Origin of the sequence: Runella limosa DSM 17973 (assembly GCF_000482465.1) — a bacterium.
Lineage (GTDB): Bacteria > Bacteroidota > Bacteroidia > Cytophagales > Spirosomataceae > Runella > Runella limosa.
The window spans coordinates 94894-325579 of record NZ_KI519423.1 but is presented as its reverse complement, the minus strand read 5'-3'; the positions used below and the strand labels follow the sequence as shown (position 1 = coordinate 325579).

Genomic DNA, 230686 nt, shown 5'->3' with positions numbered 1-230686 from the left:
TGGTCATCTTCATTTCTTCTTTGGTATAACCGTTGTCCAAGAAAACGTCGATGTGCGGCAATACGTTAAGGTCGATAGGGTGAGGATAAACCTTTGGAGCGTCTTGATTTCCAGCACGTTCAGCAAAAAGTTGGTCAACGGCTGCTTTACCTGTACCCGTTACCGACTGATACGTAGAAACGACTACGCGTTTGATACCATAACGCTTGTGTAATGGATTCAAAACCACCACCATCTGAATGGTAGAGCAGTTGGGATTGGCAATGATTTTATCTTCTTTGGTCAACGTGAAGGCGTTGATTTCGGGTACTACCAATTTTTTGGTAGGATCCATCCGCCATGCCGATGAGTTGTCAACGACTGTGATACCTGCCTCCGCAAATTTAGGAGCAAGCGACAAAGAAGTTCCACCACCCGCCGAAAAAATAGCGATAGCTGGCTTTGCTGCAATTGCATCTTCAAAGCTAACAATGGTGTACTGTTTACCCTTGAACGTGACCTGTTTACCTACTGATCTTTCTGATGCTACTGGAATCAACTCAGTGATTGGGAAGTTACGCTCTTCGAGTACTTTGAGGATTTCGCTGCCTACCAAACCGGTAGCGCCTACTACTGCGATTTTCATGATGATTTGGCCCCCCGCCCCCAATAGGGGAGTGCTTTTTAAGTGATATAAAGCCCCTATTGGGGGATGGGGGCTAAAAAAAAATCGTCACCATGAAGGTTAAGAATCTGGACAAACACGCTGGCATGCTGGGGTCAATATCCCATCAGGCTCCGCGTGTCTATTTAGATTTCTTTGTGTTCACAGTGACGATTCAAAATGTGGGTGCAAAATAAGGTCTTTCTCAGAAGTAAGTCAAGAAAATAATGGATTTTTTACAAAAAAGTTAAAAGTTGACGAGCTTTTTTGTCATTTTATTAATCCATTGACGTTAAAACGTTTCAAATTTTGTTCTGTCCAAAACTGACTATTAGGCTTCAGAACGACGTTGAGCATTCCTTGGGTAGCGGGCTCGTTGGAGGCTTGGAAATGCCTGATGATGTCGATGGCGTCAATTTCTTGCCCAGAAAGCGCTTGCAATGATTCCCACGAGGTAGGGAGCCCATCGATGCTCAAAAAAGCTTTTCGGGTTGACACTTTTTCCCCTTGCTCTATCCAATAGACTCCGTCGGTTTTGGGCTTGATTTGGCCGTGAAATTCACCCAACAAGCGTAAAAGTGGAAAAGCATGGTCTGATTTGTCGATGACCAAGGTACTATCGGCCTTGGGGTAGGGGCGTCGGAAGTCTTTTGAAACTTTAGAAGTTTGTGTTGTGGTAGAAACAGCATGGCGTAGCCTTGAAACTTGGGCTAAACTATCTCTTTTCGACGAACTGAGGTGCTGGACGGGATGCCAAAACCATTGAGGAATAATTGGCGTCCATCTGGTATCAAGTGCAATGGATGCGTTTTTGATTTTGTCATTTTGCGTTTGAATTGTAATGTTAGTGTCTCCAAAAAACAACATCGGAGTCGAGGCAAAATTCCCTTCGACGTCAGTTGAGGCTTGAAAATGCAGGGCGGTTGAGTCTGATTGGATAAGGCCAATTACAGGACTGTTAGCTACAGGACGTCCGTTGGGTTGTTTAATCATTCCCCGTACTGTGAGCCCTGATTCGTATTCAAGCACCGTTGCATCCGACGAACTGTAGGGACGAACGTCATGCGTGAGTAAGAGCGCGTCTAATGTTCGGGCAAGGTTGGTGGTTGTGGCGAAACAACAAGCACTTAATTCACTTTCAAAAAGCTGAGAATGAAAAGAGACATCATCGTCGTCGGACAAATGATAAAAAGCGCGACTGGCAATCGGATTATTGAGCGCGTCGAGCAGGGTTACTTGCATAACGCCTGTTCCTTCCAAATCTTCTTTGGCAATGCGGGCGGTGGTCAGATTTCCCTTGGGGGTAGCGATGGCCTCATAGACAATTTGCCCGCGTAAGTGAATCAGCAGGCGCATCGGTTTCCATTCTTGGGCTGAAAGGTTGTTGTAAATTTTAATGATAACAGTCGCCGTATCGCGCAGTACATCAACGTTGATGACGTAGCCTTTGGGTCGAATAATGGGGAGAATGACGTCGTTTCCATTGCTTAATTTAGCGCGAAGAGGCTGGGTAGAGGGAGGCATGATAAAGAAATTTCCGTACCCCTCTGCATTGGTTTTAAATGCCATCAGGGTATCGTTGGTGGCGTTGAGTACCCAACCATCAACCGCGACAGGAGCGTCCGATTTGGTAAAACTACGAACCCCAACTCGATTGGGCAGTTCTGCTATCAAATGCCCGCTTTCAGGAAAAAATGCCACGTTGGTCGAATCGTTTTGTGCAGATAAAACAGAAGCATCGATGACTTGAAAGGATGTTCGTCCCCAAAAACGCTCGTCAAAATGCCTTGCCCAGTTGTTGTACGCAATTAGTTGATAAGTACCTCCCTGCAATGAATCAGGAACCACCCAATGTCCCGAAAGTCGCCCGTTTTCTATCCATAAAGGTTGTTGCCAAACTACTTTATTTTCGTTACGAATGGCAAGATACACAATGGTTTGGGGCACAAATTGGTGGGAAGTAGCATCAATAACCTCTACTTGATAGCGAAGTGTGTCGCCCAGTGCAAAGTGCGATTGAGAGAGTTGAAGCAAAAATTTTTCTTGTTTCTGAAAATTCGGAATAAGCCCAGCTTGCTCCAGCGGGGCCGACGAAAGGCTGTCGTTGGGCTGGTAGTCGTTGGGAAGTAAATCCGCAATGCGTTTTTTACTCATGCTACCGCTTGTGGCAATTTGGTACGAATTTTCAGGAATACCATCGTACGAAAAGGCAAAAGCTGCCCCTTTGATGGTCAGCCAAGTGACTTCACGGTTGAGGTCAAAATACCAACTTTGGGGGTCGCGGCGATGGAGATAATGGATTTCGTACTTACGGTTGGGTAAAATCACGCGTTGCAGAGCCACATCGGTATAAGCCAACGTATCGGGGTTAATTTCAAGGAGGCGGTTGTTCCTAAAATACCGATTTCGGGAAATTCGCTGCGTTGTGGTGTCCGTATCCAGATAAACCCGAAAGCCTTCCGACTGACTTTTTTTGTGCGCTACTGCCCTTAAAAAATGGTAAATAGAGCCCCGATACGCATCATTTCGGGCCAATTCCCACTCTTTTTGTTGGCCTTCATTTTTGGCCGTCATTTCCCGATACAACAACTTGCCGCTAAATTCGTAGCTAGTCGTAGTGGAATTAAACTGTTCTAATTGGTATTCAATATCGTAGCCAAGCGATTTGTTGTGTATCTCAAAAGGGCGTGATGAAGTGGCATGAAGCACTTGTTTTTTTCGACTCAAGTCAATGAAATATGGGTCTTTGATTTCGCAGTTTCGGGCGTTTTTGGTACGTCCCAAAAACTCACGTTGAAAGTCTTTGTACAGCCGCTTCCATTGTTTGTCGCGTTTGCCAGCCACCTTGACTTCCGCCAAAAAACGAGTGTCAGGCTGGAGTCGAATCGAAAAACGGCGGGTTTCGTCGGGACGTAAAACAACTTCTTGTTCAAACGATTTAAACCCCACCATCGACGCCACCACTTTGACGTAGCCCGAAGTCTGGACCCGCAGCGTAAAATTCCCTTTTACATCAGTTTGCGTACCCTTGGTGGTGTTGCTGATAAAAACATTTACAAAAGGCAGGGGCTGATTGGTTGCGTCGTCAATGATGTTTCCCGTGAGGGTTTGGGCAACACTGGAAAAAGGCAGCGAAAGGAAAGCTAACGCCAAAAAAACAAAACGAATTTGGCTTACGCCATTGTTTGCTTGGTTACAGTGTGTTTGGTTTTTTACACCGTGTATTTGGTTTCTCACACTGTGTGTTTGGTTTTTTACACTGTGTATTTGGTTTCTCACACTGTGTGTTTGGTTTCTCACACCGTGTGTTTGGTTTCTCAAAACCAAACAGTTACCGAGCCGCAAGTTGTTCAAAGCCTGTCTGTTGAAACTGAAGGAGTGGATAAAAATCGCCATACATTGGTAGGAGTGATGCAGTAATCTAAACGAACATCAAAGGCGTCGGCATCGGTAATAGTTGGTATTGGGTCAAAAAAAGACACGCCTACTTTGAGGACATTAGAGCGGCACTGTGCCAAAAAACGATCATAAAACCCTTTCCCATACCCAACCCGATTGCCTTGGTGATCAAAAGCTAAAAGTGGAATAATCACCAAATCTATCTTTGACACTGGAAAATGGAGGGAAGTTAAAGGGTTTGGCTCTAATATTCCCCACTGATTTGAGAGAAGTTCGACGTCGGGTGTCCACAGATAATGCTCCATTTCACCCGTTTCGGGAAGGCTACGCGGAACAACGATGCTGGTACGGGGAAATTCTTGTTGAAGGGTATCAATGATGGGGAAGGTATCCACTTCGTTTTGGCGATGGATGGGCAAGAAGCAGTGAATGGCTTGGAAGTCGGCCACAGGGAAAGAAGCAAAAAACAGCCGCGCAATGGCTTGACTTTGCGCGGCTGTTTCGGTAGGAGACAAGGCCACTCGTTGTTGTTTAAACACACGGCGTAGCTCTTTTTTGGTCATAATTTATTACTTAATTCCACCCATCCAATCTTTGAGCGGGCGTTGAAGAATAAAGATTACTCCGCCCACGGCCAAGCAGAACCAAACGATGCTCATAAACATTTGGGGCATTTGCTGTACGTTCTCTTCGTCGAAACCTCCTGCAAACAAACCTGCAAAAAGGTTGCCCAACGCCGCCGCTACAAACCAAATACCCATCAATTGGCTCAAGTATTTTTTAGGCGCAAGTTTGGTATAAGCACTTAACCCAACGGGGCTCAAGCACAATTCACCGAGGGTATGGAATAAATACGTAAAGGTCAGAAACAAGGCCGAAGCTTTTACGCCAGTAAGGGCAATTTGGGCACCTACTACCATGATATAATAGCCCAATCCAAGTAAAAATAAACCAATGGCAAATTTGACCAGCAAAGGTGGATTAAATTGTTTTTTCTCCAAAAATACCCACAAACCACCCAAAACAGGGGCAAAAACGAGGATATAGAAAGGATTGAAGTTTTGAAACCAGCTCGACGGCATTCCAAAAGGAAGTTCAGAATAGCGGTCGGCAAAAATTTGCAGCGACGAACCTTGTTGCTCAAAACCCGCCCAAAACAATACGGCACCCCAGAACAAAATGAACAGAATCACGATTCGTTTTCTTTCGGTGGTATCAAGTCCTGACGCAAAAATAAGGTTGAGGAAATAAACGATAACAATGGCCACCGCAATAACACCCATCGATGTAGCTACGGCGGCTTTACTACCCCATTGGAACAAACCGTTGAATTGCATCACTAGAAGGAAAACCACCAACGCGCCGAGGAGTCCCCACGTAATAGGATTGGTTTTTTCGGAAGACTTGTCGGAGGCCAACGCCTTGGGCAACATGCCTTTGTCTTGGAGGTAGGTTTGGGCCGTAAAACGATAGACAAGCAAGCCCAAGAACATGGCTACTGCCGCTGCCCCAAAGCCGTAATGCCAGCCTACTTTTTGACCAAGGTAACCTACAATCAAAATCCCCAAAAACGATCCCGTATTGATACCGATGTAAAAGATAGAAAAGGCGGCGTCACGTATGGCACCCCCTTCAGGATATAGCTCACTGACGATAGAACTGATGTTGGGTTTGAGCAAGCCTGTTCCGATAGCTACAAGCCCTAATCCCGTAAAAAAGACGGCCTGCGAGCCTGGAAAAGCGAGCACAATGTGACCCAGCATAATGGCAATACCGCCGTACCAAATGGCTTTGCGTTGGCCCAAAACGTTATCGGCAAGCCAGCCGCCAGGCAAGGATAAAAGATAGACAGAGAAGGTATATAATCCGTAAATAGCGCCCCCTTCACCTTCGTTGAGGCCCATTCCCCCTGAGGTTTTATCGAGCAAAAATAACAGAAGGATGGCACGCATACCGTAGTAGGAAAAACGCTCCCACATTTCGGTGAAAAACAGTACAAATAAGCCCTTGGGATGGCCAAATAGTGTTTTTTCGGACATAAAAAAGGTCAGTTTAGTTAGGTTTGGTTTGAGTGCTGAAAAAGTGCATTAAAAAAGTGGTAATCGAGTAAAAATGCGTACTCGATTACCACAAATGTAAAAAAAAAGCCTTGGAAACAAATAAAACCGCCTTGGATGGGTTATTTCCAACCTCCTCCCAACGAACGATAAATACTAATGACGGCAAAATACTGACGCTTCCGCACGTCAATCAGGTCGATACGCGATTGTAAGGCGTTTTTACGGTTAAAAATAACTTCTAAATACGACGCACGGCCTGTGGTAAACAAATCCGAAGCGATTTGGATAGAGGCATTGAGGGCATCCACCTCAGTGCGTTTGAAATCGTAAATTTTTTCGAGGTTATTGATTAGCACAAGCTGGTTATAGACCTCAAAATATCCGTTTAAGATACTACGCTGATAGTTGTAAACGGCCTCCACCTGCGCCGCTCTTGCCATTTTTAGTTCGGCTTTGAGGGCGGTTTTGTTGAAAAGCGGCATGGCCAGCCCACCAATGATGTTGTAAGCAATGGATTGGGGTGAAATCAAAAACTGCGGATTGAAAGATTGAAGTCCAAGTGTACCTGTGATGTTGAGTGACGGATAAAACGCCGCCTTTGAAATAAACACCTCGGCTTTAGCCGCAGCTAGTTCCAATTCTGCCTGTTTTACATCGGGGCGGTTTTTGAGCAAATCCGCAGGTACGCCCGCTTTGATTTGATTCGGAAGGCCCGTCATAAACAAATTTCTGGAGCGAATGATCGGGTTTGGATACCTGCCCAACAGAAAATTAATGCGATTTTCGGCTTCGCGTACGCGTTGTAAGATTTCGGCCTCAAGACCTTGAGCACTGAGGAGCTGTGCTTCAAACTGCTTTACTGCCAGTTCGTTGGAGCGGCCTGCGTCTTTCTGAATCTTGATAATGTTCAATTCGTTTTCTTGCAACGTAATTGTTTCTTTCAACAAGTCAAGTTCGCGGTCGAGCGCCATCAGTTCATAATACAACGAAGCAATGTCAGAAATCAGGTTCGTTATGACAAAATTACGACCTTCGACCGAGGCCAAAAACCGAGCCAAAGCTGCCTCTTTTCTAGCCCGCAATTTCCCCCAAATATCCAATTCCCATGAGCTTTGAAGCCCAACGTTAAAGTCGGGCAAATACTCAGGAATGCGCTGATTATCAGAGATATTGTTGGAGAAATTGGTGTCATAATTTCCGATGCCGTCCATGGTGTATTTTCCAAAACGGCGCTGTCCAATATTACCAGCACCCGTCACAAAAGGCAGCGTAAGCCCTTTGGCGCGTTCAGCTTGGGCTTTGTTGGTTTCGATGCGCTGAAGCGCAATGCGAATGTCGAAATTGTTGGCTAATGCGGTATCAATGAGCGATACCAAATTAGGGTCGGAAAAGTAGCTTTTCCAGTGAATATCAGCGGCATTGCTGCTGTGAGCAGTGCCATTGAAAGAATCGGGCGTTGGGGTAAACGTAGGTAATTGTTCGGGCGCTTTAAGCGATTTACAACCCGAGAAAAACAGGCCGCCAACAAACAGCCCTAACATGAGGATATGGGTGAGTTTACGCATTGACTTCGTGGGTTAGGTGGGCAACTTCTTTTTTCTTCTTGCGTGACAATCGGTCGGATAGGGTTTCAAATACCACGTACAAACCTGGTATCAAAATCACCCCAAAGACCGTCCCAAAGAGCATTCCGCCCGCAGCGGCTGTTCCGATGGTACGGTTTCCGATGGCACCTGCACCCGAGGCCATCATCAGCGGAATTAACCCTGCAATGAAGGCAAACGAAGTCATCAAAATCGGCCGCAAACGTGAGGCGGACCCTTCGATAGCCGCTTGCAGTGGCGTATAGCCTTCGCTCCGTTTTAGAATGGCAAACTCGACAATCAAAATGGCATTTTTACCCAACAGACCAATCAACATCACCAGCGCGACTTGGGCGTAAATGTTGTTTTGTAACCCCAAAACCGCCAAGAAGAAAAAGGCACCAAATATCCCCGTTGGCAACGATAAAAGCACAGGAAGCGGTAGTAAAAAGCTCTCGTACTGCGCCGCAAGCAACAAATACACGAAAATAAGACAGATGATAAAAATGTAAATGGCTTGGTCGCCCGACAAGATTTCGTCGCGGGTCATGCCCGACCATTCGTAGGTGTAGCCTTTGGGAAGTTTTTGGGCGGCCACTTCTTGAATGGCTTTGATGGCGTCGCCACTACTAAAACCTGGGGCGGCGTCGCCGTTGATCATCGCGGCCGTAAACATGTTGTAGCGCGTGAGTTGCTCGGGGCCATACACCCGTTCTGTTTTGACAAAAGCGGAGTACGGCACCATTTCCCCTTCGGTGTTTTTAACGTACAGTTTGAGAATATCCTCCGGCTGCATTCGGTACTCAGGCGAGGCTTGCACCATCACTTTGTACATTTGCCCAAAACGAATAAAGTTAGTCGCGTAAAAACTACCAATGAGCGATTGGAGGTTGTTCATGGCGTTGTCAATGGAAACGCCCTTTTGTGCCGCTTTTTCGTTGTCAACGTGAATCAAATACTGCGGAAAACTCGCATCGTAGCTCGTAAAGGCGTTGACTACTTCGGGACGTTTGTTGAGTTCTTCAATGAACGACTTTGTCACTTTTTCCATGGCTTGCAAGTTGCCACTTCCCGTACGATCTTGAAGACGGAACTCAAACCCGCTGGCGTTTCCGTAACCAGGCACGGCAGGGGGAGGGAAAAACTGAATGTCGGCGTCTTTGATGTGTTTGGTTTTTTCGGACAACAACGCAATCACGTCGTCCACCGACTCTTTGCGGCTTTCCCACGGTTTGAGGTTCATCATTCCCATCCCAAACGAAGCCCCCGCACCGTCGGTCATTAAACTAAAGCCCGATAAAGTCGAAATCGACTCCACGGCATCGAGTTTTAGGCTTACTTTTTCAATTTCGTCCACCACTGCTTCGGTACGTTCGAGGGTAGCCCCCGACGGCGTCGTGATGTTGGCATAAATTGTCCCTTGGTCTTCCGTCGGAATAAAACCTGAGGGAAGTACGAGGTTGGTACCCCACGTAGCCGCAATGAAGAAAACCAACATAGCAAACGTCACCACGCGACGATTGGCAATAACGTTGATCAGTGAGCGATAACGATCTGATACGCCGTTGTACCAATTGTTGAATCCGTCAAAAAAGCGAGTCAACAGCGTGGCTTTCTGGCCGTGGTGGCTTTTGAGCATGATGGCGCAAAGCGCGGGCGTAAGCGTAAGGGCGTTGATTCCCGAAATCACAATCGAAATGGCCATCGTAATCGAAAACTGACGATAAAATACCCCCGATGGGCCGTCCATAAACGCTACGGGCACAAACACGGCCGTCATAACGAGCGTAATCGCCACAATGGCGCCGCTGATTTCGTTCATGGATTCGATGGTGGCTTCTTTGGCATTGAGCCCTTTTTCCTCCATCTTGGCGTGAACAGCCTCGACGACCACAATGGCATTGTCAACCACAATCCCGATGGCCAAAACCAAGGCAAACAACGTGAGGAGGTTGATGGAAAACCCGAACATTTGCATAAAGAAAAATGTACCAATGAGCGAAACTGGTACGGCCAAGGCAGGGATGAGCGTGGAGCGGAAATCTTGCAAGAAGATAAACACCACCAATGCCACCAAAATAAAGGCTTCAATCAAGGTCTTGATTACCTCGTGGATAGAAGCGTCCAAAAAGCGCGACACGTCGTAGCTGACAGTGTAGGTCATGCCTGGCGGGAACGACTTCTGCAACTCCGTCATTTTTGTTTTGATGTTGGCAATCACCGCACTTGCGTTAGAACCAGGACGTTGTTTGAGCAAAATCGCGGCCGATGGACGGCCGTTTTCTTTGGACAAAACGTTGTAATTCAACGAACCAAATTCGATGTCGGCCACGTCTTTCAAGCGTAAAATATCACCACTTGGGTTGGCCTTGATGATGATATTTTCATACTGTGCTTGGTCGGTAAATTTCCCCGTGTAGCGAAGAACGTACTGCAACGACTGCGATTTGCGACCAGAACTTTCCCCGATTTTCCCAGGGGCAGCTTCTACGTTTTGGTTGCGGAGCGCGGAAATAACATCGTCGGCGGAGACATTATAGACCGTCATGCGGTCGGGTTTGAGCCATACCCGCATGGAGTACTCGCGTTGCCCCATGATGTTGGCAAAACCTACCCCGTCCACCCGCTTTAATTCGGCTACGACGTTGATGTCGGCAAAGTTGTACAAAAACTCTTCGTTGGCGGTGGTATCTTCACTCAAGAGGTTGATATACATCAACATACTGTTTACCTCTTTTTCGGTTGATACCCCCGCTTTGATAACCTCTTCGGGCAATTCGTCGAGGACGGTGGCTACCCGCGTTTGGACGTTTACAGAAGCCAAATCAGGGTCGGTGCCTACTTTAAAATACACCTGAATGATACTGGTACCGTCGTTGCCTGAGACGGAGGTCATGTAGGTCATGCCTGGTACACCGTTGATGGCGCGTTCGAGCGGTGTTACTACGGCCTTCGAGCAGGCTTCGGCGTTAGCCCCTGTGTATTTGGTCGTTACCGTTACGGCAGGAGGAGCGATGTCGGGATATTGGGTCACGGGGAGCTGGGTCATGGCAAGCAGCCCTAGCAGCGTGATGATAAGCGATATAACAATCGATAGGACGGGCCTATTGATAAACAAGGTAAACATGATGATACGTATTTGTGTGGGACAATGGTTTTTACAGCAGGTATTATTGCTGCGTCAATTGCGAACGAATTGTTGCGAACGACTTCATTTCAGGTTTTACAATCATGCCGACGCGCATGTCTTGCAACCCTTCATAAATGATTTTGTCGTTCGGACTAATCCCCGATTCCAACACGTACAAGTGCGGCATTCGGAGTTTAGGCACAAAACTTCGCATTTGGACTTTATTTTGGTTGTCCACTACATAGACGTAGATTTTATCTTGAATTTCAAAGGTTGATTTTTGAGGAATGACGAGGGCGTTTTTAACCTTACGCAGCACGCGTACCTTACCGCTAGAACCGTGTTTGAGGATACGTTCGGGGTTAGGAAAACGGGCACGAAACGCAATGCTTCCCGTGGCGTTATCAAACTCACCTTCAATGGTTTCGACGTAACCTTTGTGCGGATGCTCTTCGCTGTTGGCCAGAATCAATTCAACCTGGGTTCGATGGTCAGTTTGCTTATTATTGGCCGCAAATTCGAGGTATTCTTTTTCTGAAACGTTAAAATAAGCATACACTTCTTGGTTGTCGGAAATGGTGGTCAAAAGCGTTCCTTCGTCAATCAAACTTCCGATTTTGTTGGGAATACGGTTGATAATTCCATCAAAGGGAGCTTTGATTTCCGAAAATGACAGCTTGAGTTTGGCGCTTTGTTCTTGCGATTCGGCCTCTTCGATGCGGGCATTGAGGGCGTCGAGTTTGGCTTTTGCCATGTCGTATTCAGTTTTGGACACGACGTTTTTGTCCACCAATTTCTTGACGTTTAGTAGGTCAAGTTCAGCGGTTTTAGCCTCGGCGATGGCGCTTTTTAGCACGGCCGTAGCGCGCAATAAATCCCCTTTGTATTCTTGATTACTGATACGAAAGAGCACTTGCCCTTTTCTTACCGTTTTACCTTCATCCACGTGAATGCTTTCAATATAGCCCTTGACCCGAGCGCGAATTTCAACGTTTTTAACGGAGTTGATGTCTGACACATAGTCTGTATGATAGACGGTATCAATAGTAATCGGTTGAATAACAGGGTACTTCTCTTGGGTGGTGGTTTGGTTGGAATCGGCAGTTGAGCAGGCCGAAATGCACAGCCCAATCACCGAAGTGACGATTAATGTTACTCTCATAGAAATAATGGTTGTGTTGAAATATACAGTAATGGAAAACGCGGAGCGAAGGACTTGGAAAGCCAAGTCCTGAGAGCGCTCAAGATGAGGCCTTAGTAAAGGAAGTTAGCTGAAGTTTGGAGGCGGAGAAATGGGTTCAATTTCTCGCGTTTCAAGAAGTCCTAAATAATGGTCGAAATTGGCGTCCAACTCATCGGTGAGCTGGATGGATAAAAATTCTACGTCAAACGGGGGCCAAATAAGGCCAATGCTGAAATCTTCAAGAAAAGAACTTTCACTTCCTTTTTCACTGGAAGGGGCATCTGTGTGGCTTGCGATGGAATTAACCAACGCAACAGTAAGCAAGGTGAGAAAGTTTTGGGGGCGTTGATGACAGGTGTTGTCGCGGTAAAGCGTGGCCGTTTTTTCCAAAATTATTGGAGGCACAGGGGCAATACATAGATGAGTCATTTGAAGGAGTAAGGCCCAACAAACGATTTGTTTAAGTATGTATGTGACACTTGCTGATTTCATGCTCTATGGCAAATATACCACTAAAACCCATTCTATCCACAGTATGTTTGTTAAAAAACGGCGTTTGGAGTGGATTTGTCGAGCAGAATCTCTTTTTTACAAACAAGTAAGTTGTTCGGATACCGTGGCTATTTCGGGGTTTACATCAACATCACTGGCGATTTTTTGTAGTTTTTGAAGTAAATTTTCTAAAAATTGACGATGACTAGCGGTATTAGGGTACAGCGGACGATGCCCGAGCGCTTGCCGAATCTTTTGCCATTCTTGGATAAATTTTTGTAACTCTTTGGTAAAATAAGCGTTAGAAAACCGCTCAAAAATATAGTCTTCGGCTTGCTCGTTGGGATGAATAAGGTCAGATTTGTAGAAACGATAATCGCGGAGGTCGTCGAGCAATAATTCGTAGGCAGGAAAGTAAGCATGACCCCGCTCCGATAGTTCGTGGCAAGCCACGCGTAGCAGCGATTTACTGACGGCGTTGAGTGGCAGCGTATCGCGGGTGTGCCGTACGGGGCTAACCGTAAAAACGACGTGAAGAAAAGAGGGGAGTTGCGCCAATACACCTTCAAATGCTTCAACTATCTGTTCGGTTCTGAGTAGCTCTCGTTCAAAAGCAGAATTGGGTGTTTTATGACAATTAGCTACCAACTGGCCGCTGGAGAGGTGGCGATACACAAAGGCTGTTCCGAGGGTGATGATGAGGACATCGGTCTGGAGCAACCATTGCTTCACTTCTTGTAAAATAGCAAAAAGACGCTGACGAAGCTCGTCTTGGGTGCGCCCCCAAAGCGACGAATGAAAGTCGTAGTGAAACCAAACGCCTTGATGTTCAACGTACAGACGTTCGTCGGGCAGTGTTTCATCAAGCGCGTGGTGCAGTAGTTTGGTGATAGATAAAGGATTAAACAGCGTTCCAAACGGATTGGCAAGGGTCGGGATTTTGTTGTCAACGAGCTTTGTACCAATGACTTCCGCAAAGCATGAGCCTAGTGTTAAGACGTGGGTTTGAAGGGCTATTTTTTTAGGACTTTCGGGGACGGTCAGCTCGGTTCGGAAGTGCATGGCGAAAAAATCTATAAGCGTCGGTTGCTGCGATGGGGTTTTTGATGTTTTAACTCCCTTTTTCTACAAAGGTTTAGCCTCGCTGAGGCTATTTTTTTAATGCGTTTAACCTGTTTGAATAAGCTAATTAAAGCAAGATGTTACAAAAATCGTAAAAATTCTGTTGGGAATAGTTATCCCCAACAGAATGATAAGAAGCAGATGAAATTATTTCTCGGTGACTTTTTTTAGTAAATCTAACCCTTGCTGATTCGTTTTTTCCATTTCTGCTTTTGCCCCAAAAACCCAAAGGAAAAAAGCACTTACTAAGCTCGATTGGAGTCTGAAATCTTGGGTTACTTCGATGCCGTCGGGAGTTTCGGTAAAGTGATAGTCAAAGGTAGGTTGAGCCACAAACGGTTTTTGAATCGTACATTTCATACGTACCAAACGAAATGTATCCACTTCCATGATTTCTTGATAACCCAAGTCATTGCCTTTATTTCCATTCCAGTGGTATTGTGCTCCTACAAAACCGTCATTGCCTTTGACCTCATACTTCAAGCTAGGGTCTTGGGCTATAAATGGTGACCATTTTGGGAAATTATTTAAGTACCTTACCATGTCAAACACTTCTTTTTGAGGCCGACTAATTTTGACTGATTTGATGATTTGAATGGAGGTGAGTTGGTTTGCTTTGTACAAACAAACAGCAATAAGTACAATTAGAACGGTGCTGATGGCTAAAAACATTTTCTTTTTCATGTTTGCGGTGATTAATTTTTAATGATGGGACAAAGGTAGAGTGCCACCGCAACAGGCTTCTTGCCATAGGACAAGAAATGAATTTAGCTTGATTTTTTTTTGAGTTTTAAGAAAATAGTCCAGTGAAGAAATAAAATGGTAGGAGGGGCAAAGGCAGGAATGATACAAAACGGAAACATGGCCAAGGTATCTACCCCCATCGTACCCGTGTCGATGGCGATTTTGGTAATCACATTGGCGCTAATGGCAGTGAATAGAATATCTACTGTACCAAAAATATTCCAAATGTAAGCCCACCTTTTTGAGTGTTTGTGGCCATTTTGAAGGGCATTTACCACAAAAATACTACCAATGGCAGTGATAATATCGCCTAAACCTGCTATCCAGGCAAACACAGTAGGAAGTGCCTCATAGTAAGCTAGTAGTAGAAAGAATACGCCTATGAGTCTAAAAATATGAAGCCGAACAAAATCCTCAATGGGCGTATATGTTAGTATTTTCCTGTAGGCAGTGGTTTTTGTTACAACCCCAAAAAGCAGAAAAGCAAAAGGAAAAGTGGTATATAACAGAACCCGTGGAGGAAAGGCCACGACGTTGAACCAGCCAAGGTAACTGGCGATGGATATATACGCCAAATAAAAAACAAAAAAGGCAATGGTGGCAAAAAAAGGGGAGCGATAGGCTGTTCTTTTGAAGACAAACGTACTGATAAGTACAAATGGCAGTGGAATCGTGAGTAAAAACAATATTGAGACCCATTGAGGTACAAAATAGGACGTGAGTTCATTCATTTTTTTTCGGAAATTTCTTTTCTAATTCTGCTTAGTGAAGTATCGGTAATGCCTAAATAGGTTGCAATTTGTTTTAGCGGAACGTTTTGAACAATGTCAGGTTTGGTCTTTAGAAGATTTAAGTACCTGTCTTTGGCGGGGTCTGCAATGATAGAGATAGAATGGTTTTTGAGTTCAAAGTAGTTGTTAATCAGTCGAGTCCGCCCAATCTCTCGAAAAGTCTCAATGTGGAAAAGCTTCATGAAGTTTTTAAACGTAATCTTCCAGACAACACAAGGCGTAATGGCCTGAATGTTTTCGCGACATTTGGCTTTTAAGAAATAAGAGTGCCAATCAATGACGATGTCGGTACTACCAAAAAAACTGGTACTGATGTCGTTACCTTCTAAATCAATAACGTAGGAGCGGGCATAGCCACTTTCAACAAAATAATAGAAGTCGGCGGTGGTGCCTTCGGTAATCAAGTAGTCATTCTTTGAAAATTCAATGCGTTGGTATTGTTGTATGATTTCGTCTAAATCTTCTGTCCTAAAGTTTTGCTCTTTGAATATTTGTTTTAGAAAATGATTTTCACCCATAATCAAGTGGTTTTTGTTTCATTAGGAGGGCAATCTACCAAATTTTTGACGAATTTTGGGGAAATTTTGATGGTTTACCCCTCTCTGATTATGAAGCAACTCGGCTCTTTTTTGACTACAATCCTTGTTTTTTGGGGACTATTTATGTTCTATGGAATACCCTCTGCGTGGGCCCAAGAGTTTATAGGTCAGCACAGTAGCAATTATGCGGGCATCAATCGTGCTACGTTCAATCCATCGTCGATTGCGGGTACGCGCTACCGTTATCACATCAATTTGGTGTCGTTCAATACCACGGTCAACAACCGCTATTTCAAGTATTTTCGGAGCGATGCCCTCTTTCACCCGTTTCGCAATGCCTACGCGGAGTCGGATATGTACGGAAAATCGAAGTTGACAGGGACGCTCACGCAGGGCGATAACGTAAACGTACTGGCAGAACTGCGAACGCCATCGGGCTACGTGGGGGTAGGGAAACACAATTGGCTGGTAGTAGGTTTCCAAACGCGTCTGCGCGGATTTGTGCAAGGCACAGGTGTTCCTTCGGCGATTTTTGACGCGTACAAATACCGCCTCGATGATGGTTTGACGACGGCTTCGACGGGGAGTTTTACCAATTTTACCATGAATCAACATTCCTATTTTGAAACAGGACTGACGTTTGCGGCCATGCCGTTACGGTTAGATGGACTGATTCGCCTAAAAGTAGGAGCGACGATAAAGCGCTTATCTGGGGCACGGAATGTGTATTTAACGATTAAAAATGCCAATTATCAAGTAAAACCGCTCAACGCGACTGAATACGTGATGGAGCTGGGCAATGTGAGCTACGAATATGGCTATACTCAACCCGTTCAGGCGTTTAGTTTGGGTAGTTTGTTTTCGTCAGACTACGGTTCGGGAGCGGCTGTTGATTTGGGAGCGACGGTTGAAATTGGACGTATTCGTCAGCACGCCGAAAATCAGGCGAATTACATTGCTCGGATTGGTGTAGCGCTCACCGATGCTGGAAAGCTTACGTACGCGGCGGGAGGAAAACAGTACAGTGGTTCGGCGAATAAGTTGTCAATCACTCAGAACCAACTCATTGATATAGGAAACAACGCGGTGAAAGGGCTCGAAACCATTTTGGGGACGGCAAAACCAACTGACTATGCTTACACGACCACTTTGCCACGTACGCTTAACATAGACGCCGATGTACAGTTGGCGAAGGCGTTTTTTGTCAATGCTACTTGGATAAAACCTACCAACGTGGGTACTTTACCTGCTCATTTAGCCCAGCCTCAGGTGTTTTCACTGACACCGCGTTTTGAGGGAGAAGACGTAGAGTTTACGCTTCCTGTCACTTGGTGGGAAGGAAATGACAAACCGACCATTGGTTTTTCGGTGCGCTTCGGCCCTGCCTATATTGGATTTAGCAATTTTGGGGCGTTGGCAAGCAAAGCCGTACAGCCCCGAGGGTCGTTGGCTTATTTTGGGATTCAGCTTTGGGGGCTAAACGACAAAAAAGACAAATAGCCGTTACCCGCCTGCTTTTTTTGCTTTGTAGCCTTTGGCCAACAGCCACGTCAGGATTTTATCCCGAAAATCTCCTTGAATCAAAATCTCTCGGTCTTTAGCGGTACCGCCCGTGCCGCAGAGGTTTTTGAGTTGTTTAGCCAATGCCTCCATGTCTCCCGTTTTTCCTGTCCATCCTTTAATGGCGGTTACTACTTTTCCGCCCCCTTTGCGTTCGAGCCATACTTTAAGCTCTTGTTGGTTAGGGGTAGGCGTGTCGGGTTCTTCCTCTGAATCGTCGAATTGAAAACTGGGGTCGGTAGAGTAAACGATACCACCACGGTTATTTTTTGCCATGATTTTCTTCTTTTTGCCCCGAAATAGCAGCTTTTTGGGCGTTTTATCAAGGATTACGTATCAAATCATCATTTGAGACGTGCCAAATCATGTTTTGAAGCATGGGGCGCGCTGAGAGATTCCACCTTTGCATCACCAATCGCAACGAAGCGGTTGGCTAACCATCTCTCACAACCATGAAAAAGGTCTTAATTGCATTCACTTCAGTGGCGTTTATTGGCACTTCATGCAGTACACTCCGTTCTACCACCTACATCAAAGCCCAAGAAAGTTTTGTATTGGGAAACAATGAACATGGGCAGTTTTCGGTAAAACTTAAAAATGCTTCTACCTCAAATATAGAAGTTTGGGAAGCACCAATCGGCGGCGGGCGACATTCGCAGGTTATTGTAAAACCGAATGAAACTGTGAAAGTAAGCGTGGATAAAAATACGGCCTTGCGCATCGAGAATAAAGCCAATGACCAAGCAGCCGTTGAGCTTTTGGTAAAAGGTGATACAGGGTTGTCAATGGGCTATAAAAAGTAGATTATCAACAAGAAACGTAAGATTTTTATGAAAAAAATGTTAATGATTGCGGCTATTTTAAGTACTATTTCCTTCTATGTCCAAGCCCAACGTGGGCCACTACGCGGCACTGGAAAAGTCATTACCAAAACAATGAGCTTTCGTGATTTTGACAAAATCAATTTTGAAGACCTCGACGGAAACATAGAGGTGGAAATCGGAAAACCGTTTTCGGTGAAAATAGACATTGACGAAAATTTAGAGCCTTTACTTTACACAAGTAGAGAAGAAAAAGAGCACGAGTTGACGATTGGTTTGAAAGGGAATAAGAATAACAAACTTTACGTCGAAGACACCCGCATCAAGGTCAAAATAACGATGCCCGAGGCGTCGGTTATTCGTCACCGAGGTAACAGTTCGTTGTCGGTGACAGGCATCATCGGGCGTTATTTTCGATTGGAAAACGAAGGCAATGGCAATGCGATTCTTCAAGGAATGATTGATGATTTGGACATTAAAAAGAACGGCAATGGTGAAGTAAAAGCCCAGAGATTGGTAGCAAAAATGGCCAAAGTAAAAAGCTATGGCAATGGCAACGTATGGGTAAATAGCCAAATATCACTGACCGCGCACGGGACTGGAAACAACAGCGTGATGCAGTTTGGCCCAGGGAAAATTGACCCTATTTCGGGTATTATGGGCAACGGAGAAGTTAGAAAAATGTAGTCCTACCTACTTTTTGTTGGCTTGAACATGCGCTCTCCAAAAGAAAAGTGGGCGTTCTCCTAAACTTAATCAGTCATGAATAGTTAAAACGTATATATAGCCATTTGAGTTATGTCTATTTACCAAACTCCCCTCCAATTTGGGTATTTTTTTGCCTTGTTTTTTGCGGTTTTACTTGGTTGGCGCGGCTGGCGGGAAGAGCGACTTTCCGACAAATTGTTGGGTTTAGTGATGTTTTTTTTAGCCATGGAAATTCAGGATTATACCTTTGGGTTTTCGGGTATCAACATTCTTTGGGAAAAATACGATGGATTTCCGCGCTATTTCCACCTTGCTTTTGCTCCCACGATTTACTTCTATTTAAAAGCGCAGATTAACCGCGAGTTTCGCTTCAAAGCGCGCCATTTGTGGCATTATTTGCTGTATGCCATTTATTTTTTGGTCAATATCGTCGTGTTTGTTCAAGGGCCGCAAATGGTCAAAACCTTCCATAGTTCGGCCTTGTCTTACTGGCTGGGTTGGCTAGAAAGTATTGCTATTTGGGGGTCTTACGTGTACTATTTTTATCAGTCTTTGCTTTTGTACCGAGAATACCGCCGTTGGGTGGAAACACAATTTTCAGATACTGAAACAGTTAGCTTTGTTTGGCTACGAAATTTTATTTACCTAATCATTGCAGGAGAGGTGTTTAAACTGGCTTGGCAAATCGCTGATATGGCGCTCAATAACTTACCTTTTGAGCAAGATTGGTGGTGGCATTTGTTTACGGTGGCCATCATTTGTTACGTGGGTATCATGGGGTATTCGCAGCCCCAGTTTGCCCGTTTATCGTACACCTCAGTTCCCGTTGAGGTTGGGGTAGAAGTAGCCAAAACTACAGAAGTATTGCCACTCAATTATGTTTCTTGGAAGCCCAAAATCGAAACTTTATTTGAAGAACAACGCTTGTACTTACAGCCAGATTTATCGCTCAGTGACGTTGCCCAAAAACTGAAAACCAATACGTCGATTTTGTCGGCTGCTATCAATCAGAATTTTGGAAAAAACTTCAATGATTTTGTAAATCAATACCGCGTAGAAGAGGTAAAACGGCAACTTAAAAACCCCGATAATGCGCATTTATCTTTGTTGGGAATAGCGTTAGAGTGCGGTTTTAATTCTAAATCAACTTTCAACCGCGCCTTCAAGAAATTTACGGGAAAAGCACCGAAGGAGTTTGAGTAGAAACAAAAGCGCTAGGCATGGTGTTGTACAAAAAATACCATTTAAAACGTATGCCCGTATTACCCACCATCAAACCCACCTCCATCGGTACCCGAGGGCTTTGGATTGCCTTCGTTGTACTAGGAATGTGGTTTGTTAGCCTAGCGTTTTTATTACATTACCCGTTGCACCTTGCCGACCCATTGGTGTATGTCTTTATATTGCTCCAAATGCACTTATATACGGGCTTGTTTATCACGGCGCATGACTCGATTCACGGGGTAGTAGCGCCTGAAAATAAGCGTCTTAATTATTGGATTGGATTTGTGTGTGCGTCGCTTTTTGCGTTTAATAATTACAAAACACTTTCGTCGAAACACCACCTTCACCACCGCCACGCGGCCACTCACGACGACCCCGATTACCACGACGGTCACCCCAATTTTTTTCTGTGGTTTTTAGCTTTTGCCAAAGAGTACATTTCGGTGGTTCAAATCATCCTCATGGCTGTCACGTACAATGTCTTGAAACTGTGGTTTTTGTGGGAAAATTTGGTTGCATTTTGGATGATTCCTGCCGTGTTGAGTACCTTTCAGTTGTTTTATTTTGGAACCTATTTGCCGCACCGTGGCGAGCACGAAAACCCGCCCCACAACGCCCGTAGCCAGAAACTTAACCACGTATGGGCGTTTTTGAGCTGCTATTTTTTTGGGTATCATTTTGAACATCACGCGTATCCGTATCTGCCGTGGTGGCGTTTGCCCGAAGCACGCGAGCGTGTGGAAGCGGGAAGAAAATAGCATTTTCCATTCCTGAGAAATTTTTTGCTAATTGCTTTTTAACAAGGTTTTGAGAAACCTTGGGCGTCGGTTTTGAGAAACCGCCGACACTTGTGCTGTCGGTTTCTCAAAACCGACGATTTGCGTGTTTTCGGTTTCTCAAAATCGACGATTTGTGTGTTTTCGGTTTTTCAAAACCGACGATTTGCGTGTTTTCGGTTTCTCAAAACCGAAAAAAGCGGTTGCTCCCAACCGCGTGTATTGTTAACTTGCTTTAAATGGGGAATAAAACAGCATTAGTGAGTCAATGGTGGCTGATTGCTACGGTGGTACTGCTCAAACTCCGTGCGGATGTTTCCTATTTTCTTACCCCCGATTCGTATCACTATCTCCACGCCGCTCAAAGTTTATTTGATGGAAAAGGATACCGCATTTTTTTTGAAGGACAGGATACCTTTTGTGCGATTTGGCCCGTGGGGTACGCGGCGTCGATAGCGGGAGTGGCGTGGCTCACGGGTTTTTCACTGGAAATAGCGTCAAAATGGGTAAATTTATTGGCCTTAGCGGGCTGTTTTTGGTTGATATACAGTCGTTTTCGAGAAAGAGCGTGGTTTGTTTCGTTAGCGTTTGGAGCGTCGTCGCTGGTGCAAGTGTATGCCAATACATGGTCCGAAGCTCTTTTTCTGTTTTTTCTGGTAGGGTTTACAACGCAAGATATTGATTCAGAAAAAGGAGTTTTTTGGGCAATCGGGGCGTTTTTGAGTCGGTATGCTGCCGTATTTTTGGCGTTTGTGTTATTGTTTCAGCGTAAGTTTAGGGCTTCTTTGTATTATTTACTTTTTGTAGCGGGTTATCTGTTTTTCAACTTTTCTCAAACCCAAACTTTCACGGGCGGGCATGGCTTTTGGCCAAGAGAATCGTTTGGCCTGAGACTTTGGCGAGGGTTGCGCGGGTTGGGGGAGGAGTTGCTGTTTTTTACCGTGCGTGATTGGGATTTAAAAAATGCTGTTGTAAACGATGCTACAAAGTGGTTGATTTATAGCACTGCCGTTGCGCAATTTTTAATGATTGGGTTGATAATGAGGGAGTCTTGGAAGTGGGCGAAGGAGAATGAATTAGATGCTTACAGCATGACAAAAAAGGTGACAAAAAGTTTATTTTTTCGGGTAGCTATCGGTTATTTGGTTTTTACGATTGGTATTTATCTCACTGATGCTTCGGTCGAAAGCCTGTATTTTCGGCGCTTGGCGCCCGCTTCGTTGCTGCTTACACTAGGGTTTCTGGCGTGGGTTTCTTCACAAAAATCGTTGTTTGAGCGTACCAAATGGTATTTTGTGATTTTCTTTGCGCTTTCAATCGTCCATGCTTTTCCCAAAAACTAACCATGTCTTCTCACCACGTTGTCCGAGAAAAACAAGAACCCGCGTTGCTGATTGCCAACGGCGAAGGGTGTAGCTTTGAATTGATGGGGCAACTGCTCGAATGGTCGCCGTTTGTCGTGGTGCTCGACCATGCTATTCATCGGGTACTGGATTTGGGGATAAAAGTGGATGTGTTGCTGGGTGATTTTGACCGAAATGTTGATTTTGAGGAAATTCACGCTCGACAATACCCCTTGGAAATCGTTCATACGCCCGATCAAGACAAAACAGATCTTGAAAAAGGTATCGAGTTTTTGATAGAACGTGGTTTTCCTGCGGTGAATATCGTGTGGGCAACGGGCCGCCGCGCTGATCATAGTTTGACCAACATGACCAACATTGTACGGTACAAAAACCAAATCAAGGTGGTGATGCTCGACGATTATTCCAAGGTTTTTCCGTTGGTGGGAACGTTTGAAAAATGGTACGCCGCCGAAACTCCCGTCTCGCTAGTGCCTGTGGGTACAGTGACAGGAATCACGACCGAAGGACTAAAATATAATCTTCACAATGACGCTCTTGTGCTGGGCTACCGAAGTGGCAACAGCAATGAATCGGCCATGGATGGATTTGTGAAAATTTCGGCCCAATTGGGCGATTTGCTGATTATGGAGTGTTGGGATTAATGGTGTGCCGAGTTTTGAGTTTACTGTTTATAGTTGTTACTTTTGAGAAAATACAAGTTATACCCAAATGCCAATCATTACCCACATCGAGGTTTATAAGTTTAATATTCCGCTGCAAGCGCCAGTCACTATCGCGATTGGAACGATTGAGGAAGCACGTAATATTTTGATCAAAATTCATACGTCGGATGGCGTGTACGGAACGGGTGAAGGCGCACCGTTTTGGATGATTGTGGGCGAAACGCAAGCAACGGTGTATGCGGCTTCGCTTGATTTGGCAAAACTATTGATTGGGAAAAATCCCCTAGATTTGGAGGGCTGTATTGGGGCAATGGAACGGTATTTAGCGGCTAATCCTACGGCGAAAAGTGCGTTTGATATGGCTTTGTACGACCTTGCGGCCAAGTACGCCAATATGCCGTTGTACCAATTTTTGGGAGGGAGCAACCGCCCGATTGCCACCGATGAAACTATTTACATCGCTTCGCCTGAAGTCATGGCCGCCGACGCGATTAAAATTAAAGAACGAGGCGCTGACGCAATTAAGGTCAAACTAGGAACAAATGCCCCCGACGATATTAAGCGCATTGCGGCGATACGAACAGCGATTGGCGACGAAATTCCGATTCGGACTGATGCCAACCAAGGTTGGGATTATGTAAGCGCATTGAAGGTATTAAATACTATTGCTGACTGGAACGTCGAGTATTGCGAGCAGCCCGTGAAGCATTGGGACTATGCACACATGGCGCGGCTTCGCCAACACGCACGCGTACCGATTTGCGCCGATGAGTCGTTGTTTTCACCCCAAGACGCGGTGAAGTTGGTGGCTCAAGAGGCCGTTGATTATTTTAATATCAAACTGTCTAAAAGTGGAGGTTTGCGCAATGCCGTAAAAATCAATGCGATTGCCGAAGGGGCGGGTATTCGGTGCATGATAGGCTGTATGTCAGAGTCGCGATTGGGGATTTCGGCCAATGCTCATTTTGCATCAGCGCTGCACAATGTCGTTTTTTACGATTTAGATTCACCCTTCGAGCACGCCCAAGATCCTGTGCTGGGTGGTATTGCCTATCAAAACCATTACCAAGTGATTATTCCTGATGCTCCAGGACACGGAGCTGACGTTGATTTGGCTTATTTACAGAAAATGGAGTCGTTTGTGGTGAAGTAGGTTTTATGCTGCATTGTCGAAGGTCAGTTGAATTTTAAGTTTAGGTGCGTCTAACAAATGACTTAATTTTTTTAAATTTTCGTTACGGAGGTCGAGGTATTGTTTTACGTGCTCGTCATCAATACCGTTGGCACGGTACAAGTCAATAATTTCATTATCCATTTCAATCAGCTGGAATAGTTTAGCAACAGCAGCAGCTCGTTCTTCATTGGCAAGTTGCAATTCATTGATGTCTTCCATTGGTTTAAAAACTAAGTTGAATGATTCCTTTGGGTCGTTTATTGTACAAATTCATTGTAAAATCAAATAACCAACGTTTGCGTTCTAGTTGATAAATAGGCTGTAGTTTGTGGTCGATTGGGTATGTTTTTATAAAGTAACCATCAGTGCCATTAGTACGTTGATACCTTTTCTTTCGTATCAATTCAATTTCTTTTTCAAAACGCTCGTACAGTTCAAAATCAATAAAAGTTACGAAATCAATATCGTTTGGATTGAATTTTTGTGAAACAAAACTACCATCAATCCATTGAGTGAATCCTGTTCCTAACAGATGTTTTAATTCATCCACATAAGTTACGTAATTTTTGAACCATTGATGACGTTTGCTTGTGCTTGGAAAGTTTTTTACAAAAACAGTCTCAAAGGTGTCGAAATCGGTCGGTACAACTTCATAGGGAAAAAGATGGCCATATTGGTCGAATATCATAGGTTCTATCTTTACTCAAATTTACACGAATTGTGTTTCAAATCCACGTATTTTGGAAGAAAGTAAACCGATTTAGAGGGGCATTTACTCAAAAGATAGGCTTATGAGTACCTCCTATACCCCAATCTACGCCCTTGTTAGGCTTGATTTCGAAACTGTGCGGGAGTGTTTCCTGTATTGCGTTTGAAAGCTGTATGAAAAGCGGAAGTAGAATTGTAACCGACGCGCTCGGCTATTTCGTCGATTTTGAGGTGGGATAGCCCAGGGTCGGCGAGTAGGCGTTTCGCTTCCTCTACGCGATGATAAGCTAACCAATCAAAGAAACTTTGTTGAAGTCGGTCGTTGAGTACCTGCGACAAATGATGCTGAGACACGGATAAGCGTTGAGCGAGCTTAGGCAGGGTAAAATCATTGTCAGTGTAAGGCTTTTCGGTTTCGAGTAGCTGTTGTAATTTTTGCAAAATCAGCGTTCCGTGGTCTTCCGATAATGACGATTTTTCATACTTCTTTTTGGGTTCGCTGTCAGTGCTTTCTACCTGAAACAAGCTAGAGTGACTCACTACAAGGTAACTCGTGACATAGACATAAAATGTTATCCAACTCCCTAGTAGATAGTCGCCTAAGTCTTCTTCAAACGTCAATTTTACCCCAATAAACACTAATGGAAATAAGCACGACAACAGCGTGAGATTGCGAAGCGGCGTAAGGGGAGGAGTAGGTGTTAGGGTGAAAAAATTGAGTTGATTTTGGCGAAAACTACGGATGATTTCTCGCAATGACAACCCAATGTACAGCAATATACTTACCAACGTAAAGTCGTTGACGTGTTCGCGAATGTGCAAAGGATCCTCGGAATGCCACAAGCTAACGTCACGAAAAGGCAAGTCAGGATGCCATGCGTCGAGGTACGAATTGTACTTGTAATCAAGGGGTTGATGCTGCCAAAATACGGAATAAATACACCAAAAAATAAAAGGAGCAAGGTGCCAACCGTAACTATGCGGAAGCCGCCCGTGGAGCCGAGCGTAAACGAAGAAGAAAGGTAAAAGAGCTAATAAAAAGTTGGTTGGTTCGGCGAAATTATCAGCCCAAAGGGTTTGAAACTGGTAGTTGGTATAACACAAAAATACCTCTAAAATCGCCGCCGAAAATGCCAGCATTTTCCAGCCCATCATCCGATTGGCAACGGATTTTGCCCGCTGCCCCGTCAGTAAAAGTCCTCCAAGTAAGAGTCCCTGAACGACGCCAAGCAGAATAGTAATGGCAAAAAAATCGATGCGGATGGGCATAATGAGGGAAGGGTTAAGGGCAGGGGGCATAGGGACAGCAAAAAGTTGAAGTTTCCCCTATGCCCCCTGCACCATGCCCTCTACTCGTTTATCTCCAACGCTTATATTGATTAATCAAGCCATTGGTACTGCTATCGTGCGATTCGATAGGCCAGTCGTTTTGGAGTTCTGGATAAATCTTGTTGGCGAGTTGCTTACCTAATTCTACGCCCCATTGGTCGAAGCTGAAAATGTTCCAAATCACACCTTGGACGAAGATTTTGTGCTCATACATGGCAATCAAACTTCCTAAAACGCGGGGAGTGATTTTTTTGACTAAAATCGAGTTGGTAGGGCGGTTGCCTTCAAATACTTTGAAAGGAGCAATCTTCGCAATTTCTTCAGCCGATTTACCGCCTAATTCTGCTACCACTTCGTCCAACGTTTTACCGTTCATCAACGCTTCAGTTTGGGCGAAGAAGTTTGATAACAACATTTTATGGTGTTCGCCGATTGGGTTATGGCTCAACGCTGGCGCAATAAAATCGGCAGGAATCAGCTTGGTTCCTTGGTGAATCAATTGATAAAACGCGTGTTGTCCGTTGGTGCCAGGTTCTCCCCAAATAATAGGACCCGTTTGGTAATCAACGGCCTCGCCGTTGCGACTTACGTATTTCCCGTTCGACTCCATGTCGCCTTGCTGGAAATAGGCCGCAAAGCGGTGCATGTATTGGTCGTATGGCAAAATAGCGTGCGTGTCAGCCCCGAAGAAATTGTTGTACCAAATGCCCAAAAGTGCTAAAACGACAGGAACGTTTTTCTCAAAACGGGCCGAACGGAAGTGGTTGTCCATATCGTGCGCTCCCGCTAACAGCTGCTCGAAGTTTTGGAAACCAATGTAGCAGGAAATCGACAAGCCGATGGCCGACCACAACGAGTAACGTCCACCTACCCAATCCCAAAAACCAAACATATTGGCAGGGTCAATACCGAATTTTTCTACTTCGGTACGATTGGTTGAAATCGCTACGAAGTGCTTGGCGACGTGGGCACTGTCTTTCGCAGTTTCCAAAAACCAACGACGCGCCGAATGGGCGTTGGCCATCGTTTCTTGGGTCGTAAACGTTTTTGAAGCAATCATGAACAAAGTAGTCTCAGGATTGAGCTTTGCGACTGCTTCGGCAATGTGGGTACCGTCCACGTTCGATACAAAATGAACATTAAGTCCTTTTTTACCGTACGATTTGAGGGCTTCGGTGACCATTACTGGGCCGAGGTCAGAGCCTCCGATGCCAATATTTACAATGTCAGTGATTTTCTTTCCAGTAAAGCCTTTCCATTCGCCGCCGCGAACTTTCTCCGAAAAACCTTTCATTTTGTCCAACACTTCGTTGACGTCAGGCATTACATCTTTGCCGTCCACTTCGATAGGAGTATTTGAGCGGTTGCGGAGAGCCACGTGCAACACGGCACGATTTTCGGTGGCGTTGATTTTGTCGCCTGTAAACATTTTTTCAATGGCGTCCGAAAGTTGGCACTCGCGGGCAAGGTCGCACAAGTACGCCAATGTACGGCCATTGATGCGGTTTTTAGAGTAGTCAACGACGATGTCACCCAAGCGCAACGAGAATTTTTTGAAGCGGTTAGGGTCTTCGGCAAACAATTCTTTTAAATGTTTCTTGCTGATACTCTTGTGGTGAGTTTTGAGTTTGCGGTAGGCAGCCGTCTGGTCAAAAGGAATGGCTTGTAACATCTGTCTAAATAGTTTTATGAACACGCAAAAGTAGGGAATACGCCCACTTTCTCAAAGAAATGAGGGGTTTAGGGCATAAAAAGGTAGAATCCATGACTTGTTTGGGGGAATTTATGAATACGATATACTAAGCAAGGGATAAAAGTCTCGGAGAGACGCAACATTTGTAACGAAAAAAGCTATTCCATAAAAAGTCTCGGAGAGACGCAACATTTGTAGAGACTCGGAGAGACGCAACGTTTGTAGAGACCAATGCCATGCGATTGATATATAATTTTTCTTTATATTTGTTTTGTTACAAACCTCTCTCAAACTACAGCCATGCGTACCCTTTTCTTCTGCTTCTGTTTGACTCTTGGCCTCGCCACTTTTTCACAAAACGTCTCGATTCGAGGAAAAATCAAAAATCCTGTGTCACGGAATATCAGCATTTATATCTATCCGTTTGCCGAAAAAAGTCAATCAAGTGAGGTGCTATTGGATGAAAACGATGAGTTTGAAGTAACGACTACACTCAATGACATCGCCTACCTTTACTGTGACTTTGATAAAAATAAAGAAGAGAATCTGATTTTTATCCTTGAGCCTAATGATTCTATCTTGATGAATTTTGAAGCAAGAGACTTCTGGAAAACGGCCAGTTTTAAAGGTAATGCCGCTTCAAAATTTGAGTATTATAAAGAAGATTACATTAAAACCTTCATTCAGTCGGACTGGAAAAATATTACCTCTAAGAAGTTAGGTTCTTCTGCCTTGTTTTTTGAAAAATTGATGGAGGTAGAGGGTTTGAAAATGAGGGTGTTAGATAAATATAAGAGTAAAACAAGTTCGACTTTTTATACCCTTTGCCAAGCTGATATAAAATCTACGATAAACCGAAAAATATTACCTGATATTTATCAAAGAGCTCAAAAACTGAAAATACCGCTGGACGCTAAGCTTATCCCTGCTTTATATCGCCAAAGAGTAATTGAAATTAACCCTCCTCAGAATGAAACAACAGCTAAGTCTGAACAATACCCAAATAATGTTTTGTACATGACTGCGCTGACTTACCCTGATAAAAAGTATGATATTGAACACGTAGATGATTACTTTCAAGCCCACAAATCGCGATTTCACCCTGCTTTCGTTGAGGTTTTAAGTGCGGAGCACCTAAAAGAGGAAATTGGATACAAAGGTGTTAATGCGGAGGTCGTTAGTAAGGTGAAAAAATTTGAGAGCGATTATCCCAACAGCCGTTTTTTGCCTCTTATTAAAGAAAAACTTATAAACAAAGAAGAAACCTTTGCCATTGGCAAACCTGCTTTGCCCTTTTCACTCCGAGATACCGCAGGGCGTACGGTGCAGCTGGCTGATTTCAAAGGAAAAGTGGTTTATCTCGATTTCTGGGCGAGCTGGTGCGGGCCTTGCATTGCTGAAATGACGCCAGCAAAGAAGATAAAAAATCACTTCAAAGACCAAGCTGATTTGGTATTCCTGTACATTTCATTGGATAAAAAAGAGAGTGATTGGCGCAAAGCCATTGCTAAGTACCAAATTGGCGGTACTCATTTGCGGGATGACATCACAGCGAAAGAAAGCGCGGCTAATACCTATGATGCAGGTTGCATCCCGTCTTCTTTCATTATTGGTAGAGATAACACCTTCCACGCTATTCAGCCTCCAGCACCCAGTAAAAACGATGGAAAAGATTTGATAAAAATACTGGAAGAGACATTGAATAAAAAGTAAATAGTATTCCTTAAAAACGCAACTTATGCTAGCCTCCTTCCTTACCGCAGAATGGCGTAAATTGGCCATGGCCAACTATGCAGTATCTCCTGATTTGTTGAAATCCTACGTCCCTAAACATACCGAATTAGACTTGTGGAATGGTGACTGTTACGTAAGTTTGGTAGGCTTTCTGTTTGATAATGTACGATTAAAAGGAATTCCTATCCCATTTCATAGGTCTTTTGAAGAAGTAAATCTGCGGTTTTACGTACGCTATTGCGACGAACAAGGAAATTGGAAACGAGGTACTACTTTCATTAAAGAAATTGTACCAAAACCTGTAGTTAGTTGGGTTGCCAATCTCGTTTATCACGAGCCATACATCACTAAGCCAATGCGGTACAATTGGCAACATTCCGAAAATCAATTAACCGTAAGTTATGAATGGAAATATAAGGATTGGAATCGTTTTGAAGTCGTGGCTGAAAATGTGGCGACCGAAATGTTTGTGGGGAGTAAAGAGGAATTTATCACGGAGCATTATTGGGGTTATACTACTTACAGCCCGACTATTACTACCGAATATGGTGTTGAGCACCCGCGTTGGCAAGTGTATCCAGTAAAAGATTATACAATTGATGTTGATTTTGGAGCTGTATATGGCACAGCTTTTGGATTTTTGACTTCTCAAAAACCCGACTCAGTACTATTGGCCGAAGGCTCAGAAATTCAAGTACGGTCAGCAAGAAAGCTGTAAAGGTTTTATGTATTGAAAATCGAGAGAATCTAATCGTCGCGTTTGGGGCATTTTTTGCAGTGTTTGCCCTTTTTCTTGTACGCTTTACAGCATTTCTTTAGGTCGCAGGCAAAAGCGCAACCCATGAAGGCGTTGGGCTGGAAAAACTTTTCTTCAGTGCTTGAAAGTGTGCAAGTCGAAACTTCAACGATGGTCATTGGAAATGTTCTAAGGTTTCAAATACTTACGCAAAAGTAGTTTATTTAGATTAATTACAAACAAATTTTTCCAATTATTTTCACCATTCTACCAAAAAATGCCTTTTTGCCCCCAAAAAGCTGTAAAAAAGATTGCGAACATAGGGCATCTATTCCGTTCTTTGCGGTTACTAAATCAACAGAAAGTAATATGAAAATCAACTACTTGCTAACACCACTACTGCTTTTCGCTACAGTTGCACTGGCCCAAACGGGAGACGAAAAGCACTTAACCAACATAAAACAGCTCACGTTTGGAGGCGATAATGCCGAAGCGTATTTTAGTTTTGATAGTAAATACGTGAGTTTTCAGTCGAATAACCCTAAATGGGGCTTGCAGTGCGACCAGATTTTTTATTTGGATGTCACCAAAGGCTTGAAAAACCCTGATGAACGCCCGCAGTTTATTAGTACGGGAAAAGGCCGCACGACTTGTTCGTATTTTATGCCCGACGGCAAACACATTCTTTTTGGAAGTACGCACTTGGCCAATGATTCTTGCCCGCCACCCATCAAACCGTACCTCAATAAATACTTGTGGGCGGTGTACGACACCTACGACATCTTTGTGTCGGATTTGAAAGGGAAAGTGGTGAAGCAATTGACTACCGAAAAAGGTTATGATGCCGAAGCAACGATTTCGCCCAAAGGCGATAAAATTGTCTTCACTTCGACCCGCAACGGTGATCTGGATTTGTACATTATGGACATCGATGGAAAAAACGTGAAACAAATCACGAATCAGCTTGGCTACGACGGTGGGGCATTTTTCTCACCCGATGGCAAAAAACTCGTTTTCCGTTCGTCAAGACCTAAAACAGACGAAGAAGTTGCCGAATACAAAAAATTGCTTTCGATGGGATTGGTAGCGCCGACCGACATGGAAATTTATACGTGCAACGTGGATGGTTCGGACCTACGCCAAATTACCAAGCTAGGCAAAGCCAACTGGGCGCCGTATTTTACGCCGAAAGGTGATAAAATTATTTTCTCGTCGAACCACCATTCTCAACGTGGGTACGACTTCCAATTGTACCTTATCAATCTCGACGGAACAGGCTTGGAGCGTGTGACCAACAACAGTATTTTTAACGCATTCCCGATGTTTTCGTATGATGGGAAGAAGCTAATTTTTAGTTCTAACCGTAACAATGCACCAGGCTCTCGCGACACCAATTTGTACATCGCCGATTGGGTAGATTAACGATTTATCTCACGCACTTCGTGGATTAGGTCGCTTTTAATCTAATCCACGAAGTGTTTTTTTTACTTCATATACGGCAGCGAAGGAAGAGGCTGCGCCAGTAAATCGTTGTCCCATGCTTGCCGAATTAATTGGCTTTTTTCTGGGTATTTTGTTGATTTACAGCCCAATAACACACATTGTGCTTCACCTGCAAATACGGGCAAAGTAGGACACCCTCCTACCAAACTACTACCAAGGTAAGAATGGGTACTCAACGCAACCAACCACACATCTTTCTTCACCTGTTGATATACCCATTCAAACTCTTCTGCCGACAGTGGCCCGTCGAAGGTAGTAATGCTTTGTAAAGCGTTAAATTTATAGCTAGGTAAAGGTGTTGATTTTATGGTGGTTAGAAATGCTGCCGTGCAGCCGAAATGATTGATTTTGTTTTTGTCGATACTCTCCCAAAGTGGCCCTTTTGAGCCGTGAACGGGGGCGTCATAAAAGACAGGAATAGCACCCGTGAGCAGCGTACTCAGTGAAAATTGCCACGCAATTGAAGAGGAGGAGTCGTGCCATAAAACGCGGTCGCCTTGCTTGAAATTTTGATGGATGGTCAACAACCGTAGATGTTCAAGCAATGTGCCTCCTGTGCTGTGGGTAACGGGGGTAAACGACAGAAATGATACCCAAAGCGGGTGCGCAAATGGGACGTGCGTAAATTCCAACAAGGTGGAAGGCGTTTTGAGAACCGACGTCCATGTTTCTGCGTGAAGTTCATCTTCTCCTGTGGGCGTTACCCAAACGGTTTTGGTGGTACTTTTAAAAGTTGCCGAAGAATGAACAAAAACGACCTTAGGCGAAAGCGTTCTTGCACGGTCGTTGAGGATTTTAGCATCCGTTTCTGGGGAAAAAATCGACCAAATAGCTCCAATAGCATGGGTGGCCAAAAATGCCACTACCGATTGAGGGGTATTGGGTAAAACTCCCATGACATGGTCGCCTTTGGAAACACCGACCTGTCGCAAATACGCCGCAACCGAGGCTACCTGTTTTTCTAAATCACGCCACGAAAACTCCCGCAGCGGCTCACCTTCCGTTTGGTACAAAAAAGCAGGCTTGTTGCTGTTTTTATGACGAAAGATGTGTTCGGCATAGTTGATAGTCGAGCCCGTAAACCATTGGGTTTTGGCCAGTTCTTTTTTGTCCGTCACGACAACATCCCAGTACAAACTGTGCGTTTTGATGTCGCAAAACGACCAGATACATTCCCAAAAATCCTCGATGTCGGTCACTGACCAATCCCAAAGATCATGGTAATCACGGAAATAAAGTCCTTTCTTAACAAATAACCAGTTCTGAAATTTTTTCAGGTTGGACTGCTCCACAACCGAGCGCGAAGGAGCCCAAAGGGGTTTGAGTGGTACACGATCTAGTATCACGGCACAAAAAGTTAATAGGTTGGATGGCTAGATGTTTAAACGACCAAAATCATTTTTTTGAGATATGTTTCTTAAAAAAAACATCGTGGCTTTATTTTTTGTACCTTTGTTCGCCTGATTATCAGGGTATTTGGGGCGGTTAGAAGCCGCCAAATTTTTAGTTACATAATTCACTTTTTACAGTAGTGATACTGCAAATCCAATGAAAAAAGACAATAAAGGCGCTGGCAAAACGCCGTTTTACAGTAAATTCGTAAAGTCGAATCAATCATCAGATAGTTTTGACAATTCTTCAGAACCTAGACGCTCAAGACCTCGTTTAGAAAAATCTCCCGACAAAAAGTCCAGTGAAATCCCTCGTCGCGAACGCAGCTTTGACAAACCGTTTGAAAAGCGCGGCGACAAACCAGCCTTCAAAAAGCCGTTTGACAAGCCATTTGAAAAACGCGGTGAACGTAGTTTTGACAAACCATTTGAGAAACGCGGCGACAAACCAGCCTTCAAAAAGCCGTTTGAAAAGCGTGAAGAACGTGGCGAACGCAGTTTTGACAAACCATTTGAGAAACGCGGTGACAAACCAGCCTTCAAAAAGCCGTTTGAAAAACGTGAAGAACGTGGCGAACGCAGCTTTGACAAGCCATTTGAAAAACGTGGTGAACGTAGTTTTGACAAACCATTTGAGAAGCGCGGCGACAAACCAGCCTTCAAAAAGCCGTTTGAAAAGCGTGAAGAACGCGGCGAACGCAGTTTTGACAAGCCATTTGAGAAACGCGGCGAACGTAGTTTTGACAAACCATTTGAAAAACGTAGCGAGCGTAGCTTTGACAAGCCATTTGAGAAACGCGGCGAACGCAGTTTTGACAAACCATTTGAGAAGCGCGGCGAACGCAGCTTTGACAAGCCATTTGAAAAACGTGGCGAACGTAGCTTTGATAAACCATTTGAGAAACGCGGGCGGGCTTCAGAGGAAGGTGATAAGCCTGAAAAACGTAGCCGTGCCGAAGATGGATTGCGCCGTCGGGTAGGGGAGTACGCCGAAGCGCCTCGTTATGACCTCCGCAAAGCAGAAGAAAAATACATAAAAAAGGACGGGTCAGCTCCAAAAGATGACTTGATTCGCCTTAACAAATACATCGCAAATGCAGGATTGTGTTCTCGTCGCGAAGCGGATGGATTGATTGAAACAGGGCAAATTACGGTCAACGGCAAGGTAATCAATGAACTAGGGCACAAAGTAAACCCTGGCGATATTGTAAAGTACGGAAACCGTATCTTGAATCCTGAGAAAATGGTCTATATTTTGGTGAATAAACCAAAAGACTATATTACGACGACCGACGATCCAGAAGGTCGCCATACGGTGATGGAGCTGATTTCGGGCGCATGTAATGAACGTGTATATCCTGTTGGTCGTTTGGACCGTAACACAACGGGCTTGTTGTTGTTGACAAACGACGGTGAATTGGCTGAAAAACTGATGCACCCATCGAACGAAATCAACAAGATTTACCAAGTGGAATTGGATAAGCCAATGACAACCGAAGATTTTGAGAAAGTACAAGCAGGGCTTGAATTGGAAGATGGATTCATCAAACCCGACGACCTAGCCCTCGTTACTCCCGATGCGATGGTGGTAGGAATTGAGATTCACAGCGGCCGCAATCGCATTGTTCGTCGTATATTTGAAAGCCTTGGTTACGAAGTGATTAAGCTTGATAGAACAGTTTATGCAGGGCTAAACAAAAAAGAACTTCCACGTGGCAAATGGCGCTTCTTAAACGAAAAAGAAGTAGTGCGTTTGAAATACTTAGTGTAGGACTAAGAATAAAAACTAACGAAAAAGGGCTGCGGAAACGCAGTCCTTTTTCGTTAAGATATTTTTTGGGTGAGCTCCTTGGGCAATCCCACTCGTTTGAGCGTTTTTGTTGCCTGGGCTACTTTTTTTTCGATAAATGCGTGTTTCTGTTTTTCGTCTATTGTTGAATCTAATTCAACAACTGCCGTTTTGTTATTTTTAATGAGCATCTGTTGGTGAGTTTTATTTTCGTTTGACGAGAAAGGCATCATACGCTTTGTTTATTTGAAACGATTGCCACTCGTTGTTAAACAATCCCCAAACGACAAACGTTTCTGAAATATCTTCAAAATAACTCGCAATTCCAATTCTATAAAGGCGTGTCCTAGAAGGAGTACTACCTTCAATGTAAATTAATGCAGAAGGATGATGCTCAGAAAAGATAAAAGTTGCAGATGCTACCGTTGCAAGTATTTGGTTTCTATCACCATTATTAGAAATGATAGAATCACTGATTGTGCCAGAAGTAGTATCCAAATCTCCAAAGCCCAGATTCCAAATCGGCGTGTCTTCAATCGGTGAGAACACAATTTCTTTCGTAATTTTCCCTTTTGGTCCTTCACTTACAAACCGAAATGAAACGTAATTGGAGGATGCTTTGAGGTCATATTTGGGTAGATACATACTAAAAGTAGGTCACGCTTTCTTCAGAATACCTTTCTCAACGTTTTCATTAAGTACATTTTCGGCATAATTCCAGATGGTGGTAGAACCCTCTTTAATGACCGATTTCTTTTGATAGACTTTTTCATAAGGAACGTCAAATTCTGCCCAAGTTCCTCCGTTGTTGGAGGTATTTTGGAGCAGAGGCTCTAAACGATCCATGGAACGGGCAAATTTGGCTTCTTTGGTTTCTCCTGCCTCAAATTCTTCCCAAATGGCAATCAATTCGTCGGCTTGGGCTTGGGGAAGCATCCCAAAAATCCGTTGAGCGGCCAGCCTTTCTTCGTCGGTATTTGAATGATTTTTCTGGGTATCATAGATAAAGGTATCGCCCGCGTCAATCTCGACAATGTCGTGAATAAGCACCATTTTAACCACTTTCAGCACATCAACAGGCTCGTTGGCGTGTTCGGCTAAAACGATGGCCATCAGGGCCAAATGCCAACTGTGTTCGGCGTCGTTTTCGGGTCGGTCACTGTTGAGTAGTTTGGTTTTGCGTTGGATGTATTTGAGTTTATCAATCTCTTTTATGAACTCAATTTGCTGTAATAACTGGTCAGAAATCATCTTGTGAATGAGGTGTGTTTTTAATCAACAAAGGTTTCCTTAATGACGTTTTTTACTTGGGTAATTTCACTAGCCGAGAGTGTTTCAAACCGTTTCACTATTCGTAATCGGTCGATTGTACGCACTTGGTCAATAGCAATCCAACTTTTGGTTGTTGGATGATTTATCTGTACCCTGGTAGGGTAAGGTTTTGAACTACTGGTGAGTGGAGCGACGACAATCGTTTGTAAGTATTTATTCATTTCATTGGGAGAAAGAACAACGCACGGACGAGTTTTCTTCATTTCGCTACCCAGGGTAGGATCAAGATTTACTAATACAATATCGTATTGATTTATTGATTCCATTCTTCAAAGGTTTCGTCTTCAAACACATCATCCATCATGAGCTGGTCATCGCCATTTTCGTGCATTTTTTTGAATGCTTCTTCCCAACCTTTTCTGGGCTCAGGTTTGGGTTTTAAGATCATGTAGCCTTGCTCAAGAACTAGCTCAATTTTGTCGCTGATACTATATTTCTCAAGAATACTTTTCGGCAAACGAATGCCTCTGGAGTTGCCAATAGTTATGACTGAAAGTTCCATAAGTTGGTGTTTTGTAGTTACAAAGTAATTACAAAACACTTTCGTTTGCAAGCCATTTATTGAAAAATGTTGTTCTAAAATGAAGATTGACCTAGTTGAATAAATTGGTTAAGGCCTTCCCCACTTCCAACCCTGACAAAAACGCCCCTTCCACATTACCGATGCCAAAAGCATCGCCTGCCAAATAAATAGGGGCGTGTTGGAGCTTATAAAATGAATGGGGGTAGCGTTGGCGGGCAAGACTGTAGCGCCAACGGTGTACTTGTACTTGCTCGATGGATTCAGGTGCAATCCAATCGCGGACAGAGGCCAATAAGTCTTTGCCTACTTCTTGTAAATTGCCTTCAAAGTGAGCTTGACTGTAATTGGCGGAAGCGTGCAAAGTCACCGAAGGAACTGATGAAATGCCTTTCTGGAAGTTATCGGCTATCCACGCTACGGGTTGGTTTTCCAAAAGTAATCCACCTCCTTCAATCGTGGTAGGAGTTTTCAACGTAGCCAAAACGGCAATGCAAGGGTCGTATTCAATCGAATCAAAAACGCGTTGGTCGGCGTCGGCTAAGGTTGTGCCTGAACGTTGAAAAAGCTCAACTGCTTGTGGAATAGGAGCTGTTGAAATGAGCACGTCGTAGTCATATTGGTTGCCTGATTCAGTTTCAACCGACTGAGGATGAATACGGATGGCTTTTTCGTTTAAACAGACGGTCAACGGCGCGGCCAAGTGTTTTGGAATGGTATTCATTCCTGTTGTCCCGATGTACCGTATATTCTCACGCTGAGGAACTTGCCATTCAGAAATGACATTTGCGGCCATGAGTTCATCAATAAAAAGACGAAATTCGGGAGATTTGACCGAAAAATATTGCGCGCCGTGGTCAGCTTTGGCAAGCTCAATTTTACGGGTTGACATGCGCCCGCCTACGCCGCGTCCTTTGTCGAGTAGTGTTACTTCGTGGCCATTTTGAGTCAAAAGTCGGGCAGCCGATAACCCTGCCATTCCTGCGCCAATGATGAGAATTTTCAACGGTATTGGAGTTAATTTGGTGGTTCAATTTTATTTTTAAAAGTAACCTTCTTTCGGAGGTAGTTGTTTGCATTTTCAATGCTTTTCAACTTCTTTGTGGACTAAACGATTAAATAGATTTGTAATGAAATCACCTACACAATGTGAAAATATGGCCGAAATACGCACGGAAATTGATGCGTTGGACCGTGAAATTATTCGACTGATTGGCCAACGTTTTGGGTATGTTAAAGCAGCCTCAAAATTCAAAACTTCCGAGACGAGTGTTAAGGCACCCGAACGTTTCAAGGCCATGCTTGTTGAGCGAAGGACGTGGGCGGAAGAAGAGGGTATTCATCCAGATGCCATCGAAAAAATGTACACCGATTTGGTGAACTACTTTATTCAAGAGGAAATGAACCATTGGAAAAATCAACAACCGACCTAGCCAAGTCACGGAATATCCTCATCGCTTGCTTCGGCTTTTACCCCCAAACCCACGGGGTTGCTGAAGTAGCGTACCGTCATGCGTTGGGTTTGCATCAATTGGGCTACCGTATTACCGTCATCACTCGTGGAAAGTCGTCAATTAAGTTCCCTTTTGAGGTGGTTTATGTAGATCAAGAGCTTCATTATCAAAGAATTATAAAAGAAAGTGAGGCCGAAGTGATTTTTGTGCACGGTTGGAGCAATTGGGCTTCGGAATGGCTAATCGAGCTACTTCCCCTACGAGCAAAAGTCGTAATGGTCAGTCACGGAACCAACTTCAATGTCCGTTTGGGTGGTTTTCGTGGCTTCTTTTGGTGGCTTCACCAACGAAGGGAAGCGTGGAGTTTTGGAAAAAAAATGAGGCTGTTTGATCATTACGTATTTCTAGCCAATGTACCCGAACCGCAACGGATGTCTGACGTAGTTTGGGCTCAAAAGCATCATTTTTCTTCCTATTCGGTGATTCCCAACGGCGCGCGACCTGCGTTTATGGTACCCACCGAGCGTAATTTTATAAACGAAAAAGGAATACAAGCAAGTTGTGTACTTCTATGTGTTTCCAACTATCAACCTTCAAAGGGACAAGGAGAACTTGTGCAGTGGTTTTGTGAAATGAAACTGCCCGATACGGCCTTGGTTCTGATTGGAAGTGAGTTCAATCGCTTTGCTGACCGCCTCAAACGACTTGCGGGTAAACAGCTGAATCAAACCGTTTTTTTATTTGAACAGCAAACCGAAGCCCAAATCCACGCCGCCTACCGTTCCGCCAGTATATTTGTTTCGGCAACGCTCACAGAAGTCCAGCCGCTCATGCTGCTGGATGCCATGGCGGCGGGCGTTCCCTTTTTGTGCCGTGATGTGGGTGTGGTGAAGGAACTGCCTGGTGGAGTGTGCTTTGATTCGAAGCAGACATTTGAGGTACAACTACGTCGGCTTGTAGCGGATTCGTTGTGGCGGAGTCAGTTAGGGAAAGAAGGAGGCCGAGCCATTCAAACCACGTATAATTGGAACAAAGTGGCTAGTTTATACCATCAATTGATTACTAAACTACTTGATTGTGAGGTGTGACTTAGGGGCTTTTGGCTAGTCAAAGCCTAAAAGCAGTACCAAGATGATTATCGTAAAATTGAGCGGTGGTTTAGGCAATCAGTTGTTCCAATACGCGTTGGGTCGGCAGTTAGCGGTGTTGAACCAAACGGAACTCAAATTAGATGTGTCACAGTTGGGTAGTTCGCTGTTTGGAACGCCGCGCTCGTATGCGTTGGATGCGTTTTCAATTAATGCGTCACTGGCCACTAACCGCGAAATCAGCGAGCTTGTGGGTGCTTCTTTTTCAATGTTGGGGCGTTTTGGAGCTATTTCTCCCTTCTACCAGCGGGAACCCCATTTTCATTTTTCTCCGCTTATACTTCGTTTGCGGGGCGACTTATATTTTGATGGGTATTGGCAATCAGAACGTTATTTTAAGCCCATTGCTTCTCTTGTAAAACAGGAATTAAAGCTACAAAATACGGTTCTTTCGCGTTTTCAAATGTGGCAAAACTTGATTCAAACCAGTGAATCGGTGAGTGTACACGTACGTCGCGGTGATTATACGCTACTTTCGATGGCCAATCGTTTTTTGCGTCCTTGTGGGTTGGATTATTACCAAAAGGCGGCTTCCGTCCTTTTACCTCAACTTCAACAGCCTACTTTTTTTGTTTTTTCGGACGATCCCGTTTGGGCCAAAACTCACCTACATTTTCCTGTTCCGACGCACTACGTAACGGGAAATTCGGCGGCGGAAGATCTGGCTCTTATCTCACAGTGTCAACATCACATCATTGCAAATAGCACGTTCAGTTGGTGGGGGGCGTGGTTGGCTGCTTTTCCACACAAAAAAATAATCGCTCCGCAGCAATGGTTTGCTACGGAGCGATTCAATACCAAGGACTTACTTCCCGACGACTGGGGCCGAGTGTAAGTTATATTTTATGCTTTGCCATGTATTGTAAATAATTCACAATGGCGTCTAACTCTTTGTCGTTCAAGTGGGTAACGGCAGGCATTTTGCATTCGTTGCGATACGACGAAGGTGCTTTCACAAACTGCTTGATGTGTTCGACTTTCCAATACTCCGTCACGCTTTTGGGGTAATTCAGTTCTGGCCCCATTTTGCCGCCTACTTTATTGAGTGAATGGCAGGTGAGGCAGTTGACTTTGAACAGTTCAAATCCTTTTACTTGGGTATCGTCGTCTTTGGGGAATAAGACTGCCAATTCTTTAGAAGCGGCTGAAAGGCTGATTTTGACCAAATTGTAAGGCCATTTGTAAGTAACATCCGAGCCTGGCACGTCGGTATAAACGATGTAGAAAGGCGCAATCTTCATTTCTCGGCCTTCTTTTGTCGGGTTTATCCACTCTTGCCCTTGTGGCGCATCGGCATCGGCTATGGCCAAAAAGGCTTTTTTACTCAACACTTTTTCCAACGCCATCGACGGGTTATAGCCGTCTTCGCACTCAAACACAATCTGCGTTTCGCTGCGGTTGAGGTTTTTGTAGGCGGGTAAAAATGTGTCTAAAATGGTTTGTAACGGAATGGCTTTGTACGTTTTCTTTTGGTGAAAAACGGGGTCGTCGGCTACTACGATGGTTTCGGGAGCGGGAAATTTGGCTTTTAAATCAGGCAAGAAAATGCCCATTGAATCCACCTTCGCTACCGCAGCGGTATCGGTGCTTGTGGTGTCGCTTTTGCTTTGATTATCTGATTGTTGCGAGCTGTTACAGGCAGTCAGCGAAAGGGCGATTAGGCTAACGTAAAGAATGTTTTTCATAGGAGAAGAGGGGTTGATGTACGCATTTTTGTTGCGAGGTTTTGAGAAACCGAAGGCACAAACGAAGGCACGTTTAAGCCTTTCCAAGTTTTGCTAATTAGCAATTGCAAAACTTGGAAAGGTTGTGAGTCTTATTTAATCGTAGAAAAATCAGTGGCTTTCATGTAAACCGACTCTACTTTGTTGGCAAGTTTACCATTTACCTCCGACGCATCGCGTGCTTTTACCCAATCAGGATCAACTCTGAACGCATCAAACGCTTTTTTACCCGCTTCCTCGCTTGGGTGCGCCAAGATATAGACAAGCGTGTCATCTTTTCCGTTAACGGTCCAGTAAGCGACGTTGGTCATGCCGTGTTTTTTGAACAATTTAAGCGTATGATTGCGAAAACGAGCCAACAAATCAGGCAATTTTCCTGGGTTGGTCGTGTAGGTACGAAGCTCAAATACGCGTTCTTTTTTGCTTTTTGAAGACTTGATTTTGGGTGAAAAATCGGTGGCGTCCATAAAAATGCTTTCTACTTTCGACACAATTTTTCCACTCACTTCCGATTCGGTACGTACTTTCACCCACTCTGGGTCAGCGCCAAAAGCTTTCCAAGCGGCATCGCGCGCGGCGCGGTCGGGGTAAGCAAGGACATAAATGAGTTTGTTTTCTTCGTGCAACGGAACCCAATAGCCGATGTTGGTCATGCCGTGTTTTTCAAAAATTTTGGTAGTATGATTCCGAAAACGAGTCAAAAGTGCCTCCAAACGGCCAGGTTCGGTGTAATAAATGCGGGTTTCAAACAAGCGCGTATCTTGTGCCGATGCCGTGAGCGCCGCAGCAAATAAAAGCATAGTGGTTAGAAATTGTTTAAACATTTTGTTTATTGGTTTATTTGTACTTTCAAAAGACACATCAAGCGTAGTTCTAAGTAAAAAAAAGGAAGTTTTATTGTGAGATAGTGGTACGTTCTTTGTAGGTTAATTCTAAAAAAGAAAGTGATATGAATGTGTTCATTTTAACGTTAAGTATGCTCCTTGGGGGGCAAGAATCTCTCGAAAACAGTTTGTCGAAAATGGTGGGAAAAAGCCGAGTTGTGCTGGTCTATTGTCCAAAATCGTCGGATGCGGATTTTAAGATGCAAAAAAAATGGCTGAGTGAGGTAGGAGGGGGGATTCTTGAGCGTGATTTGTGCGTGATGGATTGCGTGGAGTCGCAGTTGACTTCCGAAGATATAGCGCACCTAAAAGAACGTTTTCGCTATTCACCCAATCACTTTTGTTTTTGGTTGATTGGTAAAGATGGGGAAGTTAAAATGATCAGTGGTACCCCCGTAAAACCAGAACACATCTTCGGACTTATTGACTCGATGCCCATGCGGCGGGAAGAAATGAAGCGGAATAAGTGAGTTACAACTAAAGAGAGCTTTTAGGGATGAAAGAAATAGCAGATAATCAGGCTTTTAAAGATTTTGTAGCCGACATCAAGCAACGTATCAAGGCCGCTCAATACCGTGCATTGCAGGCTGTCAATAAAGAACAAATTGCCCTTTATTGGGGTATCGGAGAGGCCATTGTCCATCGCCAAACGAAATATGGTTGGGGGAAAAGCGTAGTGGAAGAATTAGCAGCAGAGCTTCAAAAAGAGTTTGTTGGCATTAATGGCTTTTCGGCTCGTAACCTTTGGAGAATGAGGGCTTTGTATGCCGAATATTCGGTCAGTACAATTCTGCCGCCAGTGGTGGCAGAAATTGGCTGGACCCACAATATCATCATTTTAGAGAAATGTAAAGATGAACACCAACGCTTTTTCTACATCGAAATGGCTCGCAGTTTTGGCTGGTCTAAGTCTATGCTTATCAATGCCATTGATGCCCAAACTTATGAAAAGACGCTGATTAACCAGCAGAATTTTTCCGACCAACTGCCTGTTGAACAGGCCCAAAACGCCGACTTGGTACTGAGAGATGAATATACCTTTGATTTTTTAAACCTGACCGAACCCTATACAGAAGCCCAGTTGGAGCAGGCGCTCATTAGTAACATCAGGGATTTTTTGGCTTCGATGGGAGGGGATTTTACGTTTGTAGGCAACCAGTTTGGTGTAAAGGTAGAAGACAAAAACTACGAAATAGACCTGCTTCTGTACCACCGAGGTTTGCAATGTTTGGTGGCGGTGGAATTGAAAATTGAAGAATTTAAACCCGAGTTTGGTGGTAAAATGAATTTCTATCTTTCAGCTTTGAATAAATATCACCGTAAGCCTCACGAAAATCCTAGCATTGGCATTATTATTTGTAAAAGCAAAAGCCGCACCGTTGTAGAATTTGCCTTGCAAGACATCCAAAAACCAATTGGTGTGGCTACTTATAGTCTGACCGAAGCTTTACCCAAAGAATTGGCTGCTTTTTTCCCGAGTCGAGAGGCATTTGTAGAGCGTATCGAAGAAATAACTGAAAACTTGAAAAAGAGAAAATAAAAGCCCTACTTCATCTTTTTAACAAACTTAAAGTGCGTTCGCTCAAGCCCTTGCCGCTCGTAAAAACGGTGAGTATCAAGGCGTTTTTTGTTGGCGGTCACTTCTAAAATCTCAAAATTTTCTTGCTGGGCAACCTCCATAAGTTGCTCAATCAGCAAACGACCTACGCCTTTGCTTCGGTAGGCTGGGATGACAAACATTTCTTGGATTTCCCCCACTTTTCCGCAATGATGAAGAAGCCACTGGGCATGAACACTGGCATAACCGACGCATTGCTGTTGGTCAAACGCTAAGAAATAATGGCAGTCAGGATTGAGAAGGTTACGATGGTAGATAGCGTTAAATTGGTCAAAATCAAATGCTTCTTCCTCCAGTTCGCAGAGAAAAGAATAAATAAATTCAACATCGGGGGGCGTGGCTCGACGAAGGGAAATGGATGACATGGTGTGAAGAACAGTTGGGGGAATTAAAACTCTTGCATTACATCCGACTCATATATCAGTGTGCCTTTGACGTTGCTGGCAGTGATGGTAACCATCGCTTTGGCTACTTTGCGGGCTTCGATGGAGCGGTATTTGATAGGTATAAGCGGCCTGAGAATTTTGGATAAACCCTCGCCGATTTGCTCACCTATGCGCGTTTCGCCACGATCTCCTACAAGCAACGACGGCCTAAAAATGAGCAATGCGTCAAAGCCTATTTTTTTGAGCGTTGCTTCTACGTCTCCTTTGACCCGATTGTAGTAAAACATCGACCCACTATCAGCGCCCATGGCAGTAACGATAGCAAACCGTTTGGCTCCGTTTTGGTGCCCCAACTGGGCTATTTCGATGGGATAAGTATAATCAACGCGGTAAAATGCTTCCTTAGAACCCGCTTTTTTCATGGTGGTGCCTAAACAACAAAAAATATCGTCGCCGCAAACAACCGACGCATCGGGGTGGTCGAAGTTAAAAATGATAGATGATAGTTTTGGATGGGTGAAATCCAACGGTTTTCTAGTGAGTGTGATTACTTCAGTATATTTTTCAGAAGCAATCAATTCAGAAATAACTGCTTTCCCTACTAGTCCACTTCCTCCTACCACTAGGGCGGTTCTTTTATCGGATGTCATGTTTATTGGGAGTGGCTAGTGCCTTTTGCATTTTTTACATAGGTCTGTATGTCAATGGTAAATTAGGAAAAAAAAAGATTAGAACTGGAAAATATCCCAAAAGATTTTATTTAACGGTAACGGCCTAAAAGTCAAATTCGATGACGTCGGGGTCGTTGAGGAGGCGTTTGGTGAGCCGTTCGTGGTTTTGTTCGGTGCCTTGAACAATCCATGTGCCACTGATGGTATTTCCAACCCTACTTTGAGTGCCTCGCTTGGCATCCAATTTTAGTTCTCGAAACAGGGCTTCGTAATGCTTCAACGTTTTTTGTTGAAACTTACACACAATACGGTAGTTACGAAGCTGATTACGGCGTTTGATGAGGTTTTGGATGGGAACAAAGCCGTACAAAACCACCAACACAATCAGTGAGGACACAGTGGCCAATTCATAATAACCACTGCCTACGCCCATCCCCAGCGCTGCTGTGGCCCAGACCGTCGCTGCGGTTGTAATCCCGACCACACGATTGTTTTCTCGGAAAATAATTCCCCCACCAATAAACCCAATGCCCGTTACGATGTTGGCCGCAATGCGTCCCGCATCACCGCCTACTCGAATCGAAATGAGGGTAAACAGGGTAGAGCCCACGGCAATCAGAATCATGGTACGTAACCCTGCTGACTTACTATGATACTCGCGTTCTATGCCAATTATCGACCCCAATCCTGCGGCGATAAATAATTTGAGAACGTCTTCTGTCAGAAATGTTTCCATTTTTTGCTGTTTGGGGTTGCTAGTTTCCTGTTTACAGTTGCCAGTTTGGGGTTATAATCATTTTGTTAGTAATGAACTCCAAACGGACAACCCGCAACCGTAAATCCAATTAAGAATTCATCAATAATTCAATTTCATCGGCTTCAATCGGAATGTGGGCCATGAGGTCGAGGTTGCCGTTTTCGGTAATGAGAATGTTATTCTCTAATCGAATACCCAAGCCTTCTTCTCGGATGTAAATGCCAGGTTCACAGGTAAAAACCATACCCGCCTCAAAACGCCGATAACGATTTCCAACATCATGCACATCGAGTCCGAGGGCGTGCGAAGTCCCGTGCATAAAATAACGCCGATAGGCAGGCCAGTCGGGGTGCTGCTTGGCAATGTCTTGGGCCGTTAGTAGTCCCAAACCAATCAATTCGCTTTCCATGATTTTGGCCACTTCGGCTTGGTATTCATCCAGTACATTGCCCACCACAAGCATCGAACGGGCGGCTTTTAGTACCCGCAGTACGGCATCGTACACCTGCCGTTGGCGTGCCGTAAAGCGTCCATTGACGGGGATGGTTCGGGTAAGGTCTGCATTGTAGTTGGCATACTCCGCAGCTACGTCTAGTAGTAAAACGTCGCCGTCTTTACATTGTTTATTGTTGGCGGTATAGTGCAGCACGCAAGAATCTTTGCCCGAAGCCACAATGGGCGTATAAGCAAAGCCGCGTGAGCGCTGACGGAGAAACTCGTGGGCAAATTCAGCCTCAATTTCGTATTCCCAGACGTCGGGTTTGGTAAATTTCAACACCCTCATAAAGCCGTCGCGGGTGATGTCAATCGCTTTTTGAAGCAATTCGATTTCTTGGGGCAATTTTGTGGCGCGTAAAAAAGCCATCAACGGCGCCAAGCGTTCAAGGCGATGAAGTGGGTATTTTTCTTTGAACTCCTGAATGTAGCGAGCGTCGCGGGTTTGCACTCGCGAGTCGCTGCGGGCGTGCTCATTGGTGTTCAAATAGACATTTTCGGCTTCAAAAATTACGTGAGGAAGCACACTTTCTAATTGGTTTGTCCAATAAATTCGGGGTACGCCTGAGCGTTCAAAAGCCTGCGGAATGCTCAACTTTTCGCCTTCCCAAATGGCAATGTTTTCGTTGGTTTCCCGTACAAATAAAATCTCACGAAACTTCGGGTCAGGATGGTCGGGGAAGAGCAATAAAACGGTTTCTTCTTGGTCGATACCCGACAAATAAAACAAATCGGAGTTTTGCTTAAAACCCATTGTCCCGTCGGCATTAGTAGGCATGACGTCGTTGGACTGTAAAATAACCAAGCTTTTGGGCTTGAGAAGTTGGTATAAGCGTTGCCGATTTTGGATAAATAATTGAGGATCAATGGGTGTGTAGCGCATGGGGTGTTGGAAGTAAATTGCTCGTAGATGAGGCTGTCTCAAAAGTCTAGTATTACCAAATTATCTTTGGTCTCTGTTCAACCTCACCCCCTAAATCCCCCTCTCCTTTCAGTAGAGGGGGATTTTTAGAGCCCTTCTCCAGAAAGGAGAAGGGTTGGGATGAGGTTGAAACCAAAGAATATTTTGTGGCCTGTTATTTTTGAGACAGCCCCAAACCTAAACCTAGAGTCTCAACGCTTCTATTTCGGAAATTGTTTTTGGAATAGGATTGCCCAATAGTTGAGCACCATCAGCCGTAATAAGGTAATTGTCCTCGATACGTACCCCGCCAAAATCATAGTAATCTTTAAGGGCCTCGTAGTTGACAAAATCACGGAATTTTCCTTGGCTTTCCCACAAGTCGATTAATTCAGGAATAAAATACAGCCCAGGTTCAATGGTCAAAACAAAACCTGTTTCTAATTCTTTGGCCAAGCGAAGTGATTTTAGACCCAGCAATGTACTGCGACTAAGGCCGTCGCGGTAGCCAATGTGTTGTTCGCCAAGGTTTTCCATGTCGTGTACGTCCATGCCCATCATGTGGCCTACTCCGTGCGGCATAAACAAACCTGGCACGCCCAGCGCGACCATTTCGTCAACGTCGCCTTGCAATAAACCTAGAGATTTGAGTCCCTCAGCGATGGTTTTCCACGCAATAAGGTGACAATCAAGGTATTTTGTGCCTGGTTGTAGGGCGGCGATGGCGTTGAGATTGGCGTCGAGGACGATTTGATAAATCTCTTTTTGACGCTCGCTAAATTGTTTGTCAACGGGCCAGGTGCGGGTAATATCGCCTGCATAATGCGTAGCGGTTTCTGCCCCAAAATCGCCTAACACAAGGCGGCCGCTCGAAAGACGGTTGCCGTGGTAATGATTATGCAGCGTTTGGCCATCTACCGACAAAATAATAGGGTAGGCCAAGTCGCCGCCACCTTGCAGCGCTGTGCCGTGGACAATGCCCGCAATTTCGTATTCGTACTTGCCCGATTTCGTGGCGCGAATGGCATTGAGGTGCATTTGAGCCGTAATGTTGACGGCCTTGTTAAGCTCAATTACTTCTTCGGCGGTTTTGTAAGAACGTTGATTTACAACGGCTTTGATAAATTCAGTAGAAGCGCCATGGGCAATTTCTTGGAGGGATTGCCCCGTCCACTCGTGAAGTTTGAAGGTATGCTCAGGGCGATAGGTTGGTAAATAATGAACAGTTCGGCCTGCGGCTAAGTGGCTTTTAAGCACACTTTCGAGTTGAGATTTGGGTAGGACTTTGGCTACTCCCACACGTTCGGCTTGTTCTTGAAGCGTAGGTTGTGGCCCCGCCCAAATGACGTCGTCGATGGTGATTTCGTCGCCAACAATCCATTCCTCACCTGATTCTACGTCGATGAGGGCGGCTAGGCTGACTTTGTTTAGCCCAAAATAATATAGAAAAGTACTGTCTTGGCGAAAATGATAGGTGTTATCGGCATAGTTCATGCCTGCTTCTTCATTGCCCAAAAAGAGCAAAATTCCACTATTGACTGCTTTTTTTAAGTTTTGGCGTCGTCCGACGTAAGTGTCTTTGGAAAACATACAGGATAAAGGTTTTTTTGGCTCGCAATATTAGCCAAAAAAACGTGTTTATTGACAATTTTGGCTTGCTCGCACAAAATACCGCCTTCCATTGAGCCCAAGTTCATTGCTGGCTTGCCGAAGTGTGATTTGGTATTGGAATACCTTGCCGTCGTTGGCACGAAGCACCAATACTGGAGTTGCTCCCTGCGTGGTGATGTCCCATCGGCCTTGGTCACCTGAGCGTCCTGCGTAGTTGAAGTTGTCGCTGAATGTCTGCGAGGAATAACTGGTGTCTTCTTTTTTGGTGAATTGGCCAGTGCTGCACAAATGAATGGAAAATTTATCAGACATGCCATTTGCGGTATTGAGGTAGAGTAACTCCTTGCTTTTGAGCTTGGCTTTCCATTGTTCGGCCAAGGCCGAGGTTTGGGGTTTTGAAAATGCAACGGTATTAGCAATGCTGCGGAGGGTATTGGTCAGTGCGTCGTTGTAGAGCGAAGCAGGTGCTACGCAAGAAATATTAACCCCACCACCGTGCGGCGAAATGAGCGAAATCGTAGCAATGGTAAAGGGTTTTCCCTGAATCGTTCCGTTAAAAAATACCCAAGCCCCCGAATCGCTGTAGGGGTCAACCCTAGCATTGAGGTAAGTGTTTGAGTTGGCATCTTGAACCCCTTGGGTATCTTTTTTGAGGTCTGCGAGCGAGTTATAATTATGGGGAGAAACGGTAATGGCTACTTGCTGGTCGCCTCGCCCGAAGGCATAGCCACCGTTGTTTTGTTGCATTTGCCAACCCGACGGAGCATTGAACGCGTACCCCAAAAATGCGTCGCTTAATCGTTGCCCATTGCTTTTAGCAGCGGATGACGAGGGGGCAGAAGCCGTTGGAGCGGAAGATTGTGCGGTGGCTTGAGAGGAACCGGCGGTTCGTTTCATCGGGATATTGACCCCTTCGGTCGTAAGAATGTATTCACCCGAGCTCTTCACAAGGGTAAATCCGATTTTTCGCCCTGTATCAAAATATACGCCAGAAAGTCCTCCTTTTACGAAGGTAGCTTCACAGCCATAACGCTGGTTTTGGGCCGTAAATTCACCTTTAAACGAACCGTTTTGTTGGTTAATGGAAAGTTGAATTCCCGTTTGGCTACTAACAAAAATCCCCACAAAATCGGCAGCGGTTTGTGACATGGCAACAAAAGAAATAAAGTGAAATGAAACTAAAAAAATGAAAAGGCGGAAGTTCATGTGAATTAGGAATTACGGGCTTTTAATTACGAATATATCACATTGTGCTGTCGGTTTCTCAAAACCGCCGCGTTAATGTTTCTTACAAACTTGCGAAATTGGGTTTTGAGAAACCCAAGGCGCGATGTGAGCATCGCTTGGCACGCTGTCGTGCTGTCGGTTTCTCAAAAACCGCCGTGTTAATGTTTCTCACAAACTTGCGGCCTTGGGTTTTGAGAAACCCAAGGCCGCGATGTGAGCATCGCTTGGCACGCTGTCGTGCTGTCGGTTTTTCAAAACCACCGCATTAATGTTTCTTACAAGCTTGCGAAACTGGGTTTTGAGAAACCCAAGGCCGCGATGTGAGCATCGCTTGGCACGCTGTCGTGCTGTCGGTTTCTCAAAAACCGCCGTGTTAATGTTTCTCACAAACTTGCGACCCTGGGTTTTGAGAAACCCAAGGCCGCGATGTGAGCATCGCTTGGCACGCTGTCGTGCTGGCGGTTTTGAGAAATCGCCGCGTTAGGGGTTCTCAAAAACAACCTGCCCCGACGACATACGGTATTTTTTGGCTAAAAACGTACTGCCAGTCATCGAAGGCCCACTGCTATATACCACTTCTACAATCACAAATCTATATGAGCTGTATGGTGGATTTCTGACGGGAACGGAAATTTTATTGAAGGCAATTTGGCCATCGGTTAAAGTATATTGGGCTGGAACGGCAGACCCGACTCGTAAGTCATTTTCTCCGCCGAGTATTCCCGTTTCGATGGTTTCGTTTTGGGATAAATACACGTTGAATGTCAAATCGTCAATGGGCGTTGAAGGCGAGGCGTGAAAAACGAAAGTTTCGGGGCCAAGGTTCTTAATGGAATACTTGAAAGGAATCGAGGCCATCGAGCAGTTACCAAAACCTATGTTTTCGAGCTTTAGCGTACTTTTGACCGTTTTTTGGCCAAATGCCGAAAACGTAATGGCCGATAAAAGAAGCAAAACAAGGGATTTCATGGGAGAAAAAAGTAAGTTGGTTATCGCATCATACAAGCAATGCTTGCGACAGGAACCAGTGATTTGAAACTAAAATTTTGCCCGTAAAGGGTTCGTACGCCGTAACTTAACATGACATTGCGGCTAAAACGCCAGTCACCACCGTAGGCCAAGGTAACACTTTTGAAAGAAAATGGATTGTGCGGGTCGCGGGTGAGGACTTCGGCAAAAAAGTTAAACTTAGGACTGCCGTAGCGCAAACTCGCTCCCAGAAAATACTCCTGTTTAATCGTCGCTTTTACTCCGCTAAAACTTGTGTAACGAACCATCCCAGTCACAAGCCACTTTCGCCCAATACCCACACAGCCGTTAACCCAAGCCGAAAGTCCGTCTTGTACCAAATTCAAACTATCCAGTTTGAGGTTGTCATACAGATAGGATTTGCCGACGGCTATATCGACAAACGACGCGTTCCAATGTTCTTTCAGGTAGAGGGTTGTCAGTTGCGTAATTCGGTCTTTTTGAAGCTTTTCTAAGGTTTGAATTTTAGTTTGGAGAAGGTCTAATTCCTTCAATACCAGCATTTTTGTTTCGAGGTATTCATTGGTAGCGGGAAGGCGCTTTAGGCTGTCTTCCAATTGCGTAACGAGCCCCTTTAGCTGACTCTGTTGTTCGTAAAATTCCTCCGTCGGGCCGCGGTAGAGAGCGGGCACATCGAGAGGGTCGTGGCTCCGAAAAAGCGTCACTTTTACCGCCCCCGCTAGTCGGCGATTGAGGTCATCATCTTCTACCGTTCCTGCCGAAATGTCAATGGTCGAGAGCATTTTGGCCAGCTTTGAGGCCGACTGGTATTTCAATAAGTTGGGGCGGTTGTAAAAAATCTCCCAAATTGGCTGCGCCTGAATGGCAATATTGGGTTTAAGTCGCCAGCTTTGGAACGACCAGTCCACCTTAAAATCACGAATATTACCAGGTTTGATGACTTGAGCGGGCGTGACTCCCAACAAGTCAAATGCGGCCGAGGTCGGGATAGAAAATTCTAATGGTTTGGAGGCATTGAGGCTCGGAATTGGGCTTTCGTCGCTTTGGGCCAAAGCAGAAATAGCGTATCCCCAAATTACGATAAAAAAATACCAAAAACGCATGATTGTAGAAGTTCAAATGTGAAAAAGTTGGTTTGCCAAAAAGTCCTAAAACCTCGTTTTAAATTCGGCACTTGTATTTCTCCCGCCGTCTCGCTCATAAACACTGACGCGAATTCCCCAAACCCAGTCAGGAAATTGTATGTTTTCAGCTCGGAGCCGAACTTGGTACGACGTGGGCTTGGTAGGAGCGGTAGGTTTGTCAAATTTTGGCCCAAAAACATCCTCTACGGGGAATTTTTTGATGCTGTTTCGTAGTGCTAAATGCTGAGTTGATAACTGTTTGGTAAGTTTGGCAGCATTGATGACTGTCACGGCATTGCCCAAAGGCGGATTGGGATTTTGGTACATGGTGTACCACTCCTGTGAACTCCCCGAGGGACAATTGTCCATGTCTGTGGCTGAACGCGCACAGGCAAAAGAGATTTCAGAGACTTCGAGTTGTACGGCTTGAATCTGTTGTGCCAAAAAATTGGCAGAGTTCGATTTTAACACAACTTCTACCGTGTACTTATCGCTTTCTTTGATTCGGTTCTTTTGGGAAGTGGCCAAACACGCATTCGTATTTTTACAAATAGTAACTTGTTCAATGGTATAGTTTTCGGCGGGAGGGGCCAAATAGCTGACCATTGTCGTTAGGAGGAGACCGAGGCTGATGATTTTCATGTGAATAAGGGCTATGAGCGAAAGAAAAAGTAGAGCTTACTTTTTGTTGGTAAGCTCTACAATGGTTTGATTAAAAGCGGATTATATGCACCCAAGTGCGCAAACCCCAAGGCAAACCCCGCAACTTACTCCCGCACAAACTCCAAACGTAATGGCTAACACAGGAAATGAAAGTCCACCAGTTGGGGCAGCCGCAGCCACTGCCAAGACGGCTGTTGCGCCACCACAAACGGCAATGGAGGCCAAGCATCCTGTTCCGCAGTCTGAAGGTACGTCAAAACGTATGCCTTTTGCATCAACGACTGTTCTTGAAGAGCCACGTACACATTTTCTAAAACAACGACCCCAGCTTTGGGCTTTTTGAAGTTTGCCAGAAGCATCCGCAAAAAATTCTTCTGATAGTTCTAAGGCTTTGTCTAAATCTTCAACTCCCTCAGGATAAATCAAATAGGCTTTGTAAACTTCGTCGCCTACTTTGCGCCAAATCATGGTGCCACCTTGGCCTTTTTTGCTTTTTGGATTATAAAAATCAAAGGCGCAAAAAAGAACATCGCGCATTTTTCCATCAGCGGCTTTTACTTGTCCCTTAAAACCCCAAGCGGCTTTTTCGTGTTTGATGCGCTCAAAGCTTCGGCTACTCATGGTGGCAGAGAGGTTTTTCCAGCCCGCATCTTTGCCAAAACTCGCCATCATTGATTCCATTTCTTTGGGCGAAAACTGATAGTAATTGTCGATTTGTTTTTGGGCAAATACATTGGAAACAAAACATACCAAAACAAAAAATAACCCGACGAATTTGAATGAACTTTTCATGTGAATAGTGTTTAAGTGTTAAAATGATTAGAAAAACTGGGTTATAGAGGTGCAATCATAAAATGCAGTTGAAGGTGAGACGTACGGTCGTAGCAATGAATGGTACGGCGAACCGTACTGTTGATTTCGGATAAATAAATTCGGTGTTGTTCAGTGTTGTATTTTCGGCCTGAACTTTGGCTACTGAGCGAAACAGTAACGGCAAAATTGGCTTGCTTTTGGTCGCAGGTCGGAATGTCAAAAACCAGTGATTGGTTCAAAACAATGGGGCTGTTTTCTTTGATTTTGACGTAGTTGTCGCCAGTACGCTCAAACAGTTTTAGGGTGCGCTCGCGGCTATCAAAAGAAGTGCCCGTCTGGTTGTCGTTGGCATTACAAAATGCACCCACCCACACCGATCCATACAGGTTGTCGGAGCCGCCGATGCTTCCTGACTCTACCAATGAAATCTTCTCAAGTGTCACCCGATAGCTGCGTGGAGGGCTGCTCCAAGCCTGATTGAAGACGAGAAAAAGGGTGAGCATCAGGATTTGCCATTTCATTCTTTTGTGCTGTTTGTGTAAATCAACAGCACAAAATTGCTATACGAAAGGGCGCCAAAAAACATCCCTAAAGGGGAGAAGTGAAAAATCCCCCGTGGGGGGGAGAAAACAGGGGAAAGTACGTATTAGGGCTGAACCAGTCCATTCTCAAGGGCGTATTTGACCAGCGCCGACGTATTTTTGAGGTTGAGTTTATGAAGAATATTCTTGCGATGGCTCACTACCGTCGATTCGCTGACGAAAAGCCGTTCGGCAATTTCGGCACTGGTAAGCCCTTCTACCAATAAAGGTAAAACCTCTTTTTCCCGCGAAGTTAACAATTCGATGGGGTTGAGGTGATAGGCCGAACGCGCAGGGGCTGATGCGGGAGTTTTGCGCCGTAGTAAAGTATCCAAAATTGCGGGTGACGAATAAAATTGCCCTTTTTCAATCGTCTCAAACGCATTGGCAAGCTCGCTTGAACCTGTGTTTTTTAAGACATATCCATCCACACCCGCCCGAATCATCTGCTGGATATTACTGTAATCGTCGTGCATCGTAACCGCAATCACCTTTATCGTTGGGTTGATTTTTTTGAGCTGGGCAGTTGCTTTTACGCCGTCGCAGTGGGGCATGTTGATGTCCATCAATACCCAATCGGCATGGGTGCTTTGGGCTACCTCAACGGCAGTATCTCCGTTGGAAGCTTCTCCCACAATTTCGACGTTGGGTATCTGCGAAAGTACGTAGCGCAGTCCTTCCAAAAACAATTTGTGGTCGTCAACAATCAACGTTTTACGGGTCATAATGCGTAAAGTTAGTGGTGGGGGATTTCAATCGTAACATGTACACCGCGCTGGGGGGCGGTATCAAAATGAAGTTGCCCTTTCAGCAACTGGACGCGATTTTCGATATTTTGCAACCCAAAACCCGACGATAACGGTTGTCGCTCAAAACCGCGCCCGTTGTCTTCATAAATGATGACCCAATGCGCGTCACGTTGGAGCAATTGCAGCGTAATGTGCGTAGCTTCGGCGTGTTTTAAGGTATTATTTATCAATTCTTGAATGATGCGAAAAAGGTTGATTTCGATGACTTCGGGGAGTTTCTCGGGGAAATCTAGCCACAAAAGCTCAAATTTTACCAAACCTACCGCGTTGAGTTTGGTATTTACTTCTTCCACTGCCACGCGTAAGCCTTCCTCAAATAGAAGCTTGGGGTTCAAATCGCGCAACAAATTCCGAATGTCGGCAATGGCTTCGTTGAGCAAGGGAGTTAATTTGGAAGCGCGACTGTTTTGGGAAATATCAATTTCGGACAAATACATCTGTAAGGTCGAAAGCCGCATTCCCAAATCGTCGTGTAGTTCGGTGGCCAATTGTTTTCGTTCGGCTTCTTGGGTCTTAATAATGAGCTCCAAGCGCTCGCGTTGTTGGCGTTGGAGTTGCTGAATGCGCCAGCGATAGAAGCCAATGCCAACGCCAATCAGCAACAACAGATTGAGCAAACGAAACCACCACGTTTGCCAAAAAGCAGGAAGCACAGTGATTTTCAGACGGCGTACTTCGTCGCTCCAAAAACCGTCGCCGTTTGATGCTTTTACCTCAAAAATATACTCCCCAGGAGGCACCTGCACGTATCTGACTAAGTTGTCTGGCGTCGTGTTCCAATTGTCTTCTAAGTTGACCAGTCGGTATTGATAGTTGTTTTTTCCGCTACTGAGGTAATCAATCGCAATAAAACCCAAGGAAAACGTGTTTTGGTCGGCCTTGAGCGTCAGTTCGTTGGTTTCGCCAATGTACTGTGGCAGCTGGGCGGGCTGGTGATTTATCTCAAAATGAGTGAGTTGGACTTGAGGTTGAAAGGTATTTGTGCGTATTTCGTTGGGGCGAAAATACGTGAAGCCATTGGTACCACCAAAGTAGAAGACACCCTCGCTGTCGGCCATATACGAGCGGTTGTTGAACTCATAACCTTGCAGCCCGTCGCTGACGTGGTAGTTGCGAAACTGACGCGTATCGGGATTAAAACTGCTCAGTCCACGGTTGGTACTGAGCCAAAGGTTGTGTTGGGAGTCGAGCAGCAGGCCGTAAATATAGGCGTTGGCAAGGCCGTCTTTGGCCGTAAATTTCTGAACGATTCGGCCATTTTGGTAGTTCAGCAGCCCATTGTTTGTCGCAATCCACCAACAATTACGATAGGCATCTTTGCGCAGCGCAAGGGCATTCCCACCTACCAAAACCGTCGCTTTTGGGAGCCATTCATTGTTCCGAATGCTACCTTTCCAGCACCCTTCGTTGAAGCGAGTGAGCCAAAGTTCGCCTGGGGTAGGCTGGTCAATCCAAAGGATACTTATCTTTTCTAAACCTTTGATGGGAATGAAAACTTTCTTGGATTTATCAAATAAGAAAAGCCCATTTTCGGTACCAACGAGCAAGTGCGCGGCATCCCACTCGGCCAAGCACCGAAAGATATTGTCGCCCATGTTTTCCTTTTTTGTCAGAAAATAACTCTCAAATGCCCCACCACCGAGGTATTTGGCGAGACCGTTGTAGGTAGCAATCCAAAGTTGTTGTTGGGTGTCACGAAAAAAATGGTAAATCGAAGAACTTGGGACTGAAGGAGGATTGGCGGGGTCGGATTTAAAGCATTTTTCGACCAACCCCGTTTGTTTGTTCCAAACGTTGATTCCGCCTTGTTCTGTCCCAACCCACACATGATTTTTATCCATTTCAATCATCGTCCGAACGTTGGGGTCGCTGAGGGAGTTTTGCGCTTCGGCTACGTATTTGATGCTCCGAAATTTTTTGCCCGTTCCAATGAGCAAATTAATCCCAAGCGGGTCGGGGTTTGCCCAAACGAGCCCATCTTTTGAAATATAAACCGAAGAAATGGTATTGTTGCTGAGGCTGTTATTGTCATTTTTTTGGTGAATAAACTGCTGCGCTTTGCCGTCCTTCGATAACCTAAACAGGCCACTTGAGCTGGTAGCAAGCCAAATATCTCCGTCGGGCGACTCGTCCAAATCGTAAATTTCGTTTAATTCTATACCATTGATTTGGGTAATGTGTTTGAAATCAGTGGTTTTTGGGTCAAAAATCGTGACGCCGTTGGAATGACTGAGGTACATTAGCCCTTCTTTGGTCATCAATATTTTTAAAATACTGAGGGCGTCGCCTGTGATGTTTTGGGGATGTTTGCTAAAAAAATAGCGCATCTGGCGACTATTCGTATCGTATTGCATGAGTCCTTCGGAAAGGCTCACCCACAAGCGCCCGTCTTTTCCAAATTTGGTGGCATTTGACACCGACAAAAGCCCTAAATCGTACGAAACGTCGGCGAGGAGTATGGTTTTTTGCTGGGTGTCATAATTAAGCTTTACGATGCCTTCTGACTCCGACCAATACCACACAAAAGGGGGGCGTACGGCAAACGGGCTGCAAGCCGATGGCGTTTTGCGTTCGGGCGCGCTTGGAAAAAACCGAAAGTCGTCGGTTTGGCGTTGGTAGAGGTTCAGGCCATAATCAGAACCTATCCACAGGTCGCCGTTGGGCGCTTCTATCATCGAGTTGACGAAGCCACCGTGGAGGGCGTTAGGCTGGTCAGTGTCAGAATAATACACCTTAAAGTGATGACCGTCGTACCGATTCAGCCCGTCTTGCGTTCCAAACCACATAAACCCGCGCGAATCTTTGAGCATGGCATAGACAGAACCTTGCGAAAGCCCTTTGTCGGTTCCTATTCGTTCAATTTGATAGGTTTGACCAAAAAGGTGCAGACTGAGTCCAATATACCAAACTAAAAAAAGGGTTTTGCGCATAAGAGCGTAGTAGAAAGGGTTCAGAAAACACTACGAATGTACGGGTGAAAACGAAAAAGAAGGCGCGGTGGTCGCTAAAAAATCTGCTTTCTGCCGCAGATTGGGTGAAATTTAAGAAGTAGTGTATAAAAATTTAGACTTATTTCTTTATTTTGTTGAATTATTGCCAATGTATGAGCTGGCAGTTTTTCTTAACTTATAGACTAAATCTTCGTTATGTACCAAAAGGGCGGTTGTTTGTTGTTGCTTTGGATGTGGGGAGTCGTTACCGCATCTGCTCAAACCAAGTACTGGGTCTTTTTTAAAGATAAAAACCCGCATGACGCTCCTGCGGTGTCGGCTAAGACGCTCGAAAACCGCCGCCTGCAAGGACTTACGGAGTCGGACGAAACCGATTTGCCCGTTAATAAAGAATATCTAAAACAACTCCAACGCCTTCAGTGTCAGCCCGTCCTAGCCTCTCGTTGGCTCAACGCCGTTTCGGCTACCATTCCTGCGCAGCAACTGGAGGACGTAAAGCAGCTTTCGTTTGTAGAAAAAGTTCAGCCGATGGACGGGCGATTTTACATTGCCAAAACCAACGCGCGTCGCCGCTCTACGATGGCGCCTGTGATGACCCAAATTCAGGCGGATGAATTTAAAAAAGTGGGTCTAACGGGAAAAGGCATTACGATTGGGGTGATTGATGCTGGTTTTTTTGAAGCAAAAGAGAGCCATTACCTCAAACATGTATTTGACAACAACGCGATTTTGGACAAACGTGATTATGTCAACCCACCTTTGACTCACTCGGATGCGTTTTACAAAACTCAAGAGACATTTTCTGATTTTCACGGAACGGAAGTAATGAGTGCCATCACGGGCACAAGTCGCACCGAAAATACCCAAAGTGGTTTGGCCATTGATGCCCAGTTTTACCTCGCCCGCACCGACCACGGAACGCGTGAGTGGCGCGGAGAAGAAGACAATTGGGTGGCGGCCATGGAATGGATGGATAGCCTGGGGGTGCGCCTCATTAATACCTCTTTGGGATACGCACAAGGGTTTACTGACCCCAAAGAAAATTACTTGATTTCGCAAATGGATGGGCAAACGAGCGTGATTAGCCGCGCGGCTCAAATAGCAGCCGACAAGAAGGGGATGTTGGTGGTGGTATCGGCAGGAAATGAAGGCGATGACCCAAGTTGGCGCATTATTTCTACCCCAGCCGATGCGCAGGGCGTTCTTTCGGTGGGCGCGACCAACCAGCGTTTTTGGAACCGAATCGGATACAGCAGCATTGGCCCCGAATATTTGTCGTACCTCAAACCCAACGTTTCGTGTTTTTCGTTGTACGGCACCTCCTTGGCGGCGCCTGTCATTACGGGTTTCGCTGCTTGCTTGATGCAGGCCAATCCCGCGTTGAACAACAAACAATTGATTCAAATCATTGAAAAATCGGCGCATTTGTACCCTTATGGCAACAATTTTGTGGGTTATGGCGTGCCTTTGGCATCGCGCGCGTTAGGGCTTGTTCAAAATTCGGCCGAAGTCAGTGCTACTTATGCCAAAGAAGTCAAAGCAGAAGGGCTTACATTTATTCTGAAAATTCCCGAAGCGGGCGATATGGTTTCTTTGTTCCATAAAAAAAGCCCCACACACGTACTTTCGCAAGAAATTGTACGGGTGCGGGACGGCCAGCTCACACTCAAACGCCGCGATGGCGAAACACGCACCACCGTTGACCTCAAAAATGAGGTGATTGAGGTGATTTGGGAGTAAGGTTATTTAATTACAGATTGGACTAATGCTCTAAAAGATAAGTTTGTATCATACGTTTTATCATAGCCAGCTTGTGTAAAAATAATGCCAAAGTATTTTTTTTCTTTATTAATCCAAGGATGTACTCCCATTGCACTTGGACTACTTAATTCAGATGCCTTTCCGTCTCTTATTTGATAACGCCATACACCTAGTCCATAAAATGGATTTATATTATTGGTTTGATCTTTACCCATTTCATTAATAGCATTTTCAGATAAGACCTTTAATCCATTATAGTAGCCATTATTATTTAACATATACAAAAATTTTACATATTCATTTAAAGAGCAAACTACTCCAGCACCTGCATGTGGATTTTGAGGGTGGGAAGGACTGAAAACTACATTGTTCATATTACATTTTTTCGCAATACGTTCTTCAAAAATTATTTGCCAAGGTTTGTTGTCAATAATTTCTGCAATTCTAGCAGCAATTTTATAAGCAGAACTTCCATAGAGAGCTGATTGGCCAGGTGGAAATAATGGTTTTGTAAAAACTGCAATTGAATCTACACTAGCTTTCAGTGTTAAATCACTTCTTTCATCAAATGGTGAGTCGCTAACAATGCCTGAAGTATGAGAAAAAATTTGCCTAATTGTAATGTCTCCTTTATTATACTGGTTAAAAATTGGAATATATTGTCCAATTTTATCATCTAAGTTGAGTTTTTTATCATCTACAAGAGATAAAATAACAGCTGACGTGAGCCATTTTGTTGAAGAAGCAATGGGTAAAAAATCCTCAGAATTATATATGCCTTCTTTATAAGTATATAGTAAAGAATCTTTATTATGAATAAAAACTAAAATATTTTTATCGTATTTGTATGAATTTGCTTGTAAAAATTGGTCGAGTGTTTTATAAAAACTATTAGTGATTAAGTTTGTATCTTTTTGATTAGGGTTTTGGGGATTAGGTGGTATTCCCAAACTGTCTTTTGGCGTAGTTTTTGGCGGAATAATCAAAGGGTTTTTTATTCTATATGTCGAGTCTAATGACATAGAATGGCTTTCTGGATAATCAAAAACTCCACATCCCGACAAGAAAAATACAAAAAATACAAATATTAACACATTTATTTCTAAATAGTCTAAATCAGCCTTGGGAGATTTGGTGGGAAGCATATTTCATGTATAAGTTTCTTGAAAAATCGAAGCTAATCTTATTTTTTGTTTTTTGAAAATATTTTTTTGTTGATTGTTGTGCGATAGCTAAGAAAAGGTTTTTCAATATAATTATACATCAGATAGGATAACAAAAAAGTCGCTAAATAACATGTTGCAAAGGTTATCGTAGTTTTCAGGCAGGAGGTGTTTTGAGTGTTGAAGTTTTGGGAAAATAAATCGATTACTAATAGATGTATTAAGTAAAAAGAATAAGAAGTGAGGCTTATTGTATGTATAATTTTAAATATTCTATTTTTATTTGGCACGGGTGTACTGATAAAAGTAGGAATTAAAAAGGAAAAAGATAGGCTAAATATTGGAAGTAAAATAATATCTGATATTACATTAGGTTTGCCATTGATTACATTTTTAACAAACAAAAAGTATGATAGAAATAAAAGTAACAAGCCTGTGATAAATAATTTTATGTGATTTTTCAATAATAATTCTTTATTTGTTTCAAAAAAGTAGGCAATTATACAACCAAATGCGATAGAATCAATCCTGAAAAATGTCATTTTTCTCATTGTATCCCAATAATATGGCGTTAAAAAAGTGTCCCAACTGGGGAAGAGATACCCTTGTTTAATAGCTGTGTGTATAATAGATGTATGGTTTGCAATAAAGTATAAAACTGTACGACACATAAAGCCAATAAAGATAAGAGTCAATGAGCTGAATATGAATGTTTTATATGAGTGTTGTGTTTTTTTTTGTAAGATATAAGTTACCCAAATAATAATTGGAAATGAAAAATAAAACCATTCTTCAACTGATAAACTCCAAGAATGAGGAAATAAATATGGGATAGGAGTTATAGCATTTTGTAAAAAAAAGAGGTACGAAATTATTTTTAACCCAAAGTGAGGAAAGAATAAGAAATATATAAATAAGGTGAATAAGTAGGCGGGAATTGTTCGAAACCAGCGATTTATCCAAAAAGAAGCAATTACTTCCCATGTAATAGCTTTTTGAAAGAAGGTTTGTAGAATAATTCTTCCAATTAGAAAACCGCTTAAAACAAAAAAAGCTTCGACTCCAAATCCAAGCCAGGCAAAATAAGGAAACTCTTTTTTTAAAGGGTTAAGGTCAATTGAATGTGATAAAAAAACGGCTATAATAGATAGAGCTCGAAAGAGGTCTAATCCAAATATTCTTTGTTGATTACTTTCTTCCTTAATTACTGGATTGTGTGGATTGTGGCTTGATTGTATCATTTATAACTATGGCTTTATAGCAAAGAAAGAAAACCATTTTTATAAATCAAATATGTTTTTAGTAAACGGTAGTTTTTTGGTGTTAACTGATTGATTATCAGTTGGTTTTATTTTATCGTATTTTGGACTAAGCTTCGGAAGTTCAAATTTGTATTAATAGTTTTATCGAACCCTGCTTGTGTAAAAATTATACCAAAATACTTTTTGTCACGATTGATCCAAGGATGGATTCCCATGGCACTTGGGCTACTGACTTCTTTAGCAAAGCCCGATACAATTTGATAGCGCCACACCCCAAGCCCATAAAAAGTATTAATTCCACCCGATTGGTCAAGCTCAATCGTTTTGACCGAATTTTCACTCAGTACTCTTTGGCCTTTGTAAATGCCAAAATTGTGTATCATAGTAAGAAACTTGATGTAATCGTTCATAGTACTTCGTACACCAGCGCCTGCATGAGGATTCGTGTTATTAATAAAACTCAGGTATGAAGTGTTAGACATCTCGCATTTGTTTGCTATGCGTTCTTTAAAAATATCTTCCCAAAGTTTACCTTCTATTACCTCAGCAATCCTAGCTGCAATTTTGTATGCAGAGCTACCGTAGCTTGCTTGAGTTCCTGGAGAAAATTGCAAGTTTGAGTATATGGCAATTGAATCTACAGCAGCTGCTAAAGATATTCCTCCTCTATCATCGTAAGGGGTATCAGCTTGAAAGCCAGAAGTATGTGAAAAAATTTGACGAATCGTGATGTCTCCTTTGCCATAGGTGTTAAAAATGGGTAAATAAGCCCCAATTTTATCATTTAAATTTAACTTGTTATTATCTACCAAACTCATAATAACTGCAGCAGTAAGCCATTTTGTAGCAGAGGCAATTGGTAGAATATCGTCGGCATTATATTGGCCATTTTTGTAAGAGTAGCTTAATGTATCATTACAGACAAATGCTAATACATTGTTATCGTAAGATTGTAAGTTGTTATTTAAGAATGAGTCAAAAGCAGGAATGTTAGTTACTTTTTTTACTGGTTTTTGAGTAGTATCCTTAGGAGGAATTTGATAATTGGCGGGCACAATTCTTAGGGATATGGGGATACATTTAGTATCGCATGGTGGCGTTCCTTGCGAGAAACCTTTACTAAATGCTACAATTAGCAGGCAAAAGAGTTTAATGTATGTAAATAAACTTATTGTATTGCACCGCATGAGAATAGGTAATTTAAAATTGTACGTGTATTAATAATCCCCAAGGGGAATTAAATACCGATTCTCAATTTTTGTGCCAACTTTATTTGCCTAGACAAAAAAGTGATTGAAATTTTCTAAAACCGACCTTTTAATAAGTATTTGTCGGTACAGGCAAACAATGATGAAAAAAAAGTAAGGTGCGGACGGTTGGTCTCAATTTTCTTTTCGAGACGCAAAATGGGTTTCCCCGTCGGGATTTGCATTAGGTGGGCAATCTCATTGGGGGCGGTCATGGCCCATACTTTTTCGTCTCCTCCTTTTACAATCACATTGTAGCGCTTTCGTAGAGTATCAAACAGCGGTTTGTTTTCTAGGGTAATTCTTTGAAAATTAGGGAGTTCGCTGGTAGGCAGCGCTATTTTTTCATAAAAAACTACTTCTTTGTTCACCGTGCGGAGGCGTTCGATGTAGTAAAAAGAAGCGTTTGTTTGTTCAGGTTGAAATAAAAAATCGGGCGGGAAAGCTGCGTAAATACCTCGGGCTAAAATTTTGGTTTGAATGTCTGGCTCATTTTTCAAATCGTGGTGGCTGTGCGGCTCAATCGACAACATCCCCGACCCCACAGGCAGTGGCAGTACCACACTCCCTTTTCCTTGGTATTTTTTGATATATCCCTCTTCGGCCAGCATCGACAGCGCCTGTCGAATGGTAGGCTGGGTAAGCTTATACGCTTGCTGAAGTTCTTTTTCAGAGGGCAATAAACTACCAATTTCATATATACCATTGTGCAGCTGTTGGCGGAGCGTCTCGTATAAAAATTGGTATTGGGGGAGGCGGGGAGCGGCTTCTGTCATAAGTACGATGAATTGAGGCAACAAAGGTAGCACCTCTTTTTAAATATTTTTCTTAACATTGCATCATGCAAGTCATCGTACCCCTCCATTACTATCTTATCGTTGCAGCCGCTTTGTTTAGTATCGGCGTAGCAGTCATTATTACCAAACGAAATGCCATTGCGGTTTTGATTGGTATAGAGCTTATTCTCAATGCCGTAAATTTGAATTTGGTCGCTTTTTCTCAATATGACCCTGTGCGTCTTTCAGGACAAATGCTTACGCTGTTTGTGATGGTGATTGCAGCGGCGGAGTCGGCGGTGGCATTGGCTATTTTGTTAAAGGTATATCGGTATTACCAAACCGCCGATTTGGACAAAATTAGTTCGATGAAAAAATAACGCTTAATACGCGATTTGGTGATTACAATCGTTTTAATCAATAAGAAGTTAACGACTGAAGTTTGCAGTCGAGGGGCTTTGTTAAAAATATCCTAAAAAGAAATGATGAAGCGTATGAGAAGCGTTGTATTCCTGTTGGTTCTTCTAGGAAGTGGCTTGATGGCGCAAGCTCAGTTTGGCAATAAAAATAAAAAACGGCAAGCAGCCGCTACCGATGCCAATAAAAGTATGGATGAGGTGACAATATTGGGAATCAAAAGCAAATTTTTAGCAAAAGATTCTACTAATGTCACGGTATTTATGCGGGTGGACTTGACCAAACCCAACAATGTCCCTGTGCGTTGGCGAGAATTTACCGAAAAATTTACCCTCAATTACGTAGTTTACCCCGACTTCTCTTCGAGAGAACGGTTGGCGTATGGCAATATTCCGCTGAACGAACAAAATGTGGTGCAGTTGAGTCATACCCGTTTTATGATTCGATTTGAGGTAAAAAGACCTGCAAATCATGCGTCAGGCGTGCTATTGGGAGAAATTTCGGAGATTGGTACCACCAAAAAGGTGCTGAATGACTTGGCCATTAAATTTCGCGACACGAAGCTTGCAGAGCGATTTGCCCTGTTTGAACGAACAGGACGCGTACCGTTGCTTCAAAACTACGTAAACTTAAACGACACTGTTCAGCTTCAAGATATCAATAAGTCGGTGAAAGAGCTGTATGTGATGCGTTATCGCCACGATTTTGAACCTGCACAGTCGCCGATGAATACCAATCCACGGAATGCCGCTCGAACGTTGGGCGTGGATTCGACTTTCAAAATTTCGACAAGCTCACCGCTTATATTTAAGGAAGAAGGTCTGTATTATATGACAGAAGACACGACAGATACGTACGGTGTGGGGGTTGTGGTGACCAACAAGCGCTTTCCTAAAATGACGCGCCCTGCCGAGCTTGTTCGTCCTGTAATGTATATGAGTCAGGCCAACGAAATCAACGAAATGCTGGCACCCAAAGACCCTAAAAAATCCCTCGACCGTTATTGGTTGAACCTAATGAACGGGAACAGCGACTTGGCAAAACGTACGATTAGCGCTTTTTATAGCCGCGTCGAAGAAGCCAACCGACTTTTTACAACCTATAAAGAAGGCTGGAAAACAGACAAGGGCATGATTTACATCATCATGGGCTCACCCGACCGCGTGCAACGAAGCAAAGACCGTGAGGTGTGGGTATATTCGCAGCGGGCTAATTTTTCCGAAATAAACTTCACTTTCAACCGTCGTCCCAACCAATTTGTAGAGGATCATTATGAACTTCAGCGTTACGTCGAATATCAACCTATTTGGTATCCAATGGTTGAAGCCTGGAGAACGGGAGCAGTGAGAGACTAGAGGGGAATGTCTAGTGGAGAATGTCGAATGCAGAGTGCAGAGTGTCGAATACGTGTGCTGAGGGTTGCTCACAACCCGAGTTTTTGAGTGTCGAATGCAGAGTGCAAAGTGTCGAATACGTGTGCAGAGGGTTGCTTACAACCCGAATTTTTTGAGTGTCGAATGCAGAGTGCAGAGTGTCGAATGAATTGATTTATTATTCGACACTCTGCACCGCTCGGGCGGCCCCGTCTCCCCTCGACATTTTACTTAATATTAATATCAAATGGCAAGCGTGCTTGCGTTCCTTCCATTTGTTGAAGTTTCTTCAAGGTTTTGAGATAAGGAGCGAAGTCGCCTAGTTTTTGCTGTAACATCGCTTCTTCGGCGTTATTAGAAAACTTCGTTATCATTTCCTCAAACACATTCTTCTCTTTTGGATAGCGAACGCGGTAGTCACCTTCTTTCAATTTGGCTGATTTGGCGGCAATTTCAATCGCTTTGTCTAACCCACCAAACTCGTCGATAAGACCGTTCCCTTTGGCTTCACGACCCGACCATACGCGTCCCGACGCCAACGACTTAAGCTTCTCCAATGGCATTTTACGACCTTCGGCTGCTTTTTTGGTAAACACGGCGTAGATATTTTCGGTGCTGCGCTGCATACGGCTGTTTTCAAAAGGTGTCATCTCACGCGTCACACTTGGCCAATCAGAGTGGGCGTTGGTATTCACGCGGTCGAAGGTAATCCCCAATTTGTTGCGGAAGGTATTTTGGAAGTTAAACAACACGCTGAATACCCCGATAGAACCCGTGATGGTGTTTGGATGTGCCACGATTTTGTCGCAACCCATGGCCATGTAATAACCACCCGACGCCGCTACGTCCGACATAGACGCAATCACAGGTTTTTCTTTGCGGGTCAACTGAACCTCACGCCACATCACATCCGATGCCAAAGCGCTACCCCCAGGAGAGTTGATACGAAGCACGACGGCTTTCACTTTTTTATCTTTACGGGCTTTGCGAAGTTCCTCAACGATTGTCTCCGAACCAATGTTGCCATCGTTGCTTTTACCCGACATGATGGCCCCTTCGCCGATAATGACCGCGATACGGTTGTCGCTGCTCCCTTCTTTGACTTGTTTTTCAGCTTTTGAATACTTGCTGAGTCCTACAAACTTGATTTTATCATCTTCGCCCAACTTGAGTTCTTTGCGAAGTGCGCTTTCTACCTCGTCGTAGTATCCGACGTGCGTGATAAGTTTGTGCGTGAGGGCATCTTGCGGCGAGTCGATACTGAGCGAATCAGCCAAGTTTTTCAACTGAGTAGGGGTGATTTTTCGTGCTTGCGAAATTTTATCCACCGCGTGGTCGAAAATGTTATTAATCAACACCTGATTTTGAAGGCGACTTGCATCGCTCATGTTTTCACGGAAGAAAGGCTCTACCGCGCTTTTATATTCCCCAACGCGAAAAATTAAAGGCTTTACCTCCAGCTTGTCGAGCGTGCCTTTGTAGAAGTCGTATTCAGCGCTGAGGCCGTTCCATTCCATTCCACCTGCGGGATTGAGGTAAATTTTGTCGGCAACCGACGCCAAGTAATACGCTTTTTCGGTCATTACTTCGCCGTAAGCATACACAAACTTGTTCGATTTCTTGAAATCAAGAATCGCATCGCGGATTTCTTCGGCCGTAGCCCAGCCCACCATTGGGTATTGTACATCGAGGTACACACCTTTAATGTTAGGGTCTTGCTTGGCATTGGCGAGCGCCGACCGAATGTCGAGTAAGCCAAGGACATTGCCTTGCCCGCCCGAAAATTCGGCGAAGGGGTTCTCAACGGCTACTTCTTGAATAGGGTTGTTGAGATTGAGCTTTAACACAGAATTGGTTTCTATCGGTGTACTATCTTCAGAAGAACCCACTGCGGCTACGATTCCAACAAAAAGGAAAAAGCCGAGGATAGAAAAGAGGAATAGACCGACGATGGTTGCGAAAACGTACTTAATAAACTGCCACATGAGTATAAAAGAGAAAAAATGTAATGGTCAAAAATAGGATTCTTAATTCAGCTAACAAACAAAAATACGTTTTGGATATGCCAAGGAGGTGGGTTTATGTTAAAAGGCGGATTGGTTGTACAAGTGGGAAAATGAGTGTATGGCTTTGAATGGCATTGTGGTAGCACAAAAAATGTTAAAAGTCTTAAAGTTTCTTAATGGTTTTAGGACATAAAAAATAATCGGGATAGTTTGCCCAAAACTTTACACAAATGCTATCGGTTGTACTGCACTTTTACAAAAATTTCTGGATAATTCTACACGTGGTGGCGTGGGGTGGCTGGTTGGCCGTGGGCGCACCCGTTGGCGAGGAGTGGTGGGGCATGATTGCGCCTCTTTTTTGGCTCAAACTGGCCTCTTACGGCGTAGTTTGGCTTTTGATGCAGACATTTTCTCGTCAGGGCTACCTCTTTTATCAAAACTTGGGCTATTCGCCAACGGCACTTTTTATGGGTGCTTTTGGGCTGGACATGGTTTTATTTTTCACTTTATTGACAACCATTCGATGGAGCCTATTACTATTTTAGAGATAGACAGCGTGGAACTGTCGTTTGACGAACGCAAAATTTTACAAAGCGTTTATTTGAAAATCCCGAGGTATCAAATCACGTCTATTTTGGGGCGAAATGGTTGTGGGAAGTCTTCTTTGTTGCAAATTGTGTTTGGAACAATGAGGGCAACGCACAAGTCGGTCAGGGTCAATGGAAGGTACGTCGAATCACTTTACCGACAAGGAAACGTGGCGCGCTACCTGCCGCAGCATCCACTGACCCCGTCGTCGATGAAAGTCAAAGAAGCTTTGAAATGGTACGGAGTGGAGCTGACGGAAGCGAAGTACGACAAACTTCCGACGCTTATTTCGCAGCGGATGGAGGAGTTGTCGGGCGGAGAAAGGCGCTTCATTGAGGCATTGATGGTGTTGCTTTCGCCCGTGCCGTTTGTGCTGCTCGATGAGCCATTTACCAACTTAGCCCCCATTTATGTAGAAGCACTCAAACAGCATATTGTTGAGCAAAAACAAAACAAAGGCATTTTAATCACCGACCATTTATACCGAGAAGTACTAGACATTGCAGACCAGAATTACCTGATTCAAAATGGAACTACATATTTGCTCACGAACCCCCGCCAGGAGCTGGTCGATAGGGGGTATCTTCCAGGATAGATAACGACTATTTGCCCAAAAATTTGTTACTTTGCCCCGTTAATGATGGTTTACGGTTGGGAGATTTATGGTTTATGGTGGAAGTAATGTCCTGAACAGTAAACAACTAACTATAAACTTTACAAACTCTAAACGGTAAACTCAAAACCGAAAATAGCAAACTCAAAAAAATGGCAAACGGAATATTACAAGGCAAACGCGGGATCATCTCTGGTGCCCTCGACGAAAACTCAATTGCGTGGAAAGTAGCCCTGAAAGCGAAGGCAGAAGGTGCGTCTTTCACGTTGACCAACGCCCCAATCGCGATGCGGATGGGCGAAATCAAAAAATTGTCGGAGGCATGTGAGGCAGAAATTATCCCCGCCGATGCGACGTCACTCGAAGATATCGAAAACCTCTACGGCAAGTCAATGGACGTATTGGGTGGAAAAGTGGATTTTGTGCTTCACTCAATTGGGATGTCACCCAACATCCGTAAAGGACGTGCTTACGGTGATTTGAACTACGAGTGGTTCCTAAAAAGCGTGGACGTTTCGGCGTTATCGTTTCATAAATTTTTGCAAGTGGCCGAAAAAATGGACGCCATCAACGAGTGGGGAAGTGTGGTAGCGCTTACCTACATGGCAGCGCAGCGTACGTTTCCTTTTTATACCGACATGGCCGAAGCAAAAGCGATGTTGGAGTCGATTGCCCGTAGCTATGGATACCGTTATGGTAAACTCAAAAAAGTGCGCGTAAACACGGTTTCGCAGTCGCCTACCAAAACTACGGCTGGAAACGGTATCGGTGGTTTTGATAAGTTTTATGATTTTGCCGAAAAAATGGCTCCCCTAGGAAATGCCTCGGCCGACTCATGTGCTGATTTTGTAACCATGATGTTCTCAGATTATACTCGCATGGTAACGATGCAAAACCTCTTCCACGACGGTGGTTTCGGCAACGTGGGTATTTCAGCAGAAGTGTTGGAAGGATAGTTTTTTTTAGAGATGAGAGATAAGATATGAGAGATAAGAAATCTCATCACTTATCTCTTACCTCTCATCTCTCCTAACTCATCTCTCCCTCTAAGGATACAACAAATACTTCTCTCGCATTTTTTTGTAGTTCGACAAGCCAGGCTCCCAGCTTTTACGAATCTCTTCTTCGCTCGTGCCTGCGATAATCTGCTTTTTAAGATTTTCCGTCCCCGCCAGTTTATCAAAGTTTCCCATTTGCTTGCTTTGACTCATGTCAAAAAACTTGTCTTTATAAGGGTAAGCCGCATAGGTTTCAAACAACCATTTGAGGTTCAATTTTTTAGATTTTACAAACGTATTGGCGTCAAACTTACGCAGGTCTAAGCCATAACATTCTTGGTCTTGGTGGAGCGGCGTTTCGCTCATGCCTTGGATGCTTACGGGCTTAAACGTAAAGCTATATTTCCCCTTCAACGCGGGTGCGCCCAAGACCGTGAACGGCATGTACGTACCGCGTCCTTGGCTCAAAATCGTGCCTTCAAACAAACAGATGCTTGGGTAAAGCATGATGGACTGCTGGGTGTTGAGGTTGGGCGAAGGCGGCACGGGCAACACATACGGCATGGCGTGGGTGTAGTTGGCTACCTTGATGATTTTTAACTTACACTGCATTTTGTTCGGAAGCCAGCCTTCACCGTTGATCATTTGGGCAAATTCGCCAATCGTCATCCCGTGGGTAATCGGGATTGGAAACATACCAATGCCCGACTTGAGGTGGGGCTCCAAAATAGGGCCGTCAACGCAAAAGCCGTGTGGATTGGGGCGGTCGAGGATGACGAGTTCTTTACCATTTTCGGCGCAAGACTCCATCACGTGCGACAGGGTGTTGATGTAGGTATAAAAGCGCGCGCCCACGTCTTGCACGTCAAAAATCATCACGTCAACGTCGGCTAAGTGTTCTTTCGAAGGTTTACGGTTTTTGCCATAAAGCGAGATGACGGGAATGCCCGTTTTGGGGTCTGAACTGTCGCTGACTTTGGCGCCGTTGCTGGCATTGCCGCGAAAGCCGTGTTCGGGGCCAAAGATTTTGGTAATTGTCACCCCTAATTTAACCAAACTATCAACGCAGTGTGATTTGCCAATGACGGAGGTTTGGTTGACCAACATTCCTACCCGTTTTCCTTTCAAATAAGGTAGATAAGCACTGGTTTGGTCGGCACCCGTAATAATCGACTTGGCAGGGGGAGCTACGAAAGACGTGGTTAGAAAAATGGTTAAAAATGAGGCGATAACCGCCTTGAAAAGGTGTTTCATGCTAGATTGTTTTTGAAGAATACGCGACTAAAAGCGGGTAAAGATAACGACTTTACTCATTTATGCTCGCTTTGGCCGCTTCCTTGGGTGGTGGTAGTGGCGGCGGCTGTTCCTGTTATTGTGGTGAAAGGCGTTGAAACCAATTTGCGAACTAAGTCGGGATGCGAATTGGAAATCAGGTGGCCAGCTTCGGGTAAAAAGATGTAGTGGGCGGGCTTATCGGCCAGTTGTTGACGCGCAAAATCAAGATTGCTAGGATCCACAATCCAGTCTTTCCCACCTTGCACCACAATGGTAGGGACTTGTAGTTTCGACCATTGTGGTTGCAATTTTTTTAATTCGTTGGCGTGAGCAAATTTCTCAAAGGTAGCTACGTTGAGGCGGCGCGGCAGCCATGCACGGACAATCCACCATTTGGCAGGTTTGGAAAACCACCAGAACTTTTCTTTGGTGGGGTCAATGGCAGGGGCAAGCATCACCAACTGGCTAAACGCGTTGGGATTCAAAATGGCCATTTGGGCCGCGATGGGTGCGCCAAACGAACGCCCCAAAAGAACGGCCTTTTGCTTGGAATGATTGAGCGAAAGGGCCAACATCGCGGCTTTGGCTTGGGTTTCGATGGACGTGACAAAGCGTTTTTTGCGTAAGCTCGAATGGTTGTAGCCGAGTCGGTCGATGGCAATGATGTGAAAACGGCTTTGCAACAGCGAATCATCGACCATGTTTAGGTACCCATACCAAGCGCCAGGTGCTCCGTGAATGAGCAACAGCGGAGGTAGGGTGTCTGCGCCTGTGGTAGCAGCAAATAGCTTGAGGCTGTCGTTTTGAATGGTGTAAAAAGTAGGTTTGACGGGGCGATTGGCGTAATGTTCGCGGATGTCACGGTCATTTTTCCGCCACGACCGAAAGCAAGACGAAAGGCTCGCGGTTAGGAGTACGAAACTCGCCCAAAGAAAAAGTGTACGACTTAGCATAATTGAAAATATTTGTGCCGTCGGTTGCTCACAACCGACTAATGTGTGCCAGCGGTTGCTCACAACCGCGTTTTGTGTAATAAGGAGGTTGTGAGCAACCTCCTGCACGGGCTGCAACCTTCTTCATGGACTCAAAACAAACTTAATTGCTGATGCGATAGTTCAGGGTACGTAACGCGTGTCAATACCTCGGGTACGTTAGACTGACTTTTAGGGTCGCTTATCGACTTGCCAATCGTAAATGCTTCCATTGATGCGTCGTCAATTGGTTTTTTAAACAATTCGAGGTCAAAAGCATCCGATTGGGTATTGAGCCAAACCGCTTCTAATCCTTTTGGTATAATAACGGGCATTCGTTGCTTTGTGTTGTGAATGCGCGCCATGAGCGGATTGGCATCGGTCGTAATAATGCTAAATGTATGCCAAACATCATTGGCTTGGGCAGGATTGTGCCACGTTTCCCAAATACCCGCCATCGCAAAAAGCGGTTGCTCCCGTAAATGAATAAAATAGGGATATTTCTGCTTTCCTACGGTTTGCCATTCAAAAAAGCCAGTGGAGGGTATTAAGCACCGCTGCGCCTGTTGGAGTGCATACTTAAACGACGGCTTTTCGTCGAGGGTTTCGATTTTGGCGTTCAGGGTACTGCTGCGTAGTTCGAGCGCTTCTTGGGGGCTTCGCGCCCATCGCGGAACCAATCCCCACTTAAAAAATTGTAAAGTGTGCGGAGCTTGAGCCGTAATCACTGGCCAAGTGGGATAATCAAAACCGTTGGCGTGGTAAATGGGCTCAAATTCAATGGTTTTAGCCTGTTTTTGTACCTCAAATTGTTTCTCCATTTCATCGACCGTAGCCGTTAGGGAATTGCGAAAACACATGGCTTGTTAAGGGTATAAGTGGTTTTTTCTGTGTAGTTTTGAGCAAAGATTTGTTTTCTTTGCCCACCCTCATTAAACAAACTATGACTCTATGAAATTCAAATTATTGGGAAAATCTGGCCTTCGCGTATCAGAATTGTGCCTCGGTACAATGACTTTTGGTACCGAATGGGGCTGGGGTGCCGACAAACACGAGAGCAAAAAGATTTTTGAAGCCTACGCCAATGCAGGTGGTAATTTTCTCGACACAGCCAATCGCTACACGGAAGGTACATCGGAGACATTCTTGGGAGATTTTATTGCTGCTGACCGCGATCACTTTGTGGTTTCTACCAAATATACCTTGTACGACCGCAACGGCGACCCCAACTACGCGGGTAATCACCGTAAAAACATGATTCGTTCGGTCAATGAAAGCCTCAAACGCCTGCATACCGACTATATCGACGTGTTTTGGGTACACATGTGGGAGTTTACAACACCCGTTGATGAAGTAATGCGGGGGCTCGACGACCTCGTACGGAGCGGTAAGGTGCATTATGTCGGGATTTCTGATACCCCTGCTTGGGTCATTTCACGTTCGAATATGTTGGCGGAGTTGCGCGGCTGGAGCCAGTTTGTGGCGCTTCAAGTGGAGTATTCGTTGTTGCAACGCGGAGCCGAACGCGATTTGCTTCCGATGGCCAAAACCCTCGACATGGCCGTGACGCCCTGGGGGGTGATTGGAGGAGGAGCATTGACGGGAAAATACTTACGCGGAGAAACAGGACGGGTGCCCGAAAATAGCCTGCGCCGTAGCGAACGCAGCAGCGATATTGCGCAAGAAGTAGTGGAGGTGGCGCAGGAGTTGGGCGTGACACCCACGCAGGTAGCCATCAACTGGGTGCGTCAACGGGTGTCAAATGTGATGCCGATTGTGGGCGCAAAACGCGTAGAACAACTTCAAGATTCGCTCAAATGCCTTGATTTTGTCATTCCTGACGAAATTATGACACGTTTGAACGAAGTAAGCAAAATAGAATTAGGCTTTCCGCACGATTTTCTTTCGTCGGAAGGAATGAAACAATCCGCTTTTGCGGGTATGTACGACAATATCATTAATCACCGTCTATAGTCCGTTGAAACTACAGTTACTTACGCTGCTAAAAACGCAGTTTGATACCCGCGTGCATGCAGCGCAGGAGGCGATGCAAAACGCCCAAGATTCGGCCAATGAGGAAACCAAAAGCTCGGCGGGCGATAAGTACGAAACGGGGCGGGCGATGGCGCAAATTGAACGCGATCGCCACGCCCAGCTTTATGACCAATTACGCCAAGAACGCGCCGTTCTCGACCGCATCGACCCCGATTTTGTGTTTCAACGAGTCGGGTTAGGGGCGTTGGTCAAGACCTCCGTGGGGGTGTTTTTTGTCTCCGTGAGTGCAGGAATGGTGGTGATAGATGGCCAAAAAGTGATTGCTATGTCACCCCAGTCGCCTCTGGGAGCATCACTCATGGGCAAACAAGTCGGAGATTCGTTTTTGTTTCAGCAGAAGAAAGGGACGATTGAAGGGCTTGTTTGAGGAGAATTTTATTAACTTTGATTAGATAAAATCCGTTGCATCATGGTCGTAGTTCCGTCTAAACGCAAACGCCTTCGCACAAAATTTGCGAAGCATGAGGTCCCAAAATCGTTGATTTATGAAGAATACAACGGAAAACCCATGTACTATCGTGGATACAAAGAGGTGTTGAACGAACTTAAGACACAAGAAGATATTATGGGGGAGAGCGATACCCAAGCCATTATTATTGGCGTTTTAATGAAGTATTTGTTAAAAAATCTAGATGAAGAAAAGTACTTTGTCATTACAAATGAAGTGGGATTCCATCTAAAAAAGCGTAGTAATATTTCATCAGATATTGTCATTTACGACAAAGTAATATTACAGAAACATTCTCCTCAAAATAAGTACTTTGAAATTCCTCCTTTGGCGGTTATTGAGGTAGATATTCAAGCTGATACAACTGATTTTGGCATTACGGAGTTAGATTATTACGGCATTAAAACGCAGAAACTCTTAGAGTTTGGAGTTGGTGAAATCTTCTGGTTTTTTTCAGGAAGTAAATTGCAGTTCAGTGTGCACCAAGGCCAAGATGGGCGTATTTCGGGTTGGGATAAACCAATAACCTTATTTGGAGAATATTCATTTTCTCTTTCGGAATTGCTTCAGAAGGATGGCTTTAAATTATAGAGTGTGAGCTGGTTGGTAGTGCGTATCCTTTTTCTGTTTCTTGTGCCAATGGGCTTGTCCCAAGGATTGGCTCAGTCCCCTTTGTATTCATTCTCCCCCAACGTCCAACAAGCCTACCGCGAGGTGTTTAAGCTCAAAGTAAACGCAGCTAAAGTGCTGTTGGATAAAGAAAAATCTCCGAATGCACTGGCGGTTTATGTAGAAAATTATACCGACATGGTGACGCTACTTGTGAGTGATAATAAAGCCCTCTTTGACCAACTTTCTCCCCATCAAGACGAGCGCCTTTCTTGGCTCGATGACCAACCTAACTCACCGTATCAGCGTTTTATTCAAGCCGAAATACGATTGCATTGGGCGTTTATCAAATTGAAATTTGGGAAAGAAATGAGCGCCTCTTGGGATATTATCAAGGCATATCGACTGCTGGCAGAAAACGCCCGTTTATACCCCGATTTTGTGCCCACCTATAAGTCGCTTGGGTTGCTGCATGTACTGATTGGCTCGGCACCGCAGAGCTATCAGTGGGTAGCGAAGCTGTTGGGTTTGAAGGGGAATATTCCGCAAGGACTGAGGGAAGTGCAGCGGGTGATTCAGCAAGACAAAGTGTTTTCGTTGGAAGCCCAATTGATTCAAACGTTGCTGCATGCGTATATTTTGACCTACGCAGAAAAACAAAATACGGAGCTGCTGCAACTGGTGCATAGTCAGCCCGATAACCTGCTGTTACATTTTTTTGGAACAACGGTTTCGATGAAAGATGGGAGGGGTGAACAAGCGCTTGGTTTGCTCAAACAACGTCCCACAGGAAGCGCCTATTTCGCTTTCCCTTTTTTGGAGTATTTAGAAGGTGAAATTTTGCTTCAAAAAGGCCAATACGCCGCTGCCCGAACTCAATTGAACGAGTTCCTGGGGCAATACAAAGGTCAAAACTTCCTGAAAGATACCTATTTAAAGCTGTTTTTGAGCTATTGGCTCGTCGGTGAAGATGCGGATGCCAACGTATTTTTAGGAAAAATCGGCAAGGTCGGGGCTACCTATGTGGAGTCGGACAAAGCAGCGTTTAAGTTTGCCGAAAACTATACCAAAGGATTGATTAGCAACCAACAAAAAACGCTGATGAAAGCGCGGCTGGCTTTTGATGGTGGGTACTTGGAAGAGGCCGCAGCAGCGCTCAAAAACGTTAATGAAGCATCGTTTGAGAATGGGAGAGACCGCGCCGAGTATCGTTATCGGTTGGGGCGTATTTTTCAACGTCAAGAACATACCGAGGTGGCTATTCCAAATTACGAACGGGCGATTGTGTTGAGTCAGGCGCAAGGTTTGTATTTTGGGGCAACGTCGGCTTTGCAGTTGGGCTATATCTACCAAGCAAAAGGTCTGCGGGCCAAAGCCATACAGTACTTTCAACAAGCGCTCAATTATCCCAAGCACGAATACAAAAACAGCGTGGACAATAAAGCCCGCGCTGCTTTGACCCTTCTGGGAGTGGAGTAACCTCCTAACCTCCCGAAAGTTTTATAACCTCCCGAAAGTTTTATAACCTCCCGAAAGTTCAAAACTTTCGGGAGGTTGCTTTACGACAAATATTTCAAAAACTCATTCTTTGTACTGCCTTCTTGGAATTTGCCGCCGTAAAACGCTGTCACAGTCGAGCTGGAGTCGTCTTGTACACCGCGAGAAGCGACGCATAAGTGTTTGGCATCCATGACGATAGCCACGTCTTCGGTTTGAAGGATTTGTTGTAATTCTTTGGCAATCTGAACCGTAAGGCGCTCTTGTACTTGCGGGCGTTTGGCAAAATATTGCACAATACGGTTCAGTTTAGAAAGCCCAATTACTTTCCCGCTCGAAATATAAGCCACGTGCGCTTTGCCAAAAATAGGAACAAAGTGGTGCTCGCAGTTGGAGTAAAAACTGATGTCTTTCTCCACCAACATTTCGTTGTATTTATACTTGTTTTCAAAGAGCGTTGCCTTGGGCTTATTCGCAGGATTTAAGCCTGAGAATAGCTCTTTTACGTACATTTTTGCTACCCGATGCGGAGTCCCGTTGAGGCTGTCGTCGGTGAGGTCAAGCCCAAGGGTTTCCATGATGGCACGGAAATGACCCTCAATTTTGGCCACCTTTTCTACGTCACTCAGTTCGAACGCATCCTCGCGCAAAGGCGTATTGTAAGCACTAAATAGGTGATCATCTCCCCAGTCGTCGATGTTGAGTTCACCCAAATCTGCATGGTTAGGCAGGGTATTCCACAAAGTTTCGTTCTGTTTCATAAAGCCGTATTTTCAAATCGAGCGACTCTGCTAAGTGCTCACGTAAGAGATTATAAATGACAATTGAAATGTTTTCTGCGCTGGGATTCATGTTTTTAAACTCCTCAGTATCCAGATTTAGATTTTTGTGGTCAAACTTGATCAAAACCGTTTGCTCGATTAAATCATTCAACCATTTCAAATCTACAACGTAGCCAGTTTCGGGGTTTACTTCGCCCGTTACTTTCACAATCAGCTCATAATTATGTCCGTGGTAATTGGGATAATTGCATTTCCCAAAGACACGCGCGTTCTGTTCGTCCGACCAAGTCGGATTGTTCAAACGGTGTGCGGCATTAAAGTGCGCCTTGCGAAACACCGCCACTCGTGGGTTGCTCATATAGTGATAAAAATCTGTTCAATTGTTGGTTTTACGTACGCGCCGAGGAGTCGTCAGAAAGTTTGTCTGCAACACCCTCTCGACCGTTGGGCGTGGTACCAATTAGCCCGAGGGTAAGTATCGTTTGTCAACAGTTTATCTAACATTTGTACGTCTGAAATAGTTTTGAAATTTTAGTGATAACGGCTAAAAATCTCATATATTTTTTATTAACTTTTTGGAAATGAGTTTGTTGAAAATGATATATGTTGCCGAAGATGCTATGCCTAGGTTGAAAAAAGTGAGCAAAGCCAGTTATTTTCAGGTGTTCAACCCGAATAAATGTTAGTTTTGTGTTTCCATTACATACAGAAAAGATATGTATAAGAAAACCGAAGGGTCGAAAAACACGTTTATAGTAGTATGAGTGAAATTGCCAAAGAATCCACCGAAGAGAAATCGCTGAACTTCATCGAACAAATCATTGAAGAAGACATCCGTACGGGTAAACATGAAGGCCGCGTCCTGACGCGCTTTCCACCCGAACCCAATGGCTATTTGCACATTGGGCACGCCAAATCCATCTGTTTAAACTTTGGAGTGGCTCAGAAATACGGAGGAGGTACCAACTTACGCTTTGACGATACAAATCCCGTCACGGAAGATACCGAATACGTTGAGTCAATTAAGAATGATGTTCAATGGCTTGGTTTTCAGTGGGTAAATGAATTTTATGCCTCTGATTACTTTGATAATTTGTATGCTTTTGCCATCGATTTAATCAAAAAAGGATTGGCATACGTGGATGAATCTACCTCAGAGCAAATCGCTTCTTTGAAAGGAACACCGACGGAGCCTGGCACAAACAGCCCGTACCGTGACCGTGGCGTGGAAGAAAATTTGGACTTATTTGAGCGAATGAAAAACGGCGAGTTTCCTGAAGGCTCTCGTACGCTTCGTGCCAAAATCGACATGGCAGCGCCGAATATGATCATGCGCGACCCCATCATTTATCGGATTAAATTTGCCCACCACCACCGCACGGACGACAAATGGTGCATCTATCCGATGTACGATTTTGCCCACGGTCAGTCGGATTCTATCGAACAAATTACGCATTCTATTTGTACGTTGGAGTTTATTCCTCACCGCGATTTGTACGATTGGTGCATTGATAAACTGGAGATTTTTCCTTCAAAACAATACGAATTTGCGCGTCTCAACTTGACTTACACCGTCATGAGTAAGCGTAAGTTGCTACAACTTGTCAATGAAGGTCACGTTACGGGCTGGGACGACCCACGGATGCCAACCATTTCGGGGCTTCGTCGTCGTGGCTATACGCCTGAGTCGATTCGCGAGTTTTGCGACCGCATCGGGATTGCTCGCCGCGACAACCTGATTGATGTGAGCTTGTTGGAGTTCTGCGTTCGCGAGCATCTCAACAAAATCGCGCAGCGTCGCATGGTGGTGCTCGACCCGCTCAAAGTAGTCATTACCAACTTCCCTGAAGATACGGTTGAGCTTTGTTTGAGCGAAAACAACCCTGAAGACCCCAACGGCGGAATGCGCGAAGTGCCATTTAGCCGCGAAGTTTATATCGAGCGGGAAGATTTTATGGAAAATCCGCCGAAAAAATTCTTCCGCTTGGCCGTAGGACAAATGGTGCGTTTGAAGAGTGCGTACATTATTCGTTGTGACGAAGCAATCAAAGACGAAGCGGAAAATATCATCGAACTTCGTTGTTCGTACATTGAAAACAGCAAGAGTGGCAACGATACCTCAGGTATCAACGTCAAAGGAACGCTCCATTGGGTGTCGGTTTCGGAGGCGTTGCCGATTGAAATTCGTCAGTACGACCGCCTTTTCAAAGTCGAAGACTTAGCATCGGCGGAAGGAGATTTCAAAGACCATATCAATCCAAATTCGTTGGAAGTGATCACAGGCTACGCCGAGCCATCGCTCAAAGAAGCGACGGTTGATACCAAAATCCAGTTTGTTCGCAAAGGTTATTTCTGTTTAGATACCGATGCTACATCCGATAAACTCATCTTCAACCGCACAGTTGGGTTGAAAGATACGTGGGGAAAAGTAGCAGGGAAATAATTTTCTGAAGTTTTGATAGAAAAACGGCATTGTAGCTTTAGAAGTTGCAGTGCCGTTTTTTGTGGTTAAATTGCAAAGGAATGTTTTGGAAAAGGCCCCAATTGAGCTATGAAGAAAATCTTGTTAGTGGAAGACGAAGTCAATGTAGTCAGCTTTATAAAAAAAGGCTTGACCGAGGAAGACTTTGAAGTATCGGTGGCTTTAGACGGTAATTCGGGGGTTCAAATGGCCTTGAGCAGTGACTATGATTTGATTCTCCTCGACATTATGCTTCCCGACAAAAACGGTATTGAGGTTTGCAAAGAGCTGCGAAATAACCAGATTCAGGTACCGATATTGTTTTTGACAGCCCTCAATACCGCCGACAATATTGCTTTGGGGCTTAATTCGGGGGCGGATGATTATTTGGCCAAGCCCTTCAAATTTATTGAGTTAGTGGCGCGTATCAAAGCTTTGCTGCGCCGCGCAAGCCAAGGTGGGAGTGAGGCTAAGGCCAAAGAAAATGTGTATGTGGTGGCCAACTTAAAAGTGGATGATGACTCGAAGACCGTAGAACGAAATGGGGAGCTTATTTCCCTCACTGCTACCGAATATCGGTTGCTGGTCACTTTGCTAAAAAATAAAGGAAAAGTGCTTTCGAGGGTGGACTTGCTGGAGAGCGCTTGGGACATTAATTTTAACCTGGCCACGAATGTTGTGGATGTTTATATCAATTATTTGAGAAAAAAACTTGATTCAGCCTACGAACCCAAGCTCATTCATACGGTGATTGGCATGGGCTATGTGTTAAGAGAAGCATGAAAACCCAACTAAAAATAGCGCTTTTTCTGATTTTTACCAACAGCCTGATGCTGCTTCTGTTTGGGGGAAGTATCTATTATTTTTTGTATAATTATTCCTACACTGATTTTTATAAACGACTAGAAACGCGGGCGACGATTGCGGCAAAGTACAATTTTGATGCTGATAAAATTAATGCAGAATCATTTAAAATGATTAGAAGAGAGCACCTTGAAAAGCTCCTGGCAGAGAGAGAATATTTGTACAAGGTTGAAAATAGCAATGACTTGACGGAAATAGCCCAAAAATCGGAGCTGCCGATGGCGTTTTTAAGGGATATTATGGCCAATGGGAAGGCTACCCGTCAGGTGGACGAAACCTTTTTTACGGGGATTCGTCACGAAAGTCATAGCAATATCTACATTGTGATTGTTTCGGCCAAAAACTATTATGCCTCCAACCACTTGTTGTTTATGAGGAATGTTATTTTGATGGGTATTGTACTGATTGCGCTGATTACGACCTATTTATCTTTCTTTTTTTCAAAGCGAATCTTTGATCCCATCAAACATATCACCGACCGCGTCAAACAAATAAGTACGGATAACATTCACTTGAGAATCGAAGAAAAAGACAATGATGCCGAGATAAGCCAGCTGATTTCGACTTTCAATGACCTGCTAAATCGACTTGAAACGGCTTTCGAAACTCAAAAAAACTTTGTCAGTAATGCTTCGCATGAATTTGGTACGCCACTCACGTCTATCATGGGCGAGGCCGAAGTGATGTTGATGAAACAGCGTTCGCCAGAAGAATACCAGCAGTCGCTGATGAGTATTTTGGGACAAGCCGAGCGCCTGAACCAAATCACGCAAACGTTGTTGTATTTGGCCCAAACGGGTTACACCAACAAGCGGGTTAATTTTGAAATTTTACGAACGGATGACCTTATTTGGCAGGTTAAAGAGATGATTGATAAACTCAACCCTAAGAATAACATCCAAGTGGATTTTAGCCTGCTGCCCGAAAATCCGAAAAAATTGAAAGTAATGGGTAATCGCCAACTACTTTCCTTGGCTTTTACCAATATCTTGACTAATGCCTGTAAGTACTCCAACAATAAGCCTGTGGTAGTGACGATTGCTTCCAGCGACAATCAAGTGTTTTTAGTCTTTCAAGACCAGGGTATTGGGATTCCCGAATCAGAGCTGCCTTTTATTTTTGACCCATTTTTCCGTGCTTCCAATACCCGTAACTTTGAAGGCTATGGAATTGGGCTGCCGCTGACCCGAAATATTATCAAAATTCATAACGGCCTGCTGCACGTATCATCGGTAGTCAACGAAGGTACGGTTGTTCAGATTAAACTTCCTTTGGCTATTTTACCCTAATTTTTTTTCATTCTTATCAGATTCTAATCTGTCTCTTAGACCGTTCTTACACGGGCTAGGCAATTTTGTGCATTAGTTTTTAAAAACAACTAAAGCATGGAAAAAACAATAGTAGTGCCCATTGATTTTAAGGTAGAGTCATTAAATGCCCTTCGATTGGCATTGAATACCATTCAAGAAGGAAAAGTCAATGTAGTGTTGATGTATGCTGAAACTCCCTCCGACTCAATCACTGAATTTTTGTTTTATTCGCCAGAGGCAGTAATTGATTCGTTGAAAACTCGCGAATTTGAGGAGGCAATATCCATCCTAAAAAATAGGTACGAGTCACTCCTAGGTTCTGTCAAAATCGAGCTTTTTCATGGATATACTTCAAATGCGCTTGCCAATTTTCTGGAAGCTCAAAAAGTGAGCAAAATTTATTTTTCCAAAAACTACACTCTAAAACCTCACAAAAAAGGGTTTGACCCTATTCCGTTGTTGAAAAAAGCAAAAATCCCTTACCAAGAAGTTGGGGTAGATACGGATGGTTTTTGGTCAGAGTGGGTTTCGCTTAATGCATTATTCAGTTTCTAAACCTCCAAATAAAAATGAAAAATCATGCCTTCCCGACCACGCCTGCGGGTCGTCTAAAACTCTTTTTTACATTTAAGGATTCTCGCTGGGAAGACCTTACCAAAGACAGCTGGCTCAAAACCGTTTATCGAGATTTGAGTGCAGGGCTTATAGTAGCTATGACGGCTATTCCGATGGCGATGGGTTTTGCGATTGCCATGGGAATGCGCCCTGAGCATGGTATTATTGCGGGAGCATTGGCATGTGTTGTTGGACGAACTTTCGGAGGGTCGAAATACCAAGTATATGGGCCTACGGCGGCATTTATCCCCGTCATTGCAGCGCTTATAGCGAAGTACGGCCCAGCCAATGGGGGCGTATTTGAAGAAGCGCATGGTTTTTTGGTTTTTGTCTCAATCCTCTCGGGGATTATTCTCATCGTACTCGGTATTTTTGGGGTAGGCAAGTATGCCAAGCTGGTGCCAAACTCTATTATTGTGGGTTTTACGGTTGGGATTGCGGTAGCCATAGCACTCACTAATTTTAAGGATATTTTAGGGCTAAAATCATTTTCAGTCCTTTTAGGGCAAACTAGCGGTTTTTGGAACAAAATGAATTATGCCTTGGATAATCTAGGGGTAATTAATGGATGGGCTGTAATTATTGGCATACTTACATTTGTGCTGACGAAAGGGCTTCTACGAATTTCTATTTTTATTCCAGGGCCAGTGATTGCGATGGCCGCCGCAACTATTTTGACTTCTACTGTCTTGGCTGATAAAAACATTATTCTGGTTAAAGACCTCTATGGGTCTATTCCAAATAACTTTTTTGTATTTACAGCGCCTCATTTACCAACAATAACACTGGGTGTTGTTGTTGATATATTTTACTTTGTTGGCGCAATTGTGTTCGTATCGGGAGTCGAAAGTATTTTGTGTTCGTCGATGGCAGACAAACTGGCTGAAAACAAAAAAACGCCTTTTAATCCAGATAAAGAGTTTTTTGGACAAGGGTTGGTACAAATTATCACACCGTTGGTACAGGGTTTTCCGTGTACAGGAGCGCTGGCACGAACTGCGACGAGTATAAAAGCGGGAGCTCGTACTCCTTTGGCAGGGTATTTTAAAGCGATATTAAAACTCACAATGGCGTATTATTTAGCACAATATTTAGAGCTCATTCCAATGGCATGTATTGGTGGTATTTTGGTTTGGGTAGCAAGCAATATGATTAAACCCGCCGAAATCAGGGAAATAAAGCACTTGGGCAAGTTTGAATTTTCGATGATGCTTTATACGGCTGTGATGGTGCCTATGACCGACTTTTTGACAGGAGTATTGTCGGCGTTGATTATCTATTTTGTTGTCAAAAAATTCTACTCAAAAAAGACACCTTCCACATCCAAGTTGAGTTTGGATGTAGCAGATAACTGATACTTACATATAGATTGACCCACGCGTGATTCGATCGGCATTTTTACATTTTGGTAGAAATGCCGATTTTTCTTTCAAACTGCCATTTTTCGCATTCTTGGGCACCGAGGTTGCGTTTGAAACGTGCCAAACTGCTCTTGGGCTGGCCAGCGGCGTCAACTGAAATGCCTAAATCTAAAATAGTTACACCTTCTTGCTGGGAAAATTCGTATAAACCTTTGGTCAACAACACCGAGGGGCTGTATTGTCGATAGGCTAGGTTGTCGGCGGGGCAGAAGTGATAGAGTACATTTTTTCCGACGCGGACAGTTAGCCCTAATGAGGCAATTTCTTCGCCATTTTTGACACAAAATACCCGAAAAATTTCAGGAAAAACGGCCAACCAAAGCCGCAACTGCTCTTCACGAAAAGAAAGCGAGTAGCCGAGTCGTTGGCGGTTATGGGCAATAAATTGATACACTTGTTCGGCATCAGGAAGTAACCATTCTTCAAATCGAAAACCTGCTTGCAGGCACTTTCGTAATCGTCGCCGTTCGGAGGCGTGAAGCCCTGTCTCAAACGGCTGCGAGTTTACCGCAATGTAGTGATTGATAGAGGGTTGGTTTGTCTGAAACCCGTGCCGTACCAACCCGCGTTTGATAAACGAACTACGGGCAGGATGATAACAGCTGGGATAATGACGAACCGACAACGACGTGATGTGATGCGATACGGCAAACGATTCGATAAAAGTTAGCCAAGTACTAAACTCCGTATGACTGACGACTTCGGCTACTTCAAACGACCCAAACGATGCCCGTAGTGGGCTGACTCCTTGCTGATTTTGGACAAAAAGATGAAAAAAACCGTGGAGTTCTTGCTGCGTTTCGGCATCGGTGAGCACAAAAGTATAAACTTGCTCGGCTTGCTGGTGAACCACGTGCAGGGGCGTGTTGAAGAGCCAAGGCGACCAACGACACCGAAAACGAGTAAGCGCAGCGGGGTCATTGATAAACACCAACGAAGAAAAAGCCCGCTGAATAGTGGTCTGAACCTTATTTTTTGGAAGAAGGTGTGTCATTCGTTCGTGTGTTGTCGGGCAAAGATACAAAAACCACTAACTTTGTAGCATGATTTCGATTACCAACCTCTCGTATTATCTCGGCGACCGTGCTTTGTACGAAAACGCCTCGCTTCATATCAAGCCCAAAGATAAAATTGGCCTTATTGGTTTGAACGGAACAGGGAAGTCCACCCTGCTGCATTTGATTGTGGGTAACTACCAGCCCGATGCAGGAAATATCTCAAAAGCAGGTGGTTGCACCATTGGGTTTTTGAACCAAGATTTGCTCTCTTACCAAAGTGATGAGCCTATTTTGACGGTAGCCTTGCAAGCTTTTGAGCGACAGTTGGTGCTGCAACGCCAAATTGATGAGGTTCTTCATCAGATGGAAACCAATTACGAAGATAAGCTGGTGGATCGCCTTGCGCGTTTGCAAGAAGAGTTTGAGGCATTGGACGGATATACCATTCAGTCGAAAGCCGAAGAAATTTTGGAAGGACTTGGTTTTTCGACAACTGACTTACAAAAACCGCTGCGGCAGTTTTCGGGAGGTTGGCGAATGCGCGTAATGTTGGCCAAGTTGCTGTTACAAAAACCTTCTTTGCTCATGCTCGATGAGCCTACCAACCACTTGGACTTGCCTTCGATTCAGTGGGTGGAAAAGTATGTTCAGAGCTACGAAAATGCGGTGATTGTGGTATCGCACGACCGTGAGTTTTTGGATAATGTCTGCGATACGATGGTGGAAGTAAGTAATCAAAAGTTAAACTATTACGGGGGGAATTATTCGTTTTATCTCGAAGAAAAAGCCCTTCGTAATGAGATTCAAAAAGGAGCTTACGAAAACCAACAGGCTAAAATCCGCCAAACAGAGCGCTTTATTGAGCGGTTTAAGGCCAAAGCAACCAAAGCAAAACAAGCCCAAAGCCGCGCTAAAATGCTGGATCGAATGGATCGGGTGGAGGCCGTAGTGGATGAAAATGCCAAAGTGCATTTCCGATTCCAATTTACGACCCAGCCAGGCCGCCATGTGCTTCAGCTGGAAGATGTGTCGAAGGCTTACGGTGAAAAGGAAATCCTGAAACATACCAATATCACGATGGAGCGCGGCGACAAAATTGCGCTTATCGGGGCCAATGGTAAAGGGAAATCAACGTTGCTGAGGGTCATTGCAGGCACCGAGCCTGTCGAAGGCGAGCGACGGCTGGGACACAATGTGCTTTTTACCTTTTATGCCCAGCACCAGTTGGAGTCGCTTAATATAGAACATACGATTTTAGAAGAATTAAAATACGCCAATCCGACTAAGACCGAAACCGAATGTCGGACAATTTTAGGGTGTTTCCTGTTTACGGGTGACGATGTTTTTAAGAAGATCAAGGTGTTATCGGGAGGTGAGAAATCGCGGGTTGCGTTGGCAAAAGTATTGGTGTCTCAAGCCAATTTCTTGTTGCTCGATGAGCCTACCAACCACTTAGACATGCAGTCGGTGAATATCCTCATTCAGGCACTTAGGCAATATGAAGGCTCGTTTGTAGTGGTTTCGCACGACCGTTTCTTTGTGGAAGCCATTGCGGAGAAAATTTGGTACATCGAAGAAAAAGAAGTGAAAGAATACCCTGGTACCTACCAAGAGTACGAGTGGTGGCAAGAAGAACGTGAAGAAGAAGTGGTAGCAGCCCCTGCGGAGACGGTGGTAGTGCCGCAACGCTCGGCGCCTGCTCCAGCGAAGAATACGTCTTCGGGATCATCGCACCAGCAAAAGACCCTTCAGAAAAAAATCACCCAACTCGAACAAGAAATCGACGAGTTGGAAAAACGTAAGAAAGAAGCAGAAGCGCAATTGGCCGACACTGCTATTTACAGCGATGCGGCTAAATTGGCCGAAGTGAATAAAAAATACACGGAAGTCCAGCAAAAAATTGCGGCCACCACCGACGCGTGGGAAAATGCCATGATGGAGATGGAAGAGCTGGGGTAGTACAAACAAAGACCTTCCAAGTTTCAAAAACTTGGAAGGTCTCTTATTCGGCGCTTTGTCGGGTTTTGAGAAACCCTCTGCACAGTTGAACGTCTCTTATTCGGTGCTTTGTCGGGTTGAGAGCAACCCTCTGCACGGGCTCGTCGGGTTTTGAGAAACCCTTTTCACATATTCGGGTTTTGAGAAACCCGACGCACGGGACCGCACAACACAAATTAATTCTTCATTCGAGATAGTTTCTCATAATCGAGTACCGTAATCAAACTTCCCTTCATTTCGAGAAGATGTTCGTCCTTAAAATCGGAGAGCGTACGGATGACTGTTTCGGTGGCAGTGCCTACGATGCTTGCTAAATCTTCGCGGGTGATGGCAATGGCAAAAGGCTTTGTTTTGTCTTCTTGGTAGCGATTGGCCAACATAATCAGGGCTTCGGCTACGCGTTTTCGTACGGAGTTGTAAGCAAGTTTTAGCAATCGCTCTTCCCGTTCGCGCACTTCATTGGAAAGCATTTTGATGAACTTCGTAGCTACATCACGGTTGTTGTAGAGAAGGCTATTAAACTCATCTTTGGGAATGATAACCACCTCACTGTCTTGCAGCGACACGGCCGATTCTTGGTAGGGAGTATTTTCCAACAAATCTAAATACCCGAAAAAATCGCCAGGCTTGTGAAGTTCCACAATGTATTCTTTCCCAAACTCATTGGTCTTTGAGTTTTTGATTTTTCCACTTTTTAAAAAATAAACGGCATTGGGATAGCTTCCCTCCGAATACACCGTTTCACGCTTTTTATAGAGCTTCGTTTTCTTGTTTTCCGACAGTTTTTTGAGCGATTCAAACGATTTTACTTCGTTCAAAAACTGCGTCAGACCTTCTTCCGTTCGTGAATACTCTGTTTTGAGCAAATCGTTTTTGCGTAAGCGCGTTTCGACCGCACTCAACAGCTCTACGTCGTCGTAAGGTTTGGTCAGATAATCGTCTGCGCCCAGGGTCATTCCCTTGCGGTAGTCAGCTTTTTCAGCTTTGGCGGTTAAGAAAATAAAAGGAATACTCGCAGTTTCGGCTTCTTTACTGAGCAAATGCAACACGCCGTAGCCGTCGAGTTCGGGCATCATGATGTCACAAATAATCAGGTCAGGCTGCTGTTCTTGAGCGATTTTGATGCCTTTTTTACCGTTTTCAGCCGTCAGTACATTGTAGTGTGCTAACTCCAAAATTTCGGTCGTATTTTCCCGCATATCGGGATTGTCTTCTATCAGTAGAATGGTCTTCATGTGGCTAACAATTCGGAAGGTCGAGAGACACCGTCGTGCCTTGATTCAGTTGACTCGTAAGCCGAATTTCGCCTTGCATCAACTGAATGTATTTTTTTACAATGTTTAGCCCAAGGCCAGTTCCTTGTATCGTCCCAGAGTTGTGCGCGCGGAAAAAGCGGTCAAACACATACGCTTGGTCTTGTTCGGGAATCCCAATGCCTTGGTCTTGTACTTCAAAGCGAACGGTTTTTTCTTTTTTAGATGAACGTAAAAAAATTTGCTTGCCCGCGTCCGAATATTTGGAGGCGTTTGAAAGCAAATTAATGAGTACATTTTTGAGTAAATGACGGTCGATACATACCTCCGAATCACCTTCGTGGGTATATATAATCTGCTGGTTTTCTTTACAAACCGATTTGAGTTCGTCCACCAATTCTTTGCAAAAATCAGTAACAGGAAACACAATAGGCACGTTGCGGATTTGACCTTCTTCGAGTTTGCCGAGCGACAAAAAGTCGTTCAGAATTTCAGTGAGATTCGTAACGGTCGATTTGATTCGTTGAACGTGTTTTTGACGTTTTTCGTCTTCTTCGGTGTGCGTATAACGTCCAATCAACGACGCAGACGACAGGATGGTCGCCAATGGCGTACGGAATTCGTGCGAGGCAATTGTCACAAATTTCGTTTTCATGTCATTAAGTTGACGTTCTTTCTCCAGCGCCCGCATTACTTCTTGTTTCGACTGCTCAATTTCCTCTAGCGCCTGTGCCAGTTCACGGGTGCGTTGCTGCACACGCTCTTCCAAGTCGGCGTTGAGGGTTTGGATTTGGCGGTGTGCTTCTAGCAGTGCCTCTTCTTGTTTTTTGCGCAACGAAATGTCGATAATAAAACTTACGATGTATTCGCCATCGCTGGTGGCAAACGGACTTAAACTGATTTCGACAGGAAACTCCGAATTATCTTTACGCTTGGCATTGAGGTCTAAGTTGCTCCCCATGTTCCTTGCCTTGGGGTGCTGGGAGTAATTCATGCGGTGATCTACGTGATTGCGGGCATATCGTTGAGGAATAAGGATTTCTATTTTCTTACCAATCAACTCGTCTTCATCGTAGCCAAATAACTCTTCGGCTTTGGGGTTGACCAGCTGTATAGCTCCCCACGAATCCACGACAATAATTCCCTCCGTTGCACTTTTAAAGAGTGCATCTAACATTTCGACGTGTCTTCTCATCGCTTGGGTTTGCTGAATAAATATTTCTAACATACCAAATACGGAGGTTGCGGTGATTTTTCCAAAAGAATTTTAAAATGTTTGGCTAAAAATGGCTGTTTGTGGTATATCTCCCCACAAACGCGCATCAAAGGCCATACTAATATTACGAATAAAAGAGCGGCCTTCGGGTGTCACTTTGAGGTGATAGGGTTCGATGCTGACAAGGCCATCTTTTTCGGGTTCTTCCAACCGAGCAAGAGCTTCGTAAAGTGCTTGACATTGGTCTTTGGCGTCGAACCAAGTCGTTTCAAAATGACACATCAACTGCAAAATATGGCGTCGTAAAATTAAATCTTCGCGCGTCAGAACGTGGCCTCTAAAAATCGGTAACTCGTTGTTGTTGAGTCGTTCGTAGTACTTTTCGACCGTTTTTTCATTTTGACCATAGCCCCACCAACAATCGCCGATGGCCGACACGCCCAAACCCACCAGCAAACGCGTCTGGGTAGTAGTGTAGCCCATAAAATTGCGGTGGAGTTTTTTATGTTCAAGGGCCTGATAAAGCGTATCTGTTCTGAGTGAAAAGTGGTCCATGCCGATGTCATGATAACCTGCTAATTCCAGTGCGCCACGACAGGCTTCATAAATCGCTAATTTTTTGGCGGCATCTGGCAAGTCAGCTTCGGTAAATTTACGTTGACCTGGTTTTACCCAAGGCACGTGGGCATAGCTGTAAAGCGCAATGCGGTCGGGGCGAAGCTGAATCACTTCTCCGATGGTTTGGGTCATTCCCTCCACCTGTTGTTGGGGCAAGCCATAAACCAAATCATAGTTTACCGACGTGTATCCAATTTCGCGCGCTTTCTCAGTAACGTGCTTTACTTGCTCGTAGGTTTGAGGGCGATTGATGAGGTCAAGAATAATGGGATTGAAATCTTGTACACCAATACTAATCCGACGAAAACCTAGTTCAAACAGCGTCTGAAGGTGCGCATCGGTGGTACTAGCTGGGTGCGCTTCAAACCCAAACTCGTGCTCGGGGTGAATATCTGCTTTTTCAAATAAGCCCGAAATCAAGGTTCGTAGATTTTCAGGGCTAAAAAACGTGGGCGTTCCACCACCCAAATGCAATTCTCTGATTTTGGGGCGATTGGGTAGAAAATCGAGGTAAAGTTGCCACTCCTTCAGAACAGCCGCAATGTACGGCTGTTCTACTTTATGATTGACCGTAATGCGGGTATTGCAGCCACAGTAGGTACACAAACTTTCGCAGTACGGCAAGTGGATATAGAGGCTAATGCCCTCGGAAGTATTGCTGATTTCAAATATATCTTTTACCAAGTCTTTCCAACGGGGTTCCGTAAGCGGGGTTTTATCCCAATAAGGAACGGTTGGGTAACTGGTGTAGCGAGGCCCAGGCACGTTGTATTTCTGGAGTAGTTGCGTGTTCATGGTAAATAGGTGTTTTACCAAAAATGCAAGCTATTGGAAAAGTAAAATATGACATTGGTCAGGCTGATTGGAAAAATATCAAGCATTCAGCATGAATGAAAGGGAGGTAAATAGCTGTTTTCGTTTAGATTAGAAGATTTAGAGTCAGCCTCGGAGAGGCATAACATTTGTAGTAAAGGGTTTTGAAAACAACCTACCGCCCCCCATGGCAAACAGGAATCTCACGATTTTCTAAACCCAAAATGGGCCAACCTGTGACTTCCAAACCACGAAGAATAAGCACTATGGCTACTACTGCTACTAGGGCGGGCATAAAACTGCGGGCACGGTTGCGAAAAGAAGTAGAAAAGAGATTTTTGACAAAGGCAACGGCGCTCATGGCAGGGAGCGTTCCAAGGCCAAAGGTTGCCATAAAAAGCGCCCCGTCGGTAGGCCCTCCCGTCGCTATGGAGCTAATCAGTGCCATGTAAACTAGCCCACACGGTAAAAGACCGTTGAGTGTTCCAAGAGCGAAAAGCGAGCTAAAACTACGTTGGTGGAGAAGTGAACTGAGCTGCTTTTTTATCCATTGAACGCCTTTTTGGAGAAAGGGAGGTGTTCCGAGCTGGTCTAGCCAATGGGAGGAATAAGCAACTGCACCGAGCATAAACACACCCGTACCAATAGAAAGGCCACGTTGGAGTCCTGCGAGGTTGAGGGCATTACCCACGAAACCTAGCAAAAAACCGAGGAGGGCGTAAGTAGTGGCCCGACCGAGGTTATACAGTACTATTCCGCCCAATTTTCCCCATTTTGAGCGTTGATGTACGGGAAGTGCCAACGCAATAGGCCCACACATTCCTACGCAGTGCAGGCTGCTCATGAGTCCGAGGGAAAAAGCCAAATAAAACATAGTTTTGAATGTCAAAATGGAGTGTCGAGTGTCGAAGGCAGAATGTCGAATTTGTGCGGGTGTGCGTCGGGTTTCTCAAAACCCGACGAGGCAGGTTAGAATGTCGAATAAAATGCCGTTCAACCTTCTATTTACTGGTCGGGTTTTGAGAAACCCTCCGCACGTGAGAATAAAATGTCATTCAACATACTATGTACTCGTTGGGTTTTGAGAAACCCTCCGCACGGTAAGCACTCGACATTTAGACAATGACACTTAAATATTGAGAATTCCTTCGTTCCAGTATCCTACACCGTTGGCTTGCCAGTCAATTTGCAGTTGGTAACGTCCCGCCTTAATTTTTTGGTTTGAAATAAACTGCGTACCGTCGGCTCCGACCTGAATTGGGGTAGAAAAATCCTTACGGTTATCGGCTGGACAATAGAAGTTAATTTTTCCAGAGACACCCTTCATATTCGTTGGATAGTGAATGCGGACGCCATTTTCCAGCACTTCCCAAGTGAGGGGTGTGGCTAGGGCTTTGGCGCGATTGATTTTGTCAATTTTGCCTTGGAATTTAACTTCCTCTTCGTAATAGTTGTCAGTAACAAGGTCAATTTTTTGGACGATGCTCATTCCGACCATCGCTAGTATCATTAAGACAAATAAGCCATAAAAAGCCCAAATGCCAGTTCCCCAAGATAGTTTCATAGTAGTAATATTTATTCTTCTGGTGCAATAAAGGTTGTTTTAAATTCTTCCAACTGCTTGCCGTTGGCATAGATTCCCAAGGAAACGTCGGTGCGGCGTTTGGAGATTTCCGATTTTGGAATGGTAATAAAGACCGAACCTTCGACCATTCCAGCGGATTCGAGGTTGAGATTAGGAATCCCCGCAAATTTTAAGGTGCCTTTGGGGAACAACAGCTTCATCTCAGGCTGGATGGGGTGATTGGTTTTATTAAACAATTTGAAGGTATAAAGATTGCTAATGGTGCCGTCAGGATTTTCGATAAAGCGCGAGCCTGGAGCGCGCAAAAGCGTTGTTTCAGTGTCGTTTCGGGTAAAAATAGCGTAACCCAGACCTACCCAAAGCGCTGTCAATACAACCGCATAGGCAATGGTTCGAGTGGTAATAAGTTTACTTTTACCCGAAGAAATATTGTTTTCTGAATCAAAGCGAATCAGTCCTTTGGGAAGGTTTACTTTCTCCATGATATTGTCGCAGGCATCGATACAGGCCGTGCAGTTGACGCACTCCATTTGGGTGCCGTTGCGGATGTCGATACCCGTTGGGCACACGTTGACACACTGAAAACAGTTGATACAATCGCCAGCGGTACGTTCGGTACCTTTACGGAGTTTTTCACGCGGCTCGCCACGTTTATAATCATAGGCAATCACGACCGAGTTTTTGTCGAGTAACACTCCCTGCAAGCGCCCGTAAGGACAGACAACGGTACAGGCTTGGTCGCGAAGCCAGGCAAAATTCCAGAAAAAGACCAAGGTAAAAGCGCAGATGCCTAAAAACAGGGTCAAGTGGTCTGAGATTGGCTCTAAAATGATACGTTCAAGACGGTCAATCCCCACAAAGTAGCTCAATAGCAGATTGGCAATGGCAAAGGATAATGCCATGAAAATAACCGCTTTAAGGGTTCTTTTGATGATTTTTTCGTTGTTCCAAGGGGCTTTGGCAAGCGCGCGTTGGGCTTTCCAATCGCCTTCGATGACGTATTCGATTTTGCGGAAAACCATTTCCATGAATACCGTTTGAGGACACGCCCAGCCGCACCAAACCCGCCCGAAAACGGTGGTGAAGAGTACGATAAACACAAAAAAGGAAATCATCATTAGGCCAAACAACCAATAGTCTTGTGGGCCAATGAAGATACCAAACACGATAAACTTACGCTCTAGGATGTTGAATAAGAATAGAGGTTGACCGTTTACTTTGATAAACGGCAAGGCAAACATAACGGTTAGCTGAAAGATGGTGAACCAAACGCGGCGGTTGTGCCATTTTCCAGTTGGTTTTTGGGGATAAAACCAATTTCTTTTCCCAGTAGTATCATCGACCGCCGCAAAACTATCGCGGAACGATTCGTCGAAGTCGGGGTGTGTATCGAGGGGTTGCATAATGAGAATGAAAAAAAATGTCGAATGCAGAGTGCAGAATGTCGAGTTCTAGTGTCGAATGTCCAGTTTTAGTGTCGAGCGTCGAGTGCAGAATGTCGAATGGAGCGCATTTTATTCGACACTCTGCATTCGACACTCGACAATCCATTCGACATTTATTTTGCTGCTACAGTACTATCTGGAGCGGCGGTAGTTTCGGTATAAATTTCTCCTTGAGGAGCTTTCGGGTTCGCAGGCTTAGAGCCTTTGATAGAGATGATATAACTAGCCACTTGTTGCATTTTGAGTGGGTTCAATTGTTTTTCCCACGCAATCATCCCTTTTTCTGGCACACCGTATTTGATGGTTTTGAAGACATTTTTGATGCCACCACCATGGAGCCAGTATTCGTCGGTAAGGTTGGGGCCTACAGTTCCTCCTCCGTCGGCAGCGTGACAAGCAGCGCAGTTGGCAGTAAAAATGGCTTTACCCTCCTCAATCGCTTTGGTATCGGTGGCCAACGTAACGGTATTTTCGTTGATTTTGGCCGCTGCTTTTTCAAGGAACGCGGTTTTCTTCGCTTCTACAATCTGGCTTTCCTTTTCCAATTCGGCCATCGGTAAATCTCCCCAACCTGCCATGTGATAGATAATGAGGTAAATCACGGCAAATAGAATCGTACCTTGGAACAAGAATGCCAACCAAGGTGGCATACGGTTGTCGAGTTCGTGAATACCATCGTAGTCGTGGCCTTTGATGAGGATGCGTTGCTCGTCGGCGAGTTTCACGCCAAAACCCGTCCAACGCTGCCACCAACGGTCACTGAAAATCGGCGCAGATTCGCCGCGCAAATCTTCTTTTACTTCTGCATCTCCCTGAGGAGCAGAGATTTTGCGAAGAAGCATCATCACTTGCACCAAGAGCACGAGCACAGCCAGAATGACGACAACAAGCAACATAACGATGAGGTAGTTGACCAACTCTTTGTTACCTGCTTTGGGGGCTTCGGCGGCTTGGGCAAACACCATCGACGAAACTAAAAGTAACGCGAGAGTTGCAAGCCCACGGCGAACGGTGCCGTCTTCGAGCGGTAATTGGCTTATTTTTTGGACGGTTTTCTTGTCAAGTTTTACAAGGTACCATACCAATCCTACAAAAACGGCCGCAAAAATCAGTAGTCCGATGAGCGGATATATCGCCACTCCGTCAATCGTCTGGAGATAGTTTCTGAATTTCATGATTTTTATTGTTTTTTGATGTCAGTACCTAAGCGTTGTAAGTAGGCAATGAGCGCAATGATTTCTTTGTCAGCTTTGGCTTTGATACCGTCTTTTTTGAGACTTGCCACGATGCCATCGGCTTGTTTTTGAGCGTCGGCAATGGCTTGGTCTTCAAACCCGTCTTCGTAAGGGACGCCGAGGGTACGCATGGCACTGATTTTGGCAGGAGTTGTACTCAAATCAAGCGCATCTTCAAGCAACCAAGGGTACTTAGGCATGATAGAGCCAGGCGACATGCTCGTTGGGTCTTCCATGTGGTTGTAGTGCCACGAATCTGGATATTTTGCCCCAACTCGGTGCAAATCGGGTCCTGTCCGTTTTGAACCCCACTGGAATGGGTGGTCATAGACAAACTCACCTGCTTTTGAGTATTCACCATAACGTTCGGTTTCTGAGCGGAACGGACGAATCATTTGAGAGTGACACGTATAGCAGCCTTCGCGGACATAAATGTCACGGCCTTGAAGTTCGAGGGCGGTGTAAGGTTTCACGCTTTCGATGGTTGGTACATTGGACTCTACCATGAAAGTTGGCACAAGTTCTATGACACCCCCGATGATAACGGCTACCAATGAAATAACGGTAAAGAACACAGGTTTACGTTCAAAAATACGGCTGTGCCAAAATTCGTTGGCTGGTGGGTTCCAGATAGATTTGAGGGAAGCCGCACGTGCTGTTTCGTTGGCGATAAGTTTTCCACTAAGGGCGGTCATAGCCAAGTTGTACGTACCCACTAAGAAACCTACCAAGAACAAAGTACCACCCACACCACGTAAGATATAGAAAGGAACAAGCTGCGTAACGGTTTCGAGAAAGTTAGGATATTTTAAGAAACCTTCTTCGGTAAATTCTTTCCACATCGACGATTGTGTCCAACCTGCCCAGTACATCGGCACGGCGTAGAAAATGATACCTAATGTGCCAATCCAGAAGTGGAAATTAGCCAGTTTTTGAGAAAACAACGGACGTCCGTACAAACGTGGGAACAACCAATACATGATGGCAAACGTCATAAAACCGTTCCAGCCAAGCGCTCCAACGTGAACGTGCGCTACAATCCAGTCGGTATAGTGGGCAATGGCGTTTACGTTTTTCAACGAAAGCATAGGGCCTTCAAAAGTTGCCATCCCGTAGGCTGTTACCCCTACCACCATGAATTTCAAAACGACATCTTCACGAACTTTGTCCCAAGCACCACGAAGGGTAAACAAACCGTTGATCATCCCACCCCATGAAGGTGCAATCAACATGATAGAGAATACCGTACCCAAAGATTGAGCCCAGTCGGGCAAAGACGTATAAAGTAAGTGGTGAGGCCCTGCCCAGATGTATAAGAATATCAACGACCAAAAGTGAACAATTGACAATCGGTACGAATAAATAGGGCGGTTGGCAGCTTTTGGCAAAAAGTAGTACATCAAGCCCAAATAGGGAGTTGTCAAGAAGAATGCCACGGCATTGTGACCGTACCACCATTGTACCAAGGCATCTTGCACACCTGCGTACCAAGAATAACTTTTAGTAAGAGAGATTGGAAGTTCAACGCTGTTGACCACGTGCAACATCGCCACTGTGACAAACGAAGCCAAGTAAAACCAAACCGCAGCGTAGATGTGCTGCACGCGGCGGTTAATCATGGTCATCACCAAGTTGAGAAGAGCCGCTACCCAAACGACCGCAATCGCAATGTCAATTGGCCATTCTAATTCGGCGTATTCTTTCCCTGTGGTAAGTCCTAATGGAAGCGTAATGGCTGCGGCGACGATGATGAGTTGCCAACCCCAGAAGTTGATGTTGGACAACAACTTACTGTACATAGGGGTGCGCAATACGCGCGGGGCAGAATAATAAAGCCCCATGAAAAAACCGTTACCGACGAAGGCAAAAATGACGGCGTTGGTGTGAAGGGGACGTAACCTACCAAACGTAGTGTAAGGCAAATCGAGGTTGAGTGCGGGAAATGCTAACTGAAACGCGATAAGGACGCCCACCAGCATTCCGACAATCCCAAACACGATAGAAGCAATGGCGAAATTTCGTACGATGGTGTTATCATACTGAAACTCTTCCATGTCAACGGTTGAGGTTGTTTTGGAAATTGGTTCCATGTTGAATTTGAGGAGTTTATGATTAAAAAGGATGAACTATTTTTCGTTGTCGTCGAATAAAATCCGAATCGAAGGAGTGTAATCGTCGTCGTATTGTCCTTGACGTACCGACCATACAAAGGCGATTAAGAAGCCGCCTGCGACAAACAGACTGATGCAGAGCAGGATGATGAGAGCACTCATAGACGTGTTTATGTTTGAGAATGTTGAAATCGTACCAGCTTGCTAGGACTGACGACCTCCCAAAAGTAGGTTTGGAGGGGCGGGATTAAGATGAGGGAAGTCAGTCCTCAAAACTGACTTTGGTCAGTTTTGGTAGATCTGTGTACCTTTGTCGAACTATCTTCGTGGATTAATGAATATCTTATTTTTTAAACTGACCATTATTCCGTTGGTCATTGGACTGATTACGCTGATTAGCCGCAAGTGGGGAAATCGGGTAGGGGGAGTGGTCGGGAGTATGCCTTGGGTAGCGGGGCCTATCTTGGTGTTTTTTATTTTGGAGCAGGGTAAAGACTTTGGCATACGCGCTATTCCAGGCATTTTGATGGGAATTATCGCGCTGGTGAGTTTTTGTTACTGCTATGCGTTATTTTCCAAACGGATGAAGTGGCTACCAACGCTGCTGATTTCGTACGTGGCTTTTGCCCTAACTGCTCTTGTGTTGGATGCGATTCCGCTGACAATTTGGGGAATTTACGGCTTGGCTTTGGTCGTGATTACGATTGCCTTGTATTATTTTCCACGCTCCTCAGTGGGACAAGCGGCTCCTTCCCGAGCGAAGCCCCCGAAGTATGATTTATTGTTTCGGATGTTGGTGGCGACTCTTTTTGTCCTGACCATCACAGGATTGGCCGCTATTTTGGGGCCTAGCTGGAGCGGTGTTCTGACGCCTTTCCCTATCTTGACCTCGATTTTGGCCATTTTTAATCATTATTTACAAGGTAGTACGGCGGCTATAACGGTCTTGCGAGGCATCATGATTGGCCTCGTGGGCTTTACGACGTTCTTGTTTTTGCAGGCGTTTTTGCTCCACGAGTTTTCGGTTGTGGTAGCGTTTTTGATAGCACTGGTGGTCAATGCCGTGATTAATCTAGTTTCGAGCCGTATGTGGGCTTGATTGAAAAAAGTACCCCAACTAATGCAGAAATAAAATACGTGCAATAAAAATTAATAGGATACTAATCATACCCCACTACGTCTCAACTGGTGATAGCAAATGGTGTTTTAAGCATAAACCCTTTATTTCTATGGCCAGCTTCAATGACTATTCTCAGTATCGGCGTCAATCGTTTCGGTTGCAAGGGTATGATTACCGCAATGAAGGAATGTACTTTGTGACGATTTGTACCAAAGATAGGTTGCCATTTTTTGGTAGAATTGTTGATAATCAAATGATATTATCTGAGGTCGGGCAAATTGTACACGATAATTGGTACAAAATACCACAGTTTTCTCCCCATATCGTTTTGGACGAATTTGTGGTTATGCCTAATCACATTCATGGAATTTTGGCGATTATATCCCCTGTGGCATTGGTGCAATCGGTGGCATCGTTGCAATGCGTACCATCGTTGCAATGCAACGATGCCACCAATACCACCAATACCACCAAAAATCAATTTATGTCTGATATTTCACCCAAATCAGGCAGTATATCAAGGGTATTGAATTCATACAAAGGTGCTTGTTCTAAAAATGTGGCATCGTTGCAATCTGTGGCATCGTTGCACTGCAACGATGCTACGACATTTGCCTGGCAATCTAAATTCCATGACAGGATAATACGCAACGAACAAGAATTGTATCGTATCCAAAATTACATCATCAATAATCCTAAAAATTGGAAAAACGATGAAAATCATTTCTGATAATGCAACCGACGCGCAGCCGCGATGCGGCTGGAAATCGTGGTAAACAAAACGATTGAAATCGAACTGGCTGGCATCAAAATCGCAGCAACGACGGGTGAAAGATTTCCCGTAAGGGCAAAACTTAACCCAATGATGTTATACACAACCGAAATGATAAAGCTCTGAATCACGATGTTGCGGCCCGCTTGGGCTAGGCGAACAAACTGAGGTAGCTTCGAAAGTTGGTTTCCTTCTAAAATCCCATCGCAGGCGGGTGAAAAGTTGTTGATGTTGTCGGAAACGGCAATGCCTACGTCGCTTTTGATGAGTGCCCCTGCATCGTTCAAGCCATCGCCTACCATCAAGACTTTGTGGCCTTGCTGTTGTAAGTTTTCAATAAATCGAAGTTTATCGTCGGGTTTTTGGTTAAAATTGAGCTGCTTGAGTGAACCAAACAATTCACTCAGCATTTCGACGTCGGTAGGTTTGTCGCCCGACAATAAATAGGTATTGTAATGCTGCTGTTTTAAGCTTTTGAGGGTATCAACGAGGTTGTCGCGGTATTGGCTTTGGATGTCAAAATAACCCAATACTTTGCCATCAAAAGAAAAATAAACGTGGCTGCTGTTGCTGTCTTGAAGGTTTGTAACTCCTTGGTTGTCAATAGAAACAAAAGTGGCGGAGCCTAGCCGTACCGTAACATGTTCGCCTAACTTGCCTTCCACGCCTTTTCCTTCAATTTCTTGAAAATCGCTCATCATTTTTTCATGCGGAACGTGTTGTAGCGACTTGGCAATCAATCGGCTCAACGGGTGCGACGATTGTTCGCAAAGGGTACGAACGATGCGTTGCTGAATGTGAGTGAGTGGTTTGCCAATAAACTGAACATGTGCCGCATCGGGTAACGTAAGCGTTCCTGTTTTATCAAAAACAACCGTGTCGATTTTAGACAAATTTTCAATGATTTGGGCGTTTTTGAGGTACAGTTTATTTGACCCAAACATGCCCAGCATATTACCGTTGGTAAAGGTGTCTGAGAGTAGCAGCGCGCAGGGGCAGGCCACAATCAAAATCGTCGTAATGGCGTTGATGCCCCGTGGCAAGTCGCCCAAAACAGACCAGTAGGCCAAAGCGCCAAATCCTAAGAATAACAATGCCCACGAAAAGTAATAATTGATTTTACCTACCATCGTCTGTTGGGCATTTTGCTGCTGTTGCGTGGCCGAGTCGTTGTTCCAAAGCTGCGTCAGATAACTTTGCGATACTCGCTTGGTCACTTCGACCTCAATCGCCCCCCCGATTTGACGGCCACCTGCATAAATGAGTTCATTACGCGTTTTTTCAATGGGCGTAGATTCTCCCGAAACAAAACTGTAATCAATCATCGCGCGTTCGCTGACAAGGCGCACATCCGCAGGAATCAATTCTTTGTTACGAATCAAAATCTGGTCGCCAGGTTCTAGGTCGGTTACGAGTAATTGGTGATTGGTGATTGGGGACTGGAGACTGGTGTTAGATACCTCCTTCGTTGGTATGACAGCGTCTTTCCCTCTGCTCAATAACGTCACCGCCACGGGAAAGTAGGATTTATAATCGCGGTCGAACGAAATGGCGGAGTACGTTTTGTCTTGAAAATACCGCCCCAACAGCATAAAAAACACAATACCCGTCATGGAGTCGAGGTAGCCGACGCCCGTTTGGGTGCCAATTTCGTACAAACTTCGTACAAAAGTGACCAAAATGGCCAACGCGATGGGCGCATCAATATTGAGGAAACGTTCACGAATGGATTTCCACGCAGAGACAAAGAAGTCAGAAGCGCTGTAAAAAAACACGGGCAAGGCCAATACCACACTGAAAACGCTAAACATCGTCTGCAAATGATGGTCGAGGCGGGTATCTCCCAATCCAAAATAATCGGGGAAGCTCATCATCATGACGTTGCCAAAAGCAAAACCCGCAATCCCGATTTTGTACAAACGCGTACGGTTGGTTTTGGGTGCTTTCTGCGCTTCGATGTCTTGCAAACTAATGTAAGGTTCGTAGCCGATGTAGGTAAGCAATTCGGCCAATTTACTCAGGCTGATTTTTTGTTCGTCGATAACGACACGGGCTTTCTTTTCGGGAAAATTTACCAACGACGAAATCACGCCTTCGTGCAAGCGGTGTAGATTTTCCAACAAATATACGCACGAACTACAGTGCATTTGAGGGAAAAACCAGTTGATGTGCGTTTGGCGACCGTCGGTAAATTCAATGATTTTATCGTGCACTTCGGGCAGGTCTAAGTACGCGTATTTGCCTGCGTAGTAATTTTTATCGGGCGATACGCCTGGGTTTTGCGTCAGGTCGTAGTAATTGCAGAGTTGATTTTCTTGGAGAAGTTCATAAACGGTTTTGCAGCCTTCGCAGCAAAACGGCTTATCGTCATGCACGATGACGTGGTCTTCGCAGTCGGCACCGCAGTGGTAACATTGAACTTCTACGGTGGGTGAAATGGATTGCGACATAGGATGGGCATTTTGTAGTGAGTCAAAAATGCAACACAACCGAACGGAGGGATATGACCAAAGTCAGTTTTTTAGGGTAATATTGGTCAGGAATTGGGCTTTTTCCTGCTTCCCGATAAGTAAGAACTTCGATTTTAACGGCAAATAGGGGGTAAATGGGCGGAAAGAGGTTGTTTTGCCTCAAAAACAAACATTCATGAAAACACCTTCGTCTGCATCGCTTCGCCGCTACGACCTGGATTGGCTGCGGGTTATTTGTATTATTATCTTGCTTTATTACCACGTCGGAATGATTTACGTGCCGTGGGACTGGCACATCAAAAGCACCGAAAAAAGTGAAGTCATGCGCTGGGTGATGATTTGGTTGCATTATTGGCGGATGCCTTTGTTGTTTTTTATTTCGGGTGCGGGTACCTACTTTGCCCTCCGTACCCGCACGCTGGGTGGATATGCGTCTGAGCGCGTAAAGCGGTTGTTTGTACCGCTCGTTTTTGGGATGTTCGTCATTGTTCCTCCTCAAATTTATTACGAACGGATTTTTAACGGAATCCACTTTTCTTTTTACGCCGATTTTTACCGAACCGTATTTGACTTTGTTGCCTATCCCAAAGGAAGTTTTAGCTGGCATCACTTATGGTTTGTTGCCTATTTGTTTTTGTACTCACTTATCAGTATCCCGCTATTTCGTTGGTTAAAAACTCCCCAAGGCGAACATTTTGGCCAAACAATAGAAAAATGGAGTTTTTATAAAGGAGGGGCATTGGCTTATGCCCTCGTTTTGATTTTGAGTCAAGTGGTGCTCAAACCTTACTTCCCCGAAGAAACCCACGCGCTGGTGGACGATTGGGCTTATTTTACCTTCAATTTATTGCTATTTTGGGGTGGCTATTTATTGGTCAGTCGGCGAGCGCTATGGGAGGAAATGGCGCATCAACGTCGTATTTATGGTGGGGCTACGCTATTTTCGACGGTTATTTTATATTCCTTGTACTATTTGCGCAGATTTGTCTATCCCGAGTGGGACGAGATGGCTTGGTACGATGTCGTTTGGGACATCAACGCGTTTTGTTTGACGTGGTTTTCGGTTGTTGCGACTGTGGCCTACGGCTATCAATACCTCAATCGCCCGCATCCTGCGCTCCGCCAACTCAATGAGGCCGTCTATCCATTTTACATTCTACACCAAACCGTCATTGTCGCCATTGGCTTTTATGTACTAAAATGGAATATCGGCGTTTGGCCTGGTTTTCTTTTGGTAAGTACTTTGTCTTTACTTATTAGTATAGGGCTTTATTGGTTGGTAATCAAGCGAATAAAAATTCTTCGTATCTTCTTTGGATTGAAATAATTGTTTCGCAGTTTGCGTCAGAGACGCAATCCCACAAGGTTCCCAAAGCGAAGTTTGGGAACCGCTCTCGCCCCGACATCATGTCGGGGCGGGCACGGCCTAGCGTCTCCGACGCGATAAAAAACAGATCGGGGAGCGCGTTCTCGACGCTAAACACTTCTTTCAATGACCCTATCTTTGCCCGAAACTTTTGCTGATGGTACGACTATTGACATCGGATTGGAAAAAGGAAGCATCACGTACGTCCGAAAAGTCAATTGGACGTCGGCTTTGATTGAACAACAAGTGGCTTCCTTGGCTTATTCTGGTGAAAACCTTTTGAAAGATGCAGAGGTAGAAAAGGCAAAGTTGCCGCCTTTTGCGTTAGCGTTTTATAAGTTTTTGTTTTTCAAAGGGCAAATTCCTACTGAGCAAGAACTTTGGACGCAGTACTTAATCGCTCATTTTGGGGTGCTTGACGAAACTCGGATTCAATTTTTTCGGAAAGGAACGTGGCGTGTTTACAAGGCTGAGGCGGTGAAAGCAAGGTTATTACGCAGTTTTCCGTCGCTGATTCGAGACTTTCATTTTTTTGTACTTTGCCAAGAATCGGGGCGATTTCAAGAAGTAAAATATTCCTTGCGTGACGACTATTTCAACGGCGTAGATCTGACTTTAATGTACCAAAATAAAACGTTTCGGGTGGCAGTCATGCTCAATTCGGAACGGGCAAGGCAGTTTAAAGAACAAAAATACAGTCGCCACGCAGAAACGGATGAACAACAAGTGATTCTGCTTTTTGATTTGCCCCGAATTGAACAAAACAAAGGAAAAATAAAGCTATTTTCGTCCCAACACATCCAACAACTCATCACTGAATTAGAAAAAAGAACGCATGAATTACCACGTATTTGACGATTACGAAGCCCTTTCAGAACACGCCTCTGAGTTTATTTTGAACTACGTTCGCCAAAAACCAACGGCGACGATTTGTGTAGCCTCGGGCGAAACACCGTTGTTGACCTTCCAAAAAATTGTAGCCAAAGCCCAGCCTGGCGATTTTGACCAAGCGACCTTTGTGGGCTTGGACGAATGGGTGGGCATCTCGCCCGACAACCCAGGCAGTTGCCGTTCGTACATCGACGGGCCGTTGATCAAGCCCCTTGGCATTCCTGCCGAGCGCGTTTCGTTTTTTGACAGCCTCACCGACGATTTGGCCGCCGAGTGTGACCGCGTCAACGAATTTATCGCAAGCCGTGGTGGCTTGGACGTGATTATGGTCGGTATTGGCATGAACGGGCATTTGGGACTAAACGAACCTGGGACGTCGTTTGATACTTATGCGCACGTATCTGATTTAGAGGAGGTAACGGCTTCAGTGGGGCAAAAATATTTTGAGTCGAACACCCCATTGACGCAAGGAATTACGGTGGGATTACGTCACGTTTTGGAGGCAAAAGTTGCCATTGTCATTGCCAACGGTGCGAAGAAAAAAGCCATTATTGAGCGTGTGCTCAACGAACCCGTAGGCGAAAACTTACCAGCTTCGGCCTTGAAACTTCACGCCAATAGCTATTTGTGGGTGGACGCAGCGGCTAATCCCGCTTAGATTTTATGCCCTATTTTTCTGTGACTGTCAAAATGAAAATGTTCATTTTGACAGTTGTTAGAGAACATCCCTTATCTCCTCTTTCTTGTCAAAAACACTTTTGGCAAACGGACACAGAGGGATTATTTTTAAGTTTTTTTCCCGTGCAAAATCTACGGCAGCCATCACAAGTTGCAACCCTACATTTTTTCCTTTGAAATCGGGATTTACCTCTGTGTGGTCAATGATAAATTTGTCGTTTCCCGCCCAAGAATACGTCATTCTGCCTGCTTCTTTACTATCTTCCGAAGCTTTAAAAAAACCTTTAGATTCTCTGTTAAATTGTTCAATCGTCATGGTTGAATTGTTTTTTAAATTTTGAATGTTGGATAAGGAACAAAGTCAGTTTCGCCCGAAATTTTAGGGAAAGTTTGATTTTTCCAATCTTGCTTTGCTTGCGCCAATCGCTCTTTGCTTGATGAAACAAAGTTCCAATCAATAAATCTTTCCTCAGGAAATGCTTCTCCGCCAAAAATATAGACCGTAGAATTTGCGGCGATATTGAATGTGCAAAGTTTTGTGTCTTTGGCAATTAATATTTGTTTTGGTCCATACACATTTCCCTCGCTCGAAATGGAGCCATCGAGAATGTACAAGGCACTTTCTCCATAAAGCATATCGCCAATGCTCACTTGCGCGGCTTCTTTACTTTTGATCTCGATAAAATAAAGTGGACTATGCACAGGCACAGGGGAGGTTTTCCCAAATACTTCGCCAGCAATTAGCTTAAATGACAAATTCCCATCTTCCCAATGTGGTATATCTTCGGCAGGAATGTGGGTAAAAGAAGGTGCTATTTCTTCCAATTCTTTTGGTAAAGCAACCCAAATCTGTAATCCATGAAGCGTTTTGGTGGAATTTCTTAGCCGTTCTGGTGTTCTCTCAGAATGTACAACCCCACTGCCTGCGGTCATCCAATTCACCGCCCCAGGTTGTATTTCTAGTTCACTCCCAATACTATCACGGTGTACGATAGCCCCCTCAAATAAGAACGTAAGGGTAGAAAGACCGATATGTGGGTGCGGTAACACATCCATATTTTCCCGCTCATTCATTTTTACTGGGCCCATGTGGTCAATAAATACAAAGGGACCCACCGACCTTTTTTGGCGAAAGGGGAGTAGTCGCCCCACCATAAAGTTGCCAATGCTGGCGGCTCGTTCTTCTATGATTAAACTGATGTTTGACATAACTTACCAGATGATAGGTTTATGGGAACTCCCTTCTTAGATTTTTTTGCGAAGGGCATCAAACAGCCCCGCCGTAAAGGCACCAAGCGGAACGGTTGACATGATTTTTAAATCGTCCAGCAAGGTAGTGTCTTCGTCCAAAAAGGCAAACAAGCGTGGCGTTGGATTTTTCTGATAAAGCGCGGTAAATACCTCTTTTCCTGAAGCACGACTTTTGAGTAGGACGTTTAGTAAAGTGCTGTCAAGCAGGTCTTTAAATCTTTTTTTAAGAGAACGTTTTGGGGGGAGAGGTTTTCCAATTGTGACCAAATTTTTGACCAACTCACGCGTAAATCGCTGCGTACGCTGAAACGCATAGCCCGTCGAGGCTTTGACGTAGCCCCCTCCCGTACCAATACGGAAAACATGCTCTCCTTCCAGTGAGGGCGTAGGTTCGTCGGTCATTGGAATAACACCGAACTCCTCGTGTTCAATCCGAAAGTCGCTGATTTTCAGAAAGTCTTTGATATAAGCATGAAGTTCGGCATCGTATTCGGTCGTGGGCAGTAGTTTGTCCGAAAAAATGGTGTATTCGATCATCGCCCGCGTTGGACTTTCGGGTAAGACATACATAAACCGTACACCGAGGCCGCGTTGTTCAACCCGATAATCCATCATAACGGGGCAGTTAGGGTCAAAAACAGGCACGTCGGTTTCAATTTCCCACCCTTTAAAATGTTGAAGCAGGTTATGGCAATCGGGTAAATTTAGCTTCAACGAGTAGGTGCTATCAAAGACGTAACCGCCAAGGTATTGGTTGTTTTCTGTGATAATAAAACCACCGTTGGGTGTGTCTTTAACTCGCTCGATGCGCTCTTGAACAAAAGTAATGTTGGGATTTTTGGCTAAATCGGTTTTGACAAAGGTATAAAAATCAATTCCCCGTAGCCATTTGTAGGAATAGGGCGCAAGCTCAAGCGCCGACGAAAAGTTTGTTCCATGAAAATACACCTGATTCCATTGGCGGTGCACAATCGAATCAAATGGGCTTTGGGTATCTTTCTCCCAAAAACACCAAGTCCGATCGTTTTTGGACTTGGTGTCTTGGTCAATAATGAGAATGGATTTATCGCGCAGTACTGTTTGGTTCATGTAATAGGCCAAACTAAGTCCTGCTAATCCCCCTCCTGCGATGATGAAGTCGTAGTTTTGCATGTACTATTATTCATAGTGGCCTTCGAGTGCTAGAATACGAACAGAATTGTCATAGACTTTATACACCATGCGATGCTCATCGGTGATTCTGCGAGACCAGCAACCAGCAAAATTGCCTTTAAGTGGTTCGGTTTTTCCTATTCCTTCAAAAGGATTTCTTGCAGTTTCGACGATGATTCGGCAAATTCGAGAATGCACTTTTTTATTGGTACTCGCCCATTCGGAAAGTTGTTCAAATGCGTCTAAATCGAATTCAACTTTTCTCATGGATGAAAAGTTTTAAATTCCTCAATATCAATGTCTTCGTTCGCATTCATTCTTGCTGATACCGATTCAAATTCTTGAATAGAAAAGGACAGAACTTCTTTGCTTTGAAGTGCATTTTGAACTTTAGTTTTTGTTATTTCACTCAAGTCTGAAGGCTCCTCCACCGTCAACTTAAGCCGACGGCCTTTAAACAAACTTCGGAGCGACTCCAGGAAATTTTCGTTTAGTTCATCTGCGTCTATTTCGTAAGTGACGGTCATGGGTGTATAACTATTAAAGTGAAAACTTGCTTAAATCGGTACGTTGACGTGGCGCTCAGAGTGGTAGCTCGAACGAACGAGTGGTCCCGACTCTACGTATTTTAAGCCCCGTTTGAGCCCTTCTTCGCGGTACATGGCAAAGGTGTCAGGGTGAATCCACTCAATCACTTCGTGGTGCATTTTGGTCGGTTGCAAATATTGACCCAACGTAAGAACGTCCAAACCGTGCGCTACTAAGTCGTCCATGGCTTTGAACATTTCGTCTTGCGTCTCGCCCAAACCAAGCATAATGCCCGATTTGGTACGTTTTCCGTAGGCTTTGGTACGCTTAATTTGTTCCAAACTACGTTCGTATTTGGCCTGTGGACGTACGGCGCGGTACAACCGAGCCACGGTTTCGACATTGTGCGATACCACTTCTTGCCCTGCCGAAATCATTCGTTCCAGCGCTTCCCAGTTTCCTTTGGTATCAGGAATCAGCGTTTCAATGGTAGTAGCGGGGCTCAATTCTTTGGTCAAAACGACGGTTTGGTGCCAAATTTCGGCGCCACGGTCTTTTAACTCGTCTCGGTTTACGGAGGTAATAACCGCGTGTTTTACGCCCATTGTTTTGATGGCTTCGGCCACGCGGCGTGGTTCGTCGGCGTCGTATTCGTTGGGGCGGCCCGTGGCTACGGCACAAAACGAGCAGCTGCGCGTACAGACATTCCCCAAAATCATAAACGTGGCGGTACCTTCGCCCCAGCATTCGCCCATGTTAGGGCAATTTCCACTTTCACAAATGGTGTGGAGCTTATTGGTATCCACAATCGTCCGAACTTTACGGTATTCTGGCCCAGTCGGAAGTTTAACTCTTAGCCAATCGGGGCGTTTTTTGCGCTCAGATGCGATTACAGGAAGTTCTATCATTGCTTTATTGCGTGATTTATCACGAATTGTAAACGATTAATTAAAGTTTGGGCACAGACTTGATGCCCGAAGTGGTTCCAATGCGCCTCATCCTTTGCTCGACAACAAATCCCAGCGCGTTCTAGTTTCTCAATTGCTTCTGGTACGTTGCCAAGTATCTCTATTCCATTTTGTTGCATCAATACTTCGTACGGTGTTTTTGATGAAGTAGCCCGAAGCAGCGGTGCATCAACAGGAAAGCTAACGAGTGTGGCATTGTTTTTTTTACAAATTAACTTAATTTTTTGAATGCCTAAGTCAGTTATTTTTTCTGCTTGAAGATAATCTGCGGGCTTAAATTCCTCATGTTGAGCCTGATTAGCGGCTTTTTGGGAGGACGAACCTTCGAGTAAAATCTTTATTTTGGGAAGTAAGAACGAAAGCAACTTGGAGTGATTGACCAAAAAACGGGTAAGGGAATTTTGAACGGGATTGGCATAATAAATCTTCCCTTGGAGGTTGAGGTAAGGCCGTTGTTGCTGATTATTATGGTAAATACTCGCTTTTTCTAACTCAAAACTGTTGTTGATAAAGTCGTTTTCGCAAAACTGAAGAACCACCACGTCGGGTTTGATTTTGCCAATGACTTGTTCGAGTTGCATGGCTTCTTGGAGTGTGCCGTGCCCGCCAGTGCCGTTGGCAAATACTTCAAAAGAAAGCTGTTGTCCCAGCAGCGAGAAGTACGTGCTATCGTCGGAAGCATCAATGGCTTGGGTGAAAGAATCGCCGATAAAAAGGACTTTGGGGCGGATAGAGGCCGTATCTCCAAACCGACGAAAGCCGTCTTGATTGGTGGTATATAAAAGCGAATAAGGCTGTCCGCAACCATCCACTTTGGCAAGCTCATAACGGACGTTTCGTTGGGTAATCCAGCCCAAATACGAATCTGATTGGAGGTAACTGAGGCCCTTTTTGGCAAAGAACCTCATGCCCATTTCAACAATCCCTAAAGTGACGATGCAAGAGAATAAAAAGAGTAAAGCGTTCTGAAACAGGGACTTCATTTTTTATTTCCAAAAAACAACGTCACGTAGCCCGACGTAAATAAGCTACGGTTTTCGGCAAAAGGAATAATGACGGGAGCTTTTCCAAAAAGCTCGGTCAAAAAGCCAATTTCTACGCCTGTGAGGTTGCTACGAAAGGCACTTAATTCAAAACTAAAGCCAAGTTTGGCGTTGATACCAGGAATAATTTTAGAATTACCTAAGCCTTGAAGAATATTGCCAGACCCAAGGATATTGCCCAAATCGGTATGTTTGAGGGGATCATAAGCTTCGGTGCGAACTACGCCAGGACGGACTTGGTACTGGATATAATAGGGTTTCAAAATGCCGAGTGATACCCCCGCAGCAAGAATACCGTTGATTGAAATTCCTTCGTCGTTGTTGCGATTCGATAAGATGATTTCACGACCGTATTGGGGGCGTAAGACAAAAAGATAGTTCTGCTTGCCAGGCGTAAAACGTGCGCCTGTATTGCTCGACTGCGACAATTCTTTCGGGTGACGAACATTAACAAGCTCAAGACCTAAATAGCGGTATTGGTGACGGCCAAAAAGTTCTTTGTCGATTTGAGAAGAATGACGAAATACAAAACCACCCAGCAAACCCGAGTTGGTGTTGGTGGTTACTCCATAGGTAGTAATGGAACTGTACTCTTCTTCGCCGTCGTCTTCGGCGTTGGTTTTAGTACGGCGTTGTTGGCTCCATGCAGCTTGTACAAGCAAGAGCAAAGCAAGGGTTATGGTCGAAACAGCTTTCATCTGACTTTGCAAAAATTTTACTTAAACCTACCAAAAATACCTGTTATAGTCAAGTTAATTTACGTGAAAAGGTATAAAAAAGTTGCGTTTATAAGTGTGGAAGATAAACTATTTTCGGGTACGAGTGGTTCAGAATTTTTTCATAAACCGTAAATTGCACATCAATACACCTTATAACTAGACAAAAATGCCAACCGTACAAACCACCTACCTCGGAGAATTACGCACCGAAGCTGTTCATTTACAGTCGGGTACTACTATTATAACTGACGCTCCCACCGACAATAATGGAAAAGGAGAAGCGTTTTCTCCCACCGACCTTGTTGCGGCTGCTTTGGGAAGCTGCATGATGACCATCATGGGGATTGTAGCCCGTCGTGATGAAATCGACTTGAAAGGTTCACAAATGGAAATAACCAAAGGCATGTCGGCGGAGCCTCCGCGTAAAATTGCGAAAGTAGAAGTGAAGCTGTCGATGCTGACAGGTACGGAGCTAAGCGATGCCGAAAAAGCCAAATTGGAAAGAGCGGCGCACACTTGCCCCGTAGCTCTAAGCTTGCATCCTGATATTGAGCAAGCCATCACTTTTGAGTGGAAGGTGGGATAAATTGTGTGGAGGTTTGCTCACAACCCGACTATCTCACTATCGTCGGGTTGTGAGCAACCCTCAGCACAGTAAACGGGTTGTGAGCAACCCTCCACACGAACAGAACAAAAAACAAAAGATGAAGACACTACTAAGTTTATTTTTGGGAATGTGGGTCGTTATTGACTTGAATCAGACCATTTTTGCGGAAAAAATTCAAGTTGAGAAAGGACCTACCAAAGCCGCGACTTCCTTGGCCTTAGCCAAAAGTTTTGTGGGGACACCCTACGTAGCGCATACACTAGAACGTTCGCCCGAAAACTTGGTGTGTAATCTTCGAGAATTTGACTGTTATACTTTTGTGGAGTCGGTATTGGCAATAACTCATGCCCGTCACCACCAAAAATCCTACATGCAATTCCAAAATCAATTGGTGCAAATGCGCTACCGAAACGGCGTCATTGATGGTTATGGTTCGCGTTTGCATTATTTTTTGGAATGGAAATTTCAGGGGGAAGCCAAAGGGCTGTTTGACGATGTGACCGAACAATTAGGAGGGACAAAAATTCAACCTTCCATCAATTTTATGACGTCGCACCGCGCGGCCTATGCGGGTTTGGTTGAGGAAAAAGACTTCCAGACGACCCAAGAAGTGGAGGCGAAACTGTCGAGTAAATCGTGGCATTATCTTCCCAAAAAAGAGGTAGAAGGCATTGAGTCAAAATTGCAAGACGGTGATATCATTGGCATTACGTCGGGCATTGAGGGGTTGGATTTTAACCACGAAGGTTTTGTGGTGAAACGCAACGGCCGAGCATATTTATTGCACGCTTCGCTCGAAGCCAAAAAGGTGATTGTAGCGACTGAAACCTTGGCGGATTACCTTCAACGGGTCAAAAAGCACAGCGGTATTGTGGTTTTACGCATTAAATAATCTTAGTTTTCATGAAAATAGCCATCGCCCAATTACAATCGGCCAGGGGAGATATTGCCCAAAACAAAGAAAAACACCTGCGTTTTGTGGCGCTTGCGGCGGAGAAACAAGCAGATTTTTTGGTCTTTCCTGAATTGTCGTTGACCAATTACGAGCCGCTTTTGGCCGAAAGTCTGGCGGTGGAGAGCGACGATGCGTCGTTGGATGAATTTCAGGAACTGAGTAACCTACACCGCATGACGATTGGCGTGGGGATGCCCACCCGAAGTGCGGCTGGGCTACATATCAGTTTGGTGTTGTTTCGTCCGTACCAAACGCGCTTGGTTTATTCCAAAAAATACCTTCACGCCGACGAAGAGCCTTTTTTTGTCAGTGGCAAAAATTTTACCACGATTGAGGTAAAACAGGAAGCCGTAGCGTTGGCAATTTGTTATGAATTGTCAGTCGAGGTGCATACCCAAAGCATCATTGAGAGTGGAGCGAAAATATACGTAGCTAGCGTGGCCAAAACGGTGGCAGGTATGGAAAAATCAGCCGAAATTCTCTCAAAACTAGCTTCCGAACGTGGAATGACGGTACTGATTGCCAATTGTGTGGGGCAGTGTGAAGACTTTGTGGGGAGCGGTAAAAGTGCGGCTTGGTCGCCCGAAGGATTACTAAAGCAGCTTGACGATGAAATGGAAGGGGTTTTGGTGGTCGATACCAAAACCCACGAAGTCGATGTCAGGATTAATTCCTAGCCGAAAACCAGCCTTGAGTCGTCGTCGAACTTTCTAGTTTTTTCTCCAGTGCGTCGGGTAGTTTTGGGAAAAAATCAATGCCCGTGAGGCGTTCAATTTCATCCACACTGACCACAAATGTTTTGAGGTTTTCGCTCGAAAATTCGTTCTTCAAAATAAAACCAATCATGCGCGGTTGGCGGTCGGTGAGGCAAAGCGCAATTTTATAATACATTTCGGGAACGGCGATTTCGTTGTTTTTGCCAATGGTAGGTAAGCCAGGTTTTAAAACGGGCCCCGTAACAATGTACAATTCTTCGTCGCGTTGTGCCCATTGACGAAATTTTTGCTCCAAATCGTTCCAAATCCCACGGTTAAAATCGCCCACTTGTGGACTGATGTTGCTCATGTAAAACGTTTCTTGCTTATCGTCGGGCGAAATATTAAAATCTCCCGCAGGCGCTAAGTGCCCACGGTCGTAGCCCGAGCGGGTATAATCAGCGTGCGTAGCCGAACCTGTTTTGACCAGTGGGTCAGGCACAAACTTATTGCCGTCGCGGGAGAGGTAGGCACGAGCTTCATCGCCCAACAATTTATACGCTACCCAGTCTGCTTGCTCGTATTGTTCGCGGTACCGAAGTGTAATGCGGTGGTGGCGGATAATTTGGTCGTTGGCGCCGATGGCAGGCAAGCCAAAATCCTTGGCCTTAGAAAAATCAGCATTGTTACTGCTGGTGTTTTCTGATTCTTCATCTTCCGAAGCACTTTCAGCATTGCTTTTGAGTCCTTCTTTTTCTAACAAACTACGGTCGTCTGAGGCTACATCGTCGTACGACGTTCGGTCGTCGGAGGCAGTGCTGGTAGGTTCAGGGTTTTTGTAAGGATTATTTCTGTCCGAGGAGCGTTCTTGGTATATAAACACACTCTTAACGTCGTTCCAAAACGAAACCAACGGTTTGGTGCGGCCACGGTAATGAAGCACCAACCCGATGGCGATAAAAGTAAATAACAACATTAGGGTGTTTCCCCAGCGCAGACCTTTCCGATAGTACATACTTAATGTTTGTTCTCTGTTTTTTGGTATAAAACGCAAAGAACGGTACAGAAGGTCGAACAACGCAACGTTTTTTTTGAACTTCCCAAAAGTTTCCCCACTTTCGAGTTGATATTAGACCAACAAAACGTGCAATCACTACAAATAGCAGTTATTGGCGGCGGGGCCGCTGGATTTATGGGCGCCATCACCGCCGCCGAGACTTTTCCCACCGCCAAGGTGACTATTTTTGAAAAAAGCCGCAATGTCCTCAGCAAAGTCAAGGTTTCGGGCGGCGGACGCTGTAATGTTACCAATGCCGCGCCTACGCTCCCCGAATTGGTGAAAGGCTACCCACGCGGCGCAAAATTTTTACGACCGCTGTTTGAAATTTTCAACAATCAACACACCATTCAGTGGTTTGAAAGCCGAGGCGTAGCCCTCAAAACCGAACCCGACGGGCGGATGTTTCCCACGACTAACAGTTCCGAAACGATTATAGACTGTTTGCAACAGGCGGCACAGCGGGCGGGCGTGGAGGTCCGCACAAGTACGGGGGTGAATTCTATTGTGGTTGATGGAGGGCAGTTTCGGCTCAGGCTTCAGTCGGGAGAAGAACTGAGTGTAAATCGAGTTTTGGTGACATCAGGAGGCCACCCGCAGTTGTCGGGCTACGATTGGTTGGCTACGCTGGGGCTCGACATTGAAACGCCCGTACCTTCTTTGTTTACCTTCAACGCGCCCAAATTGCCGCTGAAAGACCTGATGGGGGTGTCGGTAGGAAAAGTAGGCGTAAAATTGGCAGGCAGTAAACTGACCGAAGCAGGACCGATGTTGTTTACGCATTGGGGTGTAAGTGGGCCTGCGGTATTACGTTTGTCGGCGTGGGGGGCGCGGGAGTTGGCCTCCAAAAATTACCAATTTATGTCCTTGATTAATTTTACCAACCAAAAACCGAACGAAGTGCAAGAGCAGCTGACTTCCATGCAGCGCGACGTACAGTGGAAAGGGAAATTTGTGCCGACCCAAGCCCCCTTTGGAATACCTCAACGTCTTTGGAAACAATTGGTCGAACTCGCCAATATCCCCGACACGATGCGTTGGGCTGACTTACCTGCCAAAAACCTACACCGCTTGGTAGAGCAACTGACTAATTTTCAGTTGGAAGTACAGGGAAAAACCACCTTCAAAGACGAATTTGTGACCTGCGGGGGCGTCAATTTAGCCAATCTCCATCCCAAAACGCTCGAAAGTCGCCACGTTCCTGGGCTATTTTTTGCGGGCGAAGTGCTCGACATCGACGGTATTACGGGCGGATATAATTTTCAAGCCGCTTGGACAACGGCGGTGATTGCGGGGAGGAGTATTGGGGACTAAGCGGCAATACTTTCCTGCACAATAAGCTCATTCCAATTGACAATATCGGTTTCGAAATTGTTAATAATTTTATCCAACGTTTTTTCAAATACCTTTTTTAACGAGGGTACTTTTTCTTGAATGAACCGTTCGAAAAGTTGATAATCGAAACGGTGAATGTTACCGATAGAAAACTGGTCGCCAAAGCCGTAGGCAACAGGTGTTATTTTCCCAGTTTCATCCACAATAATAGTGTCAAAAAGGTCGGATAAGTGGTTGTTGGCAGCACATTGGCGGGAAAAAGCACTGACTACTTGGGGAAAAGTGCGGATGTATTCACGGTGAAGTAAATCTATTTGGACAATCATCGAATCGGCGTACTTGCTCCGCAAATAATGAGCTAAAATATACATTTGGTGCGCTAATGTGTCATCCATAGCTAGAGAAGTAAGTGTCTCAGAAGCGCGGCCGTGCATTTCCAATGGGTGAAGTTGTAGTAGTTTTGCGCCATTTTGTTCGGCAAATTCTCCCAGCCACAACAATGACTCCCAGCTTTGGGGAGTGACTGTATGGATAAAACCAAAGGGCTTTTGGTGTTGTTGCAAGACTTTTACGCCTTCCATCATTTTCTCAAAAGCGCCTTTTTGCGCCCTGATGTGATCATGCAAAGGTGGAGGGCCGTCGATACTGATTGCAATTAAATCTACAAATGCTAAAATACGTTTAGCGCGTTCTGTTTTAAGAAGCATACCATTCGATGCCATTGTCGTTTGGTATCCTATCTCCTTGGCAAAACGCAATAGTTCTTCCAAATCACTGTACAAAAAAGGCTCTCCTCCCGAAATGGCGATGTTGTTGAAACCTTCTTCAAAAGCGTAGGCCAAAAACTTTTTAGTCGCTTCCACGTCCAGCATATCTCGATGATGAGGAGCTGAGTAGGAATAGCAGTGGAGACAAGCTAGATTACATCGGCGAGTGGGATGTAGCTGAATGGAACGAAATCTGTCGGGCACGGTTGGCCCAACAGACTCGCAATGCGTAATTAGTTCAGTAGCCATTCTGATTATAAACCAAAGGTGACCTGAACCTTAAGCGTTTCGGGATTAAGGATTCCGTACGGGAATACCTCAAAACGGCTGAATTTTGGCCGTACTAAGATGTCTTTCATTTTGCCAAAAAACTCAGGGTCGGGCTTTCCGTTAATGATAATACGATCAAAACGAGGCTTGCCTTTGATGAAAATATCATCAATCACAAGACCTTGTTTACGGAGCTCCATGATGGCCGCCGAGGTAGTTTTAAGAAAGGTTTTGTCAAAAGCCCCATGGGCGAGTTTGGCCATCAAAGCAGCTTCAAATTCTTTAGAGTCAGCCATTGTTGTAGAAAAGGTAACGTTGTAATAAACCCCTCGAAGTGCACGCCGAGGACTACGCGGTTATGCTAAATAACACAACAAAGTTGGGAAACTAAGTTTGTGAATTATAGAGTGTAACTACTTGATTTTTAAATAGAGTAGTTGTTGGGATAGTGCGTAGTTGTACGCAAAAAGAAGGAAGTAGTAGTACTGGTAGGGGGCGAAAAAACTAAAACGGCCGCATGGCCTTCACAAAACGGTTTTTGAAGTACTTAGAAAATAGATTGTCTTCGCGGACACCTTTGGACGACGAAGCGTGGATGAATAGAATGTCGTTTTTGCCACGAACTTCGGTGACAATGCCTACGTGCGATACATAGCCTGCTTTGCCCGCATCGGGTACGTAAAAAATCCAATCACCAGGACGGATGTCGTGTACTTCCTCGACTTCGGTGCCAAATTCGGCTTGCTGCCATGAAATGCGCGGAACTTTGAGACCCACTTCGGTATAAACCGAGCAAATCAGTCCTGAGCAATCGATGCCGCCTCGGTCGTTGCCGCCACTGCGGTAGGGCGTGCCCGTATAAGCACGAGCACTGCGTACAATGTCGCGTACGTAATTTTGGTAAGCACCTTTGGGTTTGGTCAGTAGGGGACGTTTGGTAGTGGGTGTTTTGGTGGTGGTTCTAGCAGGGGGGGGCGATGACTTGAATACCGCACAAGCGCTCACCAACAAACCAAGAAAAGCGATTGAAATTATGCCTACAAAACGCGTCATTCCGTACTGAGTTAGGGTTTACAAAAATAACGGAAGAAAAAGTGAAATAGCGTGGAGATGGGGGATTTAATCAAAACCAAACATCAGCTAATATCGGTCAGGGCGATGATTTTATCGTTTTCAAACTGGAAAACAGAACGACCTTCTAGTTGAATACGGTCGCCTTTTTTGAGCCCCATAGGCAAGTCGATGTCGAGTACCGCCTCATAATCTACCTCAATTTCACAGAGATTATTTTCGTGTTTAAAGGAAGTAATGGTTTGACAACGTTCCGAAAAATACCCTTTTGATTGTTCGGCTTGTTGGCGAATCGCCTCTTTTCCAATAAGGCTAAGGGTCACTTCACCGTTTGAAATATTCTCAAATTGAATGTTTTCATCAAGGTGTACCAACATCCCTTCTACATCAAATCGGTTGTAGGCTTCGACGTAGGCTTGAATCATTTGCTCGCGCTCTTGCATGGCGTGTTTATGTTAAAATGAGTGCAATGTTACGCTTTTTTCAAAAAATCATCCGTAAAATGAGCGCGATGTTTGGGTTGAGTAAATTTTTCTTGGTTGTAGTTGACCGACTGCCCGCGCGGTACCGACAGCGACGTCCACTGAGAAGCGAGCATTTTCCCAATAAAAACCATTTGGCCAACGTGATAGGGATAATGCGCCAATTGACGATTGATGGCTTCCGTCACGGTATGTCCTTGATTTCGAATATAAACGATGTGAGAGAGGTCTTCTACCGACAAAGAATCAAGCGCTTGAAATAGGCACGCCCAGCCTTCTTCCCAACGTTGAAGTACCTCTTGGCGCGTTGTGGCATCATTGACAAATTCGAAATCACGGTTGCGGGTGGCCTTTTCACCATCGGTTGTTAGGAAATTCGTCCAGCGCGAAAGCATATTCCCCCAAAGGTGCTTGACAATCGTGGCAATGCTGTTACTTTCCTCGTTAAAACTCCAGAAAAGCTGTTCATCACTGAGTTGCTGCATGGCTTTATCGCCGAGCATTTTATAATATTCAAATTGTTTACGGGCACTTTCTATGAAATCATTCATGCGCTTAGAGTGAGTGATACCAATCAAAATTAATTAATATCCCCAAAGCATGGCTGCTCGGTCTTAACTATTTTTCAACAGCCGACTTGCTACCGAAGGGACTACGCGATGAAGCCATTTGAGTAGTTTCGCTTTTCCAATGTAAATTTCAAAACGGTCACGCTGAAAACAATCCAGAAACTCATCGACGAGTGCCTCGCTCGTAATTTTATTTTTGCCGCGTCCTTGGGTCATCGGCGTATCGACCAGCGATGGAACGATTTCGAAAACGCGCATTCCTTGTTCTTCGAGTTGGTACCGTAAGGTGCAGCTAAAGCTATGGATGGCGGCTTTGGTTGCACAATAGACCGAAGCTGATTTTTTGGGAGAAAGAAATAATCCACTGCTTACGTTGACCACTGCCGACTGGGGGTTTTTGCGTAAAAGGGGCAAAAGCAAGTGAGTTAGCATTACGGGGGCGGTGAGATTGGTGGCTATTTCATAGCTGATTTGCTGACTTTGGTCGGTTTCATCGGTGAACAAGTAGTTATACTGAACAGCGGCGTTGTTGATTAAAATATTCAGGGTGGGATAGTTGGCTTCCAACCACGCTACTAGCGCTTCTTGGGTGGCGGTTAAGGTTAAATCTCCCGCAAAAATGCCCATTTGAGGGTACTTTTGCCGAATAGTTTCGAGTTTTTGAGCGTCTCGTCCCGTAATGATGACTTGGTTGTTAAGTTCTAAAAAACGTTGTGCCAGTGCCAGGCCAATGCCCGACGAGCCTCCCGTAATGAGCACAGTATTACCAGATGTTTTCATGGAATTTGCATTGAGTGTTTGATGTTGCAAGTCGATAAATCGGTTGCACAAAAGTCAAAAAGCAGGTGCCTAAATCCATTTACATAGGTAAAGAAATGAGTTATCGTTGGGCCAATTTTCGGCGAATACGGCTTAATTGCGTCGGCGTAATGCCCAAATAGGAAGCGATGTGGTATTGTGCAATTTGGTTTTCGAGCTGCGGGAACTGTTGTTGAAATAAACGGTAACGTTGGTCGGCATCCAACACCACGAGCTCAATTTCGCGTTGCTCTTTTTGTACAAAAAAGCGTTCGGCCAGTATTCGAGCAGCTCGTTCGAGGTCGGGGCACGAAAGATAAAGTCGACTAAATTTCTCAAAATTCGCCACCCACAGCTGACAGTCAGAAAGTGCTTGTTGACTGATTTGGTTGGGCGTATTGGTAATAAGCGACGCGTAACCTCCTACAAACGAAGGGTTTGTGAAAAAGTGTTTGTTGTATTCAAATCCGTCTGCGTTCCGATAAAAACCACGAATAATCCCTTGGTATAAAAAACCAATTTCTTTAGCCAGTTGCCCTTCCTCAATAAAAAATGCCCCTTTTTTGAGCAAACGTGGTTTTAAAAGCACGCTAATTTTTGCCCATGTTTCGTCCGAAATGGGGGTCAATGTGTCAAGAAAATCCTTTACCTCGGTCATGGTTTCGTGAGAGAAATAGTGCGTTCGGCGTTGATTTGGGTTAAAAAGTGCGCATCGTGCGACACCACAATCAGGGTGCCTTGGTACTCATTGATGGCGGCAATTAAAATGTCAATGTTTTGAATATCAAGGTTGTTGGTGGGCTCATCTAGCACAATCAGGTCAGGAGCTTGGCTTCCGATGGTGAGGCAACAGAGCATCAAACGCATTCGCTCACCGCCACTCAACGCACTGCAAGGCTTATCCCAGGTTTCTTTGTCAAACAAAAACCGATGCAAGCGTATCTTGATTTCGTGTTCTTGCAGTGCTGCGCTGTTGGCCTGTTGGGCTTGTTGTAAAACGCTTAAACGCGGGTCAATCAACGAATAATCTTGGTCGATATATACCGCTTGTCCCGCCGCTCGATGCAAGGTTCCCGCCGACGGTTGGAGCGAACCCAACAGGAGTTTAATCAAGGTAGTTTTGCCCGAGCCGTTTAATCCCTTCAACGCAATGCGCTCACCGCTAGTGATTTCGAAGTTTAAATTTTCCAGCCAAAGCGCCTTGTGACGATAGTCAAAATTGAGTTGGTCGGCCGTAAACAAGATTTTTCCTTTGTGCAAAAAAGAGTTGTTAAACCCAAACTTCATCTTGTCGATGTCGGGAAGGGACGAGCGGAGTTCACGCAATTCTTGGGCAAGCCCGTCAATTTTTTCACCATGAACACTTTTTAGCTTTGAGGTGCTGTTTTCGGCATTGTTTCTCAGGGTGTTCATCATGATGCGCGCCACTCCCGCTTTTTCTTGCTTCTGTTTTCCGCGCGCGTCCAATTTTTGTTGGCGTTCGAGCGTTTCGCGTTCCTTTTCTTTGGCTTTTCGAAGCGCTTTTTCTCGGCTTTGAATGTCGTGTTGGAGGGCATTCGACTGGATTTCTTTTTGTTCGGCGTAAAAATCATAATTGCCGCCATAGGCTGTAATTCCTCGCTTCCCAAGTTCACAGACAGTAGCAATCAAATTGAGCAAGGTGCGGTCGTGGCTGACGACAATGAGCGTTTTTGGGGTGGACGCAACAAAGTCGTAGAGCAACTGACGCGCCGCCGTATCTAGGTGATTACTAGGTTCATCGAGCAAGACAAAGTCAGGGTTATGAATGTCGATTCCTGCTAAAAATACCTTTGTTTTTTGCCCACCACTCAAAGTCGCTAACGATTCTGTAAGGTCAATTTCGGTGAGCTGCCAATACGCAAAAGCTTCTTGAATTCGTTCCTCTAGCGTCCAATCGTCATCTAATACAAGGAGGTTTTCTTCCGTGACGTTGCCTGCCAATATTTCTTGCAAAGCAGTTAGTTTTTTGGCTATTCCAAGTGCCTCCGCAACCGTCAGGTGGTTGAATTGACCCACTACTTGTGGTATATAGTAAGGCGTTGCTTTCACCATTCGTTGACCAGTAGAAGGGGGCAGTTCGCCCGCAATGATTTTCAACAACGTCGATTTCCCTGAGCCATTGTTGCCAATTAATGCGATTTTTTCGTGGGTATTTACGGCCAAATGAAGTTCATCAAACAACCGTGATTTGTTGGGATGTATATAGGAAATATTCTGGAGAATCAGCATGATTTCTTTCTTTAGGAGTGAATAAAAAAGCACGTGCCGCCGCATTGCGACGGGGCTATTTATTGAATCGGAAAGAAAGTGAATCTCACATGGAAGTAGTAAATTGGACGCAGAGGGGCTGTTGTATCTGACGTCTTAATGATGCTACAAAGGTAAAGGGATTTTTGAAACTTAGGGAGGCTTTTCAAATTTTTGCCTCTCTGACACTACTTTGTTTTCTATGTGAAAATCTATGTGAGCTATGTGGTTACCTATGAAAAACAGCTTAAACGCATTTAAAAAGTGCCCTCATCTGGAGCAATAAATAATAACTGAGTTCAGCGCTTATCTGCGGCTTTAAATCTGCGTCAATCTGCGGGTAAAACTTTCTAACACGCTACTAAACCTCCACCGCCAGGAGCGCAAGGTAGGGGTCGCCTTCCAGACCCAAGGCCACGGCAAAAGCAGGCTCGGTCTTGTACCCTTGTCGCTTCAACGAAACAATCTGCTGCCGAAATTCTTCCCCGTATTTTGCGAGCAGTTTATCCTCCACCAGCATGTGACGGTAGGCGTTTTGTTGAAACGTTGGAATATTTTGCCCAAAAATTTCAATCGCAAAACCGTCCACTTCAAACTGCGCGACTACGGCTTGGTGCGTTGGGTTTTCCCATAACGTAAAAGTAGGATGATGTCCAAATGTAGCGTGGAGCGTAGCAATGAACTCGCTTTTGTTGAACCACTGACAAATGACGTCGAGGTCGCTGCTTTCGATGTCGATGTTGATAGGAATCGTACCGACCAACACGGGCGAAAATAGCTCAAGTTGCGCCAAAATTCGGTGGTTGGTCAGTACGTCATACGCACGTTGTTGTCGCGCATTTCCTGTTTTTAAATAATCTATGGTGTCAAATTTCATTCAAATGAGGCATTTTACCTTGACGGTATTCGCGGTACAGTCGTACAATGTCTTCCTGTGTATCGCCAATAAACGGCCCGTGGCTGACGATGGGAGCTTGGTGAGGCTGCCCTGCGTATAGCACAAAACGAGCTCCCTGTTCGGTACTTTGAAAATGGAGTTCGCTCTCCGTGTCGTTCAATGAATCCAGCCATCCGACCTGGCCTTTTTCTAGCTGGCGACCGCCAGCGGTTACACTTCCCTCAAGAACGTAAACAAATCCGTTGTAGTGTGCTGGAATCGGTTGGGTTACTTCTGAGGTGGCGTTGAGTTGAAAATCGACCAGGGTAAAAGGCGTGTGATTGCGCAAGGGCGAGGTGAGGCCATGGCTACTACCACTATATACCCGAATCGTACCTTGCTCGTTTTGGAGCGTAGGTACATTTTCGAGCGTTAATTTTTGCCAAGAAGGTTCTATCCAACGTTTTTCGGGCGGCAAAACCAACCACAACTGCAAAATCCGCAGCGTGGTTTGCGCCGTAATCTCTTCCGTATGAACAATACCCCGTCCCGCAGTCATAAGTTCGAGACTTCCTTTTTGCCACTCTTTATCATTTCCATCAACAACAAAAGTAACGGTTTCAAAACCTGCATGTGGATGCGGGCCTCCAACGGGTGGCCCACCAGGTAAGTTGAGCTGGTCGTCCATGAGTAGGAAGAAGGGGTCGGTTTGGGGGAAATGCTGCCCGTCAATGAGTGCGGCAGCAGCGTGCCCTTTTCCTAAAAAACCTTGGTGGAATTTGGGGGTGTAAGCAAATTTAATGGTACGTTGGTTCATAGCTGTAGTTGATTGAAATACTTAATGCGTTGTTAAATTAGGCGAAAATACGCGTTGGAGCAAATCGGGGAAGCGCACCGCAATTGTAATCCAGAGAACGACCTGCACGCCGATGGCCATTCCAACAGGTTGCTGGTGTTGGAGGTGCGTTGCGATGGCGCCACCCATGTAGGCGATGAGAAAGAAAGCGCCGATGAGGGCCGTTCGTGGAACGAGAAACAATATCAACGACGTAATTTCCACAAATCCGATGAGACGGTACGTATGGGCATCAATGCCAATGGCGCTCGCTTGGGCGATGGCGGCCTCGTTTTGGGTAATTTTTAAGAAAGCACTAAAAGCAAATAATAGCCCTAAAACAGCGGTTAAGACCCAGCCCGTAATTTTAATTGATTTGGATGACATGGTTTTTAAATTTTTGATTTCGGGGCAAAGTTCTTTTAAAATGCTATACATTTGTAACCTGTTACAAAAAGAATACCGATTACAAAATGGATACCATACACACAAAAGAAGCCTGTCAAAAGTCGATTTTGGCCATTCGAGATACGTTGGATGTCGTGGGAGGGAAGTGGAAACTCATTTTGTTGACCATTCTAATGACGGGGCCGCGTAGGTTTAGAGAACTGTCGCGGGAGGCGGGGATTTCGCCAAGAATATTGTCGAAAGAGTTGCAGGAACTAGAAATGAACGAGTTGGTGAACCGTACTGTCCAAAACACAAAACCTATTACGGTGGAGTATTCGCTTACGCCTTATAGCGAAAGCCTAAATGAAGTACTGAGTTCGATGCAGCATTGGGGCGTCGAACATCGGAGGAAGATGATTCGCTAAAAAGCCGAGGGTGGCTTTTTACAATTTAGTGACAATGTTGGTAGCCGATTCGTAGTCCGAATCGAGTACCAACAGTTTAATATTGCCTCTTGGGCGACAAAAAGTGGAACTTGAGTCTATGCCCATATTAGGGTCTTTTAGAGTGGCTTTGATTTTTACGCTTTCTAAAAGTTTTTTGGCCATTTGGCATTGTATCCAAGTCCCGCTGTAGATTTCGATGAGTTCCATTGCCTTTCGATAGATAAACCTTACAAAGGTACTAAAGAGGTATATGTCGAATAACTACTTTTTATCCCTATTCAGTAATTTCAATAAGATTGTTTTCTGGATCTAAAATCACGCTTTCATAATAACCATCTCCAGTCATTCTTGGTTCTCCAACTACCTGAAATTCATTTTCTTGTAGCTTTTTAGTTAACCTGTCCACTTGCTCTTTACTTCCGACCGAAATCGCCAAATGGATAATTCCTAATCGTTGATTTTCAACTGTTTGGGATATGTTGTTTACTTCTGGTTTGTGCATTAATTCGAGGCGTGCTCCTTGCTCGAAAGACAAAAAATACGATTGAAAATTTTTGGTTGGATTGTGGTATTTGGCGCTAGAAATGGCACCAAAATAAGTTTCGTAAAAAGCCCTCATTTGTTCGAGGTTTTGTACCCAAATGGCAATGTGTTCGATTTTCATAGTGTTTATTTTTTTTGCAATATTTTGCAAATTTGCTTATAATTGCAAAATAATTAAAATTTTCTACCAAAAAATCTCGTACAAGCATGAATTTCCGCGACGACGCCATCGAATTAGATTTGAAAAAAGCACGATTTTCCCTCAAAGCCATTTTTCTGGTGTGCGGTATTGGGATTTCGAGCTGGGCGCCGATGGTTCCTTATACCAAAGACCGACTTGGTCTCGACGACGGCAGGATGGGTGTTTTGCTGTTGTTTTTGGGCGCAGGGGCAATTATCCTCATGCCGATTTCGGGTTGGCTGATTTCCAAAATAGGCTCTCTAAAAACGATGATTGCTTCTGCCGTCGTGATGTCGGTGGCGTTGCCGCTGCTGTTGCTCATGGATTCTTCGGTGGCCATGGCGGCCATGCTTTTCGTGTTTGGGGCAGGTCTTGGTAGCATCGACGTCGCCATGAATGCACACGGGGTTCAGATTCAAAATTTGTCGGAAAAACCAATCATGTCGTCCATTCATGGCTTTTTTAGCGTTGGGGGGCTGGTAGGGCCGTTGGCCATTGGTTTATTGATAAAGTTGGGTATAACGCCGTTGATGGCGGCTATTTCTGTATCAGGATTAATGATGTTGATTGTGCTTACCCAGTTTCGTTTTTTGATGGATGCCGCTACCGAAGTGAAAGTAAACCGTCGATTTGCGCCTGAAAAAAGCGAAGAAAGTTCGGGAGGTGCATCGTGGCTCAATGCCCAAGTGCTTTTCTTGGGAGCAATGTGTTTTGCGGTGTTTTTGGCCGAAGGAGCCATGCTCGACTGGAGCGCCATTTTTCTTCGCGACAACCGAGGGGTAGAGGAAGCATTGTCGGGGGTGGGCTACGCGGCATTTTCGGTTGCCATGGCGGTCATGCGTTTGGTGGGCGACAAAGTAGTTTCAAAACTTGATACCAAAACGGTGGTATCGGGAGGGGCGTTTGTGGGTGTTGCAGGTTTTGCGCTCATTGTCGGAACTCCTTGGCTTATTGGCGCTTTTGTAGGCTTTGTTTTGGTAGGAATCGGCGCGGCAAATATCGTCCCTGTGTTTTTTAGCGAAGGTGGGCGACTCAAAAATGTACCAAGTTCGGTCGCCCTTGCGGCCATTACGAGCATGGGTTACGCTGGTCAATTGGCAGGCCCAGCCATTCTAGGGTTCATTGCCCAACAAACTTCCTTGTCGATAGCATTCGGCTTTACGGGCTTTTTGCTGCTGTTAGTAGGCATAGCGTATGGCAGGAAGTAGCTGTGTGGAGGGTTGCTTACAACCCGATTTTTCCTGTGCTGAGGGTTGCTCACAACCTGATTTTTCGTGCCAAGGGTTGCTTACAACCCGCCCCTAGATATAGCAGCGGGTTGCGAGCAACCCTTGACACTACTTTACAATAAAAAACTCAAAAAATGTTAAAAGAGGAGCGTTTTGACCATATTTTAAAAGTCATAAAAGCGACCAATAAAGCTTCGTTTGAAGCGTTAGCGCTGAGTTTGAACGTCTCAGAAGATACCGTCCGTCGGGATATTGAAGTACTTGCAAAGAGTGGATTGCTAGTAAAAGTAAGAGGCGGAGCCATTAGCCCCTCAGCGAGTCCGCTTTCGTTTCAAGACCGCGCGGATATGTTTCCCGACGCTAAGAAAGTAATTGCGCTCAAAGCCCAACAACAGCTCTTGGGAGCCAAAACCGTGTTTATAGACGGAGGTACGACCATGCTGGCGTTTGTTTCAAGTATCCCTATTGATGCCAGCTTTCGGTTGATAACCAACAACATAGCGTTACTCCCGCTGTTGTCGGCACACCATGGACTAGAGGTGATTGTGTTGGGGGGAAATTATAACCGAAGTACGCAAACCAACGTGGGAGTTCAAACTTGCCTCGAAGCCCAAAAGTACCAAGCCGATGTGTATTTTATGGGAGCGTGTTCGATAGACAGCCAAATCGGAATCACCGCCTCTATCCAAGACGAAGGAGAAGTGAAGAAAATCCTGATGGCATCAGCCCGCAAGACGATTGTGTTGAGCAACAAAGAAAAGCTCGAAACCGTTGATTTTTTTAAGGTATGCGAACTTTCCACCATCGACACGCTTATCACTGACCTACCGAGCAACGACCCTGTGCTGGATAACTACCGAAAATTTGATATTGAGATTTTGTAATCAGCAGGCTGCTTACGTTTGTTGGTTTTGTATGGTTTGTAATAACGTATCAAGCTGGCTGAAACGCGTTTCCCAGATCTCCCTAAACTGCTCAAGCCACTTGTCGATTTCTTTCATTCGTTCTAGCTCAAGCGTATAGTAAATCTCGCGTCCTTTGTGTTCTTGTTTCACCAGTTCGCACTCGGTCAGGATGCGTAAGTGTTTCGACACTGCCTGACGCGTTGTATCAAAATGTTCGGCAATGGAATTGGGCGTCATTGCCTGTAATGCAATCAACGCAATAATCGCCCGTCTGGTAGGGTCGGCTATGGCCTGAAACACGTCTCTTCTCATCATCGTTATTTGTTTGTGAAACTAACTGGTTGCAAATATGTGGGCAACTTTTTGGCTTCGCAAACTCTTTTTGTAAATTTTTTTGGTTTACAGTTTATTCGTTCTCGTGCCCGTGGTACAAATACAGTGCCCCGTAGGTCCAGTTAGGGCCTTCGAGTCCAGGGAAATTGAAACGATCCATCATCAACGCCACGTACCGAAAAGGGTATCCTTCGGGCAGTTCAACGACGTTGGGCCATACCCTCGTACCCGAGGTAGCGTCCCACGGAGGTAAATCCATTTTTAGGGTGCCTATTTTTTGGAGTGTGGGGTAGGAGTAAATAAATACTTGCCGTTCTTGACTTCCCGAAAAACAATAGCGTTCGTTCCCAATTTTCTGAATAGACGTTCCCGTTGAATTGTGCTGAACAGGACCTGCAATGCGTCGATAGCCTTTGTTCCACGCTTCCGATTCAAGCATGATGGCCTTGTATCCGTTTTGGTTTTCGCAGGTGAGCATCCGCCACTTACGGGCCGTGGAATCAAAAACAACGTGCGGGTCTTCGATGTCGCCCACGAGGCCAAACGGCGTGGCTTTCATTACCGAAAACCCAAACCGAGGGTCGCGTTGGCTTTCGATGGCCAACAATTGTTTTTTCTCTTCAGGCTTGGCGTAGGCACTAAATCCCGTCGTCAGTCCTCGCCAACTCTTTTCTTTTCGGTCGTAAAACAAGTGAGAGGCCACCTCATTGCGAAGCAAACCGTCGTTTCGGTCAAATACAATAACGCCTTCCAATCGGAGGTCGAAAGTGGTTGGGTCAAGGCTAAATACGCCCTGAACGTGGTGCGGCAAAGCTCGGCCTCGTATCGTCATGGTGTACCAAAGCCGCCCCTTGTCCAAGAGTGGGCTGCCATCTTCGTAGGTAATGGCGCGGATGTCGGCCAGTCCCATCCCGCTACTAAGCACGGATTCCACTTTATTAATAAGCACTTCTCCTCTTTGAAGTCCCACATACAAGCGAGATTGGAACGAATGAAGGTATTTTTTATGGCGTAAATCTAGGATTTGACCAAAATCAAACTGCCCGATAGGGAGGGGTAAGCCATCGTTTTGCAGGAAAAGCGTTAGGCCACTTCCGAGCATTTGGAGAATGATTTTACCTTTGATTTGGGTGTTTTTACTGTTTTTTGTGGCAATGGATGTCTCCGCCACTACTTGTGCGTTTTTTACGGTTTTTTGGCGTACGTCCAGCAATTGTTCGTCCTTAAAAACAAATTTAACCACAAACTGCTCGCTTTGGGACGCATCCGTAAACTCAAAACCCACCTCTCCTTGGCCTTGGCAGCGGGCGAGGTCAATCATGTAGGTAGCAAACGGATTGAAGCCGCCAAACCAAATAGACGTTTGAGTTTCGGACGTTGATTGAATGGATAACTGTTGAGATAGTACGCTCACTTGCGCGGGCGTCGGTAAAGCATGGCGGACGGGATACATGGCCGATAAGCCGATGATTTCGCGGGGGTACAGGGCGGCCAACGGCAGTTGCTGCGTTTCATCAAAAATAAATCGACGAACACCTTGCCGAACAAAGTTGATTTTTTCGGGGGTAACGGGAGTTTGGGCTGCTGCGCAATTAAAAAATAATACGGTTAAGAAAAAGGGTAGAAAGGGTTTTAAAATAGCCTTCATTTTGATGAATTGTTAGACGATTCTGAAGTACTAATCACCAAAATATTGTTAAATACTTGCAAGTTTGTTGCCGCAAAATTGGGAGGCAAACCATTGCTTGACAATTCCCATTTTGGACTAATATCATTTTTTTTATAAATTCCGTCCCACTGCCCCGCAAACAGCATTTTATTGTGTCTAAGCACATTGAAAGTGTATAAACCTTTGGGAAGTCCATGTTGCGTACTTTGCCAATTTATCCCGTCTTTTGAGGACATTAATAACGACGTGTAGGTCATCCCATAGAGCTGTTCAGCGTCTGAACTTATGTTATGAACACTGTGATTTGGCAACATATTCTTCCATGCTTTGTCGGTATTTCTACAATAAATTCCTTTATTGGTTGCGATATAAATTGTGTTTTTAAACTTCGTTACGCTATTTACTTGTAAACCACTTTCCCCAAATTCCAATGACCAATTATTCGTTTTTTCGTCAAACACATATAGTCCATCATTGGTGCATACATAAAGGTTGTTTTGAAGTACTACAAAACGCCTAATTGTTGTGTTTTTGAGTCCAATATTTAGCGATTTCCAAACGTTTCCGTTGTCACTTGAAATGAATACTCCTTTTGATTGAGTGCCTACATAAAAAACATTTTTGTAATGCATTATTGCCCCTATATTTCCGTCAATAATATTTTTTTCTGTTGGCAGATTTACCCAAAGATTGTTTATTATGTTATACACAAAAACTCCTTTTTCTTTCGTTGCAATTGCAAGTAATTTGTCAGATGAAGTGATGCCACCTAGGCCAATTTGAACGTTTGCAGGAAGTCCATTACTTACGTTTCTCCAATTCTGTCCATTATCCATTGAAAAATAGATTAGTCCAGAGGCTTCCTCTTTTTTCGTTTGAAAGGTGTTTGATTTGGTCACAGCTTGTTTTTCAGGCTGTTTCTTTAAATTTTGACCAATACAAAAGAAAAGGGTCAAATAATGAATTGAAAGGATAAGAAAAAGCTTCACGTTAATTAATGATTTCACCTTTGTTGTTGTCCAATTTTTCACGAAACGTTTGAATCGCCTGCGGCGTTTGTTTGCCCCATTCGGTTACTTCTCCCACAATTTTTAAAGGTGCTTGTGAGCGATAAGAACGAGTTAGATTGCCTGGAAATTTTTTATCAGTGAGGTTCGGGTCATGCTCAAAACTACCCGTAGGCTCAATGATATAGACGCTTTCGGGGCCATCGCCTTTGGCCAATGCTGCCGCAAGACCTGCACCGCTGACCAGCGCCGTGAAATAAATATGATTCATTACCAGTTCGGATTGGTAGTTTGAAACCCCACCTGCGACCAACAAATCACCCTGTTGCAAATCAGCTTTTGTACCATGGTAAAAAGGGCCTTTGTCGGAAGGAGCTGTTCCGTATAAAGCACTTAGCTCGTGATTTTTTTTGGCGTTTTCCACATCTCCCAAGTCGTCATAGTACGCAGCAATTTGAGAATACAAAGTGGGGAGTGCGCTTTTAGTAGCTTCATTATCGGCCTTTAAGGCATGTTCTAACGCAATGGTTAGCCAGTGTAAGTGGTCGGAAACGGTAGGTTGATGTCGAGCTACGTAATAGGCAGCAAGAAACTTTTCAAACTCATTGGCGGCTTCTTCCCAGCCTTGTCGAAATAGTTTGTTGGCTTCTTCGGGGCTGCCCTTGGCCTCCATTTCCATTCCTTGAAGGCAGCGTTTAACAATGTTGTTGAAAGGTGAAAATTCCATTTTATGATTTTTGGGAAGGGTTAGTTTTTCTTAAAAAGCTGTGTATTAGCCACTACTGTACTCAAAGATTTTTATTTTATTTATTTTGCATCGGTATGAACCCGTTAAATCTGTGGCACAGCAAAACCAAGTAATTCTTCATTACTTCATTTTTTGGTTTCAAAAGCTTCCAGCCTGTTTAATATCTGAAGAATAAGGTCATTCTGATTTTCCAAATGTTTCAGAATCGTCTCAATTTCACTTTCGGCTTTTTTATTGATGGAAAAATCTTGTTCAGCCCTAAGTTCAGAATGCTTCGACTGCAAGTTTTGCCCAACCATAATGAGGGGCATAAGAAAAATCTGAACCATGTTGGAGATAAACAACCACAAAACAAAAGCTGGGTACGGGTCAAATCGTAAGGTGCTGGGAGCGAGGGTATTCCATCCAGGCCAAAGAGCAGTCCAACAAAAAATAATGAGGAAAAACCCCATACTTCCAACGTGCTCAGTAATCCACAAAGCGGCCTTGTCAAGCGTAGAAAGTTTTTCTTTATGCCTTACATTGACGTTATAAATAGGGTGGTAGTTGTTCTTGATTTCCTTAACGGATTGAATATCTTGATGTTTCATGCGCAAATCATGCTAAGTGTCGGATTGCATTTTTGAAGCGTTTCGGGCGCTGTTTTCGCTTACTCTGAATTTTATAATCCTTTCCATTAGTTGGTAGGGCATTGGTTGGTCAAGCGGAAATTGCACTGAACCTTTTCCTTGTTTATACTTTGAAAGTTCGGCCTGAAATTCGTCGTGCCCCGATGGTGTTGCATAAAATCCGATGTGATTTTTAAATGCCGCAAAATAAACCAATGGTTTTTTGTGTGTCTTGTAAGCAGGCATTCCGTACGCAAACGATTCTTCTGCTTCGGGGGCATTGTCCTTTATCAGCTTTCTAATGTTTCTCAAGATTTCCTGCACATTGTCAGGAAACTGCTGAATGTATTTTTCGATTTCGTTCATCTTATTTATGATTGTTGGCTGGGTTGTAGCATCGAAGTGAGAAAGCTATATCAAAACAACTACAAAAGCAAAAAAGCAGGCCAAAACCTGCTTTCAGACTAACTCTTCATCCACCTATTTTTAGGACGACGTTTCCTTTTTTTCGTCCTTCGTCAACATACCTATGTGCTTCTATTATTTCAGCCATTTTAAAAGTCTTGTCAATTGTCGCCTTAAATGCTCCTTTTTCAAATAGCTCTTTTAATAGCTCCAATTGTTGTATCGTTTCTGAAGCATATTTATTTACACTCTCATAAACTCCGTTTTCGTTCAAGAGTGCGGCACATTTTTTTCGATTGAATTTCCCCACTGCATCAAAAATTATGTCAAACTTTTCGGCTCGTTTAGTAAAGTCTTCTTTGTCGTATAAAATGATACTGCTAACGCCTAGTTCGCCAACAAGTTTTTGCCCGTTGGAACTGCAAACTGCCGTTATATCAGCATGGTGATGTTTTGCTATCTGGATGGCTGCTATTCCTACTGAGCCTGTTGCACCGATAATCAATATTTTTTTGCTTGGCTTTTCGGCAATTTTTGCTTTTTCTAGAAAATAAATGGCTGTATGTCCACCAAAAATGATGGCTGCGGCTTCTTCGTAGGTAGCATTTTTAGGCATTTCAAGCACATGGCTGTGTTGATTAACGGCTATATATTCTGCATGAGTCCCAAATTTAAACCCTGTCATCCCGAATACTTTATCACCAACTTTAAACTTGGAAACGTTGTCTCCAACCGTTTCAACAATGCCCGAAAAAGTAGTTCCTAAAATGGGTTGTCTAGGTTTTGAAATACCTAACACCAGTCGCATGATGACCTTCATAAATCCCTTTACATGAAGGCTTCTTACCCTAGCGTCACCAGAGTTGACCGTAGTAGCGACTATTTTGACAAGAATTTGACTGCTTTTAGGTATTGGTTTTGCAACTTCCTCAAGTTGCAAAACCTCAGCAGGGCCATATTGGGGGCAGATTATAGCTTTCATTGGTACTTTTAACGTTAAAAATTAAAACCAAAATCAAACCCAGGTTGAATAAAGTAGTTATTCCATTTTTGTTCTACTGCCTTAAAAGATGCTGGAACATTGGTTCGTATTGGCCAATAGCTAATTCCGATAGCTGGTTCAAAAAAGAAGCGGTTTTTAAAAAACTTAAACTGGTAGCCCAAATAGGAATCCACATATAACGTATAGCCATTTCCAATTTTTTTCCCATTCTTATCCATATATTTTTCAAAAGCATTTAATGCTTGAACAGATACATAAGCTCCCTTCCACCAAAACCGCTGATAGCCTATGGTAGGTGCCAGTATGCGCGCATGTCCAGGATAGTTCTCTCCTGGGGCATCAAATGATGATGAACTAAAAGGGATGCCTATTGGCCAGGAATAAATGGAGCGTTTAAATCTAAAGGAAATAATATCTTTGGGGGTTATTCTATACCCAACATTCAATTGAACATACTCAGGGTTATTTGTTTTATCAAAATTACCCAATAGCCACAAAGTGCTGCCAATCCACCATTTTTTATAAGTGCTGTCTTTTTTGGCATCTTGTGCATTCATCGGCAAACTACCTGCCAGCAGGAAGGTAAGTCCAATCCATAAAATCTTCTTTTGCATATCTGTTTTCATTAATGTTAAACGATGCTGCAAAGGTAGATTGGGGACATGTCTGACCTCGTTCACTTAAGTTAAGAAAGGAATCCTAGCTTTTGCTTTTCTCTACAATCCTCCCCTTAACCTGCTCAAAGGTTAGATGAGCACTCACTGCCAGGCTGGCCGTTCGTCCGAGTTTTGTTCAATTGCGAAAGCTTTCGGGGTTTTATGACTTGGCCTACGGCCACCACGAATGCTTAGTTATTAGCGGTAGTTTTTCTTTTCGTCAATTTCATCTTTAATTCGTTGTCTTATGTCAATTTTTGCACCTGTGAAAATAAATATTCCTGTCCCAAATTCTCTTGCATATTGATTAGTTATTGAGCCTGAAAGAGTTGAATTTTGAAAAAATTGAGATGTTTCTTGTAATTCTACATTTACTTCTTCTGCTTCTTTTACTCTAATTAAGTTTTCATATTTTTTGGTTAAATCAAACCAATCTATGTAGTCAGCATTGAATGAAACTGCTCTTAATTTTTGTCTTGTATAAAAATTTATAGCCCCTGCCTGTCCATAATTATCGCATAGAATAAGTGTATTATTCCTGTTTGGTAGCATTAAATAAGCACTATCAACTTTCAAGGCTAGTTCTTTCCACCCAAGCATATCTGCAAAATCTTGTGGTAGTAAATGGTCTTTGCCATCTTCCCAACGAAGTAAACCTAATTTTTTGTAGTTTTCTGAATACTGAACGATGTATTCTGGGCTTTTATTTGGAAATGCAACATTATAAATTGGAATAAATAATAGTAGAGGAACTGCAATGGCAACTGGTTGTAAATATTTTTTCCACCCATCTTTTAAAACATCTGCAAGATAAACAGAGCCAAAAGCAATGTAAATTGGATAAATACCAATCGCATAATAATCCTTTGCCTTAAAGTAAAGAAAGGCTGTTAACGTAAAGAGGATAGAGAAAAAGAAAAGCCTATATTTTTGGAAAGGTTTGTAAAAAAGTAACGAAAAAAATGATGAAAAAATGACGATTAGTGAACCGACAAAGAAGAGTAGCTGATTTTTCAAAAAGTCAAGTCTATTTACATTTATCAATTGAGTTTCTGCTAATTGTTTTAAGTGGTGAAAGACTGGAAAATTGTTGTTGTATTGCCAAATAAGATTAGGTAAAATTAAAATCAAACCAACTAAAATGGCAAAATACAGCGTAGATTTTAAGAATATTTTCCTATGTTCTGTAAGTAATAAAGAAGGTAAAAGCCCAATTAAGAGAAAAACAATGTTGTATTTATTTAAAAACCCAATGGCAAATGCTGTCGCTCCTAGATAGAGCCATTTTAAATCATCAGTTTTGGTGTATTTTAGCAGTATAAAGTATAAAGCCGTCCAGCTTAATACATCAAATGAATTAGGCTGATACAACGTATTTAGTCGCAATAGTATAGAAAATAAAACACAAGTTGCACCTAATACCAATGCAAATAGATTTCCATTTAATTCTTCTATGGCTTTCCAAACTATATAAATTGTCAGTGCACCATACAAGGCAGGGAAGAACTTAATCCAAAAAATTGAATTGCCGAGTAATTGAATAATATAAGATGTCCAAGAAGTAAAGGGAGGAACAGAAAGATAACCCCAAGCTAAATGATTTGCTTGGTCAAGATGCAAATATTCATCTCGTTGCAATTCATACTCACTGCTTAACAATAAAAATTGCAGCACGAATTTAAGTCCAATAAAACCTATTAAAATTGCCGTCTTTTTTGTCATTGAGCAGTGTCTATTAAAATTGTCGTTAACGGCAACATATTTATGAAAGACTGGAATTTGGAATACAAAAGTTTAGCCTTTGCACTCAGTTGAGTAGCATTCCAACTGTTCAATTACTTACGTTCGCCAAGTGTCTATGAGCGAGAAGCCAAACCAAGCGTCAATTTGCAGAAAGTTGTTGTTGAACAGATTTAACAAAGTCCACTGAAACGTCTGCCAAGTCAGCGGTTGTTTCAATGTCAAATCCTTTGGAAAGTGCTTTTCTAACCATATCAGTTTTTACTCGTTGCTCTGCTTCTTTGATTTTTCTACCCTCTGCTTTCACCGACTCAGCATTACGAGCAATTAAAATCTCTAATGAAGCCTTCTCGTCAGGTGTCATTTTACGACTGTCCAACTCATCAATGGCAACTTTGAGCCATTCTTCGTCCCAAAATTTGGGAAACTGTGTCGGTTGGGTAACTGTATGTATCGTTTTCATCGTATAAATCAATTTTTGTAAATCAGTTTGACAGTCAGCTTCTTGTAACGTAAATTTATCTAATTCTACTGTAACAAATGTCATTTGGTCGTCAAAAAGTTCGGCTTTTTCGTTTCGCAGGTTGGCGAGGGTATGAAAGTCATCGTAAGGTAGAATATTGTTAGCTAAGATTGCTACACAATAAATTTTTGTCAGTGTTCCGTAGTCAAATTTGCCACGCTTCACCATTGCGTTAAATTTATGCAAAGCGTAAAACTTCATGCGTTGCACAAAATATGGTGCATCGCCGTACTGCATTTCTACGATAAATTGGTTGTCGTTTTCATCAGTACACGCCAAGTCAAAAATACCGCTTCTTCCGTCTTGGGTAATACCTTCAAAGGTATTTTTGTCAAATTTGACTTCTTTTATAGTTACTTCTGACTTGATAAGTGCTTGCAAAGCCCTACGCAAGAAAAGTGTATTTGCTTCATTGCCAAAAGTAGCTTTGAAACCATAATCCGAGATTATCGGAATAAATATTTGGTCGTCTGTGTATAATGCCTCCATGAAGCAAAGTTACATAAAAGCAGTAATTTAAAAGTACAAATGAGCAGCTACTTTGGCACTCACCGTGTTACAAACACCCTATTTATTTTGCTCTCCCTACGGAAGACAACCTACAACGCGGGGGCTTTGGGAAGTGTTTGTTTGCCTTTTTCTACTAAGATCTAGTCTCGCTGAGGCTACTTTTTTAATGCGTTCAACCTGAAAAGAAGTGTAATGAGCTTAAAAAGAATGCCTTCGTGCATCGCGCGGGTAGAGGCGTTGATTCTTGTTAAGGCTAAAATAGGAAATTTCTGGGTGGCGAAATTTATAGACAAGCCTAGCAAAACCCATGAAAACGATCATGAATATTCATAAAAATAAAAAAGCAGGTTAAAAAACAGCTCTCAGTATAGTTGTTCGCTCGACGATAACTCCATAACAAAAGAAGAAGGTTTGGTGAGCACTCACCACTAGGCTAGCCGCCCGCCCGAGTTTCTTCAAGATTGGGCGTCCCGCATTTTTTTCATGGCTTGGCCTACGGCCACCACGAATGCTTAGTTATTAAGCACAGTTATTATCATCCTTTCCTGTTTTTAAATTCATTATAGTACTTTAGATATTTAAGTTTCTCATTATTTTCGCTTTTTGTATCATTTATTAGATTTTTAATTGAATCAATTCGTTCCATTATTTCGACTTTTTCTTCTTCCAATTCAGAATGTAAAATACCTGTATTATGGATATACTCTTGTACTTCATTTGACTCTAATGAATCTTTAAATAAACTATCTCGGTGAACTCTTAAGTTATTGATTTTTTGGTTTATAGCGTCTAATTTTTTGAACAGAAAGTGAAGCTCTTCATTAGCTTTAATCTCCCTTTCAAATCTCTTTTTTTCTAAAATCTGAATTCTCCTAATCTCTTCCATTTCAGCCTTCTTCATTGCTTGTATTTCCTCAAAAGCCTGTTGATTAATTTTTTCTTTCAGTAAAGACTGTCCGTATGTTAAAAATCTTTCTGACGAATACATATGGAAATCTACATTTGCCTCCCTTTTGATTTCTTCAACCAACTCTTGTCTTGGTCCCATATTTCTACCGTCTTTAATTTTCCACCACCAGTCAATTTTCCTTTCATCAGTAATCAAGATTACATCCTTTTTGAGTTCTTTTGCTTTTATAATTATCTGCTTCCAAAGAATTAAATCCCCGTATTTTCTATTACCCTCCTTAGTTTTTTCGTCTTCAAATCCTGGAGGGATTTTATTTTTAAACCTTTCTTCTCCTTCTTTAAAAATCTGGCTTAATTCTTCAGGTGTGAATTGATTGGTAATTCTGTTTTCAAACAATTCCGAAATTGAATTGTATATAGGGTCATTTTTTAAGTAATCGCAATATTTATCGATACTTTCTTTAACCTCCGATGTGACTTTTTCAAAAACGCTATTTAATTCCTTATCTACTTTATTTGTTAAAAATGGGGGTTTACTTGTCGATTGTAAATCTTTTTGAATTTGAATTATTTTGTCTAAAAATTCATTATAAGCTTTTTCTTGTTCAGCAATAACTTCATAACGATTTCTATTATACTCAAGTGCCGCTTGGTGTGGCAAATAAATTTGACTAGAAAATTTCTTAATTAGTTCAAGAATGATTTTTTGTGTTGACTCTGAATATCTGTATAGATTTAACAAAACGTTAGTGTCAAACATAATAATACCGTTCTCCCATATTCGTTTAATATCTGCCTCAGTTTTTCTGTAATAGCCCGGAAATAGTTCTTTCATATGTCGTTCTTATAATTGTGCTTAACTCCCAAATATACGAAAATTTTGCAGTAGTTGTTGTATTTATTTGGATTTATCTAAAATTTTGTGGTACTATTAGTGTAGTAGTTTTCGTATTGTTAAGTTAAGTGTCGTTCAAGACAAACCTAAAAAATATCTTCTAAAACTCCAAACTATTCTTTTTTCGGGTTTTCGCCGAGATTTAAGGAATCAAAAGGTCTCTTGATGTTTTCAAGAGTCCGATTACTCACGTGGGTGTAGCGCAAGGTAGTTTTGAGGTCATTAGCTTTGGGTACAGGCCATACACTGTGTTTCTTACGCCAATTCTTCTACCTTCGCAGCATATTTTGTCAACACAACGTTAAACCTGTATGGACAGTACGCGTACTCCCCATTCCCCCATTCGTATCGTCACGGCAGCCAGCCTGTTCGACGGCCACGATGCCGCCATCAACATCATGCGTCGGCTCATGCAAGCATCGGGTGCTGAGGTGATTCATTTAGGACACAACCGCTCCGTGCTGGAGATTGTGGAGTGTGCCATCCAAGAAGACGCGCACGGCATCGCCATCACCAGCTACCAAGGGGGGCACGTCGAGTTTTTTAAGTACATGTACGACCTCCTGCAAGAACGCGGCGCAGGCCATATCAAGATTTTTGGCGGGGGAGGCGGCACGATTTTGCCCAGCGAAATCGCCGAACTCCACGCCTACGGCATCACCCGCCTCTACTCTCCCGACGACGGCCGCGCCATGGGATTGCAAGGGATGATTGATGATTTGTTACGCCCCCTGGCCTCCAATGGGGGAAATTACAGTTCCCCCATTGAAGGCCAGGGGGCTAATTATCAAGCGATTGCCCGATTAATCTCCCAGGCTGAAAGCGGCAATTTTGTTCCCCCATTGGGACGGTACGCCGCGCGGGCAAGGGGGCTGGCTCTGGTGCTCGGTGTCACAGGAACGGGTGGAGCGGGAAAATCGTCGTTGGTTGATGAACTCATACGGCGCTTTTTGCTCGATTTTGAAGATAAAACCTTGGCCGTCATCTCCGTTGACCCTTCCAAACGTAAATCGGGCGGGGCATTGTTGGGCGACCGCATTCGGATGAACTCCCTGCACCCCGACATCGCCAAGGGTCGGGTTTATATGCGTTCGTTGGCCACGCGGCAGTCCAATTTGTCGCTGAGTAGGCACGTACAAGATGCTATTGATATTTGCAAAGCGGCTCATTTTGATTTGATTATCGTCGAAACGTCGGGCATTGGCCAATCCGATACCGAAATCACTGAACACTCCGACGTCTCGCTGTACGTGATGACAGCGGAGTACGGCGCCGCTACGCAGTTGGAAAAAATTGACATGCTCGACTTCGCTGACCTCATTGCCATCAATAAATTCGACAAACGCGGTTCGCTCGATGCCCTGCGCGACGTGCGTAAACAATACCGCCGCAACCATAACCTCTGGGATGCCCCCGATGAACAGTTGCCCATCTTTGGCACCATGGCCAGTCAGTTCAACGACGAAGGGATGAACACGCTCTACGCCAAAGTGCTGGAGCTGCTGGAGGTGAAATGGCAAAGGGCAAATAGCGAAGGGCAAGGGGAGAGTGGCAAAGAACAGTGGGTAATGGGTGGTAGAAAAACCACAGATTCGACACTCTTCACTCGACATTCGACATTAGGAATCATTCCTTCCGACCGCGTGCGGTATTTGGCCGAAATCGTGGAGAATGCGCGAGCGTATGAGGAGTTTGTCAACGAACAATGCGCCATTGCGCGGCAGTTGTATCAGTTGGACGGTACGCTTAAAACGTTATCGAAGTTCGAAAACGTTGCCAATGTTAGTGAACTCAAAGCAATATACGCCGAGTTGGAGGGGCGGTTGCACTACGACTGCAAGCGTTTGCTCGAACAATGGCCCGAAACGGTGCGAAAATACCGCGCCGAAAAGTATCAATTCAAGGTGCGCGACCGCATCATTGAACAGGACCTGTGGCACGAAACGTTGTCGCACCTGAAAATTCCGAAAATAGCCCTCCCAAAATACCACGATTGGGGCGATATTTTACGGTGGTTGTTGACCGAAAACGTACCAGGAGAATATCCCTATACGTCGGGTGTGTTTCCGCTCAAACGCGAGGGCGAAGACCCCACGCGGATGTTTGCGGGCGAAGGCGGCCCCGAACGTACCAATCGCCGTTTTCACTACGTATCGAAAGGGATGCCCGCCAAGCGCCTTTCCACGGCCTTCGACTCGGTGACACTCTACGGCGAAGACCCCGATTTGCGCCCCGATATTTACGGGAAAGTAGGAAACTCGGGCGTGAGTGTCTGCACCCTCGACGATGCCAAAAAACTATACAGCGGTTTTGACCTGTGCGAGCCCAACACGTCGGTCTCGATGACCATCAACGGCCCCGCCCCCATCATACTGGCGTTTTTTCTCAACGCAGCCATTGATCAGCAGTGTGAGAAGTATTTGCAAAACCCCACCCTCGTTCCCTCCCCTGTAGGGAGGGAGGTAGCTACTTCTTCCGATGGGAAAGGTATCTCTCCTGTAGGTACCAGCTCCCCTCTCTCAGAGGAGAGGGGATACAGGGGTGAGGTTCCCGAAGGCAACAACGGCCTCGGTTTGGCACTCCTCGGCACCACGGGCGACCAAGTGTTGCCTGCGGAAGTCTATCAAAAAATCAAAGCCGATACCTTACGCCAAGTACGCGGAACGGTACAAGCCGATATTCTGAAAGAAGACCAAGCCCAAAATACCTGTATTTTTAGCACAGAGTTTGCTCTCAAGCTCATGGGGGACATTCAGCAGTATTTTATTGAAAATCAGGTACGAAATTTCTATTCGGTTTCGATTTCGGGCTACCACATTGCCGAGGCGGGAGCCAACCCTATTTCGCAGTTGGCGTTTACGTTGTCCAACGGTTTTACGTTTGTGGAGTACTACCTCAGCCGTGGAATGCACATCGACGATTTTGCCCCGAATTTGTCATTTTTCTTCTCCAACGGTATGGACCCCGAATACACCGTTTTGGGGCGAGTAGCGCGTCGGATTTGGGCCAAAGCCATGAAAAACAAGTACAAAGGCAACGACCGTAGTCAAAAACTCAAGTACCATATTCAGACGTCGGGGCGAAGTTTGCACGCGCAAGAGATTGCTTTCAACGACATCCGAACGACTTTGCAGGCTTTGTTGGCGATTTATGACAATTGCAACTCGTTGCACACCAATGCCTACGACGAGGCTATCACTACGCCTACCGAAGAAAGCGTGCGTCGGGCGATGGCGATACAGCTCATCATCAACCGCGAGTTTGGATTGACCAAAAACGAAAACCCACTGCAAGGAGCGTTTATCGTAGAAGAATTGACCGATTTGGTGGAAGAGGCTGTATATCAGGAGTTTTTGAGTATCAATGAGCGTGGTGGTGTTTTGGGCGCGATGGAACGCATGTACCAACGCAGCAAAATCCAAGAGGAGTCGATGTACTACGAAATGCAAAAACATACGGGGGCGTTGCCTATTATCGGGGTTAATACGTTTTTGGATGAAAAAGGTTCTCCCACGACGCTCCCCGCCGAAGTTATCCGCTCGACCGACGACGAAAAACAATACGCCGTTGCGTCGAGAAAAGCTTTTCAGCAGCGCAACGAAGCCCAAGCCAAGGCTGCATTGGCGAAACTACAACAAGTAGCACTGCAAGGCGGTAATTTGTTTGAATGCCTGATGGATACGGTGAAAGTATGTACCCTCGGCCAAATTTCGGCGGCCTTGTACCAAGTAGGAGGCCAGTACCGCCGAAATATGTGATGTTGGAACATTGTTAAAACTTCACCCCCGAAAACTTGCCGTTGTTTCGTCGCCAAATAGAGTTGTCGTTGGCGTTGATTTCACCGTCTAAGTTGAAGTCGCTGAGTTTGTAGAGCCCAAATTTTCCGTTTTCGTTGAGCCAAATTGAAGCATCGTTGGCGTTTACTTCGGCAAAAGACGTTTTATAGGAATCGGCGGCAAAAAGACAAAAAACACTGCCAACTTGCAACTGCCCCGACGCTGGAAGTCCCGCAGGAACGTACGATTGGCGTTTGGTGAAGTCATAGCTAATTTTATTGTTTACGACGGCTACAGCATCGTGCGATACTGCCCCGATGTGGTTGCGGTGTTCGATGGCCACAAATAATGTTTGGGTAGAATTAACGACGGGGCAAGCTCCTGTGGCTTGTACAGTACCGTCTTTGAAAAGCAGCCCCGAGGTTTTAAAGATGGTCGAACTTGCTTCTTCGGGCGATGTCCTTAGCGAAACCAATACCCAGTCAACGACATCAGGAGAATAGATTTCAGAACCTTCGTTACCAGGATAATTCCAGGGCGCATTTTTGTAGGGCTGACCAGCAGCGGTTTTGGTTGCCAACGCATCCTTAGGCGTTTGTCCTGGGAGTAATCCAAGTTGGTTGAGTTTGGTGTGCATGGTGGTTCCATTCATGGCACCTTCTAAGAATACTTTGGTTTCGATACAGGCCGTCACTTGAGACGGTGGGCTTACCAGCACCGTAATCAACGAGCGGTCGCTTTCGCAGTCGTTTACGGTTTGGCTCACATAATAAGAAGTATTTCCCGTGGAGGTCGTAGAAGGGGTTGGGGCTGTCAAAACGCCCGTTCCACCAGTTGATGAACTGTACCATTTTAAGGAGCTACCAGTGGCACTCAGGGCAGAGGGGGCTTGCCCTTGTGTATAGTTAATAACCCCACTAACGGTAGGAGGTGAAGGTTTCGTTTTGATAACCACAGAGACGAGCGCACGGCTGCTTTCGCAGTTGTTGGCAGTCTGACTCACGTAATAAGATAGCGTTTTGGCCGTTGCTGAAGGAGGAGTGGGGGCAATGCTACTGCCTGTGCCTCCCGTTGCGCTGTCGTACCATTTGAGTGATGTCCCGCTGGCAGTCAGGGGAGTAGTAGCGTCTCCTTGGCAGTAGTTGTAAACGGTATTACTTACGACGGGGAGGCCTGGGCGTACTCGAACGGTCACTAACACTTGCGTACGATTACTTTCGCAACCATTCACGGTTTGTGATACGTAGTAACTCAACAGGCTGGCGCTCGCTGTTGAGGGCGTAGGAGCAGTGGTGCTTCCTGTACCTCCTACTGGCCCACTGTACCACTTCAACGAGCTTCCTACTGCCGTGAGTGGGCTGGTAGCATCACCTTGGCAATAACTCGGGCTGTTGGTGATTTCGGGAACACTGGGTTTGCTGCGAATAGTCACCATCACTTGCGTACGGTTGCTTTCGCATCCGCTAGTGGTTTGTGAAACAAAATAGCTCAAAATATTGGGACTAGCAGTGGAGGGTGTTGGGGCTGTGGTACTGCTTTCACCTCCCGTCGAGGAAGTGTACCAAAGTAAATCATTTCCAGTAGCTGTGAGAGGCGAAGCCGTTTGCCCTTGACAATACTCAACGTTAGACGCGCTAGGAGCAGTGGTTTTGGTGCCTACATTGACCTTGATTTCGGCGCGATTGCTCTCGCAACCATTCAGGGTTTGGCTGACAAAATAAGAGGTTGTTCCAACGGTAGTTGTCGATGGAATCGGAGCACCTGAGGAGCCAGTACCTCCTGTGGCTACAGTGTACCACAACAAGGCCGTTCCGCTCGCCGAAAGTTGCAGTGCCGTCTGGCCTTGGCAGTAATTAAGGTTGGCTACTGTGTGCGGAATATCTGGTCGGTTTTTGACATTTACGTTGATTTGAGTACGACTACTTTCGCAGCCATTCACGGTTTGAGAAACAAAATAACTGGTCAAGGTAGCGGCGGAAGTTGAGGGGGTAGGTGCGGTAGTTGCGCCTGTTCCTCCAAAAGGTGCCGTGTACCATTTTAGGTTTGAGCCATTGGCGGTAAGGGCCGATGCTGTTTGACCTTGGCAGTATTCAATGGACGTGGTAGCCGTAGGTGCTGTGGCTTGAGAGGCTACTATTACGTCGATTTGTGCCCGTGTACTTTCACAATTATTGATGGTTTGGGTAACGTAGTAAGACGTTGTGCCCGCGCTGCCCGTCGCTGGAGTAGGAGCGGAGGTGTTGCCAGTACCACCCGTTGCTTGAGTGTACCATTTCAGGCTTACACCACCTGCGGAAAGTGCAGAAGCGGTTTGCCCAATACAATAATTGACAGGTGAAGCCACGGTTGGTTTTGTCACCGAGGCACAATCGGCGGGTTCGTTGGCCAAGGCACCCACACGTGAGATGTTGGCGTCCAGCCAGCTGAGGCGTTGTTCTGTCCAGTTTTTAAACCAATCAATTTCTTCTTGGTAGGTATTTCCCCAGTAGTAATTAGGCCAAATCCATTCACCCAACAGTGGCCATCGTTGAAAATTGCGTACTTGAGACTCGCCAAGGAGCGCTACGTTTTGGTTCACAAAAGTTGTGATATTGCTGTTGGTCCATTGGTTTTGGCGAAGTTGCTGCCAGCGTTCACGGACTTTGAGACAAAACTCACGGTCTTGAAGCAAACGTGCCCACCAAGTAGGGGTTTGCTTGTCGTCTTGTGGACAAAACTCTCGTACAAAATCATACGCCCAGTGATTGGTTTCCCAGCCTTTGCAATAATTAGCATTGCCGTATGAGTGGTCATAATCCCAAGCTGGCCCCATTTTAATTTTAGAGTCGCGGCTATCGCGGTCTTTGTAGAAAAAAACACTCAGGCGGTACGCATCAATGTTGTAGGTGAGTTCGGTAAGTAAAAAATAATCTACAAAAGTGTTGACGTCAATGTACTTGGCATATCCATTGGTTGGGTCTTTGAAGTTGGGGCCGTTGAGGGTATGCTCAAAATTGGTAAAGTGGTTTTTGATGTATTCAAATTGCTCGGTGGTAATATCATCTTTCTTGGGGTATTCAAGCATGATGTTGATTTCCATCAGGTTATTGGCAGGATAAGGCGATTTCCAATAAGCGTCGGCACTGCCCGTATTTTTATCCACTTTCAGGATGTAGCCTCCCGTAAGGGCATCGCCTGAGTTATCGGCGGGTTTGAGTGAGGCAATATTGACCCGATTGGCATCTCGTTTTATTTTTTCCATCAGTATATAAACGCCTTTATAATCGCCATCGACCACCAACTCAACAAACTTGGTACGCGTAGCATACATGCCCATTTGGTTTGACAAATGGTACGTCAGTACGTCGCGCATCAGGGTTTTGTCGGTGTAGCTGGCATTTAGAATCCAGTCGCTTTCTTTGGGCATCCCCAATAAAGACACCTTGAGGTCGTCGCCTGTTTCGGTACGGGTTTCAAAACCGTAGGGTTTTTTTGGGAAAAATTGGGAAGATGAGCCACGGTGTTCGATGCCTACCGTTCCGTTGTAGTTATTGAAAGGGTCGGGCTGGTTATTATTGGCAGGGTTTCGATAATAATTTCGATTACCTGGTCCGTTGTCAATAATGCCCATATTGACATTTACCTTGGGGTTGTCTGCAATCGTTTGCCCACCAGTTGTGATGACAATAATGGGGAGATTGGAAGAGGTAAATGTTTGAGCAAAGGCATTAAAAAATGAGCCAATTATCAGAAAAAGTATTCCAAAGGTGTAGAATTTAGGCATGGTCGCTGAGTGATCTGATTTGCTATTTTAGCTCTTGAACAAAAACCGTACCACTTTCGCGTTTTAGAATTTTGTACCTTTGCAAAAAAGATGAACAGTACGTTTCATCGACTTATATGTATGGAATCGAAAAGACAACAAAAAGTGGCGCGTCAAATCCAAAAAGATTTGAGCGATATATTTCAAAAAGAAGGCCGTTCGTGGTTTGACAATGCCTTTATTACCGTGACCGTCGTGCGTATGTCGCCTGATTTGAGCGTAGCAAGGGTGTATTTGAGTTTTTTAGCTGCTAAAAACAAAGGATTATTACTCGAACAAATCCAAGAACGCCACAAATCTATTCGTCAGTTGTTAGGAACTAAAATTCGGCATCAACTCCGCATTGTTCCTGAGTTACATTATTATCTGGATGACACCGCCGAGTATGCCGCCAAAATGGACTCACTCTTTGCGGGACTGACCATTCCACCGCCTGCCGATGGCGAAACTCCTGACAACGAATAATATACTATTTGTGCTGGCCGCTCTTCACTGACCACTAACCGCTGTTTTGTTTTTTAACCCAACCAAAAAATGACTTTAGAAGACATCCGTCGCGAAATTGATGCCATTGATGATCAATTACTTATTCTCCTCAATCAACGAATGCAGTGGGTGCATAAGGTAGGGGAATTGAAACGAGCTACTAAGACGGTGATTTATCGCCCCGAACGCGAAAAATCAATTTTGGATAGGCTTAACAAACAAAACAAAGGGATGCTGACGCCCGAGGCAATCGAGGCGATTTATTTGGAGATTTTTGCCACTGCTAGAAATATCGAACTCCCCGAACGCATTGCGTATTTGGGCCCTGAAGGAAGTTTTACCCACCAAGCAGCCGAAAGCCGTTTTGGCGGAATGAGTGAGTACATGACCCTTCCAACGATTAAATCGGTGTTTGAGGCGGTGGATACGGGACGGGCAAAGTTTGGGGTAATTCCCATCGAAAATAACCAGGAAGGAATTGTATATGAGACGGTTGACTTGCTGAATGAAACCAGTATTAGTATTGCTGCCGAGCTCAAAATTCCAGTGCATTTTGCCCTTGCCACAGAATGCGAAAACCCGTCTAAAATCAAGCGTATTTACTCAAAAGACATTGCTTTTCGTCAGTGTCGTGGGTTTTTAAATAAATATTTTGAACAAACTCAGCCTGAAGAAATTCAGGTAGAATCGACATCGAAAGCAGCTAAATTGGCTTCCGAAGACCCCGAAAGTGCGGCCATTTGCTCCGTGATTGCGGCACGTTTGTTTAGCTTACCCGTGCTTTTTGATAACATCGAAGACAACAGCAACAACCGCACTCGCTTTTTTATTTTGGCCAAAGACTTTGTCAATCAGCCGAGTGAAAATGATAAAACGACGCTCATTGCACGTTTGCCTGATACCGAGAAACCTGGCGTATTGGCAGGCTTTCTGCAAGATTTTAAACGGGCTAATATCAACTTAACCAAAATCGAAAGCCGTCCCTACAAAGGAAGCGAGGATTTTAATTTTTGGTTTTTTATTGAATTAGAGGGGTATTTCAAAGACGAGAATGTACAGAAAGTGTTTAAAAAACACCGCAGTTATATCAAATTGCTTGGTAGCTACGTTAAAAACACGTAAAAAACAGTGATAATGGATATTTCGTGGCAAGAGTTTGAAAAAGTGGAACTTCGCGCAGGGACAATTGTGCAGGTCGAAGACTTTCAAAAAGCGCGGAAACCAGCCTACAAAATTTGGGTTGATTTAGGGGCCGAAATCGGGACAAAGCGCAGTTCGGCGCAGGTAACGAAACTCTATACCAAAGAAGAACTGCTAGGTCGCCAAGTGATTTGTGTGACCAACTTTCCCCCAAAACAAGTGGCCGATTTTATGTCGGAAGTACTCGTGACGGGATTTGTGCTGCCTGATGGCGAAGTGGTGCTGTCTCAGCCCGAGCGCCCCGTCCCCAATGGAGCCCGTTTGGCCTAATTCAAGAACGAAAAAGGTGAAAAAAGTTTGCTTGTATCTGTGGTTAAGCGTAGCGAGTTGGGGGGCAGCCTTGGCGCAGTCAACCTACCCGATTGTTCCCAAACCAGCGCATTTAGTGCCTAAAAACGGCCATTTTATTTTCCCCAAAACTTTGCTGATTGCCGTCACTAGCACCGACCCTCACTTGCGCCACTTTGCAGAAGAGTTTGCGCAAACGATTGGGTTGGTGTCGGGTCATGATACGCGCGTGTTTGCGGGTAATTTTCGCGTCAAAGAAGGCATCAATCTGGTGCCAGGCAAAGACTTAAAATTAGGCCATAAAGGCTATTTTCTGGATATTTCCCCCCAACGTATCGTCATTACCGCCGAGCAGCCGCAAGGATTTGCTGCGGGTATCCACGCCCTGAAACAGCTCATGCCACAGGCCATCATGGGCGCCCAGCGCGTACAAGGAGTTGACTGGAAAATACCCTGTTGCTATATCGAAGACCAACCTTAATTTAACCCAAAATAAAGCGTGCTTTTGCACCTAACCGCCATGCTACAAAAACAGCCATTTGTTATTTGTTTTCGCCTTTCAAAGTCGTTGCTTTTTTTACCCGTAGTTTGTTTTTTAGTATTAACGGGTTGCCAGCCATCCACTACCACGCAGCCCAAAGCACCTACTGAATCGTATAAACACACGAACATGGATATTCAGAGTGAAAAACATAGATCGACGGTTCACGTTCCCATCGAATTGTCGATTGCCGAACTGACGCGCCACCTCAATACACAAGTGCAAGGCTTGATTTATGAAGACAACGACCGCCAAGAAGGATTTAAGATAAAAGTGTGGAAACGGGCGCTCATCGTAGCAGAAGCCCGCGATTCGCTGTTGTACTATACTGTTCCGCTGAAAATTTGGGGAGAAAAATCGTACCAAGTTTTAGGAATTACGGGTGCACAAGCGACCGAATTTCAAATCAATCTCAAATTTATGACACGTTTTGGCGTTGACCCCGACTGGAAAGTGCGTTCTCAGACGGTATCTGCGGGGTTTGATTGGGTGACCAAGCCGAGTATCAAAGTAGCCAATATCGAAATCCCAATTACGGGCATCATCAGCCGTAAAATTTCCGAAAACCTTGAGACATTTTCCAAGGCCATTGATAAAAATATCCAAGAGAGCATCGAAGTAAAACCGTACGTGGTGCAGGCATGGAACCTCATCCGAGAGCCGCGTCAATTGTCGGAAGAATACCGTACTTGGCTGGTTGTTACTCCGACTGATATTTTAATGACACCGTTCCAAATTGATAAAGGAAAAATTAGCACAAGTATCGGCATCAGGGGATTTACCCAGACCCTCACGGGGGAAAAACCCACCATCAAACCTGCGACCGAAATTCCTAATTTGATGATTGTGAAAGATATTCCCAAAGGCTTCCAGATTGGCTTGATTGGGGTGGTACCTTACGAAGAAGCGTCGAAGCTGGCAGCTACACAATTTGTAGGAAAACGGTTCGATTTTAAAGAAGGAAAATACAAAATTGAGGTGACGAGTGTTGACATTTATGGTCAGAACGATAAGCTGATTATCAAATCGGGCGTGAAAGGAAGTATCAATGGCGTCATTTATTTAAAAGGGATTCCGCATTATGACGCAGCGTCACGAACGTTATCGTTGAAAAATGTTGATTATGATTTAGACACCAAGAATGTGTTATTGAAAACGGCCAACTGGCTCTTACAAGGAAAATTTGCCAAACAGATAGAACAGCAGTTTGTGTTTTCGGTAGGTGATCAGGTGGACGAAGCGCAAAAAGCTATTCGCCAACAGCTTACCAATCGGAAAGTGGCCAAAGGAGTGGCATTTGGAGGGCGATTAGACCGCCTTGACCCCGATCAAGTCTATCTAACACCGACCTCTTTGGTGGCATTAATTGTGGCAAAAGGACAGATTGACGTCAAAATAGACGGCTTGTTGTAGGGTAAAAAGCGCCCCTATTCATGGTATTTACGATTTTTTTCTTTTTATTTGATTTTTAAAGAGGCGAACTCTTTATAGCTTTGTACCCGATAGCGTTATCGAGGCCGTCTTATCGTTCTGCTCTCGCTTTATGTGGAAGGCAGGAAGGAAAGTCCGGACAGCGCAGAGTACCGTACTTCCTAACGGGAAGGCAGATAGTTGGCGACGGCTATTTGACAGCAAGTGCAACAGAAAATAAACTACCGTTTCTGAACAAGAAATGGAAAAGGTGAAAAGGTGGAGTAAAAGCCCACCGCTCGGCTGGCGACAGACGGGGCACGGTAAACCTTACGGGCTGAAAGACCAAATAAGTGTCGATTTTAGAGCTACTCGTTCTAATTCTCTTCGGAGGTGTCGGCATGGGTAGGTTGATAGATTTCAACGGCAACGTTGAAGCCAGATAAATGATAAGATTGTCAAGTTAAATTGATAAACAGAATCCGGCTTATAGGCCCGATTACGCTATTAAAAAAAAGTTTTGTAATACTATTTTGCAGTAAACAACACTCATTGCCCATGAAAAAAATTAATTTACTGTCCACTCTATTTTTGTTATCGTTGGCTGTAGCAAAGACCAATGCGCAGTCGCCTAGCCCTAAAAGCGCGGGCTACGAAGGTCCAAACAAGTTAAATACATGGGCACTTACAATTACCCCGGCTCTTACCCAATTTTATGGGGATCTTCGTCAGTATGATTTTAAACTCGGCCCCGAAGAACATTTGACGGGTGGCCTTGGGCTTGCGCTCCACAAGCAAGTAACGCCTATTTTTGGGGCTAGCGTCAATTTTTGGACTGGAAACCTGAATGGTTCAAAAGAGCGTATCTACAATGCCCATTTTGAAAGTAAAGGTTTTTTACAAACCACCATCAACGCCCACGCAAACCTCAAGCCGATTTTGTTTGGATACAATAAGCTGAAACGTTGGAAGTGGGATGTGTATGCTGGTTATGGCTACATGTGGTTCAACTCGCGGGTGTATCGCTTAGGTACTGGCAAATCAGTTGAATTGATTCGTACCAACACCAACCGAAGCTCTAAAACAGCAGGTGAGTGGGAACGTGATGGTTCTACTTATACCCGTGAAATTGTTTTCCCAATCGGTTCGGCCATTCATTTTGAAGCATCTCCTCGAATCGATATTGGTTTAGACTTTACCCTCAATCACGTAAATACGGAGAAATTAGACGTAACCTACGGTGGAGGTGGTTCAGAACAATATCCTCGTCAAGATATTTGGTTGTTTAGAAAAGGCGACTCAAAATTAGACAAGTGGGGAAGCATTGGCCTCTCGCTAACGTATAAAATAGGCAAGAATGCTGTGATGGCGAAAAAAGATGCCAAAGGAAATTGGGTGCATGACCCTGCCAAAGGCCGCTACCACTTGCGTTATACCAATCCATTGGATTTGATTGCGCCGCCGTATAATCCTACCATGAACGATGCGGACTCGATTGCTAAAGCAAATATGCCTAAGCCAGTTGATCCACGTTTGTTTACCGATACAGATGGTGATGGCGTAGCTGACTTGTTTGATAAAGAGCCCAACACACCAGCCAACAGCATCGTGTCTGGAGGTGGGGTTGCGATGGATTTGGAAAAATACGTGAAAGACATCATTGCGAAAAATTTGCCTAAAGAAGAGTGCGAGGCGATGTTTGGTAATATTGAGTTTGATACTGACAAAGCCATCATCAAAGACCCATCTCAGCAAATCTTGAAGCAAGTAATTGACCTCTTGAACGTGCGTCCAAACTGCCGCGCGGTGATTGTAGGCCATACCGATGCCCGTGCGTCTGATAATTATAACATCCAGTTGTCGAAGCGTCGGGTGGAAGCTGCTAAACGTTATTTGATTCGTAACGGTATGCAAGACCCAAGCCGCGTATTGGTAGAATACTACGGAGAGTTGCGCCCAGTGTCTGATAATAAGTCAGTGGATGGAATGAGCCGTAACCGTCGGGTAGAGATTCGTATTTTGCCAATGAACTCAATTCGTTCTTCTTATCCTGCAGGTTTCCGTACGGGTAAAAAGAAAGATCAAGAGCCTGGTAAAGTCGCCAAAGAGCCTAGAAAGAAGAAATAATCGGTAACGATTCTTATAAAAATAACGGATGGGCATTGTTTCAAAAGCAATGCCCATTTTGTTTTTTAAGGAAAATCGCGTACTTTTGCGCCCACGTTACACACGAAGGACGTGTTCCTTCATATAGTAAACTGAACAAAAACAATGGTAAGAATTCGTTTAGCGCGTCGCGGACGCAAAAAAGGAGCAATGTACGACATCGTCGTAGCAGATGCTAAAGCACCACGTGATGGTCGTTTCATTGAAAAATTGGGTACATACAACCCAATTGCTAACCCTGCAAAAGTTGTTTTGAACGTTGATAAAGCGGTAAAATGGCTTTTAAACGGTGCTCAACCTACAGATACAACTCGCGCGCTTTTGAGCCACGAAGGTGTAATGTTGCGTAAGCACTTGCAAGTAGGGGTAAGAAAAGGGGCAATCACTCAAGAAGTTGCTGATGCTCGTTTTGAAGCTTGGAAACAAGAAAAAGCTTCACGTAATGATGCCAAATCTGAAGGCTTGACTCAAAAACAAGCAGATGAGAAATTGGCAAAACTAGATGCAGAACGCAAAGTGAATGAAGCACGTGCGGCCGCTATTGCAAAGAAAAATGCAGTGGCAGTAGCAGAAGTTGAGGCAGCAGCCGAAGAGGCAGCCCCAGCCGAAGGAGCAGCTGAATAATTTTCTCTTTTTACAAATGGTATGGGTCTATTCGTTTAGCCCCATACCATTTTTTGTTTTTTAGACATCATGCAGCACAACGATTGTTTTCAACTAGGGCACGTCACTCGTACCCATGGGACGAAAGGGGAGGTGGTTATCTTCCTAGACGTTGACTTTCCTGACGACTACGAGCAGATGGAGTCTGTCTTTGTCGAAATAAAAGGACAGTTAATTCCTTACTTTATCCAACAAATTAACATTCAACGGGGAAATAAAGCCATCGTGAAGTTTGAAGATATTCATTCTATCGAACAGGCTACTCCGCTCATTAATTGTCCACTATTCTTGCCAGAAGATACCCTTGATGAACTGGACGGGTCGAAGTTTTACTACCACGAGATTGTTGGCTTTAGAGTGGTAGATGCTACTTTGGGTGCATTGGGGCTGATAACGACTGTCTATACCATGGCTACGCAGGATTTGATTGCGATGGAGTATCAGGGACAAGAAGTACTCATTCCTGTCAATGATGACATTATCAAAGGCGTAAATCGCCAAGAAAAAGTGATGAATGTGAACCTTCCAGAGGGGTTAGTGGATGTTTATACCGAAGGAATGAATGCCGTCGCTGATGACGATGATAGTGAAATAGAAGATTAGTCGCCTACAAAAAATTGTAAGAAATATACCTATGCGCATTGACATCATCACTTGTTTGCCTCGTTTGTTAGATAGTTTTTTTGAACACTCTATTTTAAAACGCGCTCAAGAGGGTGGGCATGTGGAGGTGGTTGTGCATGACTTGCGCGACTATAGCCTTAACAAACAACGCCAAGTGGATGATTATGCGTTTGGAGGTGGTGCTGGAATGGTACTCACCATAGAGCCTATTGCGCGCTGTATTCGACAACTTCAGAGCGAACGCACCTACGATGAGGTGATTTACGTAACACCCGATGGCGAGCGTCTCAACCAAAAAACATCAAACCGACTGTCGCTCACCGAAAATCTAATCATTCTTTGTGGCCACTACAAAGGGGTGGATGAGCGGGTGAGAACGCATTTTATTACCAAAGAAATTAGCATTGGTGATTATGTGCTCTCTGGTGGTGAGTTGGCTGCCTGCGTCATTGCTGATTCAATTATTCGCCTTATTCCAGGGGTTCTAAACGACGAAACCTCTGCCCTTACCGATTCTTTTCAAGACAATTTATTGGCGCCACCTGTTTATACGCGCCCTGCCGATTTTGAGGGCTGGAAAGTTCCCGACATTCTACTTTCAGGGCACGAAGCCAAAATCGCTGATTGGCGCTTTCAACAATCGTTGGAACGCACACAAACGCGGCGCCCCGACCTCCTGCCTTAAATAAATGGCACAAAATTTGTGGAATGTACCTGTACATCCTATTTTGATACTTATACTTTTGGTGAAAATAAAGTATAATATATAACTTCTTGTATTTGAGGGTGTTGTTGCTGCCTTCCTCTTTTTGGTATAGTTTTTGTCCTAAAAATAAGGACGTTAAAGTGGTATAATGCCACCTGAAAGAAAACCATTTTTTTAGAAAAATTTTCTTTTGGTTGCTGTTATATAGCTTCATCGGAAGTGCTTTATTTTAACAGTACTTACTCTACTCTATTATGTTGTTTCTTTACAAGCCCTATTCAAGGCTTCGCATTCATGCGTGTCTTGTTATTCGCCAGTCTTCAAGAAATTTGAGTATTGGATGGATGTTGTCCGTACTTATAAGTTCACTTCCTTTTTTCGCGATTGCGCAAAATCCACTTTCCAGTGTGGGGAAGTTTAATGTTTTTACCCAAGGCAATGCTACATTGACCAATAACGAGAGTGAAGGCCCTGTAGCAATTGGAGGGAATTTGACCGTGGGAGGTAATTACCAAATAACGACGGTCAATGTGGGTGACTTGAAGGTGGGTAATATCCCGATTGGGCTTGTGGTAGGTGGCGGAGTGACGCTGACTTCAGGGCAGTTGCAAATGAATACCCAAGGGTACGTTAAAATAGGAAATTGCACTGGTTTAACGGTTTGGTATAAAGATAATAACGACGCTTTCTCGCCAATACGTATCACCAAAAATACGGAAGGTTATGCTTCGCCAAGTAGTTGGATTCAAATTAATACGCAAGCAGACGGCTGGGCTGGATATGCCCAACCTAACCAAGTGAGTAGCACCAACAACCCCGTTTGCGAAACCACTTCTATCAATTTTACCTCCGCATTTACTACGCTAAAGGCCAATTCCTCGTCGCTTGCGCAATGCCAAGGGACGAATGTCGTAACGGAGAACGCCAATGGGGATGTTTTGACGAGTATTTCGGGACAAAACCTATACTTAGATTTGCCTGCAAGCCCCATTGCGGGCAAGCCCCGTATTTGGAATGTATCAGGGGCGGATTTGAACGCCATCAATGAACTGAATTTACGCTTTACTCCTACAGCAAGCGAACCCCTTGTTATTAATGTATCAACGGGGGCTTCTTTTACTTGGAATGTGAAAAACCAGAATGTAGGCGGGGCGATGAAGTATATTATCTGGAACTTCCCTAGTGCAACAACGCTCAATATCGAAGGAAACGCAACCATTGAAGGTAGTATCCTAGCGCCTAATGCCGCTGTGGTGAAAACGGCCAACCAATCGAATATTCAGGGACAATTGGTGGGGCAATCTTTTGTGCATTCGGGGGGCGAAATGCACCATTATCCATTTGAGGGAAATGTTGACTGCGGTGTTGTGGCTTGTGTAAAGCCCAACGCAGGAAGAGATACAACCATTTGTGTGACGTCAATTCAGTTGAAAACGCCTGCTTCGGACGAAGTGTGGGCGTTTCTTTCTTCAAATAATAACACTGCCGCCACCATTTCTGCCACGGGCTTGGCTACTGGTTTGACGGTTTCGGGGCAATATAGATTTGTTCTTAGAAGACAATCAGACGCCAATTGTAGCGATACAATCGTTGTGACCAAATCTAGCTTTTTGTTGCCAACCATTACCGATAAGTCGATTTGCCCAGGCGAAAACTTAACATTTGGCTACCAAGGGTTGTCGAATGTCAGCTACTTATGGAGCACGGGCGCAACCACCCCCACGATTACGGTAAGCCCTACCCAAACCACCGATTACCGTGTGGCAGTTACATCTTCATCAACGGGCTGTGTATTTAGAGATACGATTCAAGTGGCGGTTTCGCCCAAACCAAATGCGGGACAAGACATCACTGTTTGTGAAACTACGGCCAAGGTAGTTGCGGCAGGTACGGGTGAAACATGGTCGTTTTTGTCTTTCAACGACCCCAATAATAGTTCAAATACCGACGTGGCGACCATTGACGCACAGGGTAATATCGCAAGTTTGGATAAAAGAGGTTTCTATCGGTTTGTATTGACCAACAATAGTGGTTGTACGGATACAATTCGAGTTCAAAAAACGACGGTTGTTGTGCCCGAAATTCAGCTGAATCCAATTTGTCCAGGGACTCAATTGACTTTTGGATATACCGATAGTACAAATTTCTCCTACGCTTGGAATACGGGGGCAACCACCGCGCGCATTACGGTACAGCCCTTGGTGACAACCGATTATTACGTCACTGTCACATCTTTGCAAACCCAATGTACAGGTAAAGATACCATCACCGTCACGGTGCTTCCTGCGCCCAAACTTACTTTGGTATCGTCGGTTTGTTCATCCGATACCTTAAAATATACTACTACTGTAACCGTTGACAATGGGGCGGTCGTTACGTCAAACGCAGGCTTTGTCAGCGGAAGTGGCACGACCTTCACTGTCACAGTTGGAAGTGATACAACCCAATATACCATCACGGCAACCCTAAACGGATGTCGGACGCGTCTCACGGTAACTAAACCCATTTGTAGCGCTAACTGCCCACCGATAGCAGCCCCTGTTGCGTCCAGCGTAGCGATTTGTGTGGGAACAACAGCCACTTTAACAGCCTCCAATTGTGCGACGGGTACCGTGCCAAAATGGTACGATTCGTCGGCATTAACGACGGAAGTTGGCAGTGGTGTTAGCTTTACAACGCCTCCTTTGACACAGGCCCGCAATTATTACGTTGCTTGTGTTAGCACAACGGCATCTACCTGTAAAAGCACAGGAGTACAGGTTGGGGTAACAATGAAACCTTATCCTACTTTCAGTGGCGTTATCGCCAATTGTGCCGCAGGTAATTCAATATACTCAATTACCATTACTTCTACGGGGAATGTGACGGTAAGCTCACCGTCGGGAACTACCATCACAGGAACAGGGACTTATACCATTTCAAACGTGACCGCAGGGCAGAACCTGGTCTTGACTTCAACTTTGAATGGTTGTACAAAAGATACGACCATCATTGCCCCTAACTGTGCTTGTATTCCAACTACTCCGACGGCATTGGCGGCAAACGTGGGAATTTGTGAAGGAGTGGCTATTCCTACCCCGACTTTTACCGCATTGGTAGGTGCAAACACCACGGTAGATTGGTACAGTGCAGCCACTGGAGGAACGCTTTTAGCTTCTAATACGCTCACATTCAGTGTTACGGCGGTAGGTACTTATTATATGCAAGCCAAAAGCACAGCCTCAGGTTGTAACAATGAAGTAAACGGAGTGCGTATTCCAGTGACGTTGGCCATTAGTCCTAAGCCTACGTTTACGGTGCAAGCACAAAATCCTACTTGCCAAGGTGGTACAGCCTTGAATAATGGTAGGGTGGCACTTACGTCGGCTACAGTAGGTCAGTTCTTTGCTTTTAACACCACAGGAGCAGGAGCACTACCAACGGCGGCGTCGGAAGGTACTGAAATTAGCAGCTTGCCTACGACTATTGCCCAAAATATTGCCAATACAACCGCCTCAACTACTTATTATGTGCGGGTATTTAGCAACGAAGGTTGTTACAAAGACACATCGGTCGTGGTAAATCCTACCCCATGCGTGGGCAACTGTCCAACCATTACGGCGGTTGATGCCACCGATACGCTTTGCTCGGGTTATTATGGTGAGGGTATAACAGTTCAGGTTTCAGATACCTCTAAAGTAGTCCGTTTTGTTTACTTTGCTTCTCAACAAACGGGTACAAGCATGTATTCGGGCGGAACACTTATTCAAGAAGTAAAACCACAAGGCTCGCTGGTAAGTGCGCCAAATGGCCTTTCTGGCCTACAATTGCCCGCCAATAACGGTACAGCGCCAATCAAATACTATGTCTATGCCATTTTGAGTACGCCGCCAACGAATGTACCAAATTGCCTGCCGTTTGCCGAAAAAATATATACAATCCTGCCGTTGCCCAAGTTTGAGCTGGATTCGATTCCTGCTTGTACGGGAGATACGACTTACACGGTTACGCTCAAGATTCCGAGTCAAGGTACTTATAATGTTACAGTGGCTACTGGTATAGCAAGCATCGGAAATGGCCCGATTCCAGTAGGAGTAACTCAGACTCTCACGGGCGTGGCAGGTGGTGGTCAAGTGACAAGTATTCAATTGAAAACCACTGGGGGGAATATCATCTTTGTACGAGATGCCAACGGATGTACGTCCGCATTGCCCGCTCCTCAACCTTCATTCAAGCCATGCGAAGGGGCATACGACCTTGCGCTTGATAAATCCATTAATAAAAAAGTTGCCAAAATAGGTGATAACCTTACTTACACCATAAAAGTATGGAACGAAGGTCAGTCAACAGCTACCAATGTTTCGGTCAAAGATAGCCTAAACGCGGGCGTTGAGTACGTTACTTATGCCTCTGCTACTGGAAATTATGACTTTAACAGTAAAACATGGACAATCGGCTCAATCGCGCCAGGAGATACAGCGGTGCTGTTATTGGTTGTCAAAGTCGTAGCACAAGGCGTGTGGTTTAATACCGCTGAGATATGTACCATGACTGAAAAAGATCAAGATTCAACACCCTGCAATGGCAACACAGAAGAAGATGATATCGACAGTGAGTGTTTTACGGTGCCATTAGAAGTGTGTCTAGGTGATGCGATTCAAGCATCTATTCCTGAAAAATACCAAAATGTACAATGGTTTAAAGATGGTGGACAAACGCCCGTGGCTACTGGAAATGCGATTCTTATCACAGAACCAGGTACTTATACATTCACGGCCTCGTCAAATGCTTGTCCAGCCGATGGGTGTTGTCCCATCATTGTTGAAGCCAGCAACAACTGCTGCCCAGCTGATTTGTGTGTGCCATTCACGATTAAACAAACCAAAAAAGGCGGTGTGCCCATCAAAAAGTAATAAATCTACTGCTCTATAATACATCTAAATTTTACGCCCCATGACTTCGTTTACAAGCAAATTTCGAGTCAAACCTAGGCAGCTGTTCTCCACCCTGTTAAGTTCCAAGACCGTGTCTTGGTGGGTAGGAGTGTTGATGCTGGTCGTTGCTCATGCAGCCCTAGCCACCGATGTTGGTGGTCGTATTTACTGCGATAAAAGCGGTAATAATGCCTATAATGATGGTGAGGGATTGACGAGCATCCCTGTACGGGTTGTCAATAGTTCTACTGGTGCCTTACTTGGTACCGCAACTACCAATTCATTAGGAAGTTATAATGTGGCGTCGATTGCCAATGGTACGCCTGTCCGTATTGAATTTACGTATGCGGGAGTAAATTACACCAGAACAGGCACTTCACCGACTTCCAGCCTTAACGCACAATTAACATGTACGGTAAGCTGTAATTGCCCCAATAACGTACTTTCCAATCCAAGTTTTGAAGGAGGCGTATCGGGCTGGAGTTCTAGCGGTGGAAATTTTTACAGTGGTACAGGTTACCAAGTCTGTGGAAACAATAACGCATTTTTGGAAGCGACTAGCACGAGTGCCCGTTTTTACCAAAATGTTAATATTACGCCAGGAAGTACGGTTTCATTGTCTATTTGGGCAGGTACGCACCGCCCAGACTTAGATCACCGTATCAAACTTAAATTTTTCAATTCAGCGAATACACTTTTAAGTAGCACCGAAGTACAGGTTGATAAAGACGTGGACGTTGGCGCAACTCCTCTGACGCAGCAGTACTTTTTGAGTGGAACAGCCCCTGCCAATACTTCTTACGTACAAGTAGAAGGAACGGCCAACGGGGACTATATTAAGGTCGATCTTGCTTGTTTACAAGTGACGTGCCCTACCGTTACGAATCCCAATCCATCGGCGGCAAGAACCATTTGCCCAGGCACGAGTGTGGCATTTTCGGCCAGTACAACAGCGCGTAGCCCTGTGACTATTGAGTGGGTTCGTTTTGATTCGGAAGTAACGAATCCATACACGGCTACAGGAAACGGTAAAACGGTTTTAGGCAGTGGTGCTATCAATTCAGGTTCGGCGTCGTTGTCTTCGTCTAATTTTCCTGCTGTAAATGGACAAGTAAAAACATATTACGTGTATGCTTGTTTGAAAGGGGCAACAGCTGCCTGCCAGCCTTGGGTAAAATACCAAGTAGATGTGTTGAGACCAACCGTTTCGGCCACTGGTGGCTTGTTGAAGTGTGTTCCGTCCACCGTACAAATTACGGCAGTGGGTAGCCCAACGAGCGGTGTAACCTCTGCCTATGCTTGGACGGGGCCTAACTCTTTTACAAGTACTTCGGCCAACCCGTCGGTGTCGGCGGCAGGTACTTACACTGTTACGTATTCGGCAACGAAGTCGGGCGTAACTTGTACTGCTACTGATACCGCTATTGTTACAAGTATCGTTTCTACGCCTACCGTAAGTCTCAATAGCTTAGAGTTGACTTGTACAAAAACAAGTGGTACACTAACGGCCACTGCGGGGAACTTAGGCGGTGGAACAGCCTCTTACGCTTGGACAGTGCCTTCAGGAGTTACTAATCCAGGCAATGTAGCTAGTTTTACCGTAACCACTGCTGGAAACTACTCCGTAACTGTTACCAACTCAAGAAATGGATGTACTGCTTCTACCTCTACGACAGTAACAGAAGATAAAACCCAGCCAACGGTTTCACTGAACACAGTTACTTTAACTTGTGTAACGACCAGCCAAACCTTGACTGCAACCGTGGGTGGCCTGAACGGCGGAACCGCTTCTTATGCTTGGACTGTACCATCGGGAGTGACTAACCCAGGCAATGTAGCTAGTTTTAACGTGACAATCCCAGGTACGTATTCAGTGACGGTCACAAATGCTAAAAACGGTTGTACAAGAACGGCGACTACGACAGTCACTGAGGATAAAACGCCACCAACGGTAAGTTTGAATACAGTGGTGCTTACTTGTGCGTCTGCCAGTCAAACATTGACTGCAACGGTAGGCGGCCTAAATGGCGGAACGGCATCGTATGTTTGGACAGTTCCTGCGGGCGTAACCAACCCTGGCAACGTAGCAAGTTTTGCCGTGACAGTAGCAGGTACGTATTCTGTCGTAGTGACAAATTCTAAAAATGGTTGTACAAGAACAGCTTCAACCACAGTCACCGAGGACAAAGCACTGCCAACTGTTTCTTTGAATACCCTTAAACTCACCTGCGCATCGCCAAGTCAGACTTTGACCGCTACTGCGGGCAATTTGGGTGGCGGAACTGCCTCGTACGCTTGGACAGTACCTGCGGGTGTGACCAACCCTGGCAACGTAGCAAGTTTTGCCGTGACAGTAATTGGTACTTATTCGGTGGTTGTAACAAATTCAAAAAATGGTTGTACGAGATCAGCCTCAACAACCGTAACCCAAGATAAAACTCAACCTACCGTTAGTTTGAATACCATCAAATTGACGTGCGTAGCACCAAGCCAAACCTTGACAGCAACAGTAAGCGGCCTGAACGGCGGAACAGCTTCGTATGTATGGACTGTGCCTGCGGGTGTAACCAACCCTGGCAACGTAGCAAGCTTTGCCGTGACAGTGGCAGGTACTTATTCGGTGGTAGTTACCAACAGTGCCAACGGATGTACTAGAAACGTATCAACCACAGTAACCCAAGATAAAACGGTACCAACCGTACAGGTGAATGGAGGAGAATTGACGTGTTCGACCTTAAACCTAACACTCTCGGCAAATGCTTCGTCAAATGTAACCTATGCTTGGACAGGTTTAGGTGTAAATGGCCAAACTACGAAAGATGTGACGGTTTCTGCCTCAGGAGTTTATCAGGTAACTGTTACTCACATCGGGAGTGGATGTACAGCGAGTGACACAGCGGTTGTGACACAAGATGTAAACCGTCCGATTGTGGTGGCAAATGGGGGAGAAATCACCTGCGTTAAATCGTCAGTGACAATCTTAGCCGAAGCCGCGCCTCCAGGGGTAACTTACGCGTGGACTGGGCCTAGCAACTTTACATCGACGAATGCTTCTATTACCGTTCAACAAGTAGGTGTTTATACCGTAACGGTCTTAAATCCAGACAACGGCTGTACGGCATCAGATACGGCAGTAGTGAGTGAAAACAAAACCCTTCCAAACGTGGACGCTGGTCAAAACAAAACGTTGACCTGCGAAATCACTTCGGTAAAATTGGACGGCAGCAGCACAACGCCAGGTGTTACTTATAGCTGGACAGGACCTGCTGGTGCTACCTTCTCGCCAAATGCTTCAAGCCCAACCCCAACAGTTACATTGCCAGGTACTTATACCTTAACAGTAACAGGCCCTAACGGATGTGTGGCCACGGATGCGGTAGTGGTAGATGAAAACAAAACGAATCCAACGGTTTCGGTGGCAGGTGGGGTGCTCACTTGTATCAAAACAGAACTGACCCTGACGGCGGTGGCGTCTAGCGGAGTGACATACGTGTGGAGTGGACATCCGTCGGTGAATGGATTAACCACCTCTAGCGTTGTGGTAGATACCATTGGTTCTTATATCGTAACGGTAAAAAATACCATCAACGGTTGTACGGCTTCTGATACCGCGATTGTAACCGAAGACATTACAAAACCAACGGTAGATTTGAACACGATTAAATTGACTTGTGCATCGCCAAGCCAGACGTTGACTGCTACTACGACCAATGCGGGCGCAAATCCAACTTATACTTGGACAGTGCCAAGCAGCGTAGCGAGTCCAGGTAATGTAGCGAGCTTTGCCGTAACGAAAGCAGGGGCTTATTCTGTTTTGGTTACAAATCCTGTCAACGGCTGTTCGGTCAATGGAAGCACACTCGTGACGCAAGATACTTTAAAACCAACCGTCGCGTTGAACCCACTTACTTTGACGTGCGCAGCGCCTAGTCAGACATTGACGGCAACTGTAACCAACGCAGGGGCAAATCCAACTTACGCATGGACAGTGCCAAGCGGCGTAACCAACCCAGGCAATGTGGCAAGTTTTGCCGTAACAAACGCAGGTACATATACCGTAGAAGTTACAAGTGCAGCCAACGGTTGTAAGGCATCGGCCACAACAACCGTAGCTGCGGATACAGCCTCGGTAAAAGTATCACTTAATTCAGTGACATTGACATGTGCTCAACCAAGCAAAGCATTGACGGCTACTGCTACCAATGCAGGGGCAAATCCAACGTATTCGTGGACAGTACCAAGTGGTGCTACAAATCCAGGAAATGTTGCAAGTTTTAATGTTATCAATGCGGGAACATATTCTGTTGAAGTAACAAATAACACAAACGGTTGTAAAGCAACGGCATTAACTTCTGTTCTTGCTGACACGGCCAAAGTCATTGTTTCACTCAATACAATTAAGTTGACGTGTACAAATTTGAGTCAAACCTTGACCGCTACTGCTACCAATGCAGGTGCTAATCCTACGTATTCGTGGACGGTGCCAAGTGGTGTAACTAACCCAGGTAACGTAAACAACTTTGTTGTTTCTAAAACTGGATTCTACTCGGTGGAAGTGACGAATGCCATCAACGGTTGTAAAGGGACAGCCATCACAGGGGTAACAGCAGACACTACCAAAGTAACCGTGGCTCTGAATAACGTGACACTAACTTGTGCAAGCCCAACCAAAACGTTGAAAGTGACTGCCGACAACGAAGGAACAGACCCAACTTACGTTTGGAGTGTACCAAGCGGCGTAACTAACCCAGGCAATGTTGATAGCTTAGTAGTGAGCCAAGGAGGTGTGTATTCGGTGAGTGTGACCAATAGTGCCAACGGATGTAGCGCTTCGGCGAGCACAACAGTTGTACTTGATACAACAAAAGTATCGGTAACTTTGAACCCAATTACATTGACGTGTAGCGCACCTTCGCAAGCATTGACTGCTACGGTCGTAAATGCAGGAACAGCTCCAACGTACATCTGGGGCGTGCCAGCGGGTGCTACCAACCCTGGTAACAACCCAACGGCGACGGCGTCGGTAGCGGGTCTTTACACAGTACAGGTAATCAATACCCTTAATGGATGCGTTGGAAATGCAAGTGAGATTGTGTTGAACGATACCAACCGCGTGACAGTAGCACTTAACCCGCTCAACTTGACATGTGCAACGCCTACAGGAACATTAACAGCAACGGTTACCAACGGAGGGACTACGCCTACCTACACTTGGCAAGTGCCACAAGGGGTGGCTAATCCAGGTAATGTAGCGAACTTTATCGTAAGTGTAGCAGGTACTTATTCTGTTGAAGTAACTAACAGAACAAACGGCTGTAAAGGAACAGGTATTGCTACTGTAAGTGCTGATACGACCAAGCCACTCCTCGAAGTTTCAGAACGTAGTTGCGCATTGAACCTCGGAACGTACTCGGTGAAGGTAATTTCTAACGGAATTATCACTACAACTCCTCCTTACGCGGTAGTTGACAACGGCGGTGGTTTGTTCACCATTTCGGGTATTCCAGCAGGGCAAAGTGTATTGGTAACGGCAACCGCTACCAACAGCAATTGTAAAACAACACTAGAAATCGCAGCTCCTGACTGTAACTGTCCTACCGTGAATCCTCCAATTGGCTCTAGCCAGTCGTTCTGTGAAGGTGATAGCGCTACAAAATTGACGGTTGTAGTAGGAACTGGCGAAACTGCTGACTGGTATAGCAGTGAAACAGGTGGTACCAAATTGGCCGATGGTACGTTAGAGTTTAAACCTACTGCCGCTGGCACGTATTGGGTAGAAGCTCGTAAAAATGACGGTTCAAACTGTATTAGCTTGCGTATTCCACTTACATTGACTTACTATCCTAACCCGACGGTAGTTGTAAGTGAGCAGCCTAAGTGCAGCACAGATCGCCAGACATATAGCTTTACGGTGACATCGAACGGAACTGTTACGGCGGATGCAGGACAGGTAACCAACAATCAAAACGGCACATTCACAGTGTCAGGAGTGCCTATCAACAAAGACGCAGTGGTGACGGCGACGTCAACTGATAGTTGTAAGGCACAATTGACGGTGAAAGCCCCAGATTGTAGTTGTCCTCCACCAAAATGTATTCCTTACACGGTGACAATTAAGAGAAAGTAAAAGGGTAGAAAAATAGAGTGTAGCGAATGGGCTGGGGGTAACTACCAGCCCATTTCGTTTATAATATCGGAGGCAATAAGGCCAGGTTGGGTGCATTTTTGGGCGGCTCGGTCGCCTGCTGCTCCGTGCTGATAAACCCCAAAAATAGCTGCTTGGTGCGGAGGAATACCTTGGGCCAATAACCCCGTGATGATACCCGTAAGCACGTCGCCGCTACCTCCCGTCGCCATACCTGGGTTGCCCGTCGAATTAAAATAGAGGGTGCCGTTGGGCAATGCCACCACGGTATGCGCACCTTTGAGGCAGACAATCACTTGGTGTTGTTGGGCAAATGTTTGTAACAAAGAGAGTTTGTCAAAATCATCTTGCCAAGGATGCCCCAACAGGCGTTGAAATTCTTTAGGGTGAGGGGTTAAAATAGAATTCGGAGGGAGTAATGTGAGCAATTCGCGGTTCTCACTGAGCAAATTGAGCGCATCGGCGTCAAAAACGGTAGGTTGGGTGAGTTTCGACAAAAGTTCGCGGAGGAGTTGAAGGGTGAGCGGGTCTTTGCCTAGCCCAGGCCCGATTCCTACGGCGCTATAATCCTCTATGTTAGGTACGGTGGTGTTCACCATCCAATGCCAATCGGGCAAGGCCATTGCTTCGGGTAAGCTCGTTTGTAAAATATCGTAACCACAACGCGGCGTTTGAACGGTCAATAAACCTACTCCTGAGCGTAAGCAGGCTTTGGAAGACAGCACAATGGCGCCTATCTTTCCGTAACTTCCACCAATGAGCAGCGCGTGCCCGAAAGAGCCTTTGTGGGCGTATTTCTTTCGTCGGTTTGAAATCTTAAAATCATTAATGAAGGAGGCCGTGCTGAAAAAATAAGGGGTAGCGGTGGCTTCGGCATACGTAGCACTCAGCCCAATGTCCACCACCTGCCATTCTCCTACGTATTCGGCCGACTGTGGCTGCACAAAAGCTAGTTTGGGGCACTGAAACGAAACTGTATAGTCGGGTTTGATAATGATGTCCGATGGAGCGTTGGGAGTATCTGCAAAAAGCCCACTGGCAATGTCCACTGCGATGATGGTGGCCGAGGAAGCATTGATTTTTTGAATAACTTCGGACAAAAGTCCTTGTGTAGGACGCGACAACCCTGAGCCTAAAAGGGCATCAATCACCAACGACTGTTGGGAAAAATTGGGAATATCCGTGCTTTCTGTGATCCAATGAACGGTTGTCATTGGGTGAAGTCGTGCTAAATTCGCTTCAAAATCAGCCGACCCTTCCAAACTGTGCTTTACCACAAAGACGTGGACCTTGTAGCATTTTTGGAGCAATAACCGTCCGACAACGAGGCCATCGCCGCCATTGTTGCCCATTCCACATACGACGTTAATAGTGCAACGGTCGTCAAATCGTTCGCAAAACCACTTGACAAAAGCAGTAGAAGCGCGTTCCATTAGCTGGAGCGAAGAAATAGGCTCGTGAGCAATGGTGTAAGCATCCCATGCCCGAATTTGGGGAACAGTAAATAGTTTCATTGATTGACTTAGCTCAATTCCAAACCATCAAGCTCTTCGTATTCCGAATTGTTACTGATAAACTCAGGAACAACTGTTTTAAGGTACGTTACCATCAGGGCTTTATCGCCCTCACGAAGTGCTTTTTTGAGGTCTTGTAGCGCCGCCGAAATTTCCCCAAATGGTTGCTCATCGACTTGGGCAATCTGAATTTTGGGATGGTAGGTGGGCAGTGTATGTTCTTTGTCGCTGAGGAGTTCTTCGTAGAGTTTTTCGCCTGGACGCAGCCCAGAGTATGTAATCTGAATGTCTTTATCGACCCGTAATCCTGACAATTTTATCATCTTTTGGGCCAAGTCTGCAATGCGAACTGGTTCGCCCATGTCAAACACAAAAATCTCTCCGCCGTTGCCCATACTACCTGCTTCCAGCACCAGCTGGCAGGCTTCGGGGATGGTCATAAAATACCGAATGACGTCGGGGTGAGTCACCGTAATAGGGCCACCTGCTCGTATTTGTTTTTGAAAAAGGGGCACAACAGATCCGTTGGAGCCAAGTACGTTGCCAAAACGGGTTGTGATAAAGCGCGTTCCTTTGAGAAAACGATGATTGAGACTTTGAACGTACATTTCTGCCAGCCGTTTGGTCGCGCCCATCACGTTGGTAGGATTGACGGCCTTGTCGGTTGAAATCATTACAAATTTTCTGACGTTGGTTTCAACGGACAAATCAGCGATGATTTTTGTGCCAAAAACGTTGACCTTTACGGCTTCGTAAGGATGCTCTTCCATCAACGGAACGTGTTTATACGCGGCGGCATGAAACACAAACTGAGGCGTATATTGACGAAAAATATGCCGCATTCGCACTTCATCAGTGACGTCAGCTACTTGCACAATCACCCGCGTGGCATCGTCCAGAAAGCGGCGAAAGTGTTGTTTTAGTTCGTTTTCAAGGTCGTATAGCCCTGATTCTGACTGGTCGATAAGAATCAAGGTTTCTGGTTTGAACCGAATGAGTTGCCGAACTATCTCACTGCCGATTGACCCCGCTGCGCCAGTTACAAGGGCGGTTTGTCCTGATAGCTGGCGGATAATATTTTGATTATCAAGTAGAATGGGGTCGCGTTCGAGCAAGTCTTCAATCCGAATATTACGAATGTCGTCCGAACGAAGCTGGTCGCCGTTGAGTCGTTCGTACATGGAAGGAACGACTTTGACGATGATGTCTTTTTTCAAAAACCGTTCGATAATTTGGTTTTTGCGGTGAGGTTTTATTTGATGAATGGCCAAAACGACTTCTAGGTCGTTGGGAATTTCGTCTTCCACAAAGCGTTTTATCGCTTCACTTTCAGGATAAACGGGTACACCTTCAACGGTTTTGAAACTAAGAGAAGGGTTATCATCAATGAAGCCGACAATGGTATATTTTTTATGCCGATTGCGGAGAAGGGTATTTTTGGTTAAAATTCCAAGCGTACCCGCTCCATAAATCAGCACGTTGACCTTTTCGCCAGGTGCATTGGCAATCAGGGTTTTGTAAATATTTTTAACCAAAAAACGGCTCGAAATCATCACCGATAATGAAATAAAATACTCGATAATGAGGATTGAAATCGGGATGTAAAAAACCGCATTGTCGGTACTATGGCTTAAAAAAGTAGAACCAATGATGGTCAAGATGCTACTTGCAGTGGTGGCTTTGAAAATGAGCGAAGCATCCTCAACGCTACTGTGCCGAACGATGCCCGTATAAGACCGAAAATAAAGAAAACAAAGCAAGCGATTGACCAACAACGCCACCAAATAGTACTTGTACAATGCCCAATTAATGTTGGAGATATTGAGGTTGAATCGTAAAATACAGGCAATGACGAAGGCTCCAATGACCACGCCACCGTCAATCGCTAAAATGAGATGACGGGATACAAACTGGTTGGAATACTTAGTCAGAATACGTTCAATCATATTGGGTAAAGTGTACTTTTTCAAAAGTAAAAAATCATTTTCAATAAGCCTCACTTACTGACCCAGAATTTACTTTTCGTACAGGTGGCTGAGGGCTTGTTTTAGGTCTTCAAATTGGTAAGTGAAGTTGGTTTCGGCCTTGATTCGGTGATTGAGCACGTAATTTCCTCCAATGACTAAGTTGGCCATTTCTCCAAATACAGCTTTGAGTACAAAACTTGGAACATTGGGCAACCAAAGGGGGCGGTCTAACACTTCAGCTATTTGACGGGTGAGGACGGCGTTCGTCACAGGCGTGGGCGCTACGGCGTTATAAGCTCCACGCCATGTGGGGTTTTCGAGGGCTTCGATGTACATTCGGCACAAATCGTCTATGTGTATCCATGAAGTCCATTGTTTGCCCGAAGCAAGTGGCGCACCTACGCCCCACTGAACGGGCAGCGCAATTTTGGGCAGCGCGCCTCCTTCTGTACTCAAGACGATGCCCGTACGAAGTTTTGTTGTACGAATCCCAATATTGTCAATCAGTTCGACGGCGTTTTCCCAATGCCGCGTCACGTGGGCCACAAAATCAGTTCCAGAAGGGGTTTGTTCGGATACGCGCGCATCGCCCGTATCGGCTCCATAAAACCCAATGCCCGAAGCCGATACGCAAGCTTTAACGTGGTAAGGGCGCTCTTGAAGTTTGCGCGCAATTAGTTCAATGCTTTTGGTACGGCTTTGAATAATCTCTTGCTTACGACTGGCAGTCCACCGTTGGTCGGCGATTCCAGCCCCAGCGAGATGGATGATGTAGTCGGCTTTACGAAGGGCATCTTCTTCGATGAATTTTTTTTCAATATCCCAACGGTAAATTTTGACGTTTGGATTGTTTTGTTGTTTTCGGCTTAAATAGGCCACTTGATAGCCTTTTTCAAGGAGTAGGGTGGTAAGACGACGGCCAATCATGCCCGTTCCGCCAGTAATTAAAACAGTTTCCGCCATAGTGATAAAGATAGGGTATATTGAACATAACTAACGGCGGTGGGGAATCGTTGCGGTAGCGGAATAAAAAATTGTCCAGTTTTTGGGACAAGTTTGGCACGATGCTTGTGTAAACAATAATTAATATAATAGAGTAGGGTAATTTGGCATTAGCCCCGTTTCATTGGAACGGGGCCATGTTTTTTTTTAAGGGGGGGTAAGTTGTCTTTGAAAAACAGAACTTTTGTGGCTATTTTGAATGTTATCTAGGCTTATACCTCTTCTATTAATATGCCATTTGAAATCATTTCCACCTATCAACCTACTGGAGATCAGCCTCAAGCCATTGCACAGCTTGTGGAAGGTATTCAGAACGGAGAACCTTCCCAAACGCTTCTTGGGGTAACGGGTTCGGGAAAAACATTTACCGTTGCCAATGTGGTAGCGCAGATCGACCGCCCTACGCTGGTGTTGAGCCACAACAAAACCCTGGCTGCCCAGTTGTACGGAGAATTTAAACAGTTTTTTCCCAACAATGCGGTCGAGTACTTCATTAGCTACTACGATTATTATCAACCCGAAGCGTACATTGCAACGACCAATACTTACATCGAGAAAGATTTAGCCATTAACCAAGAGATTGATAAACTTCGGCTTTCGACGGTTTCGTCGTTGATGTCGGGGCGAAGAGATGTGTTGGTGGTGGCGTCGGTATCGTGCATTTATGGTGCAGGAAACCCCGAAGAATACCGCAAAAGTATCGTGCGGGTAGGCGTTGGAGAGCAAATCACCCGCAATCAGTTTCTGTTTCGTTTGGTGGAAATTCTTTATAGTCGGACGGAAGCCGAATTTGCACGGGGAAACTTTCGGGTAAAAGGTGATACGGTCGATATTTATCCTGGCTATGCTGATTTTGCCTATCGTATCATTTTTTTTGGTGACGAAATCGAGGAAATACAGCGTATTAATCCCGCCAACGGCAAAAAAATATCGTCCGAAAAGATGGTGGCCATTTTTCCCGCCAACTTATTCGTGACGGGAAGGGACGTTTTGCTAAATGCAATTCGCCATATTCAGGACGATTTAGTGGCGCAAATTAGTTATTTTGAAAAAGAAGGGCGGTTGCTGGAAGCCCAACGAATTCGAGAAAGAACGGAGTTTGACCTAGAAATGATGCGCGAATTGGGTTACTGTTCGGGTATCGAAAACTACTCACGGTATTTCGACAATCGCAAACCAGGTGAACGGCCGTTTTGTTTACTTGATTATTTCCCCGAAGATTTTTTGTTGGTCGTTGATGAAAGCCACGTGACGATGCCCCAAATTCGTGCGATGTGGGGCGGCGACCGCTCCCGTAAAGAGTCGTTGGTCGATTTTGGGTTTCGTTTACCAAGTGCGATGGACAACCGCCCGCTGACTTTTCAAGAGTTTGAAAACTTGGCGGGACAAACGATTTTTGTGAGTGCAACTCCCGCCGATTACGAACTCCGACGGACGGACGGCGTGGTGGTAGAGCAAATTATTCGCCCAACGGGCTTGCTTGACCCTGAAATTCAAGTGCGTCCGAGCCTCAATCAGATTGATGATTTGTTGGAAGAAATCGACAAACGTGTCAAGCGAAATGAACGCGTATTGGTCACTACTTTGACCAAACGAATGGCGGAAGAGTTGAGCAAGTATTTGGAGCGGGTAGGCATCAAAGGACGGTATATTCACTCGGAAGTAAAAACCCTTGATCGGGTCGAAATCTTGCGTGATTTGCGCTTAGGCGCATTTGATGTGCTGGTAGGAGTAAACCTTTTGCGGGAGGGCTTGGACTTACCCGAAGTGTCGTTGGTAGCAATCATGGATGCCGACAAAGAAGGTTTTTTGCGGGATATTCGTTCGCTGATTCAGACCATTGGGCGGGCGGCGCGAAACGAAAACGGAAAAGTGCTCATGTATGCCGACCGTATGACAGGCTCGATGCAAAAGGCCATTGAAGAGACCAATCGCCGTCGAGAGATTCAGATGACATACAATACGGAACACGGAATTACGCCCAAGACGGTCTTCAAGAGCCGCGAGGCCATCATGGAACAAACGTCGGTGGCCGATTCAAAACCATCGGCAAAACGTTATTACGTAGAGCCAGAGGAGGTTCGGGTAGCTGCTGATCCAGTGGTGCAGTACATGGCAAAACCCGAATTGGAAAAGCTAATTACAGAAACACAGCGCAAAATGGAAGCCGCCGCCAAAGAACTCAATTTCTTGGAAGCAGCCCGTTATCGCGACGAACTATTGCAATTGCGGGAGAAACTCAAGAAGGAATAAAAGTCTAATAGAGCAAAGCCAGTTCGCCCATTATGTGCCAAGTCGTTCCTTTATTTCTTTGATCCGTTGCTCCTTTTTGGGTTGTCGGTATTTTTGGGCAAAGGGAGTATGGTATTTGTGCGCTTCCAAAAACTTGATTTGAATTTCGTCCCACTTTGTGCGGTCGTGGAGCATGTCCATGTTTTGAAGTTCTTGAAATAAACTTTCGCTGATGGGGTTAAAATCGCTACGTCCCAAATAGTCTAAATCGGCGTCACACAAGATTTTTTCTAGCATAGTCAGCGGTTCTTGGGGGACTTTTGTGGCCATAATAAGTCCACTAATAAGCACGATTTCGATACTGGTGAAGCCGAAATTAGGAAGTAGTCCTTTGGCCATTTCAATGCCTTTCTCTTCGTGTCCTTGGTAGGTTTCGGTAAAGCCTATATCGTGAATAAGAGCGCCAGTGAGTAAAAGTTCCGCCTCGGGCTCTCTGAGCGAAAGACGTTTAATATACTGACGACAAACCGATAGCACATCACGGACATGGTGAATCCCGTGGTAGGTAAGCTTGGGTGAGAGCTGCTGCGAAAGCTCGGCTAACACAAACCGTCGAAGTTTTAAAAATCGCTCAAAAGGTGCCATCGGTTCAAAGAAAATAACGCTGGGAAGAGTGTTGGTTGCGACAAATTACTGAAAAGTCGTATTCTATCAAATCTTTGCGCTGCAAACTGCTATTTTTGTGCAAAATTTCAATGAAATTAATCATGTTTGACCCAATAAAACTCCATTCCGAACTTGTCTTTCAAACTGCTCGCAGTGGAGGCAAGGGCGGGCAAAATGTCAATAAAGTCGAGACCAAAGTTGAGCTGCGTTTTGACGTCTCGCAATCGCTGCTACTGACCGAAACTGAACGCGAACTTCTACAACAAAAACTAGCCAATCGTTTGACGACCGAAGGCGTGTTGGTGTTGACCCACCAAACCGAACGTTCTCAGTTGGCCAACCGCGATAAAGTAGTCAAAAAATTTAATGACCTTATCAAAAAATGCTTTGAAGTAGCCAAACCCCGCAAAGCAACCAAACCCTCTGCCGCAGTGATAGAAAAACGTCTGAAAGAAAAACAGCGACAGTCAGACACCAAAGCAATGCGTCGAAAAATTACGGAATAAATGACAGAAAATAGCTTTGATATTCAGCAACTTAATGATTTTGAGGCCATCCGAGATTTAGGTTCTCGAACTTATTTTCCTCATTATACCCACTTGTGGTATGATACCAAAGGGATAGAATGGTACATGGAACGCTGCTTCGGAGACAATGCGCTCAAGGCCGATTTTGAAAATCCTGATTTATTATATTTTGCAGTACGGCTCAACGGTGAAAATGTGGGTTTTCTTAAACTTGTAAAACACAAAACACCGTTTGAAAATCAGCCAAAAGAGTCATTTTTATACCTCGAAAAAATATATTTCCTCAAAGAAGCAACAGGGCTTGGGCTGGGTCAAAAAGCCATGGCTTGGGTAGATGAGCAAGCGCGCCAATGGGGTATCAACAAGGTTTGGTTGATGGCCATGGATTCGTCCCTAAAAACGATTCATAGCTACGAAAAAGCAGGTTTTGTGAAAATAGCGACAACACGCCTTGACGATGAAGTGTTTTGTCGGCTACGTGCAGAGCTCCGAGGCATGGTAGTGCTGCAAAAAGAGCTGTTCTGAAAAACCTCCCCTTCGCTTTTTTATTCTCCCGAAAACCCGCACATTTGCGGTATGGATATACGTGATTACATTCGTTTGGCCCTTGCCGAAGACGTAGGCGATGGTGACCATACTTCGTTCTCGACCATCCCCCGTGATGCGGAGCGACGGGCGCGCTTGCTCGTAAAAGAAGACGGTATTGTGGCAGGTGTTGAGGTTGCCAAAATCATTTTTGAAGAAGTGGACCCGCTGTTGGAGGTAGAAGTGTTTATCAACGACGGGCAAGCCATCAAAAAAGGTGACATCGTGCTTCATGTCAGTGGAGATGCCCAGTCAATTTTGAAAGCAGAACGACTGGTACTCAATACAATGCAACGAATGAGTGGTATTGCTACTTATACCCATTCGCTGGTACGGCTGCTGGATGGGCTACCAACCAAACTACTTGATACGCGCAAAACGACGCCTAATTTTCGCTTATTTGAAAAAATGGCGGTTAAAATTGGGGGTGCTGTGAATCACCGATACGCGCTGTATGACATGATTCTCATCAAAGATAATCATGTGGACTATGCAGGAGGAATAGAGGCTGCCATTAACCAAGCCAATGCGTATTTGCAACGCACGGGGCGACAGCTACAGATTGAAATTGAAGTGCGTAATCTTGCGGAGTTAGAACAAGTGTTGCAGATTGGACAAGTTCAGCGCATCATGCTCGATAACTTTAGCCTCGACGACCTTCGCACGGCGGTTCAACGAGTGGCGGGCAAATATCCCACCGAAGCCTCGGGTGGAATCAGGGAAGAAACACTGCGTGCCGTAGCTGAAACGGGCGTCGATTATATTTCGTGCGGAGCTTTGACGCACCAAATCAAAAGCTTGGACTTGAGCCTAAAAGCATATTAGCACACCATCCCGAAAGTTTTTTCACTTTCGGGATGGTTACTCACATTCGGGAAGGTTGTTAGAAAATTACCGAAGTACTTTAAACGTAATTCCTACCAGCAACATATCTGAACGATACCGAAAACGGCGTACATCGGCAACAAGCTGTTTGTTGGACGTGCGGTACTCGTTGGTGTTAAAGACATAGCCAGCTTTTAGCCCCAGCCGTTCGGTAATGTGTAAACGGGCATAAATTTCGGTCGTAAGGTTGCCAACGGCATTGTCGCCAAGGAGTTGTACACTGGGCGAAGTCGGCTTTGCTTGTTGATAAGTCTGGTGTAAATTGAGCGAATCTACTTTGCTATAACCCGTTGTAGAAGAATAAAAGCCCGACTTTTTGCCTCCGAGGGCTAGTCCAAGAATATCGGCATTTACGCCAATATCTACCTTATCAAAAACCGAAAGCTGTATTCCTAGGTTAAAATTAAAGGAAGTGATACCCGCCGATACTTGTAATGTATCAATGTTTCGCAGCAGTAATGGAGCGCTCAAGGCACTGAAACCCGTTTTTCCACGAGATTGAGACGCGGGTGCGGTGATAAAAGGGAGGTCATTGCCGCGAAAATGAGTGCCCCGTATGCCCCAACCTACTTGAAATAACCCTTTTCGGTCAATTTTTAAGTATTGATGGTACTGAGCATTGGCAGACCAAGATGCGCTGTTCCATGCACCTGCTACATCTACGTAAGAGACGAGGCGGGCGGTGGTTTGGGCAAATGTGGTGGATGAGAAAGCAAAAAGCAATGTGCTTAATGATAAATAGAGTAGATATTTTTTGTTCATGAATTGAGGAAAAAGACGTGACTGCTTGATAGCGTCGTAAGTTGCACAAAAAAACATCTTTCTTTGCCAAAGGCCAATAATAGCGACTGTTTTTTTCGCTTTAGACCTAAAAAAGCCGAAAACAAGTGTTTTCGGCTTTTTCCTTCTAACCTAACCTATGAGAAAAAGTTGGCACTTTTGAGTGCTAATTCAACCAAACCCGTTACAAAGGTCGTGGCTAAAGCTGATAAATTTTAGCGTAGAAATACGCGTTTTTTTGTTGCGTAACTCTACTTATCAAAATTTATTTAACGGTTTGGACTTCCCTGACTGGTAGTATATCTTGCAACTTGTTCTATAAATAATACCCTACAAACTTCATGAAAAAAGCTGGTAAAATCTTCACTGTCAAAGAAATAGCACTTGGACGTAAAAGTTTTGAAGCAAGAAACCAAGGCCATAAAAGCCTCCGCAAAGCCGAATACTTTAGCCGTGAGATACTTGAAACACTGCTCAAAGTAGAAGGCTGCGACGGGATTCGCATTTATTACGGCCACGCCCCCGAAAACCAAGAAGGCGAAATTGATTTTTCGATAGTGGGTAACGAACAACCACGCTTGTTTTTGGTACCCGTACAAATTGGCGACGACGGTCTTGGCCGCGACATGAAATTTAAAATAGACACCACAGGCGAAAAAGATGGAGAAGGGGAACCAGGAGGCGCTGGTGGCGGATTACCTTGTCCCAACTTCTGTAATCCATAATAAGGATGACTCAACGACTTATATCTCATATAGCTGATTTTAGTGTGCTAATTCCAGTGGTTTTTGCTTTGTTGTTGTTTAAAACAATGGCAATCGCCCACTTGGATAAGCTCAATAAGATTGTCTTGGGATTTGTACTATTAACGTTGTTGCGGAATGTTATAACGTCTATTTTAGCACGAATAGGCATTTACAATATTTACATATATAATTGGTACAATTTAATCAGTTTCATTTTAGTAGCGGTTTTGTATTATTTAACTTTTCAGAACCGCTACTTCAAAGGGCTCGCGCTATTGTTATTGTTGGTTTCGGTAGGTATAGCGTGTTTGGATTTACAGTCATTGTTGGATGTTAAGACCATAAATTTTAATAACTTTTCCTATCATGCTTCGGGAAGTTTTACCATACTACTAATTCTTATTTATTATTTTGAACTCCTCAAATACTTACCCGAACCTAAGCTAGGCTCGTCGCCATTGTTTTGGTTTAGTTCTGGGGCGTTATTTTATTATTCTGGGACTATATTTTCGTATATTTTTATTAATAACACTTTCAACGATTTGAAATTGAGGGACCAATATTGGGTAGTAGATGCCTTATTATCGGTTGTATTCAACATCTTCTTAGCGGTGGCCATTTGGTATATGAAACCTCGACCTAGTTAGAGGCTTTGGCTATATGAAAGAGAAATATATGCCGTTTACTAAAAAAATATAGCTTCCCCCGTTTTTCTCCGTATTTTTGACTGCATATAACGCCTGTCGTTTTCCCCTTCACTATGGAGCCGTCTTATACCATTGTTATCGGGACAAGTATCATGCTTATCATGGCAATGTTCATTGTCGTGTTTGTGATGTACTACCAACGCAAACAGATTGAGCAGCGAATACGCGTCAAAGATATGGAGGCGGAGTTTCAACGGAAACTCTTGGAGGTTTCTATGGCTTCTACGGAAGCCGAGCGGCGGCGTATCGCCCAAGATTTACACGATGATATTGGGGCGCTTTTATCAGTTACAAAGCTAACTTTCAATGCGTTGTATAGCCAGTTGGGTTCAAAAGAACAAGCCGAACGCCTTGCCCAACAAGTGCGCGAAGCCCTCGACGAAACCATTAGCCACGTCCGTCGTATTAGTCGTGAGTTAGTCCCTACTACTTTGGAGCGATTTGGATTGGCGGCGGCCATTCAGGAGTTTGCTGCCAGAAGTAACTCTCACCAAGCCCTGAAAGTAACGTTTGATTGCCTTGGCGATGAAGAGTTTCGGTTGGAATCTCGTACCGAGTTGATGTTATACAGGGTAGTACAAGAGCTGATTAACAATGCCCTCAAGCATTCGGGGGGGCGTAATGTTCACATTCAGATTGAACTTCCTCCACGGCAATTTTGCATTGTGGTGGAGGACGACGGGTTGGGGTTTGACCTCAGCGATGTACGTTTGCGCCCGTCACCTGGGCTAGGTCTTGATAGTATTGAGGGGCGACTGCGGGTAATCAATGGCAAAGTGGACTATGAAACAGGGTTGAATAAAGGCTGTAGGGTGGTGGTGAGATTACCTAAATTTTCGCCTTTAAATTCACCGCTTGCGCCAGAAAAAATAACAGCAAAGTAATTTATATTTACAGCACGGACAGATGAAGAAAATAAAACTCGTGATTGCCGACGATCACAACCTTTTTCGTAAAGGAATGACCGCAATGTTGAATCAAATACCTGATTTTGAATTGATTGGTGAGGCGGCAAATGGAAAAGAATTGTTGGAGCTTCTGGAAAAAATAACCCCCGACATTGCGTTGTTGGATTTACAAATGCCCATCATAGATGGGGTAGAAGCGACGGAGCAAATTCAACAACATTTTCCCAATCTACGGGTGATCATTGTGTCGATGCACGAGGAAGATCGTTTTATTATTCATTTGTTGGAGAAAGGCGTCAACGGGTATTTACTGAAAGATTCTGAGCCAGGTGAGGTTGAAAATGCCATACGGAGGGTGATGGCAGACGGCTTTTATTACAGTGATTTTGTGTCAAAAGCGCTGCACCGTAAAGTGATTACGCGGGCCAATCCACCCGCGCCGCTGTTTAACAGTAAAATTCAAATTTCGCCGCGTGAAATGGAAGTGTTGCAGCTGCTCTGTGAAGGGCTTTCTACCCTCGAAATTAGCGAAAAACTATTCGTAAGCCCTCGTACGGTGGAGGGTCACCGCTTGCGACTTCTCGAAAAAACGGGGACTAAAAATACGGCAGGCTTGGTGGCTTATGCCTTCAAAAACGACTTGTTGTAGTGATTGCCACGACAAAGACCCAATCAGGCGTTTTGTCGTGGCAAAAAGTTGTTTATCCAAATGCTTCGTTGAGGTCAGGCAAGTGCCCAAGCTGATGCAAAGTAGTGATATGAGAGCGTAATGCTACGGCAAACGTAGGATTTTCAAGGTAAGGTATCCCAAACTCTTCGGCAGTTTGTTTGACAATGTGCGAGATAGCAGGGTAATGTACGTGCGAAATTTTAGGGAAAAGATGGTGTTCAACCTGAAAATTAAGCCCACCTACGTACCACGAAAGCAACTTATTATCGCGTGAAAAATTGACCGTTGTGTTCATCTGATGAATTGCCCAATCATTTTCAATTTCCCCTTTTGAGTTGGGTTGTGGGTGTGTAGTGCCTTCTACCGAATGTGCCAATTGGAAGATGGTCGTTAGAATAATCCCGCCAATAAAGTGCATCAGTAGAAAACCCGCGATTAAGGTTTGGGTTGGCACTTCAAATACAAACAAAGGAATCCCAAGAAAAACGGCGAAATAACCGATTTTCGACAAGATAAGTTTACTTAAAATGACGATGTTTTGGGAACGGGTATTGGTATTGACGCCGTTGGCGGTATAAGTAAAGAAGTTAACGAAGTCCTTTGCAGTTACCCAATATAGGGTCAAGATTCCGTAAAAAAGAAAAGCGTATAGCCACTGAAACCTGTGGAAAGACTTGACGGGTGTGTGTGGCGAAAACTTGAGGACGAGTTTGTCTTTGATGTCTTCATCATAGTGAATAACGTTGGTGTACATGTGGTGCAGCACGTTGTGCTGCAACTTCCAATTGAAAGGCGAGCCACCTAACATAGTGATGTAAATAGAGCCCATCCACTCATTCACCGTTTCATTTTCTGAGTAAGCACCGTGGCAGGCATCGTGCATGACACTCATCCCAATTCCAGCAAGTCCAATCCCCATCAATGCCCAAAGTAACATACTTATTGCAAATGGAGGCTGAAAGAACAAAAAGAAACAAAATGGAACGACATAAATCCCCGTAAGTACTACTGTTTTGACAATCAGCGTCGTGTTGGAATACTTTGAGAGGTTTTGGTCTTTGAAATGCGCGTCAACTCTTTTTTTGAGGGTAGAGAAAAATTGGTTTTTGTCTTTGTTAACGAAACGAATTTTTTTAGCGGGATTCACAATCATTAATGGAGGTTTAGAGAATTTAATTTTGAAGTAAAGGTAAATACTTACGGCCGAAACTTCTAACGTTCGACAAAAATAGCTCGACAGTCAGAATAGAAAATGACTTTAATCGTATGAAATCGTGACAAAAAGCCTGTACTTTGCGTCACAACAGAAACATACGAAAACAATGAAAAAAGTACTAATAGTAGCTATTTTGGGCTGGTTGGCAGGTTACTCAACACAAGCACAGACGGTATTGCCTGGTAAACAAGACATTGACAAGTCCACTTTTGAAGGACTTTATGTCACAACTAAGATTGAAGAAAAATACTTGGGTCAATACTGGGAGTCGTATTTGAAGCAATACGGCAAAGTCAGTAGCTCTCGCGGAGGGGTGTATCGGGCACCGTCGGCCAGTATCAGCAGTGTTTCGTCGTCGCCCATCAATTTATCGAGCCAAGTTTCGTCCAAGAAAGGGCTTTCACAAGTATTCATTTATTTGGATTTGGGCAACGGTTCTTACATAACGCAAGGCACGAAAGGCTACGCAGAAGCGGAGTCATTTTTAAAGAAATTTGCCGAAGATGCCATTTTGTATGATGATGCTCGCGTGGCTGAAGAAGCCATGAAAGAGTCGGAAAAGTCGTTTTCTAAACTAACTCGTAAAGGCGAATCACTCAAAAAGGACATTGAAAAAACCGAAAAAGAGCTTGCTAACCTCAAGAAAGATTTAGAAATTAATCAGAAAGATGTGGCAACGTCGCAGACAGACCTAGAAACCAAGAAAAAGGTGTTTGAGGAGGCAAAAGCTAAAGTTCCTGCAAAACAATAATCCTCCAAAAACGTGGAGAGGGTTGCTCACAAGCTGTGAAAAGGGTTGCTCACAACCCGACGATAAACGTGGAGAGGGTTGCTTACAACCCGACCCGACCAAAATGCAGCAATACAAGAAAGCCAACGATTTAGAGCAAATCGTTGGCTTTCTTGTATTCACGGGGTGTTTTACCCGTCACAGCCTTGAATGTTTTGGTAAAATGCGAAAGATTATTGAATCCGCTGCTGTAACACACATCTGTCACCGAATGGTTTTGAACGAGCAGCTTGCTTGCTTGTTTGATGCGGTATTCGTTGACAAAATCGGTAAAGGTCATTTGGGTGATTTTTTTAAAATATCTACAAAACGACGGCACCGTTAGGTTGGCCAAATCCGCCACTGTTTGCACGTCTATTTCGTGTTGATAATGTTGCTCAACGTACCCATAAATCTGTCGAATACGTGCTTCTTCGCGGTGGCTGTGCTCGTAGCTAATGCCGTTGATTTTTAGTAGATTATATTCTTTTGAAGTAGCTAGTTTTTGCAAAATAATCAACAGTTGAATCAGGCGCTCAAAGTGACTGAGCTGGGGAAGGGTAAGCATAAGATTCGCGACCTCTTGGCGGGTTTCACCAAAAAAGTTAAGCCCCTTTTTAGATAACTCAAATAGGCGATTGATGTCCTGTAACTCAGGACTTTGAAGAAAAGATTCGCCAAGAAAGGTATCGCGTAGCTGCACCACAATCTCTTCGTGTTCATAATCAGCGCCGTACCCAAAGTTAAGGTGAGGAACGTTGGGGCCAATAAACATCAATTCGCCTTCTTCAAAATGCGAAAGGTGCTGCCCAATGTGCCGTTTTCCAGAGCCTTTATGGATATATACAATTTCGTATTCGGGGTGTTGGTGCCAAAAAAAACGGTCTTCGTGCGAGCGCCAATGCAGCACTTTGAACGAACTGCCTCGGTCGGGAGTGATATTTTCGTACTCGGTTTTCATGCTTGATTGTCGCGGGTTATCGCTCACTTTGTATCAAAATGATAATTAAGCACAAATTAAGGCAAAAAACGAATAATAATTTCGTTTAGGATTTACAGATATTTGCACTCAGATTACAGACATTGACTTTTCTCACTAAAAACCTACGATGATATAGAGAGCGGCTTAGGCCGCTTTTTTTATGGCCTTTATCTTCAATTTGCTATGTTGGTTTTGACTTGTATCTTTGTAAGTGTTCAAAAAGTGCCCTTACCATTTTGGGGATAATGAACGCTTGGTTAAGGTGTTTGTACTGCATTTAGGAGTGTATGAAAGTCTCTACAAGTCAGCCATTTGCGATTGTTTACTCGTTGTTTCAGCATCAGTATCTTGGGTATTTGTTTGGTTCGTATATGGTCCAAATCAACTCCAAAAATGAACTGACGTTGCTGAATCAGATTGTCTCTACCAAAAATGTCAATGAATTTGCGGCTGGTTTGGATACTGTTGATTTTGAGTTGGTTAAACTGATTGAAGATACCCAGCAAGATCACATTCTCAAGAAATTCAATCCCAAAAAACTGTCGGCGTTCGACTTCTTCCAAAAGGTATATGACCCTCAAAAAGGGGATAAATTGCTGCAAGAAACCATTAGCGATTACATTGAGCGGCGAAAAGTAGAGATTCTTGACAAGCTGGCAGGGAAGCGAATGTTTGTAATGGGAAGCGATAACAACCCTGCTTGGCTGCCCATTGAACGAATGCCCGACAAAGCCAAGGTGTTTTTTCATTTTGTACGAAACGAAGAAAATACGCATTATTTCCCCATTATAAAATACGACACAGAGCGGCTCCAAATTAGGCATCGCAACGCCATGTTGATTTGTGACGAACCAGCTTGGTTATTGATTGACAATAAGTTATATCATTTCGATAAAAGTGTGGATGGAAAAAAAATTCGTCCATTTCTGTCAAAAAATCATATTATTATTCCACGAAATGTGGAAGAGCAATATTACCGAAAATTTGTTGCCCCCCTGATTGCCAGTTATGAGGTTTATGCCCAAGGGCAAGGCTTCGAAATCAGGTACGAAAAGGAGTCGGTGGTGCCTGTGTTGACGATTACGGAGCAAACGACGTCGGTTAAATCGGGATCGTTGACGATGTTCAATGCGCAGGACAACTCGGAGTCTGCCTTACTTGCCGAAGATTACGACCAGAGCCAAGTGGTTTTTGAGCTGTCGTTTCAGTACGGTCAGTTCAATTTTAAGTTTGACAGCTTTGCCAATCATGCCAACGTAAGCCTTGAAAAACAAGGGGACGATTACATTTTTCATAAAGTAAGACGCAACGTTGGGTTTGAGAAAAATATCCTTGTTCGCCTCAAAGAATGGGGATTGGTGATGGGGCAAGGCCGCAGTGTTGTGTCTAAAAATCAAGCATTTGAATGGATTCAGACGCACAATGTGACGTTGAAAGATGCAGGAATTCTTTTGCAGCAAACGGCAACGGGCTCAAGTGCCAAACGCTATTTCCTGGGTTATTCGTCGATTGATATTACGTTTGAAGAATCGCGGGATTGGTTTGATGTGTATGCCAAAGTGCGTTTTGGGGAATTTGAAATTCCGTTTGTGAAGCTCAAAAACCTGATTTTAGCCCGAAAACGGGAGTTTACTTTGCCCAACGGCGAAGTGGCCGTTATTCCAGAAGCATGGCTAACGAAGTATTCTGAACTGTTTGCTTTTGCCGAATACGATGCCGAAAGCCATCAGCTTACGCTCCGAAAACACCACTTGGCGCTGGTGCAAGAGTATGCAGAAGATAGCCTCGCCAAGGTGGTGATGAATCGGAAATTAGAAAAATTGCGTGATTTTGATGAGATAGATGAGCAGCCACTTCCTGAGGCATTTGTCGGAACGTTGCGGCCATACCAAAAGGCAGGTTACGATTGGATTATTTTTTTGAGTCAGTACCGCTTTGGAGGCTGTTTGGCCGACGACATGGGACTCGGAAAAACCGTGACCACCCTAGCCATGTTGCAGCGACAAAAAGAAATGGGGGGCGATCGACCGTCGTTGCTGGTAATGCCAACGTCGTTGTTGTACAATTGGGAATTGGAGGCGCGGAAGTTTACACCGCAGTTGCGGGTGTTGGTCTATAAAGGCACGTATCGCGAAAAAGATACTACCCGTTTTGATGATTACGACCTTATTTTGACTTCTTACGGCATCGTTCGCATTGATGTTGAATTGCTCAAATATTACCGATTCAATTACATCATTTTGGACGAATCGCAGGCGATTAAAAACCCTTCGTCGCACGTGACAAAGGCCGTGATGCAGCTGGAATCGAATTTTCGACTGATTTTGACGGGGACGCCGTTAGAAAACACAACGATGGATTTGTGGACTCAAATGACCTTTGCCAACCCTGGGCTTTTGGGCAGTCAGTCGTATTTTCGTTCTCATTTTCAGGTACCGATAGAAAAACAAAATGATGCGCAACGCACCCAAAAGCTGTATGCCCTGATTAAACCGTTTTTGCTTCGTCGGCACAAGTCGCAGGTAGCGTTAGATTTGCCACCAAAAGTGGAAAGTGTTCATTATTGTGAAATGTCGGAAGAACAAGAAAAACGTTACGAAGAAACCAAGTCGTACTACCGAAATTTTATCTTGGAACACATCGAAGAGGAAGGGATGGCCAAGTCACAAATGGTTGTTTTACAGGGATTAACCAAACTCCGACAACTGGCCAACCATCCCCGAATGGTGGACGAAACATACGACGGGGCATCGGGAAAACTAGAAGAGATAGAAGCGAAACTGGAAGAATTGGTCAGTGGAGAGCACAAAGTCTTGATTTTTAGTCAGTTTGTACGTCATTTGGCTATTTTAGAAAAAACCTTGCATCATCAGAAAATTAAGTACGCTTATCTCGATGGCAGTACTGTCAATCGACAAGCGCAAGTAGAGTTGTTCCAGCAAGACGAATCGGTAAAAGTATTTTTGATTTCGTTGAAAGCGGGCGGGGTAGGGCTTAACCTGACTGCCGCTGATTACGTCTTTATTTTGGACCCTTGGTGGAATCCCGCGATTGAAGCCCAGGCCGTTGACCGTGCCCACAGAATTGGTCAGCAGCGTACAGTTTTTACGTATAAATTTATTACCAAAAACTCGGTAGAAGAGAAAATATTGGATTTGCAGCGAAGTAAACAAAAGTTGTTCAATGAGTTGATTACCAACGAAGAAGGATTCGTGAAGTCATTGAGCAAAGAAGATATTTTGGAGCTATTAGCCTAGCGAATCAGCAGGAGTTTACCGCGTATAGCGTGTCCTTGGGGGGCTGTTTGGATGACAAAAGCATAGCCGCCAACGGGCAGCGGAACTTCGTTATAAGAGCCGTCAAACACGGCCTTTTTTCCCGAATCAGAATAAAAAATAGCTTCTCCCCAGCGATTATAAACTGTGATTGTTGCTTCGGGAAATTCTTCCAAACCACGTATGAGCCAAGTGTCGTTGATGCCATCGCCGTTGGGGCTAAAGGCGTCGGGGATGTGCACGCCTTTCATGATGCCAATGGTAATTTTGTCGATAGCAAAGCACCCATTCGCATCGGTTACTTTGAGGGTATAGGTGGTGGTTTTGTCGGGAGAGGCCGTTGGGGAAGCAGTTTGCGTGTTGTCTAGGTCAGTGGGGGGGCTCCATTGATAGGTGTAGCCCGAAACGCCGCCATTTTTGTTTAATTGAATGCTGCCATTCTCGGCTAAGTCTTGGTCGGTGCCAAGTTCTAAAGTAGGCCCTGCTAAGACTTCGACCGTGTGTGTGGCCGAACCATCTACGCAGGTGCCAGTTTGTTTGAGCGAATAGGTGACTTCGTGTTTTCCTGCGCCTGCTTGTTGTGGGACAAACTTGTTGGGAGCAACAACCCCTTTTCCGCTGAAAGTACCACCTGCGGGCGTGGCAATCAAGACGAGGGCGGTTGTATCGTTGCCACACCGTACAGGAATGGGTTGTATCCCAATCGAAGCAGTGGTAAAAGCCTTAATTTCTACGGGTTTAGATTGGCCAGTGCAATTGTTAGCGTCGGTGACTTTGATTGAATAGTTGCCTATTTGATTGATAATCAAAGAATTGTTGACGGCGTTGGAAATGGGTAAATTATCGAGTAGCCATTGATACGTTACATTTTTGTCGGAAGAGGTTGCTGTCAAAGTGAGCGGCGACCCTGGACAAAATAGCCCAGAAGGATTGGAAGAGGTAGCGGTAACCGTGGGGTTTGGTACAATTTTAATGGCTGTGACCGACGATTCTCCTGCGCTACATGCACTTTTTCGGGTGACTTTTACTTTGTAATTCCCTTGGTCTCTGACCAACAATACCGAGTCTTTGCTACCTGCCAGCAGTTGGTCATCTTTGTACCACTCAAAAGAAGTATTTGGAAGATTGGCGCCTGCGTTGAGTTGTACGCTTTTTCCTTCGCAAAGGGTGGTTGGCGCTGCTACGTTTGGCCGCCCAACTTCGGAGACGCGAATGACTGCGGGGGGGATAGGCGCACATTCTTCTACCTCAATTTGGTACTCGCGGTAGGTTTCGCTGAGTTTGACTCCCGAACGACTGTGTTGGAGCAAAAATCCAATCGAATAAACGCCCGCCTTGGTAGGTTTGGCCGAAACAAGAATGTTAGTAAGGCCCTGACTCGTAAAAATATTGGGGGCAAGCGGAGGGAGAACAAAGTTGCCACCTGGGAGCATCTGATTTTCTGAAAAGCCAGCTTTCCAGCTTACTTTTTGGTAAGGAATTTGACCACTACTTTCGGTCAAAGGGGCTGTATTTGAGACAACTAAATTAAAGCTTGACCGAGTGAGCCCCGATTTTAGTGGTTCAGAAACCACTTGAAGGCTAAAGTTGGTCTCTTGGTTGGCGCAAAAAAAGTTGTACGATTGAGGCACCCACTGTGGGGTGGTTTTTCCTGCTTCGGCAGGCTCAAAATATTCCCACAAATAAGCGGGAGAAAACCAATGGTACAGAACAATCTGCGAGGAAAGAATGTTGTCAGTGGGATTGCGCGGGCCAACGGGGCTGTTTACAATGTAATAACCTTCAGGGTCGTTGAAGTCTTGGGGTTTTAAGACTAAATTGTAATTATAGCGGACAAAAAGATACTCGACTTTTTTACTTTTATCACAAGACAACGAGAAACTTGAAGCACTGACATCGTTACTTTTGTCGGCCGTGTATTCTTGTATAAGTTGATTGTCTTTTTTACGATACAGCCCAAACCGAAGCTGGGCGGGAAGGGCATCGTAGCCTGCTTTGTCGGTGAAAAAAGTACAACCTACCCCGTAAGCATAAGGAATATTGTTATTGATGGTACGACGGTCTATTTGTCCACCGTAAATACGTTGGGCGTATGCGGAGCCAAAACTGGCCAATAAAACAAGAAGAAACCCAACGAGATTGCGCATTACTTTGGTTAAGGACTATTATTAAAATCAAATGTATCTAAAAATCTACTAACAGGTAATATCCAAGCAGTTATTAAGTTTTATGCAGCCACTTACGCTCGACTTCTATCAAAAATACGATACGTTAACCCTCGCCCAAAGGTTGCTTGGTTGTACGTTGGTTCATCAAAGCCCATACGGGATTACGGCTGGTATCATCGTTGAAACGGAAGCCTACCTTACTGATGATCCTGCGTGTCATGCGTACCGAAAGAAAACAAAAAGAAATGCCGCAATGTTTGGTCCTGCGGGAACGGTTTATGTGTATCAAATTTACGGAATGCACTATTGTGTCAACATCGTAAGTGGTGAAGAGGGCGTAGGTGAAGCAGTGCTGATTCGGGCCTTAGAACCAACTGAAGGTATTGAACTTATGGAAGAAAGAAGGAGAAATGGAGTGTCGAGAGTGTCGAGTGTCGAATGCAGAATGTCGAATGGGGAGCCTGTTCGACACTCTGCGCTCTCCCCTCGACACTTATGCAACGGCCCTGCTAAATTGGTGAAAGCCATGGGGATTAGTATTGAAGAACACAATGGTTCTTCGCTTTTGACGGGAAATCTGAAAATTTATCCGTCAGTACTAAAGGAGTTTGAAATGGTGACCACCACCCGAATCGGCATTACCCAAGGCGCTGATTTACCGTATCGTTTTTATGTGACAGGAAATCGTTTTGTGAGTCGCAAGTGAGGTATAGCCTTTACAAACTGGCTCTGACGAGTTTGGCGCCGTCGCACATGGCTTTTAATTTTTGTTTGGTTGCCCAGCGCGCCGTTTGGCTCATTCCACAGTCGGGGGCAACGGCCAGTTTTTCGGCAGGAACGTACGGCAATACCTTCCTAATACGTTCGGCAACGTCTTCGGGCGTTTCTATGTAATAACTTTTCACGTCAATGACGCCTACTGCTACGTCTAGTTTTTCGGCAAATCGTTCCAAAAGATGCACATCGGTAAAATTGAGTACGGTCATTTCAGAATGCAATTCATCGACAGTCATGTCCAAAAAATCGGGTAGCATTGGAGCTAGGGTTTTCTTACCCACCGAACGGCCTTTATAATTTCCAAAACAGAGGTGCATCGAGAGGCGCGTTTTTCCGACGGCAGGCGCAACGGTTCGGTTAAAAATATCGACAAATCGTTGGGTATCTTCCCGATAGGCGTAACAACTCATAGAGGGTTCGTCCACGCAGATTTCGGGAACGCCCAAGGCCACCAATTCTTCAATTTCTTTCCGTACAAGGGGCAAAATAGCTTCGGTCACTTCCCAACGGTCTTTGTACAAATGCCCTGGATTCAAACGCCCCGACAAGGTATAAGGCCCAGGAATCGACATTTTAACGCGTTGACCTTCGGGGGCAAGGCGTTTGAGCCGTTTGTATTCCTCCACCACTCCAAGCCCTTTGGGGGCTGTTAGGGGCTCTACAATGCTGTTTTTACCGCGTTGGTCATGGGCGGGTGGGCCGTATTTTCGGGTTTCGGAACTATCGTTTTGGATTCCGTTGATGAATCCATAAAACGACAGGTTAAAATCGAGACGAGTTTGTTCGCCGTCGGTGATGACGTCAAGTCCTGCGCTTACTTGATCATGGATGGCCGTAATGACTGCATCATCAATCATTTCGGCGATGTCGGCGGGGCCAAATTGGTCGAGGTTCATGCTCGCAAATTCGAGCCAACCTGGAAAAGGCATCGAGCCAACGACGGTGGTTTTTATGGGGAGAGGTTGCATGGTTCTGAGTTTTAAAAAGGATCACTTACATAGCTAGGGTTACCTACTTTTTGGTACATTTTGGCAAGGCGGTGGGCGTGCTCATCGTAGGCCGCTTCAAACAGCTCGACGGCGCGTTCGCTACCGACTACCGCCGCTGCGCTTAGTACTTTGGGCGGACGCCCTGCTTGGGTAAGAAGTTGGGCTGTTTCGGCTTTAAGGCAGTTGACAATCGCTGCCCCGCCTACCGTCGAACCAGGAGAAACGGGGGTGTCAAGGCCAGCAAGCGTAACCATCGCATCGCCCACGGGAGCACCTGTATCGAGTACTAAATCGGCAAAATCGGTTAGTTTTTTCCCATCCTTGCGTTTTGATGAACTGGCTTCGGAGTGTTCTTTGGTGATTAAAGCAACGACTTTAATGCCATTTTTTTGAAAAATTTCGGCCATTTCAACGGGGACAATGTTGGTGCCCGAAGACGAAATTACCAAGGCTGTATCTTGAGAAGACAAGTCAAAATTCCGTAAAATGCGGTCGGCTAAACCTGGTACATTTTCTAAAAACATGGCTTGACGTTGCCCGTTGGCGCCTACCACCAAATTGTGAAAAGTAAGAGACAACTCCACGATGGGGTTAAAACCCGCAAAAGAGCCGTAGCGAGGCCACATTTCTTCGACCATGATTCGGCTGTGGCCACTACCGAAAACATGTACCATCCGTCCTGCCAGTATGCTTTCGGAAAACCATTGAGCGGCTTGTTGGATTTGGGTTTGTTGTTGTTGAATAGTTTGTAAAATGTGCTGACATTTACTTAGATAAACTTCGGTAACAGTCATGTGTAAAGAGGGTTTAGAACGCGAATTGAACGGGTTAAATAGATGATAATGCAAAGCCTGCGGCACCAATGGCGCCTGCCATGTCGCCAAATTGGGCTTGAACAATGGGGGTTTGTTTGCCACCAGGTCGCCACTCGTATAAGTCCATAAATTGACGTAAAGGGTCAAACAAGGCATCGTCGGCAAAGGTAATTCCTCCTGCAAGGACAATGAGCTCGGGAGATAGCGCATTGACAAGCGACGACAACGCTACGGCTAATTTTTGAACGGAAGTGAGCCAAACCAAACTCGCCCAAGGATCGCCTTGGCGGTAGGCTTCGACCAGCGCCCAAGTGGAATCAAACTTTCCTTTGCTTCGTTTTTGAATGGAATAATTGCCAATGGCGTACTCCAAACTCCCTGGAGCACCGACGATGCTTACTTCGTCGTCGGTGGCATCAAGTGAGAAGTGGCCAAGGTGGCCTGCCATTTGGCTAAGTCCTTGGTATAGTTTTCCTTGGATGAGAATCCCGCCCCCAACGCCCGTGCCGAGGGTGAGCAAAATCGCATTTTGGAAACCCTTAGCCGCCCCAAACCGCGCTTCGGCCATCAGCGCCGAGTGGGCATCGTTGAGGACGTAGGTTCGTTGCTCGAAATAAGCACTCCAGTCAAAATGTTCAAGTCCTCCCAAGCGATTGGGAAGAAATGAAATACAAGAATTACGGGCATCGGGTAAGCCTGGAGCCGACAGTCCAATGGTATCGACGGGCGCTTGCCAATAATTACGCAGGTACGCAACCATTTCTAGCACGTTTTCGCGCCAATGCCCTTCAGAATCGTCTTGGGTTGCCACGTAATGTTGCTTCAAGATTTCTCCTGCTTCATTGACCAACACTCCTTTTACATTGGTTCCTCCCAAATCGATGCCGATGGATGTTTTCATTCTTTTATGTTTCCTGTTTGGGGTTTCTAGTTTCCTGTTTGGGGTTTAGTTTGGTTTGGGAGTTTTTTTGTAGCGACGGCCTTTTATATCAGTATTATTTAAGTAGTTTCTTAAAGCATCTATTTGTTTTGATACGATTTCGGCATAGTCGTACATTTTTTCAAACCTCTCAGAAGTGATATATTTTTGGTCTAATGCTCTGTATAATTGAGATTTAACTTCTCCTGTTGAGCCTTTTGCAATGGTTAAAAATTGCTTAAATTCGTCCCTTCCCCCTCTATCAAAGCCCTCGGCAATATTATCCATGATTGAGCCGCTGGCTGCACGGATTTGCCCTTTCATTTCATAATCTTTTGCAAAATCTCCTATTTTGGTTATTTCATATACATTTCGACACAATTCTCGTGCTCGTTGCCAGCATTGTAAATCCTCAAACTTTTCAATCGTAGCCATCCCTAAATAGTATTAATTGTCAATCCCCAACAGTAACCCCTAAACTGTAAACAGGAAACTGTAAACCATAGACGCTACCATTGCCCCTCCGTCACTGACCAGCCGCCGTCAACGGCGAGGACTTGGCCTGTTGTAAAAAGAGCATAGTCAGATAAAAAATAAAGAGCAGCACCGTCTAAATCAGTGGGTTGTCCGTTTCGTCCACCATCGAGGGGTTGCTTGGTTTTGATAAAATCCATGATGAGCGTGTTTTGAGAAGCACGTTGACTCATGGGGGTTTCTACCAGTGCGGGGGCAAGCACGTTTACGCGTATGTTGTCTTTGGCGTAATGGGCCGCAATGGACTTGGTAAAGCCAATAATGGCCGATTTGGTCGCTGCATAAGCGTGGGTTGTAAAGTAGGTAGGGGAGGGTGAAAAACCGAGCACCGAGCCCACATTCAGGATAGCACCACCCGTTTTTTGGGCTAAAAACTGACGTACCGCCGCTTGATTGGAAAGCATGAGCGAGGTAAGGTTCAACTCAAACGTTTTGTTCCATCCCTCCAACGTAAGCTCGTGCAAGGGGCCATCGCCAAACTTTCGTCCACTTCCTCCAGCCACATGGTACAGCCCATCAAAACTCCCGAAGGTATGAATCGCTTGGGCAATGGCGTGGGGGGCTGTACTTTCGTGGGTGGCATCGGCCGAGATAACCACCGCCGAAGAACCCAATTGCCGTTGGGCGTCGTCGCAGCTTTCGGGGTTACGACCAACGACGACCACTTGGGCGCCGTGCCGAATAAATGCACTCGCGGCCGAAAGCCCAATGCCCGTGGTACCGCCAATGACGACAATTGTTTTCTGAGCGAGCCATTTTTCCGTAACCATGCCTAATTTTGCGTTATTGTACTGTTAACTTATTATAAAGAGTTGAGTGGGTAGTTTTCTAATCAAACATTCGCCGAAAACTTAAAAGAACTTGATAACACAAACACGATTTGAGGAGGAAGTGAGGGCTTTTTTGTCTTTTCAACAAGACCAAGAGCTACCCATTTTGGGGCAAAGGTTTCTTCGTCCAGTGCTTTATTTCCCTGAACGTTTGCTGGCGATTCACCTCATTTCGTTGGACAAAACCAACTCTCTTTTACCCGATACTTTTGTACAATTGAGTGATGCTTTGGCAGCTGAAGGCATCAAAGTGATTCATTTGTGGGAAGATGTGTGGTATTCCAAAAAAGCCGTGGTTCAGTCGAGGCTGCGGGCGGCGTTTGGTATTTCTCAACGCATTCCAGCGCGACTTACAAAGGTTCGCCGAATTGATAAACCTACCTTGGAGCGATTTATGGATGCTCATCATTTGCAAGTTTCGACCAATGCAAAGTTTAAATATGGCCTTTTTTTGCCCAAAAACTACCAGCGTATTTTAAAAGATGACAGCCCTGCGACACCGTTTTTGACCCAACAAATGACGATTCAAGGAGAAGCCTTGGTGGCTGTGGCTTCGTTTAGTGGGGGAAAAAATATCCTAAGAGAAAGGGAAACGTTCCGCTCGTTTGAGTTGATTCGTTTTGCCAATCATCTTGACTGCACGGTGGTAGGGGGATTGGATAAATTACTGAAAGCTTTTGTGACCGAACTACAGCCCGACGATATTATGACTTACGCCGACCGAGATTGGTCAGATGGGAGAAGCTACGAACGGTTAGGTTTTGAACGAATGGGAGCAACACCTCCGCATACTTTTTGGGTCAATCCTAACACCTGGGAACGCCATTATGCCGAGCGGCTTTTGCCCAACGACATTGGGCTTGATTGGATAAAAGTATATAATTCAGGGAATTGGAAGTTTTTGAAGAAAATGATTTGATATTTTTCTCGCAGATGTTCACGGATGTAATACCGCAGAATAACACAGATTTTTGGTAATACACAACGTTCTTTCAGTGGTATTAAATTTTTATGTCAATAATGTCTGTGGAGCGGCTTATTTGCCTTATTTTTAGGTGTTCATCTAAACCCCTATACTTCTCCCTTTTTGTTATGAAACGACTGCTACTTTTTTGCCTTGTACTGCTTCAATTTCAGGCCATTGCCCAGCTAAAGTTTGCCCGCTTATTTTCAAATCACGTGGTGCTTCAACGCCAAAAGCCGATTCCTGTTTGGGGTTGGGCCAAGCCTAAGGAAAAAGTCACGGTGACGTTGGCCAACCAAAAACTCTTGGCTACGGCCGATGACGCAGGAAAATGGAGCGTAAAATTTAAGCCCATGGAAGCGGGCGGCCCTCATCGGTTGGTGGCTACTACGCTGACGGGCAAAGTCGAAGTAGAGGATGTGTTGCTGGGAGAGGTGTGGTTGTGCTCGGGGCAGTCAAACATGGAATGGCCGGTCAAACAAGCCGACAATTTTCGTCAGGAGAAGAAAAATGCCAATTTCCCTCAAATACGCCATTTTTACGTAGAACACAACGTAACGATGGACATTCAAACTGACCTTGCCTCGGGCGAATGGAAGGTGAGTGACGAAGAAAATGTGGGCAGTTTTACGGCTGTCGGGTTCTTTTTTGCCAGAGAATTAGCCCAAAAATTGAACGTGCCCATTGGCTTGCTTCATTCGTCGTGGGGAGGTTCGCAAATCGAAGGCTGGATTAGCAAGGAAGCCATGCAAACCAACGATGAACTGAAACCCTACGCCAATGCCCTGCCCAAAACGTGGGAAGAAGCTGATGCGCAACTCGACCGCCAAACGCGCAAACAGTTGCTAGGCAGTGAGGCGGAGGTTACGATGGCGGATGAAAAAAAATATACCGAAGCGGGCTACGATTTCTCAAAATGGCGCTCGGCGGGTAGTCCTTTGGGACAGTGGGATTGGAAAGGAATTTGGATGTTTAGGGGCAAAGGTTTTATGGCCAAAACCATCGACATCCCCGAAGAAATGGTAGGACAAACCACGACTTTGGGACTGGGTATTCAGGATAGTTTCAACGAAATGTACATCAATGGTAAGCTGGTCTATGCGGGTATGATGCAAGGAGTACGCAAAATAGCCCTTCCTGCCGATGCGTGGAAAGCTGGTGCCAATCGACTTGTCATAAAATTTGGGAATATGATTGAGCATCCGTGGTATGGTTTGGGGGTCAATGGCACGCCTGATGATTTATTTGTCAGCGCCAAAACCGCCAAAATAAGCATTGCTTCCGATTGGTATCTGCTACCTTCTTTTGCCGAACCCCGCACGTATAACCACAGCTGCAACAACGTCGGGACGACGATTTATAACGCCATGATTGCGCCGCTCATTCCGTTCGGCATTCGGGGGGCGCTTTGGTACCAAGGCGAGTCGAATGCGGGGCGGGCGTACCAATATCGACAGTCGTTTCCGTTGATGATTGATGATTGGCGGCAGCAGTGGGACGACGATTTTTCGTTTTATTTTGTGCAATTATCAAGCTACGGTGGCTACCAAAACAGTAACAACGGAAGCAATTGGGCCGAGCTTCGCGAAGCACAAACCCTGGCACTTTCCCTCCCCAAAACGGGTATGGCCGTAACGATTGACGTTGGCAACCCCAAAGATATTCACCCGACCAACAAACAAGACGTTGGCCACCGCCTCGCGCTTAATGCCTTAAAAATGGATTTTGGACAAGATATTTTGCATACTGGGCCTGTTTACGATTCGGTGAAGTTTGACGAGGACAAGGCCGTTGTTTCTTTCAAAAACGTGGGGGAAGGCCTGATGGTAAAAGATAAGTTTGGGTACGTCAAAGGTTTTGAGATTGCGGGCGATGACAAAGTTTTTCATTATGCCAAAGCCGAAATCATCGGCGATAAGGTAGAAGTGTATCATCCGAAAGGTGTGAAACCTATCGCGGTGCGTTACGCTTGGGCAGATGCTCCAGAAGATGCCAATTTGTTCAACCAAGAAGGTCTCCCCGCAGCTCCTTTCCGCACCGACGATTGGAAAAGCAAAACCGAAGGGCAGAAATTTCAATGATAAACGAGGGGCGAACATACCGAAATCCGTGATTCGCCCCTCGTCATTCCAACAGCCTCCGATGGTAATTGACCTGCCCCAAATGATAACCAAGGTGAGCGACTAGGTGGATGAAAAAGTACTCGGTAGTGGTTTTTGTTTCCAACACAAGTTGCGGGTATTCGGCTTGGTAGTCTTCGTCGGTGAGGGTAGCCAACGACGTTCTAATGACCTCAATGGTGGCGTCGATGTCATTGATAATTGTTTCTCGGGCTACATTTTTGGCGCTAAATTCCAGCGGACGGTTGCGAACGTAGCCCGTTTCCCCAATTTCAGCTCCAATGTACGTATTGAGATTGCCAATGAGGTGCAGCGCCAAATTCCCCGCCGAATTGGAAATCTGCCCCGCGACTTTCCAGATGTTTTCTTCGTTTTTGTAGGCCAAAAGCTCCGCTTTCAGCCTTCGTAAATCCCGTTCAAAAAGCGTCGTTAATGTTGTTGAAAGCATCTTGATTTTTTGTTTGGTCGGATTGTGAGCAACCCTTAGCAGGTTAGTAACCCCATTTTCGGTTGTGAGCAACCGAAAGCACATGCAGAAGGAGGTATCTCTCATCTCTCATCACTTATCTCTCATCACTTCCCACTTCGTTTAAAATACACATAAGCACCTCCGCCTAAGGCCAAAAATATCAAACCTGCGATGGCTTGTTCGGGCTTTTCGATCAATGTATTGACCACCACAAATGCCGACATGGCCATAAAAACCAACGGCGTGATGGGGTAGGCCAACGTACTGTAATTGCGGGAAAGTTTACGCTTACGAAAAGTAAAAATGGTCGCCGCCGTCAAGAAGAAAAAGGCCGTGTCCACAAACACAACGTAGGTAATGAGGTTGGAGAAAGTTTTCCAAAAGATAAGCAGCAAAATCGTCCAAAACGACTGAAAAATAATGGCCCAGAAAGGCGTTTGGAAACGGGGGTGAATTTGGGCAAATTGTTTAAAAAACAGCCCATCTTCTGCCATCGCAAAATAAATGCGGGGAGCGGTAAGAATATAAATGCCAATTGTGCCGAGTACCGAAAGTACAATTAAAAAGGAAATAAACTTCGCCCCTAGTCCCCACACAGTCGAAATAGCTTCTGAGGCCACACCCGTTGAAGCCGCTATTTTTTCGATGGGGAGTAGTTTAAGGTAGGCTACGTTGATGGTGACGTACGCCAAACACACAATGCCGATGCCGAGCAACATTGCCCTAGGTACCACGCGGTCGGCGTCTTTTACTTCGGCTGCAATGAAGGTCGCGTGCTGGTACCCACCGTACGAAAAAGAAACCCCAATGAGGGCCAGTCCAAACGACGAGACCAGGGGCAATTGGTAGGAATTTGTGGTCCAGTTAAAATCAAGAAGGCTGAAATCTTGGGTGGCCATCAAAAAACCAATCAAGACTACGATGGCAATGCCGATAAGTTTGGCAGAGGTAAAAACCGACGCAAAAAAACTGCCCCATTTGACCCCTAGCACATTCATAATGGTCAACAGGGTGATGGTCAGAACGGCCACGATGAGTTGTGAACTTTCTGAAATCGGAATGAGCTCATTAAGATAAGAAGTAAACACCAACGAAAGCGCCGCCAGCGACCCCGTATTGATGACCAGGAGCATCGACCAGCCGTATAAAAATGCAGGAAGGTCGCCAAACGCTTCCTTGAGAAAAACGTAAAACCCGCCCGCTTTTTGGAAGTAAGAAGAAATTTCGGCGAAGGTAAGTGCTCCACAAAGTGCTACGAAGCCGCCCACCACCCAAACGCCCAACATCCAGCCCGTCGTGGGCAAATAACCCGCAATTTCGGACGGAGTACGAAATACCCCCGAGCCTATACTCGACCCGACGGCAATCATGGTAAGACTGAAAAGTGTGATTTGTTTTTGTAGTTGTTGCGACATGGGGCTAATGGTTAGGTTTGCTGTTTTTGAAGCAGTCACTCATCTAAGGAATCATTGCTAAAAAACTACTATGAGGTCCATTAAGAGGTTTTTAATCCAGAATTAACGACAAATTAATCTTTCAGCCGCAGTTTTGCCTCGAATCTTTTTAGACCAAAATGAGGCGTACACTTTTTTTAGCAGCTTTTTTGCTGCCTTTTTATTGTTTTGCCCAAGACGCTCTTCGGCTTTCGCTCAAGCAAGTCGATAGTCTGTTTTTACAAAATAATCTCATTCTTCTTTCGGAGCGCTTTAGGATAGAAGCCAGCAAAGCGGCTGTCATTCAGGCCCGTTTGTGGGATAATCCGACCCTTTCTACCGAATGGAATGCCTATAACCCTGATAAAAAACGGGTGTTGGATGTGGCCAAAGGCGGACAAAAAATCGTGTCGATTGAGCAAGTTTTGCTAACGGCTGGTAAACGTAGCAAACAGGTGGCCTTGGCCATCGAAAATGCCCAAATGACCGAATACGAATTTTTGGATTTGCTCCGTACGCTCAAATTTGAACTGAGAAGCAGTTTTTTTGAAGTGTTTTTTCTTCAAAATACCCTGAATCGTTACCAGCTTCAAATCAATACCCTACAGACGACGGTCACGGCCTTTGAAGAACAGTACGAAAAAAACAACGTCTCGCTGCGGGAGTTACTTCGTCTCAAAGCCCTTCTATTTCAGCTTAATAACGACAAAACTGAAATCCTTTTTCAAATTGCGGAGAAGCAAAAAGGATTAAAAACGCTGCTGAATACCAACCTTCAAATTGCGCCTTTGGTGAACGAAGCAGATCTGAATCGCTATTTCCTCAATAGCTATACGGTGGCCGCGCTAAGTGAGTTGGCACTTCAAAACCGAGGCGATGTCAAAGTGGTGGAATCGCTCAAGCGGCAGGCTGAGTTAAACTATACACTCCAGAAATCATTGGCGGTGCCTAATCTCCGTTTGGGGGCGGTGTATGACCAATCGGGTAGCTACGTGAATCACTATACTGGAATCACGCTGGGAGCCGATTTGCCTTTTTTTAATAAAAACCAAGGGAATATCAAAACGGCAAAAAGCCTGATTGAGTACCAAAAAGGGGTACAAAACCAGAAAACCAACGCGGTTTCTAACGAAGTGGCGGAGGCATTTCAAAAGGTGCGGTACGTCGAAAACATGGTGCAAAGTGTGGATAGCAAATTCACTGACCAATTTGAACAACTCAACAAAGGTGTCGTAGAAAACTTCCAAAAACGCAACCTTACCCTGCTCGAATTTATCGACCTGATTGAAACGTATAGTGAGAGCGTTAAGGAATTTAATCGCCTTAAAGCCGACCGAATAGGGGCATACGAAGAACTTAATTTTACTGTAGGACAAGAACTTTTCAACTAAGAAAAATGAATAAAGCTATCATAGGGGTACTGGTGCTGGTGGGTGCTGTTGTGCTCGTTTCGTGCGGAGAGAAAAAAGAAGCTACGGAAGAAAAAAAGGCGTTTTCATTGTCGGACACGATGATGAAACGCATTGAGTTGGCCGATGCGGGCATTGCGCCTGTTCGTAGCGAACTGACACTGGTGGGAAAAATCAGTGCCGACGAAAACCGCGTCATTAAGGTCTATCCGTTGGTGGGTGGAAATGTGGAGTCGGCCAACGTCGAACTTGGCGATTATGTCCGCAAAGGTCAAGTGTTAGCCACAATTCGGTCGGGAGAAGTGGCTGATTTTGAGCGACAAATGATTCAGGCACAGTCGGAAGTGTTGGTGGCTGAAAAAAACTTAAAAGCTGCCGAAGAATTGTTTGAAAGCAAACTCAACTCGCAACGGGAGGTCAATGTTGCCAAAAAAGAAGTTGAAAATGCCCAAGCCGAATTGAACCGCATCAAGGAAGTTTTTCGCATTTATGGCCTTGGAAAAAGTACGCATTATATCGTAAAAGCACCGATTGACGGTTTTGTGATTAGCAAAAATATCAACCCAGGAATGCAGCTTCGTTCCGACAATGCCGAGCAAATTTTTACCGTGGGCCAAATCAGCGAAGTGTGGGTAATGGCCAACGTGAACGAAAGCGATATTCCTAAAGTGAAATTGGGAATGATGGCTGATATTCAGACGATTAGTTATAAAGATGAACTCTTTCACGGCAAAGTTGATAAAATCTATAACGTACTAGATCCCGAGTCAAAAAGCATGAAAGTGCGTATTCGACTCGACAACAAAGGGTACAAACTCAAGCCTGAAATGCACGCTACGGTGTCGCTCAAGTTTGATGAAGGAGGCACTATGATGGCCATTCCAGCCAGTGCAGTCATTTTTGACCGTAGTAAAAATTGGGTGATGGTGTTTAAGAGTCGCACCCAAATCGAAACCCGTGAAGTGACTGTTTACAAAATGCTAAACAACGTGGCTTATGTACAAGCAGGGCTGAAAGAAGGGGAGAAGGTTATTTCAAAAAATCAATTATTAGTGTACGACGCACTGAACGACTAAATTATGAATAAATTCATTCGAGGAATTGTAGGTTTTTCACTCAAAAACCGCTTTTTCGTCTTTTTTATGACGGGTATTTTGGTCATTTCAGGTGTGGTAAGTTATCTCAATACACCGCTTGAAGCATTTCCCGACGTAACCAATACACAAATCATTGTCGTGACGGAATGGAACGGACGAAGCGCCGAAGAAATCGAGCGTTTTGTGACGGTGCCCATTGAAGTCGCTATGAATTCCGTGCAGCGAAAAACCAACGTTCGAAGTGTAACCATGTTTGGGCTGAGTATTATCAAAATCATTTTTGAAGACGACGTAGAAGACTTTTTTGCCCGACAACAGGTTAATAATCAACTCCGAACGGTCTCGCTGCCCGATGGCGTTGACCCCGAAGTGCAACCGCCTTACGGGCCTACGGGAGAGATTTTTCGCTATACGTTAGAAAGCAAAGACCGTGATAGTCGCGAGTTGTTGACTCTCCAAAACTGGGTAGTGGATCGCCAACTCCGAAGTGTGCCAGGCGTAGCCGACGTGGTGGCTTTTGGGGGGCGCGAAAAAATGTACGAAATCCAAGTAAACCCAACGCAATTGGCCAAATACGACATCACGCCGCTGGAAGTCTATGAAGCCGTGACAAAAAGCAACGTCAACGTGGGCGGCGATGTGATTGAGAAAAACGGCCAAGCGTACGTGGTGCGTGGGATTGGGTTGCTCAATTCGATTCCCGACATTGAAAATATCATTGTCGAATACGTGGATGATAATCCTGTTTTGGTCAAAAACGTGGCCGATGTCAGAGAGTCGAACCTCCCTCGCGTGGGGCAAGTAGGCTTAAACGACAACGACGACGTAGTGGAAGGGATTGTGGTACAGCGCAAAGGCGAAAACCCCAGCGAAGTGCTAACACGGGTGAAGGAAAAAATTGAGGAATTGAACACCAAAATTCTGCCTCCTGACGTAAAAATGGTCACTTTCTACGACCGCGACAACCTCATTACGTACTGTACCAACACCGTTTTGCATAACCTGTTTGAGGGGATTATATTCGTTACGGTCATCGTGTTTTTGTTTATGGCCGACTGGCGAACCACCGTCATTGTGTCCATTATTATCCCGTTGGCGCTGCTGTTTGCCTTTATGTGTTTGCGGCTCAAGGGAATGTCGGCCAACTTACTCTCGATGGGGGCGGTGGACTTTGGTATCATCATTGACGGTGCGGTGGTGATGGTGGAGGGGATGTTTGTGTCGCTCGACCACCTTGCCCACAAAAAAGGTATGGAGCGGTTTAATAAATTGGCCAAATTGGGGCTAATCAAAAAAACGGGGGGAGAACTGGGTAAAGCCGTCTTTTTCTCCAAACTCATCATCATCACGGCCTTGATTCCCATTTTTAGCTTCCAAAAAGTAGAGGGGAAAATGTTTAGCCCGTTGGCTTATACCCTTGGCTTTGCGTTGTTGGGGGCGTTGCTTTACACCCTTACGTTGGTGCCTGTGTTGTGTTCATTTTTATTACGGAAAAACGTTCGGGAAAAGAACAACCCAATTGTCAACTTCTTCGACCGTGTTGTTTCTAAAGGATTCGAGTGGTGCTACCGAAGCAAAAAAATGAGCGTTTTGGCAGCCATGATTTTCTTGGGAACTACCTTGTTTTCGGCAAAATGGCTCGGCACAGAGTTTTTGCCCCAACTAAATGAGGGGGCATTGTGGGTAACAGCCGAACTGCCCATGAGTTATTCGCAGAATGAAAGTGTGAAAATTGCGAAAGTCTTGCGTGAAAAAGTAGCGAAGCACAAAGAAGTCAGACAAGTGCTTTCGCAAGAAGGACGTTCCAACGACGGAACCGACCCCAACGGTTTTAACTTTCTCCAATTCCAAGTCGATTTGAAACCAAAAGAAGAATTAGGAGGTAAAACAATTGATCAAATTATCGAAGAATTAAACGATGATTTGTCTGAAATCCAAGGGATTACTTTTAACTATTCGCAGCCCATCATTGACAACGTGGCCGAAGCCGCTGCGGGTATAAAAGCCTCGAATGCCATCAAAATTTATGGCGATGATTTGGATAAATTGGACGAGTTGGCCGATGAGGTTTTGGGGAAAATAAAGGATGTCCCTGGCGTCAAAGACGTAGGTATTTTGCGCAACACAGGCCAACCCGAAATGAGCGTGATTTTGCACGATCATAAAATGGCCATGTACGGCGTCAGTACCGCCGATGCCCAAGCGGTGATCGAAATGGCGATTGGTGGAAAAACGGGTTCTATTTTGTACGAAGGCGAGCGTAAGTTTGACATTCGTTTGCGTTACCAAGAGCCGTATCGCCGTACCGAAGATGACATTCTTCGCTTGATGGTACCGACGCTGAAAGGGAACAAAATTCCGTTGAAAGAAATCGCTTCGCTGCGTAAAGTGACAGGGCCTGCGTTTGTCTATCGGGAAAATAACAAGCGGTTTATTGGGGTGAAATTCTCGGTACGTGAGCGCGATTTGGGAAGCACCATTGCCGAAGCCCAAAGCAAAGTTGCGCCCATCTTGAAAGCATTGCCCAAAGGTTACTCGATTGACTGGACGGGAGAGTTTGAAAACCAAGTGCGTGCTACTGAGCGCCTTGGACAAGTGGTGCCGATTAGCATTGTGGCTATTTTTGTGCTTCTTTTTATCACTTTTGGCAACGCCAAAGACGCGGGGCTTGTATTGGTAAATGTACCGTTTGCGTTGATTGGCGGCATATTGGCCTTGCACATTACGCACATGAACTTCGGTATTTCGGCGGGGGTTGGGTTTATTGCACTGTTTGGGATTTGTGTCCAAAACGGGGTGATTCTGATTTCTGTTTTTAATAAAAATACTTCCGAACGAATGCCGCTGGACAAAGCAATCCGAGAAGGGGTAAAATCGCGGATTCGGCCCGTGGTAATGACCGCCCTGATGGCGGCGATTGGATTGCTACCAGCGGCGGTATCGACGGGCATTGGCTCCGAAACCCAAAAACCATTGGCCATTGTCGTCATTGGTGGGCTGGTAACGGCTACGGTACTGACCTTGCTGATATTCCCGATTATTTATCGTTTTTTCTATCGCCATCACGTACATACCATCAAAGATTTAGAATAATGAAATTCAAGACGCGTTCAGGCTATATGCTCATTGGTTGGCTGTTAAGTAGCCTAGTTGCTTTTGCCCAAAACCAAACCGATTTTCAGGTATGGCCTGGCGTGTCTTTAGAATTGGATTTGCCCAAAAAGTGGCTAGTAACGGTGCAATACCGAAGCCGATTTATCGACAATGCGACCTATTACAAAGGCTCGTATCTGTTTGGAGCGGTGGAGTATGAGTTTAATAAACACGTTAAGGCAATCACAAATTACCGTTTGGCACTGGTCGATGAAGGCGTGTATCATCGGTACTTTCTAGGGGTGGCGGCCAAGGCAAAAGTAGGTGACTTTACGTTGATGGTGCGCCCCGCCATTCAGTACCAAAGCCAACGTTTTACGGGCGATGACGAAATTCGGACGGATACCGATACCTACTTCCGTCCGCGTTTTACGGTTAAGTACAAACTGAATAAAAAATGGGATGTTTATACGTACTCAGAGCCGTTTTTTGCCATTACCAACAAGGGTACTAAAATTGATAATATCCAAAGCTCCATTGGTCTCAAATACGAATACCTCAAAAACCAACGTCTGAATCCCTATTTCATTTGGCAACCCGATTATTCGCACAAAAAATACCAGCTGACCAACTACATTGCGGGCTTAGACATGGAGTTTTCGCTCAAGCCGTTTAAATACTTCAAGAAAAAGAAAAAAGCAGCGGACAAAAAATCAGCGCCGAAACCGCATCCTCAAGGCCAATGGCCACCGAATTAGGCAAAGTATAGCTAGGCAACGGCGTTTTTGTTGAGCGTGAGGTATTCAGATGGCGACACATTGTACTTGGCTTTGAACGCCCGGGCAAAATAATTGGGGTTAGAAAAGCCTACCGAATACGCGATTTGGGCTATTTTCATGTCGTTTTTTTGTAAAAGCGACAATGCCTTTTTCAACTTCAGCGACCTGACGTACTCAACGGGGCTTTCGCCCGTGATATTTAGTATTTTGGCATATAGCGTGCTTCGGCTGACAAACATGGCTTTGCTTAATTCCTCAATCGAAAGGTTGGGGTTTTCGATGTTATCTTCTACGTAGCGCGTAAATTTCAACAAAAACTTCTCGTCTTCCGATTCTACCTCGATTTCGGGTGTTTCTAGCTGGATGTGTTTGCTGTACGTATTTTTTAGCAAGCTGTTCAAACTGAGTAAGTTCTCGATTTTGATGCTCAACAAATGGAAGCTAAAAGGCTTGGTCAAATAATCACTTGCTCCCGCTTCGAGCCCTTTTAGCTGCTCGGTTTCTTCCGACAAAACCGTCAGCATAATCACAGGAATGTGTTTGGTTCGGGTGTCATTTTTGATTTTTCGAACCATTTCAACCCCATCCACCCCTGGCATATTGACATCGCTAATGATGACCTGAGGGTGGTTGGCCAGCGCTTTTTGCCAACCCTGTCGTCCGTCAGACGCTTCGATAATTTTATATTTGGTTTTGAGACTTTGCACCAAATAGGCCCGCAAGTCGTCGTCGTCATCAACGATTAAAACAACGGGTTTTTCCAATTTTGGTGGCTCTTTTTTGGCAAAATTTTCTACCGAATCCAGCGCTTCTTTGGGTATGTGCAACGGGGTTGATTGCTCAAAAGTAATAGGAGTCAGCGGAAGGGTGATGATAAACGCACTACCAACGCCCTCTTCGCTTTCCACTTTGATGACTCCGCCGTGAAGTTTGACAAATTCTTGGGCGATAGACAACCCAATGCCACTGCCTTGGTTCAGAATATCGGCGTGGTTGTTGGCTTGAAAAAAGCGCTCAAAAATCTTGTCACGAATGTCGGCAGGTAATCCAATGCCCGTATCGCGTAAAATCATTTTTACGCCCGCCTCGCCGTCGCCAGTGATTTGAAGGCTTACGTTTCCGCCATCGTTTGTAAATTTGATGGCATTGGAGAGGAGGTTAATCAGAATGCGTTCGAGTTTATCTTTGTCGAACGAAGTATTATAATTATTAAAGGCACTTACAAAATGCAAGGCAATGTTTTTTCTTACGGCGATGTACTTAAAAGCATCTACTATTTCCTGAATAAACGTCACCAAATCGCCTTCGGTTTTGTGAAGGGTAAGTTCATTGGCTTCTATTCTTCTGAAATCCAACAACTGATTAACCAAATTCAGTAACCTTTTGGCATTTCGGCTGATTAAATTCAACATTTCAAGTTTTTCAGTACTGTTTTCCTGAAACATCAAATTTTCGATGGGGTTTAAAACGAGCGTAAGTGGCGTTTTTAACTCGTGGCTTAGGTTGGTCAAGAACTTGATTTTGACTTTTTCAAGCTCCATTTTTTGTTCGGCGTCGTGGCGTTCTTTTTCAATCAAATGCTTCATTTCTAAGCGTTCTTGGGTGCGCATGAAGTCATTTTTTAGCTTTTGAATGGAGCTTCTTCTAATGGCCCAAATCGCAAGGAGTGTCAGCAGAAAATAGCAGAAGTACGCATAGTAAGTACTCCAAAAAGGCGGCTTTACGGTGATATTGATGACTTTTTCGGGCGTTTCCCACGAGCCATCTTCGCTGTGGGCTTTGAGCCTAAAAACATATTCTCCAGGGTCTAAATTGGTATAAACAGCGGTGTTTTTGGTGCCAACTTCGTTCCATTCTTTGTCAAATCCATCAAGTTTGTACGAATACCTATTTTCGTGCGGGACGGTATAGTTTAAGGCAATAAAATCGAGGGAAAAGTTTTGTTTGTAGCTCAAAACCATTTCTTTGGCCGTTAGAATAGGCTCCGTTATTTCAGCGTTTTCAGTTGCATTTACGTGCTTATTATTGATTTTTAAGACCGTTGTTACCAAAGGAGGCGTATTTTTTCTCTGAAAAATGTCGGCAGATTTGAAGTAGTTGAAGCCATTGAGCCCTCCAAAAAACAACGTTTTATCAGCCGTGATAAAACCAGATCCAATATTGAAGGTGCTTTGTTGGATGCCGTTGTAAGGCGTGAAATTTTTAAATATTTTTTTCGCTATATCAAAAGAGCTGATTCCTTTGTTGGTACTGACCCAGAGTTTCCCTTTTTCGTCTTCTATTATTTTATAAATAACATCATTTGACAACGAAAAACTTTCGTCGAATCGCTCAAACGATTTGGTATCAGGTTTGTATAAACACAGCCCGCCGCCCAAACAGCCCACCCATATCCTGCCCAATTTGTCGCAGTGAATGGTCTGAACTCGGTCGATTGGAAGGCCACTGTTGCCATAATTTAGCACTTGAAAACGATGCTCATTGGGGAAGTAAACGGCAATCCCAGTGCCATTTGACCCAAACCATAAGTTGCCAGACTTGTCTTGCTCAATGACTGTGATAAAATTATTTAAGGGGAATTTAGCCCCAAAAATCTTTTCGCTATCTTCTATTTGGCGGGTGGTGGGGTCGTAGCGAACTACTGCAATCCCATTTGTCCCCATCCAGACTTTTCCGTCTTTATCGGTTTTAAAACAATTGACGGGGACATCTTTGGTATCGCTATTACTTCTTGAAAGATGAAAGTAAGTGGAAGCGCCCGTGGCGAGATTTACATTGTACAAACCACCTTGATACGTGCCTACCCAAAGGGTGTTTTCATTTGTTTCGAGGGCAATCACAGACGACACATTGGCCCGTTGCTGAGGCAATCTATAGGGCTTAATTTGCCCCGTTTTTCGGTTGAAAATATTGATTCCTGTTCCTTCCGTTCCGATAAAAATATCGCCCGAGGGACTTTCAGCAAAGCACATAACCGAGCTGCCAGTTAGGCCGTTGGGGTCAAATTGTTTAAAAGGTTTGTGATTGAAAAAGGCAAGATTGGTGTCGTATTTATTGATTCCACCTTGGTAAATAGACACCCAGTAGATGCCAGTATCGTCAATATAAACATCCCGCACCGACCGCCCCACGATACTTGGGGTAAAACTTGATTGTTCTATAAAAGTACTTTTTACGCGGGTTACGTTGCCAGTTTTGGGGTTTAGAATGTCTAGGTTACTTTCGGTACCTATCCATAGTTGTCCTTCTTTGTCGAAAGCCACCTTGTGGATGTGGTTATTGGAAAGGGTATTGACATCGTTGGCATCTGATTTATAAGTAGTAAAACTATTTTTTGCTCCCTTCATCACATTCAGCCCGTTTTTGCTGGTACCTACCCAGAGCTGCCCATTTTTGTCTTCGGCAATGCACGTAATATGACTGCCCGAAATGGCATCTGGGCGGTTTGGGTCGCTAAGAAATCGGGTGAATTGGTCGTTTTTGTTGGTATAAAGATGCAGCCCATTGTCGGTGCCCACCCACATGGCGTGGCGGCTGTCCTCAAAAATACACCTGATGATGTTTGAATTTAGTTTGGTACGGTTGGTAGGGGCAGCTTGTAAAGTCTTGATGTTTTTGGTGGAAGGGTCAAAAATAAAAAGTCCAGCGTAGGTGCCTACCCAGATTTTTCCAGTGTGATCGGCACAGATACTGATGATCCAGCCTAACTTTGAAAAATCATAATTGATGAAAGAATCCAAATTAAGGTTATAAACCGACAGAATGAAGTTGGTTGCTAACCAGATTTTTCCCGTTTTGTCTTGGGTCATTGCCACGACGGGCCCGCGGCCAATGCTCGTACTGTCGCGGTCGTTGTGGTGATAGGCCACAAAGTTTTGGCCATCAAACCGATTGAGCCCATCTTCCGTTCCGAACCACATGAAGCCATGTTTGTCTTTGAGAATGGCATTGACGGAGTTGGACGTTAGGCCATTTTTACTGCTAAAATTAATGAATTTATACTCCTTCTGCTGCCCACGTAGCAAGTGGACAAGGCCCAAAAAGACGAATAAAAAGGAAAGCTTCTTCATGTTCATACCTAATGAAAGCAATCCCCCATCATTTTTTACATGTGGGGGATTGAAAAAGACGTCGTGCCTTGACGATTACTTCATATTGGCCTTAACCGATTCCGCTACGAGCGAATAGGCTAATTTTCTCACGTATTGTTGTGTCCAAAGCCCTACGGGTTCATCCGCTCTCCAGCTTGAGCTTGCGGGGCTGTCCAACGGGCTCCAAATCGTGATGCCGTAGCGTTGCGCCGCAGGTATAATCTCAAAGTATTTGTCAATCACGTACTTGTACATTTCGGCTTGGGCTTTGTAATGTTCCTGAGTGGCCGCTGCCGTTTTTACGCCCGCCAAGCCAATGTCCAATTCCGAAATTTTAATCAACTTGCCCGTACCAGCCAAAAGTTTAAACATATCCGCAATCTTGGTTTTGTCAGAGTCGATGCCGATGTGCATTTGGGTACCGATACCATCGACTTTTGCCCCTTTACTTTCGATATACTTTACGTACTCGATGATTCCTCTACATTTATCTAGGTTGTATTCAAGGTTATAATCATTGATGAAAAGAATATCGTTGGGATTACCGTATTTTCTTGCCAACTGAAAGGCAGTCACGGCGTAATCTTTACCCATGTAATCTTGCCAATAAAATTCGTCACCTTTGAGGGTTTTGCCCACACCCGTTTTTAGCTCAAACGGTTTGGCGTCGTCCATCGGTTCATTGACCACATCCCAGGCTTTAACGTAAGGTTTGGCTACATTCATCATGCCCGACATCCACTTGTCCAAAGCACTGGTAATGAGTGTTTTCTTTAATTCAGGTGCTTTTTCTTTTGTCTGAACACTTCCTGTCGCATTGTACTTTGTCAAAGAGAGGTTATCGAAATAATAATTCGTGGCCGTTTTACCAAGGTTAAAAGCAATGGCACCACAGGTAGCCATATCAGCAGTAACGGTAATCTCTTTGGTATAAGTAGTCCAAGTGGGCGTAGCGGCAATCGTTCCAAAAAAGTCCCAGTGTTTGTAGGCACCAGGCGTTACGTGGGCCTGCGTTGGGTAAGAGGCGGCAACATCGGCCTTCACGTCCATTTTGAGAATGTATTTTTCTCCCAACACGGCAGCAGGAGAAAAACGTACGAAAAACTGAGCTTCCCAGTCGTTGGCGCGCACACTGGCATTGGAAATTTTCAAGGCTCTTCCCACTCCGTTGGTACCTTGGCCAGCGGCCGTGTAAGATATTACGGCATTCGCATTACTCTGAAAATTAGTGGCGGCATCGGTTTCAAAATCATTAGCGGTGATTAAATCCCAACCAGGCCCCGTTGATGATAAAATATCGGGGGCAATGACACTTTTCAAATAAGTGGCGTTTTGGTTGGCGTGCCAGCAAAGGGTATGCCCATAGACCGATGTCCCTGCTGCTTTGGCAGTTTCCAACAGTTTGGTCACATTGTCAAGCGCCAAGTTGCCGTTTGACTGCACCACCGCGCCATGTTTCATTTCATAGCCAAGGGCAATTTCATCGAAATTTTTATTGGCCAACCGATACATCACATTTTTATTGTTGTAGTCGGCCAAAGAAAGGGCTACGCCCAATTTGAAATTTGGATGAGCGCTGCGATTGATGTAAGATTTGAGTGCGGGGTAGGCATCAATATTCTCCTGAATTGCGACACTTTCGGGCTTATCGACTTTAAAGTCCACGGGCTCGAAAGTGGTGCATGAGGCTGCCACACAGGTGGTTAGTCCCAACGCAAGTTGATGTATTTTTTTCATAAGATTACTGTTCTAATGGGCTCAAAGGTTATTTTGCCACGGGTGAAAAAGTTTCCAATGCCACGGTGCGGTCGCGCATCACGAGGGTGTCGGTGGTAGCTACTTTCATCCCTGCCATGGTTATTTCGTATTTGAGATACAACGCATCGCGGTCTTTATTACCCCAGCTGTTTTTCTCTCCTTTTTTGACAAAAGTGCCGCTTCCGCTGGCGGTATAGTTGGGGGTAGCCGACGAAATGGTGCATTTGTTTTCTCCTTCAAATCGCATCAAAAGCGTTACGTTGACGTTTTTGCCGTCTTTATCTTTGATGACCACAGGAAACTCAAGCTCGCTCATCGACTTGGTGGTGAGCTTGTTTACTTCATCTTTCTCGACAAACTGCGCGTGGCGAACGATGGTCTGATTGACACTGCCCGTCACAACGTCTGTGCCACGGCGGAGGTAGTTGCCGTGCCAAGCATTGACGTACTTGATGGCATACAAAACAAAGTTCTTGGTGCGAAGAATAGAGTCAGCGTCAGTTTGGGTTATTCTCAACGGAATGACGTAGGTGTTTTTGATGGATTTGGGGTCAGCAAAAAACGCATCGGTTAGCTGCACGTCCACTCCGCCTGATAATGTTCCCTTTGGAATAACAATTTGGTCAGATGCCAAGGCGTAATAGTTGGTTGGCATGGCGAGTATTTCGTCTTTGCCAGCTCCAAACAACATCCCACTTTTTAGCAAGGAGTTATCAACCGCCACCTTGACAGTGATGTCTCTTCGGCTTTCGTAAACCCCACCCGTTGCCGCGTAAATTTGGCATTTACGTTGGTTATCCAAGTCGGTATTGATGTAAGTATCTTCGCCGAAAGTGATTGTTCGTACGGGGTATTGGTAGGCAAAATAGACATTTTGGAATTTGTAATCAGGGAATATCTTTTCCTGATTACAAGAGGCAAGCCCAACCGCGAACAGGACCAGTATTAAAACAAATCTCTTCATAATTTAAAAATTTTGTCAATGATAAAATGATCGTTGCTGATTAGTTCCACCCTTCGTTTTGTTCAAGGGCGGAGTATTTCAAGATTTCTGAGTACGGAACGGGGCCGTATTTCATGTGGGCTTTAAACACTCGGTCTTGGACGGCAGGCAGAATGGTATAAACGCCGTTCTGAATACTTACGCCTTTGGCGGGTTCGGTCATGGTGGCGTTCCAACGGCGTAAATCCCAAAATCTAAATCCTTCAAAACAAAGCTCCAAACGACGTTCATCCCGAATCAGCTGACGCATGGTTTCTTTGCTTGCCTTGGCACTTTCCAAATAAGGGTCGTTGTTGGTAAGGCCGATTCCTGCTCTTCTACGAATGGCTCTGATGACATCGTAAGCCGAGTAGGTATTGGCGCCCGTACCCGTAGGCCCAAAGGCTTCGTTGGCGGCTTCGGCGTATGCCAAGGCGATTTCGGTGTAGCGAATGTGCGGCTTGTAATGGCGCTGGTTGCTGGCCGAGGTCGGGTTCAAGTTGACATCTTGACGAAGCAGTTTTCGTAAATAATACCCTGTTCTGGTGGAGGTTTCTACCCGATTGAGGGCGTCGTTGGTGGTGCCGTTAGCTGTGGTGTTGATGGCCGTGTTGTTGACACCCGCCGTTGCACCATTTACCAAAATAAACATTCTCAAACGTGGGTCGCGGTTGGTATAAGGGTCGGCAGGATTATAGCCACTTAGCGGGTTGCTAATGGGATAGCCATTGAGCATCGGAAAAGCATCCACTAGGTTTTGGGTAGGATTAATACGACCATTTCCGAACAGGGTAGGAGGGAAATTGGCTTGTTCTAAGTCCCTGTTTTCGCCCCAGTTGTTGCGCCAAATAATTTCTGGTGGATTTGCCCCGTCTTTTAGGTTGCCGATTTCGGTGGTATTTGAGTACCAAGTAAGGCCACTTGTAGCGGCGCTTGGAATGGCATTGAGCCCACCGTTCAGGTTAAGTACCGCCGCTGCGGCGTTGGCAGCATCTGTCCATTTGGTGGCATTTCCAGTGTTGAAGGCAGGGCTTGCGGCCAACAAAGCCGCTTGTGCCCTTACTGCTTTGGCGATACGGCCCGTAAACAACCCGCTGAACGTCACTCCAAAGGCCCGATTGTACTGCTCAAGGGTGACTTTGCCGTATTTGGCAGGTATCTGCGACTCTTGCCCCAGCGTAATGTCGCGATAGTCGAGTGGGAGCTTGATGTCAGCGCTGTCCAAATCCTGATAAATTTGTTTGAGACAGTCGTCAAAAGACGCCCGTGGCAGATTGTAATTATCGCTCGTGGTTTGTACTTTGTTTAAAATGGGTACACCAAGCATTTGCCCATTTATCCCCTTGCCTGCGTGCGTTTGCAAGAGGTGGTACATCAACAACGCGCGAAGTCCGTAGGCTTCTCCCTTGATGCGGGTCGAAAACAGTTTATTGGCCACAGGGTCGGCCACCCATTGTACCTTATCAACTTCGCCGAGGGTGATGTTGAGGTATTGAATACCCGCAAAGCAGTTTGTCCATTGGTTGGCGGGGTTGTTGTTGGCCGTCCACTGGCCCGTTGCCATTTTTAGGTATCCATTGTTTTGGTCATTGCTGACGGCATCGTCGGTAGCGACGTCATTGAACGACCACGAGTTCGTAGGAATTCTGTTGTAGCCATTGAGCAAAATACCAAATGGAAATCTTGAATCACTTGGTAAGTACGCACTGGCGTCTAGTTGCCTATTATTCTCAATGGCAGGTTCTAGGAGGTCTTGGCATCCTGTCAATAAAACAGTCGCACAAACCAGCATCTTTACTATTCCTTTATTGATACAGAACATAGTGTAACAGTCGAAATGAAGTTTTAAAAAATTAGAACTGGGCTTTGATCCCAAGGTTGAACAAGCGTGTTTGTGGCGCACTGCCTACGTTAAGTTCCATGATTTGACGATTGTCAGAAACTGTTAGCAGGTTAAAACCATTGGCATACACACCTAGCTCCCGCACAAACGTTTTCATTTTTAGGACATCCGTCAAGTCGTAGCTGATCTGTACTTTTGTCAGGTCAAAACGATTGGTTTTGTACATCCAGAAATCAGAAGAGCGGAAGTTGTTGTCGCTGTTTAAGGTGGTCAATCTTGGATAATTGGCCGTCGATTTTGTTTCTTCGGTCCATCTTCCGCGTACTACTTCGGAGTATTTGTCTTCTCCATCCACCCAGAAATAAGCGCTATTACGCATGGCATTTCCGCCAAAACGACCCGTACAAAGCGCGAAAAACGTAAGCTTTTTCCACTGAGCAGTGAGGTTTATCCCCAACGTAAGTGGAGAACCAAACCAGCCGCCTTTGCCAAGGTAAACCTCGTCGCGGGTGTCAATGATGCCATCTCCATTTTGGTCTTTGTACTTGATATCGCCTGGTTTTACTTGGCCAAACGTTTGGGTAGGAGAGTTCACAATTTCATCTTGGGTTTGGAACATTCCTAAGCTCTGCAAGCCCCACATGGCATCAAGGGGTTTGCCTTGGCGATTTTGGTACGAGTTTTCGTACAATTCGGCTCTTTTGCTGGCCTTGGCTTCGTAGTAAGTACCATTGAGACCCATCGTCCATTGCACTTCCCCGTATTTTTTGTTCACACTTGCGCCAAAATCAACACCAACGCGCTTGTCGTCGTTGTAATTGACAAAAGGAATAAACGATGATACTGGCCAGCCAGTGGTAAAGTAGCTTGGGAACAAAACCGAGGCTTGAATAATGTTTCCAGAAAGTTTGTTGATGAAGAACGAACCATTGAGTGTCAGGAGTTTTTTGAAAAATGTACCTTCAAACCCAAGCGCGATTTCTTCTCTTTTCGGAAATTTCATGCTAGGGTTATCGCCTCTTCGTGACTCAGTTGCTTGAATACCCGTGCCGTCTTTCCAACCGTACCATGACCCTGCGCCTGTATAAACGCCTTGGTATAAAAAGTAGTTTTGGATGTCAAGGTCGGTATGTAAAATACTGGCAGAGGCGGTAAGTTTTAGGTCATCTACTACACTTGAATTGCGCAGAAAATCTTCTTGGCTTACTCGCCAGCCCAATGAAACCGAGGGAGAAAGTGCCTGACGGTTATTGGGAGGGAGTTTGGCCGAATGGATGTAGGCCGCGCTGAGGTCGAGGTAGTATTTGTGTTTGAAGTTATAGCTTGCTAAAAAGCCCAAGTTGGCGTTGCTGGTACGGTGATAAATGGCCGACTCCGACTGCTGAAACCCATTGGCCAATAGAATCGCCGACAAGTGATGGTTGGCGTTGAAGGTTCGGTCATAATTGAACTGACCCGAGAAGGCGATGGTTTGGCGGTAGCGGTTGCCCGACACGTTTTGGGTGCCAGAGCGGGCATCTTGGTTATAAACGGTAAGGTTGCTAATGAGGTCGGTACCGCTGTATTTATTCCAAGTTGGTGCATAGGTGGCATACGAATAATTGTACGCCAAGCTGTATTCGGTAGCATAATCGACGGCAAAAGCCGATTTGAAACTAAGCCCTTTGAGGACATTTCTGAGGTCGGCCTTGATGCCCGTATTGAACTGGAATTGTCGGTTTGCGTATTGATTGTTTCCCCCCGAATAAATCGTGGCAATCGGGTTTGTTTGGTCTAATTGCGTACCACCAAGTAAATATTTTCCATCAATAATGTTGTTACTATTTTGAACAAAAACTTGAGAAGCGGCGTCTTCTTTCTCAATCATGTCAATGGGAATCAAGGGAGAAAAACGATTGGGGCGAACCGTCGTGGCGCTGTTCCAAAAGTTAGCATTTACCCCACGACCCGTAAAGAAAATGGCCGTAGCATCGGCATTTACGCTGATAAATTCGTTCAACTTGATGTCAATATTGCCACGGAAATTAATGCGGTCGGAGTTGTTGTTGTTTTTAGCTTCTCCAAAGTTGAGGAGTGAGCCTGAGGTCGCATATCCTAAGTTGGTATAGTACCTTACGCGTTCGTTTCCGCCCGAAATCTCCGCCGTTGCATCGTAGCTTCCGTACGCATTTTTGAGGTATTCTGGCGAGTAGAAGTCGATGTTTGGATAGCGGTATTTGTTGACACCCGAAGCATGGTTATAAATGTCCAGTTCAGAGTACAAATTCGTCAATCCGTCGTTTCGGCGTGCTTCGTTGTAGAGGGTCATGTATTCGGCCGAGCCCAAATAACGTGGGAAAGCTTTGGGAACGTTGACGCCACTGTTGACCCTCAGGTCAAATTTACTTTGGCCTGCCGTTCCTCTTTTGGTGATGACGTTAATGACCCCTTTGGCAGCACGGCTACCGTATAATGCAACCGCATTTGCCCCTTTCAAAAAGACAATTTGATCAATTTCGGTGGGTGCAACGTTGCCAGTTTCGCGCGGAACGCCATCAATCATAAACAAGTAGCTGCCCATGCCCCAATTGCTATTGCCGTTGAAACCAGGAATCAGTGCTTCCATGTCGGCAAGGGTATAGGTAAAATAGTTTTTAGGAAGCATTTCTTGGACGTTGACCGACGCTACGCCTCCGAGTAAGTCCTTTTTATCAACATCCCGAAAAGCAACGCGTACTTGTTCGTTGACTTCTTCGGGCGTCATTACGATTTCACCGATTGGCCCCGTTGAAGTAATGTATTTGGTCTTAAAACCTGGGGCAACGATGGAGAGCATTTCGTTTTTGGGTACTTCGAGGGTGAACGTCCCCGAGGCATCAGTCACAGTTGCTTTTCCGACTTCATCGGAGCTTTTTACCACAGCCCCACTGATGGGCTGCTTGTTGGTGCCAACGATGGTGGCTTTGATTTTGATCGGCGCCGTGTTTTGCCCTACGACGTTGGCTTTGGGTAAAGCCAGCAGGAGACACAAGCCCAAAAATATTTTTATAAACTTCATTGCTTATTCGTTTATCAATTGATTATCTCGTTTTAGGAAATCGCAAACCTTTTACCAACCTGGGTTTTGAGGAAACTCCAAGTACAAATTCACGTCGTTGACCTTCAGTGGCAACCAGTTGTGTTTGTCGGTGAACCGGCGTTCGAGGATGACACTTTCGCGAATGTTCAAGACGCGGTTATCTTTCGGGTCTTTGGCAGGGTCAAGGGGAGCTGCTCGGTCAAATTCAATTGATTTTTTGAGCGTGTAAGGGCTTTTTGCAATCAAGAGCCAACGGCGGAGGTCATTGAAACGGTGGCCTTCAAAGGCAAGCTCAACCGCACGCTCACGACGTAGTTCTTCCATGTAGAGGTCTAGTCCGCCTAAAAATTTGGCGTCAACACGACCAACTCCTGCGCGTTCTCTGATGACATTGATGGCGTCCACGGAGGTTTTGGCGTAGTTGGTTGCCTTGCCCGAAGGTGAGCCAAAGCCCTGTGCCGCAGCTTCAGCATACATCAAGTAAACATCCGCCAAACGCATGTAGGGCAGGTGAATGTGAAGGCTTTTGTCGTAGCCGTAGCCTTGGTCGTACTTATTGGCCGTGCGTGGAACAAATTTGAACAACAAATAGCCCGTGCGGCTTCCCGTGGCGATGTCGCGGTAAGAGCCTCCCGTGTGTAAGTTGGCGTAGCGGTTGTTGGTTTCGCTGGCGTTAGGAATGCTACCTGCTACCATTCTGACCCCGTCGAAAACAATGTCATTGTAGAAACGCGGGTCGCGGCCTTTCCAGGGGAATTCTGGGTTATAACCCGACTCGGAATCTGCTTTGGTAATGTCTTTGATGGGCAGCCCGTTGGCCATTCCGTAGTAGTTGACGTAGTTGGAAGTAGGCAAAAATTTTACGTCTCCTTCGCTGATAATGAGCGGGCTATATTGCTTGCTTGTACCCCAGTTTGAGCTATTGGCACCATAATAAGGCCCACGGAAAATCGCCTCAGTAGCGCCTGGAATTTGCCAGTTTTGGCCTGTTGTGTAGAAATTGGTATAGAACTGCGCAAAAGGCACCAATTTATGCGGAGCTTCGCCGCTTTCGCACAATTTGAGCAATTCGCCAAATGCTTCCGCTGCCTTTTTGCAATAATCAGCATTGTACGAAGTTCCGCCGCCCGATACAGAGTTCATCAACGGACTACCTGCCCAGAGGTAATTTTTCCCCAAATAACCAAGCGCCATAATTTTGTTGATGCGCAACTGGTTTTTTCCCAATGTTCTTTTTCCAGCGGTTGTATTGTCCCAGTCGGTAGGCAATAAGTTGGCTGCTTCTCTGAAATCAGCGGCGGCCTTGTCGGCACATTCGCTGTATTTGAGGCGGGGGAGGGTTAGTTTTTCATCACCAGGAAGCACTTTGTCGATATACGGAAGTCCGCCAAAGTACTGCATAAACATAAAGTGGTACCAACCACGGAAAAACAACAATTGCCCTTTGATCAAGTCTTTTTCTTCTTGGGTAGCATCGGTTAGTTTATCCAAATTGGCGAGCCCTAAATTGGCTTTTCGGATACCGTACCAGCCCAATCCCCAAAGCGATTTGGTGAAGCGGTCGTCGTTGGTGGAGTTGTTATTTCTGTCCATCCATCCAGCTTGCCAGCCGTCAAAATTGCGCTGCCAGCCCCAAAAATCACCGTTTTCGATTTTTACTCCAAAGTGAAAATTTTGGGCGGTCGATTGGATTTCGTCTTCTCCCCAGTTCCAAGAATTGGTCCAGTATCCATTTGAAAAGTCGGGAATGGTATGGTAAAGCTCTTCGGTAAAGCCTTGGAAATTAATAAAGTTTTTAAACGCATCTTTTTCAGATACGAGCGATTGTGGATCACGATCCAAAAAATGTGAGCATGAAGTAACCCCAAAAGTTAGGGAACAAACTGCCGCTACGCAGAAAAGTTTTATTCTCTTTTTCATGGTTGATTTATTAGAAAGTAATGTTTAAACCCAAATTAAATCTCTTCACTGTCGGATAAGCCCCCTGTGACGCCCAGCCTGTTCCAGCAAAATTGGACTCTCTATCGTCAGGCATTTTACTCCAAGCAATGAGGTTGTTTCCGTTTAGATACACTCGGAGGCTGTTGAGTCCAAGTTTTCTACTGCGTTCTGGGGTGAAGTTGTAGGCGATTTCAGCATTTTTTAATCGGAGATATGACCCATCAAACATATACTGAGTGCCTCGGTAGTCGCCGAAAGGAGTGGTAAGCCAGCGTGGCATGGGCGTGCCCGTTGGGTTTTGAGGCGACCAATATTCCCCTTCGTGATACACGGTTGTGCTTTGCGAGCCTAAACTGGTAAATACCACTTGGCGGGTTGTATTATTGACGGCATAGAACTGAACAAAAGCCGAGAAACCTTTCCAGTCCAAACCAAACGTGGCATTGTAGGTATTTTGTGGCCAACCAGTATGCCCGTAAGGGATTCGGTCTTGAGAATCAATCACTCCGTCGCCGTTGTAATCGACTAAGTAATAATTCCCCAACAATTTCTGGTTATCATTCACATTGTGCATGGTACTACCATACAGCTGATCCCAAGTGTTGTACAATCCTTTGCTTACATACGAGTACGCTTGGTCGATTTGCATTCCCTCGGGTTTTTGATAATCGGGGAGGAGCTCTGGCGTCGCACGTTCAAGGATTTTATTTTCGGTGTGGGTCATGTTGAGGTCGGCCCACAAACGTGTTTTTCCAAGGTTTTTATTAAAGTGGAGTTCTACTTCGTAACCGTTGGCTTTGACCGCACCTAGGTTGGCAACTGGCGGCGCGGCACCAAAGTAACTGGGTACGTCGGCCCTGCCTGTCAACAGGATTTTGCTTCTGTTGTCTTGAAAATAATCAGCTTTCCCTTTGACAAAACCTTTGAAAAGCTCAAAATCTAAACCTAAGTTGTATTTTTCGGACTCTTCCCACTGCACGGTAGGATTACCAACGGTGGACTGAGAATACCAGGTGTAGGGGCTCTGCTCGGCACCTTCTCCGTTGACTCCTAATCTTGATTTTCCGCCGTAAGCCCATTGTTCTAAGTAAGGCCAGCGTACGCCCAAATTGTCAAAACCTGTTTGGCCGTACGACAACCGAAGTTTAAGTGAGTTGACAAACCGTATTGGCTTCATGAATTTCTCGTTTGAGATAACCCAGTTGGCCCCTCCAGAAGAGAAAAAGGCAAAACGGTAGTCTTTCGCAAATTGCTCAGAGCCGTTGTAAGCCCCGTTGTACTCAATGGTATAGCGATTATGGAAGTTGTAGGTTGTTCTAAATACCCAGTCTTCGCGGTAAGACGGAATGGAGTTATCTCTGGCAAAAACGTTTCGGTTGGTCAAAGCCATCAGGTTAATGTTGTGTCTGCCAGCAATGGTTTTGTTATAATTCAGTTGGAACTGATAAAACAAGCGGCGCTGGCTAGCGCCAATGCTACCTGCGGCGGGCGACCATTTAATCCCTTCCTGAAAATCAAAACCAGTGATGCCGTCCACTGCCTGCTGGAAAGTTTCAACCCCTGTTTCGGGGTTTACCCATTTGCGCTGGGTGTTATTGTAAAGGTCGTTGATACCACGGTTCGACTCAACGAAGGTGTTGTCCAACGACACCGTACCTGTTGCTTTCAAGCCTTTAACAAGCATATCCAAGTCTTGTTCGAGGGTAAAATCGGTGGTGATACGGGCGGTTGTTTGGTACTGAACACCGCCAATGGCAAGACTCAAAGCCGAGTTTTCGGCCCGTGCTTGGTTGGGGGCATAAAAACCCCATGAACCATCGGCATATTTGGGTAAAAACAAGTCAGGAGCGGCGTTGTAGGCATCAATCCAAGGGCCATATTCACTACCTGTGAATCCCCAAGGGCTTTTTCTGACGCCATACGAACCCGCAAGGTTGGTTTTTAATACCGTGCTTTTGGTCAATTGAAAATCTAAATTACTCCGTACATTGAGACGGTTGAAACCAAATCCCTGTTGGTATCCACGGCGGTTGTCATACACATTAAACAAATCAGCCTCTTGCAAGAAATCGGCGCTGGTGAAGTACTTCACCAAATTTGTTCCTCCGCTGATATTCAGGTTGGCATTGTTCGAAATGGCGTGAGATTTAAACAGCGCTTCTTCCCAATTCACGTTAGGGTACCGTTCGGCTTCTGTGATGTCCGCTGGATTGCGGTATTTGTTGAGAATCGTTTCTGGTAAATAGTTTCTCCAGCCCTCTGGACGGGTAGCAAGTTCATATTCGATGACGTCATTTCTGATTTTGAGGGCGTCGTACGAATCGTATTTTTTTGGCAATTTAGACGCGGCCTTCACGATGGTGTTGACGGTAGCTCTGATAGAAGCTTTGCCCGTTTGGCCCCGTTTGGTCGTAATCAAGATAACCCCATTGGCACCCCTCGAACCAAAAACGGCCGTGGCCGATGCGTCTTTCAGTACCGTAACAGTTTCTACCGAACTGATGTCCACGCTTGTCATGGGGCGTTCGACGCCATCGACGAGAATAAGGGGTTCCGAATTGTTCCAAGAGCTACGACCACGAATGAGAATTTGGGGGTCTTCGGCCCCAGGAAGTCCCGTACTGGCATTGGTAATGAGACCCGGTACATTTCCCGTCAGGGCGGCACCAATACTTGATACCCCTCCAGCGCGTTCAAGCTCTTTGTTGGTGGTTTGGGTAACGGATGCAACAACGCCTTCTTTGCGCTGCTTGCCGTATCCAACGACCACCACCTCGTTCAGTTCTGATAGCGATTCTTCCAGTACGATGTTGATGGTTGTTCTAGCCCCAACCACGACCTCTTTGGTTTTGTAACCAACATAACTCACAACCAGCGTTTGGTTGGGAGGGCAAGTGATAGTGAACTCGCCTGACACATCTGTGTTTACCCCTCGGGTGGTTCCCTTGAGGACAATCGTTGCGCCTGGAATGGTTTCACCCGTGGTGGACTTTACCGTCCCTTTTACCGTTTGGGCTTTTGACGTTTGTGCTCTTAACGAAAAGCCCGTAAACCCAATCAAAAGCGATACACACCAGACTACCAGGCACAGCTTTTTCTGAGTGGTGGAAATGTAGAAGTTAATGTTTCTCATAAATCAATGAAAACATAATTTATTTGATAAATAATATGATATTACTGCTGCAAAGAAAGGGGGTGACTCAAAAATAGAGTAGCACAATTCACTAAATAAGCGCTACAAATGTTCAGTCTTCTTAGAAAGTGTCAATTTTACACGATTATTATTCAAGAACGTCTGGCCGAACCCGAGGAATGAAGAAAAAAGGGAAAGGTAAGGGGTGAAAATCGGGCTTCTTGAAGGGGCAAAACGCTGAATATACGTTTAACTTTTTTGGAAATGTTTATGCTAAAAAAGATATATTTACTAGCATTTTTGCGGGCTCTACTCTTGTTATATGTCTTTTATGAACCGTTTGGACAGTGAGATTCTTGAAAAACTAATTCGATTAATTGAAAATAATGTAAGTAATTCCGAACTTTCGTTAGAGACGATTTATAAAGAGTTGGGGGTAAGTAAAACGCGCCTTCACCGCATCGTCAAAGAAAATACGCAGCTTTCTACTACGTTATATATTAGAAGCATTCGCCTTGAAAAGGCAAAACAGCTACTCGACTCTTCTAATCTGCGGATGACCGAAATAGCGAGCTCGGTGGGGATAGATAGCCCCCAAAATTTTAGCAAATATTTCATTCAAGCTTACGGTCTTAGTCCTACGGAGTACCGAAAAAGAAAAGATAATGTAGAACCTCTTGAAGAAATAAAAGCCGTTGTGGAAGAAGAATCGCTGCCAGCAGCAGTGCCTGATTCGGACAAAACAACGGTGCGTTGGAAGTGGATTGTGTTCGGCTTATTGGCTATAATAGTAGTAGTAATAGGTGGCGCTTATTGGATCAAAGAAAAGGCATCGTCGGGGAATAGCACTGAAAACTATCTACCACATTTTGATAACTCCATTGCTATTTTACCTTTCAGGAGCCTTAACAATAACCCAGCCTTTGCCGATGGTGTACTGGAAGGAATCCATTCGTCGCTTTCACTGATTGAAAACTTAAAAGTGATTTCGCAAAGTTCGTCCAGTCAATACCGTAACACTGACAAAACCAACTGGCAAATCGGGGACGAGCTGCAGGTGGCGTACGTGTTGAAAGGAACGGTGAAGGAACAATCCAATCAAGTAGAAACGGTGTTGTCGTTGATACGAACGCAGGATGATATTGAGGTGTGGAGTCAACGGTATGAAGGCGACCTGCAACAGCTTTTCAACTTGATGAACGGTATGGTAAAGGATATTGCGACCCAACTCAGTCAAAAAATTACGCCTTCACAATCGCAGCAATTAGAAAGAGTACCCACTCGTAATTTAGAAGCCTATAATGAGTTTCTGCTCGGGCGAACGTTGCTTATTACCCGAACAAAAGAAAAATTGAACGAAAGTCTGATTCGTTTCAACAAAGCCCTGACCTTAGACACCACCTTTGCCGAAGCGCAAGCCTACAAATCCATTGCTTACCTGCTTATGGGTAACATGGGCTATGAGGACTTGAAAACGTGTTTAGAACTTGCTGAACAGCACGCCCTCAAGGCGATTCAACTAGATACCCACAACAGCACCGCCTATGCGACATTAGGTAATGTGTATCGAGGGAATTTCAAATGGCAACAGTCGAAAACGGCCTACGAAATCTCTCTCAAATATCGTCCTAACGATGCCCAAACCATCTACTGGTACAGTCTGTTACTGCGCTCCATGGGCCAACTGAGCGAAGCCCTGAAGTATAGCACCAAGGCTGTTTCGTTAGATCCATTGTATCCCGTGATTCTCTCTGGTCATATCTGGAATTGTGCGTATGCCAATCGTGACGATTTAGCTCAAAAATCCCTTGCTGACGGAAAATTGATTTTTGATGACTCCTTTGTGTATTACATGGCGAGAGGCGAGTATGAGCTGTACCACAACCGGTTCGACAAAGCCCTGAAGGAGTTTACGAAAATGGAACAACTCAATCCGAACATGAAGTACGGGAATGTGAGCAGTGCTTTCTGCGCGGCCAGGTTGGGAAATCCAGCCCCTACTCGTACGTTGTTGAATAAAATGGGTAACCAAGCGCAGGATTTTGTCAGTAAATCCATGCTTTATGCGGGCTTAGGTCAAAAAGACAGCAGTTTGCTCTGCCTGGAAAAGGCAGCTTCGATGGGGCGTATCTCTTCTGAGATTTTAGTGACCCCCATGTACAGAGCCATTCGCAAAGACCCTCGCTTCCAGTCCGTGCTCAAACAATTCGGATTGCCCGCCTCTGCGACTGTTCAATAATCTCAGATTTTTCCATTACCAGCTTCTGCCTTGCTTCCAATATAGTTTTTGGAACAATACACTAAGTTTTTGGAATAATACACTAAGTTTTCGGAACAATACACCAACGGTTTTTCTTCTCTAGCCCCTACTTTTACTACATCGGTAAACGCATTTTTCTGCGTATTCCGTCCTCAAATCAACTACGCTAACTACCCCCTCAACCATGACGTTAAGAAGGCTCTTCAGTGCACTGTTGGTGGGATTGGTTTGTCTGAGTTGTACAAACGACGAAAGCACTGCCCAAGCCGAGAATATACAGTTGGTCAAAGAAGTTCACCTGCTTATCAACCGACACGAATGGAAAGAGTTGGAAAAGCTGTTTGCTGATAGTGTCAGCCTGAAAGGGGCCACCAGCGGAAGCCAAATCATCCGACAGTCCAAACAACGATACATTAACAATTGCCGAAAAATGCACCAAACCTTTCCCCAGCTGACCCAACACATTACCCAACTCTACGCCGCTGGAACCCATCACGTGATTGTGGAGACCATGGCCGAAGGTATGACCACCGACAGCATTCTACTCAGCCGTTCGAGTTGTACCATTTTTACCATTGAAAACCAAAAAATCAGCCGAAAATATACCTATTACTCAAACCGTCGATAAATCCTATGACTACCCTTTACCCTACTATGCCACATTCCATGCCTCCCCCTTCTTTTTTCTTCCTGAAGAGGGTAATCTGTACATCAGTACAAAGTTGGGCAATACTAAAATTACCACTTCTTGTATTGTTGCTATTGTCTTATTCGAGTTTGGCCAACCCTACTTTCTTACAGGCCAATGCGCCTACCGTTACAGTGCTAACATCAAGCCTAAATCCTTCTTTTACTGGAAATAGCGTTACTATTACCGCCACTGTAACCAGTGGTGGAAACCCCGTTACGCTGGGGAGCGTATCTTTTTTTGAAGGCGTACAAGCCTTAGCTACGAATGTGCCGCTTAATGGCAGCGGACAAGCCACTTTCAGTAAATCTAACTGGACTGAGGGCAGCCACTTGGTTACTGCCAATTACAACGGAGCTACTGGGTTTAACAGCAGTTCTGGTTCCCTTACCCAAACGGTCAATACTGCCACCACTGTAGATGGTACTACCTTTTGTAACGAAGGCGGCATTACAATCAATGATAATGGGGTGGCTACGCCTTATCCCTCCCGCATTTCTGTATCGGGTCTAACGGGTACGATTGAGAAAGTAACGATTACGCTGAAAAACTTAACGCACACTGCACCTGATGACATTGACTTACTGCTGTACTCTCCGACGGGTCAAAAATTTGTTCTTATGTCTGATGTTGGCGGTACGAATGCCGTCACAGGCCTTGATTTGATTCTCGACTCAAGTGCAGGAAGTTCATTACCAGACAACACGACATTGGTCAGCGGAACTTTCAGACCGACCGATTTTGAGGTAAATGTTGATGCTTTCCCTGCTCCTGCTCCGGCGGGACCTTATATCTCCGCGAGCAACACAACTTTGGGAACACTTCTTAATAATACCAATCCAAATGGCACTTGGTATTTGTACGCAGTAGATGATGCCGCTACTAATACAGGAAGCATTGGAAGCTGGTGTTTGAACTTTACCATGAGTTGTACTCCCCCCAACATCACTGCTCCCAACGTCACCCAACCTACCTGCGCCGTGCCCACGGGGACTATTATAGTCAACGCCACAGGAACCGGCACGTTAGAGTATAGCATTAACAACGGCACCGATTGGCAAACCAATGCGACTTTCAACAATTTAGCTGCGGGAAATTATAACATCAAAGTACGTATTCAAGGCAGCAACCCTACCTGCGAGACGACTTATGGAAGCAACCCCATAGTGCTTTCTTCGCCTTTCACCGCAACCACTACCGATACTTGGACGGGCTGCGTATCTAACAATTGGGCTACGGCAGGAAACTGGCAAGATGGCAGCGTTCCTACGGCCACTGACGATGTAAATATTCCTGATGTAGCAAATGACCCCGTCATTGGAGCGGGGACAGTCGCCGTAGCCAAGTCAGTGTTGGTACTGGGAGGGGCAATATTGACGATTAACGCCACTGGAAACTTGGCAATCAATGGCGCCGTATCACCTCGTCATGGACTAGACAACTATGGAACAGTGGACAATAGCGGTACGATACGCGTAGGCAATACCAGCGCCGTTGGGGCTATCGGTATTGTGCATCGCAACGGCGGTACGTTTAATAATAAACCCAATGCTGAAATCTACATTGACCGCACAGGGGGGGCGCAAGCATTTTATTCTAATGGGTTAGTAAACAACGAAGCCCTCATAAAAATTGGCAGCAATGCGGCCATTACGGGGGAAGGAATTAGATTAGAAGGCAATACCTTTAATAACAAAACGGGTGGTAACATCCAAATTGACCGAACGGGCAGTCATGGCATTCGATTACTCAATAGTGGCACCGTATTCAATAACGAAGCCCTCATCGAAATCGGCAGTCAATCAGATGTGAAAGGGGATGGAATTAGAAATGGTTCTACTTTTAATAACAAGGTTGGCGGGGATATCTATATTAATCGAATAGGTATTAGTGGTAACACGATTTTTTGTATTATCAACGGTGGAACCTTCAATAACGATGCGAAGATTACCATTGGAAATATTGGACTTGTTTTCGTACAAGACGGTATTTACAATGCAGGCAGTTTTACCAACAGTGCCACGGGAATCATTTCTATTGCTAACCCTTGGGGTAATGGCATCTGGAATGTTTCTGGTACTTTCCAAAATGCGGGACAAATCACGATTAGTAATGTCTTTAATGTTTCTGAAGGGGAGTTCAGTACAGGTATTCTTAGTACAGCGCCTTTTACCAATACGACAGGTGCAAAAATCTACATTGACCAAGTGCAGAGTGGAATTGTTTCTACCCGCGCGTTTACCAATGCAGGTTTGATTCAGATGGGAGAAAATGCCCCTTTGACAGGTAGTGGTATCGCCAATGTACAAGGAGTAAATGCGGTATTTAACAACAATGCGGGGGGAGTCATCAGCATTAAACAAACGGCGGTAGATGGGGTTCGGAATGAAGCAAATTCTGCCTTCAACAATAATGCTTGCGCAAAATTGACCATGTTTGATAACCTCAACAATGCAGGTAATTTTACCAATGCAGGATTGTTCACCGTCAATACGGCGCAAACACATACCAATACGGCATTGACCAACAATGGCGTGATCGAGTACCCATTGGGGAATCCGATAGCGAATGTTACCAATAATGATATCGTAGTAGCCCCAATTGCGATCTGTGATACTTCTATCAGTCCCGCTTTGCAAATCGGCGGAACCAATAACTTTACCGCTGGCAGTACGTGGTACAGCGATGCTTCGCTGACGACTCCAGCAGGTACGTATAACCAAGGTACTAATACTTTTACATTGACAAATTTGGTATTGTTGGGTATTCAAACGATGTATTTCTCAGTCAATGATGCCAGCAACCCTTGTCCAAAAACGGTGTCGATTCAAGTGACAATAAAAGCATTGCCCGTCGTAAGCGCTCCTGCTGCCAGTGTTTGCGTAGGTAGTACGATAACGTTAAGTCCAACAAGCGGCGGTACATGGACAAGCAGCGATGATACAAAAGCAACGGTCACTAACGCAGGAGTAGTGACAGGTGTAGCTGCTGGTAATGTGACGTTTACGTTTACCGAAACATCAACGGGTTGCAGTGCTACGACGAGTAGCGTGACCGTGGTTGGACCTCCAACTATTTCGCTCAATGCCCTCCAACAAACGTTAAGTGAAGGCAATAACCCTGTTTTATGCGACACAGATGCCAATTCTGTTAACGGTTTACAGTTTACGGTTTCGGGTTTGTGTGTTTCAGATTCGCCCGTTTGGCGGGTGCAAGTGGGTAGCGGCGCTTGGAGCGCTTGGTCGGCGACTGCCCCAGTTTCCCAACCCTCCAATAACCAACTCCACCGCTACCAAGCGGCCTGTGATGCGAGTTGTGCTTCGACTTACTCAGGCGTGATTGAGTTGACGATTAATAACCGCGCTACTGTCCCCCAAAACGTATCGTTGTTAGTCGATGGCGTGACAGTGTTGGTGGGCGAGAGCAAAGAAGTGTGTAGTTTGACCAATAGTCCAATGGTGTTTAATGCCAATTGCGCGGTGGGCGAAGTGACACTTTACTCAGTGGATGGCGGTGAATATTCATCGGGTGTACCCACGGGTTTGGTGGACAATCAATATCACAATTACCGCGTACGCTGCCGCAAATCAGACGGAACACCGTCGTGCGTAGAATCTGAATCGGGGGTGATGCGGTTAAAATTGGTGACGATTCCAACTGCTCCTACGGTGTCGTTGTCATCAACGAGCAGTTGTGATGCGACGGCAAGTTTCAGCGGTCAGTCGAGTTGCGGTAGTTTGCGAACGGTTTGGTACAATGCTACTACGAACGTGGCCTTGCCCAATTTACCATCGACGGTTCCAAGTCAGACGACGTCGTACTACGCCCGTTGCCAAACTGAAAACGGTTGTGTAAGCGAGCGAAGCAATGTGGTGACGTTTACTTTGACGCCCACGCAAGTAGCGCCTGTGATTACAGCCTCACAAGAGAACGTGTGCATAGGCTCAATGGTGACAATTTCGGCGAATTGCCCTTCGGGTAGTCAGACGTTCTGGAACACAGGAGTGACCACGCCAAGTTTTGAAGTGTCGTTTAATAATGTCACCAAACAGACCTATTGGGCGAAGTGTATTTTTGGCGGAGGTTGTCAAAGCGCAGAAAGTATTCGGAAGGATATTTATTGGAATGCTTTTGTGGTGACGCCGATCAATGTGGGAGAAACCAAATCGTCGGTGAAGTCTGCCAACGATAAATCGTTGTGGAGTAGTCATTTCATCACGCGAGACGGTGGGCCCGAATTGGCACAAAGTACACAGCAAAATCCGACTTTATATTATGTAGAAAACGCTAACAAAGTAGCACCTCGTTACTGGACAATCAACGTGGAAGCTTGTGGTTTGGGCACGGATGGTTCATTGACTTTTGATATGTTGGCGACACCCGAAATGGGGGTAATCCGCTCATTCAACACGCACGAAAACAATGCACCCTACTTTATGTATGCCAACCGTGAGGGCTGGACGGAGTTGTACGCGCAAAACCATCCAGCCTACGGATTTTACCAAGACAATGGCGCAGGCGGTAATGCGTATGATTCGGGGTTGCCTAAAGGTTTATACAAGTTGAGTGTGAGATATTGGGACATGAAGGGTTGGGGCAGTATTTATCCTGCAACGCGCCAAGCGCAAGGCAACGTGTTGGCGTACCAAGAATACTGGTTCCGCATCCAATCGAAAGATGGCGTAGGTGTAGGAGCAGCGAGGGAAATGGCAACCAATTTGTCATCCTGGCGGTTCGCCGATGCGAGGGATCTAAAATCCACTGATAACGTTTTTGCACAAGTTATGCCCAATCCCATCACGAACATTCTCCGTCTCCAAGTACAAGATAGCAAAGGGCAAGCCGTACAAACGGAGTTGACGGACGCGTCGGGTCGAAGTGTATTGCGCCGCCAATTTGTACCTGAAACTAACATGCACCAAGAGGAGTTTGAAGTCGGTGAATTGCCGACGGGAATGTACTTCTTGAAAGTAAGTACTTCGGACAGACAAGCAACGTTGAAAGTGGTGAAGGTGGAGTAAAAGCTATACTGACGTTGGTTGGTTTATTAAAATGTTATCCTAAAAGTCTTGTTTTGGCTTGTGCCAATTCAAGACTTTTTTGTTTATTTTTTTGTTTCTAAATTTACTGTCTCAATAAATATGAACAAACTCCTACTCTAATTGAGTACAGGCCATTTTTGGTAAATGTACCCATCCAAACGTATGATTCAGTGTAAGTACAAGCATCTTTTTTTTATAAATTTTCTGCTGTTTTTTTTATTTATTACTCATTGCAACGGACAAGATTTACGCCATCCTGAAGCATATAGCTCTCAGTACGATATAGCTTATCAACAACCTTATCCGAAGCGATGGTTTCTGATTGATTCTATTCGTTCAAATTTGTTTACGCACTTAAAAAGCCAAGAGGGTTATTTGTTTCGGATAGCAGTGGCGGAGTTAGCGGCCAAACAGCATAATGACGACAAAGCTTTGCTGATTGCTCAACTCGCCAAAATGGATTACTTACAACGAAGTAGTAAAGTTGATTTAAGAACGTTTGAAGATTGGTATAAAAGCAGCTTAGAAGAGGCCGATAGAGTGGATTTTGCCGAAATTAAAGCTGCCCTTACTTTTTTGTATGCTGTTAATCTGAGACTTAATTACCAACAAGATGTATTGTCCTTGTATTTTCTAAACAAAGCAATTGAATACAGTAATAGATTGAAAGAAGGTAATTCAACTCAAAAAGGACTTTTGTTGAGTGGGGTGACACGTATTTTTTATCAATTTGATGATTTTGCTAATGCTGTTAGGTATGGAAAAGAAGTAGAAAAGTACAACATCAACCAAGTAGAGAAATTTTTGACTTTGGACATAGTGGGAGTGTCGTACCTAAAACTTAAAAACTACGACTCTGCTCAGATTTACGTTGATAAGTCGCTGCGAATGTTTCATCAGGACTTTGCCAAAGAAGACGACAAAAAAGTGTGGTATGGAATATTGATGGGTAATAAGGCGCATATCCTTAAAGGGTTGGGGAATTTGACAAGTGCTATCCAACATTACAGAATCGGTATCGAAGAAACCTCCAAGCACAATTTATTGGATAACACCTGTAGGTTTGCGATTGGCTTGGCTGACTTGTATTTGGCCCAAAATAACATAACGGAGGCGAGCAAACTCATCTCACTCGCCAAACAGGCTACTTACAGCCAAGGCAACGAGTCGGACCACTTGCAATTACACCAGTTACTAAGCAACTATTACAAGGAGGTTGGAAACATGTCATTGGTGGTGTTCCACAAAGACTCTACCCAATATTGGACGGAGATTTTGGAGAAACGCAGGGGAAAAAACGTACAAATTCAGGCCGATTTGAAGCTCGAAACCGAGCGAAGGCGGAATGCCGAAATGACGCTTGATGAAAATATCCGCCAGCAAGAGATCAACAGAATCATTACCATTGTCATCATTTTGTTAGTGACGGGCATTGCTTTTGTATGGATACTTCGGCAACGATTGGTGATGAAAGTCAAAGAAAAAGAGTTGAAAATTCAGCAACAGGAAGCGGAAAAGCAAGTGCTGATTGAACAGGAAAAAGCCAAACGAGAACAGCTGTTGGCACAACTAAAACTGGAAGAGTTTACCAACATCATCGTGGCCAAAAACAAGCAAATAGAAATGTTAGAGGCCGAAAATGATCGGGGGAAAAATGACACAAGTATTCGACAGTTGCAAAGCAATTCACTACTTACCGAAGAACAATGGATTAGTTTTAAGTTGCTTTTTGAACAGGTACACATAGGCTATTTAACACGCTTGAAAGAAAAAATCCCAGGCATATCTCCCGCCGAAATCCGATTTATGGCCTTGGCCAAGCTCAAATTAGATTCCAAAGAAATGGCTTCTTCGCTGGGGGTCTCGCCCAATGCCGTACGAAATGTATGGTTTCGCCTTAGGAAGAAAATAGACTTGTCAGAAGACGCTACATGGAATGATTTTGCGGATACCATATAGGCTTTAACTCAACTTTTCCTTTCGCCGAAAGACGCGGTATATACCTAAAAGTACAAATGCTTCCAAGCCACTTGGAAGCATTTGTGCTTTTTTAATATGCTGATTATTAATATATTATAAATTATGATGTTTTTGTGATGTGCCAATTTTGGTAAAAAATATACTGTTGGTTAATCTTACTGGATGAATTTTTTTGAAGACATAAAATCCCTTGTTAGCAAGCTGTGGTGGCTATTTCTCTGGACGCTGGCGTTGCTCGCTTGCTTGGTGGTTTGGTGGTATTTCGATGAAAAAATTGAACGATTAAGACAAACCCTGTTGGCTTTTTTACCTATTTAAAAAACGTTGTATGAAACTCAAACTCTTTACCCTACTCTTTATTTTTTTTAGCATTATTACCTTAGACATTCGGGCTCAAACCTGTACAGGTACGGTGCTGAATATTTCAGCCCCTACCCCTGGTCAAACTCCTGTTACGGGCACATGGACAGTACCTTCTGGTGGGCCTTATCTCATAAGAATACAGGTCAAAGGTGGAAGGGGAGGAAGAAGATTGGCCACGGGTGGGGGGGCTGGGGCTTCCATGGCAGGCGATTTCATTTTGAATAGTTCACAGGTATTAAATGCATCTGCTGGTTCGCCGGGGTTAGATGTAGATCCTGGGGGGGCAATAGGTGGCGGGAGTGGTTCGGCCGTCAGCATTGGCAGTAATCCCTTGATAGTAGCGGGTGGCGGAGGTGGTACCGGTTCATGTGGATGCGATGGCGGTAGTGCACAGCTTACGATGAATGGGGCGAATGGAGCGCAGGTTTGTGGCGGCGCAGGTGGTACCAATGGCGAGGATGGAGCAAATGGCACACTTAGTAGTTTTCCTGCCCAAGGCGGAAAAGGATACGCTAATGGAATGCTTGGAGGTAATGGTGTCCTTGGCGGGTTTTACAGTGGCGGCGGCGGTGGCGGGTATAGCGGCGGCGGTGGCGGCTGTAGCAATGGCCCGGGTGGCGGTGGCGGCTCTTATAATACTGGTTTAAGACAAACTAACGTTGTTACAAGCACCGCTGGTGGGGAGGTTATCATTGAGTGCCTCGGTACGGCTACACTCTCGGCTACGGCTACGCCTACTCAACCCACTTGTTCTGCGCCTATACAAGGCAGTGTCAGTATTGATGTTACTGGTGTCTTTAATGGTTATACAACTGATTTAGAATACGCCATCGTATCGGGCGGTATTTTTTCGGGCAATCCCACCTTTTCTGATGTAATGGCAGATCCGTTTACTGTCAGCACCGGTACAGGGACAACCACAGGAACTTATACCGTTCGGATTCGGCTTAAAAATAACCCTGACCTCTACGTTGACCGTATTTACACGATAAGCTCTAAACTAACGGGCACGGTTTACGTGAAAGCCAACGCCACGGGAGCCAACAACGGTAGTTCTTGGACGGACGCCTTTACTTCGTTACAAGATGCCCTCTCCGCTGCTTGTTCAGGAGCGCAAATTTGGGTAGCGGCAGGGGCGTATAAACCTACGGCCGATGCTTCGGGTAATGCAACTCCAACCGATGCTCGTACCAAGGCTTTTGTAATGGTGAACGGTGTGGCGATTTACGGCGGCTTTGACGGTACGGAAACGCAGCTGTCGCAGCGAAATTGGCGAACCAATGCCACGATCTTAAGTGGGAACATTGGCGATACAGGGGTGGACACCGACAATGCCTACCGAGTTATTAACAATACTTTTACCTCGGGCTCTCCTTTGAACAATACGGCGATTTTGGACGGTTTTATTGTTGAAAAAGGCTATGCAAATACCTCACCTTTCAATCTGGGTG

General features: G+C 44.9%; 193 protein-coding genes, 1 other RNA gene and 1 pseudogene (1 of these 195 cut by a window edge). 79 read left to right on the top strand and 116 right to left on the bottom strand.

From position 1 onward, the window contains the following. The 12 genes from K339_RS0121310 to K339_RS0121255 form a co-directional block, all read right to left on the bottom strand. On the bottom strand, nt 1-625 hold the 5' portion of the coding sequence (locus K339_RS0121310) for an aspartate-semialdehyde dehydrogenase (RefSeq protein WP_028525416.1). The gene continues 368 nt to the left of window position 1, outside the view; 625 of the gene's 993 nt are visible here — the first part of the coding sequence; it begins with the start codon at nt 623-625; its stop codon lies beyond the left edge, outside the window. A gap of 288 nt (nt 626-913) precedes the next feature. Further along, complete coding sequence (locus K339_RS0121305) at nt 914-3880, bottom strand: carboxypeptidase-like regulatory domain-containing protein (RefSeq protein WP_169731884.1); 2967 nt, start codon at nt 3878-3880, stop codon at nt 914-916. 113 nt (nt 3881-3993) lie between these two features. Beyond that, nucleotides 3994-4605 carry a 5-formyltetrahydrofolate cyclo-ligase gene (locus K339_RS0121300; RefSeq protein WP_028525414.1) on the bottom strand — a complete coding sequence of 204 codons (612 nt, stop codon included), beginning with the start codon at nt 4603-4605 and terminating at the stop codon, nt 3994-3996. 6 nt (nt 4606-4611) lie between these two features. After that, nucleotides 4612-6081: a peptide MFS transporter gene (locus K339_RS0121295; protein ID WP_028525413.1), complete on the bottom strand. Its 1470-nt coding sequence runs from the start codon at nt 6079-6081 to the stop codon at nt 4612-4614. A 140-nt stretch (nt 6082-6221) separates the two neighbouring features. After that, on the bottom strand, nt 6222-7667 hold the full coding sequence (locus K339_RS0121290) for a TolC family protein (protein ID WP_051398154.1): 1446 nt from the start codon (nt 7665-7667) through the stop codon (nt 6222-6224). After that, a complete protein-coding gene (locus K339_RS0121285) occupies nt 7660-10812 on the bottom strand; it encodes an efflux RND transporter permease subunit (protein WP_028525411.1) in 3153 nt (1050 codons plus the stop codon). The genes K339_RS0121290 and K339_RS0121285 overlap by 8 nt, the downstream gene beginning before the upstream one ends. Nucleotides 10813-10855: 43 nt before the next feature. Next, on the bottom strand, nt 10856-11977 hold the full coding sequence (locus tag K339_RS0121280; protein ID WP_037301436.1) for an efflux RND transporter periplasmic adaptor subunit: 1122 nt from the start codon (nt 11975-11977) through the stop codon (nt 10856-10858). 105 nt (nt 11978-12082) lie between these two features. Next, on the bottom strand, nt 12083-12427 hold the full coding sequence (locus tag K339_RS0121275) for a hypothetical protein (protein WP_028525409.1): 345 nt from the start codon (nt 12425-12427) through the stop codon (nt 12083-12085). A 159-nt stretch (nt 12428-12586) separates the two neighbouring features. Continuing rightward, nucleotides 12587-13552 carry a GSCFA domain-containing protein gene (locus tag K339_RS0121270; RefSeq protein WP_028525408.1) on the bottom strand — a complete coding sequence of 322 codons (966 nt, stop codon included), beginning with the start codon at nt 13550-13552 and terminating at the stop codon, nt 12587-12589. Between the two features lie 207 nt (nt 13553-13759). Beyond that, complete coding sequence (locus K339_RS0121265; protein ID WP_051398153.1) at nt 13760-14296, bottom strand: SRPBCC family protein; 537 nt, start codon at nt 14294-14296, stop codon at nt 13760-13762. An 83-nt stretch (nt 14297-14379) separates the two neighbouring features. After that, nucleotides 14380-15087, bottom strand: coding sequence for a DUF8737 domain-containing protein (locus tag K339_RS0121260; RefSeq protein ID WP_028525406.1), 708 nt, complete (start codon nt 15085-15087; stop codon nt 14380-14382). Continuing rightward, nucleotides 15084-15665 carry a Crp/Fnr family transcriptional regulator gene (locus K339_RS0121255; protein WP_028525405.1) on the bottom strand — a complete coding sequence of 194 codons (582 nt, stop codon included), beginning with the start codon at nt 15663-15665 and terminating at the stop codon, nt 15084-15086. The genes K339_RS0121260 and K339_RS0121255 overlap by 4 nt, the downstream gene beginning before the upstream one ends. Before the next feature lie 90 nt (nt 15666-15755). Between K339_RS0121255 and K339_RS0121250 the strand changes: the two genes are divergently transcribed. Beyond that, nucleotides 15756-17186 carry a DUF5723 family protein gene (locus tag K339_RS0121250; protein WP_157607681.1) on the top strand — a complete coding sequence of 477 codons (1431 nt, stop codon included), beginning with the start codon at nt 15756-15758 and terminating at the stop codon, nt 17184-17186. A 3-nt stretch (nt 17187-17189) separates the two neighbouring features. Here the strand turns inward: K339_RS0121250 and K339_RS0121245 are convergent, their stop codons facing one another. After that, nucleotides 17190-17522, bottom strand: a complete 333-nt coding sequence (locus K339_RS0121245) for a translation initiation factor (RefSeq protein ID WP_028525403.1) — start codon at nt 17520-17522, stop codon at nt 17190-17192. A gap of 176 nt (nt 17523-17698) precedes the next feature. Between K339_RS0121245 and K339_RS0121240 the strand changes: the two genes are divergently transcribed. The 7 genes from K339_RS0121240 to K339_RS0121205 all read left to right on the top strand — a co-directional run bounded on the left by K339_RS0121240 (nt 17699) and on the right by K339_RS0121205 (nt 23957). After that, nucleotides 17699-18049 carry a hypothetical protein gene (locus tag K339_RS0121240; protein ID WP_028525402.1) on the top strand — a complete coding sequence of 117 codons (351 nt, stop codon included), beginning with the start codon at nt 17699-17701 and terminating at the stop codon, nt 18047-18049. A 27-nt stretch (nt 18050-18076) separates the two neighbouring features. Next, nucleotides 18077-18754, top strand: a complete 678-nt coding sequence (locus tag K339_RS0121235) for a GIN domain-containing protein (protein ID WP_028525401.1) — start codon at nt 18077-18079, stop codon at nt 18752-18754. A 111-nt stretch (nt 18755-18865) separates the two neighbouring features. Beyond that, nucleotides 18866-19978: a helix-turn-helix domain-containing protein gene (locus K339_RS0121230; RefSeq protein ID WP_028525400.1), complete on the top strand. Its 1113-nt coding sequence runs from the start codon at nt 18866-18868 to the stop codon at nt 19976-19978. Between the two features lie 50 nt (nt 19979-20028). After that, nucleotides 20029-20757, top strand: a complete 729-nt coding sequence (locus tag K339_RS0121225; protein ID WP_028525399.1) for a fatty acid desaturase — start codon at nt 20029-20031, stop codon at nt 20755-20757. A 257-nt stretch (nt 20758-21014) separates the two neighbouring features. Beyond that, nucleotides 21015-22118 (top strand): hypothetical protein, encoded by a 1104-nt coding sequence (locus tag K339_RS0121215; protein WP_028525397.1) that lies wholly within the window; start codon nt 21015-21017, stop codon nt 22116-22118. Between the two features lie 2 nt (nt 22119-22120). Further along, nucleotides 22121-22783 (top strand): thiamine diphosphokinase, encoded by a 663-nt coding sequence (locus K339_RS0121210; protein ID WP_028525396.1) that lies wholly within the window; start codon nt 22121-22123, stop codon nt 22781-22783. A 67-nt stretch (nt 22784-22850) separates the two neighbouring features. Then, nucleotides 22851-23957, top strand: a complete 1107-nt coding sequence (locus K339_RS0121205; protein ID WP_028525395.1) for a mandelate racemase/muconate lactonizing enzyme family protein — start codon at nt 22851-22853, stop codon at nt 23955-23957. Between the two features lie 3 nt (nt 23958-23960). Here K339_RS0121205 and K339_RS0121200 read toward each other — a convergent pair whose 3' ends face one another. From K339_RS0121200 to pgi, 4 genes are all read right to left on the bottom strand, one after another. Next, nucleotides 23961-24197, bottom strand: a complete 237-nt coding sequence (locus K339_RS0121200; RefSeq protein WP_028525394.1) for a hypothetical protein — start codon at nt 24195-24197, stop codon at nt 23961-23963. Between the two features lie 4 nt (nt 24198-24201). Beyond that, complete coding sequence (locus tag K339_RS0121195; protein ID WP_028525393.1) at nt 24202-24666, bottom strand: DUF6932 family protein; 465 nt, start codon at nt 24664-24666, stop codon at nt 24202-24204. A gap of 137 nt (nt 24667-24803) precedes the next feature. Further along, on the bottom strand, nt 24804-25955 hold the full coding sequence (locus K339_RS0121190; RefSeq protein ID WP_037301508.1) for a helix-turn-helix domain-containing protein: 1152 nt from the start codon (nt 25953-25955) through the stop codon (nt 24804-24806). Nucleotides 25956-26043: 88 nt separating this feature from the next. Continuing rightward, nucleotides 26044-27687, bottom strand: coding sequence for a glucose-6-phosphate isomerase (gene pgi / locus K339_RS0121185; RefSeq protein ID WP_028525391.1), 1644 nt, complete (start codon nt 27685-27687; stop codon nt 26044-26046). Between the two features lie 477 nt (nt 27688-28164). Here pgi and K339_RS0121180 point away from each other — a divergent pair, with 477 nt between their 5' ends. The 3 genes from K339_RS0121180 to K339_RS0121165 all read left to right on the top strand — a co-directional run bounded on the left by K339_RS0121180 (nt 28165) and on the right by K339_RS0121165 (nt 31600). Then, nucleotides 28165-29421, top strand: coding sequence for a TlpA family protein disulfide reductase (locus K339_RS0121180; RefSeq protein ID WP_169731882.1), 1257 nt, complete (start codon nt 28165-28167; stop codon nt 29419-29421). A 25-nt stretch (nt 29422-29446) separates the two neighbouring features. Further along, nucleotides 29447-30160 carry a YqjF family protein gene (locus K339_RS0121175; protein WP_028525389.1) on the top strand — a complete coding sequence of 238 codons (714 nt, stop codon included), beginning with the start codon at nt 29447-29449 and terminating at the stop codon, nt 30158-30160. Between the two features lie 387 nt (nt 30161-30547). Then, nucleotides 30548-31600 carry a TolB family protein gene (locus tag K339_RS0121165; RefSeq protein ID WP_028525388.1) on the top strand — a complete coding sequence of 351 codons (1053 nt, stop codon included), beginning with the start codon at nt 30548-30550 and terminating at the stop codon, nt 31598-31600. 62 nt (nt 31601-31662) lie between these two features. On the opposite strand, the gene K339_RS34390 is transcribed toward K339_RS0121165, so the two are convergent. After that, on the bottom strand, nt 31663-33027 hold the full coding sequence (locus tag K339_RS34390) for an AMP-binding protein (protein WP_051398152.1): 1365 nt from the start codon (nt 33025-33027) through the stop codon (nt 31663-31665). Between the two features lie 202 nt (nt 33028-33229). On the opposite strand from K339_RS34390, the gene K339_RS34385 reads away from it, so the two are divergent. After that, on the top strand, nt 33230-34843 hold the full coding sequence (locus K339_RS34385) for a pseudouridine synthase (RefSeq protein ID WP_084332280.1): 1614 nt from the start codon (nt 33230-33232) through the stop codon (nt 34841-34843). Nucleotides 34844-34896: 53 nt separating this feature from the next. Here K339_RS34385 and K339_RS34380 read toward each other — a convergent pair whose 3' ends face one another. The 6 genes from K339_RS34380 to K339_RS0121120 all read right to left on the bottom strand — a co-directional run bounded on the left by K339_RS34380 (nt 34897) and on the right by K339_RS0121120 (nt 37719). Continuing rightward, the gene (locus K339_RS34380) at nt 34897-35052 is read right to left on the bottom strand and encodes a hypothetical protein (RefSeq protein WP_157607679.1); all 156 of its coding nucleotides are present in this window, start codon (nt 35050-35052) and stop codon (nt 34897-34899) included. A gap of 13 nt (nt 35053-35065) precedes the next feature. Beyond that, entirely contained in the window at nt 35066-35506 is a 441-nt protein-coding gene (locus K339_RS0121140) for a DUF6934 family protein (protein WP_028525387.1), read from the bottom strand. A 12-nt stretch (nt 35507-35518) separates the two neighbouring features. After that, entirely contained in the window at nt 35519-36112 is a 594-nt protein-coding gene (locus K339_RS0121135; protein ID WP_028525386.1) for an HD domain-containing protein, read from the bottom strand. 20 nt (nt 36113-36132) lie between these two features. After that, entirely contained in the window at nt 36133-36459 is a 327-nt protein-coding gene (locus K339_RS0121130; protein ID WP_028525385.1) for a type II toxin-antitoxin system PemK/MazF family toxin, read from the bottom strand. Further along, complete coding sequence (locus K339_RS0121125; protein ID WP_028525384.1) at nt 36447-36695, bottom strand: AbrB/MazE/SpoVT family DNA-binding domain-containing protein; 249 nt, start codon at nt 36693-36695, stop codon at nt 36447-36449. The genes K339_RS0121130 and K339_RS0121125 overlap by 13 nt, the downstream gene beginning before the upstream one ends. A 91-nt stretch (nt 36696-36786) precedes the next feature. Next, nucleotides 36787-37719 (bottom strand): NAD(P)/FAD-dependent oxidoreductase, encoded by a 933-nt coding sequence (locus tag K339_RS0121120; RefSeq protein ID WP_051398151.1) that lies wholly within the window; start codon nt 37717-37719, stop codon nt 36787-36789. Nucleotides 37720-37843: 124 nt separating this feature from the next. Between K339_RS0121120 and K339_RS0121115 the strand changes: the two genes are divergently transcribed. Genes K339_RS0121115 through K339_RS0121105 form a run of 3 tightly spaced genes read left to right on the top strand, consistent with a single transcriptional unit; the run spans nt 37844 to nt 40150 of the window. Further along, entirely contained in the window at nt 37844-38146 is a 303-nt protein-coding gene (locus K339_RS0121115) for an isochorismate lyase (protein ID WP_028525382.1), read from the top strand. Further along, nucleotides 38122-39255 (top strand): glycosyltransferase family 4 protein, encoded by a 1134-nt coding sequence (locus K339_RS0121110; protein ID WP_028525381.1) that lies wholly within the window; start codon nt 38122-38124, stop codon nt 39253-39255. Before K339_RS0121115 ends, K339_RS0121110 begins: the two co-directional genes overlap by 25 nt. A gap of 43 nt (nt 39256-39298) precedes the next feature. Further along, on the top strand, nt 39299-40150 hold the full coding sequence (locus tag K339_RS0121105; RefSeq protein ID WP_028525380.1) for an alpha-1,2-fucosyltransferase: 852 nt from the start codon (nt 39299-39301) through the stop codon (nt 40148-40150). A gap of 1 nt (nt 40151) precedes the next feature. Here the strand turns inward: K339_RS0121105 and K339_RS0121100 are convergent, their stop codons facing one another. Beyond that, a complete protein-coding gene (locus K339_RS0121100) occupies nt 40152-41000 on the bottom strand; it encodes a c-type cytochrome (RefSeq protein WP_028525379.1) in 849 nt (282 codons plus the stop codon). Nucleotides 41001-41131: 131 nt separating this feature from the next. After that, nucleotides 41132-41863 carry an NIPSNAP family protein gene (locus K339_RS0121095; protein WP_028525378.1) on the bottom strand — a complete coding sequence of 244 codons (732 nt, stop codon included), beginning with the start codon at nt 41861-41863 and terminating at the stop codon, nt 41132-41134. A gap of 125 nt (nt 41864-41988) precedes the next feature. Here K339_RS0121095 and K339_RS0121090 point away from each other — a divergent pair, with 125 nt between their 5' ends. Further along, entirely contained in the window at nt 41989-42393 is a 405-nt protein-coding gene (locus K339_RS0121090) for a DUF4174 domain-containing protein (RefSeq protein WP_028525377.1), read from the top strand. 26 nt (nt 42394-42419) lie between these two features. Continuing rightward, entirely contained in the window at nt 42420-43463 is a 1044-nt protein-coding gene (locus tag K339_RS0121085) for a PDDEXK nuclease domain-containing protein (protein WP_028525376.1), read from the top strand. A gap of 5 nt (nt 43464-43468) precedes the next feature. Here K339_RS0121085 and K339_RS0121080 read toward each other — a convergent pair whose 3' ends face one another. The 13 genes from K339_RS0121080 to K339_RS0121005 form a co-directional block, all read right to left on the bottom strand. Then, entirely contained in the window at nt 43469-43906 is a 438-nt protein-coding gene (locus K339_RS0121080; protein ID WP_028525375.1) for a GNAT family N-acetyltransferase, read from the bottom strand. Between the two features lie 23 nt (nt 43907-43929). Next, nucleotides 43930-44577, bottom strand: coding sequence for an oxidoreductase (locus K339_RS0121075; protein ID WP_028525374.1), 648 nt, complete (start codon nt 44575-44577; stop codon nt 43930-43932). 124 nt (nt 44578-44701) lie between these two features. Then, nucleotides 44702-45334, bottom strand: a complete 633-nt coding sequence (locus tag K339_RS0121065; protein ID WP_028525373.1) for an MgtC/SapB family protein — start codon at nt 45332-45334, stop codon at nt 44702-44704. Between the two features lie 109 nt (nt 45335-45443). Continuing rightward, the gene (locus K339_RS0121060) at nt 45444-46733 is read right to left on the bottom strand and encodes an aminopeptidase P N-terminal domain-containing protein (RefSeq protein ID WP_028525372.1); all 1290 of its coding nucleotides are present in this window, start codon (nt 46731-46733) and stop codon (nt 45444-45446) included. Between the two features lie 222 nt (nt 46734-46955). Then, entirely contained in the window at nt 46956-48341 is a 1386-nt protein-coding gene (locus tag K339_RS0121055; RefSeq protein WP_028525371.1) for an aminopeptidase P family protein, read from the bottom strand. A gap of 48 nt (nt 48342-48389) precedes the next feature. Further along, nucleotides 48390-49511 (bottom strand): hypothetical protein, encoded by a 1122-nt coding sequence (locus tag K339_RS0121050; RefSeq protein WP_028525370.1) that lies wholly within the window; start codon nt 49509-49511, stop codon nt 48390-48392. Nucleotides 49512-50069: 558 nt separating this feature from the next. Continuing rightward, the gene (locus tag K339_RS0121035; RefSeq protein WP_028525368.1) at nt 50070-50558 is read right to left on the bottom strand and encodes a hypothetical protein; all 489 of its coding nucleotides are present in this window, start codon (nt 50556-50558) and stop codon (nt 50070-50072) included. 20 nt (nt 50559-50578) lie between these two features. Continuing rightward, nucleotides 50579-51682, bottom strand: a complete 1104-nt coding sequence (locus K339_RS0121030) for a hypothetical protein (protein ID WP_028525367.1) — start codon at nt 51680-51682, stop codon at nt 50579-50581. 45 nt (nt 51683-51727) lie between these two features. Continuing rightward, nucleotides 51728-52345: a hypothetical protein gene (locus K339_RS0121025; RefSeq protein WP_028525366.1), complete on the bottom strand. Its 618-nt coding sequence runs from the start codon at nt 52343-52345 to the stop codon at nt 51728-51730. A gap of 81 nt (nt 52346-52426) precedes the next feature. After that, a complete protein-coding gene (locus K339_RS0121020; RefSeq protein ID WP_028525365.1) occupies nt 52427-53158 on the bottom strand; it encodes a hypothetical protein in 732 nt (243 codons plus the stop codon). Nucleotides 53159-53199: 41 nt separating this feature from the next. Next, nucleotides 53200-53700, bottom strand: coding sequence for a hypothetical protein (locus K339_RS0121015; protein WP_028525364.1), 501 nt, complete (start codon nt 53698-53700; stop codon nt 53200-53202). A 125-nt stretch (nt 53701-53825) separates the two neighbouring features. After that, a complete protein-coding gene (locus K339_RS0121010; RefSeq protein WP_028525363.1) occupies nt 53826-54485 on the bottom strand; it encodes a response regulator transcription factor in 660 nt (219 codons plus the stop codon). An 11-nt stretch (nt 54486-54496) separates the two neighbouring features. After that, nucleotides 54497-57499, bottom strand: a complete 3003-nt coding sequence (locus K339_RS0121005; RefSeq protein ID WP_028525362.1) for a ligand-binding sensor domain-containing protein — start codon at nt 57497-57499, stop codon at nt 54497-54499. A 216-nt stretch (nt 57500-57715) separates the two neighbouring features. Here K339_RS0121005 and K339_RS0121000 point away from each other — a divergent pair, with 216 nt between their 5' ends. Then, a complete protein-coding gene (locus K339_RS0121000; RefSeq protein WP_051398150.1) occupies nt 57716-59260 on the top strand; it encodes a S8 family serine peptidase in 1545 nt (514 codons plus the stop codon). A gap of 2 nt (nt 59261-59262) precedes the next feature. Here the strand turns inward: K339_RS0121000 and K339_RS34375 are convergent, their stop codons facing one another. The 4 genes from K339_RS34375 to K339_RS0120980 form a co-directional block, all read right to left on the bottom strand. Further along, nucleotides 59263-60426 carry a serine hydrolase domain-containing protein gene (locus K339_RS34375; protein WP_051398149.1) on the bottom strand — a complete coding sequence of 388 codons (1164 nt, stop codon included), beginning with the start codon at nt 60424-60426 and terminating at the stop codon, nt 59263-59265. A 38-nt stretch (nt 60427-60464) separates the two neighbouring features. Next, the gene (locus tag K339_RS34370) at nt 60465-61685 is read right to left on the bottom strand and encodes an acyltransferase family protein (protein WP_051398148.1); all 1221 of its coding nucleotides are present in this window, start codon (nt 61683-61685) and stop codon (nt 60465-60467) included. A 107-nt stretch (nt 61686-61792) separates the two neighbouring features. Further along, nucleotides 61793-62761, bottom strand: coding sequence for a serine hydrolase domain-containing protein (locus K339_RS34365; protein ID WP_051398147.1), 969 nt, complete (start codon nt 62759-62761; stop codon nt 61793-61795). 248 nt (nt 62762-63009) lie between these two features. Next, entirely contained in the window at nt 63010-63729 is a 720-nt protein-coding gene (locus tag K339_RS0120980; protein WP_037301423.1) for a GntR family transcriptional regulator, read from the bottom strand. Nucleotides 63730-63794: 65 nt separating this feature from the next. On the opposite strand from K339_RS0120980, the gene nuoK reads away from it, so the two are divergent. After that, complete coding sequence (nuoK, locus tag K339_RS0120975) at nt 63795-64109, top strand: NADH-quinone oxidoreductase subunit NuoK (RefSeq protein ID WP_028525359.1); 315 nt, start codon at nt 63795-63797, stop codon at nt 64107-64109. A gap of 114 nt (nt 64110-64223) precedes the next feature. Next, nucleotides 64224-65501, top strand: a complete 1278-nt coding sequence (locus K339_RS0120970) for a GWxTD domain-containing protein (protein ID WP_229598785.1) — start codon at nt 64224-64226, stop codon at nt 65499-65501. 245 nt (nt 65502-65746) lie between these two features. Here the strand turns inward: K339_RS0120970 and sppA are convergent, their stop codons facing one another. After that, on the bottom strand, nt 65747-67504 hold the full coding sequence (sppA, locus tag K339_RS0120965) for a signal peptide peptidase SppA (protein ID WP_028525357.1): 1758 nt from the start codon (nt 67502-67504) through the stop codon (nt 65747-65749). A gap of 251 nt (nt 67505-67755) precedes the next feature. Between sppA and K339_RS0120960 the strand changes: the two genes are divergently transcribed. From K339_RS0120960 to K339_RS0120950, 3 genes are all read left to right on the top strand, one after another. Next, a complete protein-coding gene (locus K339_RS0120960; protein ID WP_028525356.1) occupies nt 67756-68070 on the top strand; it encodes a hypothetical protein in 315 nt (104 codons plus the stop codon). Further along, complete coding sequence (locus tag K339_RS0120955) at nt 68049-68708, top strand: ATP-binding cassette domain-containing protein (RefSeq protein ID WP_028525355.1); 660 nt, start codon at nt 68049-68051, stop codon at nt 68706-68708. Before K339_RS0120960 ends, K339_RS0120955 begins: the two co-directional genes overlap by 22 nt. Before the next feature lie 170 nt (nt 68709-68878). Beyond that, nucleotides 68879-69682, top strand: a complete 804-nt coding sequence (locus K339_RS0120950) for an enoyl-ACP reductase FabI (protein ID WP_028525354.1) — start codon at nt 68879-68881, stop codon at nt 69680-69682. A gap of 90 nt (nt 69683-69772) precedes the next feature. Here K339_RS0120950 and K339_RS0120945 read toward each other — a convergent pair whose 3' ends face one another. The 3 genes from K339_RS0120945 to K339_RS0120935 all read right to left on the bottom strand — a co-directional run bounded on the left by K339_RS0120945 (nt 69773) and on the right by K339_RS0120935 (nt 72830). Then, on the bottom strand, nt 69773-70978 hold the full coding sequence (locus K339_RS0120945) for an exo-beta-N-acetylmuramidase NamZ family protein (protein ID WP_028525353.1): 1206 nt from the start codon (nt 70976-70978) through the stop codon (nt 69773-69775). Nucleotides 70979-71034: 56 nt separating this feature from the next. Further along, nucleotides 71035-71952, bottom strand: a complete 918-nt coding sequence (locus tag K339_RS34360) for an alpha/beta fold hydrolase (protein WP_084332278.1) — start codon at nt 71950-71952, stop codon at nt 71035-71037. 131 nt (nt 71953-72083) lie between these two features. After that, complete coding sequence (locus tag K339_RS0120935) at nt 72084-72830, bottom strand: SOS response-associated peptidase (RefSeq protein ID WP_028525352.1); 747 nt, start codon at nt 72828-72830, stop codon at nt 72084-72086. Nucleotides 72831-72921: 91 nt separating this feature from the next. On the opposite strand from K339_RS0120935, the gene K339_RS0120930 reads away from it, so the two are divergent. The 4 genes from K339_RS0120930 to K339_RS0120915 are packed head-to-tail and all read left to right on the top strand — an operon-like array spanning nt 72922 to nt 76561. After that, a complete protein-coding gene (locus K339_RS0120930; RefSeq protein ID WP_028525351.1) occupies nt 72922-73944 on the top strand; it encodes an aldo/keto reductase in 1023 nt (340 codons plus the stop codon). 4 nt (nt 73945-73948) lie between these two features. Next, complete coding sequence (locus K339_RS0120925) at nt 73949-74392, top strand: GreA/GreB family elongation factor (RefSeq protein WP_037301416.1); 444 nt, start codon at nt 73949-73951, stop codon at nt 74390-74392. A gap of 42 nt (nt 74393-74434) precedes the next feature. Beyond that, nucleotides 74435-75064: a Uma2 family endonuclease gene (locus K339_RS0120920; RefSeq protein ID WP_037301413.1), complete on the top strand. Its 630-nt coding sequence runs from the start codon at nt 74435-74437 to the stop codon at nt 75062-75064. Between the two features lie 3 nt (nt 75065-75067). Then, nucleotides 75068-76561 carry a tetratricopeptide repeat protein gene (locus tag K339_RS0120915; RefSeq protein WP_229598784.1) on the top strand — a complete coding sequence of 498 codons (1494 nt, stop codon included), beginning with the start codon at nt 75068-75070 and terminating at the stop codon, nt 76559-76561. 80 nt (nt 76562-76641) lie between these two features. Here K339_RS0120915 and folE read toward each other — a convergent pair whose 3' ends face one another. Together folE and K339_RS0120905 are read right to left on the bottom strand one after the other, a co-directional pair. Next, the gene (gene folE / locus K339_RS0120910) at nt 76642-77340 is read right to left on the bottom strand and encodes a GTP cyclohydrolase I FolE (RefSeq protein WP_028525347.1); all 699 of its coding nucleotides are present in this window, start codon (nt 77338-77340) and stop codon (nt 76642-76644) included. Continuing rightward, nucleotides 77303-77719, bottom strand: coding sequence for a 6-pyruvoyl trahydropterin synthase family protein (locus K339_RS0120905; RefSeq protein WP_028525346.1), 417 nt, complete (start codon nt 77717-77719; stop codon nt 77303-77305). The genes folE and K339_RS0120905 overlap by 38 nt, the downstream gene beginning before the upstream one ends. Before the next feature lie 402 nt (nt 77720-78121). Between K339_RS0120905 and K339_RS0120895 the strand changes: the two genes are divergently transcribed. From K339_RS0120895 to K339_RS34355, 5 genes are all read left to right on the top strand, one after another. Beyond that, nucleotides 78122-79804 carry a glutamine--tRNA ligase/YqeY domain fusion protein gene (locus K339_RS0120895; RefSeq protein ID WP_028525345.1) on the top strand — a complete coding sequence of 561 codons (1683 nt, stop codon included), beginning with the start codon at nt 78122-78124 and terminating at the stop codon, nt 79802-79804. Between the two features lie 108 nt (nt 79805-79912). Further along, a complete protein-coding gene (locus tag K339_RS0120890) occupies nt 79913-80605 on the top strand; it encodes a response regulator transcription factor (RefSeq protein ID WP_028525344.1) in 693 nt (230 codons plus the stop codon). Beyond that, a complete protein-coding gene (locus K339_RS0120885) occupies nt 80602-81975 on the top strand; it encodes a sensor histidine kinase (RefSeq protein WP_028525343.1) in 1374 nt (457 codons plus the stop codon). Before K339_RS0120890 ends, K339_RS0120885 begins: the two co-directional genes overlap by 4 nt. A 96-nt stretch (nt 81976-82071) precedes the next feature. Next, entirely contained in the window at nt 82072-82551 is a 480-nt protein-coding gene (locus tag K339_RS0120880; protein WP_028525342.1) for an adenine nucleotide alpha hydrolase family protein, read from the top strand. A 14-nt stretch (nt 82552-82565) separates the two neighbouring features. Continuing rightward, on the top strand, nt 82566-83966 hold the full coding sequence (locus tag K339_RS34355; RefSeq protein WP_084332277.1) for a SulP family inorganic anion transporter: 1401 nt from the start codon (nt 82566-82568) through the stop codon (nt 83964-83966). A 43-nt stretch (nt 83967-84009) separates the two neighbouring features. Here K339_RS34355 and K339_RS34350 read toward each other — a convergent pair whose 3' ends face one another. Beyond that, a complete protein-coding gene (locus tag K339_RS34350) occupies nt 84010-85026 on the bottom strand; it encodes a GNAT family N-acetyltransferase (RefSeq protein ID WP_051398145.1) in 1017 nt (338 codons plus the stop codon). Between the two features lie 49 nt (nt 85027-85075). Here K339_RS34350 and K339_RS0120865 point away from each other — a divergent pair, with 49 nt between their 5' ends. After that, complete coding sequence (locus K339_RS0120865) at nt 85076-86989, top strand: ABC-F family ATP-binding cassette domain-containing protein (protein ID WP_028525341.1); 1914 nt, start codon at nt 85076-85078, stop codon at nt 86987-86989. A 215-nt stretch (nt 86990-87204) separates the two neighbouring features. On the opposite strand, the gene K339_RS0120860 is transcribed toward K339_RS0120865, so the two are convergent. The 9 genes from K339_RS0120860 to ccoS form a co-directional block, all read right to left on the bottom strand. Next, nucleotides 87205-88263, bottom strand: coding sequence for a response regulator (locus tag K339_RS0120860; protein WP_028525340.1), 1059 nt, complete (start codon nt 88261-88263; stop codon nt 87205-87207). Nucleotides 88264-88267: 4 nt separating this feature from the next. Further along, nucleotides 88268-89509, bottom strand: a complete 1242-nt coding sequence (locus tag K339_RS0120855) for a PAS domain-containing sensor histidine kinase (RefSeq protein ID WP_028525339.1) — start codon at nt 89507-89509, stop codon at nt 88268-88270. A gap of 39 nt (nt 89510-89548) precedes the next feature. Further along, nucleotides 89549-90910 (bottom strand): oxygen-independent coproporphyrinogen III oxidase, encoded by a 1362-nt coding sequence (gene hemN / locus K339_RS0120850; protein ID WP_028525338.1) that lies wholly within the window; start codon nt 90908-90910, stop codon nt 89549-89551. Nucleotides 90911-91103: 193 nt separating this feature from the next. Next, nucleotides 91104-91793, bottom strand: coding sequence for a sulfite exporter TauE/SafE family protein (locus tag K339_RS34345; RefSeq protein ID WP_169731881.1), 690 nt, complete (start codon nt 91791-91793; stop codon nt 91104-91106). 264 nt (nt 91794-92057) lie between these two features. After that, nucleotides 92058-92492, bottom strand: coding sequence for a FixH family protein (locus K339_RS0120840; RefSeq protein WP_028525337.1), 435 nt, complete (start codon nt 92490-92492; stop codon nt 92058-92060). An 11-nt stretch (nt 92493-92503) separates the two neighbouring features. Further along, on the bottom strand, nt 92504-93916 hold the full coding sequence (gene ccoG / locus K339_RS0120835) for a cytochrome c oxidase accessory protein CcoG (protein ID WP_028525336.1): 1413 nt from the start codon (nt 93914-93916) through the stop codon (nt 92504-92506). Nucleotides 93917-94071: 155 nt separating this feature from the next. Then, nucleotides 94072-95133, bottom strand: a complete 1062-nt coding sequence (locus K339_RS0120830) for a cbb3-type cytochrome c oxidase N-terminal domain-containing protein (protein WP_028525335.1) — start codon at nt 95131-95133, stop codon at nt 94072-94074. Nucleotides 95134-95138: 5 nt separating this feature from the next. Continuing rightward, nucleotides 95139-97283, bottom strand: coding sequence for a cytochrome-c oxidase, cbb3-type subunit I (gene ccoN, locus K339_RS0120825; RefSeq protein WP_028525334.1), 2145 nt, complete (start codon nt 97281-97283; stop codon nt 95139-95141). Nucleotides 97284-97319: 36 nt separating this feature from the next. Beyond that, entirely contained in the window at nt 97320-97466 is a 147-nt protein-coding gene (ccoS, locus tag K339_RS36750; RefSeq protein WP_084332276.1) for a cbb3-type cytochrome oxidase assembly protein CcoS, read from the bottom strand. 172 nt (nt 97467-97638) lie between these two features. Here ccoS and K339_RS0120820 point away from each other — a divergent pair, with 172 nt between their 5' ends. Together K339_RS0120820 and K339_RS0120815 are read left to right on the top strand one after the other, a co-directional pair. Next, nucleotides 97639-98403: a hypothetical protein gene (locus K339_RS0120820; protein WP_028525333.1), complete on the top strand. Its 765-nt coding sequence runs from the start codon at nt 97639-97641 to the stop codon at nt 98401-98403. 130 nt (nt 98404-98533) lie between these two features. Beyond that, on the top strand, nt 98534-99154 hold the full coding sequence (locus K339_RS0120815) for a transposase (RefSeq protein ID WP_028525332.1): 621 nt from the start codon (nt 98534-98536) through the stop codon (nt 99152-99154). Here the strand turns inward: K339_RS0120815 and K339_RS0120810 are convergent. Next, nucleotides 99145-101646 carry a heavy metal translocating P-type ATPase gene (locus tag K339_RS0120810; RefSeq protein ID WP_028525331.1) on the bottom strand — a complete coding sequence of 834 codons (2502 nt, stop codon included), beginning with the start codon at nt 101644-101646 and terminating at the stop codon, nt 99145-99147. The two genes, K339_RS0120815 and K339_RS0120810, sit on opposite strands and share 10 nt — an antisense overlap. Before the next feature lie 196 nt (nt 101647-101842). Here K339_RS0120810 and K339_RS0120800 point away from each other — a divergent pair, with 196 nt between their 5' ends. The 3 genes from K339_RS0120800 (at nt 101843) to K339_RS0120790 (ending at nt 104582) form a co-directional block, all read left to right on the top strand. Then, the gene (locus K339_RS0120800) at nt 101843-102994 is read left to right on the top strand and encodes an acyltransferase family protein (protein WP_028525330.1); all 1152 of its coding nucleotides are present in this window, start codon (nt 101843-101845) and stop codon (nt 102992-102994) included. Nucleotides 102995-103159: 165 nt separating this feature from the next. After that, a complete protein-coding gene (locus tag K339_RS0120795; RefSeq protein ID WP_028525329.1) occupies nt 103160-103888 on the top strand; it encodes a hypothetical protein in 729 nt (242 codons plus the stop codon). After that, a complete protein-coding gene (locus K339_RS0120790) occupies nt 103869-104582 on the top strand; it encodes a glucosamine-6-phosphate deaminase (protein ID WP_028525328.1) in 714 nt (237 codons plus the stop codon). The genes K339_RS0120795 and K339_RS0120790 overlap by 20 nt, the downstream gene beginning before the upstream one ends. A 57-nt stretch (nt 104583-104639) precedes the next feature. Here K339_RS0120790 and K339_RS0120785 read toward each other — a convergent pair whose 3' ends face one another. Genes K339_RS0120785 through K339_RS0120750 form a run of 8 tightly spaced genes read right to left on the bottom strand, consistent with a single transcriptional unit; the run spans nt 104640 to nt 110242 of the window. Next, on the bottom strand, nt 104640-104918 hold the full coding sequence (locus K339_RS0120785; RefSeq protein WP_028525327.1) for a GNAT family N-acetyltransferase: 279 nt from the start codon (nt 104916-104918) through the stop codon (nt 104640-104642). 14 nt (nt 104919-104932) lie between these two features. After that, a complete protein-coding gene (locus tag K339_RS0120780; protein ID WP_028525326.1) occupies nt 104933-105811 on the bottom strand; it encodes a pirin family protein in 879 nt (292 codons plus the stop codon). Nucleotides 105812-105847: 36 nt separating this feature from the next. After that, on the bottom strand, nt 105848-107005 hold the full coding sequence (locus tag K339_RS0120775) for a lycopene cyclase family protein (RefSeq protein WP_028525325.1): 1158 nt from the start codon (nt 107003-107005) through the stop codon (nt 105848-105850). Between the two features lie 6 nt (nt 107006-107011). Beyond that, a complete protein-coding gene (locus K339_RS0120770) occupies nt 107012-107272 on the bottom strand; it encodes a Txe/YoeB family addiction module toxin (RefSeq protein ID WP_028525324.1) in 261 nt (86 codons plus the stop codon). Next, nucleotides 107269-107532: a hypothetical protein gene (locus K339_RS0120765; protein ID WP_028525323.1), complete on the bottom strand. Its 264-nt coding sequence runs from the start codon at nt 107530-107532 to the stop codon at nt 107269-107271. Before K339_RS0120765 ends, K339_RS0120770 begins: the two co-directional genes overlap by 4 nt. Before the next feature lie 30 nt (nt 107533-107562). Beyond that, entirely contained in the window at nt 107563-108441 is an 879-nt protein-coding gene (gene lipA / locus K339_RS0120760; protein ID WP_028525322.1) for a lipoyl synthase, read from the bottom strand. Beyond that, a complete protein-coding gene (locus K339_RS0120755) occupies nt 108438-109484 on the bottom strand; it encodes an SGNH/GDSL hydrolase family protein (RefSeq protein WP_157607678.1) in 1047 nt (348 codons plus the stop codon). Before K339_RS0120755 ends, lipA begins: the two co-directional genes overlap by 4 nt. Further along, nucleotides 109481-110242: a hypothetical protein gene (locus K339_RS0120750; RefSeq protein WP_028525320.1), complete on the bottom strand. Its 762-nt coding sequence runs from the start codon at nt 110240-110242 to the stop codon at nt 109481-109483. The genes K339_RS0120755 and K339_RS0120750 overlap by 4 nt, the downstream gene beginning before the upstream one ends. Before the next feature lie 187 nt (nt 110243-110429). On the opposite strand from K339_RS0120750, the gene K339_RS0120745 reads away from it, so the two are divergent. The 3 genes from K339_RS0120745 to K339_RS0120735 all read left to right on the top strand — a co-directional run bounded on the left by K339_RS0120745 (nt 110430) and on the right by K339_RS0120735 (nt 112502). Continuing rightward, nucleotides 110430-110849: an OsmC family protein gene (locus tag K339_RS0120745; protein ID WP_028525319.1), complete on the top strand. Its 420-nt coding sequence runs from the start codon at nt 110430-110432 to the stop codon at nt 110847-110849. Nucleotides 110850-110967: 118 nt separating this feature from the next. Continuing rightward, complete coding sequence (locus K339_RS0120740) at nt 110968-111762, top strand: N-acetylmuramoyl-L-alanine amidase-like domain-containing protein (protein ID WP_028525318.1); 795 nt, start codon at nt 110968-110970, stop codon at nt 111760-111762. Nucleotides 111763-111773: 11 nt separating this feature from the next. Further along, nucleotides 111774-112502, top strand: a complete 729-nt coding sequence (locus K339_RS0120735; RefSeq protein WP_028525317.1) for a carbon-nitrogen hydrolase family protein — start codon at nt 111774-111776, stop codon at nt 112500-112502. Here the strand turns inward: K339_RS0120735 and K339_RS34340 are convergent. Then, entirely contained in the window at nt 112492-113535 is a 1044-nt protein-coding gene (locus tag K339_RS34340; RefSeq protein ID WP_037301402.1) for a DNA/RNA non-specific endonuclease, read from the bottom strand. The genes K339_RS0120735 and K339_RS34340 overlap by 11 nt on opposite strands. Before the next feature lie 129 nt (nt 113536-113664). Here K339_RS34340 and K339_RS0120725 point away from each other — a divergent pair, with 129 nt between their 5' ends. Beyond that, nucleotides 113665-114891, top strand: a complete 1227-nt coding sequence (locus K339_RS0120725) for a BaiN/RdsA family NAD(P)/FAD-dependent oxidoreductase (protein WP_028525316.1) — start codon at nt 113665-113667, stop codon at nt 114889-114891. Here the strand turns inward: K339_RS0120725 and K339_RS0120720 are convergent. From K339_RS0120720 to K339_RS0120670, 11 genes are all read right to left on the bottom strand, one after another. After that, on the bottom strand, nt 114888-115928 hold the full coding sequence (locus K339_RS0120720) for a radical SAM protein (protein WP_084332274.1): 1041 nt from the start codon (nt 115926-115928) through the stop codon (nt 114888-114890). The two genes, K339_RS0120725 and K339_RS0120720, sit on opposite strands and share 4 nt — an antisense overlap. A gap of 5 nt (nt 115929-115933) precedes the next feature. Then, nucleotides 115934-116245, bottom strand: coding sequence for a hypothetical protein (locus tag K339_RS0120715; protein WP_028525314.1), 312 nt, complete (start codon nt 116243-116245; stop codon nt 115934-115936). A gap of 208 nt (nt 116246-116453) precedes the next feature. After that, nucleotides 116454-117002: a C40 family peptidase gene (locus tag K339_RS0120710; RefSeq protein ID WP_037301399.1), complete on the bottom strand. Its 549-nt coding sequence runs from the start codon at nt 117000-117002 to the stop codon at nt 116454-116456. Nucleotides 117003-117085: 83 nt separating this feature from the next. After that, a complete protein-coding gene (locus tag K339_RS0120705) occupies nt 117086-117463 on the bottom strand; it encodes a nuclear transport factor 2 family protein (protein ID WP_028525312.1) in 378 nt (125 codons plus the stop codon). Nucleotides 117464-117492: 29 nt separating this feature from the next. Continuing rightward, a complete protein-coding gene (locus K339_RS0120700) occupies nt 117493-118053 on the bottom strand; it encodes a DUF1572 family protein (RefSeq protein ID WP_028525311.1) in 561 nt (186 codons plus the stop codon). Between the two features lie 63 nt (nt 118054-118116). Continuing rightward, a complete protein-coding gene (locus K339_RS0120695) occupies nt 118117-118851 on the bottom strand; it encodes an SDR family oxidoreductase (protein ID WP_028525310.1) in 735 nt (244 codons plus the stop codon). 100 nt (nt 118852-118951) lie between these two features. Continuing rightward, entirely contained in the window at nt 118952-119527 is a 576-nt protein-coding gene (locus K339_RS0120690; RefSeq protein WP_028525309.1) for a Crp/Fnr family transcriptional regulator, read from the bottom strand. Next, nucleotides 119524-121119: an ABC-F family ATP-binding cassette domain-containing protein gene (locus K339_RS0120685; protein WP_028525308.1), complete on the bottom strand. Its 1596-nt coding sequence runs from the start codon at nt 121117-121119 to the stop codon at nt 119524-119526. Before K339_RS0120685 ends, K339_RS0120690 begins: the two co-directional genes overlap by 4 nt. 379 nt (nt 121120-121498) lie before the next feature. Beyond that, nucleotides 121499-122014, bottom strand: coding sequence for a DUF4269 domain-containing protein (locus K339_RS0120680; protein ID WP_028525307.1), 516 nt, complete (start codon nt 122012-122014; stop codon nt 121499-121501). Beyond that, a complete protein-coding gene (locus tag K339_RS0120675; RefSeq protein ID WP_028525306.1) occupies nt 122004-122831 on the bottom strand; it encodes a pirin family protein in 828 nt (275 codons plus the stop codon). The genes K339_RS0120680 and K339_RS0120675 overlap by 11 nt, the downstream gene beginning before the upstream one ends. Nucleotides 122832-122852: 21 nt before the next feature. Then, nucleotides 122853-123236 carry a DoxX family protein gene (locus K339_RS0120670; RefSeq protein ID WP_028525305.1) on the bottom strand — a complete coding sequence of 128 codons (384 nt, stop codon included), beginning with the start codon at nt 123234-123236 and terminating at the stop codon, nt 122853-122855. A gap of 86 nt (nt 123237-123322) precedes the next feature. On the opposite strand from K339_RS0120670, the gene K339_RS0120665 reads away from it, so the two are divergent. Next, entirely contained in the window at nt 123323-123664 is a 342-nt protein-coding gene (locus K339_RS0120665) for a winged helix-turn-helix transcriptional regulator (protein WP_028525304.1), read from the top strand. Nucleotides 123665-123682: 18 nt separating this feature from the next. On the opposite strand, the gene K339_RS0120660 is transcribed toward K339_RS0120665, so the two are convergent. Together K339_RS0120660 and K339_RS0120655 are read right to left on the bottom strand one after the other, a co-directional pair. Next, a complete protein-coding gene (locus K339_RS0120660; protein ID WP_028525303.1) occupies nt 123683-123892 on the bottom strand; it encodes a putative signal transducing protein in 210 nt (69 codons plus the stop codon). Between the two features lie 67 nt (nt 123893-123959). Continuing rightward, complete coding sequence (locus K339_RS0120655; protein WP_310586644.1) at nt 123960-124379, bottom strand: VOC family protein; 420 nt, start codon at nt 124377-124379, stop codon at nt 123960-123962. Between the two features lie 56 nt (nt 124380-124435). On the opposite strand from K339_RS0120655, the gene K339_RS0120650 reads away from it, so the two are divergent. Together K339_RS0120650 and K339_RS0120645 are read left to right on the top strand one after the other, a co-directional pair. Next, on the top strand, nt 124436-125617 hold the full coding sequence (locus tag K339_RS0120650) for an MFS transporter (RefSeq protein ID WP_028525301.1): 1182 nt from the start codon (nt 124436-124438) through the stop codon (nt 125615-125617). Between the two features lie 155 nt (nt 125618-125772). Further along, complete coding sequence (locus K339_RS0120645; protein ID WP_028525300.1) at nt 125773-126522, top strand: DeoR/GlpR family DNA-binding transcription regulator; 750 nt, start codon at nt 125773-125775, stop codon at nt 126520-126522. A gap of 12 nt (nt 126523-126534) precedes the next feature. Here K339_RS0120645 and K339_RS0120640 read toward each other — a convergent pair whose 3' ends face one another. The 11 genes from K339_RS0120640 to K339_RS0120585 form a co-directional block, all read right to left on the bottom strand. Beyond that, nucleotides 126535-126855: an ArsR/SmtB family transcription factor gene (locus K339_RS0120640; RefSeq protein ID WP_028525299.1), complete on the bottom strand. Its 321-nt coding sequence runs from the start codon at nt 126853-126855 to the stop codon at nt 126535-126537. 94 nt (nt 126856-126949) lie between these two features. Beyond that, the gene (locus tag K339_RS0120635; protein WP_051398144.1) at nt 126950-128524 is read right to left on the bottom strand and encodes a hypothetical protein; all 1575 of its coding nucleotides are present in this window, start codon (nt 128522-128524) and stop codon (nt 126950-126952) included. Continuing rightward, nucleotides 128521-129576 (bottom strand): DUF6242 domain-containing protein, encoded by a 1056-nt coding sequence (locus K339_RS0120630; RefSeq protein ID WP_211243823.1) that lies wholly within the window; start codon nt 129574-129576, stop codon nt 128521-128523. Before K339_RS0120630 ends, K339_RS0120635 begins: the two co-directional genes overlap by 4 nt. Beyond that, on the bottom strand, nt 129536-129976 hold the full coding sequence (gene arr / locus K339_RS38130; RefSeq protein WP_064751003.1) for an NAD(+)--rifampin ADP-ribosyltransferase: 441 nt from the start codon (nt 129974-129976) through the stop codon (nt 129536-129538). Before arr ends, K339_RS0120630 begins: the two co-directional genes overlap by 41 nt. A 449-nt stretch (nt 129977-130425) precedes the next feature. After that, nucleotides 130426-130890, bottom strand: a complete 465-nt coding sequence (locus tag K339_RS0120620) for a DUF1003 domain-containing protein (RefSeq protein ID WP_037301391.1) — start codon at nt 130888-130890, stop codon at nt 130426-130428. A gap of 12 nt (nt 130891-130902) precedes the next feature. Then, nucleotides 130903-131274: an iron chaperone gene (locus K339_RS34335; RefSeq protein WP_037301388.1), complete on the bottom strand. Its 372-nt coding sequence runs from the start codon at nt 131272-131274 to the stop codon at nt 130903-130905. A 106-nt stretch (nt 131275-131380) separates the two neighbouring features. Beyond that, nucleotides 131381-132295, bottom strand: a complete 915-nt coding sequence (locus K339_RS0120610; RefSeq protein WP_028525294.1) for an NAD(P)-dependent alcohol dehydrogenase — start codon at nt 132293-132295, stop codon at nt 131381-131383. Nucleotides 132296-132309: 14 nt separating this feature from the next. Next, nucleotides 132310-132930 carry a hypothetical protein gene (locus K339_RS0120605; protein WP_028525293.1) on the bottom strand — a complete coding sequence of 207 codons (621 nt, stop codon included), beginning with the start codon at nt 132928-132930 and terminating at the stop codon, nt 132310-132312. Nucleotides 132931-133170: 240 nt separating this feature from the next. Then, nucleotides 133171-134694, bottom strand: a complete 1524-nt coding sequence (locus tag K339_RS0120600; protein WP_028525292.1) for a glycosyltransferase family 39 protein — start codon at nt 134692-134694, stop codon at nt 133171-133173. 160 nt (nt 134695-134854) lie between these two features. Then, nucleotides 134855-135724 (bottom strand): Rpn family recombination-promoting nuclease/putative transposase, encoded by an 870-nt coding sequence (locus tag K339_RS0120595; RefSeq protein WP_028525291.1) that lies wholly within the window; start codon nt 135722-135724, stop codon nt 134855-134857. Between the two features lie 556 nt (nt 135725-136280). Continuing rightward, the gene (locus tag K339_RS0120585; RefSeq protein WP_028525290.1) at nt 136281-137489 is read right to left on the bottom strand and encodes a PIN-like domain-containing protein; all 1209 of its coding nucleotides are present in this window, start codon (nt 137487-137489) and stop codon (nt 136281-136283) included. Between the two features lie 371 nt (nt 137490-137860). On the opposite strand from K339_RS0120585, the gene K339_RS0120580 reads away from it, so the two are divergent. After that, nucleotides 137861-141307, top strand: coding sequence for a methylmalonyl-CoA mutase family protein (locus K339_RS0120580; RefSeq protein ID WP_028525289.1), 3447 nt, complete (start codon nt 137861-137863; stop codon nt 141305-141307). Between the two features lie 13 nt (nt 141308-141320). Here K339_RS0120580 and K339_RS36145 read toward each other — a convergent pair whose 3' ends face one another. Beyond that, a complete protein-coding gene (locus tag K339_RS36145) occupies nt 141321-145088 on the bottom strand; it encodes an Ig-like domain-containing protein (RefSeq protein ID WP_051398143.1) in 3768 nt (1255 codons plus the stop codon). Between the two features lie 120 nt (nt 145089-145208). On the opposite strand from K339_RS36145, the gene rbfA reads away from it, so the two are divergent. From rbfA to K339_RS0120515, 12 genes are all read left to right on the top strand, one after another. Next, nucleotides 145209-145592, top strand: a complete 384-nt coding sequence (gene rbfA, locus K339_RS0120565) for a 30S ribosome-binding factor RbfA (RefSeq protein ID WP_028525288.1) — start codon at nt 145209-145211, stop codon at nt 145590-145592. 69 nt (nt 145593-145661) lie between these two features. Then, nucleotides 145662-146735, top strand: a complete 1074-nt coding sequence (gene pheA, locus K339_RS0120560) for a prephenate dehydratase (RefSeq protein WP_028525287.1) — start codon at nt 145662-145664, stop codon at nt 146733-146735. Nucleotides 146736-146747: 12 nt separating this feature from the next. Continuing rightward, nucleotides 146748-147083, top strand: a complete 336-nt coding sequence (locus tag K339_RS0120555; RefSeq protein ID WP_028525286.1) for a tRNA-binding protein — start codon at nt 146748-146750, stop codon at nt 147081-147083. Nucleotides 147084-147099: 16 nt separating this feature from the next. Beyond that, complete coding sequence (locus tag K339_RS0120550; RefSeq protein WP_028525285.1) at nt 147100-147582, top strand: glycoside hydrolase family 20 zincin-like fold domain-containing protein; 483 nt, start codon at nt 147100-147102, stop codon at nt 147580-147582. Between the two features lie 39 nt (nt 147583-147621). Further along, nucleotides 147622-149055, top strand: a complete 1434-nt coding sequence (locus tag K339_RS0120545; RefSeq protein WP_157607687.1) for a DUF4403 family protein — start codon at nt 147622-147624, stop codon at nt 149053-149055. A 95-nt stretch (nt 149056-149150) separates the two neighbouring features. After that, nucleotides 149151-149558: RNase P RNA component class A (gene rnpB / locus K339_RS36160), an RNA gene on the top strand. A gap of 52 nt (nt 149559-149610) precedes the next feature. Next, a complete protein-coding gene (locus K339_RS0120540; RefSeq protein WP_028525283.1) occupies nt 149611-151179 on the top strand; it encodes an OmpA family protein in 1569 nt (522 codons plus the stop codon). 144 nt (nt 151180-151323) lie between these two features. Then, complete coding sequence (locus tag K339_RS0120535) at nt 151324-151842, top strand: 30S ribosomal protein S16 (RefSeq protein WP_028525282.1); 519 nt, start codon at nt 151324-151326, stop codon at nt 151840-151842. Nucleotides 151843-151911: 69 nt separating this feature from the next. Continuing rightward, nucleotides 151912-152484, top strand: coding sequence for a ribosome maturation factor RimM (gene rimM, locus K339_RS0120530; RefSeq protein ID WP_028525281.1), 573 nt, complete (start codon nt 151912-151914; stop codon nt 152482-152484). Nucleotides 152485-152515: 31 nt separating this feature from the next. Continuing rightward, nucleotides 152516-153190, top strand: a complete 675-nt coding sequence (trmD, locus tag K339_RS0120525) for a tRNA (guanosine(37)-N1)-methyltransferase TrmD (RefSeq protein ID WP_028525280.1) — start codon at nt 152516-152518, stop codon at nt 153188-153190. Between the two features lie 428 nt (nt 153191-153618). Beyond that, nucleotides 153619-158103, top strand: coding sequence for a collagen-binding domain-containing protein (locus K339_RS0120520; protein WP_211243822.1), 4485 nt, complete (start codon nt 153619-153621; stop codon nt 158101-158103). 112 nt (nt 158104-158215) lie between these two features. After that, entirely contained in the window at nt 158216-164251 is a 6036-nt protein-coding gene (locus K339_RS0120515; protein ID WP_211243821.1) for a beta strand repeat-containing protein, read from the top strand. A gap of 41 nt (nt 164252-164292) precedes the next feature. Here the strand turns inward: K339_RS0120515 and K339_RS0120510 are convergent, their stop codons facing one another. From K339_RS0120510 to K339_RS0120500, 3 genes are all read right to left on the bottom strand, one after another. Beyond that, complete coding sequence (locus K339_RS0120510; RefSeq protein ID WP_028525277.1) at nt 164293-165783, bottom strand: bifunctional ADP-dependent NAD(P)H-hydrate dehydratase/NAD(P)H-hydrate epimerase; 1491 nt, start codon at nt 165781-165783, stop codon at nt 164293-164295. 8 nt (nt 165784-165791) lie between these two features. Then, nucleotides 165792-167729: a polysaccharide biosynthesis protein gene (locus tag K339_RS0120505; protein WP_028525276.1), complete on the bottom strand. Its 1938-nt coding sequence runs from the start codon at nt 167727-167729 to the stop codon at nt 165792-165794. 69 nt (nt 167730-167798) lie between these two features. Continuing rightward, the gene (locus K339_RS0120500) at nt 167799-168713 is read right to left on the bottom strand and encodes a TIGR01777 family oxidoreductase (protein ID WP_037301383.1); all 915 of its coding nucleotides are present in this window, start codon (nt 168711-168713) and stop codon (nt 167799-167801) included. Between the two features lie 270 nt (nt 168714-168983). Here K339_RS0120500 and uvrB point away from each other — a divergent pair, with 270 nt between their 5' ends. Then, entirely contained in the window at nt 168984-171005 is a 2022-nt protein-coding gene (uvrB, locus tag K339_RS0120495; protein ID WP_028525274.1) for an excinuclease ABC subunit UvrB, read from the top strand. Nucleotides 171006-171035: 30 nt separating this feature from the next. On the opposite strand, the gene K339_RS0120490 is transcribed toward uvrB, so the two are convergent. Continuing rightward, a complete protein-coding gene (locus K339_RS0120490) occupies nt 171036-171629 on the bottom strand; it encodes an HD domain-containing protein (RefSeq protein ID WP_037301381.1) in 594 nt (197 codons plus the stop codon). A gap of 110 nt (nt 171630-171739) precedes the next feature. On the opposite strand from K339_RS0120490, the gene arfB reads away from it, so the two are divergent. Genes arfB through nadC form a run of 3 tightly spaced genes read left to right on the top strand, consistent with a single transcriptional unit; the run spans nt 171740 to nt 173587 of the window. Further along, entirely contained in the window at nt 171740-172156 is a 417-nt protein-coding gene (gene arfB / locus K339_RS0120485; RefSeq protein WP_229598783.1) for an alternative ribosome rescue aminoacyl-tRNA hydrolase ArfB, read from the top strand. Continuing rightward, entirely contained in the window at nt 172157-172702 is a 546-nt protein-coding gene (locus tag K339_RS0120480) for a GNAT family N-acetyltransferase (protein ID WP_028525271.1), read from the top strand. A 51-nt stretch (nt 172703-172753) separates the two neighbouring features. Beyond that, on the top strand, nt 172754-173587 hold the full coding sequence (gene nadC, locus K339_RS0120475) for a carboxylating nicotinate-nucleotide diphosphorylase (protein WP_028525270.1): 834 nt from the start codon (nt 172754-172756) through the stop codon (nt 173585-173587). 66 nt (nt 173588-173653) lie between these two features. Here nadC and K339_RS0120470 read toward each other — a convergent pair whose 3' ends face one another. Continuing rightward, a complete protein-coding gene (locus tag K339_RS0120470) occupies nt 173654-174409 on the bottom strand; it encodes a hypothetical protein (RefSeq protein WP_157607676.1) in 756 nt (251 codons plus the stop codon). Nucleotides 174410-174768: 359 nt separating this feature from the next. Here K339_RS0120470 and K339_RS0120460 point away from each other — a divergent pair, with 359 nt between their 5' ends. The 3 genes from K339_RS0120460 to K339_RS0120445 all read left to right on the top strand — a co-directional run bounded on the left by K339_RS0120460 (nt 174769) and on the right by K339_RS0120445 (nt 177437). Beyond that, nucleotides 174769-175152, top strand: coding sequence for a hypothetical protein (locus K339_RS0120460; RefSeq protein ID WP_028525268.1), 384 nt, complete (start codon nt 174769-174771; stop codon nt 175150-175152). A gap of 781 nt (nt 175153-175933) precedes the next feature. Beyond that, entirely contained in the window at nt 175934-176764 is an 831-nt protein-coding gene (locus K339_RS0120450; RefSeq protein WP_037301377.1) for a sensor histidine kinase, read from the top strand. 22 nt (nt 176765-176786) lie between these two features. Then, a complete protein-coding gene (locus K339_RS0120445; RefSeq protein WP_028525265.1) occupies nt 176787-177437 on the top strand; it encodes a response regulator transcription factor in 651 nt (216 codons plus the stop codon). 52 nt (nt 177438-177489) lie between these two features. Here the strand turns inward: K339_RS0120445 and K339_RS0120440 are convergent, their stop codons facing one another. Beyond that, nucleotides 177490-178611 carry a fatty acid desaturase family protein gene (locus tag K339_RS0120440; protein ID WP_037301375.1) on the bottom strand — a complete coding sequence of 374 codons (1122 nt, stop codon included), beginning with the start codon at nt 178609-178611 and terminating at the stop codon, nt 177490-177492. Between the two features lie 169 nt (nt 178612-178780). Here K339_RS0120440 and K339_RS0120435 point away from each other — a divergent pair, with 169 nt between their 5' ends. Beyond that, nucleotides 178781-179425 carry a hypothetical protein gene (locus K339_RS0120435; RefSeq protein ID WP_028525263.1) on the top strand — a complete coding sequence of 215 codons (645 nt, stop codon included), beginning with the start codon at nt 178781-178783 and terminating at the stop codon, nt 179423-179425. Nucleotides 179426-179555: 130 nt separating this feature from the next. Here K339_RS0120435 and K339_RS0120430 read toward each other — a convergent pair whose 3' ends face one another. Further along, the gene (locus K339_RS0120430) at nt 179556-180404 is read right to left on the bottom strand and encodes an AraC family transcriptional regulator (RefSeq protein WP_028525262.1); all 849 of its coding nucleotides are present in this window, start codon (nt 180402-180404) and stop codon (nt 179556-179558) included. Nucleotides 180405-180712: 308 nt separating this feature from the next. On the opposite strand from K339_RS0120430, the gene K339_RS0120425 reads away from it, so the two are divergent. Further along, nucleotides 180713-183682 carry a DEAD/DEAH box helicase gene (locus tag K339_RS0120425; RefSeq protein WP_028525261.1) on the top strand — a complete coding sequence of 990 codons (2970 nt, stop codon included), beginning with the start codon at nt 180713-180715 and terminating at the stop codon, nt 183680-183682. Here K339_RS0120425 and K339_RS0120420 read toward each other — a convergent pair. Continuing rightward, entirely contained in the window at nt 183679-185847 is a 2169-nt protein-coding gene (locus K339_RS0120420; RefSeq protein ID WP_028525260.1) for a T9SS type B sorting domain-containing protein, read from the bottom strand. The two genes, K339_RS0120425 and K339_RS0120420, sit on opposite strands and share 4 nt — an antisense overlap. A gap of 82 nt (nt 185848-185929) precedes the next feature. Between K339_RS0120420 and K339_RS0120415 the strand changes: the two genes are divergently transcribed. After that, nucleotides 185930-186574, top strand: coding sequence for a DNA-3-methyladenine glycosylase (locus K339_RS0120415; RefSeq protein WP_028525259.1), 645 nt, complete (start codon nt 185930-185932; stop codon nt 186572-186574). Nucleotides 186575-186584: 10 nt separating this feature from the next. Here the strand turns inward: K339_RS0120415 and K339_RS0120410 are convergent, their stop codons facing one another. The 5 genes from K339_RS0120410 to K339_RS0120390 all read right to left on the bottom strand — a co-directional run bounded on the left by K339_RS0120410 (nt 186585) and on the right by K339_RS0120390 (nt 190672). Then, on the bottom strand, nt 186585-187613 hold the full coding sequence (locus K339_RS0120410) for a cobalamin-independent methionine synthase II family protein (RefSeq protein WP_028525258.1): 1029 nt from the start codon (nt 187611-187613) through the stop codon (nt 186585-186587). An 11-nt stretch (nt 187614-187624) separates the two neighbouring features. Then, nucleotides 187625-188428, bottom strand: a complete 804-nt coding sequence (locus K339_RS0120405) for a sugar isomerase domain-containing protein (RefSeq protein ID WP_028525257.1) — start codon at nt 188426-188428, stop codon at nt 187625-187627. Nucleotides 188429-188462: 34 nt separating this feature from the next. Then, nucleotides 188463-189350 (bottom strand): ROK family protein, encoded by an 888-nt coding sequence (locus K339_RS0120400; protein ID WP_028525256.1) that lies wholly within the window; start codon nt 189348-189350, stop codon nt 188463-188465. Between the two features lie 45 nt (nt 189351-189395). Further along, entirely contained in the window at nt 189396-189803 is a 408-nt protein-coding gene (locus K339_RS0120395; protein WP_028525255.1) for a four helix bundle protein, read from the bottom strand. A 74-nt stretch (nt 189804-189877) separates the two neighbouring features. Beyond that, nucleotides 189878-190672, bottom strand: a complete 795-nt coding sequence (locus K339_RS0120390) for an SDR family NAD(P)-dependent oxidoreductase (protein WP_028525254.1) — start codon at nt 190670-190672, stop codon at nt 189878-189880. A 91-nt stretch (nt 190673-190763) separates the two neighbouring features. On the opposite strand from K339_RS0120390, the gene K339_RS34320 reads away from it, so the two are divergent. Further along, a complete protein-coding gene (locus tag K339_RS34320; protein WP_157607675.1) occupies nt 190764-191651 on the top strand; it encodes a hypothetical protein in 888 nt (295 codons plus the stop codon). 173 nt (nt 191652-191824) lie between these two features. Then, the gene (locus tag K339_RS0120380; protein ID WP_028525253.1) at nt 191825-193777 is read left to right on the top strand and encodes a sialate O-acetylesterase; all 1953 of its coding nucleotides are present in this window, start codon (nt 191825-191827) and stop codon (nt 193775-193777) included. 43 nt (nt 193778-193820) lie between these two features. On the opposite strand, the gene K339_RS0120375 is transcribed toward K339_RS0120380, so the two are convergent. Both K339_RS0120375 and K339_RS0120370 read right to left on the bottom strand, forming a co-directional pair. Beyond that, a complete protein-coding gene (locus tag K339_RS0120375) occupies nt 193821-194264 on the bottom strand; it encodes a DUF1572 family protein (RefSeq protein ID WP_028525252.1) in 444 nt (147 codons plus the stop codon). Nucleotides 194265-194389: 125 nt separating this feature from the next. Beyond that, nucleotides 194390-195700 carry an APC family permease gene (locus tag K339_RS0120370; protein WP_028525251.1) on the bottom strand — a complete coding sequence of 437 codons (1311 nt, stop codon included), beginning with the start codon at nt 195698-195700 and terminating at the stop codon, nt 194390-194392. A 158-nt stretch (nt 195701-195858) separates the two neighbouring features. On the opposite strand from K339_RS0120370, the gene K339_RS0120365 reads away from it, so the two are divergent. The 4 genes from K339_RS0120365 to K339_RS0120350 are packed head-to-tail and all read left to right on the top strand — an operon-like array spanning nt 195859 to nt 202075. Beyond that, the gene (locus tag K339_RS0120365; protein WP_037301370.1) at nt 195859-197109 is read left to right on the top strand and encodes a TolC family protein; all 1251 of its coding nucleotides are present in this window, start codon (nt 195859-195861) and stop codon (nt 197107-197109) included. A gap of 5 nt (nt 197110-197114) precedes the next feature. Then, nucleotides 197115-198203: an efflux RND transporter periplasmic adaptor subunit gene (locus tag K339_RS0120360; RefSeq protein WP_028525249.1), complete on the top strand. Its 1089-nt coding sequence runs from the start codon at nt 197115-197117 to the stop codon at nt 198201-198203. A 3-nt stretch (nt 198204-198206) separates the two neighbouring features. Continuing rightward, nucleotides 198207-201317 carry an efflux RND transporter permease subunit gene (locus K339_RS0120355; RefSeq protein ID WP_028525248.1) on the top strand — a complete coding sequence of 1037 codons (3111 nt, stop codon included), beginning with the start codon at nt 198207-198209 and terminating at the stop codon, nt 201315-201317. Further along, nucleotides 201317-202075: a DUF2490 domain-containing protein gene (locus tag K339_RS0120350; RefSeq protein WP_028525247.1), complete on the top strand. Its 759-nt coding sequence runs from the start codon at nt 201317-201319 to the stop codon at nt 202073-202075. Before K339_RS0120355 ends, K339_RS0120350 begins: the two co-directional genes overlap by 1 nt. An 11-nt stretch (nt 202076-202086) precedes the next feature. On the opposite strand, the gene K339_RS0120345 is transcribed toward K339_RS0120350, so the two are convergent. From K339_RS0120345 to K339_RS0120315, 7 genes are all read right to left on the bottom strand, one after another. Then, nucleotides 202087-206166: a hybrid sensor histidine kinase/response regulator transcription factor gene (locus K339_RS0120345; RefSeq protein WP_169731879.1), complete on the bottom strand. Its 4080-nt coding sequence runs from the start codon at nt 206164-206166 to the stop codon at nt 202087-202089. A gap of 75 nt (nt 206167-206241) precedes the next feature. Further along, nucleotides 206242-207924, bottom strand: a complete 1683-nt coding sequence (locus tag K339_RS34315; protein ID WP_051398141.1) for an endo-1,4-beta-xylanase — start codon at nt 207922-207924, stop codon at nt 206242-206244. A gap of 28 nt (nt 207925-207952) precedes the next feature. Further along, nucleotides 207953-208909, bottom strand: a complete 957-nt coding sequence (locus K339_RS0120335) for a DUF5627 domain-containing protein (protein ID WP_028525245.1) — start codon at nt 208907-208909, stop codon at nt 207953-207955. Nucleotides 208910-208949: 40 nt separating this feature from the next. Beyond that, nucleotides 208950-210749, bottom strand: a complete 1800-nt coding sequence (locus K339_RS0120330; protein WP_037301363.1) for a RagB/SusD family nutrient uptake outer membrane protein — start codon at nt 210747-210749, stop codon at nt 208950-208952. A 31-nt stretch (nt 210750-210780) separates the two neighbouring features. Next, nucleotides 210781-213807, bottom strand: coding sequence for a SusC/RagA family TonB-linked outer membrane protein (locus tag K339_RS0120325; protein ID WP_028525243.1), 3027 nt, complete (start codon nt 213805-213807; stop codon nt 210781-210783). A gap of 51 nt (nt 213808-213858) precedes the next feature. Then, nucleotides 213859-215748: a RagB/SusD family nutrient uptake outer membrane protein gene (locus K339_RS0120320; protein ID WP_028525242.1), complete on the bottom strand. Its 1890-nt coding sequence runs from the start codon at nt 215746-215748 to the stop codon at nt 213859-213861. A gap of 10 nt (nt 215749-215758) precedes the next feature. Continuing rightward, a complete protein-coding gene (locus K339_RS0120315) occupies nt 215759-218902 on the bottom strand; it encodes a SusC/RagA family TonB-linked outer membrane protein (protein WP_051398140.1) in 3144 nt (1047 codons plus the stop codon). A 322-nt stretch (nt 218903-219224) separates the two neighbouring features. Here K339_RS0120315 and K339_RS0120310 point away from each other — a divergent pair, with 322 nt between their 5' ends. The 5 genes and pseudogenes from K339_RS0120310 to K339_RS38035 all read left to right on the top strand — a co-directional run. Further along, a complete protein-coding gene (locus K339_RS0120310) occupies nt 219225-221141 on the top strand; it encodes a helix-turn-helix domain-containing protein (protein ID WP_084332270.1) in 1917 nt (638 codons plus the stop codon). Nucleotides 221142-221346: 205 nt separating this feature from the next. Further along, entirely contained in the window at nt 221347-221790 is a 444-nt protein-coding gene (locus K339_RS0120305; protein ID WP_084332269.1) for a nuclear transport factor 2 family protein, read from the top strand. Between the two features lie 5 nt (nt 221791-221795). Then, nucleotides 221796-226871, top strand: a complete 5076-nt coding sequence (locus K339_RS34310; RefSeq protein WP_084332268.1) for an Ig-like domain repeat protein — start codon at nt 221796-221798, stop codon at nt 226869-226871. 363 nt (nt 226872-227234) lie between these two features. Beyond that, nucleotides 227235-228851, top strand: a complete 1617-nt coding sequence (locus K339_RS0120295) for a helix-turn-helix transcriptional regulator (RefSeq protein ID WP_157607674.1) — start codon at nt 227235-227237, stop codon at nt 228849-228851. Between the two features lie 349 nt (nt 228852-229200). After that, nucleotides 229201-230686: pseudogene (locus tag K339_RS38035) on the top strand (hypothetical protein); the annotation flags it as partial.

What these genes read in the sequence shown, in the direction of transcription:
- K339_RS34355 (WP_084332277.1), top strand. Translation starts at nt 82,566, where the DNA reads ATGAAAAATCATGCCTTCCCGACCACGCCTGCGGGTCGTCTAAAACTC.
- K339_RS0120315 (WP_051398140.1), bottom strand. Translation starts at nt 218,902, where the DNA reads ATGAGAAACATTAACTTCTACATTTCCACCACTCAGAAAAAGCTGTGC.
- K339_RS0121080 (WP_028525375.1), bottom strand. Translation starts at nt 43,906, where the DNA reads ATGTCATCCATTTCCCTTCGTCGAGCCACGCCCCCCGATGTTGAATTT.
- K339_RS0120480 (WP_028525271.1), top strand. Translation starts at nt 172,157, where the DNA reads ATGACAGAAAATAGCTTTGATATTCAGCAACTTAATGATTTTGAGGCC.
- K339_RS0121125 (WP_028525384.1), bottom strand. Translation starts at nt 36,695, where the DNA reads ATGGAACTTTCAGTCATAACTATTGGCAACTCCAGAGGCATTCGTTTG.
- K339_RS0120670 (WP_028525305.1), bottom strand. Translation starts at nt 123,236, where the DNA reads ATGTCATCCAAATCAATTAAAATTACGGGCTGGGTCTTAACCGCTGTT.
- K339_RS0120320 (WP_028525242.1), bottom strand. Translation starts at nt 215,748, where the DNA reads ATGAAAAAGAGAATAAAACTTTTCTGCGTAGCGGCAGTTTGTTCCCTA.
- rbfA (WP_028525288.1), top strand. Translation starts at nt 145,209, where the DNA reads ATGGAATCGAAAAGACAACAAAAAGTGGCGCGTCAAATCCAAAAAGAT.
- K339_RS34380 (WP_157607679.1), bottom strand. Translation starts at nt 35,052, where the DNA reads ATGCTCATTAAAAATAACAAAACGGCAGTTGTTGAATTAGATTCAACA.
- K339_RS0120735 (WP_028525317.1), top strand. Translation starts at nt 111,774, where the DNA reads ATGAAAATAGCCATCGCCCAATTACAATCGGCCAGGGGAGATATTGCC.
- ccoS (WP_084332276.1), bottom strand. Translation starts at nt 97,466, where the DNA reads ATGAGTGCTCTCATCATCCTGCTCTGCATCAGTCTGTTTGTCGCAGGC.
- K339_RS0121165 (WP_028525388.1), top strand. Translation starts at nt 30,548, where the DNA reads ATGAAAATCAACTACTTGCTAACACCACTACTGCTTTTCGCTACAGTT.
- K339_RS0121290 (WP_051398154.1), bottom strand. Translation starts at nt 7,667, where the DNA reads ATGCGTAAACTCACCCATATCCTCATGTTAGGGCTGTTTGTTGGCGGC.
- K339_RS0120715 (WP_028525314.1), bottom strand. Translation starts at nt 116,245, where the DNA reads ATGGCTGACTCTAAAGAATTTGAAGCTGCTTTGATGGCCAAACTCGCC.
- K339_RS0121085 (WP_028525376.1), top strand. Translation starts at nt 42,420, where the DNA reads ATGAAAGAAATAGCAGATAATCAGGCTTTTAAAGATTTTGTAGCCGAC.
- K339_RS0120620 (WP_037301391.1), bottom strand. Translation starts at nt 130,890, where the DNA reads ATGAAACATCAAGATATTCAATCCGTTAAGGAAATCAAGAACAACTAC.
- K339_RS0120595 (WP_028525291.1), bottom strand. Translation starts at nt 135,724, where the DNA reads ATGGAGGCATTATACACAGACGACCAAATATTTATTCCGATAATCTCG.
- K339_RS0120935 (WP_028525352.1), bottom strand. Translation starts at nt 72,830, where the DNA reads ATGTGTTTTCGCAATTCCCTAACGGCTACGGTCGATGAAATGGAGAAA.
- K339_RS34335 (WP_037301388.1), bottom strand. Translation starts at nt 131,274, where the DNA reads ATGAACGAAATCGAAAAATACATTCAGCAGTTTCCTGACAATGTGCAG.
- K339_RS0120470 (WP_157607676.1), bottom strand. Translation starts at nt 174,409, where the DNA reads ATGAACAAAAAATATCTACTCTATTTATCATTAAGCACATTGCTTTTT.
- K339_RS0120815 (WP_028525332.1), top strand. Translation starts at nt 98,534, where the DNA reads ATGGCCAGCTTCAATGACTATTCTCAGTATCGGCGTCAATCGTTTCGG.
- K339_RS0120710 (WP_037301399.1), bottom strand. Translation starts at nt 117,002, where the DNA reads ATGACGCGTTTTGTAGGCATAATTTCAATCGCTTTTCTTGGTTTGTTG.
- K339_RS34350 (WP_051398145.1), bottom strand. Translation starts at nt 85,026, where the DNA reads ATGACACACCTTCTTCCAAAAAATAAGGTTCAGACCACTATTCAGCGG.
- pheA (WP_028525287.1), top strand. Translation starts at nt 145,662, where the DNA reads ATGACTTTAGAAGACATCCGTCGCGAAATTGATGCCATTGATGATCAA.
- K339_RS0120905 (WP_028525346.1), bottom strand. Translation starts at nt 77,719, where the DNA reads ATGAGCAACCCACGAGTGGCGGTGTTTCGCAAGGCGCACTTTAATGCC.
- K339_RS0121035 (WP_028525368.1), bottom strand. Translation starts at nt 50,558, where the DNA reads ATGAAATCCCTTGTTTTGCTTCTTTTATCGGCCATTACGTTTTCGGCA.
- K339_RS0121200 (WP_028525394.1), bottom strand. Translation starts at nt 24,197, where the DNA reads ATGGAAGACATCAATGAATTGCAACTTGCCAATGAAGAACGAGCTGCT.
- K339_RS0120545 (WP_157607687.1), top strand. Translation starts at nt 147,622, where the DNA reads ATGCTACAAAAACAGCCATTTGTTATTTGTTTTCGCCTTTCAAAGTCG.
- K339_RS34385 (WP_084332280.1), top strand. Translation starts at nt 33,230, where the DNA reads ATGAAAAAAGACAATAAAGGCGCTGGCAAAACGCCGTTTTACAGTAAA.
- K339_RS0121100 (WP_028525379.1), bottom strand. Translation starts at nt 41,000, where the DNA reads ATGAAAAACATTCTTTACGTTAGCCTAATCGCCCTTTCGCTGACTGCC.
- K339_RS0120450 (WP_037301377.1), top strand. Translation starts at nt 175,934, where the DNA reads ATGGAGCCGTCTTATACCATTGTTATCGGGACAAGTATCATGCTTATC.
- K339_RS0121000 (WP_051398150.1), top strand. Translation starts at nt 57,716, where the DNA reads ATGTACCAAAAGGGCGGTTGTTTGTTGTTGCTTTGGATGTGGGGAGTC.
- K339_RS0120955 (WP_028525355.1), top strand. Translation starts at nt 68,049, where the DNA reads ATGGAGCCTATTACTATTTTAGAGATAGACAGCGTGGAACTGTCGTTT.
- K339_RS0120695 (WP_028525310.1), bottom strand. Translation starts at nt 118,851, where the DNA reads ATGAAAACATCTGGTAATACTGTGCTCATTACGGGAGGCTCGTCGGGC.
- K339_RS0121265 (WP_051398153.1), bottom strand. Translation starts at nt 14,296, where the DNA reads ATGAAAAAGAAAATGTTTTTAGCCATCAGCACCGTTCTAATTGTACTT.
- K339_RS0120510 (WP_028525277.1), bottom strand. Translation starts at nt 165,783, where the DNA reads ATGAAACTATTTACTGTTCCCCAAATTCGGGCATGGGATGCTTACACC.
- K339_RS0120675 (WP_028525306.1), bottom strand. Translation starts at nt 122,831, where the DNA reads ATGAACCAACGTACCATTAAATTTGCTTACACCCCCAAATTCCACCAA.
- K339_RS0121295 (WP_028525413.1), bottom strand. Translation starts at nt 6,081, where the DNA reads ATGTCCGAAAAAACACTATTTGGCCATCCCAAGGGCTTATTTGTACTG.
- K339_RS0120665 (WP_028525304.1), top strand. Translation starts at nt 123,323, where the DNA reads ATGGATACCATACACACAAAAGAAGCCTGTCAAAAGTCGATTTTGGCC.
- K339_RS0120645 (WP_028525300.1), top strand. Translation starts at nt 125,773, where the DNA reads ATGTTAAAAGAGGAGCGTTTTGACCATATTTTAAAAGTCATAAAAGCG.
- K339_RS0121260 (WP_028525406.1), bottom strand. Translation starts at nt 15,087, where the DNA reads ATGAATGAACTCACGTCCTATTTTGTACCTCAATGGGTCTCAATATTG.
- K339_RS0121175 (WP_028525389.1), top strand. Translation starts at nt 29,447, where the DNA reads ATGCTAGCCTCCTTCCTTACCGCAGAATGGCGTAAATTGGCCATGGCC.
- K339_RS0121115 (WP_028525382.1), top strand. Translation starts at nt 37,844, where the DNA reads ATGAAATCACCTACACAATGTGAAAATATGGCCGAAATACGCACGGAA.
- K339_RS0120830 (WP_028525335.1), bottom strand. Translation starts at nt 95,133, where the DNA reads ATGAAATTCAGAAACTATCTCCAGACGATTGACGGAGTGGCGATATAT.
- K339_RS0120460 (WP_028525268.1), top strand. Translation starts at nt 174,769, where the DNA reads ATGAAAAAAGCTGGTAAAATCTTCACTGTCAAAGAAATAGCACTTGGA.
- K339_RS0120555 (WP_028525286.1), top strand. Translation starts at nt 146,748, where the DNA reads ATGGATATTTCGTGGCAAGAGTTTGAAAAAGTGGAACTTCGCGCAGGG.
- K339_RS34375 (WP_051398149.1), bottom strand. Translation starts at nt 60,426, where the DNA reads ATGCTTCCCACCAAATCTCCCAAGGCTGATTTAGACTATTTAGAAATA.
- K339_RS0120780 (WP_028525326.1), bottom strand. Translation starts at nt 105,811, where the DNA reads ATGTCAAACATCAGTTTAATCATAGAAGAACGAGCCGCCAGCATTGGC.
- K339_RS0121245 (WP_028525403.1), bottom strand. Translation starts at nt 17,522, where the DNA reads ATGGCAAAAAATAACCGTGGTGGTATCGTTTACTCTACCGACCCCAGT.
- K339_RS0120440 (WP_037301375.1), bottom strand. Translation starts at nt 178,611, where the DNA reads ATGATTGTGAATCCCGCTAAAAAAATTCGTTTCGTTAACAAAGACAAA.
- K339_RS0121055 (WP_028525371.1), bottom strand. Translation starts at nt 48,341, where the DNA reads ATGTTTTCCAAAGACACTTACGTCGGACGACGCCAAAACTTAAAAAAA.
- K339_RS0120945 (WP_028525353.1), bottom strand. Translation starts at nt 70,978, where the DNA reads ATGAAACACCTTTTCAAGGCGGTTATCGCCTCATTTTTAACCATTTTT.
- K339_RS0120375 (WP_028525252.1), bottom strand. Translation starts at nt 194,264, where the DNA reads ATGCTTTCAACAACATTAACGACGCTTTTTGAACGGGATTTACGAAGG.
- K339_RS0120405 (WP_028525257.1), bottom strand. Translation starts at nt 188,428, where the DNA reads ATGACTGTTACCGAAGTTTATCTAAGTAAATGTCAGCACATTTTACAA.
- K339_RS0121095 (WP_028525378.1), bottom strand. Translation starts at nt 41,863, where the DNA reads ATGTTTAAACAATTTCTAACCACTATGCTTTTATTTGCTGCGGCGCTC.
- K339_RS0120390 (WP_028525254.1), bottom strand. Translation starts at nt 190,672, where the DNA reads ATGGTTACGGAAAAATGGCTCGCTCAGAAAACAATTGTCGTCATTGGC.
- K339_RS0121255 (WP_028525405.1), bottom strand. Translation starts at nt 15,665, where the DNA reads ATGGGTGAAAATCATTTTCTAAAACAAATATTCAAAGAGCAAAACTTT.
- rimM (WP_028525281.1), top strand. Translation starts at nt 151,912, where the DNA reads ATGCAGCACAACGATTGTTTTCAACTAGGGCACGTCACTCGTACCCAT.
- K339_RS0121005 (WP_028525362.1), bottom strand. Translation starts at nt 57,499, where the DNA reads ATGCGCAAAACCCTTTTTTTAGTTTGGTATATTGGACTCAGTCTGCAC.
- K339_RS0120890 (WP_028525344.1), top strand. Translation starts at nt 79,913, where the DNA reads ATGAAGAAAATCTTGTTAGTGGAAGACGAAGTCAATGTAGTCAGCTTT.
- K339_RS0120840 (WP_028525337.1), bottom strand. Translation starts at nt 92,492, where the DNA reads ATGAAACTATCTTGGGGAACTGGCATTTGGGCTTTTTATGGCTTATTT.
- K339_RS0120970 (WP_229598785.1), top strand. Translation starts at nt 64,224, where the DNA reads ATGAGAAGCGTTGTATTCCTGTTGGTTCTTCTAGGAAGTGGCTTGATG.
- nuoK (WP_028525359.1), top strand. Translation starts at nt 63,795, where the DNA reads ATGCAAGTCATCGTACCCCTCCATTACTATCTTATCGTTGCAGCCGCT.
- K339_RS0121050 (WP_028525370.1), bottom strand. Translation starts at nt 49,511, where the DNA reads ATGTCACAAACCGCTGCCGATTTTGTGGGGATTTTTGTTAGTAGCCAA.
- K339_RS0121275 (WP_028525409.1), bottom strand. Translation starts at nt 12,427, where the DNA reads ATGACTCATCTATGTATTGCCCCTGTGCCTCCAATAATTTTGGAAAAA.
- K339_RS34370 (WP_051398148.1), bottom strand. Translation starts at nt 61,685, where the DNA reads ATGATACAATCAAGCCACAATCCACACAATCCAGTAATTAAGGAAGAA.
- K339_RS0121075 (WP_028525374.1), bottom strand. Translation starts at nt 44,577, where the DNA reads ATGACATCCGATAAAAGAACCGCCCTAGTGGTAGGAGGAAGTGGACTA.
- K339_RS0120640 (WP_028525299.1), bottom strand. Translation starts at nt 126,855, where the DNA reads ATGAGAAGAGACGTGTTTCAGGCCATAGCCGACCCTACCAGACGGGCG.
- K339_RS0120650 (WP_028525301.1), top strand. Translation starts at nt 124,436, where the DNA reads ATGAATTTCCGCGACGACGCCATCGAATTAGATTTGAAAAAAGCACGA.
- K339_RS0120325 (WP_028525243.1), bottom strand. Translation starts at nt 213,807, where the DNA reads ATGAAGTTTATAAAAATATTTTTGGGCTTGTGTCTCCTGCTGGCTTTA.
- K339_RS0120400 (WP_028525256.1), bottom strand. Translation starts at nt 189,350, where the DNA reads ATGAAAACATCCATCGGCATCGATTTGGGAGGAACCAATGTAAAAGGA.
- K339_RS0120810 (WP_028525331.1), bottom strand. Translation starts at nt 101,646, where the DNA reads ATGTCGCAATCCATTTCACCCACCGTAGAAGTTCAATGTTACCACTGC.
- K339_RS0120430 (WP_028525262.1), bottom strand. Translation starts at nt 180,404, where the DNA reads ATGAAAACCGAGTACGAAAATATCACTCCCGACCGAGGCAGTTCGTTC.
- K339_RS0120370 (WP_028525251.1), bottom strand. Translation starts at nt 195,700, where the DNA reads ATGTCGCAACAACTACAAAAACAAATCACACTTTTCAGTCTTACCATG.
- K339_RS0120920 (WP_037301413.1), top strand. Translation starts at nt 74,435, where the DNA reads ATGGTCGTAGTTCCGTCTAAACGCAAACGCCTTCGCACAAAATTTGCG.
- K339_RS0120660 (WP_028525303.1), bottom strand. Translation starts at nt 123,892, where the DNA reads ATGGAACTCATCGAAATCTACAGCGGGACTTGGATACAATGCCAAATG.
- K339_RS0121010 (WP_028525363.1), bottom strand. Translation starts at nt 54,485, where the DNA reads ATGACCCGTAAAACGTTGATTGTTGACGACCACAAATTGTTTTTGGAA.
- K339_RS0120700 (WP_028525311.1), bottom strand. Translation starts at nt 118,053, where the DNA reads ATGAATGATTTCATAGAAAGTGCCCGTAAACAATTTGAATATTATAAA.
- K339_RS0120790 (WP_028525328.1), top strand. Translation starts at nt 103,869, where the DNA reads ATGAATTACCACGTATTTGACGATTACGAAGCCCTTTCAGAACACGCC.
- K339_RS0120365 (WP_037301370.1), top strand. Translation starts at nt 195,859, where the DNA reads ATGAGGCGTACACTTTTTTTAGCAGCTTTTTTGCTGCCTTTTTATTGT.
- K339_RS0120705 (WP_028525312.1), bottom strand. Translation starts at nt 117,463, where the DNA reads ATGCAAGAGCGCGAGCAAATGATTCAAGCCTACGTCGAAGCCTACAAC.
- folE (WP_028525347.1), bottom strand. Translation starts at nt 77,340, where the DNA reads ATGAAACAGAACGAAACTTTGTGGAATACCCTGCCTAACCATGCAGAT.
- K339_RS0120350 (WP_028525247.1), top strand. Translation starts at nt 201,317, where the DNA reads ATGAAATTCAAGACGCGTTCAGGCTATATGCTCATTGGTTGGCTGTTA.
- K339_RS0120820 (WP_028525333.1), top strand. Translation starts at nt 97,639, where the DNA reads ATGAATATCTTATTTTTTAAACTGACCATTATTCCGTTGGTCATTGGA.
- K339_RS0121030 (WP_028525367.1), bottom strand. Translation starts at nt 51,682, where the DNA reads ATGCGTTTTTGGTATTTTTTTATCGTAATTTGGGGATACGCTATTTCT.
- trmD (WP_028525280.1), top strand. Translation starts at nt 152,516, where the DNA reads ATGCGCATTGACATCATCACTTGTTTGCCTCGTTTGTTAGATAGTTTT.
- K339_RS0121230 (WP_028525400.1), top strand. Translation starts at nt 18,866, where the DNA reads ATGTCTATTTACCAAACTCCCCTCCAATTTGGGTATTTTTTTGCCTTG.
- K339_RS0121225 (WP_028525399.1), top strand. Translation starts at nt 20,029, where the DNA reads ATGCCCGTATTACCCACCATCAAACCCACCTCCATCGGTACCCGAGGG.
- uvrB (WP_028525274.1), top strand. Translation starts at nt 168,984, where the DNA reads ATGCCATTTGAAATCATTTCCACCTATCAACCTACTGGAGATCAGCCT.
- K339_RS0120765 (WP_028525323.1), bottom strand. Translation starts at nt 107,532, where the DNA reads ATGACCGTCACTTACGAAATAGACGCAGATGAACTAAACGAAAATTTC.
- K339_RS0120505 (WP_028525276.1), bottom strand. Translation starts at nt 167,729, where the DNA reads ATGATTGAACGTATTCTGACTAAGTATTCCAACCAGTTTGTATCCCGT.
- K339_RS0120930 (WP_028525351.1), top strand. Translation starts at nt 72,922, where the DNA reads ATGAAATTCAAATTATTGGGAAAATCTGGCCTTCGCGTATCAGAATTG.
- K339_RS0121270 (WP_028525408.1), bottom strand. Translation starts at nt 13,552, where the DNA reads ATGCACTTCCGAACCGAGCTGACCGTCCCCGAAAGTCCTAAAAAAATA.
- K339_RS0121090 (WP_028525377.1), top strand. Translation starts at nt 41,989, where the DNA reads ATGAATGTGTTCATTTTAACGTTAAGTATGCTCCTTGGGGGGCAAGAA.
- K339_RS0121210 (WP_028525396.1), top strand. Translation starts at nt 22,121, where the DNA reads ATGTCTTCTCACCACGTTGTCCGAGAAAAACAAGAACCCGCGTTGCTG.
- K339_RS0120425 (WP_028525261.1), top strand. Translation starts at nt 180,713, where the DNA reads ATGAAAGTCTCTACAAGTCAGCCATTTGCGATTGTTTACTCGTTGTTT.
- K339_RS0121300 (WP_028525414.1), bottom strand. Translation starts at nt 4,605, where the DNA reads ATGACCAAAAAAGAGCTACGCCGTGTGTTTAAACAACAACGAGTGGCC.
- K339_RS0120755 (WP_157607678.1), bottom strand. Translation starts at nt 109,484, where the DNA reads ATGAAGTCCCTGTTTCAGAACGCTTTACTCTTTTTATTCTCTTGCATC.
- K339_RS0121140 (WP_028525387.1), bottom strand. Translation starts at nt 35,506, where the DNA reads ATGTATCTACCCAAATATGACCTCAAAGCATCCTCCAATTACGTTTCA.
- K339_RS0120880 (WP_028525342.1), top strand. Translation starts at nt 82,072, where the DNA reads ATGGAAAAAACAATAGTAGTGCCCATTGATTTTAAGGTAGAGTCATTA.
- K339_RS0120600 (WP_028525292.1), bottom strand. Translation starts at nt 134,694, where the DNA reads ATGACAAAAAAGACGGCAATTTTAATAGGTTTTATTGGACTTAAATTC.
- K339_RS0120335 (WP_028525245.1), bottom strand. Translation starts at nt 208,909, where the DNA reads ATGAAGAGATTTGTTTTAATACTGGTCCTGTTCGCGGTTGGGCTTGCC.
- K339_RS0120415 (WP_028525259.1), top strand. Translation starts at nt 185,930, where the DNA reads ATGCAGCCACTTACGCTCGACTTCTATCAAAAATACGATACGTTAACC.
- K339_RS0120310 (WP_084332270.1), top strand. Translation starts at nt 219,225, where the DNA reads ATGTCTTTTATGAACCGTTTGGACAGTGAGATTCTTGAAAAACTAATT.
- K339_RS0120410 (WP_028525258.1), bottom strand. Translation starts at nt 187,613, where the DNA reads ATGCAACCTCTCCCCATAAAAACCACCGTCGTTGGCTCGATGCCTTTT.
- K339_RS0120535 (WP_028525282.1), top strand. Translation starts at nt 151,324, where the DNA reads ATGGTAAGAATTCGTTTAGCGCGTCGCGGACGCAAAAAAGGAGCAATG.
- K339_RS34340 (WP_037301402.1), bottom strand. Translation starts at nt 113,535, where the DNA reads ATGTACTATCGGAAAGGTCTGCGCTGGGGAAACACCCTAATGTTGTTA.
- K339_RS0120420 (WP_028525260.1), bottom strand. Translation starts at nt 185,847, where the DNA reads ATGCGCAATCTCGTTGGGTTTCTTCTTGTTTTATTGGCCAGTTTTGGC.
- K339_RS0121025 (WP_028525366.1), bottom strand. Translation starts at nt 52,345, where the DNA reads ATGAAAATCATCAGCCTCGGTCTCCTCCTAACGACAATGGTCAGCTAT.
- K339_RS0120355 (WP_028525248.1), top strand. Translation starts at nt 198,207, where the DNA reads ATGAATAAATTCATTCGAGGAATTGTAGGTTTTTCACTCAAAAACCGC.
- K339_RS0120740 (WP_028525318.1), top strand. Translation starts at nt 110,968, where the DNA reads ATGAAGACACTACTAAGTTTATTTTTGGGAATGTGGGTCGTTATTGAC.
- K339_RS34360 (WP_084332278.1), bottom strand. Translation starts at nt 71,952, where the DNA reads ATGCTAAGTCGTACACTTTTTCTTTGGGCGAGTTTCGTACTCCTAACC.
- K339_RS0120345 (WP_169731879.1), bottom strand. Translation starts at nt 206,166, where the DNA reads ATGAAGAAGCTTTCCTTTTTATTCGTCTTTTTGGGCCTTGTCCACTTG.
- K339_RS0121205 (WP_028525395.1), top strand. Translation starts at nt 22,851, where the DNA reads ATGCCAATCATTACCCACATCGAGGTTTATAAGTTTAATATTCCGCTG.
- K339_RS0120395 (WP_028525255.1), bottom strand. Translation starts at nt 189,803, where the DNA reads ATGGCTACGATTGAAAAGTTTGAGGATTTACAATGCTGGCAACGAGCA.
- K339_RS0120330 (WP_037301363.1), bottom strand. Translation starts at nt 210,749, where the DNA reads ATGTTCTGTATCAATAAAGGAATAGTAAAGATGCTGGTTTGTGCGACT.
- K339_RS0121280 (WP_037301436.1), bottom strand. Translation starts at nt 11,977, where the DNA reads ATGAGAGTAACATTAATCGTCACTTCGGTGATTGGGCTGTGCATTTCG.
- K339_RS0121020 (WP_028525365.1), bottom strand. Translation starts at nt 53,158, where the DNA reads ATGAAAAGTTCATTCAAATTCGTCGGGTTATTTTTTGTTTTGGTATGT.
- arfB (WP_229598783.1), top strand. Translation starts at nt 171,740, where the DNA reads ATGAAATTAATCATGTTTGACCCAATAAAACTCCATTCCGAACTTGTC.
- K339_RS0120605 (WP_028525293.1), bottom strand. Translation starts at nt 132,930, where the DNA reads ATGCAAAAGAAGATTTTATGGATTGGACTTACCTTCCTGCTGGCAGGT.
- K339_RS0120685 (WP_028525308.1), bottom strand. Translation starts at nt 121,119, where the DNA reads ATGCTGATTCTCCAGAATATTTCCTATATACATCCCAACAAATCACGG.
- K339_RS34315 (WP_051398141.1), bottom strand. Translation starts at nt 207,924, where the DNA reads ATGAAAAAAATACATCAACTTGCGTTGGGACTAACCACCTGTGTGGCA.
- K339_RS0120865 (WP_028525341.1), top strand. Translation starts at nt 85,076, where the DNA reads ATGATTTCGATTACCAACCTCTCGTATTATCTCGGCGACCGTGCTTTG.
- K339_RS0121285 (WP_028525411.1), bottom strand. Translation starts at nt 10,812, where the DNA reads ATGTTTACCTTGTTTATCAATAGGCCCGTCCTATCGATTGTTATATCG.
- K339_RS0120610 (WP_028525294.1), bottom strand. Translation starts at nt 132,295, where the DNA reads ATGAAAGCTATAATCTGCCCCCAATATGGCCCTGCTGAGGTTTTGCAA.
- K339_RS0120435 (WP_028525263.1), top strand. Translation starts at nt 178,781, where the DNA reads ATGAAAAAAGTACTAATAGTAGCTATTTTGGGCTGGTTGGCAGGTTAC.
- K339_RS0121105 (WP_028525380.1), top strand. Translation starts at nt 39,299, where the DNA reads ATGATTATCGTAAAATTGAGCGGTGGTTTAGGCAATCAGTTGTTCCAA.
- K339_RS0120580 (WP_028525289.1), top strand. Translation starts at nt 137,861, where the DNA reads ATGGACAGTACGCGTACTCCCCATTCCCCCATTCGTATCGTCACGGCA.
- K339_RS0121190 (WP_037301508.1), bottom strand. Translation starts at nt 25,955, where the DNA reads ATGCCCATCCGCATCGATTTTTTTGCCATTACTATTCTGCTTGGCGTC.
- K339_RS0120855 (WP_028525339.1), bottom strand. Translation starts at nt 89,509, where the DNA reads ATGTTAGAAATATTTATTCAGCAAACCCAAGCGATGAGAAGACACGTC.
- K339_RS0121060 (WP_028525372.1), bottom strand. Translation starts at nt 46,733, where the DNA reads ATGCGCTACACACCCATTGATCCTCAATTATTTATCCAAAATCGGCAA.
- K339_RS0120960 (WP_028525356.1), top strand. Translation starts at nt 67,756, where the DNA reads ATGCTATCGGTTGTACTGCACTTTTACAAAAATTTCTGGATAATTCTA.
- K339_RS0120540 (WP_028525283.1), top strand. Translation starts at nt 149,611, where the DNA reads ATGAAAAAAATTAATTTACTGTCCACTCTATTTTTGTTATCGTTGGCT.
- nadC (WP_028525270.1), top strand. Translation starts at nt 172,754, where the DNA reads ATGGATATACGTGATTACATTCGTTTGGCCCTTGCCGAAGACGTAGGC.
- K339_RS0120980 (WP_037301423.1), bottom strand. Translation starts at nt 63,729, where the DNA reads ATGACAGAAGCCGCTCCCCGCCTCCCCCAATACCAATTTTTATACGAG.
- K339_RS0120690 (WP_028525309.1), bottom strand. Translation starts at nt 119,527, where the DNA reads ATGACCGAGGTAAAGGATTTTCTTGACACATTGACCCCCATTTCGGAC.
- K339_RS0121015 (WP_028525364.1), bottom strand. Translation starts at nt 53,700, where the DNA reads ATGAAATGGCAAATCCTGATGCTCACCCTTTTTCTCGTCTTCAATCAG.
- hemN (WP_028525338.1), bottom strand. Translation starts at nt 90,910, where the DNA reads ATGAACACGCAACTACTCCAGAAATACAACGTGCCTGGGCCTCGCTAC.
- K339_RS0120770 (WP_028525324.1), bottom strand. Translation starts at nt 107,272, where the DNA reads ATGAGAAAAGTTGAATTCGATTTAGACGCATTTGAACAACTTTCCGAA.
- ccoG (WP_028525336.1), bottom strand. Translation starts at nt 93,916, where the DNA reads ATGCAACCCCTCGATACACACCCCGACTTCGACGAATCGTTCCGCGAT.
- K339_RS0120360 (WP_028525249.1), top strand. Translation starts at nt 197,115, where the DNA reads ATGAATAAAGCTATCATAGGGGTACTGGTGCTGGTGGGTGCTGTTGTG.
- K339_RS0120800 (WP_028525330.1), top strand. Translation starts at nt 101,843, where the DNA reads ATGAAAACACCTTCGTCTGCATCGCTTCGCCGCTACGACCTGGATTGG.
- K339_RS0120720 (WP_084332274.1), bottom strand. Translation starts at nt 115,928, where the DNA reads ATGGCTACTGAACTAATTACGCATTGCGAGTCTGTTGGGCCAACCGTG.
- K339_RS0120950 (WP_028525354.1), top strand. Translation starts at nt 68,879, where the DNA reads ATGGCAAACGGAATATTACAAGGCAAACGCGGGATCATCTCTGGTGCC.
- K339_RS0120635 (WP_051398144.1), bottom strand. Translation starts at nt 128,524, where the DNA reads ATGAAGGCTATTTTAAAACCCTTTCTACCCTTTTTCTTAACCGTATTA.
- pgi (WP_028525391.1), bottom strand. Translation starts at nt 27,687, where the DNA reads ATGTTACAAGCCATTCCTTTTGACCAGACGGCTGCCTACCGCAAACTC.
- K339_RS0121135 (WP_028525386.1), bottom strand. Translation starts at nt 36,112, where the DNA reads ATGATTTCTGACCAGTTATTACAGCAAATTGAGTTCATAAAAGAGATT.
- K339_RS0120895 (WP_028525345.1), top strand. Translation starts at nt 78,122, where the DNA reads ATGAGTGAAATTGCCAAAGAATCCACCGAAGAGAAATCGCTGAACTTC.
- K339_RS0121235 (WP_028525401.1), top strand. Translation starts at nt 18,077, where the DNA reads ATGAAAAAAATGTTAATGATTGCGGCTATTTTAAGTACTATTTCCTTC.
- K339_RS34310 (WP_084332268.1), top strand. Translation starts at nt 221,796, where the DNA reads ATGACTACCCTTTACCCTACTATGCCACATTCCATGCCTCCCCCTTCT.
- K339_RS0120885 (WP_028525343.1), top strand. Translation starts at nt 80,602, where the DNA reads ATGAAAACCCAACTAAAAATAGCGCTTTTTCTGATTTTTACCAACAGC.
- lipA (WP_028525322.1), bottom strand. Translation starts at nt 108,441, where the DNA reads ATGATAGAACTTCCTGTAATCGCATCTGAGCGCAAAAAACGCCCCGAT.
- K339_RS0120750 (WP_028525320.1), bottom strand. Translation starts at nt 110,242, where the DNA reads ATGAAAGCTGTTTCGACCATAACCCTTGCTTTGCTCTTGCTTGTACAA.
- K339_RS0121195 (WP_028525393.1), bottom strand. Translation starts at nt 24,666, where the DNA reads ATGATATTCGACCAATATGGCCATCTTTTTCCCTATGAAGTTGTACCG.
- K339_RS0121240 (WP_028525402.1), top strand. Translation starts at nt 17,699, where the DNA reads ATGAAAAAGGTCTTAATTGCATTCACTTCAGTGGCGTTTATTGGCACT.
- K339_RS0120680 (WP_028525307.1), bottom strand. Translation starts at nt 122,014, where the DNA reads ATGAAATTTGACACCATAGATTATTTAAAAACAGGAAATGCGCGACAA.
- K339_RS0120500 (WP_037301383.1), bottom strand. Translation starts at nt 168,713, where the DNA reads ATGGCGGAAACTGTTTTAATTACTGGCGGAACGGGCATGATTGGCCGT.
- K339_RS0120490 (WP_037301381.1), bottom strand. Translation starts at nt 171,629, where the DNA reads ATGGCACCTTTTGAGCGATTTTTAAAACTTCGACGGTTTGTGTTAGCC.
- K339_RS0120860 (WP_028525340.1), bottom strand. Translation starts at nt 88,263, where the DNA reads ATGAAGACCATTCTACTGATAGAAGACAATCCCGATATGCGGGAAAAT.
- ccoN (WP_028525334.1), bottom strand. Translation starts at nt 97,283, where the DNA reads ATGGAACCAATTTCCAAAACAACCTCAACCGTTGACATGGAAGAGTTT.
- K339_RS0121065 (WP_028525373.1), bottom strand. Translation starts at nt 45,334, where the DNA reads ATGGAAACATTTCTGACAGAAGACGTTCTCAAATTATTTATCGCCGCA.
- K339_RS0120305 (WP_084332269.1), top strand. Translation starts at nt 221,347, where the DNA reads ATGACGTTAAGAAGGCTCTTCAGTGCACTGTTGGTGGGATTGGTTTGT.
- K339_RS0121250 (WP_157607681.1), top strand. Translation starts at nt 15,756, where the DNA reads ATGAAGCAACTCGGCTCTTTTTTGACTACAATCCTTGTTTTTTGGGGA.
- K339_RS0120445 (WP_028525265.1), top strand. Translation starts at nt 176,787, where the DNA reads ATGAAGAAAATAAAACTCGTGATTGCCGACGATCACAACCTTTTTCGT.
- K339_RS0121130 (WP_028525385.1), bottom strand. Translation starts at nt 36,459, where the DNA reads ATGGAATCAATAAATCAATACGATATTGTATTAGTAAATCTTGATCCT.
- K339_RS0120380 (WP_028525253.1), top strand. Translation starts at nt 191,825, where the DNA reads ATGAAACGACTGCTACTTTTTTGCCTTGTACTGCTTCAATTTCAGGCC.
- K339_RS36145 (WP_051398143.1), bottom strand. Translation starts at nt 145,088, where the DNA reads ATGCCTAAATTCTACACCTTTGGAATACTTTTTCTGATAATTGGCTCA.
- sppA (WP_028525357.1), bottom strand. Translation starts at nt 67,504, where the DNA reads ATGTGGCAGTTTATTAAGTACGTTTTCGCAACCATCGTCGGTCTATTC.
- K339_RS0120775 (WP_028525325.1), bottom strand. Translation starts at nt 107,005, where the DNA reads ATGCAAAACTACGACTTCATCATCGCAGGAGGGGGATTAGCAGGACTT.
- K339_RS0120795 (WP_028525329.1), top strand. Translation starts at nt 103,160, where the DNA reads ATGACCCTATCTTTGCCCGAAACTTTTGCTGATGGTACGACTATTGAC.
- K339_RS0120745 (WP_028525319.1), top strand. Translation starts at nt 110,430, where the DNA reads ATGCCAACCGTACAAACCACCTACCTCGGAGAATTACGCACCGAAGCT.
- K339_RS0120785 (WP_028525327.1), bottom strand. Translation starts at nt 104,918, where the DNA reads ATGACGATTGAACAATTTAACAGAGAATCTAAAGGTTTTTTTAAAGCT.
- K339_RS0120585 (WP_028525290.1), bottom strand. Translation starts at nt 137,489, where the DNA reads ATGAAAGAACTATTTCCGGGCTATTACAGAAAAACTGAGGCAGATATT.
- K339_RS0121215 (WP_028525397.1), top strand. Translation starts at nt 21,015, where the DNA reads ATGGGGAATAAAACAGCATTAGTGAGTCAATGGTGGCTGATTGCTACG.